The following is a 230,686-nucleotide window of genomic DNA, read 5'->3' as shown; positions in this document are numbered from 1 at the left end:
AGGAGCTATTTTTTATGGTCAACACATAAAGGATCAAGAAACAAAGATTGATAAAAAAATATTAAACGGATATCGTGATAATTTAGTACTGTTAGGGTATAAGGTAGAATGCCAACTCGGGTTTGGTAACCCTACAAAAGCTATAGCCGATATTATTAATACAAATAAATTTGATATTTTAGTAATGGGAACGCATGGGCATACGGGATACAAAGACATACTCTTTGGTACAACAGTTGATAAATTAAGACATGCAATATCAATTCCGTTATACATTGTTAAGAAAGAAGAAAATAGTATATGAAAAACACCTTAAATCTATTGTTGTTTACTATCATTTTGATTAGTTGTAGTAGTAATCGTTCGATTTCTCAAATAGATCAGAAATTAGATCATACAAATGGGAAAGAAATTGTATTACAAAAAGTTCTAAATGACTCAAGATGCCCAGAAGGAGTACAATGTATTTGGGAAGGAGAAGTAGTAATACAGGTAGCTTGTTATGAAAATGGGAAAATTAGAGAGGAAAAACAATTTACGTTAAGATCAAACAACCAAGAAGAAATTCTAGAATGGTTTCGTTTGCATTTGCCTAAGTCAGAAAAGACTTTGCAAACAGTACGTGTTTTACCTCTTAAAAAGAGAAAAGAAAAACAAATTCTTCCAATTGAATATAGTATCGTATTAGGGTATTAGTGACAATTACAGTCATTACTACAAGAATTCTTTGGTTTTTTTTTACCAAAGAATTTTTTGTACAAATAGGCTATCGCTAAAATCAGAAGCAAAAAGGCAACTATTTCTTGTATCATATTCTAAATTTTAAAAAAATGTTTTAACTAAAAACTTTAAATGTTCGTTGAATAATTTTTATAACCAATCTTTAATTTTTAGCTTAAGACTTGATAAGCAATAAAAGCCACTAAATAGGCAAATCCAGACATAAAGACCAGCTGTATTGCAGGCCATTTCCAACCATTTGTTTCCTTTTTGGTAATAGCTAATGTACTTATACATTGCATAGCAAAGGCGTAAAATAATAATAATGAAACCCCAGTAGCGGTATTGAATAATTTTTCACCTGTATTAGGGTTTATTTCCTCTGCCAAACGATTTTTAACGGTTGCTTCTTGATCTTCGGAGTCTTCTATACTATAAATAGTAGCTAGAGTACCTACAAACACCTCACGTGCGGCAAATGAAGAAATAATGGCAATTCCAATTTTCCAATCATAACCTAGTGGTTTGATTATAGGTTCTATTCCTTTGCCTATTTTGCCGATATATGAATTTTCAAGTTTATAGGAAGCAATTTGATCTTCTAGATCCTCTGTAGATTGAGATTGTTCTGTTATAATTTTTTCGGCATTTTTAAAGTCTTCTCCAGGACCATAAGAGGCTAAAAACCATAGGATAATAGATAATGCTAAAATAATTTTACCAGCACCTAGTACAAAGGATTTTGTTTTTTCAATTACATTAATTGCCACATTTTTAAACATTGGCAATTTATAATTAGGCATTTCAATCACAAAATAGGAATTAGAAGGGATATGTAATGATTTGTGCAAAACCCAAGCAGAAATAAGAGCCATTAAAAATCCTATTAAATACATTGTCATTAGAGCAAATCCTTGCATATTAAAAATATACAAAATACGTTGGTTTGGTACTATAATAGAAATAATGATAGCATATACAGGCAAACGTGCCGAGCAGGTTGTAAATGGGGTTACTAATATAGATATTAAACGTTCTTTCCAGTTTTCAATATTTCTTGTGGCCATAATAGCTGGAATAGCACAAGCAGTACCAGAAATGAGAGGGACTACACTTTTTCCAGAAAGTCCAAATCGACGCATTAGTTTATCCATAATAAAGACCACTCGACTCATATAACCACTTTCCTCTAGAATAGAAATAAACATAAAAAGAAAGGCTATTTGTGGTATGAAAATAATAATACCTCCTATTCCAGGTATAATACCCTGTGTAATTAAATCTGTTAAAACCCCAGCAGGCATTCTAGAGGCTACCCAACTAGCTAAAGAAGTAAAAGTATGATCTATAAAATCCATGGGAATACTTGCCCAATCAAAAATAGATTGAAAAATAAGCATCAGGATAAAGAAGAAAATAAAATATCCCCATACTTTATGTAGTAATATACGATCTAATCGACTGCGTAAATCTCTAGCTTGATTACGATCGATTTTTTGACCTATTTTGAGGGTTTGATTGATGAATTGATAGCGTTTAATGGTTTCCTTATGTTGAAGACGCTTTAATTGATCTTTTGATTTCGTGAATGAAGGATCAGGTAGTTCTTTGCGGTCTAAATGAACAAAGTTTATGTCTTGGGTAATAACTAACCATAATTTGTACAATAGTTGGTTCGGAAATGCTTTTTGTAAATCATTAAAATATTCTAGATCAATTTCGGAAGCGTTCAAACAAGGTTCTGTAGATACGTTTTTATAATTAATAATTAGATCTTTTAGGGTTTCTATACCTTCTCCTTTGCGTGAACTTACTAAAGCAATTTTGGTTTTGAGCGTTTTTTCTAAGTAAGGAATATCTAATGAAATGCCTTTATAAGACATTCGATCCGCCATGTTAACAACTAAGATGGTTGGAATTTCTAAATCTTTAATTTGGGTAAATAGTAATAAATTTCGCTTTAAGTTTTCAACATCTGTAACAACTATAGCCACATCTGGATAATCTTTGTCGTTTTTGTTTAAAAGAAGTTCAATTACCACATTTTCGTCTAATGAACTTGCATTTAGACTATAGGTTCCAGGTAAATCAAGTATGGTGGCTTTTAGATTAGAAGCTAGTTTACAGACTCCAATTTTTTTTTCAACGGTAATTCCAGGATAATTACCGACTTGTTGATTTAATCCTGTTAGTTGATTAAATACAGAAGTTTTTCCTACATTGGGATTGCCAATTAAAGCAATGTTAATATTACCAACTTTCATTACTCAATGTCAAAAAGGGTTACTTGAATAGCATCAGCTGTTTCTTTTCGAATAGCTAAATGTGCGTCATTTACTAATAAATACAAGGGATCTCCTAAGGGGGCTACTTGTAATAATTGGACTTCATTACCAGGAAGACACCCCATTTCTAATAATTTTAATGGAATACTGTCGATATCAAAATCGTCAATTTTTGCTTTTTGACCTTGCCTTAGTTGGGATAGGTTAATCTTCACTTGTTTATTTAGATTGAATTAATATTGCAAAAGTAGGAAAATATATTCATCAATATGCTACAAAAATGATTTGATAATTATAATTCTTCATTTGTAGCTCTTAAATGTAATACTTTTTTTGAGTATTAAACTCAGATTGTGTATCAGAAATTTATCACAGATAAAAATGGCTTTGAATCTAAAAAGAATTCATTTTTTTAGCCTTAATTGGTTAAAACTATAGCTTAGAGAAAAAATTTTCGTGCATTTTTATCTGTTTTTCCTTTTTCCTTTTCATCACAAAGGTTAACGGATAATCTGGGTTAAAAGTAGAGGGATAGAAAGGTAATTGTTTAATGTTTTTTTTAATTAGTTTAAGGAGTAGGATTATTATTCTTTATACTGTTCCCAAAATAGTATTTAAATGGTTTGGGAACAGTATGTTTTTAAGTATTAAAATAAATGGATTAATATTAGTTGTGTTTTAAAAAAACCAAGTTGCTACAGCAATAGCTGCTAATACACAAATGAAGTCAACCAAAAGCATTGTTCCTAGTGTATAGCGCGTATTTTTGATATTAACAGAACCGAAATATACTGCAATTACATAAAAAGTAGTTTCAGCACTGCATTGAAAAATACAAACCAAACGCCCTGTAAAAGAATCTACTCCTGAAGTTCGCATAGCATCTATCATAAATCCACGTGAACCACCTGAGCTAAAGGGGCGTAATAGGGCTACGGGAAGACCATCCGTAATTTCCTTGCTAATTCCTATTTGTCCAAATAAAAAGCGAATGCTATTACTCACAATCTCAAACAATCCACTATTCCTAAAAAAGGAGATGGCAACCAGCATACCCATAACATACGGAAAGATTTTTACACCAGTATTTAATCCGTTACGAGCTCCTTCAACAAAGGTGTCAAAGATGGTAGTATTGGCTAAAGTAAATCTCTTTTCATGAATGAAAGAAAAAACGAGGGTAAATCCAATAATAGATATTAGCATCAATCCAGATAAATTGCCCGTAAAAGCATTTTTGCCAATCAAGTCCAATGTGTTAATATAAAATAATAACCCAAGGATGGCACCTATTATACCCATTAATACACTTAATAACCCAACGCTTTTAAAATTGATACGCTGACGAATACCCACTATTAATAACGCTGCTATTGTACCTATAAAAGAGGTAATGATACAAGGAAGCATTACGTCAGCAGGATTAGAGGCGTTTTCGGCTGCTCTATAACCAATAATTGAAGTAGGTATTAGGGTAAGACCCGCAGCATGTAAACACATAAACATAATTTGTGCATCACTAGCTTTGTCTTTGTCTGGATTAAGTGTTTGTAAACTTTCCATTGCTTTAAGGCCAAATGGGGTAGCAGCTGAATCTAATCCTAAGAAGTTAGCGGCAAAATTTAAGGTCATATACGATATAGACTCATGGTTTTTAGGAACTGATGGAAATACTTGTGCGAAAAAAGGACTTAATTTTTTAGCTAATTTTTCAGAAGCACCCGAAATAATTAATAATTCCATTAACCCACAAAAGAATGCTAAATACGCAATTAAGGGAAGAATTAAATCTACTAAACTGTTTTTACAAGTAGGAAGTAGCCCATCTGCTTTTTGAAATCCGCTATATAATTTAACCGTTTGATTTTTATATACATAAGTAGTGTCAGCATTTAGTGTATCTTTATTGACAACCATTGTCATTTCAGGAGCTTTTTTGATACTATCTGCTACAAATTTTGGTAGTTGGTTTAAATATTTTTCAGATACTAAGATGGGGTCCTCTTTTTTACCATTTAAAATATAATCAGTACTATAACTTCCTTCATTGAAAAGATTTAGAACAATGAAAAAAATAGATGAAATAAAAATTGCCAACCAAAATCTGCTTAAAACCATAAAAATTTATCTTAAATGGGTAAAATAACGTTATAAAGGGTATAAAAGTAATAAATCAAAAAATATTTTCGGGATAAAGTATAACTTTTCCAATATAAATAGGGGCATCAAAAGTAGTTTTTAATGCTGCTTTTGAGTTTAGAATGGCACGATATCCTACGCCAGCTCCTAATCCCAACCATTTTAATACCTTGTAATTGGTTTGTCCTGATAGTTCATTTACATATAAAGAGAGATTAGTATCACGAACAATATCATCATTTATTTCTCTAACAAAACTAGGTTTTCCAAAACCTATTTGTTCTGTTAGAAAACATTCCCATTTAGGATTTTTGTAAAAGATCCAATCGGTAAAAAGACTTCCATACCACAGACTTACCTTGTTGTCATTAATTGTCTGCGTTTTTTTGTTTACATAGGTAATGTTAACGGGAGATAGAATGAAAGAAGTGCCTAATCCGAATCGGAACTTATTTTTATATTGAACCCCTACTTTTGTGCCCAAAATAGAAATTTGGTTTCCTCTTAAGCTGGAAAAACGATTGTCCATTTGAAAAATAAATCGGTATTTTTTATCTGGATTAGAAATTTGTTCTTGAGCATTAAAAGAATGACCTAACAAAAAAAGAAATACGATATAAAAGGTTTTTTTAAGAAGCATATAGAATAATCAGGATGTTATACAATAAAGATTTCGTCGTCTATTAACAAATCTTCTCCTCGTAATCGGAGAATGATTTGAGCAACTGCTATTACATCTTTTTCACAATAGGTTATAATTCTGTCTATGTTTTGTTCTTGATAATATACTTTAGCTACATCACTCCCTTCTATATCTCCTTTGGGAGAAGGAATACCTAAAACGGTTGTTAATAATTTTAGAGAAGTATAATGTTTGTAATCTCCAAATTTCCATAAATCTAATGTGTCTAAATGAGGGACTTCCCATGGTTTTTTTCCAAAAAGGTTTAGTTTTTTGGGAATAGGAATATTATTAATGATCATTCGTCTGGCTATATAAGGAAAATCAAATTCTTTAGCATTATGTCCGCATAGTAGATGCTGTGTATGACTATAGTGACTGTTTAATAAATTTGAAAAACCATTTAGAATGGATACTTCATCACCCCAAAAACTAGTTACTCTAAATTGACGGATATCTTTTTTAAAAGAAAAATAGCCCACAGAAATACATACAATTTTACCAAATTCAGCCCAAATACCTGCTCGATCATAAAACTCTTCCGCGGTAAATTCATCTTTACGTTGGTATTGAGTTTTGAGCTCATATAGTTCTTGACGTATGGGATCTAAAGAAGAAAAGGTTTCATGTTCAGGTACTGTTTCTATATCTAAAAATAAAATATTTTCAAGTAGGAGTTTGTCTAGCATATTACCCATTTTAACCGTTCCTTACGAAAATAAAGATTTATGATTAAAAAATAAAGAATTTTTAAAATTAAAATAGTATTTGTTGTTTCGAAGAGCTTTCATGATTTAATAACCATTTTTTACGCCATAAGCCGCCTGCATATCCAATAAGAGACCCATCGGTTCCAATTACGCGGTGACAAGGTACTACAATCCAAAGGGGATTTTTGCCATTAGCTGAAGCAGCAGCACGAATGACCTTTGTGTCACCTAGCTTTTTTGCTAAATCTAAATAAGAAATTGTTTTTCCGAAAGGAATTTGAAGTAATTCATTCCAAACTTTTTTTTGAAAATCAGTTCCTTCTGGATTTAATGAAAATGAAAATTCTTTTCTATTACCGTTAAAATACTCTTGTAGTTGATTTACGGCATCTAGGAGTTCTTTTGGAATTGGATCAGATAACTTACCTTCTGTTGCTATTGAAATGCCAGCAATTCCCTCTTCATTTCCTTCTATTTTAACGATACCTAATGGGGAATGAATAAATGCTGTTTTCATAAAAATGGGGTACAAAAGACCTAGTGTTTTTTTTAAACTCGCTAGGTCTTTATAATTTAGATTTAAAATAAGTTTGAAATATATTAAAAACTTAATATATAAGCTTCTATGGCTTTTAATTCTTCTTCAGGAAGATTTTTAGTAATAGCAAAGTTAGCTTTCATTGTATTATACTGACTAGGATCTACTATAGGTTGGCTTTTTTCTTGGAGAAAGTCAACAATGTTTCCGTTTTTTTCTTTGTATAGTTTCGCTATTTCTTTTAGAGAAGGTCCCACTGTTTTTATATCAGGTTTATGACATGTATAACAAACGCCTTTTCCTTCAAAAATTTCTTTGCCTAAATCGACAGGTTTTTGTGTAATGGTTTCTGAGGTAGATTTACCAAAATGCTCTTGACTTTCTTTTTTGCAAGAAAAAATAAATCCGATAAGTGATAATAATAAGAGTTTTTTCATACTGTATTTAAATGTGTCCTCTTTGAACGAACAAAGAATTTTATAAAGTATATAGGATTTTTGTTTTAATTGGAAATTACAAGAAGTTTATTTGTTTAACAAAATAGCAGCTTCTTTAGCAAAATAAGTCGAAATTAAAGTAGCACCTGCACGTTTGATACACATTAATTGCTCTATCATGATTTTATCATGATCTAACCAGCCTCTTTCCGAAGCTGCTTTTATCATAGCATATTCTCCTGAAACATGAAATACTGTAACGGGTACATTTACCGCATTTTTTACTTCACGAACAATGTCTAAGTAGGCAATTCCTGGTTTTACCATAACCATATCAGCTCCTTCTTCTACATCCCAAAGAGCCTCTTTTACAGCTTCTATACGGTTTGCATAATCCATTTGATAGGTTTTTTTATCTTTAGGAACTACAACGTCTGCTTCCTTGGGTGCGCTATCTAAGGCATCACGGAAAGGACCATAAAATGCGGATGCGTATTTAGCGGAATAACTCATGATACCTACATTATGATAACCGGCTGCATCTAATCCTTGACGTAAACGGAATACACGTCCGTCCATCATATCGCTTGGTGCAACAAAATCAGCACCTGCTTCTGCATGTGAAACAGCCATTTTTACCAAGGCATCATTTGTAATATCATTTGCTACATCTCCTTTTTCTATGATTCCATCATGACCGTAGATTGAATACGGGTCTAATGCTACGTCTGGCATGACGATCATATCAGGACATACTTTTTTGATGGCACGAATGGCATTTTGCATTAATCCGTTAGGATTCCAGGCTTCTTTTCCTGTATTGTCTTTTAAATCATCATTTATTTTTACATAAATATTTACAGCTCTGATTCCTAAGGCGTATAATTCTTTAACTTCTTCTATTGTTAGATCCAGTGTACGACGGTAGATACCTGGCATAGAAGGAACTTCTATTATAGTCTTTTCTCCTTCCATTATGAACATAGGGAACATGAAATCAGATGGACTTAAGCTGGTTTCTCTCACGATATTTCGTATTGTTTCGTTCACTCTTAATCTTCTACCTCTGTGTATAGGGAACATATCTTCTTGTTTTTTTAGTTATATACCGAATTTATTTTCTATTTTCTCAAATACTTTTTTAACACTTTTAGCTTCATTAAAGCGATAACCAATAAAAAGTACAGCATTAAATTTTGAGTTCATTATATCAGCTGCTACTTTACTATCATATTGGTAATTTTTGTAATTGACTCGAATTCCTGAGAAGAAATTTTCTTGATTATAACCTAATGAAAAGTTTAAATCTAAATTGTAATTCCATTTGATTTTATTGTCAAAAACAACAGATTCCTTGTTATTTGTATAATAATTTTTAGAATCATGAAATCCAATACCTGGATGTAAACCTCCAGTAGCAAACCATGTTTTGTTAATCACGTAATTATACATATAACCCAATTGAAGAATGAAATCTACAGACTTTATCCGTTCTAAGTTTTGTTCAAAAGAATTAGGATTATTAGTATATAAATTGTTAATAAAATAAGTGAGTGAAGGCATGAAACTACCAGCACTTTTTATTTGTCTTTCTGTTTGTGATTCGTAGGCTCTATATGAAAAATTCTTATTAGTTATATAAAAAGTTTTGCCTCCAATGGTATTGATTTCTAAATCGTCAAAGACCTCAATTGGGTTTTGATCATCTGGATTTCTTAAAGTAAATCCTTTTACTTTTTTATAAGTAACTTCTTGTCTTAAACGATCAGAATAGAAAAATTTAAAACTTAAATCTAATGTTTTTGTATTAGCTCTCTGATTATTCAATTCGGGTATGAAATCAGGTGAAAATGAATAACTAATCCCTAAAAATTTATAATCAAATGAAAAACGAAGTTTTAATTTTTCATCAGGAGAAAAAATGCTTTTTTTGTTATCTGTATAATTTAATTTAGGGATATAAAAATTATCTACTTCTGAATTAATATCTACTTTAAAGATCATTTTGTCAAAATAATTCAAACGATAATCTAGATTGTATTTATGCCATAAGGCATGTCTAATTTCTCCCTCTTTTTCTTGAGCAAGAGAAACAGGGTAGTATATTAATATTAAAACTTTTAGCCAATTACGCATACTATTTCAACCATTCTAATGGTTTTGATAAGGTTTTTATCAATTTTTCCTCTTCGCTATTTTCTTCTGGATGATGATCATATACCCATTGTACATGGGGAGGTAAACTCATTAAAATACTTTCAATTCTACCATTTGTTTTTAATCCAAATAAAGTACCTTTATCATGAACTAGGTTGAACTCTACATAACGTCCTCTACGGATTTCTTGCCATGTACGGTTAGCGTCTGTATAAGGTAAATCTTTTCTTTTTTGTACAATTGGCAAATACGCATCTAAAAAACTGTTTCCGACTTCTGTAACAAAGTTGTACCAATTTTCCATAGACATAGTGTCAGTTGTTTTTAAATAATCAAAAAACAAACCACCTATACCACGCGCCTCATTTCGGTGGCTATTCCAAAAGTATTCGTCGCATTTCTTTTTATAATTAGGGTAAAATTCTGGATTGTGTTTATCACAAGCTGTTTTACATATTTTGTGGAAATGAATGGCGTCTTCTTCAAACAAGTAGTAAGGCGTTAAGTCTTGTCCACCACCAAACCATTGATTGATAATAGTTCCGTTATCATCGTACATTTCAAAATAACGCCAATTGGCATGAACTGTTGGAACCATTGGGTTTTTAGGATGGATTACTAAACTTAGTCCACAGGCAAAAAAATCAGCTTCTCCAACACCAAACATTTTTTGCATGGTATCAGGTAATTTTCCATGGACAGCAGAAATATTAACGCCTCCTTTTTCAAAAAAAGCTCCGTTTTCAATTACGCGAGTACGACCCCCACCGCCTTCGGGTCTATCCCATAAGTCTTGACGGAATTTAGCTTTTCCGTCTATATCTTCTAAACCTTTACAAATTTGATCTTGTAGATTTTGTATATATGTATAGAATTTATTTTTCATTGATTGTTTTTTTAGATATCGGATTATCTATATTTATTTGTATTTAAGTTACTAGTTCTTTATTATTTTTTGCCCAGTTTATAACAAATCATAACGCCTCCTCTATAAGGTAACCATTCGCCACTTTTGTTAAAATTATCTGCTGTTTCGTACCGTTCTCCTGTTTCTAAATAATAACCTTTGTAAAATCCTTGTTGAGAACCGCCTCCCATGAAAAGATCTATCGAGAAAGATTCGTTTATAGGAACTTTAAACCCAACAGTCATTCCAAATAATAAGCTATAACCTTCTTGATACCTACCTGAATTGAGGTAATTCCATTTTTGCATTTTATAACTAGAACCGCCAACGTGACCTCCTAAATAAAATCCTTTTTCAAGTGTATTGAAATGATATCTTACTTCTGGAATTAAGATCACAAATTTTTGAGGAGCATTATTAACAGATTCCCATAATGAGGCCATAAGGTCTGCTTGAAATGTTAATTTTTTTCCTATTGTTGTTTCTACTCCTACTTGTGGTATTCCTAGAATGGTGGTTATATTTCCTTTAACAGAAGTTTGGGAATAGGTATTGATGACAAAAAAGTATATAAAATATTTTATATACTTTTTTAATCCTTTATCTATTTTATTAGATAGTCTTTGCATATTTTTTTATTTGGTTTTGCACGATATTATAGTATACATATATACTGCAAAAATTCTAAATGGATTATATGGTTTTCAAAAGTAAACTAAATATTGTTTATTTATCAATAAAAACGGTAAAGCAATATAATTTTATAACTAAAAAATCTAATCATTTTTATAGTATGTCCCATTTTATAAGAAAGGGATAATTATAAAAACCTTGTCATAACAAGGGGTGATTAAGGTATAATACTTTATTAGTTTTTATTTAATTCTATATGATTTACTTTTGATATTCTTTTACAGCCTCTATGAATGCTTTTGCATGATCCACAGGGATATTAGGTAAAATACCGTGACCTAAGTTTACAATATATTTGTCTTTTCCAAACTCGTCAATCATTTCATGTACCATTTTTTTGATAGTAGGTATTGGTGACAATAGGCGAGAAGGGTCAAAATTTCCTTGTAGAGTAATGTTCCCTCCTGTTAAATAACGCGCATTTTTGGGAGAGCACGTCCAGTCTACTCCTAAAGCAGATGCTTTTGATTGGGACATTTCATTTAATGCAAACCAACATCCTTTTCCAAAAACAATTACTTCTGTTATAGGAGCTAATGCTTCTACAATTTGGTTGATATACTTCCACGAGAACTCTTGGTAATCCGTTGGTGATAGCATTCCCCCCCAAGAATCAAAAATTTGAATGGCATTACAGCCGTTAGCTACTTTTTCTTTTAGATACAAAATAGTGGTATCGGTAATTTTTTGTAATAATGCGTGTGCTGCTTCAGGTTGTGAAAAACAAAATCCTTTGGCCGTGTCATAACTTTTAGAACCTTTTCCTTCTACTGTATAACAAAAAATAGTCCAAGGAGATCCTGCAAAGCCTATTAATGGTACTTCATTGTTTAACATTTCTTTTGTTAATTTGATAGCATCCATTACATAACCTAAGGATTCATTAATTTCAGGAACGTATACTTGATTTACTTGTTCTATTGAACGAATTGGATTAGGAATTATGGGTCCAATATTGTCCTTTAATTCTACATGAATTCCCATTGCTCTTGGAACGACTAGAATGTCAGAAAATAAAATGGCTGCATCAGGTTTTACGATTCGAATGGGTTGCACTGTTATTTCTGCAGCTAATTCTGGCGTTTCACAACGTGTGAAAAAATCATATTTATCTCGTAACGCTCTGAATTCTGGTAAATATCTTCCTGCTTGACGCATCATCCATACAGGTGGGCGTTCAACAGTTTCTCCTTTTAATGCTCTTAAGAATAAATCGTTTTTCAACATACTTTTGTATTTATACCCGTTAGGTGTTTAAAACCTGTTAGGTGTTTTATAATAATTTAAACATTTAATAATTACATTTTCAACTGAGGGCTGATCAGCAATTACGATTTTTTTTGTTATATTTTCTAATGCTTTTGCGGTGGTGTTACCAATACAAAAACAAACTTCATTTGTAATTTTATTTTTTTTTAAATAGCTTTCTACTCCTGATGGACTGTAAAATAAGATGCTGTCTACCGTGATGTTGTTTAGTTTGGATGCTATAACGGTTTTATATACTTCTATTTCATTGAAAGCTATCCCGAATTCTTTTAATTTTTTAGGCAATACATCTCGTCTTAAATTTCCACTGAAAAAGGTATAACTTAAATGATGATAATTCAACGAAATAATTTCGGCTAATTCTTCCGCATAATTTGTGTGTTTTTCGACAATAAATCCTTTTTTTTCCAATAATGTTTTTGTTTTTATTCCTACACAAAAAATCTTTTTACTCTTAAAAAAATTAATATCTTCGGAATTTAAAACGGCAAGAACGGCATTTTGACTCGTGAAAATAAGAGCATCTGCTACTTTTTTAATAACTACTTTTTTTGTTTTAATTTTAATAAAATCCCTTTCAATAACTGCTAAGTTGTCATTTAGCAATAATTTTTTTTGATTAAGAAGTAGTTTTTTTGTGGATAACACTCGCACTATTTTCATTTTTATGTGAAAAAGGGATTTATAAAAAATAAAACCATTTATTGAACTGATATATCGTCATGATCTAACACTCCTTCGAGTTATTAAATGCGTATGTAATTATTTTTTTAATTGTTCTTTTATTACAGACATCAATTCAGTGCCTCCATTTTCTAAGAGTTCCTTGGCACAATTTAATCCTAATTTTTTCCATTCTGAAACCTCAAAAGAACGCTCTATCGCTATTTTTTGTTGACCATCTATTGAAAACAAAGCTCCTTTAAAATGGATTTGATCTGTTTTTTCATTATAAGTTGCCAAAGCACCAATAGGAGCGGTACATCCTCCTTCTAAAGTACGTAAGAATTGGCGTTCTATATAGGTACAAATTTCAGTTTCTATATGATTCAATTCAGATAAAGCTTCTAGTGCAAATGTATCTTCTGCCATAGCCACGACCATCATAGCTCCTTGTGCAGGTGCAGGAATCATCCAATCTAAAGAAAGGGTGGTTTCTGGTTTTAAATTTAAACGTTCTAAGCCCGCAGATGCAAAAATAGCTCCCCCCCAATCATTATCTTTTAATTTTTGAAGGCGGGTATTTACATTTCCTCTTAAGTCGACTGTTTTATGTTGTGGGTATTTGTGTAACCATTGGGCTTGACGACGTAAACTTCCTGTGGCAATTGTGGTGGTGGTATTTAAGAAATCAGTAGTTCCTTTATGAACTAAAATATCTACTGAGTTGGCCCTTTCTAAAACGGCAGCTTGTACGATGCCTTGCGGTAAAGCGGTTGGCACATCTTTCATAGAATGTACTGCAATATCGACTTGACCAGAAATCATGGCGGCATCTAGGGTTTTAGTGAATATACCTGTAATGCCCAACTCATACAAAGGCTTGTCAAGGATGATATCCCCTTGTGATTTTACTGCTACAATTTCTGTTTGATATCCTAAATCATTTAATTGTTTTTTTACAGTGTGCGCTTGCCAAAGTGCTAATTCACTATCACGAGTTCCGATTTTTATTTTCTTTTCCTTCATTCTTGTTATCTCATTAAGGAATTAATTTTTAATTCTTTAATTCTATGAAAAATATGTTTGTCAACTTAATTAATTCCTTTGTGATGTTGGTTGTTTAGAAATTAATAAGAAGATCTAGCGATCTTGTTACTATTTTCAAAATATATAGGTAATTTGGGTTCATGATTTTATATGTTATAATGTTTCTAACCACATTTTTAAAAATTTAAATAAAGAACGAATTACCTTTTTGTTTTACGATTCGTTTCTGCCTTTTTCTTTATGATTGTTTTGATAGATATTTCATAAAGGGGAGATTTGTTTTTTATAAGTGGGTATGTCAATTGAATAATTTTGTAACATATACGAACCCTTTTCTTATAAAACAATTCCTCAAATGATTATCCATTTAATTGAAAAACTTTTTGAATCCAATCTACACTTTCATCCACTGAAGTGTTTTCATCTTTCAAATGATTGGCAAAATGATTCGTTATTTTTTGAATAATTCGGTTGCTTATAATTTCGGCTTGTTCTTCATCAAAATTAGACATTTTTTTTCGTTGGTATGCCATTTCTAATTCTTTGATGGACTGTAGTTTTGCTTTTAGTGCGTGTATAGTTGGGGCATATTTCCGACCTTTTGTCCAGGTTATAAATTCGTCTTGAATTTCTTCAATTATAGCTTCTGCTTGCGGGATAAATTTTTTGCGATTTTCTAGTGTTTCATCTGTCATTTGTGACAAGTGATCCATGTGAATCAGTCTTACGCCTTCTATATCTTGAACGTTTTCGTTCACGTTTTTAGGAATCGATAGATCTAAAATTAGTAAAGGTTTTTTAAGATTTAAAATGGTTTTATCAACCGTTGGGTTTTGTGCTCCAGTGGCAACAACCAAAACATCTGCTTTTTGGATTTCTTCTTGTAAATCAGCATAGTCTTTTACAATTAAATCTAATTTTTTAGCCAATTTTTCAGCTTTATCTTTCGTGCGGTTGATTAGGGTAATATGATCGTGTTTGCTATGTTTTACTAAGTTTTCACAAGTGTTACGACCAATTTTTCCTGTACCAAAGAGTAGAATGTTTTTATCCGAAATATCTGGGACTGTTTTAAAAATATACTGAACAGAGGCAAAAGAAACCGAAGTGGCTCCGGATGATATTTCCGTTTCGTTTTTTACACGTTTACTGGCCTGAATAACTGAGTTTACTAGACGCTCCATATAGGCGTTAGCTATTTCATGTTCTTTAGATAAAATAAAAGCGTTTTTTATTTGTGAAATAATCTCAAAATCCCCTAAAATTTGACTATCTAGTCCAGTTCCTACTCGGAATAGATGATTGATTGCTTCTTTGTTTTTGTAGACGTAGGCTACTTTTTGAAAGTCTTCAACGGTACCTTGACTGTTTTCGCAAAGTAATTTAATTAATTGAAAGGGGTGTTGTGCAAACCCATATATTTCAGTTCGGTTACATGTGGAAGTAACGATCAAACTTTCTAAACCATCTTCTTTGGCTTGTTGGATCAATTTGGTTTTAGCTGGTTCATCTAAACTAAATTTTCCTCGCATTTCAGCATCTGCTTTTAAATAGCTTAAACCAATTGCGTAAAAAGTGGCAGATTTTGAGGGAATATTCTGTGTCATTAAAATCCTAATCAAATTTTCTACAAACAAAAGTATTTAGTTTTGTTTTTCCAAAATAACGCTATAAGTACTTTTTGTATCGCTATAAGTTATTTTGATAGTTGATTTGAATTTTTAGGGATATTTATTCTATTTTTGTTCTATAATAGGCTCTTTAGAACTTTATTATATAGAATTATTCTAAATAATAAACCTAATTTAGGGGAACCGCCTACGTAAAAAAATGTCGCTATGGGTGCTACCGAGGAAATAAAAATGGATGACGAATTTGTTTTGTTAAGATTTCAAAATGATACAGAAGAAGTTATAAAATATGAACGACCAGTAAAGACAGGTTTGATTCAGTTTCATTTTGGTTTAAAAGGAAAAGGCAGATTTATTTTTAATAATGGTAGTTATACAATAGGACTAGAAGGAGAAAAATCTCTTTTGTTTTATAATCCTGAAAAAGAACTTCCTTTACACCTAGATATAGAACCTAAAACGTGGATTATTTCTATATTGATTTCTATTAAAAAATTTCATGGATTATTTACTACTGATGCAGATCATATCCCTTTTTTGAGTGAAGAAAATCGCGATAGAAAATATTATGGCGAAGAAAATATTACACCTTCTATAGCCATTGTTCTCAACCAAATGTTTCATTATAATCTAAACCCAACAATTAAAAATTTATATTACAAAGGAAAAGGATATGAATTACTAAGTTTGTTTTTTAATAAAAATGAAGATCCTGATATCGAACAATGCCCTTTTTTGATAGATGAAGAAAATGTAAAAAAACTAAAAAAAGCAAAAGAAATTATTATTGCCAATATGTCAGAACCACCAGGTTTAGAAGAATTAGCGGATCAAGTTGGCCTAAACCTAAAAAAGTTAAAAACAGGGTTTAAACAAATTTATGGGGAAACAGTTTATGGATTTTTGTTTGATTATAAGATGCAATACGCTAGAAACTTGCTAGATAGCGGATCCTATAATGTAAACGAAGTAGGATTAAGAATTGGCTATAGTACCGCCAGTCATTTTATTGCGGCATTTAAAAAGAAATTTGGCACGACGCCTAAAAAATATTTATTAGAAAAAGTAAATTAAAAATAGATCAAAAAATGAAAGATAGAAGATACAACATAATTTTATCTTAAAACTATCTTTAGGTTTTGTAAGTCTCAAAAAAACATAAAAATGAAAGGAGTATTATTAGTTAATTTAGGCTCACCTGACAGTACAGAGGTAAAAGATGTAAAAAAATATTTAGACCAATTTTTAATGGATGAACGTGTAATAGATCTTCCTTATTTATTAAGAGCCTTTTTGGTAAAAGGAATCATACTCAATACGCGACCTAAAAAATCGGCAGCAGCTTATAAAAAAATTTGGTGGGAAGAAGGATCTCCTTTAATTGTTCTAACTCAACGATTACAAAAGAAAGTACAACAATTAGTTGATTTTCCAGTAGAAATTGCTATGCGTTATGGTAATCCTAGTATAGAACTTGGATTACAACAGTTGTATGATAAGGGAGTAACGGAAGTACTACTTTTGCCTTTATATCCACAATTTGCTATGGCAACCACAGAAACTATTTTGGTCTTAGCGGAAGAAATTCGCAAAAAGAAATTTCCTTCTATGACTTTTAAAACGGTTCCCGCTTTTTATAAACGAGAACGTTATATCGCTAATTTAGGAACTTCAATAAAGGAGGCTTTGGCTGGCTTTGAAGCTAATCATATTTTGTTTTCCTACCATGGTGTACCAGAGCGACATATAAAAAAATCAGATATTACTAAATCACATTGTGCAATCGATGGAAAATGTTGTGCAACACCCTCTCCTGCACATGAATTTTGTTACCGCCATCAATGCTATGAAACCACTAGACAAGTAGCTGAATTATTACAATTAGAAGAAGGAAGTTACAGCACTTCGTTCCAATCTCGTTTAGGACGTGATCCTTGGTTACAGCCTTATACTGATGCCACAATTGATGGATTAGCTCAAAGAGGAATTAAAAATTTAGCTGTTGTAACACCTGCTTTTGTTTCAGATTGTTTAGAAACTTTGGAAGAAATAGGTATGGAGGCTGCTCATAGTTTTAAAGAAAATGGAGGAGAAAACTTTTTAACAGTAGCTTGTTTAAATGATCGTGATGATTGGGCACAAACTATAGCAGGTTGGATAAAGAATTGGAATTAATGGAACTTTATAACTACATAAAATCATTACATCTTATTTTTGTAATCACTTGGTTTGCAGGATTGTTTTATATTGTACGGCTTTTTGTATACCACGCTGAGGCTAAGGAAAAACCAGAACCAGAGCAAAGTATTCTAATTAAGCAGTACCAATTGATGCAATACCGTTTATGGTACATCATAACTTGGCCAAGTGCCGTATTAGCTAGTATTTTTGCTTTTTGGATGCTACTCTTTACTGATACAGGTAATCTATGGCTTACACAATCATGGATGCATATTAAGTTAACTTTTGTATTTCTTTTGTATTTGTATCATTTAAAATGCCATCAAATTTTTAATCAATTGCAAAAAAATGAAGTTAAAAAGAGTTCTACTTTTTTTCGATTATGGAATGAAGGAGCCACTATTATTTTATTTGCAGTTGTTTTTTTAGTAATTTTAAAAAATGCCATCAATTGGATATTTGGTGTAATAGGTATAATCCTTTTTTCTATACTTTTAATGCTAGGCTATAAGTTTTATAAAAACATACGAGAAAAAAAATAATGATAAACATTTTTCTTTGGGGTAAAAATCTTTCCTTACGATCAAGAATTTTCCTCGCGCTTATATTCATAACACTAATATCTTCAATATTAATTGCATTAGTGTCAATACTTCATTTTCAATATGAAAGTCAAGAATATCATAAGGAACGTTTACTAAGGAAAGAAGAACAAATCAAACAACATATTGAGTATGTTTTAGAAACGACCCCTCATCCTCTAATAACAGCTAATCTAGCCTCTATTTTTAAAGAAAAAATATTTGAAATAGCCGATATTCATAATTTAGAAATAGATATTTATGACTTACAAGGACGTATGCTTATTAATTCAAGAGCACCTGTAATAAAAGGACAAATTACTATTAATATATCAGATAATTTATTAGAAAAAATTAAGTACGCTGATAAAAATAGATTTATAGGCGAAGGAGAAGCTAGAGGAGATGTGTATAATTTTTCTTATAGCTATTTAATGGATCATATAGAAAAGAAACCCATAGGTATTATACGACTCCCTTACAAACAAGATGATAGCTATTACAAACAAGAAATAGAAAACTTTTTAGCCATATTTGGAAGTGTATATTTAGGAATGTTTTCATTAGCTATTTGGTTGGCTTTTTATCTGTCAAGATATATTACTAAATCCCTTGAAACGATTTCTCGTAGACTGACCGAAACCAGTCTGACCGAAAAAAATAAAAAAATAGATTTAGTAACACACAGTTCCGAAATAGATAAACTTATTCAGTCTTATAATAAGATGATAGATGAGTTGGAAGAAAGCGCTAATAAATTAGCACAAAGTGAACGCGAAGGAGCTTGGAGAGAGATGGCCAAGCAGGTAGCTCATGAAATAAAAAACCCTTTGACTCCTATGCGATTAACGGTTCAGAGTTTTGAAATGCGTTTTAACCCTCAAGACCCCAATATTAGACAAAAAGTAGTTGATTTTTCTAAAACACTTATCCAACAAATAGATACAATGAGTGCTGTTGCCAGTGCTTTTTCTAATTTTGCATCTATGCCCGCTCAACAAAACGAAACATTAAATGTGGTAGATGTGGTAAGTATGGCATTAGATATTTTTAATGAAAATTATATAGAATATTATTCTAGTACGGATGAAATCATTACCAAAATAGATAGAACTCAACTTATTCGTATTATTACTAATTTGGTAAAAAATGCTATACAGGCTATACCCGAAGAACAAATCAATAAGAAAGTTCTAGTATCTGTAAAAAAAGAAGAAAACAATACCATTATTAGTGTATGTGATAATGGAAAGGGAATAGCAATTCAAGATTTTGAGCGTATATTTGAACCCAAATTTACCACAAAAACTAGTGGAATGGGACTAGGACTAGCGATTATCAAAAATATAATTGAAAATTACCAAGGAAAGATTACTTTTGAATCTAAATTAACTAAAGGAACTACTTTTAAAGTAATATTACCTATTATAAATAAATAGCAACATGGAATTAAAAAATATTTTAGTTGAGCACGAAAAATTTACAGCTACTATAAGAATTAATCGACCAGAAAAATTAAACGCATTAAATTCTGAAACAATAAAAGAATTGCATTATTGGTTGAAAGAATTAGAAGCCAATGAAAACATTAGAACTATTATCCTTACAGGGAATGGCGAAAAAGCTTTTGTGGCAGGTGCAGATATATCTGAATTTGCTCATTTTTCTGAGCAAGAAGGAGCTGAATTAGCTAGAAAAGGACAAGAACTACTTTTTAATTTCATAGAAAACATGAAAACCCCAGTAATTGCTGCGGTAAACGGATTTGCATTAGGTGGGGGGTTAGAACTTGCTATGTCTTGTCATTTTCGCGTTGCTTCTGAAAATGCAAAAATGGGATTACCTGAAACCTCATTAGGTGTTATCCCAGGTTATGGAGGTACACAACGTTTGACACAATTAGTAGGTAAAGGACGTGCTATGGAAATGATTATGACAGCAGGTATGATAGATGCTAACACCGCAAAAGAATTTGGATTAGTAAATCATGTTGTGTCTCAAGAAGAGTTGTTTGCTACTTATATGACTATAGCGGATAAAATACAACGTAACTCTCCCGTTGCTATAGGTAAAGCTATTGAAGCTGTAAATGCAAACTACAAAGATGGTATAAACGGTTTTGAGACGGAAATTAAAAAGTTTGGAGAATGTTTTGCTACTGCTGATTTTAAAGAAGGAACAACAGCATTCTTAGAGAAACGCAAAGCTGTTTTTGAAGGAAAATAATACTATTTGAACTAAAAATATACTGGGTTAAAAAGTAAAGTTCTCGATACGTTTTTTCCATTTCATTTCAAAAATAACTCGAACTGACGGTTGAGTATATAATCGAAATCATCGTCAGATCGAGTGCAAAGCGTATCGAGAGCTAATGCTAATTTTTGTTGCTTTTGTAGGTGTACTATTTTTAAAAGGAAAACTAAAAATTTGAATGGTACTATATTAATTTTGGCTTAATTCTAAATATGTGGTGTCTAAAAAAAGTAGTAGCTTAACATTTAGTTTGTTCATTCCGATCTTTTTTTAGACACCTACTTTTAAAAAGCGATTCTAAAAGGTTGTAATCTTACTATTTAGCTTTGCTAGTTTAATTAAAGTTAGAATCGACCAATGGAGGTCTTTCTTAGGGTTAAACAGAAAAATTAAACTTTTAGACCCTATGCTTTTCGCTTTCATTATTTTATTCCTTCGCACTCATCATAAAACTGTTCTAAAAATTGTTCCATAAACAAGTGGCGTTGTAAGGCAATTCGTTTTCCCGCTGTTGTGTTCATCTTGTCTTTTAAGCGTAATAATTTCTCGTAAAAATGATTAATGGTAGGCGATGTGGTATTTTTGTATTCTTCCTTACTCATTGTTAAATTAGGGATAATCGCGGGGTCATAGAGTTTTCTGTTTTTAAATCCACCATAATTAAAGGCTCGGGCAATTCCTATGGCACCAATGGCATCTAAACGATCGGCATCCTGAACAATAGCAAGTTCTTTAGAATGAAAGGCAGCTGCAAAATTACCCCCTTTAAAAGAGATGTTTTCTATAATTTTTACTACATGATCAATAATGGTTTGATCAATATTTTGTGATGTAAGAAAATCAGACGCTGTTTTGGGACCAATAGTTTCATCACCATTATAAAATTTACTATCGGCTATATCATGCAATAAAGCTGCTAGGTAAACTACAGTTTCGTTACATTCTTCTTCTTTAGCTATTTGTCGGGCGTTTTTATATACTCGTTCTATATGAAACCAATCATGTCCTCCTTCAGCTTCTTCTAATTGCTTTTTTACAAACTCAATTGTTTTTTGTATAATTTCCATAGGTTATATCTTTAAAAAAGGGCTGTCTTAAAATAAGTTTAATTGTCATGTTTTTTAGAAATATAGGAAGTAGATTAGAGATATTAATTACCTATCCTTCCTTATATTTTAGTATGAAATACGTTTTTGTTTTTACTTTTGAGACAGCCTCTTTGAATTTATCTTGGTTTCTATTTTTAAACTATTAAAGCAGGTTGTACCCATTTAAATAATTTTTCTTCCGCAGGAGTAACTATTCTTTCTGCTAATCGAGTCATTCTTGCAGGAAGTTTCATTAGATAATCACGTGCTTTTTCTGCCTCATCTGTAAGATGGGTGATTTTGTCTATTTCCCACTTTTGAATTAATTTTTCCATGATATCAATATAATCTGTAGCAGTATAAACACCTATTCGTTGAGCTGATTCAGAAAATTTTTCAAATGCAGTTCCTATAGCTTCTCCCGATTCGCGAATAAGGTTGGCGGGCATAGTAATTTTTTGTTTCATCATATATTGAAAAGCCAACATCATTTGGCTAGGATCTACTTGAAAAATTCGGTTAACAAATTCACTATATGCCAAATGGTGGCGCATTTCATCGCCTGCAATTAAATTACATAGCTTAGCTAATTTTTTATCACCAAATTGTTTGGCTAATTTAGATACTCTCATGTGTGAGATATAAGTAGCTAATTCCTGAAAACTTGTAAATACAAAATTTTTATAAGGATCACGATCAGTACCCGGATCAAATCCGTCGTTTATTAGATGTTGAGTGGTTATTTCTACTTCTCGCATATTTACACGTCCTGATAGATATAAATATTTATTAAGTAGATCACCATGACGATTTTCTTCGCCAGTCCATTGACGAATCCATTTAGCCCAGCCGTTATCGCCCGTAGATCCTTTTTGTTGAATACCTTCAATATCTAACAACCATGATTCATAGGTTGGTAGGGCTTCTTCTGTAATTGTGTCGCCTACTAGAACTACCCAAAAATCATAAGGTAAATCTTTTGCTATTTCTCTAAGCTCTGTGACTTCTTCTATGAAGTTTTCTGCTTCAGAGTTAGGTAATAAATCACTTGGTTGCCAGATTTTTTCTACAGGAAGTAGGTAATTTTCTACAAAAGAATCCAAACTCTTTTCTAGATACTGCATGACTTCCAAGCGAATATTATTTAATTTTTCCATAAGACTAGTATAATTATTTTATATGTTCTTTGATTATAGTTTCAGTTTTTTTGAATATATCATCAAAACTATAATCAGATATTTTTAGAGGAGGGTGAATTATATGTTCAATATTACTGCCTAATCCTAAAGGGAATTGACCATAACGTGTCATTTTCCATGAGTTATTTATTGTTACGGGCAAAAAATAAGCATCGGGTGCAAATTTATAAAGCATTTTTAAACCATTTATAGAAAAAGGTTTGGGTACTCCCGTTTTGCTCCTTGTGCCTTCTGGAAATATGACTACAGAGTAATTATTTTGATTAATATATTCAGCTACTCTTTTTATTTCTGGTAAGGCCTGTTTTGGGTCTTTTCGGTCGATTAAAGCGGAACCACCATGACGTAAATTAAAGGAAACACTTGGTATTTTTTTTCCTAGTTCTTTTTTGCTAATGAATTTAGGATGGTATTTGCGTAAAAACCAGATAAAAGGGGGGATATCATATAGACTTTGATGGTTAGCTACAATAATCAGGGGTTTGTTTTTGGGGATATTTTCAATTCCCTTTATTTTGTAAGTTGTTCCTAAAACATGGGTGGTTCTAACTAAAAAAGCATTTAAAATTGCTACACTGATTCGATGGGTATTATATCCAAAAAATTTTAAGCAAAACCATTGTATAGGGTGGAAAAGAAGTAGCCAAAGAAAAAACAATATTCCAAATAAAATAGACAATGGGTACGAAATAAGTTTTAGCATATCTTAGTTTAATTTGATCAAAAAATAATAAATGTCATCTAGAAAAAAGATATCTAGGTGACATTTATAAAAATAAGCTTGTATAATTCTTAGCAAAATTCGCTATAAGCATCTTTTAAATTTTCAGCAATAATTTCTGCTGGGCGTCCTTCTATATGATGACGTTCTAACATGTGTACTAACTCACCGTCTTTAAATAATGCCATGGCTGGTGAAGAAGGAGGGAAAGGAAACATTTGTTCACGAGCAGCATCTACAGCTTCTTTATCAACACCTGCAAAAACAGTAATTAATTGGTTCGGTTTTTTTTCACCGGATAAACTCATTATAGCGCCTGGACGAGCATTACGAGCCGCACAACCACAAACTGAATTTACCACAACAAGGGTAGTACCAGTAGCTGTAATTGCATTTTTTACATCGTCTGCTGTATATAAATTTTGAAAACCTTTGCTAGTTAATTCTTCGCGCATTGGCTTTACCATTTCTTCTGGATACATATTCTTTATATGTTAAAGTTATTCTTTTGCAAAGTTACAAACTTTTCTATTGTAACCTTTTTATTTAATATGATTTTAATAGTTCTTATAATCCTTTAATCCAAGATTGAGGATTTAATTTTGTTGTATTTTGATAAATATAAAATTTTAAGACTGCTTTATTTGTAAAACTATTGAAATGAATGCTTCCTAAAGTTTGTTTGGTGCTTACTTTTTGCCCTTTACTGACATTTACTCCACTAAGATTAGAATAAGAAGTGATATAGTCACCGTGTCTGATAACTACAGTTGCAGTACCGTTAGCAGCCATTTGTACGTCACTTACTTCGCCTCCAAAAACGGCACGAGCTTGAGCACCTCTTTCGGAAGAAATTTCAATTCCGCTACTTTCAATCATGATAGAAGGTTCTAAGGGGTGGGGCTGACGACCAAAGCGTTTGGTTAAAGCTCCTTTTTCTACAGGCCATGGTAATCGACCACGATTTGATCGAAAATCATTAGCTAATTCTTTAGCTTCAGGTGTTAATACAAAAGTGGTTGTATTAGTTGTATTACCCGCTTTTTTGTTGGCTGCAGCAATTGCTTCACGAATTAAGCGATCTATCTGACGTTCAATGGCGCGAGATTCTTTTTGTTTTTTATGAATTTCAGCAATAATTTTCTTTTTATCTTTCTTAATGCTATTTAATAATCGTTCTTGTTCTAAACGTTCTAGTTCAAGATCTTTTTTTTCTTTTTCGCTTAGGGCTATTAATTTTTCTTTTTGTTTTTTTTGCGTACCTAATTTAGCGTTATAGCTTTCCAGATCTTTTGTTTTGCTTTTTATTTCTTCGCCCTGCATTTTTCGGAAGCTAGAATATTGCTTCATATATTCCCCTCTTTTATAGGCTTGTAAAAAATTATCGGCAGATAAAATGAACATAGCCCTGCTTTGTTCTGAACGACTTTTATATGATTTTTCAATCATTTCAGCATAATCTTCTTTTAGGATTTGTAAATCCTTTTTTAATTGATTTACTTTTAATTGATTGATATACATACTGTTTCCTAATACTTTTTTTTGTTTTTCTGTAGTACGAATCAGTTTAAGTTGTAAGTCTATTTTTTCCTTTTGTTGGGCTACAATTTTAGTTACATCTTTTTCTTTTCTTTTTTGCTCACCCAATAGGCGTTCTTTTTGACGGATTTCTTCTTGAATTCTAGCTTTTTGTTCTTCTAATTTGCGTTGTCTATCTTCTTCTTGAGACCAGACCATGATGGTGTTAAGAATAAAAACAAAAGATAAGATATGTTTTAACATAATTGATTAATTCTTTTTAATTAATTTTTATGGCTTTATAACCTTCGGGTACACTGTACGGAAATGTTAGTTCTTCATTGTACGTAACAGATTCATTTTGTATTGTAATTTCTGTGGTTCTATTATCCTGAGTTGCAAAAATAACAAGTTCCATTGGTAAAATAGCTTCTGAAGCTAAATTATAATTGGTGTAATTAATCGTCATTTTTTGATCTGGGTCAATTTGTTTTATTTCTTGACTGTTTAACCAAAAAGAGTTGGGATCAAAGGAGTAAGATTTTATGAAATTACTGGGTGTTGTTTCCACTAATTTTATACTGTTTTCTTCCTTTGTCATGGTATATTTGTCTAAAGAAAGATCGTCAATGGTTTTTCCTAAGAGTAGGTTTTGAACTTTTTGAAAATTTAATTCAGTACCTAGCCAGTTACTTAATATTTTATAATCCCCATCAAAAAATTTCCCTCCAATTTTTTGATAATATTTTACAGAAGAAGGTGTTAATAGTACTTTGGCTATGGGATAGCCTAATATTTTAGCGGTTATAAGGATCATTTGATCTTTTTTGATACGAATGTCTGCTAGTATGCTAGAGGACTGTTTTTCATCTTTATACTGTATATCCGATTTTATATAGGCTGTTTTAAAATCTCTTTTTACGGCTTCGTGATTTGTTATAACATTTTTTACTGTTTCTGTAATAATTGGCATCTTGTTTTCTGGATGTACAACAAGATTTTGTTTGGTTTTACATGAAACGAATAGGAGTGCTACGCTTATTATACTTATAATCTTTTGGATCATTTTTTTGTGTTTTTAATAATCAATGCTTTTTTTTGGTATTCTTCTGCTTTTTTGGTATTGCCTAAAGCAATTGAAACGTCGCTTATTAAATTCAGAAAATTAATTTCTAATACAGGGTTTTCGATGATGTAATCGAAACCAATTTCTAAAAATTCGTTCGCTTTTTTATAATTTTTTAGCTCAAAATTTGCTTTTCCTGCAAAGTAATAAAATTCAGGTTGATTAGGGTATAGATCTAAATAATCTGTAGTAAGTTTTAACATTACTTGATAATCTTTTTTTTCTTCATAGCAAATAAGAGTACATAAAGCTGTTTCTAGATCGTTTTTTTGAAGGATAATAGATTTTTCAAAATTTTTAATAGCTAAATCCCATTGTTTTTTTTTAAAGTAAAATTTTCCGACTTCTTTATGTACATTAAATTCTGGATCTCCTTCAAAATAGGACATAGCTTTTGATAGTTGATTCTCAAAAATAGGATTTTTAGATACAAAAATTAAAAATTCATTAAACATTTTAATTTTAATTTTTTTATCTATTTTTCTGCTTTTCAAAACCGTTTCAAGTGTGTTAAAAGCTTCCGTTCCCTTTGTATCAGTAATATGATATTTAAACAGGAATACAGCAGCCCATTCTGAAGTAGGTAGGTTTTGTTTTAGTTTTTCAATTACTTGTCTTGCTTTTTCTTCTTGATTGGTTTCAGAATATTTAGTAATTAGAGAAAGATAATTTTCTTCGTTTAAAGGATTGGTTTCAATCGCTTTTTCTAAATCGGATTTGCTTCCAGCACTGATATTGGTTTGTCTGTTGATTTCTGCTCTGTATTGATTTCTTCTTTCTGTTTTGCCTTCGGATTCGTCTAATTCGTTGATTAGTATTAGAGCTTTATCAAACTGACGAGTGTACATGTACAAAGCCAGTAAATCTTCTTTGTATTTTTTGTCTAAAACAATGATTTTTTGAAGAACTGAAATTCCTTGATTATAATTCTTGGTGTTATAGTACACATCATATAAGTCAATCCAGTTCCATTTGTTTTTTGAGTCTAATTCTGTCGCTTTTATATAGGCTTCTTCAGCCGAAATATAATCTTTTTTAAAATAATAATTCTTACCTAATTCATGATAAATAACTGCATTATTAGGTTGGAGTTGTAAACATTTTTCCAACTCAATAAGTGCTTTGTCATAATTTTCAATTCCTTTTTGTTTTAGAGACTCATAGTAGGCCTCTTGAAAACTATCATCATCTGATACGATGTTTTCAGGATCTGTTTGAGCTAAAAAAGGATGTGTACTGGTTATGAATATAAAACAGGCCAGTTTGTATATTGTTTTATTCATATTTTTAAATTTTACGTACATTGATTAACATATAGTGTTGTTTTTTAATCATTCTAGATTATTTATTACAAAAAAGGGGGTGTTAATGTTGTTATAACAGTAAAATATCCAGTTTAAAAAGGTCTGTCCGAAAATTTAAAAAAACATCCGGACAGTTTCATTCTTTATTTATTCTAATGTAGAATAATCTCCTATGCTTATACTTTTGAAGTTTCCGTCAAAAGTAGCGTGATTACCAATCATAGCATTGTCTAGATCAGCATTACATAAATGTGTATGCGTTTGAACCAAACTGTTTTTAATGGTAACATTTGTTAAATGTGTAGATTTTCCTAGAGATACATTAGGCCCTACAGTTGAGTTTATTAAAACTACGTCTTCCCCTATAAAACAAGGAGGTATGATTGTAGAATTTTCAATACGAGCAGAATTAGCTACCATGTTTTCACCTTCTGCATGTAAAAAATTCAGCATTCTACTATTTGTTTCAACGGTTACATTTTTATTTCCACAATCCATCCATTCCTCTACTTTTCCAGGAACAAATTTCATTCCTTTGTCCATCATTTGTTTGATACCATCATTTATTTGGTATTCCCCACCGTGAATGATATTATTGTCTAAAACAGCTTGTAATTCATTTTTTAAGACAGCTATATCTTTAAAATAATAAATACCAATAACGGCTAGATCAGAAACAAAAGTAGAAGGCTTTTCTACTAATTCAATAATCTCATTTGATTCGTTCAGATTAATTACACCAAAGGCTTCTGGATTTTCTACTTGCTTTACCCAAATTACACTGTCAGCAGCCGTATCTAATGTGAAATCAGCTTTAAAAAGGGTATCAGCATACGCAATAACGGTAGGTCCTGAAAGGGATTCTTTGGCACACATGATAGCATGTCCTGTGCCTAATGCTTCATTTTGATAATAGATAGTTCCTTTAGCTCCCAAGTTTTGTGCTATAGCCACTAATTCCTCTTCTATTTTTTGACCAAAACTTTCATGAATAATAAAGGCAATTTCTTCGATATCTTGGTTGATTACTTTGGCAATGTCTTCTACTAAACGATGCACAATAGGCTTGCCAGCAATAGGAATTAATGGTTTAGGAACTGTTAGCGTATGCGGACGAAGGCGTGAGCCACGACCAGCCATAGGTACAATGATTTTCATAAGATTAGTCCCTTGTCCTTGTGGAAGGACTTGCTACAGGGAAAGTAGTTTTTAAAATTTATTTACTTTTTTATACTCATTTTTTTTGAATTAACCAGATTATTTTAGTCCAGTACTGCCAAAACCTCCTTCTCCTCTATTTGTGTCAGAGAGGGATTCTACAGGATGCCAAAAAATACGTTCATGTTTGGCAATTACTAATTGAGCAATACGCTCACCGTCTTCAATCTCGAAAAAATCATTTGATAAATTAACTAAAATGATACCTATCTCACCGCGATAATCAGCATCTATAGTACCAGGAGAATTTAAAACAGTAATTCCTTTTTTAAGAGCTAAACCACTTCTGGGTCTTATTTGTGCCTCGTAACCTTGTGGTAGTTCTATGAATAATCCCGTTTTAATCAAGACTCTTCCGAGCGGAGGTATTGTAATAGATTCTTCTAAATTAGCCCTTAAATCCATTCCTGCTGATAAATCAGTTTCATAATGCGGCAGGGCGTGTTTTGATTTATTTACAATTTTTATTTCCATATTGTGAATACACTATTTTAATAATAAGAGACTTATAAAAAACACGAAGTCTCATTTTAACTTATCTTCTTTTTATTATTCTTAAAAAAAACTCTTTTTCATTTTTGTAAATATAATATCCGAAAGCGATCAAGGCAAATATTCCAAAAATATAACTCTGACGTAGAAAAGGAATGTAAAAGGACATGGCAGATAATGTAATAGATACTCCTACATAGCTTGCAATTTTGTTTATTTCGTATGGAATAGGATATTGTTTTTGTCCTAAATAATAAGATATAAACATCATGCTTCCGTAAGCTATAATAGTTGCAACAGCCGAACCATAATAACTCATAATAGGTATTAACCAATAGTTGAATGTTAGTGTTAAAATAGCTCCTATAAGAGATATTATAGTTCCTATATATGTTTTATCAGTTAGTTTGTACCATACCGATAGATTTGTGTAAATTCCTAAAAAGAAATTGGCTAATACAATTAGGGGTACTACTTTTATAGCCACCCAATAAGTTGCATTAGGGACTAGTGGTTGTTTAAGAAGATCAATAAAAACAATCACAAAAAGCAAAATGAAAGAACCCGAAATAACAAAGTATTTCGTGATAGTAGCGTAGGTTTTTGGTGCATTTTCATTTTTAGCATGACTAAAAAAGAAGGGTTCTATGCCTAAGGAGTAAGCCGTACGAAATAAAACCATAAACATTCCTAATTTGTAACAAGCAGAATATGCTCCTATATCCGCTTTGGAAACATGTAGTTTTTCTAATAGAATTTTATCAAAATGTTCATTAATAGCAAATCCAATTCCCGCAAAAAGAATTGGTAAACCATATTGGATCATTTTAATCCATAGTTTTTTATCAAAAACACCTTCCCGTTTAATATAATGGTTAGATAGCATTACTAAAGTCAGTAAACTGGCAAGAACATTTGAAATAAAAATATATCCGACTTGAAAATGCTCAAAATAGAGTGTACTGATAGGGTTTTCTTTTGAAATTAAGGGGAGTATTAATAAGAAAAAAATATTTAAACCAAAGTTAATGATAACATTCGAAATTTTAATCACAGCATATTGCATTGATTTTTTTTCGGCACGTAATTTTGAAAAGGGAATAACGACCAAGGCATCTAAGACCAATATCCAAATGGTATAAGTAATATACTCCTTTTTGATATTGATAAAATGAGCTATACTTTCTCTAAAAATTAGTGAAAATGACAAAAATAAAATAGAAGACCAAAAAAGTGATGCTAATGATGTTTTGAAAACATTTTTTTTGTTTTCTTCTTGATTATAAAATCTAAAGAAAGCAGTTTCCATTCCATAGGATAGAACTACATTAAAAAAGATTAAATAAGCAAAAATAATAGATACATCAGCAAATTCCGCTTTTGGTAATTTTTTTACGTATAGAGGATTCAATAAAAAGCTAATCATACGAGGTAAGACTGTGGCTAAACCATAGATTAGTGTCTGCTTAAATAAACTTTTATAAATGCCCAAAACAGTTGTGTTATTTTAAACCCGCAAAAGTATTAATTTTTATCATTTTCATCTGTTCTTACAGAAGGATAAGCTAATATTTCTTTTTCTTTTATTTTTCTAATTTTAAAAAAGGATCGGTTTCCTTTATAAAAATATTCTAGAACAGCTTGTTTAGAAGAAATGACTTTAGTTATTTTTTCCTCTTGAGAAATCTCTTCATTTGGGTGGCAATTAATATTTTCTTTGAAGCTAAAGAAATACTCCTTTGGTGTTACTTTATTCGGGAGAGCCATTTTGTTTTGAAAATAAAGTTTACTTAATACAACCTCTTTTGGTAATTCTTTTTGAAAAATAATATAAAAGTCTGTGCCTGAACCGCCTCCTTTTATACCCGCTATCCAAGATTGACAATAGGATTCTTCTATATTAAAAGGGAGTTTTTTTGTTTTTTGAGAATACCCTAGAAAAGGAATGATAGACAGTATAAAAATATATATTATTTTCATTTTACAAAGCAGTTAAAAGGTTCAAATATTTTATTACTAAATGTATTTGTCAATTTTAGTGTAGGCTTTAAGTACGTACGGTTAAATGATTGAAAGCGTTTTCTTAACAAATATCTAAAACTTATCACAAATATCAAAAAATAGACCGAATAAGTTAATTAATTAGGGAAGGTGTGTTCTTTTTGTAAGAAAAAGAAGAAAATAATTTTACAAACTAATAATTAAAGTATCATTTAATAGGGATGTTGGTCTAGAATCATGAAATAGTTAATAAGTTCTTGATTTAAGAATGAAATTTGTCAGTTTTTAGTGGTTTTTAGTTTAAGTTAACCATATCTAACAAAGTTATTAAAAAGGATTAAAAGAATAATCGTAAAAGATTATTAGATTCTAGTAATTAATTTGTAAAAAAATAAACGTTTTAGATAAGGATAGGTGTAATAGAATTTTTAAATTTGCGATTGTTAAAAATTATAGTATGTTACAGATAGCAGTTATTAGAGAAAACCAAGAAGCGGTAATCAAATCTTTGGCAAAGAAAAACATAGATGCCAGATCCCTGATAGAAAAGGTGGTAGCTCTTGACGAAAAACGTCGTGCTACTCAAGTGGAGTTAGATAATGTATTGGCGGAATCTAATAAACTATCCAAAGAAATTGGGGCTATGATGAAAGCAGGTGAAAAAGCCAAAGCAGAAATCATTAAAGAAAAAACAACCCAATTACGTGATCAGAGTAAAGAATTAACCGAAACGCTAAACAGTATTGCTGAGGAGTTAACACAGCAATTATATCAACTACCCAATACACCTACAGAAATTGTTCCAGAAGGTAAAACAGCTGATGATAATCTAAATGTTTTTCAAGAAGGAGAAATTCCTACTTTGCATGAAGGAGCGCTTCCTCATTGGGAATTAGCTAAGAAATATGATATTATTGATTTTGAATTAGGGACTAAGATTACAGGTGCTGGTTTTCCCGTTTACAAAGGAAAAGGAGCCAAATTACAACGTGCTTTAATCAACTACTTTATCGATAAAAATACAGAAGCGGGATATAATGAAGTACAAGTGCCTCATTTAATTAATGAAGCATCGGGTTATGGAACAGGGCAGTTACCTGATAAAGAAGGACAAATGTACCATGTAGGAATTGACGATTTATATTTAATTCCAACGGCAGAAGTTCCAGTAACCAATTTATACCGTGATGTTATCTTACAAGAAACAGAAATGCCCGTAATGGTAACAGGTTATACTCCTTGTTTCCGCCGAGAAGCAGGTTCGTATGGAGCACATGTACGAGGGTTAAACCGTTTACACCAATTTGATAAAGTAGAGATTGTTCGTATTGAACACCCAGATAATTCTTATCAAGCTTTAGACGGAATGGTAGAACACGTAAAGGGAATTTTAAATGAGTTGAAATTACCGTACCGTATTTTGCGCTTATGTGGAGGTGATATGAGTTTTGCTTCAGCATTAACCTATGATTTTGAAGTATTTTCAACAGCACAAGAACGTTGGTTAGAAATATCTTCTGTATCTAATTTTGAAACCTTCCAATCAAACCGTTTGAAATTACGTTTTAAAGGAAAAGATGGAAAAACCCAATTAGCCCATACTCTAAATGGTAGCTCATTAGCCTTGCCTCGTGTATTAGCAGGAATTTTAGAAAATTATCAAACACCAGAAGGAATTATAATTCCAGAAGTATTAAGAAAATATACAGGTTTTGATATTATAGACTAAACTATATAGCAAATATTTATAATGTACTAAAGTGGCAAAATTATTGTAACTTTAGTACATTGTTTTTTAGATGAAATGAAGAAGATAATTCAAATACTATTGTTTTGGCCTTTTTTAGTCGTGGGTCAAGTATATACGGTTACGCCTCCTTCTGGAGGAAATCCGCAAGTAACGATGCCTCAAAATAATAATCCCAATGAATATTTGGCTCAAAATTATTTTGATCGAGGGGAATTTGACAAAGCTATAGTCATTTACGAAGAACTACTGAAAAGACAACCACATAATTATCCCTTTTTCCAAAAAGTAGTAATATGTTATCAACAATTAAAACAATTTGAAAAAGCAGATGTTTTAATACAAGAAAAACTTAAAAAAACAAAATATCCTAATTTATACGTAGAGTTAGGGTATAATTATCAGCTCCAAAAACAACAGGATTTAGCAGATAAGAATTATAAGATAGCAATTAATAAAATAAATGAAAACCCTAATAACGTGTATAGTATCGCACGCGAATTAGAGCAAAAAGTATTACTCGCACAAGCCGTAGAAGCTTATACATTGGCACAAAAATTAAATCCAGACGCTAATTTTGATTATCAAATAGCTTTGTTACAAGGGCAATTGGGTAATATTGACTTTATGATTGAATCATTGGTAGATTATGCTCATAAATTCCCTAATAATCTAGTATTAGTTCAAAATCAGCTTAATCGTTTTCTAACAGAAGATCATAGCAAAACCTTTGCAAATACATTACGAAAATCATTGTTGTTAAGAACACAGAAAAACCAAGATTTATTTTGGAATGAATTTATGAGTTGGTTTTTTATTAATCAAAAAGAATATAATAAAGCTTTTATACAAGAAAAAGCCATTTATCGCCGCAATCCCGAAAATTTCAACAACCTGTTTAACTTAGCACGATTAGCTTCACAAGAAAAAGAAACCGATACGGAACGTGAAATTTTAAATTTTGTGTTAGAATACGCTACTCACCCAGATGTGCAATTACAAGTTAATTATAGTTTATTAAAAATAGATATTCCTCGTGCTAAAAAAGAAGAATATCCATTCATATTAGAAAGACTTAATAAACTTTTGTCTGACTATGGAACGGGATCCAATACGATTAAAATTCAAATTTTAAAAGCACATTTTGAAGCTTTTTATTTAAAAGAATTTGAAGATGCTAAAACTTTATTATTTAAAGCACTACAATTGCCCTTGAGTCAATATGCCTTAGCAGATGTTAAATTAGAGTTAGCTGATATATTACTTTTAGATGAAAAATTTAATCAAGCTATTGTTTATTACGCACAGGTAGAAGCGGAATTAGAAAACGATGAAATAGCGCATGATGCGAATCTAAAGATGGCAAAAGCGAGTTATTATAAAGGTGATTTTCAATGGGCTAAAAAACAATTTGAAGTGCTAAAATCATCTACTTCTCAACTTATTGCAAATGATGCCATGAAGTTGTTTTTGCTTATATCCGATAATACAGTAGAAGACTCAACACAAGTAGCCTTAAAGAAATTTTCAAGAGCCGATTATTTAGCATATCAGAACAAACAAATAGAAGCGTTAGAAGATCTTAAGAAGATTTTAGTAGAACACAAAGGACAGAGTATTGAAGATGATGTTTTGCTAAAAATGGGAGAATTATATGAAAGCAAACAAGAATATTCAGAAGCACTAAATAGTTATCAACAGATTATTGATAACCATTCAGAGGAAATTTATATAGATGAAGCCTTGTTTTTTAGCGCCGAAATTTTTAGAAAACACCTTCAAAAACCAGATAAAGCAAAGGAACTCTATGAAAAAATTATTCTAAATCATCCCGATAGTATTTATTTTGTAGAATCACAACAGAATTACCGAAAGTTAAGGGGAGACGGTAATTTATAGAAGACTGGCTTTAACGACTTTTAGCTATCTTTGCATAAATAAACTTTTAGATTTTTAAACATATAATCCTAAAAAAAAAATAAAAATGATCATATATAATGTTACTGTAAATATTCACGAAAGTATTCATGACCAATGGTTCGATTGGATGCAAAATAAACATATTGCAGAGGTAATAGGAACAGGTAAATTTACATCAGCAAAAATGGTAAAAGTTTTAGTAGAAGAAGAACTGGGAGGAATAACGTATGCAGTACAATATTTTACCGATAGTAAAGAAACCTTACAACGTTATTACGAGGAAGACGCGCCAGCATTAAGAGAAGAAGGATTGCGTCTTTTTGGCGACAAGATGTTAGCTTTTAGAACTGAGTTAGAAATTATTTCAGAACATTAAGAATGATGCAAGTTGAGTTTCGAATAAGGAAAGGAATAGACAACAACGAGAAGCATTCTTAAAATTTTCAGGAGCTGGATACCTATTCATATTTATCGAATTATTGAAACAAATTAATGTTTTTCCTACGAAACATAAACCAGAAAAGTAGAATAATTTTATTATTGATTTTATAAAAAATGATAGAAATTGAGATAACGAAATTCAATAATTTATTGAGCTCCGTAATGATTGTAAAGTAAAAAGTTAATGGTAAGCAATCGAGCAGTAAAATATCCATCAAAACCAAAGACATTTTCCGTTAATGTTGATTTTTGGATAGAAACAACAGAAGAAAATTTCAAAAAAAGGTTACTGTCTTTAATGAAATTGAAAAATTTTGAAATGATGTTAAAATCAAAATATTTCAATTAAATTTTCTCCAATTAGCTTGAATATAGAACTCATAACAAGAATTTCTGTTAATAGGTATTTTGAAGGTGCTTATAATGAAAAGCGTTCAAGCCATAGTGGAAGAAAACACACTCTTAAAATAGAATGTTTTTATCTTTAGAAGATTTAATCATTAGCAAGGTTAAATTAGGAAGACCTATTAGACATTCAGTAATTAAAGGAAATAAATGGTAAGTACGAACCCAAACTGAAACTTTTCACATAACACAAATTAACGTGAAACCTGAAACAAAAAAATGGATAAAGTAAGAGCAAAAAAACACCTAGGTCAACATTTCTTAAATGATGAAAATATTGCAGGTAAAATAGCCGATGCGCTAACCTTACAAGGGTATGATAAAGTATTAGAAATTGGTCCAGGAATGGGCGTTTTAACCAAGTACCTCCTAGAAAAACCAATAGATACTTATGTAATCGAAATAGATACGGAATCCGTAGAATACCTTAAAACACATTATTTAAAATTATCTAATAAGATTCTTTCTGAGGATTTTTTAAGATTTGATTTGAGTAAAGTTTTTGGCAATGAGCCTTTTGCTATCATTGGGAATTTTCCGTACAATATTTCTTCTCAAATTGTTTTTAAAGTATTAGAAATGCGTGATCAAATTCCTGAGTTTGCAGGAATGTTTCAAAAAGAAGTAGCAGAGCGTATTTGTGAAAAAAAAGGAAGTAAAACCTACGGGATTTTATCCGTACTAACACAAGCTTTTTATGAAACAGAGTATCTGTTTACTGTTTCAGAATTTGTATTTACACCTCCTCCTAAAGTAAAGTCAGGTGTTATGCGTATGCGTCGTAAAGAAAATGCTCAGTTACCTTGTAATGAAAAATTATTCTTTAATGTGGTAAAGACAGCTTTTAATCAAAGAAGAAAAACACTAAGAAATAGTTTAAAAAGCTTTAATCTTTCGGATAATTTAAGAGAAGATAGTATCTTTGACCTTCGCCCAGAACAAATATCAGTAGAGCAATTCATAGAGCTCACCCAAAAAATAGCAGCAGATGGAGTTTAAAATTACCCCAGAATTCATCGCTCAGATCGAGCATTTAGTGAATGAAAACCGTGCACAAGAATTAGAAAACTTGTTGCAGGATATTCACTTTGCAGATATTGCCGAAATTTTAGATGAACTAGATGAATATGGGGCTAATTATGTTTTTAAAATATTAGATTCAGAAAAAACCGCTGATGCTCTTTTAGAGTTAGACGATGAAGTACGTATAAAAATCCTTAAAAACCTTTCTGCCAAAGAAATTGCAGAAGAGATTGACGAATTAGATACAGATGATGCAGCCGATATTATAGCGGAATTACCACAGTCTAAAAAAGAAGAAGTAATCTTAGAGCTAGAAGACGTTGAACACGCAAAAGATATCGTAGAATTACTTCGTTATGATGAAGATACCGCAGGTGGTTTGATGGGGAAAGAGTTAGTAAAAGTAAATGAAAATTGGAATGTGCTGACCTGTGTTAAAGAAATGCGTATGCAAGCAGAGCACGTTACACGTGTGCATTCTATCTATGTAGTAGACGATGAAGACCGCCTGAAAGGACGACTTTCCCTAAAAGATTTACTAACAACATCCACCAAAACCCCCATTAGCGATGTATATATCAAAAAAGTAGATTACGTAAAAGTAGATACAATGGATACCGAAGTGGCACGTATCATGCAAAAATATGATTTAGAAGCCATTCCTGTAGTCGATGAAATGGGGCGTTTAGTGGGACGTATTACGATTGATGATATTGTAGATGTAATCAAGGAAGAAGCAGATAAAGATTATCAGATGGCAGCAGGTATTTCCCAAGATGTAGAGGCTGATGATAGTATTTTAGAACTTACGAGAGCTCGTTTGCCTTGGTTAGTTTTAGCTTTATTAGGAGGATTTGTTAGTGTTCGTGTTTTAGGTTTATTTGAACCAGCCATGAAAGAACATCCTCAGTTATTCTTTTTTACCCCTTTAATTGCTGCTATGGGAGGAAATGTAGGAGTGCAATCATCGGCCATTATTGTACAAGGTTTGGCTAATAATTCAATTAGCGGAACTATTTTGCAACGTTTATTAAAAGAACTATCATTGAGCTTGTTAAACGGTTTGATTCTTTCTACGATCTTATTATTAGGAAGCTATTATTTACTAGGTTTTGAAATTCATATTGGGTTAACAGTTACTACCGCTTTATTATCAGTTATCGTAATTGCGTCCCTAATAGGTACTTTTATACCTATTGTTTTAAATAAGAATGGAGTAGATCCTGCCTTAGCCACCGGACCTTTTATTACTACAAGTAATGATATTTTGGGAATTTTAATTTATTTTACCATTGCGAGGATTATTTTAGGTTTTTAATCACTCATTACTTTTAAAGATATCTCTAAACTGATAGAGTATTCTTTCTATGAGTCTAAGATCTTCGGTGATGATTTCGGCTGAGCCTCTCATTTCTTGTTGGAAGGGGATTTGTTTTTGGTAGCTGGTTTGCATTCCTTGGGGTAGTATAACATCAATGATGATGTTTCCTTCTTTGTCTGGAACCAATGATATGTTACTGATTTTTCCTTGGAGTATTCCAAATTCTCTATCGGGGTAATTCGTTAGTCGGATGTTGACTTTTTGCGCTACTTTAATCTTTCCTGAATTTAACGCAGGACTTTTGTAAACTTCCCTCAATTAGCTACATTCAAAACTAAAGAATTCCAATCAATAATTTTAAATTTCTCTTGTTGAAATGTGGGAAACTCTTCGGCGGTTTCAAAGTTGAGTTTCCCATATTTCAACAAGAACCCTATAGGCGTTATATAATTCAGCCCAGAATGAGGTCTTTCATTATTATAAATCCATATCCATGCGTTTACATAATTCTGCATTTGGCGGGTTGATTCAAACATATAACAATCCAATACTTCCTGTCGAAATGTTCTATTAAAACGCTCAATCAAACTGTTTTGGGTAGGTTTTCCAGGTTGAATATAGGTTAATTCTATTTGATTATTTTGGCACCAATCCTTCATCTTTTGTGCGATAAATTCGGGACCATTATCTACGCGAATTCGCTCTGGTTTACCCCTCCATTGGATTAAATTGTCTAATTCATTAATCACCCTTTGAGCAGGCAAGCTGTTGTTGATAGTAACCATTAATGCTTCCCTATTAAAATCATCTATGACATTAAGAGAACGAATTTTCCTCCCATCTTGTAGCGTATCCTGCATAAAATCAATACTCCATGTGATATTAGGTTGAATTGGTCTGAGTAAAGGCTCCTTTATTCTTGCGGGAATTCTTTTCTTACGCTTACATCTTAAATTTAGCCGCATTTCTGTATAAATCCAGTATACTCGTTTATGATTCCATAGATAATCTAAATTTCTCAATCGGTTATACATCATCCAAAAACCCCAAGTACGATGAGATTCAGCCAATTTTAATAACTCTTCGGAAATTTGAAGGTCGCAATTTTTTCGTTTGGACTTATAATAAAACACAGAAGTACTTATACGAAACAGCTTACACGCCTGACGAAAGCTCATTTTAAATCGCTTCCCAACATAGATAACAAGCTCGCGCTTTTCGGCAGGCATTAAAGCTTTTTTTCGATTACATCTTTTAAAACGGTGTTTTGCAAAGTGAGTTCGGCAACAATTTTTTTATACTGGCTCAATTCTTTTTCAAGCTCTTTTAATTGTTTGAGCTGATTGGGTTCAATGCCAGAATATTTACTTTTCCATTGATAAAAAGTGGGCTGACTTATACCAAATTCACGACAAATTTCATTGACCGTTTTGCCCTTGTCTTGTTCTGAGATAATTTTGATGATCTGTGTCTCAGTAAATTTACTTTTTTTCATATTGCTAAAATTAAAAAATTATACTTTTAATCGTAGCTGTTTTTGGGGAAGCTTACAACTCAATACTAGAATATTTTTTAGGGACGCAAAGAAAATATATTGAGAGGTTAGAAGCTGAAAATATGGAATTAAAACAGAAACTTTTGTCTCTTTAGTTTTTCATCTCTATTATAGGCAATAATAAGCACTTTTGTTATACAATCTAAATTTCAGAAAACTTCTTATATTTGAATAAAACTTACAAAATTGAAACCTCAAGATATAAAAATACTACATTTAGACAGCAATCACCCTTTGCTAAGAAATCAATTGGAAACAGCTGGTTTTCAAAACTATGATGATTTCACTTCAACCAAAGAAGAAATTGAATCCAAAATTTCAGGATATCACGGTATTGTTATACGAAGCCGTTTTAAAATTGATAAAACCTTTTTAGATAAAGCCACTAACTTACAATTTATAGCCCGTGTAGGGGCTGGTCTAGAAAGTATTGATTGCCATTATGCGGCAACTAAAGGCATTCATTTAATTGCTGCGCCAGAAGGCAATCGTAATGCTGTGGGCGAGCATGCTTTGGGGATGCTTTTATCCTTATTCAATAATCTTAATAAGTCTAATAATGAAGTCAAGTCGGGACAATGGAATAGAGAAGCCAATCGAGGGTATGAATTAGATGGCAAAACTGTAGGCATCATTGGTTATGGTAATATGGGGAAATCTTTTGCCAAAAAAATAAGAGGTTTTGAAGTAGACGTTCTTTGTTATGATATTGCTCCTAATGTAGGTGATGCCAATGCACGTCAAGTTACATTACAAGAATTTCAAGAAAAAGTAAATGTAGTCAGCCTACACACACCTTGGACACCTCAAACCGATAAAATGATAAATGATGCTTTTATTAATTCATTTGCAAAATCATTTTGGTTTATCAATACCGCTAGAGGGAATAGTGTTGTAACCGAAGATTTAGTGAGTGGGTTGAAAAACGGTAAGATACTTGGCGCTGGATTAGATGTTTTGGAGTATGAAAAACTTTCTTTTGAAACACTCTTTGAAGGTAAAAAACCAGAAGCATTTGATTATCTTTTGAATGCTGACAATGTTTTGTTGACTCCTCACATTGCAGGTTGGACATTTGAAAGTAAAGAAAAGTTAGCACAAACCATCGTTGATAAAATAAAAGAATTCTATCTTATTAAGTATTCCGAGTAAGGTATACTAAAAGAAAGATTTTTTGTTTTAAGAATATCCTAATATTAGGAAATTTCTCTTCATAAGTTAACCTAAAATTTTGATTTACTTCTTGTGGTAAAAAGGAATATGATATTGAAGATAAAAAATAGAGTATTTTTATTAGTAATAATTTAATACATAATATAAGTTAAACGCATTATTTATGAACAACCCCTCTTTTTTAGATTTTTCATCTAAAAAGAGGGATGTTTTTGAGTGAATTCTTACGAGTGATATTCAAGTACTTTTATACATTTTCTCCCCATTTCTCTAAATTACCCTAAAGAACAGATATGAGAAACAAACAAATAGTGTCAAAAAACAATTCTCATAATACCTAAAATTTGAGTGTTACACCAGTTAAAAAATTTGTTCCAGCCTGTGGATAGTAGAAATTTTCAGTGATAACAGGATTATTAGAACCTAAAGGACGATCATAATAACTATAAGTATAACCATTTGATTCATACAGCTTATTATAAATATTATTAATTAGTAAATTCAAACTGATTTCGGCAAAACTTTTAGGTTTAAAAATATATTGAATACTCAAATTACCATTGTGATAACTATTTAATTTTTTGTCCTCTGAAGAGGTATTATCCAAATACTGTTTTCCTACATATTTTTGTATATAAACAACGCTTACATTCTTAATAGGATAAAAAGTGACAGTTGCACCTCCTGTTATATTAGGTGAAAAAGAAATATCTGTATTTTCATATTTCGTGATTTTTGTTGAATAACTTTTATTGCCATTTATATCGTATTCAGTTGCAGGGACAGAATAATCAAACGATTTGATTTTGTTTATACTTTTTGTGATATTAAAATCTAATTTAAAAAATTTGACAGGTTGAATACTTGCTTCCAATTCAATACCAATTCGACGGCTTTTTTCTACATTCTCACGAATGGGATCTCCAACTTCGTCTAATGCGCCTGTAAGGACTAATTGGTTGTTGTAGTGCATATAATACCCATTTAAATTAATATGTGTTATCTTGTTTTTAAATCGGTAACCCGCCTCATAGTCCAATAATTGTTCTGCTTGAGGTTCAATAGGATTCTTCGTTAAATCATTGCGATTGGGTTCTTTATTGGCTACAGCAAAGGATCCATAGATACTATGATTCTTATGTATAGCAAAGTTTAAGCCTATTTTAGGATTTAAAAACGGATATGTTTTCTTTACATTTAATAATTTTAAATCACTACTCAATCCGTGTGTTGTATAATCTATACGACGTGCTTGAATATCTAAGAAGAGCTGTAATTTGTAAAAAAACATATAATCCGCTTTAATATATACTGAGTAATCTTCTTTTTTGCTTAGTGATTTGTAATAATTTACATTAGCAACAGGAAGATCGGTATACTTATGTTTAATCAGCTCTCCAAAATGAGTTCCGTCGTATTGATTATATCCACCACCTAGGTTCGCATTCAAGTTTTTAGTATTGTAATTTAAGGTGTAAACAAGACTATAAGCGTCATTATCTAACCATTTTCTACGTATTACATCTGATCTAGAATTACCATTTATGTGGTCAGGAAAATATTTTTTAAGTTTTTGATCTCCCTTAAATTCTTCATAATAGCCTTTTCCTTTGGTGTAATTTCCTGATAAGGAAGCTGATAAATGATCTGTGAATTGATGTGTTATATGTAATTGATAATGAACTTGTTCGTAATTGTCAGTTTGATTATCGTAAGTGTAATAATTATACGTTCTTCCTGAATTTAATAAATTTTCAGTTTCTTCTGTGCTGGAATAATTACGATTAATGTAGGCTAGTATGCCAACTCTATCGCCATTAACTACCGCCTCTGGAGTTCCAAACCAAGATTGATAAGTAATTTCTTTACCTCCAAACACTAAGGCCTTTATGGCTGTTTGTTTATGAATAAATCCAGCTTCTGTATAAAAAGATTTTAAATCAGATGAAGCACGGTCTATATACCCATTACTTGCTATTTTGGAAAGCCGCCCTTCCGCATAAAAACCATTTTTAATTCCAGAACCAAAAGTAATATTGTGTTTCCGAGTATTAAAAGATCCGATACTGTGTGAAGTGGTAGCATATCCTTCTAGAGAAGGGGTAAGCGTACGTAAGTTAAGGCTAGCCCCAAATGCTCCAGCTCCATTAGTAGAAGTTCCAGCACCTCTTTGTAATTGGATATTTTCTACAGAAGTTGTAAAATCAGGCATATTTACCCAAAAAGTACCTTGACTTTCAGCATCATTATAAGGTATGCCATTAATCGTTACATTTATACGAGTAGCATCACTCCCTCTTACCCTTAATCCAGTATACCCTACACCAGCGCCAGCATCAGAAGTAGTAACGACAGAAGGCATTTGGTCTAACAAAATAGGAAGATCTTGTCCTAAATTATTTCGTTCTAATGCTTCTTTTTTAATATCTGTAAAAGCAAATGGAGATTTTTTGTTTAGACGAGTAGAAGCTACTTTTACTTCTTCTAATGCGTTGATCTTTGTGGAATCGTTTATTTTTTTTTCTTGACCAAATGCAGTACTGATATTCATCAGAAATAGTGTACTCAGAATAATTTTTAAAAATAATTGATGTGTTTGATTGTGAATTAAATTTTTCATTCGTTACAAAATGGTTACGAATAAAAGGGGTTATTATTCATTAATATTAATAAATAAAAAACGTATATTTTTCTTATAAGCTAGGCTTTTGCCCTTCCCTTAACAGCATTACCTGTTCAGGTTCATTGGGTATAATCTCAGCCTTGTTTGACTTTTTAAAAAGAAACAAAGCACCCCTTTTGAGACGCTGTAAAGATACTTTAATATTTAAGATCTCCAAGAATACTCAGATGAGGTATCGTTGAAATTAACATATAATTTTTGTATGTTTTTATTTGTTAATTATTTATTAAATAATATATTGTAAGTTAATTTAACCTATTTATTTATGAGAAAAATTTTACTTAGTATGGCTTTTTTAGCTATTTTACAATCTTGTAGTTCAGATTCTTTAGTCCCAAGATCTGATGAAAATATAGGGAACATATCTTCAAAAGAAAGGCTGATAGCAAGTGTTTCTAAAGATAATTGGATGTCCTTGATAAAAGCCAGTACGCCATTGTCTAAATTATCTATTCCTGGCACACATGATTCAATGTCTATCAAAAATTGGGCTTTTAGTAGTAATCAATATGGTAGTATAAACGAACAATTAGGTGCCGGAGCAAGAATTTTTGATTTACGTTTTAATTATGAAAACGGTCAATTTATGGGATACCACGGAATTGTAAAACTTAATATAACTTTAGATCAAATAATGTCAACTTTTAAAGAGTTTTTAAAAGTACATCCCAATGAAGCAATTATTGTTATTATGAAAAAAGAGAATGGAGAGGACAAATCTACTTGGGTTAATTATTTTGATGCTAAAATGAATGAGTATGAATCTAAAGGATTGGTAAAGAAAAATTGGAATACAAATAGCCTATTAGGTGATTGTAGAGGAAGAGTTTTACCTCTATCCAGAGAAACCTATACAAATTCTACCTTTGTGCAGGGCTGGTCTGGAAATCCTAATTTTTCAAATGGTACTCTAATGGGAAATAGATATTACAATTCTTTTAAGATTTCTGATTTTTATACAGTTAATACGATATTACCAAGTTCTATAAATTATAAATACGATCGTATTATTGAAAATATTATTCGTTCAAATGCTGATTCAAATGTTATGAATGCTTATTTAACGTATTGTTCAGGAGCTAGCGCTTTTGCTTATCCAGTAGCTGTAGCGGATCGAATTAATCCCAAAGTAGCAGATTATATCCAAAGTAATAACCCAAAACTAAAATCATGTGGGTGGATCTTGATGGATTTTATCAATTCAGAAAAAGGAAATAGATTGTCCGAAAAGTGTATTGAAATATCAGTTAATAATTTTTCTAATTAATGTTGCTAAAACAAGAACACTAAAAAGTAATTTAGTGTTCTTGTTTTTTTAACTCAAAATGTGTTCCATCAAAAACACCATAAGTGAAATAGCCAATCCAGTCGCCTAAGTTATAATATTGGGCATTTTTGTTTAGTTGAATTTCCATAGGCAAATGACGGTGACCAAACACAAAATAATCATAATGCTTGGTTTCTAATTTGCGTTTGGCATACTGAATCAACCATTCGTTATCTTCCCCTAAAAACTTGACATCTTCTGCTCCTGAAATCATTTTGTTTTTTACCGATAAATACTGCGCTAATTTCACGCCCACATCAGGATGCAACCAGCGAAACAACCATTTTGAAAAGGGATTGGTAAACACTTTTTTCATTCGCTTATAGCCTTTGTCCCCAGGTCCTAAACCGTCGCCATGACCGATTAAAAAAAGTTTATCGTTAAATGTAAATTCCTTAGTTGTGTGATACACGGGAATGTTTAACTCTTTTTCAAAATAATCATTCATCCAAAGGTCGTGATTACCCACAAAAAAATAAATAGGAATTCCACTATCACGAATCTCGGCGAGTTTGCCTAACACCCGTACAAAACCTTTAGGAACCACCGTTTTATATTCAAACCAAAAATCAAATAAATCGCCTAATAAAAAAATAGCTTCCGCATCTTGTTTGACTTCATCCAGCCATTGTACAAACTTTTGCTCCCGAGGAAAACTCATTTCAGGCGTGGGTGCGCCAAGGTGTTGGTCGCTAGCGAAATATATTTTTTTATGAGAAGTAGAATTCATGTAGCAGGATTTCGAGCAAAGATATTATTTTGCTAGTACTTAAAAAACTATTGAATTTAAAATAGTTTCATTAATGATGCTTTTTTAACGACACATAAGCCATTAGTGTACTTAATAACATACCAAAGCCTCCCAAAATAAAAGGAGCACCTGCAAAAGAATGCGCGTTACTCTCTTGAGTAAAATAATAAAATACACTCGACATGATGGGCGGTCCTATAATAGCTGAAGCACTAATCAAACTCGTCAAGGTACCTTGTATTTCTCCCTGTTCGTTTGCGGGCACTTGCCCTGCAATTACCGCTTGTAATGCCGGTCCTGCTATGCCACCAAGACAATACGGAATCAGGAAGGCAAACATCATCCAGCTTTGGCTGGCAAAACCAAAAAGAAACATACCTATCGTATACAAAGCCATGCCTACATAGATACTTTTTACATTCCCTAGCTTTGGATTTATCCATCGAATCAAACCACCTTGTACTAGCGCGACTAATAAACCTATTACGCCTAAGGATAACCCTATCATGGTTTCATCCCAATGAAATTGATACATGGTAAAATAACTCCAATTACTTTGCACTGCATGAGAAGCCGTATGCAGCAAGAACACGGCAAGGGTTAATCCAATCAGTTTTGGATATTTTTTTAAACTAATAAAAGCACCTATCGGATTAGCTCTGGTCCAATCGAAGGCTCTACGGTGTTTTTTGGATAAAGATTCTGGAAGTATGAAATAACCATATAAAAAGTTGAGTAAACATAAAACCGCTGCGGCATAGAAAGGAATACGTGCCCCGTATTGCCCTAATAAGCCTCCAATAACGGGACCAATAATAAATCCTAAACCAAAAGCGGCTCCAATCATTCCGAAATTCTTGGCGCGATTTTCATCGGTACTGATGTCTGCTATATAAGCAGAAGCCGTCGTGATACTTGCCCCTGTAATACCGGCCAATATGCGTCCGATGAATAACCAACGGATGGTGGGTGCAAAAGCCAATAACAGATAATCCAAACTGAATCCAAAAAGTGAAAGCAATAATACTGGTCGGCGGCCGTATTTGTCACTCACATTCCCCACCAAGGGCGAAAACAAAAACTGCGTAAAAGCATACGCAAAAGTAAGCCAACCTCCGTATTGTGCAGCATCGCTTACATTACCGTGTATGAGTTCTTGAATTAACTTTGGGGTTACTGGAATAATAATTCCTAAACCTATCACATCTATTAAAAGCGTGATAAAAATAAAACCTATAGCCGCTTGTTTTTGACTTTTCTTCATAGAACAAATAAACAAAAAAATCACAAACTCTTTTTTGAATTTGGGATGGTTTTCATATTTTGATTGTAGTTAAATGTTTCGTTTTTGAGCAATCAGAATATATCTCGATTAGATATCCATCATAATTATTCCTTATCCAAATTAATTCTGTTACTCGAATAAAATAAATATACCAATTTCTCTCACCTATAATTTTTGGATTGAGTTTATTAGTTACAATTGTTTTGTATACTTTTTTATCAAGTGCATTCATTTTTAGTCAATATAATTTAGAAACAGATGAAGAATTTCTTTTTCTTGATGTTTTGAAAAATGACTATTTACTAAATTTAGAGTTATCTTTTCTTCTAGCAACTCACTTGACCTACCATCTTTTAGAAGTAATTTATTAATGCCGTTTACACAGTGTTCTACAGTACCTTCTAAAATATAACCGACAAGAAAACCATCACAACTGAAATACTTACCCCCTTTTAAAAAATTATTAATTCCTGTAGAAATATATCTTCGTTTTAAAGCTGAGTCGTTTGATTTAAGATTTTTAGCTTCAATATAATATTTAAATTCTTCTTGTTGCCAAAAGCTAGTAAAACGTAAATCTATTCTAGAAGATTTAGCAGCAAATCCTTTTTCAAATCGCACTTCTTCATCGAAAAGATAATATTCTAAAGTAGAAGATATTTTCCACTCTTTTCGTTTTAAGTTTTGATCTATGTAATGATTCAATATTTTAGTGATATCATTTTCCTCAAAATCTAATTGAACGCTTCTATTTGAAATGGAAGTATAATATGCCTCTATAAACAACGTCATGCATCGTTCTTTAAAGAGGTTTTGAATTTTTAAGAAATTAGAAGAATTTAAACTACCCGCCATTATTCTTTCATATTAAGAATTTCGATTAATAATGACTTACTATCTTCCATCGCAGCAGTTTGACTCCAAAACCTACATTGATTAGGTTTTATGATATATACATCATCTCCATCATAATAATTTATTTTTTTTCTAAAATAAATACTTTGAGATTCTGTATCCCATAACTTTGAATCCAAATTCTTCAACTCCTCGTAAATATCCTCTTTAGAAAGAATAGGCTCTTTATATTGATCTCCAAAAGTTAGTTTTATCAAGTATAATGGACAGTTTCTATCTAGTGTATAATGTGTTGCCGAAACTTTTAAATCAATATCGTCTAGCCAACTGTTTAAATCTTTAATAATTCTTGTAGAATATAAATCAATATTAATAAGAGGTAACACCGCTTGTGATTTTTCTTGTTTTTCAAACAAATCCAAACTATAATTTAAAGTATCTTGAATAATGATTTGTTCTTCTTCAGTTAATTTAAGAATATCATTATAAATGATTTGGTCTATTTGTTTTTCTAAATCAGTAATGTCTTGATTTACTTCGTTTGATTTTTTTATTGAAATTATTTTATTAAATATTAAAGTGAGTTTGCTAAGATTGTTCTTATCGATTTTGTCAATAATTGCAGGTAGTTGTAGCATTTCATTTGCTTGAACTCTTTCTCTTTCTATTCCCCAAGAAGAAGAACTTAATGAGAGATAATAACTAGAAAAAATCGAATTCATAAAACTAGACAATACTTTCAGGATATTAACATCAGCATTTGCTATACTATAGCACTTATGATAACAATCAAAGTCAACTATACTTGAACAAAATTCCTTTTCTTTTTCTCCTTCTTTGATAATCAAAAATGGGCTTTTGTAAAGTAAGTCATTAGTAGGTCTGTAAATCTTAGAATTAGGTTTTAAAGCACTTTTAGATGTATAATATTTGTCAATTGAGCCAGTTTCAATAGTTTCTATAGGGATAAAAAATTTATTTTTTTGTATTTGCTCCTTAGAAGGAGAATGAAGTCCACTTCCTTTAATCCAATCCTTTTTATTAGTTATAAAATATTCATATAAAGAATTGTATTTTGATTCAATCTTTTTTACCAACTCAAAATCAAAAAAACTTCCCCACATAGCTATTTTCCAAATTTTAGTATCTGGTTTTTGGCATTCAAATCTCGGTAAATGCTTTTCATCGGATGAATCAATCACAATCCCTTCTAAAACATCATTTTTAATATACGTTTTGGGTGCATAATAAATTATAGTATCTTTTATAATTTCAGGATCCTCTTTTTGATAAAAAACAATACTTATTGGTCCAACAGCTGAGCCAAAAAGTTGTCCTCCAGAAAATTTTGGTGCTTTTCTTAGTATAGAAAAGTTATATACTTTTTCAACATAGCTTTCATTGAAAAGCCATTTTCTAAAGTTTTGATAGGTACCTCCAGTGTTCGTTAAAACCTTAGTATTGAAGATTAAAGCTATATTACCTTTCGGAGCTAAAATAGTTGCCTTATGCATAAAAGGCAAAACCATTTCTTGGGCAAAATTTTCTTTTTTACAATAATTTGTAATGCTAGGAAGTAAATTTTTTGTGCCAAATGGAGGGTTTCCAACTACCAAATCAAAATCTTTTAATTCTTCAATTTCTGACAAATCAGAGATGGTGTCTCTAACAAAAAGATTATTACCTTGTTCTTTTAAGCTGTTATCGTTTGGGTCATTTATTAAGTATGGAAATTTTATTGCACCATTCCACCAACCTGTTTTGGGATCAAGATTATCAAGTATAGCTAAATACAAACTAAAAGCAGCTACTTTTATTGATTTAGAGTCAAGTTCAATACCAAAAATGTTTGATTTTAAGATATCAACTAAAATAGAAAAGTCATTTAATTTTGAATTATGCTTGTTCTCGTATCTTTTTATCAATCTTTTGAAGCTTTGAACCAAAAAAATTCCAGAGCCACAACTTGGATCTAGTGTTTTAACTTTATAGTTAGTCTCCTTGCTTTTAATAGGTAACTTTTCGTTTAAAATCAGCTCTACTAATGAAGGTGGTGTATAAAAAGTCCCTGTATTTTTCTTTTCTTTTTTGTCTAATTCTGATAAGAAATTCTCGTAGATTTCACTTAATAATTCAATTCTAATGATACTAAAATCAAATAATCTCCAGTCTGAAAATAATTCAACTTGATTGGTATTTACATAACCATTCGTAAAACATTTCCCTATTAACTCTAAATGTTTATGGGAGACAATTTGCTTTTCGTTTTTTTCAACATTAAATAAACTCCCATTGAAATCATCTGCTAACTTTTCAAACAAATCATATACATAGTTTACTTCACCTTCTTTAAGTAAGTCAAGATATGACTTTGCTATTAACGAGTTTTTTTTGTAGTCTTCTTTTTTTGTAGCTCCTTTATCTTCTAAATACAACAAGAACAAAGAGCGCATCACTAACTTATGTACTAAGTTCTTGTCAGTAAGTCCTTGTTTTTCTAGTTCTCTAGAAACATTGATTAAGCTTTGTATTAAGTATTTATCGACTCTAGTTTCAAGATTTATTTTTTTCTTAATTTCTGTAGCTTCTCTTGAAGACCAAATAAAGCCAGTATCTATGGCTATCCTAGAAAAAAGAGTATTTAATGTCTGTAGTTTAGTAGTATCTGATACTTTACAAGAATATAATTCAAGACCAGCTAATTTTCTTTCAAAATCTGCTTCTTTTACAGTAGTATTATCGTAGGCAAAAGGTTTTTCAGAACAATTGTATATTCTAATTTCAGTTTTAGAATAAACATATAAAAATAAAACTTTTTGAAAATTCCAACACAATTTGTGCAATTCAGCAATTGATTTTTGAATTTCAAAACCAAAAGAATCAACCTCTTTCAAGAATATTGCTGGGTTATCATCGTTACAGTAAATCTGAACTGAGCCAAATTTCTCTATGTCAAATACATCAATATCAAACTCTTTGCAATCTTTTGCAAAGTTAATTATATCCAATGAATAAATAATAGAGTCTGACATTTTGGTAAATTATCAACAAAAATAAAATAATCTGAACTCATTTTCACTTGTTTAGGTGAAAATTATAAACAAAAAAATCCCAAACTCTTTTCGAATTTGGGATTTGTATTTTAAGATTTGTGAAAATTACAATTCCAAAGCTTTTCTTGGATTACCACCCATTAAGATTTCTGCTGGATTTTCTAAAGCTTCTTTCACAGCACATAAGAAACCTACCGACTCACGTCCATCGATGATACGGTGGTCGTAAGACAATGCTACAAACATAACTGGAGCAATCACGATTTGACCGTTTTTTACAATAGCTCTATCCACTACATTGTGCATCCCTAAGATACCTGATTGTGGCGGATTGATGATAGGTGTAGATAACATAGAACCAAAAACCCCACCATTAGAGATAGTGAATGTTCCACCAGTCATTTCATCTACTGTGATTTGACCGTCACGTGCGCGAATGGCTAAACGCTTGATTTCAGCTTCAACACCACGGAACGTTAAGTTTTCTGCATTACGTACCACAGGAACCATTAATCCTTTAGGTCCTGAAACTGCAACAGAAATATCACAAAAATCGAAAGACACTTTTTCTTGCCCGTCAATCATTGAGTTTACATCTGGGAATAATTGTAAAGCACGAGTTACTGCTTTTGTAAAGAATGACATGAAGCCTAATCCCATTTGGTGTTTTGCTTTAAATTCTTCTTTATACTCGTCACGTAACGCATAGATAGCAGTCATGTCAACTTCGTTGAAAGTAGTTAACATAGCGGTTTCGTTTTTAGCAGATACTAAACGCTCCGCTACTTTACGACGTAACATGGATAATTTTGTTCTTTGAGAGCCACGAGAACCTCCTGTAGGAGTACCCATAGAAGCTTTTGCATTTAAAGCGTCCTCGGTAGTAATACGACCTGCTTTACCAGTACCAGTAACTGTTGTAGGGTCAATTTCTTTTTCTGCTAATATTTTTTTAGCTGCTGGCGAAGCCGAACCTGTTGCATACGTTGTTGTTTGAACAGGTGCTGCTTTTGGAGCCTCCGCTTTTGGAGCTTCTTCTTTGTTCTCAGCTACAGGAGCCGCTCCACCTTCTGGTTTTGCTGCGCTTGTATCAATTAAACAAACTACTGCGCCTACAGCTACTGTGTCACCTTCTTCAGCTTTAAGCGTGATGATTCCGCTCATTTCAGCTGGTAATTCTAATGTTGCCTTATCTGAATCAACCTCAGCAATCGCCTGGTCTTTTTCTACATAATCTCCGTCTTGTACTAACCAAGTAGCAATTTCCACTTCCTTGATTGATTCCCCTGGCGAAGGGACTTTCATTTCTAAAATCATTTTTTATAATTTTATAAAGTGTTGTTATCTATTTATCAAAAATATAATTTTTTTATTAAACTAAAGTTTTATCAAAAACCATAGCTATGGCATCTGCATGACGTTTCTTAGAACGTGTATAACTTCCTGATGCTGGCGCACTGTACGCTTTAGGTGATGCTACACGGAATTTAACTTCGTTGAAATTCATCAACATAAATCCGTAAGCACCCATGTTTCTTGGCTCCTCTTGTGCCCAAACATAGTCTGTTGCGTTTGGATACGAAGCGATAATTTCTTTTAATTGTTCTACTGGTAATGGAAACAATTGTTCGATTCTTACCAATGCTACATCGTTTCTTCCTTGTGCCTCTCTTTCCGCTTTTAAGTCGTAATAGAATTTACCTGTACAGAAAACCAATGTTTTTACATCCGCTGGTTTTATATGTGTATCGTTGATAACTTCTTGGAACGAACCTGTAGCAAATTCTTCAATTGAAGAAACGGCTTCTGGATGACGCAATAAACTCTTAGGGGTAAAAATCATCAAAGGTTTACGGAAATCGGCTAACATTTGTCTTCTTAACAAGTGGAAGAAATTCGCGGGAGTGGTGCAGTCAGCCACATACATATTTTGTTCTGAACAAAGTTGTAAGTAACGCTCCATACGTGCCGAAGAGTGTTCCGCTCCTTGGTTTTCATAGCCGTGAGGCATTAAGATAACCAAACCATTTTGGTTGTTCCATTTGTCTTCCGCTGCTGAAATATATTGGTCAATCATGATTTGAGCTCCATTAGAGAAATCTCCAAATTGGGCTTCCCAAATCGTTAAAGTTTTTGGCGATGCCATAGCATAACCATAATCAAAGCCAACTACACCATACTCTGATAACAGAGAGTTGTAAGCATTGAAGTAGCCTTTTTTGTTAGGTACATTGTTCAATAGGATTACCTCTTCTTCAGTGTCTTCTGTTTTTACTACTGCATGACGGTGTGAGAACGTACCACGCTCCACATCTTGTCCTGAAATACGAACGTTGTAACCTTCAGCTAATAACGAACCATAGGCTAACATTTCGCCCATAGCCCAGTCTAACTGGTTTTTCTCAAAATACATCGCTTTTCTATCGTTGATAAGCTTTTGTATTTTACTAATATATTTTTTGTCTTCTGGTAATTCTGTTATAACTTTTGCTATATCATCTAAGGTGTCTTTTGCTACGGCGGTATCAATTTTTTCCAACATTTTAGCTTGATTAGCTTTAGAAAAACCAATCCACTCGTCTTGCATAAACGGCTCGATAACTGTTAAAGTTTCTTCGCGCGATGCTGTTAAGTTTTCATCCAATTTAGCTTTATAAGCCTCCTCGATTTCTTTTACATAAGAAGGCGAAACAATGTTTTGTTCTACCAATTTAATATTGTATAAATCTCTTACATTTTTATGGCGTGCTAAAGATTTATATAAAACAGGTTGGGTAAAACGGGGTTCATCCCCTTCGTTGTGTCCATATTTCCTATATCCTAAGATGTCTATATAAATATCAGAACCAAATTCCATTCGATATTCTAAAGCAAATAATAGAGCCTTAACGACTGCTTCTGCATCATCTGCATTGACGTGAATTACGGGAGCTAAAGTTAATTTAGCAATATCAGTACAATAGGTTGCTGAACGAGAATCGGTATAATTAGTTGTAAATCCTACTTGGTTATTGATGACTACATGAATAGTACCTTGTGTTTTATAACCGTCTAGGTGTACCATTTGTGCAATTTCATATACGATACCTTGACCTGAAATTGCAGCATCGCCGTGTACAATAATTGGCAACACTTTGTTAGGTTGTTCTGGGAAGAAGCGGTCTTGTTTAGAACGTGTTATGCCTTCTACAACGGCCGCTACGGTTTCTAGGTGTGAAGGATTAGGGACTAAGTTAATAGTAATGTCTTTTCCTTTACGAGTTTTTTTGGGTGTTGTAATACCTAGGTGGTATTTTACATCGCCATCAAAATGGTCTGCGTCGGCATAATCTTTGCCGTCAAATTCGCTGAAAATATTTTTAGGTGCTTTATCAAAAACATTGGCTAGTACATTCAAACGACCACGGTGTGCCATTCCTAGTACTAATTGTTCTACGCCTAATTCGGCCGCTTCTTCAATTAAGAGATCAAAAGCAGGAACAACCGCTTCGTTTCCTTCTAATGAGAAACGTTTTTGTCCTACGTATTTGGTGTGTAAGAAGTTTTCAAATGAAACGGCTTCGTTTAGTTTTTCAAGGATAATTTTTTTCTTATCGCTTGTTACATCGTCGACCATGGCGTTGATTTTTTGTTCAATCCACGCTTGTGTTTTTACATCACGAATGTATTTGTATTCAAATGCTATTGATTGGCAATATAATTTCTTTAGTAGAGTAATTAAATTTTCCAAAGTAGTAGGATTTCCTGCTACTACCGTTGTTGCCTGAAATACTGTTTGTAAATCTGTGTTGTTCAAACCATAGTTTACAATGTCTAAATTAGGAGTGTGGGGTCTACGGTTTCTTACAGGATTTGTATCGGCAAATAAGTGACCATTGGTACGGTAGGCTTCGATCAATTGAAGCACTCTAATTTCTTTTTGAATTTTATCTGTTAATTGAGCTTCGTTTATAGCTCCTCCAGAAGAAGTTTTTTCGCCTGTAAATTCATTAGGGAATTCATTAGCAAAGTCAAATCCTTGAAAAAATGCCCTCCAAGAAGGTTCAATATTGTCAGGATTTACTAAATATTGATCATATAAATCGGCAAAAAAAGCCGTATGTGCTGCGTTTAAAAAGGAAAACCTATCCATAATGCTGTCTAATGACAATTTTTGGTTAAAAAATTACTGCAAAAGTAAAAACTTTTAGACTAATATAGCCAATAAAATAGTATATTTATGTGATTAATTTTTAATTCTTTAAAATATATATCTAAAATCAGTGTCTAATGATAAAAAATGTATTTTTTTTTAGTTTTTTTTTGTGTTCATCTATGAATCAAGCTCAAAATTTAGAGACGAGTTCGTCTGTAAATACTTTTTGGGATCATGTTCGTTTTGGAGGTGGTATAGGCTTAAGTATAGGGAATAATTTTACGAATATTTCGGTTTCTCCTACTATGTATTATAATTTTGATGATAAAACAAGTATTGGGGTTGGGTTAAATACTAGTTATATTAAAAATTCGACAGATTTTACTTCTTTTGTTTATGGTATAAGTGGTAGTGTATTATATAGTCCAACGGAATATTTGCAGCTATCAGCAGATATAGAGCAGTTGCGAGTAAATTTGGATTATCGTACTCTTTCAGGTCGTCGTTCTGATGATTTTTGGAATACAGCTTTGTTTTTAGGGGGAGGCTATAGGATGAATAATGTTACGGCTGGTGTTCGGTATAATCTTCTTTTTAAGAATTCTAATAATTTATATACATCAGCATGGATGCCTTTTGTTAGGGTGGTGTTTTAGTAAGATGGAAATTAGGTTATGGAAGAGATAATATTTAGTGGTTTATCATGTTTTTTATAAATTAAAATCATTAATACATACGTTGTTTTAAGCATGTATTAATGATTTTTTATTGAAACTGTTATTGCTTTCACTTTGATTAGTGAAAAGGATTTGTAGTTTTAATTAATCTGAAAACTATTGGTTAGGATTAGTTTGGCAGCATCATAAACTTTTAATTGATAGATGCCTGGTATTGGATCTTTTATAGGGATGGCCTTTTCAATTTTGAGGGCTTTATTTTGATAATGAGCAAAAGATATAGCTGTGTAATCCTCTATTTTTTCGCCTGTTGTAGTGGTTTCGTTGTGGGTTATTAGTTCATTATTTGGGTCAAATAGTTGGTAATAAAAGGTTTTGTTTTGAGGGGGTACAAGTTCGTTTTCGCTAATTAAAAAGCTAATTTTAATTAAATTAGTTTTACTAGCTTTATTTGTTTGAGTAATCTCGCCAGATGATTTTATTCTAAAAGCGTTTATTTCTAGATTTGAAAAACCCAATCGAGAGGCTCTATTTAGTTTTTCATCAACTAGTTGCAATTTCTTATTTAAATTTAGGTTGTTTGTGTTTAAATCTTCGTTTGTTTTTTTGATATTTTTAAGTTCGGTATTAGATGCAACTAGTTCGTTTTCGGTACTATCTATTTTTTTCTTATATCGTTCTATTTCGTTCATTAGATAGCCTATCCTTAATTCTAGATTTTTTGATTCAATTTTATATTTACTGATTTCAGATGGATTGTAATTTCCTTTTTCAATTTTTGCTAAAAGTTGATTTACTTTTTGTTTCTCTTCTAATAATTCTTTATTTAGGTGTCCTTCTTTTGATATAGTATTTTCTAGAGCCAATTTTATTTTTTCGAGGTCATTAGTTAGTTCTGCTTTTTCGCTTCGTAATGATACAATGATGCCTTTAGAGTGAGCAGACATTTTATAAATATAAACGAGACTGCTCAACAACAATACTGATAATAAGACAATAATAATTTTAAAACTTTTGTTGTTTATAGAGGTTGTCATGATGTTATTGTTTGATTAAATGAAGGGGCTTGTTTTAGGTTTTTGTCAAGTTTGAAATAAATATAAATTCCTAAAGTACCAATAAGAACCATGAAAATCCAATTGGCACTAAAACTATAATTTTCAATAATGCTAAAACTTAGTTTAGAGCTTAATATTTGAGCAAAGCTAAAACTCATAGAGTAGAGAGCCATATATCTGCCTTCTTGACCAGGTGTTGCTTTGTTAAAAGCAAAAGTATTGGCAAAAGAAAATATTAGGATTTGTCCTAAGGTGATTAGTAAAATGCTTATCATTAATAAAAAAATCCAGTTTGCAAAAATTAAGAAGAAAAATCCTAGTGTCATAAACAGACTTCCTATTTGAAATATTTTTGTGTTTTTGATTTTGATTTTTTCGAGGTATCCAATGATGGGCATTTCAAAAAGAAATATCAACAATCCATTTAGTGATAACAATAATCCTATTTGCATTTCACTGAAGTTGAACTTTGAAGAGTTGTACACGGGTAATGTGGTGAAAAGTTGAAAAAACAGTAGAGCGGTAATGAAAGAACCTAAAAGAAAGATTACGAAATTAGAATCACTAAATATGGAGTTTTTTGTATTTATGTGTTCTTTTAGTTGTTCTACCCTTTTAGCATAAATATCTATTTTTGTTTCATCTATTAAAAACAAAAAGAGTATTACAGCTATTATACAGCTTATCCCATCTATCCAAAATAGAGGGTCGTAATTATTGTTAGCAATAAGTACACCGCCAATGATAGGACCTGTGAACATACCTAAGTTTGTTGCTAGTCTTATAAGGGTGAGTGAACGGGTTCTATTGGAGAAATTACTAAAGCATCCAATAGCAACATAAACAGCAGGTTTGTACATATCGGCTATAGCTGTTAAGATAAACAGTCCAATACTAATTTCTATAAAGTCGTATAAAAACATTAATGAAATAAAACCAAAGCCTACCAATAATAAGCTTGATAGGATAACGGTATAAAAGCCTATTTTATCCGTTAATTTGCCACCTATCCAGTTTCCTAAAAAAGAACCAATGCCTATAGAACTCATAAGCCATCCTACTTCTTGAAGACTAAAAGAAAATCCTTTGTGTAGGTAGTTACCTAGGAAAGGCATGACCATAGCACCTGCTCTATTAATGTAAGTAATGAGCGTGAGAATCCAAATTTCTTTGGTAAAACCTCTGAAATTATCCAAATAGGTAATTTTTTTTTTCATATATGTAGATTTAGGGGGAAATCTTGGGCTAAGTTAGTTTAAAGCTCTTTTTTATTGTCTTTTTTCTTTTTGTTTTAACAAAATATACGGGAAAACCGTAATGATTTGTTTGGCTTTTCTTTACTCAAAGATTATTTGTTATTTTTGTAGTAAACAATCTTCAATAGGTAAAGACTTTTATAATATTTGTTTTGATAAAATAAGCTATTGATTATAATAGTATAGCCTTGATAAAATCTATTTTAAATGAAAAAAATTATTTCTTTTTTCTTTTTGTTTCAAGCCTTTTCATTGTTTGCTCAAAGAGAATTACTACAGTCAGGTCCTATGGTGGGCTATTGTGAAATGACGGAAGCTGTAATTTGGTTGCAAACTACAACTAATGCTAATGTAAAGTTAGAGTATTTTGATGTTTCGAATCCAACGAAAAAAATGTTTTCGGATGTTTATAATACAAAGAAAGAGTCAGGGTATACTTGTCATGTGATTTTAGATAAATTAGAGCAAGGAAAAAAATATACTTACCAAGTATACATTGATAACAAATTGATAAAACTACCTTATCCAACTACTTTTGAATCAAAGAAGTTATGGCAATGGCGCGAAAAGGCACCTGATTTTACAGTTGCTTTTGGTAGTTGTGTTTATATTAATCAACCTGAAGTTGATAGACCAGGAAAACCGTATGGAAGTAATTATACTGTTTTTACGAGTATAGCGGCTAAAAAACCCAATATTATGTTATGGGGAGGGGATAATATTTATTTGAGAGAAGTTGATGAAAGTTTATCAGGTCTTTACCTTCGTTATACACATACTCGAAGTGTTAAAGAAATTCAGCCATTGTTAGCGAGTGCTCAAAATTTTGCTATCTGGGATGATCATGATTTTGGCCCTAATGATGGAGATAGAAGTTTTAACTATAAAATACATACTCAAAAAGCATTTAAGGATTTTTGGGCCAATAAATCCTATGGTTTAGATGTGTCTCAAACACAAGGAACTTATTCTACCTTTAATTGGGGTGATGCACAGTTTTTCTTGTTAGATAATCGCTTTTTTAAGTCGCCTAATGATCGTAAAACAGGAGATAGAACATTGTTAGGAAAAGAACAACTAGAATGGTTGATTGATGCTTTGTCTTCCTCTAAAGCTACTTTTAAGATTGTAGTTGTTGGAGGACAAGTGCTAAATTCAGCTTCAAAGTTTGAAAACTATGCAACGTATCCTCAGGAACGAGAGTATTTGCTTAATGAAATTGCTAAAAATGAAGTTAAGGGAGTGTTATTCTTGTCAGGAGATCGTCATTTTGCTGAATTATCCATGTTAAAACGAGGAAATAATTATTCTTTATACGATTGGACCGTTTCCCCGTTGACCTCTAATCCTTCTAACTCGGGATTAAAAGAAGAAAATAAGAATCGTGTAGAAGGAAGTATGTTTGTGCAACATAACTTTGGATTATTGTCTTTTACGGGCGATAAGGATGATCGACAGGTTAAATTGTCTTTATTTGATCATGAAGGAAAAGAATTATGGAATAAAGTTATTACGAAAAAGGAATTAGGGTATTAGTATAAGTTTTTGTACCATACTTTTTGCCACTCTCTTTTTAGAATGAGATAGCTCACTTGCTCGGCGAGTTCAACTGAGTTGAAACCGTCGAGTTTTTTTATCTCATCCTCGTTTACATCAATAATATATAGCAGGTTTAAATATACATTGAATTTATTATGAATGAGTTGATGGATTTTTTTGTGTACTTGAATTTTTAATTCAATAGGACTAATAGAATGTGGTATATTTAAATCTTCATTAGCTAGTAAAAAATCTTTCAGAAGTTGTTCAATAAGTTTATGATATAGCTCTTTTTTTTGAGCTTCTGAAAGTATTAAATCAGTATTTTGAGGAGCGATAAACTTTTTCAATTTCAAGAGGATTATTAGATAGACATGAGCTTGATATAAAACAATTAAATAAAAATTTATATCAAACTCATGTTATATTAATGTGTTCATTTTTTTGTTTGAAAAGAAACTCTTTGCAAGAATTATACATTTCTATTCATTAAGTTCTCTCCAAAAGCTTTCAGAATAACTTTTTTATCTTCACTGATTTTTATTTTTTCTAGTGTACTAAAAGCTTTAAGAGTATATTCTTTGATGGCTTCTTGTGTGGCTGTACTGGCTCCAGTTGAATTAAAAATATTTTTTACTGTTTCAATTTTAGGACTATTGTCCTTAGGGTGAGAGGAATACAATTGTTGTAGTTGAGTTGTCTCTTTTTCAGAGGCAAACTCTAATGCTTTTATATAAAGATATGTTTTTTTGTTTTCTATGATATCGCCTCCTATTTGTTTTCCAAAGGTTAACGGGTTCCCAAAAGCATCTAAATAATCGTCTTGAAGCTGAAAAGCAATTCCTAAATTTAAACCAAATTCATAAATTAGGTTTGCATTTTCAGTAGAAGTTTCTGCTATTATAGCTCCCATTTTTAATGCAGCGCCTACTAGTACGGCGGTTTTGTATTCAATCATTTTAAGATATTCCGAAACGCTTACAGACTTTCTGGTTTCAAAATCTACATCATACTGTTGTCCTTCACAGACCTCAAGGGCGGTTTTACTGAATAATTGTGCTAATTCTTTAAAAATAGCAGGTTCATAATTTTCAAAATATTGATAGGCTAAGATAAGCATAGCGTCGCCAGAAAGAATACCTGTGTTAATATTCCATTTTTCATGAACAGTTTCGTTGCCTCTTCTTAAAGGAGCATTATCCATAATATCATCATGTACTAACGAAAAGTTATGAAAAACCTCTATTGCTGTAGCTGCTGAAAGGGCTTTGGTATAAGAAATGTCAAAAATTTCAGCGGCCATTAATGTTAATACAGGACGTATTCTTTTTCCCCCTAAACATAAGATATATTGTATAGGGTCGTATAAGTTTAGGGGTTCTTTTTTTATTGATAAATCTTCGAAATGTTTTGTAATGATATCTTGATAGGTACTAATTGCCTGCATTTTATTTTTTTTGCTAAAATAATTTAAAAGTTGGGAACACCGAGTTTTATTAAATGTTAAAAAAAATAAAAAAAATGGAAACTTTTTAAGTTTTTAAAGTTTCCTGTATATATTTGCTTAACTTTTAAAAACACATTTTAATACTAATGTATAATGGTGATTTTTAGTTTATTTGAAAATAAATGTAGATGAAAAAAACGGTTTTAATTACAGGGGCTTCCAGTGGTATAGGATTAGAATTAGCTAAAATTCATGCAGAACAAGGAGATGATTTGGTGCTTGTGGCTAGAAATGGACAGCGATTAGATGATTTAAAAATAGAATTGAAGACTAAAAATAATATTAGAGTTTATACCATTTCTGAAGATTTATCAAAAAGAGGAGCTGCTTTAAATGTTTATAATGAAGTTAAAAAATATGGTTTAACCATAGATTATCTGATTAATAATGCAGGTTTTGGAGACTTTGGCTTATTTGTGAAATCTAATTGGGATAAGACCGATCAGATGATTCAATTGAACATAACGGCTTTAACTCAGTTTACGCATATATTTTTAAAAGATATGGTACAACGTAAGAATGGAAAGATTATGAATGTAGCTTCTACAGCAGCTTTTCAGCCAGGGCCCTTAATGGCGGTATATTATGCAACCAAATCATACGTTTTGCATTTTACTGAAGCCATAGCAAATGAAGTAGAAGGAACAGGCGTAACAATAACAGCTTTATGTCCTGGTGCAACAGAAAGTGGCTTTCAATCAATGGCCGATATGGAGAGTAGTAAACTAGTGAAAAACAAAAAATTACCTACCTCACGAGAGGTTGCTTACTATGGATATCAAGCCATGCTAAGAGGAGATGTCGTAGCAATCCATGGTATCAAAAATACATTACTGGCTAATACAGTTCGATTTGCTCCTAGAAAATGGGTTACAAAAATTACTCGATTTATTCAAGAAACCGCATAATATGAAAGATAAAATTATTGCTAAGGCTACAGATATGTTTTTAAAACTCGGTTTTAAAAGTGTTACTATGGATGATATTGCTGCTGAAATGTGTATCTCTAAAAAGACAATATATAAAGTATTTAGTAATAAAGAATCTTTAATAAGAGAGTCAACTTTTGTCATTCATGAAAAAATACATCTGGTTATAGATGAAATTGTGGCTAAAAATTATAATGCAATAGAGGAAAATTTTGAAATTCGTCGGCTTTTTAAAGAAATGTTTCAATCTTATGATAATTCACCCGCTTATCAACTAAAAAAACATTATCCTGATATCTATAATCAGTTAATGGCGAGTGAAATAGAAGATTGTAATGAAATGTTTGAAAAAAATATTCAAAAAGGGAAAAAGGAAGGCCTTTACAGAAAAGAAGTACACATACCTACGTATATACAATTTTATTATACACTTATATTTAGTATTAATGAAAACACACAACTAGAAAGCGAAACATTAAAATTAGAATTAGAAGCGCTAGAGTATCATACTAGAGCACTTGCAACACCCAAAGGAATAAAGGAATTAGAGAAACAATTACTGAAATATAACAATTAAATGAAAAATTGGCATAGACTTTTATTAACGGTATTTTTTTTAGGGCAAGGTTATGCTCAGGAAAAAATGAACTATTCATTTAGTTTAAACCAAGCTGTAGATTATGCAACAAAAAATAATTATACAGCTATTAATGCAACTAGAGATATTGAAATGGCTCAAAAAAAGAAATGGGAAACAACCACTATCGGATTGCCTCAGATAAGTGCAAATGTGGGGTATCAAAATAATTTCAAGATAGCTACTAGTGTAATCAGTTTTAATGGAGTACCTACCGCATTACGATTTGGTCAGTACAATGCCATGGATGCAAAGCTTACATTAAGCCAATTGATTTTTGATGGTTCTTATTTAGTAGGTTTAGAATCCGCTAAAACATATCTAAAAATTTCTCAAGATGCAAAAGTAAAAACAGCGCAAGAAATCCGAGAAATAACCACTAAAGCCTATGGAGATGTTTTGTTAGCACAAGAAAGTATCATGATCGTAGAACGAAATAAAGTGATACTAGAAAAAACATTAAATGATACAAAACAAATATATAAAAATGGCTTTGTTGAAGAAGAATCAGTAGAACGTTTACAAATTACATTATCCGAAATTAATAGTTCGTTGGATTATGCAAAACGTATGGAAGTAATAGCAACCAATATGCTCAAACTTTTAATGGGAATAGAAATTGATCAAACCATTCAACTAACAGATAAATTAGACGTACTTGCATCACAAAACATAGATTTAGCTATTCTGTCACAAACTTTTGATACGAAGAACTCTGTAGATTATCAGATTAATACTAATCTAGTAGAAGCTAACCGATTATTACTAAAGTTAGAAAAAAGTAAAGCATTGCCTTCCTTGGGAGCTCAAGTAAATTTTGGAGCCAATACGTTTGATAATAGTTTTACTATGTTTAATGCTAATCAAAAATGGTATGATTATTCTACTCTTTCAATTGGTTTAAATATTCCGCTATTTAGCTCATTGGGAAGACAAGCTAAAACGCATCAAGCTAAAATAGCATTTGAACAAGCTAAGACAAGATTAGCTGAAACAGAGCAAAAACTAAAACTTCAATATCAAAAAGCAAAAAGCGATTTTGAATACAGTGTGGCACAATATGGTAATGCAAAAAACACATTGCTTCTGTCAGAAAGAATTGAAAACAAGCAAAGTGTAAAGTTTAAAGAAGGGCTGTCTACTAGTTTTGAATTTACAGAAGCGCAACGTCAGTTATACACATCGCAACAAGCATACTTGCAATCTATGGTAGAAGTTATTACCAAAAGAGCAGCTTTAGAAAAACTATTATTTAAGAACTAAAATTATATACGATCACAGATGAAAAAAATAGTTATCCTAACCATTCACACATTATTGCTAGTTTCTTGTGGAAGTAAAGAAAATTCGACCACAATAGATGCCTTAATAGAAAGCAAAAACCTAACAGAAATAAAAAATAAAAGAGCAAGCCTTCAAGCTGATTTAGCAAAATTAGATGAAGTTCTTGGGACTTTAGAAAAGAAAACAGATGAAGCATTAGTACAGACTATTACAGTAAAAGATACAGTGTTTAATCATTATGTTGAAATTCAAGGAAATGTAGATACACAACAAAATGTATTGATCCAACCTGAGATGCCAGGAACTTTAGTAAATTTAGATGTAAAGGCAGGCCAGTCTGTTGGTAAAGGACAAATTTTAGGAAGGATAGATGATGCTGGTATGAGCCAACAATTAGCAAGTATTCAAACACAATATGAATTAGCTAAAACTACTTATGAGCGTCAAAAGCGTTTATGGGATCAAAAAATTGGTTCTGAAATTCAATATCTACAAGCGCAAACCCAAATGGTAAGTTTATCTAAATCTATCAATCAAATAAAAGCACAAATTGCAAAAACTGTTATTCGTGCTCCTTTTAGTGGTGTAATAGATGAGGTATTTGTAGAAAGAGGGCAAGTAGTATCGGCGACTCCACAAGGTTTAATGCGTATCGTAAATTTAAGCCAAATGTATGTTAGAACAGAGGTGCCAGAAATGTATTTGCCAAGAGTAAAAAGAGGAACTGCTGTAGTTGTAAACATAGCTTCAATAAATAAAAACAGCATAGGAAAAGTGCGTCAAGTAGCTAAAACTATAAATCCTGCCAATAGAAGTTTTACAGTAAAAATAGATGTATCCAATCCAGATGAACTATTAAGACCTAATCAAGTAGCGAAATTAAAAATCATGGATTACTCAAATCCATCTGTTATATCAATTCCAACAAACATAATTCAAAAAGATGGAAAAGGAAACAACTATGTTTATAAAGTTATTACAGGACAGAAAGGGGATAAAGTGGCTGAAAAGGTAATTGTTAAAATAGGTCAAACAGCCAATAATTATACAGAAATTCTTTCAGGTTTAAATCAGAAAGATATAATCGTTTCAGAAGGAGCAAATATGATCTCAGAAGGAATGAAATTAACTTTTTAATTTTTAAAATGGATTATAATAAAATTTAATATTAACTAATTTTCCTATTGACCCCTAATAGGAATTCCCCTTTCTGGGGGTAGGGGGCTGATATGTCACATAAGCAAAAAGAATTTAGTATATCTAGCTGGGCTGTCGATAACCGAGTAACTGTTTATATATTTACCTTAATAATTGTAATGACAGGTATATATGCCTATATAACGATGCCTCGTGAAGATTTCCCAGAAGTAATAGAAAATAAAATTTATATATCTTCTATATTCCCAGGGAATTCTGCAAAAGATGTTGAAAAATTGGTAATAAAACCCTTAGAAGATGAAATAAAAAATATTAGTGGTGTTAACAAAGTAACTTCTGATTCCTATCAAGATTACGGTATTATTGTAGTTGAATTTGATGATAATATTACAACTGATCAAGGAAAAGCCTTAATCAAAGATAAAGTAGATGTCTCTAAAACCAACGTAAGTTGGCCCGTATTAGATAACGGTGGAAAGGTAGAGCCTAGCGTATTTAGTTTAAATATATCAGAAGAAATTCCCATCTTAAATGTTAATCTTCGAGGAGATTATACAACCCAACAATTAAAAAAATATGGAAAGTATCTAGAAGAAGAAATCAAACGAATTCCAGAAATAAAAAAAGTAGATATACTAGGTGTTGATACTAAAGAAGTAGAAATTGCCATAGATGTTTATAAAATGAATGCAGCTCAAGTAAGCTTTGATGATATTGCAAATGCTGTTCGATACGAAAATATGTCTCTTTCAGGAGGAAATTTAGTTTCACAAGGAATCCGTAACAATATTAGAATTACAGGAGAAATAACAAACCCTTCCGAGTTAGAAAACATTATCGTAAAAACATTAGGAGGATCGGTTTATCTAAAAGATATAGCTACTATTACCTTTAAAGAAAAAGAAAAAACCACTTTTGCCCGAGAAAGAAGAGAAGAAGTTGTAATGCTTAATGTAAAAAAACGTTCTGGACAAAATATGATTTCTGCTATAGAAAAGGTAAAAGAAGTCATTAATAAAGCAAAAGAAACCGTTTTACCTAAAGATCTAGAAATTAGTTTAACAAATGACCAGTCCTCTAAAGTAGAACATAAAGTAGAAGAATTATCCAATCATATTATTTTCGGGATAATACTGGTTATGGTTGTTTTAATGTTTACAATGGGTTTACGTAACTCATTATTTGTAGGAGCCGCCATTCCTTTGTCAATATTTATAGCTTTTACTATTCTTCAAGGAGTAGGAGTTACCATGAATACGATGGTTTTATTCGGTCTAGTAATGGGATTAGGGATGTTAGTTGACGATGGTATTGTTGTTGTTGATAACGTATTTGCTAATATGCAAAAAGGAATGCCAAGAGTACAAGCTTCTAAAATTGGAATAGGAGAAATTGCTTGGCCTGTAATTTCATCAACAGCAACTACATTGATGGCGTTTTTACCTTTTGCATTATGGCCTGGAACTATGGGGAAATTTATGATGTATTTTCCATTAACCTTATCAGTAACACTAGGGGCTTCGTTATTTGTAGCTATGGTTACTAATGCCGCTATGACAGGAGGATCTATGGATATTGTAGATAGGAATATCACCTCAAAATCATTAAAAAATAACACTAAATTATTCCTCATTCTAGGGATTGTTTTTATAGCTATAGGATATGTTTTTGATGTTAAAATAGCCAGAGCAATAGGACATATTGCTTTAATAGCAATTGGCTTAATGTGGTTGTATTACAAAAAACTCTATCAATGGACTCAAGATTTTCAGCATCATTTTTTTCCACGTATGGAAGAGAAATACAAAGAAATGTTGGCAAAAATTTTGACAGGAAAAAAAGCATGGAGAGCATTTGGAATCATTGTAATAATGCTATTCTTCTCCTTTTTATTAGTAGGTATTTTTCCAAGAAAAGTTTTATTCTTTCCTAATAATATCCCCAACCAAGTAATAGCTTATATAGAATATCCACAAGGAACATCTATAGATAAGACCAATAGAGCTACAGACTATGTTGAAAAACAAATACTATCTGTCTTAAATAAATATGTAGATCCTACTACGAAAGAAAATTTTCTAGCTAATTCTGTTATAGCCCAAGTTGGAGTAGGAGCCACAAACCCTCAAATAGACTTAGGAGTACAGTCAGAAACGCCACATAAAGGGAAAGTTACAATTAATTTTTCTGAATTTAAGTTCCGAAGAGGTGTAAATACTTCAGATGTAATGGAAGAAATTAGATTGAAAATTAGAACCATTCCTGGCGCATCTGTAACCGTAGAAAAAGATGCAGCAGGACCACCTGCGGGATATCCTATTAGTATTGAGTTAACAGGAACTGATTATGACCTGATGCTGAAAGAAGCAGATAAGATGATTGATTTTCTAAATGCAAAAAACATACCTGGAGTTGAAAAATTAAAAGTAGATATAAACAAAGAAAGTCCTGAATTATCTGTAAAAATTGACAGAGTAAATGCAGGAAGTTTAGGTGCTTCTACAGGAATGACTGGTTTTACACTTCGTCGTGCAGTCTATGGTCAAGAAATTTCAACATATAAAGAAGGAGACGATAAATATGATATCGTAATGCGTTTACAAAATGAACAACGTAAAAATGAAAGTACTCTATTTAATCAACCCTTAACGTATCGAAATCCTAATACTGGACAGATAATGCAAGTGCCCATTGCTGCTATATCTAATGTTGAAAAAACAAAGACGTACAATCAAATAAAACGTAAAAATTATAGACGAATTATGACGGTGTACTCTAATATTTTAACAGGTTATAACGGAAACGAAATAACAAAAATCATAGCTAATGAGTTAAAAAACTATAAGCTACCAAGTGATATTACGTATGGTTTTTCAGGAGTGCAGGAAGAACAAGGTAAGAACCAAAACTTTTTATTCTTTGCCTTATTTTTAGCCTTAGCAGGTATTACAACTATTATTGTTTTACAGTTTAATTCTATTTCTAAGACTTTGGTCATCATGTTTACTGTATTATTAAGTTTTAGCGGTGTTTTTTATGGCTATGTAATCGCTCAAATGGATTTTGTTGTACTCATGACAATGATGGGAATTATTTCATTAGCAGGAATTGTGGTGAAAAACGGAATCGTATTAATGGACTTTTTTGTTTTATTAATGGATAAAAAAGTAGAAGATAACGGATTGGAAAGCCATGATGATCTGACATTAGAACAAATTAAGGAAGTTATTATAGAATCTGGAAAATCTCGTTTACGTCCGGTATTATTAACTGCGTTAACTGCAGTGTTAGGATTAATTCCGTTAGCAATTGGATTAAATTTTGATTTTTTTGGATTGATTACGGATCTTAATCCACATTTATACATGGGAGGAGATAACGTGGTTTTCTGGGGACCTCTTGCTTGGACCATTATTTTTGGATTAACATATGCCACTGTTTTAACATTAGTTATGGTGCCTGTCATGTTTTATTTAGTAAAACGTATTAAATACAATTTGAGAGAGAGAAAATTAAGAAGGGAATTAGAATAATAATCCAAACATAAAATATACAGAACTGTTTAAAAGTTAAAGTGATATTGTAGATATTTTTTATGGAGATAAATTGCATAACGACTTATAAATGTTTTTATTTCTTTAACGAATACAGATATTACAGGACTTTTAGACAGTTTTTTTATAAAAACGATTTCATCTTTCGTCTAAAAGACATATTAGACTCGAACATAGTAAAAAGATAAAGTTAATTTATCATAGAAAAAATAGAGATACTAAAAGTTGGCTATCCATACCAAGTCGGGGTAAATGAGCATTTGCAAACTAGGGTAAGTCTTATCTGGAAAATAGGCGCAGGTTTTCAAAGGCGATAATTTTTAATACACTTTAAACTCTGATTCACCCTCTGGAATGTAGAAGTAACGATTGCAAAATAATGGACGCATACCCCCATCGTGGTTTACTCTAGCCCATAATGCCGTATTACCTCTATACCTATAATCCTCTGTATTTTGCATCAATGCCACCAGTTTTCCATCTGCAAAAAATTCTAGTTTGTAATCCTTAATAGGTTGCATTTGAAAAGTATCACTTTTATAGGCTGTAAGTAAATAATTCCAATACTCTGCAACTTCTTCCTTTGAAGCATATTTACTTACTAATTCGTCTTTCATACTGTCAAAAGAAATTTTTGCAATATTATCATATTCTTTGTTTTGATAGATATTCCATACTTTTTGGTAGGCACTCAACAATTTAGCTTCAAGCTCTTTTTTATCCATTTTTCGTAAATCCTTAGCTTTTTCAAATGCTGGATGAATCTCGTAGGGTACTTGCACCTCTATATCAAAACTACCTTCATAATACGTTTTACCAGCTCCTACAAATTTTTCCTCGCTGTATTTTTCGCTAATTTGTACTTTATTCATTGGGGTTTTATAAAAAGTATGTTTAATCTCTCCTTTACTCTTATTTTTTATGTCATAAGAAACTAATTCTAAATTTAAGTAAGTTTTGTCCTTTAAAGTACTATAATCTTCCTTATCATTTTCTATTTTTAAAATTGGATATAGCTTATATGAAATTTTATGTTTACCTGTTCTTAAGATGAAAGGATTCATATCAAAGGCAGAACTTCCTCTAACATTTTCAAAATCACCATAAGAATTTATACCATCTGTAAAAATTTCAAAATAGCAATAATAATTGGTGTAATCGAATATCAACTTTGGTTCGCTAGGATAATGCTTTATTCCTTTTAAAATATTATCAACCAAATTTTTACTATTTATTTCTTGATTCTGCATAACAATTTCTATATTTTTTTTACAACTTATACTAATTAAAGCTAATATTAAAATTACTTTCTTCATATTAAAATTATTTATTTTTAAACAATTGTATTTCTAACAAATTTAATTCAAATGGTTCAATCAAAGTAAAAGAAGTCGGTTTGCCATCATTAATTTGTTTTTCTATAGTACCAAATTTTTTGTTTTTAGCATTAAAACTGCCTTTATATAAACCTTTTATTCCTGAAAAATATAAAGTTTTTTCAAAAAACAATCCTTTATTATCAGCATAACCATAATTGATTTTTAAGCCTAAAGCACCCTGCATTTCTAAATCTAATTTTCCTTCAACTTTTGTTAGAAAAATATCAAAAAAGAAATCTCTCCTATAATCGAAATCAATTTTCGCATCAAACTTAATCTGCTCTTTTAATAATACCTCATTTTTATCTACGAATCCATTTTTTAAATGGTCAATGATGCTAAATTGTTTGGTAAGAGTGTTTACTATTACGCTATGTTCAAAACCAATTTCGCCAGTTACAACTATTTCGCCGGTTACCTTTAGTCCTGTATTATTGAGATACTGTTTGATTTTTGAGTTATTAGGTGTGTTTTGTTTTAACTGTTCTTGTACTTGTGGGTCGTTAGGGGTTTTGGCTTTGGCTATATCGATCCCTTTATCAAGTAAATCAAGCAAATCAAATTCTTTTTTTATCTCAACGGCTATTATCGGGTCTGCTTTTACATTGACTTCATAAAATAGTGCCATATTTCGGTTGGCTAATTGTTTGTAGTACATCCCTGCATTTATGGCAATACTAGGCGGGATAATTTCTATATCTACATCGCCTTTACGTTCTGCTATTTTTTCAAGGGCTTTTATTTTTCGTAAAACCTTTTGAATCTTCTTTGCTTTTCCTGTTAGGTTTCTACCTCGGGTTAGGTATATAATTATGATTTCTATAACAATAGTAAGTAATACCATTACATAAATAGCATAAGCCGCGGCATACTTGGTATATTTTGTTTGAGTGATTAAGTTTACTTCGGTACCTTTTAATATTAATGCTTTACCTACTTTTTCAATGTCACGGTCGTGTATAACGTGTGCACCATACTGATAATCTTCGGCTTGTTTTTCTATATAATCAAACAATAAATTTTGAGTAAATCCTGTAGGTAAATAACTCATTATTTTACCTACCAACGAGTTTCTAAATTCGTCTAAAACTGCCTTTATTCCCTGCTCTAACTCTAACTTTTTATCGTGAAAAAAGTAATCGCCTTTTCCCTCAAAATTATATTGCAAGTTGGCTATCCAAACTAGATCAGGATACACGAGCATTCTTAAAGTCGGATAGGTCTTGTTTGGAAAATAGGCGCAGGTTTTCAAAGGCGATAATTTTTAATACACTTTAAACTCGGTTTCGCCTTTTGGCAAATACAAATAATGCTTTATACTTGATATTTGATTTTTATATCTTCCTGCTAAGGCTGGTTCGTTTCTAAGTTTAGGCTCTTTTGATTGTGAAATTAAAGTAACTAATCGCCCATCATAGAAAAATTCCATTTTATAATTCTCTATTGGTAACATTGTAAAATCATCACTTAATAAAATATTTTTATAAAGTTTCCAGTATCCAGCAACTTTTTCTTTATCTGCATAAGTAGTTTGAAATTCTAAAATTGTTTTGGCATAAATTAACTTTGCAATATCATCCACATTCTTTTTTGTATAAACTTCTCTAATTTGATTATACTTTTCTAAAACCTTTTGTTCTAAATGCTTTTTATCAAGTTTTGTTAAGTCTTGAGCATTTTCAAAATCTGGAGTTATAGTGTAAGGTACTTCTATTTTTATTTTAAAAGTATCTTCAAAAATATTTTTATTAGTAGCAATAAATTCATTTTTTAAATATGGAATGCTATATTTGAAATGAGTCTTTTCATTTTCAGCAGAATTCAAACTATATGATTCTAAACTTAAATTAAAAATTGTATTTCCCTTAAAACTATAGTCATCCTTTTCATTAACTGGATATAGTTTATATTTAACATTATACTCTCCAGTTTTAAAAATATAAGGATTAATGTCAAATGCCGAGCTCCCACTTTCTTTGTCAAATTTTTTATAAACACTTAAACCATTTACAAAAACTTCAAAATCACAAAAGTGTTTGTCATAAGAAATAATATTTATTTTGTCATTAGGGTAGTGTTTAACACTTTTAATAATTTCTTCAACTAAGTTATTATCATTAATATTTGGATTTTGCATAATATTTTTATCTTGTTTGCAATTAATATTTAAACTAATTAATATTGTTAAAATTATTTTTCTCATTATTGGTAATCGTTATTTATGGTTAAATAATTGAATTCTCATTAAATCGAGTTCAAAAGGTTCTAAAAGTGTAAAAGGTGTTGGGGTGCCATTATTTGTTTGATATTCGTATTTACCATATTTACTATTTTGAGCTTTAAATTGCCCTTTATATGTTCCTTTCAAACCTGAAAAATATAATTTTTGATTTAAAAAAAGACCTTGTTCATTTTCATATCCATATTTAATTTTTAAGCCTATGGCTCCTTTCATATCAACTTCTAAACTACCCTCTATTTTATTTTGAAGATTAAAAACTTTAAATTCGTTTTTATATTTCCCTATAATCTTCGCATCAAACTTAATCTGCTCTTTTAATAATACCTCATTTTTATCTACGAATCCATTTTTTAAATGGTCAATGATGCTAAATTGTTTGGTAAGAGTGTTTACTATTACGCTATGTTCAAAACCAATTTCGCCAGTTACAACTATTTCGCCAGTTACCTTTAGTCCTGTATTATTGAGATACTGTTTGATTTTTGAGTTATTAGGTGCGTTTTGTTTTAACTGTTCTTGTACTTGTGGGTCGTTAGGGGTTTTGGCTTTGGCTATATCGATCCCTTTATCAAGTAAATCAAGCAAATCAAATTCTTTTTTTATCTCAACGGCTATTATCGGGTCTGCTTTTACATTGACTTCATAAAATAGTGCCATATTTCGGTTGGCTAATTGTTTGTAGTACATCCCTGCATTTATGGCAATACTAGGCGGGATAATTTCTATATCTACATCGCCTTTACGTTCTGCTATTTTTTCAAGGGCTTTTATTTTTCGTAAAACCTTTTGAATCTTCTTTGCTTTTCCTGTTAGGTTTCTACCTCGGGTTAGGTATATAATTATGATTTCTATAACAATAGTAAGTAATACCATTACATAAATAGCATAAGCCGCGGCATACTTGGTATATTTTGTTTGAGTGATTAAGTTTACTTCGGTACCTTTTAATATTAATGCTTTACCTGCTTTTTCAATGTCACGGTCGTGTATAACGTGTGCACCATACTGATAATCTTCGGCTTGTTTTTCTATATAATCAAACAATAAATTTTGAGTAAATCCTGTAGGTAAATAACTCATTATTTTACCTACCAACGAGTTTCTAAATTCGTCTAAAACTGCCTTTATTCCCTGCTCTAACTCTAACTTTTTATCGTGAAAAAAGTAATCGCCTTTTTCCTTAAAATTATATTGCAAGTTCGCTATCCAAACTAGGTCAGGATACACGAGCATTTGCAAACTAGGGTAAGTCTTATCTGCAAAATAGGCGCAGGTTTTCAAAGGCGATAATTTTTAATACACTTTAAACTCTGTTTCGCCCTCTGGAATGTAGAAATAACGATTTATAAAGAAAGGTCTTAAACCTTCTTTATTAACTTTAGCCCATAATGCAGTATTCCCTCTGTTTCTATAATCAGGATTTGTACTCATTAAAGCTACTAATTTACCATTTGCAAAAAACTCTAACTTATAATCTTTGAGGGGTTGCATTTCAAAAGTGTCATTTTTTACTAATGAAATAATGTTTTTCCAACTCTTATCTATTTGGTCTATATTTCTATAACTATTAATTGACAAATCATTTAAAGAATTATACATCAATCTTGCAATTCCATCTAAATCTTTATTGTTATATGTATCCCATACTTTTTGATATGATTTAATTAATTTAGTTTTTAATTCATCTGGGTTTATTTTGCTTAAATCTCTACCGTTACTAAAAACTGGTTTATGCTTATATGGCAGTTTTAAATCTATACTGAACTCTTCTTGAAAGTTCTTTTTTCCACTGCAAACAAAATTATCTTCTGAATATTTATCTGAAACTTTAATTTGGCTGGATGGTGTAATATGACTATAATATTTTTTTTCTTCATTAGTTTTTATTGCATCATACGATTCAAGTGCTAATTCCAGATAACTATTATCTGCCAAATACTCTTCTCCTTTTACAGGATATAATTTATATTTAATAATGATTTTTTTTGATTCAAACAAGAAAGGATTTAACTCAACAGCTGATGATACAGAGCTTTTGTTAAAAACCTTATGACAAATAATATCATCAATAAATAACTCATAATTACAATTATTACTTTCACAAGTCATAACATAGATAGGTTGTTCTTTGTAATTTTCTATATTTTTATTAATCTCTTTGACTATATTTTCGGAGTTAATATTTTCATTTTGCATAACAATTTCTTTTTTTTTACAACTTATGTTTAATATTATAGTTAGAATAGTTAAATATAAAATTTTCATAAAATTTAATTTTATTTGTTATTATGATTAAATAGGACAATCTTCATCATATCTATTTCAAAAGGCTCTAAAATAGTAAATGGTATAGGTTTTTTTCCTGTGTCATTTTCATATGTATCACCCAAAATATCACTTTGATAGCTAATTTCACCTTTATATTCCCCTTGAATACCTGAGAAATAAAATGTTGGGATAAAATATAAACCAGAATTATCATTTTTTACGTTACTACCATCATTATAGCCAAACCTTATTTTAAGCGCAACAGAACTTTTTAATTTTACGTCAAGTTTTGCATCGATTTTTTCTTGAAATTTATAAAATTCAAAGTCCCGTCGATATTTTAAATTGATTTTCGCATCAAACTTAATCTGAGGTTTCAATAATACTTCATTCTTATTTACAAAACCATTTTTTAATTGGTCAATAATAGTAAATTCTTTTGTTAGGGTATTTACAATAACATTATGCTCAAAACCTATTTCGCCTGTAACGACAATTTCACCAGTTACCTTTAGTCCTGCATTATTGAGATACTGTTTGATTTTTGAGTTATTAGGTGCGTTTTGTTTTAACTGTTCTTGTACTTGTGGGTCGTTAGGGGTTTTGGCTTTGGCTATATCGATCCCTTTATCAAGTAAATCAAGCAAATCAAATTCTTTTTTTATCTCAACGGCTATTATCGGGGCTGCTTTTATATTGACTTCATAAAATAGTGCTATATTTTGGTTGGCTAATTGTTTGTAATACATTCCAGCATTTATGGCAATACTAGGCGGGATAATTTCTATATCTACATTGCCTTTGCGTTCTGCTATTTTTTCGAGGGCTTTTATTTTTCGTAAAACCTTTTGAATCTTCTTTGCTTTTCCTGTTAGGTTTCTACCTCGGGTTAGGTATATAATTATGATTTCTATAACAATAGTAAATAATACCATTACATAAATAGCATAAGCCGCGGCATACTTGGTATATTTTGTTTGAGTGATTAAGTTTACTTCGGTACCTTTTAATATTAATGCTTTACCTGCTTTTTCAATGTCACGGTCGTGTATAACGTGTGCACCATACTGATAATCTTCGGCTTGTTTTTCTATATAATCAAACAATAAATTTTGAGTAAATCCTGTAGGTAAATAACTCATTATTTTACCTACCAACGAGTTTCTAAATTCGTCTAAAACTGCCTTTATTCCCTGCTCTAACTCTAACTTTTTATCGTGAAAAAAGTAATCGCCTTTTTCCTTAAAATTATATTGCAAGTTCGCTATCCAAACTAGGTCAGGATACACGAGCATTTGCAAACTAGGGTAAGTCTTATCTGCAAAATAGGCGCAGGTTTTCAAAGGCGATAATTTTTAATACACTTTAAACTCTGATTCACCCTCTGGAATGTAGAAATAACGATTTAAAAATAACGGTCTAGTACCAATATCATCTTTTACTTTTGCCCATAATGCTGTATTACCTCTGTAATTATTATCTTTAGTAGTGAGCATCAAAGCAACTAGTTTACCATCTGCAAAAAAATCTAGTTTGTAATCCTTAATAGGTTGCATTTGAAAAGTATCACTTTTATATGATGTTAATAATGTATTCCAATAAAATTCAACATCTTCTTTAGATGCGTATTTACTTACTAATTCGTCTTTCATACTATCAAACGAAATTCTAGCAATATTATCATATTCTTTGTTTTGATAGATATTCCATACTTTTTGGTAGGCACTCAATAATTTAGCTTCAAGCTCTTTTTTATCCATTTTTCGTAAATCCTTAGCTTTTTCAAATGCTGGATGAATCTCGTAGGGTACTTGCACCTCTATATCAAAACTACCTTCATAATACGTTTTACCAGCTCCTACAAATTTTTCCTCGCTGTATTTTTCGCTAATTTGTACTTTATTCATTGGGGTTTTGTAATGAGAATAAATAACGTCTGATGCACTTTCATTCTTTAAATCATAAGATGCTAATTTAATTTCTAAATAACTATTATCTCTCAATGCATTGTAAATATCATTATACACTTTCCCAACAGGATACATTTTGTATTTTACTTTATATTTTCCGCTCTTATATATCAATGGATTGATTTCAAAAGCAGAACTAGACGAAAAATCATCAAAATCATTATCAAGAGGATAGTCGTTAATAAAAACTTCAAAAAAACTATAACTTGACGTATAATCTAATGTATAGATTTTTTCCTCATCGTAATGTTTTATAGTTTTACATATTTCGTTTACAATATTGTTTGCATTTACTTCTGAATCTTTCATTTTTGTTTCTTTTTTTACACAACTTACATTTGTTAACACTAATATTAATATTAAAATTACTTTTTTCATTATTATTCTTTTTTGTTATGATTAAAGATTTGAATTGTTATTAAATCGAGTTCAAAAGGTTCTAAAAGTGTAAAAGGTGTTGGGGTGCCATTATTTGTTTGATATTCGTATTTACCATATTTACTATTTTGAGCTTTAAATTGCCCTTTATATGTTCCTTTCAAACCTGAAAAATATAATTTTTGATTTAAAAAAAGACCTTGTTCATTTTCATATCCATATTTAATTTTTAAGCCTATGGCTCCTTTCATATCAACTTCTAAACTACCCTCTATTTTATTTTGAAGATTAAAAACTTTAAATTCGTTTTTATATTTCCCTATAATCTTCGCATCAAACTTAATCTGCTCTTTTAATAATACCTCATTTTTATCTACGAATCCATTTTTTAAATGGTCAATGATGCTAAATTGTTTGGTAAGAGTGTTTACTATTACGCTATGTTCAAAACCAATTTCGCCAGTTACAACTATTTCGCCAGTTACCTTTAGTCCTGCATTATTGAGATACTGTTTGATTTTTGAGTTATTAGGTGCGTTTTGTTTTAACTGTTCTTGTACTTGTGGGTCGTTAGGGGTTTTGGCTTTGGCTATATCGATCCCTTTATCAAGTAAATCAAGCAAATCAAATTCTTTTTTTATCTCAACGGCTACTATCGGGTCTGCTTTTACATTGACTTCGTAAAACATTGCCATATTTCGGTTGGCTAATTGTTTGTAGTACATCCCTGCATTTATGGCAATACTAGGCGGGATAATTTCTATATCTACATCGCCTTTACGTTCTGCTATTTTTTCAAGGGCTTTTATTTTTCGTAAAACCTTTTGAATCTTCTTTGCTTTTCCTGTTAGGTTTCTACCTCGGGTTAGGTATATAATTATGATTTCTATAACAATAGTAAGTAATACCATTACATAAATAGCATAAGCCGCGGCATACTTGGTATATTTTGTTTGAGTGATTAAGTTTACTTCGGTACCTTTTAATATTAATGCTTTACCTGCTTTTTCAATGTCACGGTCGTGTATAACGTGTGCACCATACTGATAATCTTCGGCTTGTTTTTCTATATAATCAAACAATAAATTTTGAGTAAATCCTGTAGGTAAATAACTCATTATTTTAGCTACCAACGAGTTTCTAAATTCGTCTAAAACTGCCTTTATTCCCTGCTCTAACTCTAACTTTTTATCGTGAAAAAAGTAATCGCCTTTTTCCTTAAAATTATATTGCAAGTTCGCTATCCAAACTAGGTCAGGATACACGAGCATTTGCAAACTAGGGTAAGTCTTATCTGCAAAATAGGCGCAGGTATGAAAGTTAATATAGTATGAATGATTTAGAGAAACACCAGGGGCTAAATATTCTATTAGATAAAATAAATAGGAAGAGGCAAAATGGGGAGGGACAGAGCTTTTTACTTTTATATCGGCTTGACTGTCTTTTATTAGAATTTTTTCTTTATTATTCTGTATTTGTATTTCTTTTTGATGAGGGTCGTGCTTACGCAGACATTTTACCGTGTCATGGTCTATTAGGGTTAGCGTTATGTTTTTGGGTTTTAATACGCTTCCTGCTAGGGTTTGATAAACTATGGCATTGCTATCGTATTCGTTGTAATTAAATTCTATAACGGTACGGCGGTTTTTAGAGTGTTGGGTTTCGTTAGTGGCTTTTATAGCGTTGCGTGCTTCGCCAAATCCGCGTGTTTTTATCCGTTCATCTTTTAATCCTTTTTGTACCAAATAGTTTTTTACGTTATTGGCTCTTTTTTCGGATAGGGATTGGTTGTAGTCTAGGTTTCCTCTATCGTCTGCGTGCCCCTCTAGCATCATGTTTAAAAAAGGGTTGTAAAGCAAGAAATCTAGGAGTATGTCTAGTGTTTTTCTAGCATCGTCTCGCAAATGATACTGATCATAATCAAAGTATACAATTTGGGATACTCTTTTTAAGGTAGCATGTTCTTTTTTTAATAGGGTTTTGCCTTCTTCAAAAATATAAAAGGGTTCTCCTGTTTCTGTAAGTTGTACTTTGTTTAGTTTGCAAGGGTGGTAGTTTTTTAGACTGGTTTTATTATTTCCTACTTTTAGAGCGGTGCTGTTTTTAGGGGGTTCAGGCATTTGAAAAACCTGTTGGGGTTTTATACGTAGGTATCGGGCATGTATAATATCGCCGTTATAATCTTCTATGTACTTGCCATTTGGCAATTTTACTTTTACATAAAATTCCATGACTTCTTTGGGAAACAAATGTTTGCCATACCATATAAGAGTATTGTTTATTTCAAGGTTTATTTCGCCATCTGTTACATCAACACCTACAATGGTTCTTGTCAAGGGGTCAGGGGCAAGTGTTTTATGAGCATATAGTTCTATCGTAAGATTTTTGTAACCGTTTATACCTTCTGTATCTAAATTTAGGTACACTCGTTCGCCATAAGCAAATTGTTTTTGTTTGCCTGCTGGAGTACCATCGCTACTTACAGCCCATTTACTGGCAGTTATACGAGGGGGGCAGTATCCTCTGATGTAAAGACCTGTGTAATTTTTTTTAGAATAGTTCCTATTACCTGATAAACTGGCTTCAAGAAAATAAGTAAATCCGCACAACTTCTTAGGTATTTTGATACCGTAGAGCATAGCACTATTAAGGACGGTTTTTTTTAGAATGGTTTTTCTATTGTCTTCTTGCCATATCCAAACGACATTTCTTTGTTTTTCTTTTTCTAAGGTTGTTTCTAACCATTCTATAGAAAATAAGATAAAATCATCAGGGGCAATAACTACCATTTCGTTTGGAATTGATTTTTCTTTAAAAATGGGCCCTTTAGCGTAATGTATTTTTTTTATTCCTCCTGCCATGGTTTAGGTATTGTTTTTAGGAGTTTGGTGTGCTGTTTCTATTTCTAGGTGTTGGGCACTTTTTTTATACATTTTTAAGTGATTTACCAAGGGATTAATCTGTCTGAGAATATCTATATTGGCGTTTTTAAAATTTTGTGGGCAGGCATTGGTGCGTTGTCCATGGTCTATAATTTTAATACAAGGGGTTCCCGCTATGGCACATACGGCTTTGCTATTTTCTAAAATAAGGTTTCCTCCATTGCTAAGGGTTACTTTTTTATAAAAATCTTTCCATTCTGTAATAACAGGTTTGCAAGGAGGGGGAGGATTGCCCATTTTAGGGCAGTTTCCAAAAGTATTGTTTTCTAAAGTGGTGCTGCCCACTTCTAGAGTTGTTACAATGAGTTTTTGGGTCCCCTCGGGGTCGTTAGCATATTCTTTTTTATGCGAAAGGACTTTTATTTTATCTGTTTTTTGCCCAAACTGGCATTGGCATACGGCACCTTGCACGACAGCATGTTTTTCTGACATAGTTTTGTTGTTTAGTTTGTTTTATTTAAAAAGATTTCCCCAAAATCCTTTTTTCTTGTTGTTTGTTGTTTTTTCGTCTACTAATAAGTTAGAACTTTTGTGAACATAAGGTATTTCTTTATTTGAAATATCGGATATAAGAACGGATATTTTTTTTGTTTTATCTAATGAAATACTGCATTCTAAATAAATAGAATCAGGTACGGAACTATTAGGATCTAAAAGAGCTTTGAGAAAAAATTCACCTGTAGCTTTTTCATTTTCTTGATTTTCTTCAGAAGGGTAGTGATTTTCGTTTATAAAATCAGCTTTTGTACGTGAATCATGTAGTATTCCTTGAAAGGTAATATTTATAAAGTTATACTCATTTAGATAAGGATCTATTTCAGCTTGTATTTTATAAGAAGGCTCTGTATGATGGTTTGTAATAGGAAATGTAATGTACCTTTCTGTTTTGAAATTTTTTTCATATTCAAAACAATAACCTAAGAAGAGTGTTCGTAGGAAGTAATCCTCTAACATATAGGTATTAATTTTTTCTGGATTTTCGAGAACTTTTTCAATTTCTTGAAAATATTTTTCTACGGTTTCTCCTTCAAAGTTTTGAAGAATCTCGTTTTTTACGATCTCCCAACGTTTAGGATAAGCAGTGTATTTTGCCACTTGTTCCCAATTTCCTTTTTCGTCTATCATGAGGTGCATAGGATAGAGGACTTTGGATGTTTCGTAGGCAAGAGTGTCGGCTATATTGTGTATCTCTTCTTGATTGATAAAAGGTTTTGAGATATGATTTATTTCAAAAATATGACAGTCTTCAAATTTTTGAATCCATTTTACAGAGGCTTCATATTTTATTTCATTTTGTTCTTCCTCATTTATTATTGTAATCATTACACCATATCTACATGAGGTTTTGGTAGGATTATAAAACAATCCGTTGTTAGAGGAAAAAACTATATTTTTTTGTTTTTTTAGGGCATTGGTGTTTGTGCCTGTTTTTGTGTCTTTAGGATCATCGGGTATTATAAGCTCTTTTTGATGTGTAATGTCATTTTTTAATAGGTCTTCATGAGGACAATAGTTATTATGATGCCATTTTAGAGTTTCTATGCTAATACCCAATTCCTTTGCCACTGATTGTAAAGTGTCGTCTTTTTTGACTTTATATGTGCGCCAAGTAAAACTCATGAATTAATTTAGATGGTGTTTAGGGTATAAGGGTATACATTTGAGGATGCTTTTTTAAGATTAATTAAAAAGCTATCGCATAAATAGTGCCATTCAGATTCTTTCATTATTTCGGTTATTTCTGTGTTTTTATATAGATAGATATCTATTGTTCTGGCAAAACCTTCTTTTGTAGAGCTTTCTTTTTTAGTTCCTTTTTTTACTTCAATTTTTGTAATTGTATTTTTAAAGTGGTTTAGTCCATAGGCTTTAATGTCAGCTATTGTTACAATTCTTCCTCGGGTTAGTAAGGAGTTTCTGTATTCGAGTATTTTATCTTTAGTAGACAGTCCTTTTCTTCCACCAACGGTTGGAGTTACTAACATGATGTTTTTTTCTAAGAGCATAGTTCCTGCTTCTTCTAAGGATAAAACGGTACCAATTTTGATATCATTTGCCTCATCTCCTAAAGTTGTCCAAAAGGCTATATTACAAAAGAAACCAGCTTCGTCTTTAGATGTAGCATTAACGGTTAGGTAGGGATTATTGGGTTTTTCAAAATCTTTTTCTTTGGATAGTTGATACAAAGCGGCAACATTTTGGTTAATTTGTTTTAGAGTTTCTCTGGTTGCATCGTTTCCTATGCTCATAAAAGAAGCGGTTTCATCTTTAATAAGTTCTAGGAGTTGTTGTAAGAGATCAGATGCTCTTCTTTGGTCAAAACGAGAAACGCCTCCGTGTCTGAGTGTAACGGTTCCGGATTTATTATCATTGTAATTTCTTAAATCGTAACGATAGCCTTCGTCATTTGAAACATAATCTAGGTCTAAGAAAAATTCATCGGAATCTATAGGAACTATGTTTAGAGCTCCTGTAACTCTATGAGATGCTCTTGAAATCCTTTTGTTTACTACGGGTAAACAGTTCAGATTTACAGATACATTTTCTAGAACATCATTTCCTATTGTTTCGGTTAATTCAACTCGTAGCCATATAATAGACTTATCGTCTTCTAATTTATGATCTAGAAAATAGTGTTGAAACAAGGTGTCTGAATCTGTTTTTTCAGCATGATTAATAGTGCCGCTTAGGGTAAAAAAGTTGGGCAAATAAAAACTATTAACCCTATTGTTTATTTGATCTAGATTGGAGTAATTTTTACTAACAATATTTTCAAAATTAAAGTTTTCTTCCGCAGCATTATACCCTTCATTAAAAGTGAATTCTTGATTTCCAAAGTATATTTTAGCTTGTCGTAAATAGTAGAAGAATAAATCTTTTTGATAACTGTTATTAATGTTGATATAAAACGTTGGATTTATGATGTTTTCGGTATCAGAACACTTTAGTCCTATCCATAATTCTCCTTTAGGAATAAAATTATTGGAGGTACTAATAATATCGTTAAAAAAGAAATTATCAATTTTTTTTAAAGAGTTTCCATACGCTAAATATTCTACTTTAGCTGTAGTTAGTGTGGTTTCTATTGTAGGGCCAAAAAAGACATCTTTATGTAAAACTTCAGTAGGATTATAAATATTGGTAATTTTTTTAGTTCCTTTAAACTGATTGTATTTTGATATTTTTACGTTGTTTTCTGTAGGAAATAACTGAACAACAGCACTGGACGGAGTTACCCCTGATACTTCTTCTGGAAACATGAGGTCTAATACTCTTTCAATTATTCTTGACCTAGAATCTTCTAAATCAGTATTTAATTTTTCTAATTCTGAAGCACAAGCAGTTAGTAATAATCCAATGATAGGGTCAAATGATGATTCTGTTTGTAATTCATTAAAGCCCCATAGTCTAGATGCTTTTCTTAAAATACGATCTTTTATGCGTTCTTGATTCATAGGAATTTATTTTAGATGATGAAAAGAGGGATTAATAGGATAAGGGGCCGACAAAAAATGAGCTTTGGAATAAAAAAGGTCTATTGGTTTCAAAAACTTGTCCTTTAACACTAAAAGAAACACATTTTTTGATTCTTTTTCGACTAATATTTCCAATGTTTTTGTCAGATATGACTACGGTAACATCTTCTAAGGAAAGCCTTTTTTCGTAAGTTGCGATGGCTTTCTTTAAAGTATTTGTAATGGTTTCTTTTAATATATTGTCACTTTTTAAAATATCAAAGTCCATTTCCCATATTTCGGTTCCGTAGTCATCATTAAATTTGCACTCTCCAAAAGAAGTAGTTGCTATTAGAAAAATGTGTTGGGCTATTGACGTATCAATGCTAATATTTATAGCATCTTGTTTTTTTATTATTGCGTCAAAGTCAATAGGTATTTTAAAATAAGAACCTCTAATCATTGTTATAGATAAATTAATTTTTGAATACTTCCATTTTCGTTTACTTCCATTTTTTTTGGCAATTTGTTTCTTTTAATTATTTTTAATTCAACTCTAGGAGTTAATTTGAGGAATTTTTCTCTATAAAGGATATCACCAATGAAACTTTTGCCATCATTATTATCTATAATAATAAAATAGGGGTTGTTTTCTGGAATTGTAATTTCATTAATATTCCCTGAAAAGAGATATACTTTTTCAGGATTGTTGAATTGATAAATTAAACTATCGTGTGAAATGTTTCGATATTTTGAAATATGAAGTGTTTCTATTTCATCTATAGGTTCGTAAGGAATGTTTTCATAGAGAAATGAACTTTTGTCAAAGTTTTTAAAACCAAAAAATGATAAGAACCCTTTTTTTGTGTTTTTTTTCACAAAGCTAAAGATGTCTCTTGTTACTTGATAAACCGTGGTTTCATTTGTTTTATCATCGCTAACAATCATTTTATAAGTAGGTATTTCTACGTTTTGTTTGTTGATTGTTAAGGTGATTTTTCCAATTTCTAAATCGGATATTGTTAAAGAAATTTTATGTGTTCGAAGTCCTGAATCTGTTTTTGAAACTTGTCCCATTTCTCCTTTTCCACCATAAAAAGGGGAACCTGGATTGTCAGTCATTCCTAAAGATAAATTAAGTTCTGGTATTGGACTCATTATTTCTTTATTTTATAGGTTTTTAAACAAATTAAATTTTTTATAATCTCTGCATTTTGAGATTTGTTTATTAAAATTTCATAATTTTTATGAACAGTAAAGATTTTTATGCTACTTAACTCTAGGCTTATTAATTTCTTAAAAGTCCTTCTGTTTAGTTGATGAATAAAAATACCATCACAATTTATGGGGAAATGATTTCCTAAGTGTATCACATCCCCATTTTTGAAATTGAAATCGAAAATCTTTTTTTCTTCAATACATACACTATTGTCATGTATTTTAAAGTACATAAATATTTTGCGTTTGCGTTTTCCTAATTGTAATGTAGTAAATATGCCATTACTGTTATTTACTATAAAGAGTATAGGATTAGGACTAGCAAAAAAACGACCATCTAGTTTTTGTCTGGTTTGAGTAATTTGACAACTATCTATTACTGTGTTTTTTACATTTTTTTGAGCAACACAATAAAAGCTTATCATGTAAAAACATAGAAATAACTTCTTTATACTATTCATGATTATGTTTTTAAGTGTTATTCTGCTTGTTGATAGATTTGTCTACAAACTTCTAAATCGCGTTTCATTTTATCGTATTCATCTTTTAGCGTTTTATTTATAGTGCTCAAACTATCCATCAGTTTGTGGTTGGTTGCTAATTGTTTTACTTGTTTTTTTGCGTCAATTAGATCTTTGAAAGCAATAATTGTATTGTTATACATTATTTTGTTCTTTAATGTATCCTTAGGCAGTTGATTATACATTTCTGCTAACAATGAAAGAGCTAATTTTTCATTGAAGAAATCATTCTGACCTGGTGCATTAATAGAGTCTACAGTAGTTTTGACTTTTTCAAGTTGAAAAGAAAATTTGTTTTGAATTTCAATTTCTTTTTTCAATTTAAAGTTTTCTGTTTTTAATAATTCGTTTTCTCTAAAAGGGAAATAAGTATTAAATAAGAGCGCTGACATAAAGACAGTTACACTTATTACAAAAAACAATACAAAAGATACAAACGCTTTAGAACGTTCTTTTTTATTAAGTATTTCCATGGTTTAATCTGCTAAAAAACTTTTACTTCTTTTTCCATATAAAAGGCTGTCTCTTTCGTCTGTAATTTCAGATACGAAAATACTTCCATCTCGTTTTTTACCTATGTAATCTAATCGACTTAGAGAAGATAAGAGATTTTCGAATACATCCATAAATTTGTGAATTTTTGAGACGCTTATATCAATTTGATTGTGATTGTAATTGTTATTTATCAATTCTAAGAAAATGTTTTCGAAAGTCCCTTGATTAACATTACACCAATCTGCAAAATAATTTAGTAATTCCTCTTTTCCTGCTCCAGACTTTGAATCAAATAAGTTTTTAAGTGTTCTTGCTAACCCAATAACAGAAAGAAGCATTTCAGAAGGTGCTTTGTGTATTCCTAACCATCTGATTTTGTTGATTTCTACACCTAAATAGTCTAATATTTTATCGGTTACTAATAGCATCATTAGAGCTAATTCATTTGCTTGTTTTTTAGAATTAATCTTTTGAGCAATTTGTATAGAAAATATTTCTATTTGTCCATAAAAACGATTGATTTCGTCATACAATTCTTGTAGTCGTTTGTGACTTCCTACATATACTGATGGTGGAATATAAGCATTATCTATTTTTGATTCGTATGAGTTTACGAGTACTTTTCCTATTATTAAAAAGTTTCCTCCTAAACCAGTTTCATTTACCAATTCATTTTCAGGAATAAGACTTAATAAATATTCAGGTTTTGTAAAAGGATATCTTGGAGGGTTTTCTTCGGGATCAGAGTCACCAAAAGGTATTCTTTTAAAGTAATTGACAGAGATACAAACCCATAATTTTAAGCTCTCATCGCCTTTGATTTCGTAGGAGGCTTCTAGGTAGGTGGAATTTGTATTAACTGTTTCGCTTCTATCATCTATTTCAATTCTAGAACCATTAGGTGTTATGGCATGGCATTCTTGAACTTGTACTCTTAATGATTTATGGCTATCAACCATTAGGTTTAGTTTGATAGGATTATTAGAAGGCAATAGTCCATAAGATATTAAAGAGGTATGCAAACCCACAGCATCTTTTATGGAATCATTAATGAAGTTTTGAATTGAATTAAAATGGTTTTTGTTTATTTTCATTCCGTCAATCCAATTGACAGGGAAATAATTTAGTTTTTCTATCATTATTTTTGTGTTTTTGATTTTTTTAAATTAAAAACTTTGTTGAGTTAATTCAAAAAATACAAATAGAAGCTAATAAGAAGACTTTTGGCTATTTATGTTGCTGTATATGAGCTAAATAGATGTTAAGAAGTGTTTTTTATTAACTTATAAAACAACCGTTTCTAAAAGAAACGGTTGTTTGTTAATTCTTATTTTTGTTCGTACTCAGTATCCCATTCATTTCCATCATCTCCTTTGTGTCCATCCATTTTAATGAGGAAGTTTTTAGCAGGGAAATACGGTTTCATGTGAATATCTAAATGAATTCTATCTTTTTGTATAGGATCTTGTTCAAATCTTTTTACTTCAAAATTTTCAATTAGTTTTCCAGGACCACTTATTGAATCTAAGAAGCGAACGATTTGTCCCATGATTTCTTTACGAGTTACAGCTGTAAAGTTTTCAAAAGCTCTTCTGTTTAAGAAATCCATTAATACTTTTGTAACATAATCAAAAACCCTAACAACAGAATAGGTTTGTAAACCTAAATTATCACCGTTGAAAAGAGTCTTAGCAGAAAACGCCATAACTTTTCCGTATTCGTTTACCATAGGAATTAATCCAAGGCTTTCTAAATTAGCAATTTCACTCTTTTTTAGGTCAAATTTTACGCCATCTACTTCGTTAATTCCTCCGTACTTTTTACCAGCTGTTACCTGAGACATTAATGTTTTGTATACTTTTCCAGCTAAGGCAGCTGAAGGAGCAACGTATAGGTCTTCTGTTTCTTGAATTTCTTCAAATCGCCCTCTACCAACAAGCCAGTTACAAGTCATTAATACATTTGAACGATACACTTCGCCTCCTGTTAGATAAGCTTGGTCAAACATTTCCATAACGTCATCTGGTTCGTCTAAATGTTCAAAGTCTGTGACTAACATAACTTTGTTTTCATGCGCAATTTTAGCCCATTTTTCAACGACTTTATTAGAACCTAAATACCCTGGGATTACTAAAATACCATAGTTGTTTTTTAGATCTAAACGATCATAGTTATTCACTAATTCTGCATGAATTGTGTCTATAAATCGAGTATTATCTAAATCTTTTAATTGTTCTAAATCAGAATTAATAATGGTAACATTTTTTACCTTGTCCGTTTCTGTATTCTTATAAAATAGCGCTATTGTACGATAATTAGTTTCTAATTCTTTCGTGACTTCTACGGCTCTTGATAAATTTTTCTTCAATAAATCCTCTGCTTCTTTTCTTTTATCTTCGCAATTAGAAACCATGTCAGTTATACTTGTTGCGTCCGAAAGAACATCAGCCCAAAGCTTAAGTGTTTTCTTTAAAGATTCTCTTTCTTTTTCTTTATCCTTTTCAGAAAGAAAAATTTTTCTTCTTGCTTTTCTATCAGGATTTAAATTTTGTGCTCCTTCAATAGTTGTTTCTAATAGATCAAAACCACCGAATTTTGCTAACTTTTCTAGGCTACCTTCTAAATTAGCCTGTCCCTTCTTTTGTTCTAAAACTGTACTGTCAACGTGTTGACTTTCTTTATTTTGTGCCATTAGTAGTTTGTTTATTTGTTTTCTTCTAGTTCTTTAATAAGAGATTGTAATGAATCTAACAATGCTTTTTTTGCATCAGGATCTTCTAATGCACCTTTTAGAATTTTATTACTCTTAAGTTGTTTAATAATTTTTTGATACTGATCTTTTTCTGTTTCTAGACCTGTCAAAAAGTTACTTTGTTGAGTAATTCCTTTTACACCAAAATCGCCAAGGTTTTTAAAGTTTAAATTTTCCATTTTAGTAGAACCATCTAAATTTTCAAAATCAACCTTTATTTCAGGTTTAAAATGATCGAAAACTTTTTCAATGGTTGTTAATCCTTCTACTAGTTCTGGTTTTACAGGACTTTCTGCAGTTAGTTTTTGAGCAATAATTGTTCTGTTTTGAGGGATTTCGCTTATTGCTTCGTTTGCGTCTAATGGTACTTCATTACCACCAATTCCATGATTTGATAACATAATACTTAATTTATTAGTTTAACTCTATATTTAATTTGATTTTTTCCCAACATAATTCTCCATTTTTTAGAGAAACTTTTACGGTGTCGCCTTCATTGTATTCCATTGCAACTATTTTTTTGGCTAAAGGTCTTCTGAGTTTTCCTCTTATGATTCCTTTTAGCGGACGTGCTCCGTATTTTGCATCGTACCCTTGTTCAGCAAGAAATTCTTTAACTTCTTGACTTACGACTAAATTAATATGGATGCTTTTTGCTAAATCTATTAATTCCTTTTTTAAATGGATTTCAAATATTTTTAATGCGTTCCCTTTACTTATAGGTCTAAAAGGAATCGATTCTGTTAATCGACCTAAGAATTCGGGTCTGAAATACCTGCTCATGATTTCAAGTAGTTTTGCATTGGTAGGTATTTCATCTTTTTCAAAGGATTCTACAATAAAATCTGATCCAATGTTAGACGTAAATAGGATAATAGCGTTGGAAAAATCACCTTCTTTTCCTAATCTATCGTGTAACTTTCCTTCATCCATTAGTTGAAGAAAGACATCAAAAACGGAACTATGGGCTTTTTCTATTTCATCAAATAAGACGATGGAATAAGGTTTTTGCCTGATTTTATTTACCAATAATCCTCCTTCTTCATAACCAACATACCCTGGAGGGGCACCATAAAGTAATGCTGCGGAATGTTCTTCTTTAAATTCTGACATATCAAAACGAATGATGGCATTTTCATCTTGAAAAAGAAACTCGGCTAATGATTTTGCTAATTCTGTTTTTCCTGTTCCTGTTGGTCCCAAGAAAAAGAATGAACCAATAGGTTGTCCCGCTTTGCTTAAGCCCGAACGGGATTCTAATATAGCTTCTGAAACAATACTAATTGCATGATCTTGTCCAACAACTCTTTGGGCAAGAATTTTTTCCATGTCATTTAGTTTTTGTTTTTCTTCATTTTTTAATTTTCCTATTGGAATATTTGTTTTTTGCGAGATGATTAAGGCTAAATCAAGTTCTGTAATATGCGTTCTTTTTTCATTAGCTATTTTTTCAAGTGTTTCGATATATTTTCGACAGAAATTTAAGATTTCTGAAATTCCTTCAAAGTGCAAATTTTTAATGTTAATGTCATGATTTGAAGTGGTATAAAGAAAGCTTGTTTTGTTGAACAAATCATTTAAAAACCATTCTGATTTTAACATTAATTCATCTTCGTCTATTTCTCCAATATTTTCTTCAATATTTTTAATTTCATTAAGTAAATGTTCTCTTTCGTTTATAAAAGTATCTCCCGTCGTTTTTAGTACGGACATGGTATGATCTATTAAGTCTATTGCAGAAGCTGGTAGACTTTTTTCTTTCATATATCGTTTTGAAAATCGGATTGCTTCCTTTATAGTAGCATCATCTATTGTTATTCCATGATGTTTTTGATAATCTTGCAATGTTTGTTTCAACATTCTAAAATGGGTTTCGTCCTCTTTTTCCTCCAATTTAATGAGTTCGAACATTCCCGATAAGGCTTGTTCTTTTTCGATTTTTTTGGTGTACTCTTCTATTGTTGAGGTAGCTAGGATCGTAAGACCTTTGGACAATTCACTTTTTAGTAAATTTACTATGTTTGTATCGGAACCATTGCCTCCAAAAAGCGAGTGGAATTCTTCTATTATCAAAATAGATTTAGGAATATGCTTAAGTTCTTGAGCAATATTTTTTATTCGGTCTTCTATTTCTCCTTTATAGGATGCTCCTGCAACTAAGGCTCCCATATCAAGTTCGAAAATTTCTATTTGAGATAGCAAGTCAGGTATTTGATTGAGTAAAACTTTTTGAACAAAACCTTCTATTAAGGAGGTCTTTCCAATGCCAGAATCCCCTAAGATAATTACATTTTGTTTGCTGTATCTACAAAGTATCTCGGTAATACTGTTTATTTCTAAATCTCTACCTATTAGTAGTTCTTTTTTGTTTTTTGTTTTTATTTGTTGATTTTTATCTATACAGTATTTTTGTAAAAACCCATTTTTATTGATAGATGGAGTGTTTTTTGCTGTACTTTTAAAAGTATCTTTTAGCAAGTCGTTTCTTGTTATAGGGAACGATTTCATTTTTTCGAAACTAAAAGCAACTCCAGGAGTACAGATAGCAGACATTACGTGTAATAATGTTATTTCGTCTTCTTTTAATTCGTCTCTTATAGAATCTGCCTCTGCAAAGATTTCGTCTATGATTTCATCGGGTTCGCAAAAATATTTGTTTGTAGACTTTGGAGATTCTTCAATCTTAACTTCTGCCCATTCCTCAATGTAGTAAACATCAATTCCTTGAGATTCTAATTGTTTTAATAATGATAAATCTCTGTTAAGGATTGCTTTCAGTAAGTGAGCTCCGTTAAAATGTGAATTTAAATTGTCTCTACCTATTTTTTGTGCAATATCTATAGCTTTATTAACCTCTGTATTGTATGTAATTTCTTGATTCATTTTTAGTTTGTCTAGTATTAAAAATAAATTATTCTATTCTTTTACCCAAATCATCCATTTTTTGGTTTTGTATTTGATATTAATGTTCTGAATGCAGTTATTATTTTCATTTCTATTTAATTGTAGGAATGTTATTTTAATCTGTTTTCCAGAAATAGATTTACATAATTCTGAAAAAGACATTACGTTATCATCATTTACAACAACAGGGATTTCAAAATTGCCACACAAATACTCTTTAAAATCGTCTTTGGTTTTTACTTGAGCTGCTACTTGTTTTAGTAATAGTTGAAATTGTTCGTTAGATATTTCGGTTGTTTTTGTTTTTTCGGTTGATTCTTTATGAGTATCATGTTTTGGAGATACAGGAATGTATCCTAACATATCTTCTAGAGGGTCTTTTTTAGCCATTCCTCGAGGAAGAGAAAAGGTAGAATGGGGCTTTTCATATTCATAGGTTTCCATATCTATTTTCTGTTTAGCAACAATAACTTTTGGAGCAACATAGATTATTTTAGTGGCAATGTGCTCTAAGTCTCCATTAACGATTAAGGTTATTTTCTTTTCTCCAGTTGTTTTGAATTTGTAGGACACATTTTGTCCTACGGCATCTAACGATGTAGTTTCCCCAAAACTCCATTCCCAAGATTCTCCTCCGTTTTTTTCAGCACTAAAGCGAACAACTTCTCCCAAGAAAGCTACATTTGGAGCTTTTATTAAGGGGAGATACCCTGTTTGTTGTCCAACGTTTGTTATTCGTATTAATTTTTCATAGTAACAACTTCCGTTCACGATTAGTTTAACGACATAATCTCCTTCTTTTTTGTATTTATGAAATGTTCTTTGTCGGTTATCGACAACTGTACTATCTCCAAAATCCCACTCCCAACTTGAAGCACCTTTGGTGTTGTCAAAAAACTCAACCACCTCATTAGGTTTGAATTCGTCAGCTGTAATTAAAAAGTTACCATTGTTACAATCTATATGACGAGAATATTTAAAAAGGAATATTCCAAAGCCTAAAAGGATTAAAAGTCCAAAACCTAAAAAGATTCTTACATCTATTTTGGTTAAATAATTAAATTTGTTAAAAAATCGTTTCACTCTGATTAGGAATAAATATTTGTTTGAACAACCTGTTACAAATATAGTTTTTTTATTTAAAAATTTTTATTTTTGTGAAAAAGATCTGATGAAAATTATCAAAAATATTAAAACCCTATTGATTGCGTCTCTTTTGTGTTCGTGTTCTTCAAGGCAGTACTTAAAATATGTTCCTTATCAATATTCTTTTCAAGAAGTTATAAAACAAAAAAAAAGTGAATTAAGTAAGCTAAGAAATGAAGTCGTTATCGATGATAATGAGGATAATTTAAAAGACGAAGATTTAAAACTAAAGGAAAAATATTCCATAATTTTAGGAGTAATGCCTAAGGAAATTAAAAATTATGAACTGTATTCTTATGTAGATAAATGGGTAGGAACCCCTTACAAAAAAGGAGTTCTGGATCTAAAAGAAGGGGCAGATTGTTCCTTTTTTGCACAAACTCTTTATAGTGAAGTTTATAATGAAGTGCTGCCTAAAGATCCTGCGGGCATGTTTAGATCTAAGTTAATACAACTTTTTACAGGGAGAACATACCTCCAAGAAGGCGATTTAATATTTTTTAGATATGATAAAGACCATCCTATTTCAGACGTAGGGATTTATTTGAAAAACGATAGAATTATAGCTTGTACGGCTGAAGGGCTTGATATTTATAATTTTAATGACAAATATTTTCAGTTAAGATTTGTGTCTGCTGGAAGATTAGCTAAATCAAAAAAGTAAGCTGTATGACCCATTTAAATGAAATCTTGCGTTTAATTAGAAATATTAAATCAGATATACGAGCCGAAGTAATAGTGAATGATTTATTAAATAATAAAATTATCACAGATAATGAATTCATTGTTCAAAAGGAAAGTCAATTTTCTAGGACCTACAGAAGAGATATACTAGAGGTTGATATAAAAGACTTTAATTTAGATAAAAAAGAATATTTAAATTTTACTTTATCAAGAGATAGTCTTTATGACTTGCTTCCAGAAGGCGTATTTCATCAATCTAAAAATGAATATCCTGATAAAGGGGTCAACAAGATGATTAGTGAATACCAAACTCAAAAAAGAGAAGAAAAGGCTGCACGCGTTTTTTTTCAACCCTTCGAAAATGAGTTTTTTGCACATGGTGTATCTCTGGAAGATTTTGAAACCCATTTTCTTACGGAATTAAACAATCCATCGGTTTCCGAATTATTCTATGAATTTTGGGGGATTAGCAAAGAAATACCGCATCGTTTAGCTTCCAAATTAATACATTTTTTACCCTATACTTATCAAATAGTTGGAAACATAAGTTTAGCTACTGAATTATTATCGTTTTTTCTTGATGAAAAAGTTTCTATAATAAATAAAGGATCACAACAGTATTCAGATGAAAAACTAGCGATATCATTAGGGGAAGCTCAACTAGGAATAGATTTTATATCAGGTATGGAATATGATGATTATTCCTTACACTTAGAAGTACAGATAGGCCCCCTTAAGAACTCCTCCTTTTTAGATTATATTTTGGACGGTAAAATAAAAAACTTCTTAGATCTCTATTATGACTATTTTTTTCCTATGGAAACAGATCTTCAAACGAATATACTTATTCCTAACGACCAACAAAATTTTGAATTTACCAATAAAAACACAATTCTAGGATACAACACAATTATTTAACAAATGAGAAAATACTTTATCAATCTTATCGAACTAAAACTGCTGTCGGCTATTATAATTGCAATAGCCGTTTGTACAATATTAACCATGATTTTTATTCAAAAAACACCAGGTTTTAAAGAAAAATATAAAAATAAATTTATAATTTATGAATTATCAGTTGCTTTACTATACGTTATAATTACTTTCCTAGGATTCAATAATTTATTAAGTAATAATGCTATGAATTGCTTTGTATTTTATCAAGTATCCTCATTGTTATTGGGAATCTTACAAGTCTATTTGTATAAAAACTATTTCAATAAATTTGAAAAAAGCGAAGTTTGGTTTGTCTACTTCTTTATACTCATAACCGTTGTTTATTCCTTTTTTAGCTTTGCCATAACTCATACATTCTTAAACGGGCCCGATTTATTGTACCTAATGTCTACTCATTTTATTCTATTTTTTATCCCTCAACTAATTTACGATACATTTAATATAGGAATGATTATACCCGCTAAAGTATATAAAACATGGCAGTTTCCTGCTAATTACATAGAAATAGCAGGTGTAAGTGATTCTGAAATGAGGGATTTAGTGGTAATTACTTTTTTAATTAAAAAAGATAATGGAGATGAAAAATACAGACAATATAGGGCAAAAGGACCTACAAGATTAGATTTTGGGCGCCTGTTTTACAACTTTGTCTTAGACTATAATGCGAAACATGAAGACGAACCTATTGCAATTCAAGACCAAAACGGATTGTACAGCTGGGTATTCTTTTTTCAAACAAAATGGTATGAATCTGCTAAATATATAGATCCTACTCAAACACTTTATATGAATACAATTACCGAAAATGCCGTTATTGTTTGTATGAGAACGGATGAAATTGTATTAGATGAAAATAGTAAAGACAATGATAATGATGATCTAGAATATCAATACGATAGAGAAAAGGACGATAAAAGAATTGGCAAAAATAATAAAAAAGAAACCGATCAAATGGAAACCATAAGCTAATAAAATGAAAGAAAAATATCAGATTTATAAAATTAAACCCAACAGTATTCGATTAAAAGAATTAGCTAATAGATTCAATTTATTACCCGAAGAACTTAGATGGTTCCATAATATATATTGCCCAGTAGAGGATTTAATAGAATCTGATATACAACCCCATGTAGAAAATATTTGTATTCCTATTCTAGGAACAACTATTGATTTTTATGCTAAAAAACAAAGAAGCAAACCTTTCTATAAAGCAATCAATACGCTGTATGTACCCCCATCATTTAACAAAAAATATGGAATCATACAGCGTATAACAACAAATGATGAAGAAATAAGTTTTCTTCATTATCAAATTAAACTTCAGAAAAACACCCTAAACAACATAGTTATAAAGAGATACCCCCTTTATATTAATTACCAAAGACCAGATCTTATAATAGAACAAATAGCAGATGAAATAGGAAACGTTTTTTATCCATTAGAACTCGAACTATACAACAATGCTAAACTAAAAATCATTGCTAATTTTCCTGAAATACAAAAAAGGTGGAAAACAAAAAAAATACAATTAGAAAACTATTACAAAGGCAGCGTCGCAGAAAATTTATTTAACAAAATAAATCATCAATTACAATACCGAGGACAAACACAACGAGGGATCTTAGATAGTTGGTTTTTTGTTCTGTACTTTGTTTCATTATACGAGACGTTTAATGATCAAAAAACATATACTTTCAATTTGTCCCTACCCATTTTTCCTAAAAAACCAAAAGTCTTGTATGAAATCACCCTTCAAATAGAAGAAACTCTTTCAGAAACAAACAAATTTATAATTCACGCAAAAGGGCATTGTATAGACAATAGGTTTGCAACTGAAATAGAAAACGGAAAAACCATTCATGATCCAGAACTTATAGGGGAAAAAGTAAAAGGAGATTTTGCATTTGTTTACACGCTTAATGCACAAGATAACAGTGTCTTCTCCATTTTTGGAACAGTGGATTTAGAACTCAATAATACCATCCGAAAAATTAGCTTTGAATGTTATGAACAAATTTAAACAACTAAATATACAATCTTATGAGCGAAAAACATCTTGTTTGCCAAGGAGCCGTATGCAAATGTAATTTTGGAACAGCACCCGATAAATTAAAAGTACTGACCCAAGATAAACATTATATCAACGATCATAAAGGAACTCAAAAACGAATGGCAACCCATAAAGATATTGGTAAAACCTTTGAAAAAAATACCTTTGGATCTTGCTCAAAGATGAATAACAACCCTTGTCAGGCCACAATAACAGAATGGAGTGGTTATTACAAAAAAATTACATTAGATATTAACAAAGGACACGCTTTGTTAGAAGACAACAAAGCCACCTGTCCTATAGGAGGAAAAGATTGTATAACCATTACAAATCACGGACAAACAGCTGAAGTATCTCAACAAAATATAAAAAATGCAAAACCCGAAATAATAGCAGAGCTATGTCCTTTTATAGATTTTTTAGAAGAAGAAACAGACGCTATAGAAAATGATGATACGTTTGTAACCCTATAAGAACAAAAAGATGAAAATAATAGGTGATATAAGACCATATACAAACAAAAATTACAGCTATACAGTAGTTGATAATGACGGAGGAACAACATTTGTAATTCTTTGGCAAGTATATAACAATGCTAAATTGCTTACCGAAAATGGAACTGGGATTTTTAAGTTTGGAATTAATACAGTTGGAAATACCTTTACACTAATTGCCAAAGTAAGAAATCCTGAAACCAATAAAATAGAAGATATAGCAACTGAAATACAACCCCTAGCAGGAAAACCCGAAATACTCGACCTTTATTGGAGAGATGTAAATGGAGAAAAAATAGATCATAGAGAAGTGGCTTATCTAGACAAAGTCACCTTAGTAATAAAAACCAAAAATATTCCCCAAGGGGACATCCTTAAAATAACGATTTTTGAAGATGAATACCTAGACGGTCATGGAGATAGCTCTCGGAATATGGGAAAATACTACACTAAAGGCGTTACAAAGAATGGCTACGCTTACCTAGACCTTGCCAATATGAGTCTTTACCAAAAAAAACTCAATAACAGTGATTATGTAAATGATGAAGTACACTTGTTTTACGCACAAATACACTATTACAATAAGTTAAACCAGATAAAAGACCAAATACAAATAAAGGTAAATAATGAACTCACACAAATGATACAACCCTATGCAGGCAATAATCCTGCGAAAATAGGCCAAGTAGAAAACAAAGCAAAACAAAGAAAGAAAGCCGTACATTTTACCTTTGGTGTTTTTTTAGATGGTACCCTAAACAATATGTATGATACGGAACTAAGACAGTATGCAGAAGGAAAAAAAGTAATCAATACCAGTGGTTTAGGTGTAAGCCAATCTCGAGCTGTAGATATTTATCAAGACCACGGCGATCTTGATGAAATGCAAAGTAGTTATGAAAACGACCTCTCCAATCCCGCTATATTGTATAAAAATTATAAATTTGATAAGCAAAGAAATATTTTTCCAATTTATATAAGCGGTATAGGTACCAATACAGCTCCTAAAAACCAAGGGCAAACCTTGCGGGCAGAGGATTATAAAGACAACGACCTCATAGAAGGTCCCGCTTTTGGTATGGGCAGTTCAGGTATTATGGATAATGTAAAAAAAGCCATTTTAGACGTTGTAAAAGAATTAAAAAATATTAAATCAGATCAAAAAATAGGAACTATAACTTTTGACGTATTTGGTTTTAGTCGTGGTGCCGCTGCCGCACGGCATTTTGTACACATAGTTACACATCCTCCCTACAATCCTATTGTGTACAAAAAAAAGGAGCGTGACTCGATTGTATTAGACTTGCAAAAGAATCAATTGCCTGTTTCTTATAAATACAAAACCATGCCTCATTTTGGACTCCTAGGGCAGTTGCTTCAAGAAAACGGGATTTTAGATGCACAAACACAAGTTAACGTTCGTTTTGTAGGTATTTATGACACCGTTTCGCATCATGGGCTATTTCAGGATAATGATATAAAAGACCTAGGATTGGATAGTGTAAACAAAGCAGATTATGTTGTACACATGGTAGCAGCAGATGAGCATCGTGCTAATTTTAGTTTAGCAGATATTTCTTCCGTTGCTAAAACCCATCCTGAAAGTGGCAAAAAAGGAGGAATAGAGCTCATCTACCCTGGAGTACATTGCGATGTAGGAGGCGCTTATGAAGATGGTAAACCAGATAATCCTAAAAGAATTGCGGTAGAATGGGATCTTCCTTCTTTAAAAAAAGTAAGAGAGGAACTCATCAGACAGGGTTGGTTTAAAGAAGATCAACTCTTTATGAAATTTCAAAATGGATGGGACTTAAATGCGAATGCACGTAAATGCTATTTAGAGGGCAACAGAAAGTGGCTTAGTAATCAGTACAGCTATATCCCTCTGCATATTATGGCAAAAATTTGTGGTATAAAAAAGGTACCTATTCAGCTAGATAAGTTATTAATTTTTAAAAGATTTTACGAAAACACCTACAATGATCCCAAAGCACATACTTTAGGAAATCATATAGTTGGAAATATAGCCTTTTTAGAACGGATCAAAAAAAAGCTAGAAGATTATACGTTTAATGGGGGGATGCCTTTTGGTTTTATAGAATACAAAGAACCCGCTACAACATATGAAACAGATGCCTCTAAGGCAAGTGTGAATAAAGAACGCGAAAAACAAAAAGAAGAAGAAATAAACAAAGATATTAGATTCCTACGCAACCACTATTTGCACTGGAACGCTACTTATGGTAGTTCAGGCATAGATCTTTTGGTAGAAAAAGATTACCCGAATATAGTAAATGGTAAAAGAAAAAGAAATGTATACTAAACTAAAAAAGCTCCTTATCCTTTTGTTTATCCTACCATTAGGAGGATGCAAACACACAAATAAAAAACACGATAAAATGATACAAGAGAATTTTTCTTACGGAGTAGGGGTTACTTCACCTAAAGAATATCCTACGGAAGTACATATAGGGTATTTGTTAGATCAAAACAAAAAACTTATTTGCGGAATGCCTCGATCAGGAACCAATGAAGGCGGTTGGGAAGGAGAAGGAAAACAAGGCGGTATGGGGGGTAGTTCTATTCCGTATTATTTAAATCTTACTTATGTAGCTTATGCCGAAAAAAAGTTTTATAAAGTAGAGGCAGCACTACCCGCTGATAAAATTTTAGCAGAATTTAAAAAAGGATATGATCGTATGACACATAAGGGAGATATCGTCCATGAAACGTATGATGTTCTAACCGTAGGAGCAGCTCCAGGCGGATGTATAGTGGTTTGGTTATCAGGAAGTAATAATCGTGTCGAAATTTGTCGTTTGCAAGCCAAAGAAACCTTTGTGGATAAGAATGATTTTTTAGGTTTTGTAGATAAAACAGAAAGTCAACAAAAATTTCTAGATGATTTATATAAAATAACCGTTCCCGATAGTATCAAAGCAGAAATAGCACAAAAAGGCATACCGTATGGTTTATGGGACCAGTACAGAGAAAAATACAAGTACCGTTTTGTACTTAAATCCTATGATGAAAAAGATAAATTTACTCATAATTATTATTTGTATTACAATGCAGAAGCAGATGAGGTATTACAAGAAAAACTAAATAAACAAGAATACATGATAAAAGGAATTCCTTATACATGTAATTTTATATTTAGAACCTATAGTACCGAAATCATTTTCAATGATCGAGAAATGCTACAAGTATTTGATAAATTAAAGAAAAAATATCCTGAAACCCCCATAGATATAATTATAAAACCAACCTTTATGTACGACGATATGAAAATTTCAGTAAAATGTACAACGGAAGAAATCCCCCTTACAAAATACAAAGTAGTAGGTGTTTGGGGAGGATAAGAAATACATGTTTTTAAGTTTTGTGAAGTAAAAAGGTATGATAACAAGTTAAACAGTAAAAGAAATGTATACTAAACTAAAAAAGCTCCTTATCCTTTTGTTTATCCTACCATTAGGAGGATGCAAACACACAAATAAAAAACACGATAAAATGATACAAGAGAATTTTTCTTACGGAGTAGGGGTTACTTCACCTAAAGAATATCCTACGGAAGTACATATAGGGTATTTGTTAGATCAAAACAAAAAACTTATTTGCGGAATGCCTCGATCAGGAACCAATGAAGGCGGTTGGGAAGGAGAAGGAAAACAAGGCGGTATGGGAGGTAGTTCTATTCCGTATTATTTAAATCTTACCTATGTAGCCTATGCCGAAAAAAAGTTTTATAAAGTAGAGGCAGCACTACCTGCTGATAAAATTTTAGCAGAATTTAAAAAGGGTTTTTTAATAGAAGGCAACCAAAAAGAAATTATAGATGGGGAAGAACGTTATAAAATGGAGCCTAGTACGTATGATGTTCTAACTGTAGGAGCAGCTCCAGGCGGATGTATAGTGGTCTGGTTATCGGGTAATCATCATCGTACTGAAATTTGTCGTTTGCAAGCCAAAGAAACCTTTGTAGATCGAAACGATTTTTATGACAATCCCCATCAAAGGACCCAAAAAGATTTTTTTGATACCATGTATGATATAGCCGTTCCCGATAGTATCAAAGCAGAAATAAAACAAAAAGGCATACCGTATGGTTTATGGGATCAGTACAGAGAAAAATACAAGTACCGTTTTGTACTTAAATCCTATGATGAAAAAGATTTTCTTACAGGTTATTACGTAATTAATTATAATGGCGAGTCTAATTTTGTTCCCTATAATCCCCAAGAAGTAGCACAATATAGAAAAACTTCTATTCCGTATAATGCAAATCTTTATTTTAAAAAATATTTTACCGAAATCATTTTCAATGATCGAGAAATGCTACAAGTATTTGATAAATTAAAGAAAAAATATCCTGAAACCCCCATAGATATAATTATAAAACCAACCTTTATGTACGACGATATGAAAATTTCAGTAAAATGTACAACAGAAGAAATCCCCCTTACAAAATACAAAGTAGTAGGTGTTTGGGGAGGATAAGAAATACATGTTTTTAAGTTTTGTGAAGTAAAAAGGTATGATAATAAGTTAAAGAGTAAAAGAAATGGATACTAAACTAAAAAAGCTCCTCATCCTTTTGTTTATCCTACCATTAGGAGGATGCAAACACACAAATAAAAAACACGATAAAATGACACAAGAGAATTTTTCATATGCGGTAACAGTATGCTCGCCTGAAGAATATCCTACGGAAGTACATATAGGGTATTTGTTAGATCAAAACAAAAAACTTATTTGCGGAATGCCTCGATCAGGAACCAATGAAGGCGGTTGGAAAGGAGAAGGAAAACAAGGCGGTATGGGAGGTAGTTCTATTCCGTATTATTTAAATCTTACTTATGTAGCTTATGCCGAAAAAAAGTTTTATAAAGTAGAGGCAGCACTACCCGCTGATAAAATTTTAGCAGAATTTAAAAAAGGATATGATCGTATGACACATAAGGGAGATATCGTCCATGAAACGTATGATGTTCTAACCGTAGGAGCAGCTCCAGGTGGATGTATAGTGGTTTGGTTATCAGGAAGTAATAATCGTGTCGAAATTTGTCGTTTGCAAGCCAAAGAAACCTTTGTAGATCGAAACGATTTTTATGACAATCCCCATCAAAGAACCCAAAAAGATTTTTTTGATACCATGTATGATATAGCCGTTCCCGATAGTATCAAAGCAGAAATAAAACAAAAAGGCATACCGTATGGTTTATGGGATCAGTACAGAGAAAAATACAAGTACCGTTTTGTACTTAAATCCTATGATGAAAAAGATAAATTTACTCATAATTATTATTTGTATTACAATGCAGAAGCAGATGAGGTATTACAAGAAAAACTAAATAAACAAGAATACATGATAAAAGGAATTCCTTATACATGTAATTTTATATTTAGAACCTATAGTACCGAAATCATTTTCAATGATCGAGAAATGCTACAAGTATTTGATAAATTAAAGAGAAAATATCCTGAAACCCCCATAGATATAATTATAAAACCAACCTTTATGTACGACGATATGAAAATTTCAGTAAAATGTACAACAGAAGAAATCCCCCTTACAAAATACAAAGTAGTAGGTGTTTGGGGAGGATAAGAAATACATGTTTTTAAGTTTTGTGAAGTAAAAAGGTACGATAATAAGTTAAAGAGTAAAAGAAATGGATACTAAACTAAAAAAGCTCCTTATCCTTTTGTTTATCCTACCATTAGGAGGATGCAAACACACAAATAAAAAACACGATAAAATGACACAAGAGAATTTTTCATATGCGGTAACAGTATGCTCGCCTGAAGAATATCCTACGGAAGTACATATAGGCTATTTGTTAGATCAAAACAAAAAACTTATTTGCGGAATGCCTCGATCAGGTATGGAACAAGGAGGATGGCATGGAGATGGATCAAAAGGCGGTATGGGAGGTAGTTCTATTCCGTATTATTTAAATCTTACCTATGTAGCTTATGCCGAAAAAAAGTTTTATAAAGTAGAGGCAGCACTACCCGCTGATAAAATTTTAGCAGAATTTAAAAAGGGTTTTTTAATAGAAGGCAACCAAAAAGAAATTATAGATGGGGAAGAACGTTATAAAATGGAGCCTAGTACGTATGATGTTCTAACTGTAGGAGCAGCTCCAGGCGGATGTATAGTGGTCTGGTTATCGGGTAATCATCATCGTACTGAAATTTGTCGTTTACAAGCCAAAGAAACCTTTGTAGATCGAAACGATTTTTATGACAATCCCCATCAAAGAACCCAAAAAGATTTTTTTGATACCATGTATGATATAGCCGTTCCCGATAGTATCAAAGCAGAAATAAAACAAAAAGGCATACCGTATGGTTTATGGGATCAGTACAGAGAAAAATACAAGTACCGTTTTGTACTTAAATCCTATGATGAAAAAGATTTTCTTACAGGTTATTACGTAATTAATTATAATGGCGAGTCTAATTTTGTTCCCTATAATCCCCAAGAAGTAGCACAATATAGAGAAACTTCTATTCCGTATAATGCAAATCTTTATTTTAAAAAATATTTTACCGAAATCATTTTCAATGATCGAGAAATGCTACAAGTATTTGATAAATTAAAGAAAAAATATCCTGAAACCCCCATAGATATAATTATAAAACCAACCTTTATGTACGACGATATGAAAATTTCAGTAAAATGTACAACGGAAGAAATCCCCCTTACAAAATACAAAGTAGTAGGTGTTTGGGGAGGATAAGAAATACATGTTTTTAAGTTTTGTGAAGTAAAAAGGTATGATAACAAGTTAAACAGTAAAAGAAATGGATACTAAACTAAAAAAGCTCCTTATCCTTTTGTTTATCCTACCATTAGGAGGATGCAAACACACAAATAAAAAACACGATAAAATGATACAAGAGAATTTTTCTTACGGAGTAGGCGGTAGTAACGCCGTTCCAACTATTTTTGTCTTGATTATGCCCGAATTACAGGTTCTAATGGTAAACAAATATAGTTCTAACAACACGTCTTTTCATCGTTAGGTGTATTATGTATAGTTGTATCTAGATAGAGAGATTGAAAAGGGCATGAAAAACTAGAATCTGATTAGTTTTTTATTATTTTACTCAAGTCAAACATAGGTGCATACATTGATATCATAATTATCCCTACAATAACACCTATTACAATAATAAGCATAGGTTCTAGAATTACTCCAATCATTTTGGTTTGATGATTAACTTCTTCGTTGTACTGTTCCGTTAGTTTTTCAAACATAGAATCAAGTTGGTTAACTTGTTCAGAAACTTCAATCATAGATACCATCTTTGCTTCAAAAACAGGGTGTTTTTTTAAACTTTCACTTAAAGAGGCACCTTTGGTAATGTCTTTTTTTATGGTTTCAATAGAGTTTTCTATGGGGTAAAAACTTATCATTTTTGACGTGAGTGATAAAGCATTAATCAAAGTGGTACGCGAAGTGATAAGTAAACTCATGGCTTGACAAAAACGAGAGAGATAAATTTTTTGAATTAGGTTGCCAAAATAAGGCAATCGTAGAGTGAGCCCCGTTGTAAATGCACGATATTGATTGTTTTTTTTAAAGGAATAATGAGTTATAAATAAAATTATAACTACAAATAAAAAGCTACTAAATATTTTGCCTGAATGATTCGATAGGCTGATGATAAGTTGGGTACTTTTAGGTAATTCATTTCCAAACTGTTTAAAAACAGAACTAAACATAGGGACCACTTTATTCAACATAAAATACAAAACCAAGAAAGTAACAATCAATACGATTACTGGATAAGTCAATACCGAAACGATTTGACGTTTCATTTGAATTTTACGGTTGAAATATTTTTGTAGCTCATGTAAAATATCTTCCAACTTTCGCGTTTCTTCACCTATTTGAATGCTGTAATATTCGTAAGGTGAAAATTGATTTGTTTCCTTTATAGATTCGTATATGCTTCTTCCTTGGCTTACCTTTGTTTTTACTGACGTAATGATTTCTTTCTCGGTTTTATGAGTAGATTGATTACTCAAAATTTCCAATGCTTTTTTGAAATCAACTCCTGATTTTAGGAGTAACCCTAATTCTCTATAGAAATTTTCTTTTTTTTTATCGGAGAATTTTTTGCGAAAGGGGAAAGAAATTACATTCGAAGATTTTTCGGTATTAATAGTGTGGTTTTTTTTATATGTGTTTAAATCAAAACTCATCTTTAAATTTTTTATACAATAGTTCGTTGGCAAAAATAGGTTTATAAAAAATCAAGTCCATTAAAATACCGTCCGAACTTATTTTCATTTTCATTTTTTGAAAATGTATTTTACCCGAAGTATTGTGGAGTGAATCGACTTGAAAATATTGGACTGCAATTTTAAAAGTATCTATAAAAGCTGTTTGACTTCTGATAATATTTTCTTCTTCTAGATAATAATTAACGGAAGTACTCGTGTAATCTGAAAACTGAATTTTATTGTCCCTTATATCCATTTTATCACTATCAAAAATGTCCTTATTAATACTGTAGGTAAGTCTATTTACATCATGAGTAGCTTGGTTCCGTTTTTTGTAATCCAACATTCTTTCAGTTATGATGGAAAATACCATAAAAGTAAGTCCCATAATAATAGCCGCAATAGCCATAGAAATGAGAGCTTCCAATATAGAAAAAGCGGGAAGGTGATTATTCTTCATGGTTTAGCAAGTAAAACTTTTTCTCAATTTCTATTTCTGTACTGTCTTTATATTTAATAGTCAATTCTTTCAGATTAGCATTAACAGGAGTTGTTTCTATAGTAATAGCTTCCGTTTGATTGATGATTGAATCGAATTCGATTTGAGATAGATAAAAAAGAGCATTGGCTTTATGTTGTGTTTGATAGAATTTAGGGGACGATTTTTGGGTTAAAACGGCAGAAAAAACAAGCATTGCAATATATAAGCATACGGATATGATACAGAGTGCCACAACCGATTCTATAATAGAATTGGCTTTTACTTTATTTAAGTTTTTTAATGATACCATATTTTGTATTTGGATTGATAAATAAAGGGAAATCCATAAAATAATTGGGTTTTTTAGTAGTATCAATCGTCAGATTATGTAATACATTTTCATGTACGGAAGAACTAGTTTGTCTAAAAACTTTATTAGTAAATACAGAGCCATATACCGTTCCTTGTAAATCAAGTTTACCCGTACAATAAATAGAACCAATTACTAAATTCTTATCTTCAATAGCAATGCTGTTTTTAGCAATGTTTTCCATTCCGTTTCCAAATAAAACTACCGTGCCAAAAATTTTAGTTTCTTTTCCAATTTTAATTTGAGTTTCCTCGTTTTCTTCGCTTTTAAGAACAAGTGCGGAAGGATAATTTAAAACTACCTTAGCACCAACATTAATTTTTTGAGTTGCTATAAATTGAGCATTCCCTTTAAAACCTTCTTCAACTGAAATTTTAGGAGAAACAATTATCACATCCTCCAACGTTGCACTTTTAGCAATCCGAATCGAATCGTTGTTGCGCAATATGTAATTGCCTTTTATGATAATATTACTCAAATTACTACCTATGTTTATTTCTTGTGTCGGTTTGGTAAACGAATTGAAAAACAAGGAATCTTTTACTTTTGTATCAATATTTAAAGTGTTTTTGTAGGAATAAAATCCTTCTAAAATTCTATCAAATTTAGGATTTATCTTGGGCAATTGAAGTTTAGAAATTTCTTTTTTACCCGTATGTATAAAAGTATTTACCTCATTAGTTAGATAAGAAGGAGAAACATAATTAGAAGGGAAGTAAGTTGTGCCGTTTAGTTTTACTTTTCCATTATAAGCTATATCCTGTGTGAAATTGGCAATATACAATGCCGTTTTTAAAAAATTGTAACTCCCAATTAAATGGGTAGCAGTTACTGTATCGTTTTTAAAAACAGATTGCGTAGTTACTACGTTGAGTAAACCATACGATTTTACATTATAGCTATTACGAATCGGGCTGTTTTCATCAATGGGAAAATCGGTTTCGTTCAAATTATTTCCCAATGCAAAATTCAAGGTCGATTGATTTTGTAGATATAACTCCTCTTCCAAATTATAATGAAGGTTTAACAAACTGTATAAATTGAAAAAATAGAGTAAAGCTCCACAAATGATGGAAACCAACAGACAGATATAAATTGCATAAAGAAGACTATGCGCCTTGAGCATCATGAGTTTTGTTTTTTTTACGAAATAAACGTTTGAAAAAACTCGTTTTAGTATATGTGTCAGAAGTTTTTTGAATCGTATTTTTGGGTTTTTTAGGCACTACGATTTTACCTTCTTTATAAATTAAAGTATCTTTTCGTTCAAAATGAATCCAAATTTTAGATTTCAAATCATTTTTATAAAATCCACGTTCAATCATTTTTCCCTCTGTATCAAAAGAAAAATACTCACCATGTTTTAGTCCAGAAGACCAATGATATATAAATGCAATTTTACCATTAGGATGCCAAGATTTCCATTCTTTTGTTTTTAGGCCTTTTTTAAAAGTTCCTTGTTCAGCCAATTGGTTACTATGGTAAAATTTCGAAAATTTACCATCTAACAACTCGCCGCCAATACCGTATTGAGAATTATGTATAAGCCCGCCTTTAAACCAAAAATAGTCTTTATTTATTTTAGGCTTTTTCTTTTTATTAGTAGTAAAAAACTCATAACGGAAGTCTTTATCTGAAACTCTTTTAACCAAAAAAGGGTCTTGGAAAGAGTACAATATAAAAGAGATAAAAAGTAGAGAAGTGAATTTAAAAGTACTTTTTTTCAAGGTTCTGTAGCATTAATTAAAAAGGTGCAAGTTAAATCAAATTTTCTTTAAATAAATTTTTGTAAGAAAAAAAATAAAAAAAACAGTTGTTTGAATTTTTCTAAAGTTTTTAAAAATATTACTTTTGTAAAAAATTTAAGAAAATGCGTTTTAGTTGGGGAAAATGCAATGACAAAATACTACCTATTGGGTTAATTCTTCTACTCTTTGTTGTAATATTATTAGTTGTTTTTCAGGTGTTTAAATCACCTGATGTAGTGTGTGTAGATAATGCAAAACTTTTCGAAGGTTTTAATATGACCAAAGAAATGAAAAAGGCAGGCGATCGTGAATTTAGAACACAAAAAGCGGTTTTAGACTCCTTATATGCTAAAATTAATACACCTGGGAACGAAAACAACGAAAATTTAAACAAAGAATTTATCTTAAAGCGAAACGAATTTGAACAAGCAAGTCAAGCATTTGTTATGCAAGAATCAGCTAAAATTTGGAAACGACTTCAAGAGTATGTTCAAGAATATGCTACTCAGCAGAACTATCAAATTGTGATAGGTTCAACACAAGAACAGCAAGTTATTTATGCTAATCCTAAAGTAGATATTACGTTTGATTTAATCCAATTTTCAAATCAAAAATATGAAGGGAATTAAATTGGTTCTACTCTATTTGGTAGTACCCTTTTTGTCTTTAATTTCTTGTAAAAAAGATCCTAAAGATGATTCTGATATTCGTTATCAACTCTTCCAATTAGAGGGGCGTGGATGGAAATCGCGTATGCGTACTCAAAAAGTAGACGATATTGGATTTACGGCTACAGAAGTTCCTATTCAGTACTATTTGTTAAAAAACCAAGGTAGCCAAGATTTATGGGCTATAGACTCTATTTATAAGGCCAATAAAACAGAGCGGGTGATGGAGTTTGTTTTTCAACAAGAAGAAGAAAAAGAACTACTTGATCCTTCTTTTACAGGAATTAGTTACGAGGAAGGCTTAAAGTATCTAGCTTTTGGGATAGATCAAGATTTTTATGTAGTAACATCCAAAAAAGATACGATTCCTTGTGCTGGAGTAAATTACGAAAGAACTTACAAAATAGCACCTTACCAAAAAATACTGCTGTATTTTTCAGGGATACAACCTGATGAGCAAGTACAGTTAATATACAAAGATAAATTATTTAAAAAAGGGACTTTAAAATTCAAATTTAATAGTACCGATACTCAAATAAAACTATGAGAAAAATTAGAGAAAGTCGTTTTTCAAAGATTGTTGCCTATTACTTGTTGATAACTTTAATCGTAGAGTTGATGGCTCCCACAGCAGCTTATGCTCTGACAACAGGTCCTACACAACCCGAATTTAACTCCTTTACACCTATTGCCACATCAGATATGGTGGATTTATCAAGTGGTGATTTTAATTATAATATTCCTATCATGGATGTGGGGGGGTATCCTATTAACTTAGCTTATAATTCAGGAGTTACGATGGATCAAGAAGCTTCTTGGGTGGGATTAGGCTGGGATTTGAGTGTAGGTCAAATCTCACGACAAGTACGTGGATTGCCCGATGACTTTAAAGGGGATGTTATGACTTATGAAAATAACATGAAACCCAATATTACCATTGGTAGTTCTGCCAATATTTTTATTTCACCATTCGGATTAAAAGAAAAAGCAGGGCTTAGAGTTGGCTTTGGTCTTGGAATAAAGTATAATAATTACGACGGTGTTGGTTTTTCAACTAATGGAGGAATAAGTTACGATATTAGTAAGAATTTATCTGTCGGATTAAATCTGAATTCTTCTTCTACAGAGGGAGTTAGTGTTTCACCTAGTGCTTCATTTAGTCTTAAGACTAAGACTGTTGAAGAAAAAAGTAAAAGTGTCGGATTAAGCCTAGGAGTTGGTTTAAACAGTAGAAAAGGAGTAGAAACTTTTACAGCGTCGGCATCTTATACTAAAACAGATAAAGAGGCTCAAAGGTCAGTAAAAAATCAGGACGGAAGTATAACAGAAGGAAATAAAGCTCAAGGGCAAACAGGTTCTGTTGGAGGAGGATCTTTATCGTTTACAAACACATCGTTTACGCCCACTAAAAGAATAGGTATGTCTTCTAAAAACTATACCTTTTCTATGAATATTGAAATTGCTACGTATGGCATAAACCCAGGAACAAAATTTTCTGGATATAAAAATGAACAAGGGATTAAAGAATCTGAAAAAAATAAAACAGAAAAAGGATTTGGTTATGAAAATACTACTCTGGCGGGATATTCAGATATCTTAGATTTTAATCGTGAAAAGGACCGAGAGTTAAACGAAAATACTATATCATTACCCATTACTAATTATTCGTATGATTTGTATAATATACAAGGTCAAGGAATTAGAGGTATGTTTAGACCTTATAGAGGGCAAGTAGGTCTTGTATATGATAATTATACTACTGATGAAAGTTTTGGATTAAATTTGGGAGGTGAAATTGGCGCAGGTTCAGGTGCGCATTTTGGCTTTGATATAGATGCCACAGAAAGCATTAGCTCTTCTGGTCTTTGGCAAACGTCTCCAATAAAAAGATTGTTAGAAAAAAAATCAGGAAACAAGCCAAACTATGAAAAAGTTTTTTTTAAAAATATAGGAGGGTTTCATGTAGACAAAGACATGAAGCAACTTTTTTATAACTCAACACTATCAGATCCTAACAATCAAACCAAACTAGGAGGGTATAGTCCTGTAGCTTTTAAAATAGAAGGAGCTAAATACAATAGGAATGCTAGTTTGTTTTACTATGATAAATTTTTATATAAGACATTACCAATAGGAAAAGAATTACAGATTAAAAGAGGGGATCATCGTGTAAATAGAGGACAAAGCATCGAAAAAATTTCAGTTGAAGAAGCTCGTAAGTATGGTGAATTTTCAATAAATCCATTCGCAAGATCTAAAAAGCATCATACCGCAGCTATTAGAATAACGAAAGAGGGGGGAGAACGATATAATTATGATAAAACAGCTTATAACGTTGTTAAGAAGGAAGTCACTTTTGATATTTCAGGAAGAACACCTGAAACTGAAAATAAAAGAGGGTTTATTAATTATGTTCCAGGAATTGATAATTCAACAGGAAATAACAGAATAGGAGATCAATACTTTAATAGAATAACTACTCCTGGGTATGCACATACTTATCTTTTAACTTCTGTTTTGTCTTCAGATTATAGAGATATTGATGGGAAAAAAGGGCCTACAGATGGTGATTTAGGGAATTACACTAAATTTTCATACGAAAATAAAGGAAAGTTAGATGGAAAACTTTACACATATAAATGGAGAGTTCCTTACGAAAAAGCACTTGCAAATTATGATGAAGGGCTAAAATCTTTAGATAAAGATAATAAAGGAAATTATCTTTATGGAGAAAAAGAAATGGTTTATCTTCAAAAAATCGAAACCAAAACGCATGTAGCTATTTTTTCAATATCTGCAAGAAAAGACGGACATGGTGTAATGGATGAAAATGGAGGGCGCGATGATAATCCAAATCATCCTTGGTCTAAAATGTGGAAGCTAGACAAGATTGCCTTATATTCAAAACCAGAATATAGTGCCAAAGGAGAAAATGCTACTCCTATAAAAGTAGCTAATTTCGTATATGATTATTCATTGTGTCAAGACGTACCAAATAATAATAAAGTCTCAGCCAATGAACCTAATGAAATTGAAAACCAAGGAGGAAAATTAACCTTAAAAAAAATTTATTTTACCTATAGAAATTCAAATATGGGGAAACATACTCCCTATATATTTAATTACGGATATAATCCTAAATATAATCAAAGGGCAAATGATGTGTGGGGCAATTATAAACCAGAGGAGGCTTCTGGATATAGCCCCCATGATCCTTTGTCTAATGCTGAATATCCGTATGTAGAACAAAGGAGTCAACAAAATGCTGATTTATATACATCAGCTTGGTTGCTAAATTCAGTAGAACTCCCTTCGGGAGGCATATTAGACATAAAATATGAATCAGATGATTATAAATATGTGCAAGATAAAGAAGTCATGCAAATGTTTAAAGTGGTAGGTGTAGGAAGTAAATCAAACCCTTCCGCGTCTGAAATAAATAGTAGAGAGCTTTATACGCCTGACTTTGTAAATTTAAAAAATTATTTATACATCAGGTTAGATAAAGTATGTACTCCTGAAGAATTTCAGGAGAAGTATATTAAAAAATTAATAGATAAAGATATTTATTTTAGATTTTTACTCAATATGAATAATGTTCGATTTGGACAAGATAAATATGATTATGTTACAGGATATATCAATATAGAATCATCTGGACATAATACAGTAAGAATTGGAGATGTAAGTTATGGAGTACTTAAAATCAAAACAGTTACTAAAGGAGATGGTTTAACTGCTGCTTTACCTGTAAATCCAATTGCTAAGGCAGGATGGTTTTTTGGTCGTCAACACTTGAATAAATTAATTTATAATAATACAGGAGAAGAAGATAGACAACTAGATGATGTTAAAGGGGTTGTAATGGATCTTATGATGTTAGTTCCTCAAATTGCAGATATCTTTAAAAGCCCCAACGCCCAACTTATAGAAAAAGGCATTGCTATGTATTTTATTCCAAACAAATCTTGGATTCGTTTAATGCAGCCTGATGGACGAAAATTTGGGGGAGGAGCAAGAGTAAAAGAAATAAAGCTAAAAGACAGATGGGATGTAATGACTGAACATAAAAATGAGGAAGCTTATATGCAGGCCTATGGTCAAGAATATATTTACAAAGATCAAAAAGGAAATTCATCAGGAGTAGCTACTTATGAACCTATTGGGTGTAAAGAAAATCCGTTAGTCCTACCTTTCTATGATCACGCTCATAAAGAAACACTTTTAGGGGGCGATGTGAAAAACTATGTTGAAATGCCTTTGGGAGAATGTTTTTATCCATCTCCTAAAATTACCTATGCAAGAGTAGCCGTAAAAAATCTTACGAGAGAAAAAAAGATATCAGATTCAGAAAAAATAGTTGTTAAAAAACATGCTACAGGGCAGGTAGTCTCTGAGTTTTATACTTCAAGAGAGTATCCTACTATTGCTGATTTTACAAAAATTTCTCCTGAATGGGATCATTCAGATATTGGTACATTATTAAATCTAGATGTAAAAACACATTTATCTTTAAGTCAAGGATTTTTTGTTCATACTAATGATATGGATGGAAAACTTAAAAGCCAAAAAGTGTATGCAGAAGGGCAAGACACCCCAATTTCAGGTATGGATTATATTTACGACAACTTGACAGAAAAAGTTTCAGGTCAAGGAAATCTTAATAATGAAATTACTACTATAGATGAAAATGGAAAGGTAGAAAAAAACATTGTAGGAGTAGATTATGATGTAATCAATGATTTTAGAATTAATCAATCAGAAACACAAAATATAGGAATACATTTTAATACCGAAATGTTGCCTGTTATAGTTCCTATTTTTGTCCCCATTCCATTACCTATATATTCTCATCATGAAAATATTTTAAAAACTGCAGTTACAACAAAGGTAGTGCACTCTACAGGGATTTTAAGGGAAACCATTGCTTACGACTTAGGTTCTCAAGTGAGTACACGTAATCTTGCTTGGGATGCTAACACTGGCGAAGTTATATTAACAGAAACCGTTAATGAGTTTAATGATAAGTATTATTCGCTTAATTTTCCTGCTTATTGGGCTTACAAACGTATGAACCAAGCTTCGCTAAATTTAGGCTTAGAATGGGACTTGCAATTTGATCCATTTCGTAAGAAATATGAGTTAACAGGTGGCGAAATTGCCTCTAATTATCTAGTTGAAGGTGATGAAGTTTGGATTACTCCTGCCTCTCCAAAAGAGGTTAAAAACAAAGAATTTAGAGCATGGGTGGTTAATATTAATACTATTAATAATAAAAGTACTTTTGATCTAATTGACGAAAAAGGTGTTAAAGTAAGTGATAAAATCAGCGATGATAATTCTAATTTAAAAGTAGTAGATCAAGGAAAATTTAAGGTTATTCGTTCGGGGTATGCTAATATGGCGAGTGCTTCTATGCAAAGCGTAACGCTAATGAAAAATCCATTAGAAAACTTAGTAAAAGATCCTGTAACCAATCAAACATCGTTAGGAACCAATCCTTTTTTATCTAAAAACTGGAATGATTACAAAATTGTTAATGTTTCGGCTATAGAGTATAATGATATTTGGCCAGCTCAATGCAATGGAAATATGCCTAGAATGATTTTTGATGCAAATAATCAACTTGTATTCCAGTACAATCAAGATAATTCTAATTTAGATTTTGATATTTTAGAAGAAAAATCATACAACCCATATCGTTATAATATACTGGGTATATACAGACCCATAAAGTCCTACGCTTACCTTACAGGTAGAAATAATAAAGATCATCATCCTAGGCATTCTGGATTCCTTAATGATTTTAAATCCTTTTATATATATGACCCAGGAACCAATACTTGGAAAATATCTACAGAAGGATATAAATCTTGGACTTTTGCTTCGGAAATTTCACAGTTTAATCCTTGGGGACAAGAAATTGAAAACAAAGATGCGTTGAATCGATATTCTACGGCTTTATATGGTTATAACAACCGTTTTCCTATAGCTGTAGGATCTAATACCCGATACAAAGAACTTGCTTTTGATGGTTTTGAAGATTATGACTTTAACGAGAGTACCAATCCAATAAAATCTCATTTTAATTGGCAAGAAGCCCTGAAAAAAGAGCGTATTACTATAACTGATAAACAAGCACATACAGGTAAAAAAAGTATTCGTGTGGAGGCTCAAACCAAGGCAACGGTAACTAAAAAATTAATAAACTGTAACGGTCCAGCGGTTCCAAAAAGTACAAAATAATTCAGATACATATAATACAATATAGATATCGTTATTATAAATATAATCTAATAGTGATCTCCCTGTTGTACCACTGAAAAAAAATCGAATTTATGAAACTCATACAGAACATATATCTCTATCTTTTTATTCTACTAAATGGTTTTGGCGTTGTGGCTCAAAATTATAACGACGCTGAAATAGGATTTGATCCCGTTAGAACGACTCAGCTCTTACAAGAACACGGTATTACCGATCCTGTTGAGGTAAACCAAGAAATTACTTTGATGCGAGATATGCAAAAACGTATATATGAAGAGCAGCAAAAGATCCAACAAGAAATCTTACATAATATTAAAGAAAGACACACAAAAGAAAAAAAGAGGAAAAACTCATTAGCTGCTACAGATATACCAGTAGAAGAACGCAATGCGCTTATTGCCTTTTACAAGGCTACTAATGGTGATAATTGGAAAAACACCTTAGCAAATGATAGGCCTTGGAAAATTAACGATCCTACTTCTGATGTTTCAACTTGGTATGGGGTTGGTGTTAGTAACGGACATGTTTGTAGTTTATCTTTTTTTAGTTTTCAAAATGGTCTAAAAGGAACTTTGAGTGATCTTTCATCACTTAAATACTTAGAAATACTAAGTGTTAATTTTTTAGAAAATAATCTTTCAGGAAATAAATCTTTACCTTATTGGATTACAAAAATGAATAGTTTGACTTCATTAAGTTTAAGGGGATGTGATTTTGAGAGTATACCAGATCTTTCAACTTTAGAAAATTTAACTAGTTTAAATTTGAGTTTGAATAAATTAGGGAAGAATCAGATGTCATTACCATCTTGGTTGCAAAAAATGAAAAAACTAGAATATTTAGAAATTTCAGGATGTGAATATGTTAAAGGTTTTACTGATCTTTCTTCCTTGATAAATCTAAGAGAATTAGACCTAAGTAATAACAATCTAGATGCTGAAATACCTATTTGGATAAATAAATTATCTAACTTAAAAAAATTAAATCTTACCGCTTGTAATATTGGTGGAACTATTCCTGATTTGCCTATTAGTTTAGAATATTTATATTTAAATCTCAACAGAATAGACTCATTAGCAAATAACTCCTTGCAGAAACTAGTTAATTTAAATAGATTATTTCTTACATATAATCAGCTTTCAGGCGAAATTCCAAATCTTTCTAATTTAAAAGTACTCAGAGAACTTTTTTTAGGATATAACCCTAGATTTGATAAACAATATTTTCCAAATTGGATTTATGATGCAACTAATTTAATATTTCTGGATTTAGAAAATACAAATTTGTATGGTTCTATAGATGAAAAGATAGGAACTTTAACTGAACTTAAATGGTTTGATATAAGTAAAAATAATTTTAAAGGAAATTTACCTTCAAGCATATCAAATCTAAAAAATTTAACTCATTTGTTTGTTGAATATAATGAGTTTAGTGGTTATTTTCCAGATCTTCCATCTTATAGATCGTTGTTAGAATTGAAATTTAACAGTAACTATTTTCGTTTTATTGATATGAAGAATTTATTTGAGAGATTCGGTGTAAGACGACCTTTTAATTTTTTCTATGGATCACAAAAGCCTACCGATTCTGTGAGAAATATCAATAGGATTATTGGAGAAACAGTAACACTTGTAATGTGTGAAGATGGGAGATATTTACCCGATGAAGATACTTTTCAATGGTATAAAAATGGCTCTCCCATCCTAGGAGCAACTTCTAGGGAGTATACCATTCCTTCTGTTTCTTTAACAGATGCAGGAATTTATACTTGTCAATCTTATAACAAAACGATAAAAGATCTAGTATTAGAACGAAACTTCATCATGCTCAATGTGACCAATTGTAAGCCGTTAGCTGCACGTCTTTATATGGATGATGGAAGTGAGTGCAAATCATCCTGTACGTATACCTGTGGTGATAATCTTATTAGTTCAAGATTGATAGTAACAGACTTATTGCAATCAACTATAGATCAGCTCAATAGCGGAACTTATTTTTGGACCATAAAAGATCCAAATGAAAACATCGTTTATACGACTTCTGATAAGAATTTAAATTACACCTTAACCACAGTAGGAATCAATACAATTGAATTAAAATTTACTACCACCACAGGTTGTGTGTATGATTATAAAAGCACTACAGAGGTAAGAAAATGCCCTTGTGATATACCTGAAGGTAAAATTGTTATTGCTTCGGAAATAACGGATTACAAATGTGGTAATAAAGTTATAGAGAACTTAAGATTTGAACCTGATGATAAGAGTATTGATTTAAGTAAGGCTACTTATCAATGGGTATTCAAAGATGTTAAAGGTCAAATTATTAGTACTGTTAATACACCTAATGCAGGTGTTACTTTTAGTATGCCGGGTTCAAATAGCATTGAGTTAACGGTAACTTTAGATGGTTGCTCAAAAGTAATTAATCCTTTAGAAGTAAAGGTTGTAGAATGTTGTGATCTCCCATTCCCTGGCGTAATATTGAATTTTGAACCTAAAACTAATGATGAATTTTTTTCACAAGGAAGTTTCCAAAGTTTATGGAGTATTACTAATAAAGAGCATAATCCAGCAGTAAACTCATGGGTAGAGTATGTTGACCAATATGATAATTTAAAAAAATTCTATACGGGTGGTTCTGAAAATGGATGTCAATATTTAGAAGGAAAGATGATAGGACGCATTAATGAAGTTGAATGGTGTAGTAGTATTAGCAAAGAACAAAATCCGACCAAAGATCTAGAATTGAATAAAAGTAAAGAAAAAACACAAACTCTTTTAAAAAAGATGAATGTAAACTGTGTTGGAAAGGTTTCTCATTTTACTTTTTCCGCTTCGGCAAAGGGTGTAGAATATAGTTGGAGCATGGTTGATCCTTCGGGGGTAGTTGTTGATAAGGTTATAGAAATGAAAGGGTATTATCAATATACCCCTACTAAAGTGGGAAGTTATAGATTAAATCTTAAAATAACCACTGCCGAAGGTTGTATTTCTGAATTCTTTTATCCTTTTGAAGCACAAGATTGTTTTCAATCATGTATTACTGCCAATGGTAATTCTACTGTAGTAAAAAAACTTGTTCTGAATTTATTGAATCATTTACGTCAAAAAACACTTAATGGAGAAAGTATTCCTTCAGGATATATTTGCGACGAATTAATTGATCTTAAACCTTATATTACTTATTCATTACCTAGGATTTATGGGTTTTCAATGGATGATAAAAGTATGAAGTTCTGGTTTCGTCCTTTGAAATTTATAGATAAAGAACCTGATTTTATAGCTGCTGATTGGAATACAACCAGTAAAGATCTCAGTTTTTCCGATCTTGATTTGTTGGGATATACATCATCTGATTATCTTAATTTAGATGGTAAACTCATTTTGTCAGATGGATCAAAACCTGGCAAAGTAGAAATACGTCATATTAATTTTTGTCCAGAACAATTACTCCTCGAAAAATGTAAAAATCATGTAGCTTTAGTTTTAGATGAGTCGGGTTCATTGGATGAAAGAGAAAGAGCACAGTTAAAAAGACAATTATCAGCCTATTTTACCCAACAAGCAGAAATAAACGAAAAACAGGGAGGAAATATGTATCTGTCCGTAATTGGAATGTCTAATACAGATGAAGGCGAAGTTACAGTAAATACACTTCCAAACACTTGGCGTAATGATTATATTGCACCTATTAAGATTGACACTAATAACTTGAAGTCACACTTTTTACCATGGCTCTCAAATTATTGTAAAAAATACAATAAAAAAGACAATGTTACAGGCTTAAGTGAAGGATCTGATTTTTGGAGAAGTGGTTTAGAAACAGCCTTATTTCTTGCTAAAGAATCATATTTAAAACTAAATATGGTTATAATGATTACAGATGGTTCACAAACCACTGATTTAGATAAATTGCAAGCTACAATGCTTAAATTTAACAACAAAAGTTTACACAAATTGTCGGGTGGTCAAGAAAAAAAACCACATCTATTTGTTATAGGAGTAGAGAATGGTTATTATGTATATAATAAAGAAACAACCCTCCCTTTTTTAAAGAGAAAAGACCCTAATTATACAACATCAAAACCAGTGGTCGTTCAAAATGATATTCAAGAGGAAACCAATAGCGTGAACGAAAATATAAGCGAAGTAAATTTATTAGAAGAAGATAATTCAATAGAATCCCTTAATTTTTCAGAAAATAGATTGAAACAGTCGATTGCTGGTACCACACAAGAAGGAGCTCTTACATCATCTTTAGCTTTATCGTTAAAATATTTATTTGATCTTGAAAATGCACGAATTCCAAAAAACTCGAGTATATTTCCTTCTTACTTTAAACCAAATGAAAACCCTAATTTTCAATTAGACTACTTTCCATTACTTGATTTCAAGTTTTTAGGAGAAGAAGTTAATGATGATTTTTTATCTAAAGGTATTGTTTTAGCAGATCTTGGCTGTCCTTATGAAGGAGGAAAAACAAAATGTAGTGAATGTTATTCGTTTCAGCCCGAACCTAGTAGAATTGTAGAGTCAACAAAAATTCTTGATTCAAAAAATTATATTTTAGGAGCTTGGGTAAGAGAAGATACAAATACTCAAGTTAAAGAATTTACCAATGTAAAAATTCAAGTTTCATTTGAAAATGCAGATAGAAAAAAAATAATGACCTATGCTTTTAAACCAAAAGGAGAAGTCGTAGAAGGATGGCAACGTATAAATGAAAAATTTAATGTTCCTGTTGGATCTGAATTCATGATTATAGAATTAGTTAACGATAGTAAAGGAACCCCTGTTTTCTTTGATGATATCCGTATACATCCTACTAATGGTAGTATGAAATCTTTTGTATATGATCCAGAAAATTTCAAATTGATGTCCGAATTAGACGAAAATAATTATGCTACATTTTATGAGTACGATAACGAAGGAGGTTTGATTAGAGTAAAAAAAGAAACCTTAAAAGGAATTAAGACCATACAAGAAACCCGTTCAGGTAATTATATAAAAGTTAATTAATGAAAATAATACATAATATTCTAATTCACATTTGTTTTCTAATTTCATGGTCTATATGGTGTCAAACAAGTGATCAAGTAATGAAATCTATGATTACTAAATACACAGAACCTAAACCATTAAAGTTTGAAATAAAGTATAACCTTTATAAAAATCACCTTACAAATGTAATTCATGAGAGTTATTTAGGATCATTTATGAAGAACTCAAAAAACGAAGTTTTAATGAAAGTAGGTACTAATGATATTGTTACAACTACAAAGTATGTGATACAAGTTGATCATAAACATAAAACAATGTTGATAAATAATGCGCCAAAATCTTCATCTAATTTAACTAAAGATATAGAAAATCTTGTGCGTCTTTGTGAAGAAAATTCCTTTAAAGATTATAAAGATCATTGGGAAATAACCTATGTTCCGAAACAATTTTCAGGACTATTATATTCAAAAATTCTATTGAAAATTAATAAAGATTATACACTCAAAAAACAAGTTTTTTATTATAATACGAAATATAACTTTTCAAGAGATTATAAAAAAGATTCGTCTGAATTTCCAAGGTTAGAAATGATTTACAACCATTATAACCGTAATGTACAGTTAGATTTGATTAATTCAGATTTGTATGTAAAAATTAATAATAAAACAGCTATAGCCTTACCAAAATACAAGTCATATAAGATTTTTGATTCAAGGAAATAGCAAAACTATAAACTAAAAAACATAGAAACTAATTCGTATGTTAAGTCTATTAAAAGAATACGCGATGAGTACAATTCAAATAAAGAAAACTTCAGTAAAGATAGCCTCACATTCCAAAATGAATGTTTTAAAATTTTTACTACAGTTATTTTTAATTCTAAATATTACAGCGGGATGGTCACAATATATTGAGGAAAAATCCAATCGATTAATAGGAACTGCTTTAAACGGTCAGCCTACCTTAAGTATTACAGATTCAAAATTCTCAGAATTAAATAAATCCAATTCTAATGAATCTAAATTATCCGATTTTACGTCTATTAATTCGGCAATAAATATACACATTGGGTTAGACGAATCCGCTTATGGTATTGGAGAGACCTCTTCTTCCACCAGTGTAAAATCTCAATTTAATGTAAGTTATAAAGCTATTGTAAAATTAGAAATAAAACGATATGCTAATAGCGGAGTACTGTCAAACAACGTTCAAAATACTGAAATAAAAGAATTTGTTATAACCCATAATAAGACCACAGAAAATCTTAAAAACAATGATTTTGTGGTATATAAACTTGCAGGGACTCATAAAGCAGAGATAAAAGTATTATCAGTAATGTATACCAATCTAGATGACAAACCTATTACATTAACTAGTCCAAGCAATGTCTTTGTTGAATTAATTTTTAGTACAGAAAGATATTTTAACATAAAAGACACCGCTGTAAAACCCAATGCTAGTTTAGTTACCTACAAAGGATTTCAAGAAGAAATTACACTTTTAGATAAAGCAAAAGGAGAACATGAAATTCAAATTAGTTGGAACAAAGATCCTAATTTTCCAGCTGTTGAATATGAGCTAGAATGGACTTGGATTGATAATTATGGAGAAGGGAGTGAACCTAAATCGCCTAATAATATTCCTTTTACAGAAGAAGACTTTAAGCGTAATAGCTCCCGAATTCAAACGAAAGAACTGAGCTATAGAATTCCATTAATATTTTCAAAAGGATACCTCTTATATAGAGTTAGACCTGTTGGTCGTTTTTTAGATGACGTATCAAAAATTTATTTCGGAAAATGGTCTACAACAAATGCAGAAAAATTTCAAAACCTAAGTGATTGGCAAGATAAAATTGAAATTGTAGTTCCACACGAAAAAGACAGTAAAAATTGGCAGTACCAATCTTCATTTGCTGAAGATGGTAAGAAAAAAGAAGTCGTAAGTTATTTTGACGGTTCACTTAGAAATAGACAAACCGTAACAAAAGTTAATACCAATAACCAATCTATCGTAGGAGAAGTAATATATGATAATCAAGGACGTCCTGCCATAGAAGTACTACCCGTGCCTTTAGAAAATAGTGCTATAAAATATTTTGACTCACTAAATAAAAATCAAACTACGGTTTTTTCTCACTTAGATTTTGATTGGGATGATCCTAAAAAAACAGATTGTAGCGTATCTACATCTAATAAAATGAATACCAGTTCGGGGGCTAGTAACTATTATTCCGCAGCTGCTAAAGTATCTAATAATTTTCAGGATTACGTACCTGATGCTAAAGGATTTCCCTATTCTCAAATAGTGTACACACCCGATAATACAGGACGAATTTATAAAAAAGGAGGCGTAGGCTCAGATCATCAAATAGGACGAGGTCATGAAATGACCTATTTTTATTCTACACCAAGTCAAGAAGAACTAAATCGTATTTTTGGGTATAAAGTAGGTTTTGCAAATAAATATAAAAAAAACACAGTTATAGATCCTAATGGTCAAGCGAGTGTTAGTTATATAGATCCTAAAGGAAAAACAATAGCAACAGCTTTAGTGGGACAATCACCAGAAAATTTAGATGCTTTACCCGAGTTAGCAACAGAAGGCAATTTAAAAACAGATTTATTAGTTAATAACAAAAAAAAATCAAGTGGCCGTTTTGGTATTTTAAAAGACGGAATAGATTTAACCTCTAAATTAGAAGTTGTTGGAAATTTACCCTCTACCATTAAATTTGATTACGGTCTTGAACATAGCAAAAATACCTTTCAACCAAATTGCTTAACAAACAAATCATATCCTTTTGTTTATGATTTAAAAATAAGTTTAAAAGACGATTGTGCTAATGAAAGACTCAATTTTGAAGGAAATCCAATCAAAACAATAGGTTCTGTCAATACACAAAATCCAAAAGGAAATTTACCCTTAATAGCTTATAATACTCAAAAATTAGAAGCTAAAAATTTGTCACAAGGAAGTTATTTGTTGTCAAAAGAACTAGTTGTTAACAAAGATGCTTTAGACGCTTATGCTGAAGATTATTTATACGAAATTTCAAAACAAGATAATATCTGTAATCCTAAAACAGAATTATTTAATGTTCAAATCGATGTAAACGGTTGTGAAATAACATGTGGTTTATGTGAAAAGACATTAGTAGAAAACTATTTAAAAGAAAATCAAAAAATAGAATTTAGCAATTGTTTTGATAAAAACAATAATAAAACATGTTCGGAACCTATTTTTGATCAATATGCAGCTATTGCTAAATACGGTTATGTCTTAGATAAATTAAATACCAGATATGCTCCTACCATCTTTACCTATGATACCTTAGGAAAATTAAATTATCAAGACCTTTCATTAAATCCTATAATAATAAATAATGATGAGAATTTATTTAAAAAAGAATTTGATTTCTCATTGCAAACTTGTCGTGATCTTTGTCCTAAAATGGTTACAAGTTGTCATATTATGGAAACAACTTTGCTGTCAGATCTAAGCCCAAATGGACAGTACGGTTCAATAAAAGGAATTATTTTTAAACCTGATATGGATGATAGTACTACTGATATTGTAATTAATGCTAGTAATCCCGATTCAAATACATCAACTAATACAAATACTAACACACCAGATCCTTCTAATAATACAATTCAAGTCGTTAATGATGATTTGAGTGTGTTTAATGAATATAATTACCTATTAAGAGGTGGTAGCTATCCTATAGGGAAAGATGCGTATGGAGATAATAAAACAGTAACTAAAGAACAATCACAATTTAGTTGGAAATACCCATCAGATGGAGTGTATAAAAATGCAGATGGATCTATTGCGTGGGTAACAGTTAAAAAAATAGCAGAAAACACTTATTTGCCTCCTATCGAACCTAATACTCCATTACTTCCTGAAAATATCACCGATACAAATATTTTATCAGTAACCTCTAACTATAGATTAGGAGGGATGAAAAAAGGCGATAATGAAGATGAATACCTAGTATCCCCTCAATATCTTGATAACATAGCCGATTTTATTAAAAATTGGAAACAAAATTGGGCAAAATCTTTACTCGCTTATCACCCAGAGTATTATTATTACGAATATAATAAAGCACTTTGCGAGAATACTTTAATCAAATACGGAAATAATACTGATAATTATGATTTAGCTCTAAATGAAATAGAAACCTATAAAATAGCTAGTCAAAACAAACAGTTAATCGAAAATCCAAGTTCCGCTACAGGTATAAAAATTTTAGAAGAAGATCCTTTTTATAATTTAAATTACAATAAAGTAGAGAGTACATCTCAGAGTTCATTAAGAAAAAACCTGATTATTGAGGCTCTAACTGAAAATTATGAAGGAATGACCTATAAATACCAAGGTCAAGATTATAAAATGAATATGTTTCAAGCCGCTGCATACACGGTTTTATTTGGAAACGGTTTAGCACCAATAAGTATTTTTCATAACGTTAAAAATAATAGCGCATTAATTAACTACATTAATAATAATGTTAATGAAAAACAAAAAGATAGAATCTGGCTTACTTACAAAAACTATTATACCAGTTTTAAAAATAAAATAAAAACTGTTTTTTCAAATATTTATAGCATAAAAAATAAAGGATACAATGGCTATATAGGAAATATTAATAACACAGAAAAATTTAGATATACTTTAAGAAAGTATGCGAAAACATATAATACTATTGCAAAAGAAATAGATGAAAGAAATCCTTTTACACCTTTCTCCGATGCAATAGACAATTTAAAAAAGGTTTATAAAACATCTTATGTAAGTGTTTATCCACAAAATATTTTAGCAATAGACAATTCAGACGTAAGAATTTTTTATAAAGACAAACAAAAACGTTTCATAGATTCAGACTATTTTTATGATTCAGGGGCCAGTGATGATCAAAATTTAGACAACAGCATTACAGCAGCTAATAATAGCCTATACCTAGAAACTAAAAAATGCCCATTACTTTTAGACATGCAGTCGTTTTTAAATGGATTAATTCAAAAAGATTATAATCCAATAGGGAAGTTGCCTACCTATAATACAGAAGAAATTCCTGCCAATACAATAGCTCAACTAACTAATAAATTATATGAAAGCCTAGGAGCAGGAACCCTTATAAAGGATTTAACGTCAATTCCTAAAATAAAAGGCTATATCGTGTCAAATACAGTCTTAGATTTAAAAATTGAAGACGAAAACGCTAGTAATAAAAAAATTAAACTAGAAATAATCAACCCAACTTCTTATATTACTTCTTGTCCAACGGTACGAGGTACCAGTGCATCAGCCCCAGACTGGTCTATGTACGGCAACCAGTTTTATATAACTGAATTTAAGGACATATATGCAGTTCCTGGAGGAGAAAAGAAAAATTATAAATTTAAAATTATCGCAAAGGCTGATTTTGATCCTGATCCTTTAAAAACATGTTTTGAAGAAATTCTTATTGAAGGAACCACAGAAGCTCCTCTTGATACCTGTACTGAAGACGGAACCATTAATGTAAATGGTCAAGCAACTATTGATGCAACTGCTGGTTGTACCAATAAAATGTATTTTGAAAGAAACCTTTTACAAATAATTAATAAATTAATTTCTGAAAAAACAGTTAATAGTACAACAGGTATCCGTTTAAACACAGGCTATAATTCAACTCAATCGCCACCCGCTTCAGGCATCTATCCTTATGCAAATAATTTTATTCAACAATTTTTAAATGATACTCAATTTGCAGCACAATACAAAAAAACGATAGATGGTTTTCAATTTATATTACCAACTACAGGACAGGTTTTAATCAACGTTACGGATTTACAAGGTAATTTACCAACAGATAGAATCACAAGTATAAAAATTGATAATAGTTATAATATTCAATTTTTCTCTATCAATAATAATGGTATCATCAGTTCTGTTAAAGGAAAACTTGCAACAAAAGATTTTCAATGTATTTGTACAAAAAAGCTATCTATAAAAGAGATAGCAGAAGCTAATCTTTTAAAATTGATTAACCATTTATGGTCAACTCAAAAAAATAATAAAGGACAATTACCTAATAATAACGCATCATATAATCCAAAAGAATGGCAAGAAGTAGACCCTTATATCATTCCTAATGGTTCAACCATTGATAATTTTAAAACAGAATGGATTACTCCTAAAGACTCTCAATTCAGTAGTAAAGTTCAAGGGATGCAATATAATTTTGCTAATTGTGATTTTTCCTTAATACTAAGTTATTTAAATTCAGGAAATTATGAGACACATAGAAATTATTTTAATGCAATTACTCATTTTTCTAATTTTAAGTTAAATACTGATAATAAAACCTTTACAGTTTGGGCTCATAATAATCCTTATGAATCAGTGCCAACGCATTCTTATCAATACAAAGGGACATTAATGGAAATGGAACCGGCTGGTTATAAAATAATAACAGGATCTATTGATTGTTTAGAGTTTTGCAAAGAAAAAATTGATGTAGAAACTAATTTAACTAAATTGTTAAATATTGTTTTGGGATATCAACTATATAAAAGAGGAAATAAAAGTCCTGAAAATACAAGCCCTAACTCGTTATTGGCTCTACCTTTAACGCTACCTGTTGAAAATAGAGTCATATCAAATTTAATGTTAAATGAAGATGAAATATCGTTTGCGTTTGGTGAAAATTCATCCTGCGGTGTTAATTTAGAATTAAATGGACTATCATACGATTATGATCATGGAAGTTTATATGATCTAACTTTTGATGATGATACCTATACTACTTTTAATGTAAAATTAAAATATTATTTTAGATTTCAAAGAATTAAAAAATTAAATTTAGCACCTTTTGGAAACTTTAAAGGTAAAATTTCTTGTTTAAAATTACCGCCTTCTTGTACAAAAGAAGAAGAAGTTCCTTGTATAAAATGTGTCCCTCAGGAAGTAGAGCCTTTAGCTTGTGGCTCAAAATGGAAAGAGTATGTTGAAGGAATGAAAGCAAAACTACCCAATTATACTTTGCCAGAATATTTAGCAGCCAATGATGAGTATTTTTGTAATGCTAAATTTGCCTATATAACAACTCCGTATTTATATTATTTAAAGAAATTCTTTATTTCGGATGTTACCAATTATAAATACATTAGTATAGCTGAATTTGGGGCTACCAAACTAAACTACGGATATAAAGATCTTATAAGCGCAATAGATAGTTATGCTCTTTACATATCATCAAACGATTATAGTATGTCATGGAATAACTACATTAATAATATATACGTAGTTGAAAACCAAGTGTGTCCACCAGCTCCAATGGTTCCAGATCTAAAATTTACAGTTAATGAAACAAAAACACCTTGCGAAATCTTTCATGAATCTATTACTAAAACCTATACAACAGTCTTAGCAAGTCAGGAAAAAGCCTTAAAAAAAGAAGAATTTGTAACGAACTATATCAAAGAAGCAATTGATCATCTAAAAGAAACTTTTACAAAAGAAGCAAAAGATCAAGAATATCAATACACCTTGTATTATTATGATCAAGCTGGTAATTTAACCCAAACTATACCTCCTAAAGGGGTAAGTAGGCTAGGAATCACTAAAGATAATGATCCATTAAATATCAATATCAACAACTTTAGAGAAAAAAATGATACACCAGAAAACGCATCACAAACAGCTATAGAAGCTAATCATAGTTTTAATACAGAATACAAATACAATTCCTTAAACCAATTAGTATGGCAAAAAACACCTGATGGAGGTGAAACACGTTTTGCTTACGATGCTTTAGGACGAATTATTGCTTCCCAAAATGCTAATCAAAAGAAAAGTATAACATGTTCAAATGGTATTTGTACCGCTTTTAGTTTTACAAAATATGATGGTCTAGGTAGAATTTACCAAGCAGGAGAAATTATTGCTCCTTCTAGTTTTACCATTGATGAAAATGGAAGATTATTAAAATCAGGCATTGCTATTAATAATTTCGAACAAGACAATGAATCATTATATTTAAAACAACAAGTTACCCATACCCTGTATGACGAACAACATCCAGATGCTCTAAAATATATAGGAAAAAGCCATGAAGATAATAACCAAAAAAGAGTTACAGCAGTTCTATATATTGATAAAGCTTCTACCTTAGTAGATATTAACAAATACGACAATGCTATTTTTTATGATTATGATATACACGGCAATGTAAGACAGTTTGTACAAAGAAATACATCAGCAAATCTTATTAATTTACAACAAGACGCTAAAAAAGTAGTTTATGACTATGATCTAATCAGTGGAAAAGTAAATAAAGTTATTTACCAACCAGGACAAAAAGATCAATTCATACACAAATATGCCTATGATGCAGATAATCGTATTGTGGAAGTACAAACCAGTACAGATGATATAATATGGGAAAAAGATGCTAAATATGAATACTACCAGCATGGTCCCCTTGCTCGTACCATAATAGGCGATAAAACAGTGCAAGGTCTAGATTATATCTATACACTTCAAGGTTGGCTCAAAGCTGTAAATTCTGAGCAAATAGGCCATGATATTGGTCATGATGGATCCTTAAATGGTACAAATGCAGTTGGTCAAGATGCCATAGCATTTGCATTAAACTATTATAGCGGTGATTATCTTTCAAGGCAAAACACAAAATCTGTTTTAGACACCAATACTTTTTCTTTATCACAAGGTATGAATCTTCAAACAAATAAGAATTTATACAACGGTAATATTAAAGAAATGGTAACTTCCTTACTTGATGAAAACCAAGTAAAATTAAATTCGCAGTTTAATAAATACACCTATGATCAGCTCAACCGAATTAAAACAATGAACTCCATAGGAATCAATTCCCTAAATCAAACACACGAATCTTTAAGTAGTCAATATCAATACGATTCTAATGGAAACCTATTTACATTAAAACGAACTGCTCCCGTTAAGAAAACAGATAATAATATCACTCAAAAAGATTATAATTTAATGGATGATTTTTCATACCATTATATTCCAGGTACTAATAAATTAGCATACATAGACGATACAGTACCAAACAAAACATTTACAAATGATCCTAATAATCCAAACGATACAACACTAGATCTAGACGATCAAAACCCCGATAATTATAAATACGACGCTATCGGGCAGTTAATCCGTGATGAAAAAGAAGGCATTACCATTGATTGGCGTGTAGATGGAAAAGTAAAAAAAGTATCCAAAGATAACGGTACCATCATTACTTTTGATTACGATGGTTTAGGCAACAGAATAGCAAAAACGATTAGTAGACCAAATGAAAAAAACAATACCACCTACTATCAAAGAGATGCACAAGGAAATGTAATGGCCGTATACGAAGCCAACGAAAAAAATACAATAGTTACAGAACCTGTGGTTCCTAATTTATACCTAAACGATTATATCGTATCCGGTACGGAAATAAAGAAAGCCAGCAAAGGGATTTATGTTTCAAGTAGTAGCAATAGTATATCAACCGTAAAAAGTACCGGAAACCTAACCCTACAAGCCTCAAATGAAATTGTATTGTCTAATGGATTTAATACCGAAACAAATGCTAAATTTTTAGCAGAAATAAAACCCATAAACACACCAGTAGATACAAAGTCAGGAACTTTTCGTTTGGTAGAACACGATATCTACGGAAGTAGTCGCTTGGGAGTTCAAAACGCAGATCTAGATCTAAGCAGCACTAATCAAACAATAAAAAACAAATTAGCTAAAAAAGAATGGAGTAATTTAGAAAAAACAGCACCTTTCGGATTGGTAACCTCCAAAATAAAAGGAATTGAATTAAAAACAATAAAAGACAGTAAAACTTGGCAAAGTCCTTCGGAATATGGATTAAACTTCTTTCCAGATGCAGGGGTAATAAATGACTCAATTGTTTTAAAAACCAATATAAAAATCAGTCAAAATACACCAGAAAAAGGCCTTTTACTATCGTTACATAATCATCTATCAAAAAGAGATTGGATCGATGCAGGACCTTATTATAGAAGCTCCGCATTTATGTTTATAGAAAAAATACGTAAGTCAACCAACCCAGATGTATTTGTCTATAAACCAGTTGTGAAATTAGTATTACACAAAAGAGATTACGGTGTATATTCAACGCGCTCTGGAGGTAAAAGAAACAAGTTTGATGCTTATGTACAAACAATAGATTATACCATACCAACAGAAATACCAGAAAACCAATGGAATTTAAAAGTAAACATTAATAAAAATGGTAATAATCAATTTGATGTTAAAATAAATGTAAACGGAAACATATATAAAGCAAATAAAGTTGATTCAGGATTAAATTGGTCATTTGGATATGGTAACATAGAACCACATGAGCAACACCTAATTAATTTTCCAACACTACCTAATAATGCTTTAGGAGCTAATTACTTAGCCTTTTATGATCCTAATAATAACTACCAAGATTGGTCGTTAGGTTCTGCCCATGCTGAAATTTGCGATTTTACCTATTCAATAGATGAAATCAAACACCAGTTTAGTTTTGACGAAACCCCGACATCTGTTTCTACCGATATGTTAGATAAAGATAATATTGTAAAACCTTTAACAATAACCAATTTAACATCCAAAGATTATTCGGACACTTATTGTGGACCTCAAGCATTAGATACAGACCAAGATGGAGTACTTGATTTCAAAGAAGACGGAAAACAACGTTTAGACAACTGTCGTTTTACTTTTAATCCCGACCAGAAAGATAGCGATGGAGACGGATACGGTGATGTATGTGATAATTGTCAGAAAAATAATCCTACTCCTAATCCAACCAATCCAGATTACCAGTTAGATACCGATGGTGATGGTGTAGGAGACGACTGTGACAACTGTAAAAATAAATACAATCCTAGGATTGATTATGTAACTATAGATCCTAAAGATCAACAAGCACTTGCTATACGTGATGCTAATCCAACTTATCTATCGTTAACAAATCAATACCAATCAGATAGAGATGAAGACGGATTTGGAGATGGATGTGATAATTGTATTGATACTAAAAACGGTAAATCAGAAGGTCAAACAGACGCTAATGGAAATCAGTTAGATGCAGACCAAGACGGGATAGGCGATATTTGCGAAGGTATTGATCAAGGAAAATCTATATCAGAAATAGAAAGACCAGCAAATGAAGCATATCGTTTAGTAGGCGATAAAAATTATGAATTATCAAATCATTTAGGAAATGTACTTTCAGTTATTACAGATCGTAAATTATTTATTGGAAATTCAGGAAATAATTTTACCTTTATGCCAGACGTTCTTAGTTATAATGACTATTACCCTTTTGGCTCGCTCATTCCAAACCGCCACGGATCAAGCACAGCCTATCGTTACGGCTATCAAGGTTCTGAAAAAGATGATGAAATTAAAGGAGAAGGAAATAGTTATACAACTCATTACAGACTATTAGATCCAAGAGTGGGACGATGGTTAACTAGAGATCCTAAATTTACTGCATTTGAAAGCCCGTATGCTAGTATGGGAAATAACCCTATTTTATTTAATGATAAGCCAGGAGATACAATTCGTATGGCAAAAATAGCTGATTTTCAAGGTAAAACGCCCAAATACCACCATTCAAAAGCTGGAAAATCATTTAATTTATTACAGAGTGGTCAAGATGCTAAAGATAAAAATGTTTGGACAATAACGCCATATTATGACAATAAGGATAATGTTGTTGGATATGCGGCCGGTAGATTAGGCAAAGGTTCAGACTATGCTATTGAATACTATTTAGATAAAGGAGATTTTGCTTCATTTTCTAAAAGTTTAGATAATTATCAACTCGCGTCCGATTTATTTCTAATGAATGGTCCTCCATCAGAATCGCAACTTTCATTTATGTCAGGGCTGAACAATGGCTCTGTTTCTGAAACACTTAATGGTCTTGGTAAGATGTGGAAAGAGGCTATTAAAGACCCACAATGGTGGGCTTACACATTATCAGCTTCTATGGGTTCAGTAGTTCAAGCAGGTCAGGCTAGACAAACGTTTTCTAAAAACATGAAATATGCCCCTAGAGTTAGACAAAGAGCAATTGAAGGCGGAGCTGCACATCGTTTTCCTTATAGTTTTGATAAAACTATAATAGAACAAGGAGAAATGATAAAAGTATCTGATACATACATAAAATTTAGAATGGAAGGAACAATGATTAATGAAGTTAATCAAGGTAGCTTATCAATACCTTTAAAAACTAAAAGTGGTTATTATGAAATTGGTTTTGAAAATGGTCAAGTAACACATAGAACATTCACAACTGCAACAGGTAATTAATTATGGAGTATATAATTTTAGACAGCTATTTTGAGGGATCTGGTGTTAGAAATATTGTTTCTGAGGAATATATAAATATTAACGATTTAAATATTGACAAATCCCTTAAGCAAGAAATAAAAGAATGGAAAAAAGAATATGATGAAGCTTTTTTGAAAAACAAATTAGATCAGGACTTGATTGATAAGTTAGATGAAAAAGCTTTAAAAATATGTTTTTTTATAAATAACAACTCTAAAATTTACAAAGTTGATTATTATTATTCTGAATATTTGAGCGAAAGAATTTATTGTAAGAAGCAATAACCCGATCGCTCGGATATGCCCCCGATCGATCGGATATAACACAAAGTGAGTCTCAACGCAAAGGTTACCAGATGTCGCGGATATGACACAAAGTGATATGCACAATCTTGGCTCAACCCCCGATCGCCAGATGTCGCGGATATGACACAAAGTGATATGCGCAATCTTGGCTCAACGCAAACGTTAGCGCAGAATTGCATTCTGTGCCCGCAACAGAGAGTAAAAAACAAAACACGCTTACGGGCGTGTTTTTTTGTGGGTTGTTGTTATTGTTTTTATACCTTAAAGTACATATTTACGAGAGTGAAAATATATGTTTTAAGGCAAAAAATAATTTTTAAGAAAGTTGTTTTTGAATGTCTTTTTGAAACACAAAGGCTTTAAGCATTGTTTTAACGCTGGTAATTTCTTCAGGTTTTAGAAACTGGATTTTATTAAAAAGCTGTAATAGTTCCTCGTCTTTTAGTTTGTCGTTTATAATTTGTTCACTAGAGCCATAAATTAAATAGTCTGTAGTTACGTTTAAGGCATCGGCTATCCTTTTAGCAACTTCAATAGTTGGAGCGGTTAAATTACGCTCATAACGTGAAATATGGGTTGCGTGAACTTCAATAAGTTTTGCTAAATCTCCTTGCGAAATATTCCTTTCTATACGAGCTTTTTTTAAGTTATCTCCAAACGACATAAGTGTACTGTATAATGTTTTATATGCTTAAAATGCTTTACAAAAATACATTTTTATAAGCATAAATTATATGTTGGATAATTTTTTTGACAAAAAACATATTTTGTTATGAACAAAAAACATATATTTGTAGTCAAATATGATTATTAAAAACTTATGAACAATCTCAACACCTCCAACCCCAACCACTACCTCTACGAAACCAAACACCTTAAAATCTCTATTCTAGGAGGTATCAGGTTCAATAATTTAGAAGCGTTACGAGTCACATTAGGAATAAGCAAACAAAAGTCGGAGCAAGTATTAAGACAGAATATTGATTTGTACAACGACACCAGTATAGAAAAACTCACTAGAAAAGTAGCCGAACGACTAGAAATAGGCACCACCATAGTAAGAAGAGATTTAGACCAACTCACAAATGAATTAGAACAATTTAGATTACAAGAAGTAGCAGAACAAGGCAAACTCTACGAAAAACAAGTAAAAGTACTCACAGAAAAAGAAATCAAAGAAGCAAAGGAATTTTTAAGTCAAGAAAAACTAATAGAAAGCACACAAGAGTTAATCGGTAAATCGGGAGTAATCGGTGAAGAAATTAACCGATTATTAATGTATCTAATATTCACGAGTAGAAAAACCAACAATCCGTTACACGTGATAAGTTTAGGAAGTTCGGGAGCAGGAAAAACGCATCTGCAAAGTAAAGTATCAGAGCTTATTCCCGAAGAAGATAAAATCGAAATGACCGTATTATCAGCAAACGCCTTTTATTATTTTAATAGGACAGAATTAAGTAATAAACTGATTTTAATTGAAGATTTAGACGGAGCAGAAAGTGTACTCTATCCATTACGAGAATTACAAAGCAAAAAGAGAATCACCAAAACGGTAGTACATAAAGACAAAAAAGGAACTACAAAAACAATCCATTTAACGGTGGAAGGTCCAGTAAGTGTAAGTGGTTGTACTACACAAGAGAGTATTTACGAGGATAATAGCAATAGAAGTTTTTTATTATACATCGATGAAAGCGAAATCCAAGACGGAAAAATAATGCAGTATCAAAGGCAGTTATCGGCTGGAAAAGTAAACTACGAAGCAGAAGTAAAAGCAAGAGAACTATTAAAAAACGCTCAACGATTATTAAAAACAATATCCGTCAGAAATCCTTTTGCCGAGTTCCTCACATTACCAAACAGCGTTTTTAAACCACGAAGAACCAATGCGCATTATTTACAATTTATCGAAGCCATCACCTTTTACAAACAATACCAAAAGTTCCATCATATCGACAAAGAAACAGGCGAAGAATATATAGAAACTACCGTAGAAGACATACAAGAAGCCAACGAACTTATTAAAGAAGTGCTACTACGAAAAAGCGACACTATTACAGGAGCATCACGAAACTATTTAGAAAACTTAAAAATCTATTTACAAGAACAAAACCAAGTAGTATTTACCAGTTATGAAATTAGAAGAAAATTAAGATTAACCAAAACTACTCAATGGAGATACCACCAACAACTATTAGAAAACAATCACTTAAAAAAAGTAAAGAAAAAGGGAGAACCTACACAGTACTACGAAATCACAAACCCCAATGAATACAAGGAGTTAGAGGAGCAAATAAGTCAGGCATTGCAAGAATGTATCGACCAAATCAACCGTTCCACAGTTCAACAAAGTTCCACCACCAAAACGGAACGCACAAAGAAAACAAAATCAGCTAGTTAAGAGTAAAAAATAAAAATAATCCAAAAAACAACACATACCAAAAAATAAAAAAAATGAAAGATGAAAAATTTAATACTAGAAAACGAAAGCTACCGAGAAGTACACAAAGATTTTAAGAATTGGTTAGATATACTGGGTTATGCCGATACTACGCTGTACAATTTACCCAATCACCTTAAAGAGTTTTTGCATTACCTAGAAAACGAAAACATTAATAAAATCAACCAAATCAATGTACAAATAATTAAAGAATATTACAACTATTTAAAAACAAGGGGCAATAAAACCCGAGACGGCGGACTTTCCAAAGCCTATCTAAACAAGCACATACAAGCACTATTTAAGTTTAACGACTACCTAAAAGAACACAACGTCAAACCATTACCCATCCATCTAAAAAGAGAAGAATACAGCCAAAGAGATAGTTTACAAGTTTTAACCCAAGAAGAAATTAAACAATTATTTAAAGCCACAGAAAACAGCAACAATCAAGAAAAAATAAGAAAACGAGATAAAGTAATTTTAGTATTATTATACAGCACAGGATTACGAAGAAACGAAGCCATCAATCTAGAAATCAAAGACATATTGTTCGATAAAGAGCGGATTTATGTTAGAAAAGGCAAAAATTACAAAGAAAGATATGTTCCCTTAAACGACTATAATTTAAAAATCATAGAAGAATACATTTACGATTACAGACCAGCATTTTACAACTACAAACAAACAGAAAACTTACTAATAAACTATCGAGGAAAACCATTACAAGGACAAAGCTTGTGCAATAGATTAAAAATATTGGCAGAAGAAACACAAAACAAAATCCTTATAAAAAAGCAAATTACACCACATATTTTAAGACACAGTATTGCAACTCACTTACTTGAAAAAGGCGCAAACATCGAAACCATCAGTCAATTTTTAGGACACTCCAGTTTAGAAAGCACACAAATTTATACCCATTTATTAGAAGATAAAGCAAAAACCAATAACGATGAACAACTTCAAACACTACTTCGAGAAACAAGGTTACGCGAGCAAAAGTTTACCCATATTCCAAAGGGCAATTACTCGCCTCGATATATGGATGAATAATTTTGGTACTACCAAAGAAACCATCGATTATAAAACATTTTTAAAATACATCGAAGAATTAAAAAAAACAGGAATTAAAACCAACACTTTACAAAGCTACATTGGGAGTTTAAAAATATACTTCAACTACTTACAAGAAGAAAATTACAGAGCAGACAATCCCATAGAGAATATCAATATAAAAGGTAAAGTAAAAACAGTATTAGGACAATTATTGACAGCTGACGAGTTAGAGGATTTATACTATTCTTATGAAACAAAAGACAATGATCTAGCCAGAAAACGAAACAAAATAATAATAGGATTACTGGTTTATCAAGGTTTACACACCAAAGAATTACAACACCTAAAAGAAGAACACATAGAACTTTACAAAGGCAAAATACACATACCACAAACCAACAAAACCAACGGCAGAACACTAGAACTCAAACCGTGGCAATTAATGGAACTAATGGAATATATAAAAGAAATTAGACCACAAATAGTACCCAAACACGAAGAAAGTTTATTTACAAGTAGTTACGGAAATACCAATATTAGTAACGTTTTAAAGAAATTAAGTGAGGAATTAAAGCTCATCAATTACAATTATCAAAACGCCATCCAAATCAGAAACAGTGTGATAGTAAACTATTTAAAAACAAACAACTTACGAAAAACGCAATACTTTGCAGGACACAGATATATAAGTTCGACAGAAAGGTATCAGCAAGATAATTTAGAAGAGCTTCACGAAATGGTCAACTCTTTTCATCCAATAAAATAAGTTCAAAAAAATACTAGTTAAAATTTAACCTTACAGACACTGTAGAAGCCATCAAGCGGTCTCCCTCCGGTCGTTCTCTTAGTTCCGCTCGGCTGTTCCAGTCGTTCGTGCCTCTCTCCGTTACACAGTCCACAAGCGCACAAGTATATAAAACCACTCCGAAAAAAGAGCCGTTTTATATACTTGTTCGCTTGTCCTCGTCTTCACACGTTCACTTCCATCGGTCGTCGGGGCTACTACATCTGCAAGACCGCTCCCAACGCTCCGTCCAACGCAAAGCCGTCTTTGCATCTGTCGCCCCTTGTTAATATGGCGGTTGCTCCCTGCATCCTCAGTACGCCCTGCAAGGTGTAGCAAAGCTACAGCCGATTAGATTTGCTTCACTTCGTTACGCTTCAGGGCTATGCTTCCAGCACACTGCGCCACATTGCTCCTCGTCGTGCCTCCTCGTCCGCATTGTGTGTCGCAGGCTTCGATGCATTGCCGCAACACCGCCACATCGCTCCTCGGTAAGTAAAAAGGCTTTTTTATATCACTAAACGCATAACGCCTTTTTTACTTCCCTGCGGTGCTTGGGGGTGTTTATTGTAGAACCGGATACTAACGCCCTTCGGTTGTTTGCTCATTTTTTTAGAAGAAAGCCAAAGAGGCTTTTTCTTAAAAATGAAGCTTTATTTTTTGGCTTTCTTCCAAAAAAATCGAGCACCACATCACTAAAGCACCTGTAAAGATTAGGTAAACACTCAAAAGTCATTGAATACCTGCCAAAGAATAGGGATAAATAAACGGATTTTTATATATTTGAAATGCCCAAAAGGCATACGTTCTTAAAAAAGTAGAAGTGTAAGGATAAGGCAAGCGGAAAAAAAAATTTTTAACGGTTTTGCCAGAAAAGAGATACCCAAAGTAGTGGTTACCCTAGCAAAAAACGCATAAAGTATTACCCTTTTGGCTCGCTCATTCCAAACCGCCACGGATCAAGCACAGCCTATCGTTACGGCTATCAAGGTTCTGAAAAAGATGATGAAATTAAAGGCGAAGGTAACTCAATGAATTACACCTTTAGAATGCACGACCCACGTGTAGGAAGATTCTTCGCAACGGATCCATTAGAAAATAAATATCCTTGGTACAGTCCATATCAATTTGGAGGTAATTCTCCTATAATGTCTGTTGAACTGGAAGGTCTAGAAGAATCTAAAACAGCCAATGAAAATCAGAAACCATATTCTGGAGGTGTACAAGTTTATCAAGCGGCTGAAGCTAAAGGTGCCGTCCCAGGTGGTAGTTCACACGCAAATGAAAGTTTTAAAGTAGGTGAATATTCTGTTCTTCCAAATTTTATAAAAAACAGTAAGGGTAAAGAAATTCTTAGTCACTATACTGCTTCTGTTGAAGTTAATGATGGCCAAGGAGGTAAGGCAACTAGAATTGATTATGTTTTTGGTAAAAACGATTTAGCAACGTTTAAAAATAATGTTCAAACATTTGGAGCTGCCGCAAATTTAATGTTTGGAGCTGGTACTGAACTTTCTCCTGGAGTTATTTCTATTTTGAATAAAAGTGGTTATGGAACCTATATAAAAGAGCAAATGACAAATCCTCTTAATTGGTTAGCTGCTATACAAGGATCTGTTATGCAAATGAGACCAAAATTATTAAATACTTTTGATAGTATAGATGATGTTGGAAATGTTTTAAAAAAATTGGATTTGGATAGTGCCAAACCTATGTTATTAAAATCTGGTTGGACAGAAGTTGAAGGAAATTGGGGGACACGTGTTGTTTTTGAAAAGAAAATAGGTAAACAAAGATTTTACGCTCAATGGGAAAACAATGTAGTTCATTCTTCGGACAATAGACCTGTAAGCTATTGGAAAATTACTTCTGGAAAGATAAATGCTACTAGACAAAACACTATTAGAGTTTCAAAGGACAAAAGATTTACTGATAATTAAGGAGATGGAAAGAGAAAAGAAAATTTTAAAATTTCATTTTGAAGAAATTATATTTATATTGTTGATTCTTTCAACTGACCTAAAAGATTATGAAAAATCTGATTTAAAGCTATTTGCAGAAGCAATTCAACGTATAGATTCTTTGTTTACCGAAAATTTTTTAGAACAATTAAAAACGATTGGTCTTGAATTTGATAACAATGACTTGAAAAAATTTATAGAATTAAAAGAAAAGATACAGCAAATTTATTCTTACCACTGGTATGAAAAATTGTTAATAGATTCACAGCAAATGTTAGAAATTAAAGAAATATCAAAATTTCTATTAGAAAAAACAAATGTTAAATATGTTGAACCTATTGTGTATTCTGAAAGTCATATGAATATTGATTGGTAGGTAATGTTTCCCGAGCTGGCGCAACCCGATCGATCGGATATAACACAAAGTGACCCCCGATCGCTCGGATATGCGGTAAACGTTAGCGCAGAAATGTTTTCTGTGCGCACAACAGAGAGTAAAAAACAAAACACGCTTACGGGCGTGTTTTTTTGTGGGTTGTTGTTATTGTTTTTATACCTTAAAGTACATATTTACGAGAGTGAAAATATATGTTTTAAGGCAAAAAATAATTTTTAAGAAAGTTGTTTTTGAATGTCTTTTTGAAACACAAAGGCTTTAAGCATTGTTTTAACGCTGGTAATTTCTTCAGGTTTTAGAAACTGGATTTTATTAAAAAGCTGTAATAGTTCCTCGTCTTTTAGTTTGTCGTTTATAATTTGTTCACTAGAGCCATAAATTAAATAGTCTGTAGTTACGTTTAAGGCATCGGCTATCCTTTTAGCAACTTCAATAGTTGGAGCGGTTAAATTACGCTCATAACGTGAAATATGCGTTGCGTGAACTTCAATAAGTTTTGCTAAATCTCCTTGCGAAATATTCCTTTCTATACGAGCTTTTTTTAAGTTATCTCCAAACGACATAAGTGTACTGTATAATGTTTTATATGCTTAAAATGCTTTACAAAAATACATTTTTATAAGCATAAATTATATGTTGGATAATTTTTTTGACAAAAAACATATTTTGTTATGAACAAAAAACATATATTTGTAGTCAAATATGATTATTAAAAACTTATGAACAATCTCAACACCACCAATCCAAACCACCCGATAGCGCGGATTTGTAATCCCGCGCTGGCGCCAGCGTCTCGCTGGTGCGCACAAACAAAATAACCCCGATCGCTCGGATATGCGCAAACGTTAGCGCAGAAATGTTTTCTGTGCCCACAACAGAGAGTAAAAAACAAAACACGCTTTTGGGCGCTGCTCCACTCTGATGCTTGTTTATAACGGGTGCCTACATACAGAAAAAAGAAAAACAAAGCATTTGTAATGCGGGTGATACTGTAAAAATGAAAGGTTATAAAAAAGGAACACGCTAATTAGCGTGTTTTTTGTGGGTTATTAAGAGGAGTAAGCTTGCTTGGCTTTATAATCACGAATAGTCAAATCAAGAAAGCGAGTAACCAAGACGGGATAGGCGATATTTGCGAAGGTATTGATCAAGGAAAATCTATGTCAGAAATAGAAAGACCAGCAAATGAAGCATATCGTTTAGTAGGTGATAAAAATTATGAATTATCAAATCATTTAGGAAATGTACTTTCAGTTATTACAGATCGTAAATTATTTATTGGGAATTCAGGAAATAATTTTACCTTTATGCCAGACGTTCTTAGTTATAATGACTATTACACTTTCGGTAGCCTCATTCCAAATAGGCACGGCTCAAGCACAGCCTACCGCTACGGCTTCCAAGGACAGGAAAAAGATGACCAAATTAAAGGGGAAGGGAATTCTTTAAATTACACCTTTAGAATGCACGACCCGAGGGTGGGAAGGTTTTTTGCTACTGACCCTTTGACTTCTAAATACCCATTTTATTCTCCGTATCAGTTTAGTGGTAACAGGCTTATCGATATGATTGAGTTAGAAGGATTGGAACCTACAAATCCAAAAGTTGATCCCAATTCACAGCCAAAAGGGGATTATTGGGAAAAAACAGATGCTAACGGAATATATACAGGAGAAGCTTATCCTACAACGCCTTTGGATGAAATTGTTGTTCAAGGCACATATCAAAGGAAAGGGTTTTATGGAGGTCCTTTAGAAAATAAATTTGATGAGAATACGGCTCAATTTTCTGGTGCAAAAATTGGTTTTAGAGCTGGAAATGATGATGATGCTAACTATTTTAACACTGAGTTAAAGTCATTTAATATGGATTTATCAAATAATTCTTCAGAAGTAGCCTACGATGTAAAAGCAGAGATTTCTGGAATTGAAGGTAAGATAAATGGTTCTTTAGGCTATAAGAACTGGTTTGGTGTTCAAGGAGGTTTAGATGGTAGTGCATTTAAGGCTTTTGCTAATGCAAAAAATGGTTTTACTTTTGGTGATGGAGGTATTTATGGATATAAACAAGGAATGGGTATTGGTGCACATGCATTAGAAGGAAATGGTAATGCAGGCTTAAGTTTTCTTGGTTTAAATCTTAATGCAGGTATAGGCGGGAGTGCAGGGAGTGCTCATGCAGGTTATAATGGTCACTTCCTTTTGAATACTAATAAGAAAATTATAGAAATGCATTTGGACGCGAATGCTGGATGGATTTTAGGACTTAAAGGAGGTGTTAATGTGAAATTCGATTATGGTATTTACACTGATTTATTTAAAAATTAATTGAATTAAGATATGAGATTAGCATTATTAGTTTTTTTTATTTTATTAAAAAATATTATTTTACTTCACTTGTATACGAGAAACAAAAGATTTGATACGGTTTATTTTATTGTGTCTTTTTTTATTCTTTTATTTTTCTTTTACTTAAATAGTTTTTGGATAAATAATGAGATAACAGAAGCAATTCCAGTAATTGTTTGTATTGATTTTTTCCTATTAATTTTTATAAAATTTCTAAAATTTTATAATAAAATAATTGACAATTTGTTAAAAAAAACTAATAATGAATTAATCAATCCGTTTATATTTATTTCAAGTTTTAATTTAAATGTGAATAGTTTCTATTTATTTATAACTTTTTTAGAAGTTTTATTTCTTTTTATTTGCCTCTAATCCAGATGTCGCGGATATGGCACAAAGTGATACACGCCCCGACCGCTCGGATATGCGGTAAACGTTAGCGCAGAAATGTTTTCTGTGCGTACAACAGAGAGTAAAAAACAAAACACGCTTACGGGCGTGTTTTTTTGTGGGTTAAAGATTGTCTAAAGCCTTTGTAAGATTGTTTTTAACCCCGATCGATCGGATATAACACAAAGTGAGTCCCCCGATAGCTCGGATTTACGCAATCGTTAGCGCAGAAAATGTTTTCCCAGATGTCGCGGATATGACACAAAGTGATATGCGCAATCTTGGCTCAACGCAAACGTTATCGCAGAATTGCATTCTGTGCCCGCAACAGTGATTAAAAAATAAAACACGCTTTAGGGCGTGTTTTTTTGTGGGTTGTAGTAAAGAAATAAAACGATTATTTTGAGATGGACTGAATTTTAGTTTTGGCAATAAAGGCATCAATGGTAGCGAAGATATGTAATAGTTAATATTTAATCTGACAGTTACCAATTAAAGTATTAATTTTAAACAAAGATTAAATATGACAACAAATCAAAAAATAATAGGTAATAAAATTGGACTATTAAACTTAGCAAACAAATTAAAAAATGTATCAGAAGCTTGTAGGATTATGGGCTACAGTCGTGATAGTTTTTATCGTTTTCAAGAATTATATGAAACAGGAGGCGAATTAGCACTTCAAGAAATAAGTCGAAGCAAACCCATTATTAAAAATCGTGTTGAACCCTACATTGAGCAAAAAGTAGTAAGCATTGCTACAGATAATCCATCTCTAGGTCAGCAAAGAGTGAGTAATGAATTGCGTAAAGAAGGCATTGTACTTTCTCCTGGAGGAGTTCGTTCGATTTGGCTTCGTAATGATTTAGAGACCTTTAAAAAGCGATTAAAAGCCTTAGAGACAAAAGTAGCAAAAGAAGGTTTGATTCTTACTGAATCACAAGTCGTAGCCATTGAAAAAGCTAAAGAAGAAAAAGAAGCTCACGGAGAAATAGAAACCGCTCATCCAGGTTATTTGGGAGCACAAGACACCTATTATGTTGGCACAATTAAAGGAGTAGGAAGAATTTACCAACAAACTTTCATAGACACTTATTCTAAAGTTGCTTTTGCAAAACTATGCGACCAAAAAAATTCACTCGTAGCAGCAGATATGCTCAATGATAAAGTGCTCCCATTTTATCAAGAACAAGATGTTTCTTTACTTAGAATACTTACCGATAGAGGAACAGAGTATTGTGGTTCACAAGATCACGATTTTCAACTTTATCTAGCTATTGAAGACATAGATCATACTAAAACCAAAGCTAGAAGTCCTCAGACTAATGGTATTTGCGAACGTTTTCATAGAACTATACAAAATGAATTTTATGCCATAGCTTTTAGAAAAAAAGTTTATAACTCAATTGAACAACTTCAAATAGACCTTGACCTTTGGCTGATAGAATACAATCAAAACAGCCCCCATTCTGGTAAGTTTTGTTATGGACAAACTCCTTTAAAAACTTTTTTAGACACCAAATATTTGGCAGATGAAAAAAACTTGAATAAATTGCATCAGAATCATTTTTTTCTTTCATCTGAAAAAGCCCCGCAGGAATTGAAAAAACAAACAATCTGACAAACTTAATTTAACTTACAACTGTCAGGTAAAGTAGTGGCTATTACACTTCAAGCTACTTTTCTTTCATATAGCTTATTATCTCTTATACAAGCACAAACTCTGTGAATTAGTTTGTTTCTAATATTGTTGATGACTAATATTTTGTTTTTTTCTTCAGCTTTTCAAAACAAAAAAGTTTAGAGTGTTCTTAATAATAGTATTGGTTTTTTTATCGGGTGTTTTATTTTCGTTTATTCCATTTTAATCCTATTATGTTTATATTGTTCTTTTTTAGAAATTGTAATACTTTTGTGGAAAAATAAATAAATGATGAGAAACGATAGATATACTTGTACGTTTGTAGCTGTGATGTTTTTTTGCTATACACAAGGACAAACAGGTAATGGTATTAGTAAAACTTTACAACAAAAAACAAATGCAGTAGAAGTATCATCTAACAAAGAAAGGATTAAGACAGAAGTCTTAGTTCAAAAATCGGTTCCTGATGTGAAAAATAATTTAACTTCGGGGGTAACAAATCCAACAACCAAACTAGAAGTAGATAGTGAAATAGAAGGAGTTTCAGGACTTAAATTTACACAGTTAAAAAGCACAAGTTCTACAGTACAACCTAATGGAAAAGCTTTAACGGTAGATAGTCAAGGAAATGTAATACTAACCCCGATAACTGGTTCGGGAGGTACATATTCGGATATTTACGGTAGTGATGGTACGCTTCAGGGAGATAGAACCGTAAATATGGATGGTAAAAAGTTGAATTTTATAAGCTCTGCAAATGGTACTTCGGTTCTAAATATTGATGCTAAATCTGGAAGTATAGGAATAGGTACAAATACTTTATATTCAAAATTAGAAGTTGCGGGTAGTTTACCCGATGGACAAACATTTGCTGATGTGAATGATAGAAACAATAAATGTAGGATAATAAATGCAGGTTATCCAGTAACTACTTCTGGGGGAGATAGAACACTTCAGCTATTTGATTTTCCAAAATCTAATATAAATCCCAATGAGTCGTCTTTTTGGTTTAGTTTGACTGATAGGTCTGATGCTAGCCGTTTTATAGTTGAGGCAAGACAAGGAGGATATGGGTATTTTAAATTTACAGATGCAAAACAAAAAGATTGTTTTACAGTTTCGAACAACGGTGCTGATTTTGTGTTTTTAGAAATGCCTAAAAAAGATACTCACGTAGTATTAGGAGGTACACAAGCTTGGCCTATTGCTCATACTTTTTGGGTTAAAACAGGTTCATCCAAATTTGATAGTGATGTTTTTGTAGATACACATATTGGAATTGGTACAGATAAATTTGTAGATCCTGTTGATAGCAATAAAGAATACAAACTTTCTGTTAAAGGCCGTGTAAGAGCAGAAGAAGTGAAAGTATACAATACTTGGGCAGATTATGTTTTTACTAAAGATTATAAATTACGTAGTTTAGAGGAAGTAGAAACTTTTATAAACGAAAATAAACATTTACCTAATGTGCCATCGGCTAAAGAAATAACAGAAAAAGGGTTGGAATTAGGTGAGATAGCTAGAGTACAGCAAGAAAAAATTGAAGAACTTACATTATACTTGATCCAACAAAACAAAGAAATTCAAGAACTAAAAAAGAAATTGAATGCAATGTTAGAAAAAAAATAATTGTTTTGAATATTGATTATAATTTAAAACTGGTTTGTATTACAAACCAGTTTTTTAGAGAAAAACAAATTTAATTCATATTTTCTCAAATACAATCCCTACTTTTGCGCCGAAATTTCACTTAAATTCATGAAAAAAAAGTTTTTAACTTTCAATAAGTACTTGATGGTCAAGGCTTACTCTTTGACAGAAATACTCATTGTGCTTTGTATTATTGGTATCTTGCTATTAATGGTATTGCCTAATCAAACATCGGTAATTAGTCAAGCTAAATCTATTGAAGCCCAAGCTATGCTAAATCAAGTTTATGGATTAGAAAAAAGTTATTTTTATAGATATTCTAAATTTTCAGGGAGTTTAGAAGAATTAGGTTTTGAACAAGAAAAAACTGTAGATGAGGGAGGACAGGCCATTTATCGAGTTGAAATTATAGAATCATCTAATGAGAGTTTTTTGGCAAGAGCAACAGCAGTATCAGATATGGATGGTGATGGGAGTTTTAATACTTGGGAAATCAATAATTTAAAAGTATTAACAGAAGTTACTAAAGAATAAATTGGATATACTTTTGCAACTGATATTCATTGCAGTACTTATTTTTATTTTCTATCAGGATTTAAGATATAGGGCTATTCATATTATATTACCAGTGTTAGTAATCATTATAGCCTTTTTTTTACTTTCGTTACCTTTTTCTTTAGTTATAAAAAACACACTAATTAATGGTGTTTTTTTTCTTTTAATTTTTGGATTAATGGTGATTTATATGAGAGTAAAAAATAAGAATTATTCTAATCCTTTGCAAACTTATTTTGGTCTAGGAGATGTTATATTCTTTTTATCGGTAGCACCGTTATTTGAACTAAAAAAATATTTAGTTTTTATTATAACTAGTATGTTTTTTTCTATAATACTTTATTTTGTTTTTCTAAAAAGAAAAGGTACAGAATCTATTCCATTAGCAGGCTTTTCAGCTTTCGTTTTATTATTTCTATTATTAGTGAGAAGTTTTCTTAAACCTTTTACGTTATTGTTATTCTAATTATGGACAATATATTAGATGTTAATCCAGAAAATATTTTGGCTATTTCTAGTGAGTTAGCCAATCATTATCGTATTATCCCAAAACAAGTAGATAATGATTTTTTACAATTATATATTGATACTTTATACAAAAACTCAAATACTCAAGAGGAACTTGAACTTTTAACAGGTAAAAACATTAAACTATTTGAAGCAAACACTAATATAATTGAAAAGGCATTGTCTATTCATTATCGTAAAGAACGTATTGATACTAAAAAAAAGAATTTTGATGTTGAAAAACAGGATTTTCTAGAATCGTTACTAGAAGAAGCAAAAGTATTAAAAAGCAGTGATATTCATTTTGAAGTTTATGAAGATAATGCTCGAATTCGTTTACGTATTGATGGTCAGCTTATTGAACGGTATAAAATTCAAAAGGATAATTATCTTGAGTTGGTGAATAAAGTAAAAATAAAGGCTAAACTTAATATCACTGAAAAAAGATTGCCGCAAGACGGGCGTATTACCAATGAAGCTTTTGATATAAGGGTGTCCATTTTGCCAACACTTTTTGGCGAAAAGATAGTGATGCGTTTATTAGGGCAAGATGCTTCAAATATTGATTTAAATGCTTTAGGTTTTAAAAACGATGAATTAGAAAAGTACCTTCAAGCCGTAAAGAAGCCCAATGGTATTATTTTAATAAGTGGTCCCACTGGTTCAGGAAAAACGACTACTCTGTATGCTACTTTAAAATTATTAAATGACAGTAAGCGTAATATTGTTACCGTAGAAGACCCGATAGAATACACTCTCAAAGGAATCAATCAAGTACAACTCAAAGAAGATATTGGGCTTACTTTTGCTTCTGCTTTGAAATCCTTTTTACGACAAGATCCAGATGTGATTATGTTGGGAGAAATTAGGGATTCAGAAACGGCACTTATGGCTATTAGGGCTTCACTGACAGGACACCTAGTTTTATCAACTATCCATACAAATTCTGCTATTGGTACCATGTCGCGTTTAATTGATATGGGCGTTCCTGCCTACTTAATCTCTGAAACCTTAAATTTATCAGTAGCACAACGATTGGTCAGAAAACTTTGTGAAAATTGTAAGCAAGAAGTAAGTGTTGATAAAGAGGATTTTCCCATGAGTTTTCATTTTCCATATCCGCTTGAAAAACACTTTAAAACGTGTGGATGTAATCAATGTTTTCACACTGGATACAAAGGTAGAACAGCTATCTATGAAGTAATTCATGTAGATAACAAATTAGCAGCAGCTATAAAGCACAATAATATAGTTGAAATTTTTGAAAACGACAAGGTTCACCAAACCTTAGCTCATAAAGCTTTCGATCTCTTAGCAAAAGGAGAAACCTCATTAGATGAAATTTATCCAATTTTAATTGCACAATAAAAATGTTTAAAAAAATTATTTACCTCCTTTTAGGTATTGTTTTATCTCATACAACTTATGCACAACAGGATCTCAACCAATTGGGATATAAGTTTGATGAATTATCTAAACAAAAAAAAGGTATAAATGAAGTTTTAAAAATTAATGTTTCAGGACTTTCATTACACGATTTCATAGCTTCAATTGCCGAAGAACATCAACTCAATATTGATGTAGATACTGATTTAAATCAAACGGTAGTTAATAATTTTTACGATGTAACAGTTAAGGATGTATTTTTACATTTAGTGCAAAAATATGATTTAGAAATAAGTTTTTTAAATAACATAATTGTCTTCAAAAAGAGAAAAGAAATTAAGATTGTTGAGAAAAAACAACCCAAAATCATTGATGTAAATTATAATAAAGAAAATGACTTCCTCTCCTTGAAATTAGAAAACGATTCCCTTCCTGCTGTAGCAAAAGCAATTATAGATAAATCGGGAAAAAATGTGGTTTTAGCTCCAGAAATCAAAGGACTAAAAGTATCTTCCTATATTTTGAACAGACCTTTTGATCAGGTTCTACAAATGATGTCTAAATCCAATGACCTTATTGTTTCAAAAGACGAAAATGGTTTTTTCTTTCTAGAAAAAAACAAAGAGCTTAATAGTAATAGCGGAAATGCCTATGGAACTAATACTTTTAGTAAAAATAAGCAAGCAAAAGCAAGTAGGGGTGCGCTAGGATATTATGATATTTCATTAGATAAATCAGGTTTTTTAAATGTAAATGCAGATGGGGCTGATGTAAATGATATTTTAACGGAGGCAGCAGAAAAGTTGCGTATCAATTATTTTTTATATAATAAACCTGAAAATGAGAAAGCCAGTTTATCTGCTGAGCATATCACTTTTGATGATTTATTAGATCATGTTTTTAAAGGCAGAAAATACACCTTCAAAAAGCAAGATAATTTATACTTAATAGGAGAATACGCTACAGAAGGACTTAGATCAACCGAGATGATTCAACTAGAAAACAGATCAATAGAGAGTGTGCAACAATCTTTGCCAAGAGTATTTGCTGAAAAACTTGAAATTAAAGAATTTGTAGAGTTAAATAGTCTTATTGTTTCGGGATCTAAAAAAGCAATAGACGAGCTTCGTCTTTACTTAAAACAAATAGATAAGGTAGTACCCATGGTACAAATTGAAGTAATTATTGCCCAATACAACAAAGGATATGATATACAAACAGGTTTTAAAGCAGGGCTTTTAGGTAAAGGACAAACGCCTATAGGTACTTCAGGTACTTTATATCCTACAGCGGATATGTCTTTAAATAGCACTTCAATAAACAGTTTAATCAATGCCTTCAATGGTTTTGGTTTGTTTAAAATAGGAAAAGTAACAGAAAGTTTTTATGCTAATTTAAAATTATTAGAAAATAACTCGATACTTAAAGTAGAATCAACACCTAAAATAGCTACTATAAGTGGTCATGAAGCCAAACTTGCCATTGGTGAAACCAGCTATTATTTTGAACAAAATAATCAAATTTTGAGTAATAATATTGGGAACAACATACTCCAATCAGGCACATGGAAACCAACGGATGCAAATTTGAGTGTTTCTATAAAGCCTTTTGTGTCTACAGATGAAAATGTTACTTTAAATATTGCCGTCGAAAAGAGTTCTTTCTTAGGTAGAGCAGGAGAAAATGCTCCTCCTGGTAAAGCTACTCAAAAATTCGAGTCATTAGTAAGAGTTAAAAATGGAGAAATGATCTTGTTAGGAGGGCTAGATGAATTGAAAAAAGAAAATTCAGGAACAGGAGTGCCTTTAATTTCTCGAATTCCAATCTTAAAATGGTTTACCAGTAGTCGTAAAAAATCAAAAAGCGACGCAAAACTCCATATATTCATCAAACCAACTGTTGTATACTAATGGTACAATATCTAAACAAAATAATTAAATTCAGTAGAATAAATGTTATAGGCATCATTAAAAAAGAAGGAGCTGATATTTACCATGTATTAACCCTTTTAAAAAGAGGTACTACACTTAATATATTAGATTCCAGAAGCTTTGATGATTTTGAAAAACTTTTAAAAACCACTGATATCAAGATTCCTGTAATTCTTGTAATGGATGGTAAAGGAATACTACACAAAAAAATTGATAATGAAAAAGAAGAAGATCTTAATTGGTTAAAAACAATCGATTTTGCCAATATATACTACACGACTTTTCAATATGAAACTATAGGTTTTATGAGTTTTTGCAGAAATGAACAGGTTGACGAAAAGATACTTTTTTTTCAAACCAATCATTTTCAGGTGTTAGATGTATATATTGGAGCATTTCCAGTTGCTTTTTTAAAAAATCATATCAACACAAATATTGTTAAGGCAGGTCCGTTAGAGTTAATTTTTGAGGGCAATGAATTGGAAAGTTTTGTTAAAAATGATAAAACTACTTCCATTCAAATAGGTCAAGATAATCTCTTGAGTACTCATTTACCTTTATATGCTAGTGCCATACATTTTTTTTTGCAACCAGAGGAAATCACTAAAACTGAAAACAAAATCAATTTAGAGGAATTAATTTTTCAAAAAGCTTTTACGAAATTGGGGCTTACTATGTTGGTGTCATTTTTTGTTTTACTTCTCATAAGTTATACCTCCATTCAATATTTTAATAGAATGATAACAGAGCTTAATCTAGAAGTTATCTATTCTAACCAATCCTATAAGCAAATTAAAGCATTAGAAAAACGAAGAGAGCAACAATTGGTGATTCTGAATGAATCTGGATTAACTTCCAATATATTTATATCCCATTATATTTCTGATCTATTACTAACTATACCCAAAAGTATAAAGCTGAGTGAATTAAATTATGCTCCTATTGATAAAGAAACCAAAATTAATAAAAAAATATTGATGACCCCTAATGTTATTCTAGTTAAAGGACAGACCAACGAAGAAGGTGTTTTTAATAATTGGCTAATTAATTTAAAAAGGTTGAGAGGAATAAGAAAATTTGAAGTTGTAAATCTTAAAAAAGATAAGAAAAATATTTCACAATTTGAGGTTAAAATATTATTGAATCATGTTTAATCAGTACACTTTTAAACAAAAGTTTAAAGCACTTATATTTGTGTTTTTCTTGTTACTAATTACTGCTTATAAGCGTTCGTTTAGTCCGCTTATGGATTCTTATGGTGAGTATAAAACACTAAAAGCAAAGACACAAGAAATAAATTCTAAATCTTCTGGGGTAAAGAAACTAAATGAAGAAGTTACTAAGTTAGATTTATTAATTGGTAAAAGTGAAAAAGAAAAGGAAGTTATACAACAAGAAATTATTGATTTTGTGATTAAGAATCATCCCGAAGTTACCATACATACTATTCAACCGATACATTTTTTTAAAGAGGAACACTTTTCTGTTATAACTAATACTATCGTTTTGTCAGGTACTACTAATCAGCTACTCAAAACTGCTTACAATTTTGAAAATCAGTTCGAAAGCTCAAAACTTATAAGCTTACATTTTTTTACAGAAAAGAAGAATGATAAAGAAGAAAAGCTATATTTAAAACTTATATTTCAAAACTATGAAGGTATTTAATAATATATTATTTTTATTTTTTGCGATAACTATTGCAGCATGCGACGATATTTTGGAAAAAGACATTACCACAGATGTCATAAATGTTGTAACACCAAAAGAAGGACATATTGTAGAAAGCAATATAGTAAGTTTTCAATGGGAAACTCTGAAGGGAGCGAATAAATATCGTTTGCAAATAGAAGATAAAAATGCACTTCTAATAAGAGATACTCTAACGAGTAAAACCTTTTTAAAACTACCACTACTGCCTGGAAATTATAAATTTAAAATTAGAGGAGAAAATTTAGGATATGAATCTAAATATACAACTCTAACTTCTTTTGAGATAAAATCACCAACTAGTTTAGAAAACCAATTAGTGATTTTAAAAAGTCCTTATAGTGGGTTTTCTACAAATAAAAATAATTTGACTTTAGTTTGGGACCCCATAAAAATAGCAGCAAGTTATACTTTGGAATTATATGATGTAACTAATAGTAATGTATTGTTATTCTCTAAAGAAGGAATTACGGCTTCTACTTACTCATTGGATTCTAATAACTTAAAAACGGATGCCCTTTATGAATGGAGAGTAAAAGCTGTAAACGCAACTTCTGTTACAGATTTTAATAAGGCTACGTTTTTATTAGATACAACACCACCAAACGCACCTCAAAATATATTTCCTAATAATGCAGATACACGTAAGGTAAATACAGCAATAGATTTTAGTTGGAAATTAGATTCTGATTCTGGAATTATAAAATCTCCCATTGATTATTATATAATAGAATTTGCCACGGATAGCGATTTTTCTAGAGGTCTTGAAAGTCAAATCATAAATACAACAAGCTGCCAAAAGACATTTGCTACTACAGGGACATTTTTTTGGAGAGTAAAGGCTAAAGATAAGGCTGGAAATATAGGGCTGGGATATAGTAAGCCTTTTAGCTTGTTAATAAATTAATTATGAAGAAGAAACTAAATGGTATCCTTTTAATAGGTGTTTTAGGATTATGGGGTACGGTAATCTACAGGTATGTTAGTCATTTTTTTCAGGATAAACCAGTACAAATAGATTTTCAAACTAATAGTTATGCTAAACTCCCTAATAAGATTGAAAAAGATACTTTTTCCTTAAAAAATTTTGCTATAGATCCTTTTTTGAAATCAGTTAACATTCCCAAAATTGAAAATCCTAAGCTAGAACTAAACGTAATAAAATTACCTAAACCTAAAAAAACTGAGATGCAAACAGTCAAGACTCCCAAAGTAATTGAAGAAACCCCTTTTCCTGATGTTAAATTTTATGGTTATATAAAATCACAAGACAAAACAGATGAATTAATTTTAATAAAAATAAACAATAGGTTATTTAAAACTCGATTGAATGCTGATTGTAATGGAGTATTGATCAAAAGAATATATCGTGATTCTTTAGAAGTAAAACATGAAAAAAGGAAATTAATAGTTGTTAAACAACGATAGTTTTTTTATAAGAAGGCTATGCAAAAGAGGCTGTCTATATTTTTTAGACAGCCTCTTTTGTAATTTATGTGGTATTGATAAAATCTTTACTGAATTATGATTTTCTCAGTTTCTTCAAAATGATCACCAGCCATTTTTAAGACATAATTTCCAGGTGCTAAATTTGATAAATCTAGTTCGCTTGTATTGCCATCAATTATAACTGAGTTTTCTAAAACGAGTTTGCCCGTAATATCAAATATTTCAACCTTTGTATTTCCATAGTTTTTAGAAGAAGTTAATTTTATATTTCCTTCTGAAACTGTTGGATATACCTTAATGGTATTCACTTTTTCTGTAACTGATTCATCTGTTTTGGCTCCTAGAGCGCCTGTTAGATTGCCTGAAAAAACACCACGACCATACGTAGCAGCATACACTTTATACGCATTAGGTGCTGTTGGAGAATTTGCTTGAATGTCTAGGTCTGTAACTTTTACATTTCTCATTCCATTATAAGCTTGCTTCCAGATTAATGCTTGATCAGAAGCAGCAGCACTGTTAAAATTAGTAGTATACCAAACTCCTAGATCAGTACCAATCATGATTTCTGCAGCATTTAATGGATTTTGTAAAATTGTTTTCACAGGTAAATCAGGTAAATTACCATCTAGTTGATACCAATTAGTTCCTCCGTTTGATGTATACCAAATATTGTTTACACCGTAATTATGCATAGTCAAGAAGATTTGGTTATCATTTGCTCCAAATTCTATATCAGAAACGCTACCAACAAAATTAGGACCGCTTATATTAGACCATACAGGTGCAGAACCATTAGCTCCTGTAACTTTTAGTAGTTTACCATTCATAGTTCCTATGTACAGAGTGGTAGATGTTACTTTGCCTGTAGCTAAAGCTGTTGCATATCCCGTTAATAAAGCATTGGTTAAATTTGTTCTAGATACCTGTGTATTACCCTTAATGTTAGAATATCTTCTTACTTGGTAAGTTCCATTCAGTGTAAAATCAGAATACACAATATCATTTGTAGAATCTAGAGTCATAGCAGGGTAAAATAGACCTGCACCAGAAGTGCCATCACTTAAAGTTTTAGAGGTAGTACTTCCTACGTTTCTAAGGATCATACTGTCATTATATACATAATTTGTGATATAATACTTGTCAGATCCTTGGTCAAATAAAGGTTTTCCACCATCACCTCCTTGAACTCTAAAGGTATTGTTAACTCCAGCAGAAGCTCCTAAGGTAGAATTAGCAGCAGTAGAAGAACCTGAATAATATTGAGAACCATTGTCTTGAGCACCAGCTACAAAGAAGTCACCAGCGACACCCGTAACGCCATTAGGCATTACTGCTACTCCTACAAATTGTGTAACATTAAAACCTGTATTTCTAGGTGTAGCAGGAGTAGTGGTACTAGCGGCATTACTAGTATAATATACTCCACCATCATTACCAAAAAGAGCTACACTGCTATTTCCTGGTTTGAAGACCATAGCATGCTGATCAGAATGTACGTTGGTTGTCCAATTAGAAATAGCATTCCATGTTACAGCAGGACCATTCGCATTAGCTGTTCTATAAAGATCAATACCTCCTACATACAAGATTTTATCATCAACAGGATCCGATTCAATCATCATGTCATAAAAAGCTTGCTGTCCAGTAAAACCATAGGTGGTTTCGCGTGTTTCATTTCCAGCAGGTAATGATAGAATGGTAGGGGCAGTGTTAAACCCGTTAGTTGTTAGTGCTAATTGTATTTCTACTTTTGTTGCAGTATTTGGATCATCTTTTAATTGAGATAACACATAAATTTTATCAGGGGTTGTACTAGAAGCTTCAATTTCTACTCGTTTTCCTCCCCCTTCAGCGGCAACTGTGTAGCGTAAGTTGAATGTGCTTCCATTGTCTGTTGATTGAAATACTCTACCGCCGCCATCACCATACGTCCAGCTGTCAGTAGATGAAACCCAAATGTCACCATCGACTCCCAATTCTATATCATTAGGACAAGTAGGGTGCCCAGCTACTGATGAAGGTAAATTCAGTTTGATCCATGTACTACCGCCATTAATGGATTTATATAGACCAAAGTTGGAAGCGTTAAAAACAGTGCCATTACGAGACTCTGAATATTGTCCATCGCCCATGGCAGCATAAATTTCAGAAACGCCAGCATTGTTTTTAACGACTAAATCATTTACAAACTGAACACCTGAAACCTCTAAGCCAGAAAACTCAAGTGGGTCAGAAGGTTTTATAGTTCCAGTTAAGTTTGCTAAATTTGCAATCAGTAGATCACCATCTTCTTTAGAAATCATAAGAGTAGGTATAGTTCCTGTAATAGCAGCATCTTCTGACATATTAAATACGGAACCACCTACCGCATTGTTCATTATAATTACACCTATTGCACCTGCATTTTGAGCGACCATTGCTTTTGATTCAAAAGAGCAAGTACCTCTTCTTATTAAAACAATTTTACCGGTATAATTTTGTGAAGTTGCGCCACAAGCATCATCTGTTGGTGCCACTCCATCATCCATTAAAACTATTGGTGCTGTAAAAGTATTGTTAATAGCACCGCCAGGCCATGTAGCAGAACCAGTAGAATATGTTTTTATGGTAGCAACAGCAGAAGGGGCAACAATTTCCAAGTTTTGTAAATTTTTCACAGTTGATGATACAATTCCCCCTCCATAAACTCTAGTCCAAGTAGCACCTCTATCAGTGGTTTTCCAAATACCATTGCCATTTACATCTCCAAACACATACGATTCACCTGTGCCTACATACCAAGTATTTTTGTTGTTAGGATCTATTGCTATGTTTTGAACATTTACATGTTCAGGAAAAGTATCGATTTTTGTCCATGAAGAAGTTGCACTTAAAATATTGTTATTTCTCCATAATCCGCCACTAACTCCTCCAGCTACTACCATATTTCCAGTAGCATCTCCTGGGTCGAAAATAATTGCTCTTGTGCGCCCTCCTACATTGTTAGGACCGCGTTCTATCCAATTGTTAGTTGTAGCATCTCCAGGTATACGTTGTGCCAAAGCCTCTTTGCGTGCTTTTTCTAGATCTTTTCGGATAGTTTCAATATTTTCATTGGTTGGTCTACCTAAATTAGGATTCATTGTTAACAACCATTCTTGTTCATTGTATTTATTGGGAGGAATACCTTCTTCTTTTCTTTGTTGTTTAGATAAATAAAAAGTTTTGTTTATTTTGTTATTAGCTAAAAAATGCCCATGTTTTTTCCTGAGAATCTTAGCTTCTTTTTTAGAAAGTTTTTTGTTTGCTTGTGTGTCTCTTAGCATACCTACATCTCCAGAATGTTGTGAATAGCCTACGGTTACTCCAAACAAAAGAAAGAAGCTAGGGAGTATTCTTTTTTTCATATTTATTTTATTTTTGGGTTAATGTTTGCCAAATATATACATATTTTAATTATAATATGAGTTATGTGTTGAAAAAAAGTATTTTTTGTAATAAAAATATAATTATTTACAATGGCTTTTTTTGTTGGAATGCTTCATATATACAGGGTCGTTCATCAGTTCTTTGATGATTAGTTCTCTGGATTTATCTTTAATGATTTTTTTGTCTTCATGGGTCATTCCCGTTGTTTTTACAAAGGATAAAAATTTAACCCTTAAGCACCCCGGTTTACCACTAAAAAAAGTGTAAGAGAAAAGATTTTTATTATCATAAAAAACCATAGGGACAATGGTTAACTGATGATCAATTGCAATGTTAAAAGCTCCGCTTTTAAATTCATCTAAAATTACACTTTCATCATCAGGAACCTTGCCTTCAGGAAATATACAAATACTTAAACCTTGTTTAATACGTGTTTTTGCTTTCTCGTAAACCTCCGATCGGCTTCGTATGTTTTCACGGTCTACCATAATGGCAGCTCTTTTGTAGAAAAAACCAAAAATGGGAATTTTAACCAATTCTTTTTTACCTACAAAAACAAAAGGATTTTTTACGACGGCTAACATTAGCATGATGTCTGTCATCGAGGTATGATTTGCAATAAACATATAACTATGATTAGGCAAAACAGGTTGCTCGCTCTTGATTTTATAATGAAAACCCATTCCATAAAGAACAATTTTAGCCCATAAGCGCGCCATTCTAAAAAAGTAAGGATACCAAGAATCTTTAGAGAGAGACAAGGTTAAAAAAGGAGACATGATAAGAATCGGTATTAAAACTAATACGTAAAACCATAAACGCCAGATAGACCAAAAAAGAATTTTTAACATTTGCATAGCAGTGATTATTTACTTCAAATATGAATCAAAAAAAATTACCTTTGCGAAAATATCATTTTTAAAAATATAATGGCAAAAATATTAACTGGAGTGCAAAGCACAGGAACTCCACATTTAGGAAACCTTTTAGGCGCAATCATACCTGCCATAAAAATGGCCAACCAGCCTGAAAATCAATCTTTTTTATTTATAGCAGATTTGCATTCTGTAACACAAATAAAAGAAGGGGGCGTTTTAAAAAATAATACATACAGTACAGCTGCTGCTTGGTTGGCTTGTGGTTTAGATATTAATAAAGTAATTTTTTATCGTCAGAGCGATGTTCCTCAAGTTGCAGAATTAACTTGGTATTTAAGCTGTTTTTTCCCTTTTCAAAGATTAACTCTAGCTCATTCATTTAAAGATAAAGCAGATAGACTGGAAGATGTAAATGCGGGGTTGTTTACCTATCCCATGCTAATGGCTGCTGATATTTTAGCGTATGATGCGGAAATTGTTCCTGTAGGAAAGGATCAATTACAACATCTGGAAATTACGCGTGATGTAGCTTCGCGTTTTAATCATCAAATGGGAGAAACTTTTGTTTTACCACAAGCTAAAACGGAGGAGGACTCTATGTTGATTCCTGGTACTGATGGTGAGAAAATGAGTAAATCAAGAAATAATACGATTAATATCTTTTTAGATGACAAGGCTTTGTTGAAACAAATCAAAACGATTCAAACAGATAGTACACCTCTCGAAGAACCCAAAAATCCAGATACTTGTAATGTTTTTGCATTATATAAGTTAATTGCTACAGAAGAACAGACGGTTGCCTTAAGAGATAAGTATTTGGCTGGTAATTTTGGTTTTGGGCATGCTAAACAAGCTTTATATGATTTAATTGTTCAACGTTTTGCTATTGAAAGGGAACGTTATAATTATTATATGAATAACTTAATAGAGCTAGATAGCGTACTACACGAGGGAGCAGAAAAGGCATCAATAATAGCTAATGACGTTATAAAAAGGGTTCGAACGAAATTAGGTTTTGAATAATTAATGAGAAAAATAATTTATTTTGAAAAACACAATTAAGAACACCTTTTCGATGAATAATATTTAAAAATAAACCTTAAAAAAGTCTTAATTTTGATAAAAATTTGTTAAAATTGCTTTTTCTTTGTGTTTTTTGTAAATAATCAACCTATCTTTGTCTTATGAATTTGAGGGGTGGTTCCCTCTGAACTTAATAAATTTTCATAATTTATAGTTTTTTGGTTGGTTAATAACATAAAAACTCAGTCATTTCCTGATTGGGTTTTTTTGTTTTTTTATTACTTTTGGAACGAAAATTGTACAGTTTGAATTTCCAAACGATCCATACATAAAAATGAAAAAAAGTATTCTACTATTTCTAACCGTTTTAGGTTTATCGTCGTCTCAGATTTTAGCACAAAAAAAGGAAGCTTTTGATGTAGGTGAATGGCTAAAGTTTAGGATTCATTATGGTATAGTAAATGCAGGTTATGCAACTTTAGAGTTAAAAGAAGCAATAAGAAATAATAGAAAATGTTTTTATGCAGTAGGACACGGATATACAACTGGAATGTCCCGTTTCTTTTTTAAAGTGGAAGACCATTATCAAAGCATCTTCGATCAGGAAACAAACAAACCATATCAATATGTTAGAAAAATCGATGAAGGAGGGTATACCAAAGATCAAGAAGGTTTTTTTAATCAAACAAAACATACAATCCTAGTAAAAGATTATAAAAATAAAACAGAAAAAAATTTATCTGTTACAGAAAACGTACAAGATATTGTTTCTTCATTTTATTACTTACGAAACCATCCTAAAGCAAGTGAACTAGCTGTAGGAGAATCAATAATTATTGATATGTTTTTTGATGACGAAATTTATAAATTTAAAATGCGTTTCTTAGGTAGAGAAACAATTAATACAAAATTTGGTAATGTCAAAGCATTGATTTTTAAACCATTGGTTCAGCATGGTAGGGTTTTTAAAGAAGAAGAGAGTCTAACCGTATGGGTAAGTGATGATGAGAATAAAATACCATTACGAATTAAAGCAAGTCTAGCAGTGGGTTCTTTAAAAGCCGATTTAGATAGCTTTAAAGGACTTAAAAAACCTTTTTTAGTTTTAAAAAATTAATAGAATGAATGATTATTCTAATCTAGTAGATAAAATAGATCAAAAATACCAGTCTCTAGATCAAAAAACAGAAGCCTACTTAGAAGGGCTTCTTTGGTCTAAACCTATTACATACTGGGATTATATTCAGACAGATGCTTTGTTAAGTCTTCAAAATCAGCGTACTATATTTCCAGATGAAAATGTGTTTATCATGTATCATCAAATAAATGAACTTTTATTTAAAATGATTTTATGGGAAATAAAACAAGTTTCTTACGCTCAAAAACTAACAACAGAATTCTTTACGGATAGACTTATGCGCATCAGTCGGTATTTTGATATGTTAACCACATCATTTACAATAATGGGAGAAGGAATGGAAGTAGAACAATACATGAAATTCCGTCATACACTAACTCCAGCCAGTGGTTTTCAGAGCGCACAGTATCGTATGATAGAATTTTGTTCGACCGATTTAATCAACTTAATTGATTATCGTTATAGAACAACTATTGATAGAAATACTTCTTATCATCATGCTTTTGAACATTTGTATTGGCAAGCTGCGGGAAAGAATTACGAAACAGGTGAAAAATCGTATTTTTTAAAACAATTTGAAGAAAGATATAAAAAAGAATTTCTTCAAATTATGGAAGAATATAATACCATTAATCTATGGCGTAAGTTTAAAGAATTACCTGTTGAAGATCAGCAAAATACAGAATTAATTAATGCTATGCGTCATTACGATTATACCGTAAACATTACTTGGGTTATGGGACATTATCGTGCTGCTCAAAAATATATAGATAATGGGAAAGGGAATGGAGAAGCAACTGGCGGTAGTGATTGGAAAAAATACATGCACCCACGTTATCAGCGCCGTATATTCTTCCCTGAATTATGGTCTGAAGAAGAACTAAAAAATTGGGGAGAGCAAGTATAATAAAATCAGTTGATTTTTTAAACCCCAACTCATAATTGTAAATTCAATTTAAAAATATAACCTAGTAAAAATATGACCTTCCCCTCTGTAAATCCTACAAAAACAAATGCTTGGAATAAGTTAAAAGAACATTTTATTGATGTGAAAGGTATTTCTATGCAAGAAATGTTTAAAAATGATAATCAAAGAGCCGAAAGATTTCATATAGAATGGGATCATTTTCTTTTAGATTATTCTAAAAATAGAATTAATGATACCACATTGTCATTATTATTAGAATTAGCACAAGAATGTTCGTTGAAAGACGCAATTGATTCGCAATTTTTAGGGGAAAAAATAAACAAAACTGAAAACCGAGCGGTCTTACACACTGCTCTTAGATCCCCTAAAACAGATCAACTATATTTAGATAATCAAGATGTTATTCAAGATGTATGGGCGATAAAAGGAAAAATAAAACAATTTTCACAGGAAATAATTTTTGGAGAAAGAAAAGGATACAATGGTAAGCCATTTACGGATATTGTAAATATAGGAATTGGCGGTTCCGATCTGGGACCTGCTATGGTAACAGAAGCTTTGTCTTATTATAAAAATCATCTTAATCTTCATTTTATTTCCAATATAGATGGAGATCATTCAGCTGAAATTTTAAATAATTTAAATCCCGAAACCACCTTATTTATTATTGTTTCTAAAACATTTACAACGCAAGAAACACTTAGCAATGCTCTTGTCGCTAAAAAATGGTTTTTGGAAAATGCAGAAGAAAAATTCATACGGAACCATTTTGTAGCAGTTTCAAGTGAAATAAAAAAAACAGTAGAATTTGGGATAGATCCCGATGCTATTTTTCCCATTTGGGACTGGGTAGGAGGGCGATTTTCCTTATGGGGAGCGGTAGGTCTTTCCATTGCCTTAGCCATAGGGTATGATCAGTACGATCAATTGTTATCAGGCGCTTACAAGATGGATTTGCATTTTAAAAATGCACCTTTTAACGAAAATATACCAGTTATTATGGGACTTTTAAGTATTTGGTATAATAATTTTTTTGATGCGGAAACGGAAGCTATTATTCCTTATGCTCAATATTTACAAAAATTAACGCCTTATCTCCAACAAGGAATTATGGAAAGTAATGGCAAAAATATAAGCCGTCTAGGAGTTCCTGTAAACTATCAAACAGGAACCATAATTTGGGGTGAGCCAGGAACAAATTCGCAACATGCTTTTTTTCAACTCATACACCAAGGAACTAAAATAATTCCAACTGATTTTATAGGTTTTAAAAAGTCATTACATGGTAATGTAGAGCATCATCAAAAACTTATGGCCAATTTCTTTGCTCAGACAGAAGCTTTACTGAATGGGAAAAATGAAGAGCAAATATTAAAAGAATTTGCTAAAAACAACGTAGATCAAAGCAGGCAACAAGAATTATTACCCTATAAGGTGTTTGAAGGAAATAAACCCACGAATACTCTTTTAATAGATCAACTTACGCCTGAAACATTAGGAAGCTTAATTGCATTATACGAACACAAAATATTTGTACAAGGAATTATCTGGAATATTTTTAGTTATGATCAATGGGGTGTAGAATTAGGAAAAGAGTTGGCTAACAAAATTTTAGAAGAATTTGACACAAACGATTTTGGATGCCATGATTCTTCTACTTCGTTTTTGTTGAATAAATTCGTAAAACAATAATTTTTTTAGAATAAAACCTTATAAAATTATATAAAATGTGATTTTATAACTAAAAAAAAGTAATATTCATTTATCTGTGTGTTAAAGTTTTTTTAAAAATTAACATTATCTTAACATTAGCTAGTTAAATATGTTTCAATTTTGTACTATCACTTTTAAATCTAAAAACACAACAAATGAAGAACATGAAAAATTGGGTTTTAGTGACTATGATGTTCGTTTCTGCTTCCTTTTTTGCACAAAACAAGATCATGGGAACTATCCAAGATGAGACTGGAGTACTACCAGGTGCAAACGTTGCCCTTGAAGGTACAAGGCAAAGCGTATCATCAGCTTTTGATGGTGGATTTTTAATAGAAACTAAGAGTACAAAAGGAAATTTATTAATTACTTATTTAGGTTTTGAGACAAAAAAAGTTCCTTTTACAGTTTCTAATGGAAAAGCTGATTTAGGAATCATACTACTAAAAGATAAAGGGAACGTATTAGGAGAAGTTGTAATTAAATCTACAGTAGTAGATGTTGCAAAAGATCGTAAGACACCTGTAGCCGTTTCTACAATAAAAGCGGCTGAAATTAGAGAAAAATTAGGAACAAAAGAGTTTCCTGAGATCTTGGCTACTACGCCATCTGTATATGCAACAAAAACAGGAGGTGGTTATGGTGATTCTCGTGTAAATATTCGTGGGTTTGACCAAAAAAATATTGCTGTTATGATAAACGGTGTGCCAGTAAATGATATGGAAAATGGTTCCGTTTTCTGGAGTAATTGGGCTGGTTTATCAGATGTGACTACTGCCATGCAAGTACAAAGAGGTTTGGGATCTTCAAAATTAGCCATCTCTTCTGTAGGAGGTACTATTAATGTTGTTACCCGAACATCAGATGCTAAAAAAGGAGGAACTTTATCGGCAACCATTGCTAACAATGATCATATAAAAACATTGGCATCTTATTCTACAGGTAAATTAGAAAATGGATTGTCAGCTTCTGTTTTACTAAGTAGTACGCAAGGAAATGGGTATGTTAATGGGACTAAATATTTTGGCCAAAACTATTTTATAGGTTTAGGGTACGATATTAATGAAAAACACAGTCTACAATTTACATTTACGGGAGCTCCACAATGGCATAACCAAAGAAGTTTTGCAAATACTATTGCTGATTATATCAAATATGGTTCAAATGGAGAACCTAATATAAAATACAATTCAGATTGGGGGTACTTAAATGGGCAAGAATATTCTTGGGCTACAAATTATTATCATAAACCAGTAGCTTCGCTTAATTATGATGTTAAATTTAATGACAAAACAAGATTATCGTCTATCTTTTATGGTTCATGGGGGCGTGGAGCAGGTTCAGGATTTACAGGTAAGACACCTGTAACGTTTAAAACAGCAAGTGGTTTAGTGCCGTTTAATGATTTTGTGGCTTTTAATAGAGGGGAATATGTTCCTTCTAGGGGAGAGTCTGTAACGCCAATAACAGGAGCGCAAGTTTTACCTACTTCAAATGGTCTATATTTAACGGATAGAACGACAGGATTTACAAAAAGAGCTAATATAAATTCACATGATTGGTACGGTGCAATTATAAACTTGAATACTAAATTAAGTAAAACTTTAACTTTAGATTTTGGTGTAGATGCAAGAACCTATATTGGTTACCATTTTAGAAATGTAGTCGATTTATTAGGTGCAGACGGTTTTAAAGATAATAGAGATATAAATAATCCTAACAGAGTCTTATTTGAAACATACTCAGCAAAGCCTTCTTTTAATCCTTGGAGTAATGTGCAAAATCAAGAAAGAATTGAGTATAATAATAATGGACATGTTAGATGGTATGGCGCATTCACACAGTTAGAGTATTCAAATGATAGATTAACAGCCTTTTTTCAAGGAGCAGTATCACAACAAGGTTTTAAACGTGTAGATACATTTACATATAAAGAATCGGATCCTTTGTATTCAACAGATTACAAAAATTTGATAGGAGGCAATATTAAAGGAGGTGTGAATTTTAATATTAATGAAAAAATGAACGTTTTTGCTAACGGTGGGTATTATTCAAAACAACCTTTCTTTAATGCAGTTTATCCGAACAATCTATCAGTACTTGCTGGAAACCTTATAAATGAAAAAATATTAGGGATAGAAGGAGGATATGGTTTTAAATCTGCTATTTTTAATGCTAATTTAAATGTTTATTATACAAGTTGGAAGGATCGTTTCCAAAGACAATCTGATTCAGACGCTACAAATGTAGGAGGGTATTATAATTTTAGTGGTATTCAACAAGTACATAAAGGTATTGAGCTAGAAACAAGTATAAGACCAACGGATAAGTTAACGATTAATTTAATGGGGTCTATCGGTGATTGGAAATATAAGGATAATGTTACAAGTGATCGTTTTGATGCTAATAATAATCAAATTTCTGGAGGAAAACCTGAAACATTGTATTTAGATAATTTAAAAGTAGGAGATGTAGCCCAAACTACGGCTAGTGTAGGTGTAAATTATGAAATACTAAAGGGATTAAAACTAGATGCTACCTACTTATATGTAGATAAGTTATATGCTAGTATAGATCCAACGAAATTTAAAGAAGCAACTAACAAAGGAACATTACAACTACCTAGCTATGGATTGTTAGATGCAGGTTTTTCATTCAAAACCTACAGAGTAAAAGAGTCTAATGATTATTTTAATTTTAGAGTTAATATAAACAACGTTTTAAATACAGTTTATATTTCTGAATCTAGAAGTAATATCTTTGCTGATGATCAAGTAGCCAATGCTCCAGCTGGAACTACCTATGCAAGTGCAAATCGCTTGTATAAAGGATTAGCTGATGCAAATCAAGTTTTCTTTGGTTTCGGTAGAACATGGAATTTTACATTCTCTTATAACTTCTAATAGGTTATATTATTTATAAAATATAAGCCGCCTTAAAATACATTATTCCCAAATAACTCTTGGTGAAGTGTATTTTAAGGCGGCTTTTTTTATTTTATATGCTTAACAATAAAGACGGATTTGGTTTTATCTCTTTTGTAGTAGGTACTATGAAGGTGTAAGATACTTAAGAGAATACTACAAATAAAGAGAAGTTTAGTATAAGAAAAGAGGCAAAAGAATAGAAAAGAAAATTTTAAATAAGTCAAAAAACTTTTTTGATTTAAACGTTGAATCAATGGCTGTATTTTGGGTGATATGAGTCCAATCGGTATCTAATAAAACAGAATAATGCGATCAAAACTATTAAAAAGTTGAAATTTCTACTTGTGTTTTTTGACTTAAACTTTTAAATACTAAATCATAAGAATGATTAATGAGATCTAATAACATTTTATCAGAAACATCATTATGGCATTTAATCGTATTCCAATGTTTTTTATTCATGTGATAGCCTGGTAATACGGCATCATACTCAGCACGTAATTGTTCGGCTCTTTCGGGATTACATTTTAAGTTGATAGATGGTGTTTCTTTTTCCCATCCTTGTAAAGAAGTCAAACAAAATATTTTCCCACCTATTTTAAACACCAAGGTGTCTTTGTCAAAAGGGAAATGTTCGGTTACTCCTTTTTTTGATAAGCAAAAATCGTAAAGTTGTTGTATGTCCATTTTTATTTTTTTAAACCCAGATTATACGTTAGACTTTCTGATGAAGATAAAAAGGGCAAATCAAGTAAAAATACATAAAAATTTTTACTACAGCTGTAGTTTTCTCACATTGATGACAAAAAATGGAGTGCTTTTTTAGATTCAAAGTCATTTTTATTTGTAATAAATTTCTAATCCATAATATGAATTAAAAGAAATGAGTTTATAATTTCTGGTTATATCTTATTTACGTTATTATTTTTTCCATCATTCGTTCAGGTGAAGCAAGCTGTTTAAAACCAAATTTTTTATATAAAAAATGAGCATCTCTGGTAGCTAAACGCCAGATTTTTACGGCTCAGATTAATTTTTTGGGGATTAAGCAAAAAGTTTCTCCATTCTAAAGAGGAAGAATTTAGTATCCACCACACCTCTTTGATTAGCTCTAAAGAGTTTTATTTTTGAGTTAAAGGATTCAGCATTTGCGTTTGTATGTCTTTTTACGAAGAAGTTTGCAATTGTTTCCAAATGATAATTTAAACTATTGGCAACGGTATTAAAGACAGTCATTTTTAATTCTTTGGTTTTGGATATCCAATTCAATATTTTTTGTTTAGCCTCTTCTTTTGAGGTGTATTCATAAATATTTCTAAACTCTTGGGTGTGTTTATATGCCTGATGTATTAGAGGATAATGTTGGAACAATATTTGGGCTCGCACTTTTTGGGTTTCTGTCCATTGGTTGGGTTTCTTGGCAATGATATAACGACATCGAGCCAATAGTTGTTTGGGTGTGTCTTGGTTTTCAAAAGTTATTGGAATGTATTTTATTGCTTGCTCCTTTGCTTTTTTGATAGCTTGATTCTCTTTTTCAATCTCCTCCCAGCGATATTTTATCCTTAAATGCTGGAGAGCTTCCATTACCAACTTTACCACATGGAAACGGTCTGTGACAAGGTAACTTTCAGGAAAACACATTCTTGATGCTGATTGCATATTGTTTGCCATATCAAGTGTTATCGATTTTACTTGTTTTCTATGCGAAAGTGGAATTTTAGTAACCACATCAATAATGTCCTGACTTTTGGTGCCTTTTATAACCGCCACTAAGGATTTCTTTTTGCCTCTTCCTTGTTTATTGGTTACAAAAGTATAAAGTTCACCTTTTGACAAACTTACTTCATCAATACTTAAATTCTCCCCAATATTTTCGGGGTAAATCAGATAATTTTCGGCATGTTCTAACTGTTTCCAACTTGTAAAACCACTGATTCTTTTTTTGTAATGTCTTCGCAGTAAATCAGCTTTAATGCCATAATAACTGGCAATGTTACTTATCGTATCTTCTCGGGTCTCTACCTGTACCTTTTAAAAAATCCGAAAGTTCAACAGTTAATTTGGAACCTTCTGCAATAAAAGAATAATCGCTTTTAATTTCTGACTTATCTACTGTATTTCGCCACCTACGTCTTCTGATACCTAAATAAACAGCCTTTCCTCGTATTGGAAAATCTTGTATCAAAGTACGCTCACAAAAGCCTTTTGACTCATATTCCTCTGAAATGAAACCTTCGGGAATAATGTTCTTTTCATCAAGATAGATATAAAAGCAATCCTTTTTTGTTTGAATATCTCCTAATTCTATAAAATCAACAATATCAAAATGACATAATAATTCTTCGGGTAGAAAAGCAGAAAGTATCGAAAAATCCATTTACTTTTTTTGTCGCAATTTACAATTACTCCCCATATTTTTTATGTGAGCCATTTTTACTTCTTGTAAACTGGATTCCTCTAACAAAGCCTTTATTAAAACTGAAGAGTACCCATTGCCACGATAATCTGGGGCTAGAAAAACATCCATTACATAAGCAAAGACTACATAATCTGTAATAACTCTAGCAAAACCAATTTGTTTTTCATCCAGATACAAACCAAAGCATACGGAAGTATCTATGGTTTTTTGCACTTCTTCTATTGTTCGTGGTGCTGACCAATAAATGTCTTTTAAGAAGTGTTGGATAAACAGAATATCTAATCTAAGTTTGTCGGTTGAAACTTCTAGCATTTTAGGTTATTTAAAAGGATCTTTAGCGTATAAAACTGGTTTACTAGGGCTGGCATCGTTTTCAAAAGAAACGGTTTGTAAATTTAATAAATAGGTTCCATCAACAATTGTGTCGTCAACAAAAATCATTTCAGTAATTGTACAGTCTAAGCGAGCATCTGAATTTAATTGATTACTGTCTTTTACATTCCAAAATGCTTTATGTGCTAAGAGCTTACCCTGATCATTTTCTCTATCTATACTAGGGAGGTCAACTAATAAGTGTTTGATACCTAGTTCACGTAGATAAATAGCAGCCTCTTCTGTTAGATAAGGAGGATTGGTATGCGAATAGTTTTTTGATTTTTTATCAATGGTATTAGGTAAAGTGCGTATTACTAATGCTTGAATGGAGTTGTATGATTTTTCCCATTCGGTTGTAGTAGCCCGTTTATTTTCTAATATTTTTTTTGTAATAACCAAATCGCCTTCTATTTGTTCAGGTTGCACCGTAATTACCTCAGTTACAAAAAAGAATTCTTTTAAACACTGATTGATGCTATAGGTTTGTTTGGTAATATGACCTAAACATTCGGTGTGTGTGCCATGTCCGTGTGGGTTAAAAGAAATAGTATTGAAATTAATTGCACTTCCTTCAGAAACTTTTCCTACCCAGTCTCCGAAACGAACAGGTTCTATTACGGGTTTTTCTATATACCAAGCAATCGGGTTTGTTTCGGTATTGCTTAATGGAATGGAAATATCATAGGGTTTTGATATATCAAAAGTAAGGTGGTTTATTTTTAAAATCATTTTGAGACAATTATCATAAAGAATTCCACAAGCCACACAAAATGGGGTAGACTTTATGTTTTTTTAGTGTCCTTTATGAGGACTCAAATTTAAAAAAAATAAGTCTGAAGCAATCCCATCACAAAAAAATTTCCCCTTTCGAGTAGTTCTTAAAATATTGTTGCTTACCTCTAATTGCTTGTTATTTATAAAAGGTTGTGCATTTTTTATCAAATATTCAAGATAGTTGTTTCCAAACTCTTCTTTAATACGTTCTAAAGAAACCCCCCAAATAGTTCGCAATCCAGTCATGATGTATTCATTGTAACGATCAGTTAATGTGAGAGTTTCTACTTCGCTTGGTAAGATATCTTTTTGTATAGATTTTATGTAAAGAGGATTGTTAGCAATATTCCAACTTCGATTGATCCCATCATAACTATGTGCTGATGGTCCTATTCCAATGTATTTTTGGCCTAACCAGTACGCTGAGTTGTTTTTAGAAAAATAGTTTTCTTTTCCAAAATTAGACAGTTCGTAATGCACAAAACCATTTTTGGCTAGTGTATCAACTAATATTAAAAACTGTTCATGAGCTACTGCTTCATCTATAGATGGAACTTTTCCTGTTTGAATAAACTTTTGTAATGCTGTTTTGGGTTCTACAGTTAGAGCATAACTGGAAATGTGTGAGATTCCTAAATTGAGTAACGTTTGAATATTATTTAGCCACATTTCATTTGTAAGTCCAGGAATACCATAAATTAAATCTACTGAAATATTATCAAAATAATGGGTTGCTAGTTCTAAACATTCTTTTGCTTCATTAGCATTATGTGCTCGATTCATCAGTTGTAAATCTGTTTCACGAAAAGATTGTACACCTATACTTAGCCTATTTATTTTAATATTTGCCCATTCAATTATTGTATTTTGCTTTAAATCGTCAGGATTTGCTTCAAGAGTAATTTCTGGATTATCAACTACCTTGTAGTTTTTGTAAATTTCGTTAATCAAAAAATTTATATCTTCAATTTGTAATATAGAAGGAGTTCCTCCTCCAAAATAAATAGTTTCTACTACCTCATTTTGGAATTCTTTTTTTCGCATAACGATTTCTTTTGCCAATGCTTGTACCATTTCATCTTTTTTCTTTAATGAAGTCGAAAAGTGAAAATCGCAATAATGACAAGCTTGTTTGCAAAAAGGGATGTGAATATAGATACCGCTCATTTTAATGTCTTTCAATCAAACGATTCGTTTTTAGATTACCATATATAATGCTCATTATCAATTTTTTTTATGTTTTTCATTTCAAATGAAGAGCATTTAAAAAATCTAATAATTTCAATGTTTTATTAACGCTTTTAAGCTATATAGATTTTGTGTTTAATATACTCATAAAACTTTAAAATAGATTAGGGTGGTTTTTTAAAAGAGGAATATTAAAGGGCTTTTATTTAATTCTTGATTCGTTTTGTTTAATAAAAGCTTCCCATCCACTGTATTGTTGTCCTAATTCGATTCGTCCAGAATTAAAAAAATGGCAAACGGCTGCTGCTAAACCATCCGTAGAATCTAGGTTTTTGGGGAGTTCTTTTAGTTTTAAAAGTTGTTGAAGCATCTTAGCTACTTGTTCTTTACTGGCGTTACCATTTCCTGTAATTGCCATTTTTATTTTTTTAGGTTCATATTCGGTTATAGGGATTTGACGAGATAGACCAGCAGCCATAGCTACTCCTTGTGCACGTCCTAATTTTAGCATTGATTGTACGTTTTTGCCAAAAAAAGGAGCTTCAATAGCAATTTCATCAGGAGTATAAGTATCTATGAGTTCTATAGTGCGTTCAAAAATTTTTTGAAGTTTTATATAATGATTGTCGTATTTACTCAATAATAATTCATTGAGTTGGATAAATTCCATTTTTTTATTGATTACTTTAATCAATCCAAAACCCATAATGGAAGTTCCTGGGTCAATGCCTAAAATTATTCTTTCGTTTACCAAATTTTTTGTTTCAAGTTTCAAATTTCAAGTTCAAAGTTTTGTTACTTTGCTCCAATGCAAGAAATATTCAACAAAGCTAAACAATTCTTGACACTTCTGCTTAAACTAATGATAGTGGGAGGTGCTTTTTATTTTATATATAAAAAATTGTCAAGTGAATCTGTTATGGATTTTGATCGGTTTAAAAATCAAATCCTCTCGAAACAACCTGGGTATGCCATTGTTTTTATTTTGTTCTTGTCTGTTTTGAACCGTTTTTTTGAAATTTTAAAATGGCAAAATTTGACTCAAGAAATAAAAACTCTTTCCATAGCAGAATCTACTAAACAGGTTTTAGGAGCTTTAACTTTGGCTTTATTTACTCCTAATGGTATAGGAGAATATGCGGGAAAAGCATTGTTTTTCAAAAAGAATCAAGCTAAAAAAGTTATTTTCCTAAATCTGATTTGTAATGGAGTTCAACTGCTTTTAACTGTTTTTTTTGGAGTATTAGGATTGTTGTATTTTAATATTCATTTTCAAATTATAAATTTTAAAGAGGGGTTTATTATTATAGGGATCTTAGTTTTCTTGATTGTAGTTATCATAGTACTAAAAAGAGTCAAGATCGGAAAATATTCAGTTGAAAAACTTATCCATACGATTAATGCGATTCCTAAAAAAAGACATCAAAAAAATATTCTTTTAGGCGTTTTACGTTATTTAACATTTTCGCATCAATATTACTTTCTATTTCTGATGTTTGGAGTTGACTTGCCTTATTTACTTTTAATGAGTGTAATTGCATCGGTCTATTTTTTAGCATCGTCATTGCCCTCTTTTCAATTTTTAGATTTTGCAATAAAAGGAAGTGTTGCTGTTTTTTTCTTTGGGTTATTAAAGGTTAACGAATGGGTTGTGCTTTTTATTAGTACTTTAATGTGGGGATTAAATACTGTTTTGCCTGTAATTATAGGAAGTTATTTTGTGCTAAATTTTAAATTAGTAAAACCACAAATAGAAGAATAAAAATGGAAGTTTTTATATTGATTGTTTATTTAGTTTTAATCGGATATAGTGTCAATATTCTTTGGTTATGTATAGGTTTTACCAAGGTTAGAATTTTTTCGTACAAGGAAGTTTATCCTACAACTAAATTTTCAATAATTGTTCCTTTTCGAAATGAAAATAAAAATTTACCTAATTTGTTGGCTTCTTTTGAAAGATTAAATTATCCCAGCCATTTATTTGAAGTAATTTTGGTAGATGATGATTCTGATGATCGATTTGAAATTCCAGATTCCAGATTCCAGATTACTCTAATGAATACTATTAGAAAAACGAATTCTCCCAAGAAAGATGCTATTAATAGTGCTATTCCAATCGTACAAAACAATTGGGTTATAACTACGGATGCTGATTGTACAGTAAATAAAAAATGGTTGAGTATTTATGATGCTTTTATTCAGGAAAAGACACCTAAAATGATAGCTTCTGGAGTGTTATTTAGTCCTGTTAAGAGTTTTTTACAAAATTTTCAGTTTTTAGATTTGTTAAGTTTACAAGGAACCACTATAGGAAGCTTTGGTAATTGTCAAGCCTTTATGTGTAATGGAGCTAATCTTTGTTATCAAAAAACTTTTTTTGAGGAATTAAGAGGATTTGAAGGTAATGACGAGATAGCTAGTGGAGATGATGTTTTTTTGCTTCAAAAAGCCGTTCAAAAAGATCCTAAAAAGGTCTATTTTCTTAAAAATACATTGGCAACAGTTTGTACAAAACCTGAAAATTCATTTAAAAAACTCTTGAATCAACGAGTTAGATGGGCGAGTAAGATAGCTAATTATCAATCTATTTATAGTAAGCAATTGGGGCTTTTTGTTTTTTTAATGAATTTTTCTTTGATATTACTTGCTTGTGGTTTTCTTTTCCTAAATTTTGAAGGACAACTCTTGCTTATGGTCTTTGCTATCAAATTTTTGGTTGATTATATTCTTTTTAGAATGTCTTCTGAGTACTTTGGAAAATCATTAAAATATTTAATTCTTTCAACTATTTTATATGCTTTTTTTAGCTCATTCGTTGTAATTTATTCTTTATTTGGTAAATACGATTGGAAAGGCAGAACTTTTATGAAATGAAAAATTATTTGATTTTAATTGGAATGAAAAATTCTGATTTTACTTTCATTCCTCTTTTAATTGCTGGTTCAATAGTCGGGAAATTAATTAATTTAGAACGTAAAATACTATCTGTATATTCAGGATCAAGCGCGCTAGAAGGGAGAATCGTTGAAAAATCTACTTTTGAATCAGGATGAATTATAATTCTTATTTTTAAAGAGTCTAGTCTAGGTAATAATTTTCTAACGGTGTCTGTTGCTATTTTTTCATAAATATTCTTTGTCAATACTTGAAAAAAACATTCTTTCTTTAATTCTTTATCAGTTATAGATTCACATTCCGTTATAGAAGGATACTCATCTACGGTATTCCAATTTATTTTACTTAATTCTTTTTTTAAAAGATCCTCTTTGTTAGGTTCTTTTTTTTCGAAGTATTGACAGCTTACTACAGAAAAAAAAGCGATCAATAAGAGTAAGTTACTTTTTATTAGTTTCATTGTGTTAATTTTTTTTAATATTTATATTTATAAGACAAAAGTAACAAAATATTCTATGGATTTAGTATTGGTAATTATTGGTTTTTTGTGCATTTTAATAGGAATAATAGGTAGTGTTTTACCAGCTCTACCAGGACCTGGTTTGAGTTGGGTAGGGATGTTACTCTTGTATCTTACCAAGACCATTCCTAATAATTATTGGTTTTTAGGCACCACATTATTCATTACTATAGTGATCATAGTTCTTGATTATTTTATTCCAGCGCAGGGAACTAAGCGTTTAGGGGGCTCTAAATATGGTGTGTGGGGAACTAATATAGGGTTAATTATTGGTCTTTTTATGCCTCCTATTGGTTTTTTGATAGGCCCTTTTTTGGGGGCTTATTTAGGGGAATTGTATTTTGAGAATCAAAATCACTCAAGAGCATTTAAAGCAGCCTTAGGAGCATTTATAGGTTTTCTTACTTCTACTGTAATAAAATTAATTGTTTGTGTGGCTTATTTAGGATGGTTTATTTATCTTTTTTGGATTTATAAAAAACAGTTAGTGTTATAAAAAATAATAACAATTATTTTGTTTTATAAGTGTGAAAAAACTCGTCTTAATCTTTAAAAGTCGTTCTGATGTAGTATACGTTTTGTGTCCTCGTATAATTTAGTACTAAAAAGAATAATCGGATAGTCTCATTGTATTAAATTCTTTTAACGGATTGTATTTTAAAAATTATTTACCATTAAATGTTGTCATGGCGTTTTCTAGTCCTGCCAAAACAAAAGATTCAATAGCAGCAATAGACTGTTCTAAACGTTCTGTTAATTTTGCTTTTTCTATTTCGTCCCATTCACCTAATACATAATCCACTTGTTTTCCTTTTTTGAAATCATCGCTTATTCCAAAACGAAATCTTGGGTAATCTGTTGAGTTAAGCAATAATTGTATGTTTTTTAATCCATTATGCCCACCATCACTACCTTTCGGTTTAATGCGTAGAGTTCCAAAAGGTAAATTTAAGTCATCTGTAATTACAAGTATATTTTCTTTGTTAATTTTTTCTTTATCCATCCAATATTGAACGGCTTTGCCACTTAAGTTCATATAGGTATTTGGTTTTAGTAAAAATAAGGTTTTTCCCTTTAATTTTATTTCTGCCATTGCGCCCAGTTTTACGGTAGTAAACTCAGCGTTGTGTTTTTTAGCTAAAAAATCAACGACTTTAAAACCTATGTTATGACGGGTGTTAATATATTCTGCACCTATGTTGCCTAAGCCTATTATTAAAAATTTTTTCATCGGATAATGCCTAACTATATTTATTTGTAAAAAAGGGGGATGACTAATAAAAAAGTGCCCACAATTGTGAGCACTTTTGCAAAATATTTTAAGAAAATTATTTTTTCTTTCCTTTTGCTCCTTTTTCTGCTTTTGCAGCCTCTTGAGCAGCTTTCATTGCAGCACGTGAAATTCTTACTTGACATACTACAGTATTGTCTGGGTGTAAAAATTTGTAAGTATCTGTATAAAGTTTAGTAATATATAATTTATTACCCATTTCTAATTCAGAAATGTCTGTTTCGATAAAGTCAGGTAAATTAGCTGGTAAAGCTTTAACTTTTAATTTACGTTGGTTAAGACGTAATACACCACCAGCCATAACACCTTTAGAGTTACCAACAATCTTCACAGGAATTTCCATAGTAACTTCTTTGTTTTCAAATAATTGATAGAAGTCAATATGTAAAACTTTATCTGTTACTGGGTGGAACTGGATGTCTTGTAATACAGCATTAAAAGTTTTTCCATTCTCTAACTCAATCACAACTGTGTGAGCATTAGGAGTGTAAACCAAGTTTTTAAACGCTTTTTCTTCAGCTGCGAAGTGTACTGGTTGATCTCCTCCGTATAACACGCAAGGAACCATTCCAGCATTACGTAAGGCTTTAGTAGATACTTTACCCACGCTTTCTCTTTCAGATCCTTTAATTGTAATTGATTTCATTTAAAAAAATATAAAAATTAATAATATAATTTACATAATAAATTTGCTGCTTATTGAATTGTTGTAATGTACCATGCGCATTACATCAGCAAACAATTCAGCACAACTTACGACTCTTATTTTTGTTGATTCTCTTTTAAGCGGTATCGAATCCGTTACGATCAACTCTGTTAGGCTTGAGTTTTCTATTTTATCTATTGCATTGCCAGACAAAATAGCATGAGTACAAATAGCACGTACACTCAAAGCTCCTTTTTCTAGCATTAGATCAGCCGCTTTGGCAAGTGTACCTCCTGTATCGACCATGTCATCAACAAGAATTACATTTCGCCCTTTTACTTCACCTATCAACTCCATTGATTCAATCACATTCGCTGCTTTTCTTTGCTTATAGCAAATTACTACATCTGAACTTAGAAACTTAGAGTAAGCATAAGCTCTTTTTGACCCTCCCATATCGGGAGATGCTATTGTTAAATTTTCTAAACCTAATGATTGAACATACGGTAAGAAAATTGTAGAAGCAAATAAATGATCTACTGGTTTTTCGAAGAAACCTTGAATCTGATCAGCATGTAAATCCATTGTCATGATCCGCGTAGCTCCTGCACTTTCAAGCAATTTTGCTACCAATTTGGCTCCTATGGGAACTCTTGGTTTGTCTTTTCGATCTTGTCGAGCCCAACCAAAATAAGGAATTACTGCTGTTATGTGTCTTGCTGAAGCCCTTTTAGCGGCATCAATCATTAGTAAGAGTTCCATTAAATTGTCTGAACTCGGAAATGTAGAACACACAATGAACACTCGTAATCCTCTTATTGATTCCTCAAAAGAAGGCTGAAATTCACCATCACTATAATGTGAGAACGTTACTTTTCCTAGCTCTACACCGTATTTCTTGGCGATTTTCTCGGCTAAGAATACACTTTTCGAAGAAGCAAATATTTTTGCTTCCGGCTCTAAATGTGGCATTAGGTTATTTTTTTTATATCAATTAAACTATTTTTTTTGAAGCTTTTTAAAGAAACAAAAATAACAATTCATTTGATTGTAGTTAGTTATGTGTTGTGTTGCTTTTAACGCGTTGCAAATTTAGAAATTAAAATCAACTTGAAAACATATTTTTTAATATTTTTTTATGATTATTAATTTTTTTTTCTACATTTGCACTCACAATTCAGCAACGCCCGGATGGCGGAATTGGTAGACGCGCACGACTCAAACTCGTGTTCTACGGAGTGTGGGTTCGATTCCCACTCCGGGTACTGGCTAAAAATGACTCTAAAAGAGGCTGTCCTTGTTTTTTGGATAGCCTCTTTTTATTTGAAAAAAACACTCGATTTCAAGGATCAAGAACAAAAGGGATCAAGTCAAAAGCTTGTGAATTTTGTTAAATTTATATCTATTTATGTGTTGTATATGAGTGATTTATAAATATTTCAATCTATTTGGTCTTTTTTAAGCCGGATTACACATTAGAATTTATTACAGATAAAAAATGATTTTTAATCTGAAAGAGCAATCCATTTTTTTGTCTTAAACGTAGCAAAACTATATCCGTGGGGAAACAAAAATTGTGTGTTTCCCTTTTTACTCTTTTTCTCTTCATCAGAAAGTTTAATACCATTTAAGCTTAAAATATACTGGATTAAAAAGTAAAGTTCTCAATACGCTTTTTTTAAACAACTCGAACAGATGGTTGAGTTATATAATTGAAATCATCGTTAGTTCGAGCGCGAAGCGCATCGAGAACCAGCGCTAATTTTTGTTGCTTTTATAGATGTACTATTTTTAAAAAGAAAATTCAAAGTTTAAATGGTATAACACGTAATTTGGGTTTGAAATTTTAAATAGGATCAAAATTATATCAAATAAGGAATGATCTATATGTTAATTTTATAAAGGAATTATTCTTTTGGTTAAAAAGAATAATTCAATCCGATTCCAATTAATTGTTTAAATTGTATCTTAGGTCCAGAAGTGATTAATTGGCCGTTTGTTTCGTTTTTAGTTTTGACATCATCATCATATAATAAATTTGTGTTAACGTTTGCGGAAACGTATTTGTTTACGATAAAGTCAAATTGTAATAGCCAGTTTATGTCTATATTACCAAAATTGTTTAAATAGTCCGTGTAAAGAGTTACTCTGTTTTCTAGATAAATATTTTGGTATATTTCATCTTTGTGAAAAGTTGTTATGAGTGTCCCGATTTCATTTCGGTATTTTTTTCCTTTCTCTACCCCAAAAGCACCTTCGTTTGCTAATTCAGTATTAAATACGAAAGTAGATTTTTGAGTTAGAGGAGATAGGTATATTTTAAGGTTTTGTTCTTTATTAATATATTCCGTACCAATGCCAATAAATAGATAGGCTGGAGCAAAGAAACTAGAAATAGGTTTCTCAAAATTAGGATGTTTATAGCCGTTTGTAAATTGGGTGTTGAAATTTAATTTAGCTGAATAATGCCAGTCAGATATTGTGTCTTTTTTAAAACCAAAAGTTGAATTGAACAGAAAGACATCTTCTGTTTTTCTTATTTCATAACCGTCTTGTTTGTTTATGCCATAACGAAATAATAGCTCGTTGTGCCATTTTATATTTTTATGTTGAAAAATTCTTTTAAAGTCTCCTTTGAGTAAGCCAGAGACAGAGTTGTTTCCTCCAGCATTCCAGTTAATAAAGCTTATTTGATTGATTTCTAAAGATACTTTGTTTTGTTGTTTCCAGTGTGTGATGGTGTCAGGAAGGGTGGTTGTGATTTTTTGAGGATAAGCTTTTAAAAGGTAAAATAAAAATAAAATAAGTAGGGGATTATTTTTCATTTTATTAAGAGATAAAAAAAACGTCTCATTAGAGACGTTATTGGTTTTTGGTTTTGGTTAATTTAGTGGAGAATATCGGAGTCGAACCGATGACCTCCTGCGTGCAAGGCAGGCGCTCTAGCCAGCTGAGCTAATCCCCCAACATTTTTCAAATGTATTAGTTTTTTTCTTTTTTTTAAAAATATTTTTTAAAAAAGTTAAAGTTCTGGTGGAGAATACCGGAGTCGAACCGGTTGCCTCTACGCTGCCAGCGTAGCGCTCTAGCCAAATGAGCTAATCCCCCAAAATTTTTCCAAATTTAATATATTTCTCGAAATATCTTTATTTTTGTGAAAAAAAATATGTCTTTAGATATTATAATAAAAATAACGGATAGAGAAGGTGTGGTTCATGAAGTGCAAGCGCCAACGGATATGAATATGAATATTATGGAGTTGGTTCGCGTGTATGAATTGGCACCAGAAGGGACTATTGGTATTTGCGGTGGAATGGCTATGTGTGCTTCTTGTCAATGTTATGTGTTAAATGATGTTGAATTGCCTGAAAAGAATCCCGATGAAGATGCAATGCTTTGGGAAGCCTTGAATGTAAAAGAAAACAGTCGTTTAGGTTGTCAGATTTTAATAACTCCTGAAATAGATGGACTGGCAATAGAGTTAGCTCCAACTGAGTAACTATAACTGCCCGAAAAGGAACTGTTGTATCAAAATGATAAAATATAAGTTGTGAATACTTTTCGGGCAGTTATAGGTGTTACGAAATAGAATCAATTGCTTTCTCGATAGCGTTCCATAGGATGATTCTTTTTTCTAAGGCTTCAATTGCTATTTTTTCCATGTCATTCCATTTTTCCTCATTGTCATTTGCTAAATACTCAATCATCTTCATTGCCATAGGACCGTGTTCATCTGCATCAAGTTCTATATGGCGTTCGAAATAGTAAATCAATTTTGAAAAATCTTTTTCGGGGAATGATTCTTTAAAATTTTTTAAGATAGCTGTAAACATACTAGGTATTAGATCTTCTCTTCCAAAAGTAAAAGCACTTGCAATTTCATGAGCTTGTCCTTTTTCAATAACTTTAAAAGTAAAAGATAAAAATTCTTTTATGCCTTTTCCAAGCTCAGATTGATTAATACTTTCAAAAATATTTTGAGTTTCTTCTATGTTTTTTAAAAAATATTTGATTTCGTTTGTAGAGGCACCACAGTCTTGCATGGCTTCTAAATACATTTCGTAGTGACTTAGGCGTTTTCCGTCTAAAGCTAAGTCTGATTCCTCTGCCAGAACAATTTCATTTATTAAATAGCGAGTTTCAGGGTTCGGAGAAGCTTTCCAAGGCGTGCTGGTGCATGTCAACCGGTTTTGTAAAGCTTTTAATAAAGACATGAAATCCCAAACAGCATATATGTGGTGTTCAAGGAAAATGTTAAGTGATTCTAATGTTTTTATTTTTGAGTATAAAGGATGGTTTAATAAGATATCCTTTTTGGTTTGGATATTTTTATGGATAGATTCGATGCTCATTATTTTAATAAATTTCAGCAAAAATAATAAATGCCTCTTTAAACGGAGAGGCATTTGTATCATTTTTATTTATTTGTATATTATTTAAAAGCGGGAAATCCTGTTATATCCATGCCTGTAATTAATAAATGAATATCATGAGTTCCTTCGTAGGTTACTACAGACTCTAAGTTCATCATGTGTCGCATGATTGAATATTCGCCTGTAATTCCCATGCCACCTAGCATTTGACGTGCGTCACGAGCTATAGTAAGAGCCATGTCTACATTGTTTCTTTTAGCCATAGATATTTGTGCTGAAGTAGCTCTTCCCTCATTGCGTAATACGCCTAATCTCCACGTTAAAAGTTGTGCTTTTGTGATTTCAGTAATCATTTCGGCTAATTTTTTTTGCTGTAATTGTGTAGCTCCAATTGGTTTGTCAAATTGAATACGTTCTTTAGAGTAGCGCAAAGCTGTGTCGTAACAATCCATAGCGGCACCAATTGCCCCCCATGCAATCCCATAACGTGCTGAATCAAGACACCCGAGAGGAGCTCCTAATCCAGATTTGCCTGGTAATAAATTTTCTTTAGGAACTTTTACATTGTCAAATATAAGTTCGCCTGTTGCAGAAGCGCGTAGAGACCATTTGTTATGTGTTTCAGGTGTGCTAAAACCTTCCATCCCGCGTTCTACAATCAATCCATGAATACGGCCTTCCTCATTTTTTGCCCAAACCACAGCAATTTGTGCAAATGGAGCGTTAGAAATCCACATTTTAGCACCATTTAAAAGATAGTGATCCCCCATGTCCTTAAAATTAGTTACCATACCGCCTGGATTTGAACCATGATCAGGTTCTGTTAATCCAAAGCATCCCATCCATTCACCAGTGGCTAATTTGGGTAAATATTTTTGGCGTTGCTCTTCTGAACCATATTTCCAAATAGGGTACATTACTAATGAAGATTGTACAGATGAAGTAGAACGTACGCCAGAATCTCCCCTTTCAATTTCCTGCATTATCAAACCGTACGAGATCTGATCCAATCCAGCTCCTCCATATTCAGCAGGGATGTAAGGACCAAACCCACCTATTTCACCTAGTCCTTTAATGATTTGAGTAGGGAATTCAGCACGTTGTGCGTATTCTTCAATTATAGGGGATATTTCTTTTTTTACCCATGTACGAGCCGCATCACGTACTAATTTATGTTCTTCCGTTAGTAGATCATCTAATTGATAGTAATCAGGTGATTGAAATAAATCTGGTTTCATGTGGTTTGTTTTTATTGTGAAAAATAAAGATGATAAAATTAGTTATTAGATCGTGTTTTAAAAAATACACGATCTAACAAAATTAGATAAAGATTTTTATCTAGCAACTGATAAATGTTATGAATAAGATAAAAAATATTTTAGAATAAACTAGAAGTAGGAGTTGGACTTAATAATGTAGTCTTAAAATCTTTGGGTTTTATAGGTTTTTTGTTTGTTGAATTTTAAAATGTTTTTTTTTATTTTAATTGTAAACCAATGGAGGGTTGTTTTCTTAAAAAGATAGAAGAACGGATAGAACGATTAAAAGCTAAAAAATGTTTTTGTGAAATCATAGACTGTGTTTCTGTAGAAGGAAAATAGGGTCTTGATGTTTTAAAAGACTAGTAAAAAACGAATTAAAGATTGTTATTTAATAAGTTTTTAGTTACTCTACTGCCTGCGATAAAAGAGGCCATAAAACCTAAAATCATGATCGTTCCAAAGACGATGATGATATTTGTTGTTTCTATTTTAACAGGGTAGGGTAGAGAATCGGTTATTGTTATTAAGCTAAATTGGTCTTGGATAAAGATTAAAATAAGGCCTAGACTAATACCTAATACCCCTCCTATGAAAGTTATTAAGCATCCTTGTAGTAAAAAGATTAGTTGAATGTTTTTTATAGTAACTCCTAGGTTTAGAAGTGTTTTTAAATTGTTTTTCTTTTCAAGAATCATCATGATGATAGCACCCGCTAAGGTGAAAAGAGTCATGATGATTACTAAGGTAAAAATGAGGTAAATAGCTGTATTTTCAGTATTTAACATTTTGTGTAAACTATCATTAAGTTGTGTTCTGTTTTTTATAACTACTGTGTTGTCAAAAATTTTAGTCAAATTTTTAATAATGATATCTTCACTGGCTAGACTATCTATTTTTATTTCTATAGCGGATACCTGATTTGGTTTGTATTCCAATAGGTCTTGTGTTAATCGAAGATCTGTGTAGACATACTTTGCGTCTAGATCGTCGTTAATAGAATAAATTCCTACTGGTATTAGATTCGATTTGTTAAAGGCAGTTTCTGGATTTGTAATAGCTCCCTTACCAGGTCTAGGAACGTAAATTTCAAGAATATTGTTTAAATCAAAAAGGTTTAATGATAATTTATTGGCAATAACGTTTCCAATAACAACTTGAGGTGTTTCGGGTATTAACCACTGTCCTTGATAGATAGCCTTTTGTATTTTGTTGACTTGGTTGAATTGATTGTCTATACCTTTAATTTCGGCTACATGCTCTTTTCCTTTATACATGAAAAGAACCTTTTCCTCAATTACATTACTATAAAATTTAATTCCTTTTGAATTTTTGAATTTATTAAATTGTTGGGGGGTAATTGTGATAGTTTTTCCTTTTTTAGGAAAGATTTTTAAATCGGGATCAAAATTATTACTAAAAGATAAGCTGAAATCCTTCAATCCGCTAAAAACAGAAAGAACAACAAACAAAGACATAGAGCCGATGATTATTCCTACTGAGGCTATCCGGCTAATAATGTTTATTGCATTATTCTTACTAGCGGTGCGTAAATATCGTTGTGCTATGTAAAAAGGAAAGTGCAATTGCTTAGGATTTCTTTCTTTTATCTAATAAATTAGGGTTTTCTATTGGGTTGTCTTTCCCTGATAATGCGTGATCTATTTTTTCAATATAATCCAAACTGTCATCAATATAAAAAAGTAGACTAGGAACTCTACGTAATTGTAATTTTACACGTTGTGCTAAATCATGTTTAATAAGAGGTGTGTTGGATCTTACGGCTTCTAGTATTTCTTCTGCTTTTTCTTGTGGGAAAATGCTAAGAAAAACCTTTGCAATTGATAAATCACTAGTAACACTTACTTTTGAAACAGATATAACAAGATTTGAAATTCCGTTTTTACGTACTTCTCCTTGTAAGATATCTACTAAATCTTTTTGTAAAACGTTTCCTATTTTTTTCTGTCTATTAGTCTCCATGTTGCAAACATACAATTTTTTGTAATTAGTGTTGCTATTTTGAGTTTGTCAAATGATATATTTGTCTAAATAAAAAAAATAAGAATGAGAAAAATTGAACACATAGGAATTGCTGTGAAAAATTTAGAAGAGTCTAATGAAGTTTTTGAATTGCTTTTTGGGAAACCTGCCTATAAAGAAGAATTTGTAGAAAGCGAAGGAGTTAAAACTTCTTTTTTTATGAATGGGCCTAATAAAATAGAGTTGCTTCAAGCTACAAATCCAGAGAGTCCTATTGCAAAATTCATTGAAAAGAAGGGCGAAGGGATCCATCATATAGCTTTTGATGTAGAAAATATAGAAGAAGAAATAAAAAGATTAAAAAAAAATGGCTTCATCGTATTGAATGAAATTCCTAAGAAAGGTGCTGATAATAAGTTAGTTGCTTTCTTGCATCCTAAGAGTACTAATGGTGTATTAATTGAATTGTGTCAAGAAATGTCTAAATAATTTTGTAGAATTAAAAAAATGTCTTAATATTGCAACCGCAAACAGAGAATAACTCTGAGCGTCTAAAAAGATTTACTTAGTAAATTGGTCCTATAGCTCAGTTGGTTAGAGCACCTGACTCATAATCAGGTGGTCCCTGGTTCGAGCCCAGGTGGGACCACAAGTAAAATCAAAGCCTTACAGTAATGTGAGGCTTTTTTTATTTTCTCAGGTTAAAGATTCCTTTTGTCAAATAACTTGATTTCTTCCTTTCTAAAACGTATTTTTGAAAAATCTCTTTTCAAATTCAAATTATGAAAATTTATTAGAGAATAGAGTTATTAAATTTTGGAATTTTCACATCTATGTATTTAATTTTTGATACCGAAACTACAGGTTTACCGCGTAGTTGGTCTGCACCTATTACTGATACAGACAATTGGCCGCGTTGTATACAAATAGCTTGGCAGCTGCATGATGAAATGGGGCAACTTATAGAACATCAAGATTATCTGGTTAAACCGGAAGGATTTAATATTCCTTACGATGCAGAAAGAGTTCATGGTATTTCTACGGAATTAGCCATAGAACAAGGAATTAGTTTGCAAGAAGTGTTAGAAAAATTTAATATAGCGCTTTCAAAAGCCAAATATATCGTTGGTCAAAATGTAGGATTTGATGTTAACATCATGGGGTGTGAGTTGTATAGAGGAGGAGTAGCCTCTACTTTGTCACAAATGCCTGTTCTAGATACTTGTACAGAAACGACAGCAGAATTGCTTAAATTACCTGGAGGTCGTGGAGGTAGATATAAATTGCCTACACTTACTGAATTACATCAGTTTCTTTTTGGCGAACCTTTTGCAGAAGCACATAATGCTACCGCCGATGTAGAAGCCACTACGCGTTGTTTTTTTGAACTTGTAAAAAGAGAGATCTTTACGCAAGAAGAGTTAGATGTGCCTGAGGATTATTATATGCGTTTTCGCCAAAATAATCCTCAAGAAATTAAATTGATTGGTTTAAAACACATCAATTTAAAATCTGCTTCAGATGAAATTCGAAAAAGATTAAAAAAAATACAGCAAGAAGGAGATGAAACCCTTGTTTCGGAAGAAGCAATTAAAAATCTAGAACAGGCTGTATACGCACATTTGCATAATCATACCCAGTTTTCAGTACTACAATCTACGATTTCTATCCCTGCTATTGTTAATGCAGCAGCCAAAAGTAAAATGCCTGCAGTGGCTATGACAGATGTTGGCAATATGATGGGGGCATTTCAGTTTGTAAGTGCTGTTCTAAACCATAATAAGGTAGCTAAAGCAAAAAATGAAGCGAATATAGAAAAAGGGGAAGCAGCTTCCGAAGTTGAAATAAAACCGATTGTTGGAGGCGAATTCTTCGTGTGTAACAATCATAAAGATAAGTCCGTAAAAGACAATGGATACCAGATGGTTTTTTTAGCAAAAAACAAAAAAGGGTATCATAATTTGGCAAAAATGGCTTCTATTGCTTACACAGAAGGGTTTTATTATGTACCGCGTATCGATCGAAAGATAGTTGAACAATATAAAGAAGATATAATAGTATTATCAGGTAATTTGTATGGAGAAATTCCTAGCAAAATACTGAATCTAGGTGAAAACCAAGCAGAAGAAGCACTTTTATGGTGGAAATCACAGTTTGGAGATGATTTTTATCTCGAAATAATGCGTCATAATCAAGAAGATGAAAATCGTGTCAATCAAACCTTAATACAGTTTGCGCAGAAACATCAAGTTAAATTAATAGCAACTAATAATACCTATTATGTGGCCAAAGAAGATGCTAATGCCCATGATATCTTATTATGTGTAAAAGATGGAGAAAAGCAGGCTACACCTATAGGAAGAGGGCGTGGTTATAGGTATGGACTTCCTAATCAAGAATATTATTTTAAAACACAAGAAGAAATGAAACGTCTTTTTGTGGATTTGCCTGAAGCAATTATCAATATACAAGAAATTATTGACAAGATAGAGATCTATTCTTTATACCGTGATGTATTATTACCTAAGTTTGATATTCCAGAAGAATTTCTAGTAGCAGACGACAACCAAGATAGCGGTAAAAGAGGAGAAAATAAATATTTGCGCTATCTTACCTATGAAGGAGCTCGAAAAAGATACCCCGAAATTGCTGACGAATCAATAGATCCAACCAAAACGTCCGAAATTAAAGATCGTTTGGACTTTGAGTTGTTAACAATTGAAAAAACGGGGTATCCTGGTTATTTCTTGATAGTCCAAGATTTTATTGCAGCCGCTAGAAAAATGGGCGTTTCAGTAGGGCCTGGCCGTGGCTCCGCAGCAGGTTCAGCGGTTGCTTATTGCTTAGGAATTACCAATATAGATCCTATTAAGTATGACTTACTTTTTGAGCGTTTTTTGAATCCTGATCGTGTGTCTATGCCCGATATAGATATTGACTTTGATGATGAAGGACGAGGAGATGTAATGCAATACGTAATTGATAAATATGGAGCTAACCAAGTAGCACAAATCATTACGTATGGTAAAATGGCCACCAAATCAGCTATACGAGATACTGCAAGGGTGTTGGATTTGCCTCTGTTTGAAGCTGATAAAATTGCAAAGCTCATTCCAGCTATGATGCCTTCCAAATGGAATTTGGCGCGATTTTTAAAAGAAGAAGAAGGAGATGTTAAAAAAGCACTCAAGTCTTCTGAAGAATTTGATCGAATCAAAGAGTTGATTAGTATAGCAAATGAAGGCGATTTGGCGGGAGAAACCATTCAGCAAGCTAAGGTACTTGAAGGTTCCATGCGTAATACAGGTATACATGCCTGTGGTGTTATCATTACACCAGATGATATAACGAATTTCGTTCCTGTAACTACTGCTAAAGACTCTGATTTATATGTCACTCAGTTTGATAACTCAGTAGCAGAAAGTGCAGGCTTGCTAAAAATGGACTTTTTGGGTCTCAAGACCCTAACTTTAATAAAAGACACCGTTAAATTAGTTAAATATCGTTTAGGAATAGACTTAGATCCTGATAATTTCCCTATAGATGATGTTAAAACGTATGAACTTTTTCAACGAGGAGAAACTGTGGGGGTCTTTCAGTACGAATCTCCTGGTATGCAAAAATACATGAAGGATCTAAAACCAACTGTTTTTGCAGACTTAATTGCCATGAATGCCTTGTATCGTCCAGGACCATTAGAATATATTCCTTCCTTTGTGCGACGAAAAAATGGAGACGAAGAAATAACCTACGATTTAGATGCTTGTGAAGAATATTTAGCAGAAACCTATGGGATTACTGTATACCAAGAACAGGTAATGCTCCTTTCACAAAAGTTAGCAAATTTCTCTAAAGGTGATGCCGACGTTCTTCGTAAAGCAATGGGTAAAAAGCAAAAAGACGTTCTAGATAAAATGAAATCTAAGTTCATAGATCAAGCCATGGCTAATGGTCATGATGCTCAGAAATTAGATAAAATATGGACTGACTGGGAAGCCTTTGCAAGTTACGCATTTAATAAATCACACTCTACTTGCTATGCTTGGGTTGCTTATCAGACGGCTTATCTAAAAGCGCATTATCCAGCGGAGTATATGGCTGCGGTTCTTTCCAATAATATGAATGATATTAAACAAGTATCTTTCTTTATGGAAGAATGTAAACGGATGGGGTTGGAAGTTTTAGGGCCTGATGTAAATGAATCTTTTTATAAATTTACAGTAAATGAAAATTATGCCATTCGTTTTGGTATGGGGGCAATTAAAGGGGTTGGTGAAGGTGCTGTAAATACCATTATAGAAAATAGAAAAGAAGGTAAATATAAATCCATTTTTGATTTAGCTAAGCGAATAGATTTAAGAGCCGCAAACAAAAAAGCATTTGAAAACTTAGCCCTTTCAGGGGGATTTGATTGCTTTGAAAATACACATAGAGCTCAGTATTTTCATCACGATGGTGATAATATCTGGTTTCTGGAAAAGGCTATGAAATATGGAGCCAAAATGCAAGAAAATGAAAATTCCTCTCAAGTAAGCTTGTTTGGAGATACTACTGAAGTTCAAATACCAGAGCCCACAGTTCCCCCATGTGAAGAATGGCATACCATGGAAAAATTAGCACGAGAAAAGGAAGTGGTAGGAATTTATATTTCAGGCCATCCACTAGATGATTATAAATATGAAATGAAATATTTCTGTAATACTCGTTTAGAACAATTGTCTTACTTAGAACAATTGGTTGGCAAAAATATTTCTTTAGCAGGTATGGTTACGAATGTTCAGCATAGAACCGCTAAAAATGGTAAAGGATGGGCAACATTTAATCTAGAAGGATATGATGAAACGTATGAATTTAGAATTTTTGATGAAGAATACCTAAAATTCCGTCATTATTTAGTTCAAAACCAATTTGTTTATTTTAAGTTAAACGTTAAAGAAGGTTGGACAAACCGTGAAACAGGTAAAAAATCAGATCCTAGAATTCAATTTATGGATGGAAAAATGCTCGCTGATGTTCTTCCCACGTATGCAAAGAAAATGACTATTCTTTTTTCTATATATGAAATAAAGGAAGATCTAATAAATAACCTGTATAACTTATTTGTTGAAAATAAAGGAGAGCATCAGGTAACTTTTGAAGTAATGGAGCTGGAAAAAATTAAAAAACAATTGCAAATTGAAAGTGCCCCTGTTGAAGATAACCAAACGGATGATATAGAAAATGTAGAAATAGAAATACCAGAAGAAAAAGAAGAAATTATTGTCAGAAATATGCTATCCATGCCAAGTCGTAAAATAAAAATAAAAATATCTTCCGAACTGTTGCAAGAAATGGAAGATAGGCAAATAAATTTTAAAATTGTTTAGGTGAAATTCAATAAGTTCGTATTTTTATAAATATTATCCAGCCAATATGAAAGTAAATTATACGATAGTTTCTCTTTTTGTGTTTCTTATATCATTTGTATCTAAAGGACAGGACAAAGAAGAAGAAAAAGCAGTCAGATGTTCGACTATAGAGTATGAAAAATACCTGCAAAAAGAACATCCCAAAAGAGCTAATCTAGATCAATTTGAAAAATGGTTAAACCCATTCATACAAAAACAAGCAAATAGTAGATCTGTATTCAATGGCGTTGTTACAATACCTGTAGTAGTGCATGTTGTGCATTCTGGGCAAGATGTAGGCCAAGCACCTAATATTGACGATAAGCAGGTTATTTCGCAAATAGAAGTGTTGAATAATGATTTTAGAAAAAAGACAAATACACCAGGGCATAATACACACCCTAATGGTGCTGATCTAGAAATCCAATTTGCTTTAGCGCAGGTTGATCCTTTGGGGAATCCAACAAATGGCATTGATCGTGTTTATTACAATCATGTTAAATGGGTTGAAACGAAACCCAATATAAAAGGCGATATAGATTTAGTCTTAAAACCAGAAACCGTATGGGATTCCTCTTTGTATTTGAATATTTGGGTTGTTGATTTTGAAAATTCCAAATTGTTAGGACAAGCACAATTTCCAAGTATGGCAAATGTTCCCGGTTTGAACGAAGATGGTACTGAGGCTACTGATGGAGTTGTTGTAAGTTATTTAAATTTTGGCTCTAGAGAAATCTATCCCAATGGAATATATAAAGGATTTCAGTACGATAAAGGTAGAACTGCTACGCATGAAATTGGGCATTGGTTAGGATTGCGTCATATATGGGGAGATTCATATTGTGGAGATGATTTTTGTGCAGATACCCCACAGGCTCATGACTCAAATTTAGGCTGTCCTACCATCTTAAGCTGTGCAGGAACAGAAGATGAAATGGTGCAAAATTATATGGATTATACAGATGATACCTGTATGAATATTTTTACCCAAAACCAAAAAGATCGAATTCGAGCGGTATTAGCTAGTTCGCCTAGAAGAAGAACTATTGTCAACTCAGAAAAAGAAAAGCCTATATTATTATTAGTCAATGATGCTGAAATAAAGATAGAAAAACAATATACAGGGTTTTCCAATTTATGTGTAAATGAGCCTAGAAAAGTATCCATAATCAATAGAGGAATTAATGATATTAATAATGTTTTAATAAAATATCGATTTAACAATCAAACTACAAAAGATATTAATTGGAAAGGGGGGCTCAAACCCAATCAATATACTCTGATGTCTATTCCTGAAATAGGTGTAGAAAATGATATATTAAGTGTAGAAATTATTGAAGTAAATGGCGTAAACGATACAAGAAGTTCAAATAATTTTGCCAAAGTTCAAATAATTAACACAGCTCAACCAGAATCGTTTTTTTATGATGAAATAAACCTTGAATTACAGTTAGATAATAAAGGAGAAGATATTACTTGGGAGTTATTGGATAGTTCTGGAAAAATACTACATTCAGGAGGTCCTTATAATGATAATGAACCTATTCTTATTCAAGAAACTTGGAATTTAGAAGATAAAGAGTGTTACACTTTTACTATAAAAGATAAAAGAGCAGATGGACTATGTTGTGATAATGGTGAAGGATATTATCAGATTGGGTATAAAGACAATATCATTATTCGAGAAGGAAGATTTTCTGAATCTAGTACCAAAGCATTTCGTATAAAACACTTGAGTGATCAAATTATATTAGAACAAAATCCAGTTGGCGATGAATTATACTATTTGTTTGGTAGTAAAATAGGAAAAAGAGGAATAGGCAAAATTTTTGATCTAACAGGCAAACTAATAAAAGAATTTAAGGTAGAAAAAAATAGTGTAAAACCAGAAATAGTTAGTCATCTATCATCTGGGTTCTATTTATTTCAAGTAATAACAGAAAGTAATTCAGATGCTGTAATTTTTATAAAAAAATAGAGAGAGAATAGCCCCTCTCTCTATCTATTTCATTAAATTTGCCCACCAAAATTACAAAAGGTGAAAGTAATTAGCGATTTATCAAATGTTCAATTCTGTAAAAAGACTATTGTAACTATAGGGACTTTTGATGGAGTACACTTAGGACATCAAAAAATAATCAGAAGACTCCAATCTAATGCTAATGAATTTAATGAAACGGTTGTAATTACCTTTTCTAACCACCCAAGAACTTTTCTAAAAACAGATTCTCCAGTTCAACTGCTCAGTACGAATGATGAAAAAATACAATTATTAGAACAACTACAGGTAGATAATCTGCTTTTTTTAGAATTTAATCAAGCTTTATCCGATTTATCAGGCGAAGAATTCGTTAAAAATATTTTAGTTGATAAATTAAATATTCAAAAAATCATCATAGGATATGATCATAAATTTGGAAAAAATCGTTCTTCAGATATTCACGATTTAATCCGATTTGGTAAAAAATACAATTTTGATGTAGAACAAATATCAGCAGAAGAACTCGATGAAATTACTATTAGCTCTACCAAAATAAGACAATTTATTAAAGAAGGAATCATTTCATTAGCAAATCAATACCTTGGAAATCCATATACTCTAAGTGGAAAAGTAGTTAAAGGAAATCAAATAGGAAGATCCATAGGTTTTCCTACAGCTAATATTCAAATAGATTCACCATTAAAATTAATTCCCAAAGAAGGGGTTTATGCGGTAGACGTATTTCTTAAAAATCAAACGTATAAAGGAATGATGAATATAGGAAATCGTCCGACTATTAACGGACAATATCGTACTATAGAAGTACATTTGTTTGATTGTAATTTTGAGTTTTATGGAGAGGATATAACTGTTATTTTACAATATTATCTTAGAAGCGAACAAAAATTCGACTCACTTGACTCACTAAAAAAACAATTAGAAGAGGATAAAAGGCAAGTTTTTCTTAAAAAAAATTAAACAATTTTAGTATTTTGTTAAAACATTCTCTTTAATTCCTTTAAAAACACAATTCGTCACGAAGTGTGATTTTTTCCTTGATTCATATCTTTTATTATAACTACTTTTGCGGCTGTTTTATTAAAGCTGCAGTTATTAATATTACAAGAAATATTTTTTAAAAACAATTGGAGATCAGATACCAAAAAAAACGAGGCGTAACCGAAAAGCCAGATGAGTAGGGTTTTATATATAGTAGTATTATGAAAAAGAATATAGCAGAGTTTATAGGTACATTTTGGCTTGTATTAGGAGGTTGTGGAACAGCTATGTTAGCTGCAAATTTTGGGACTGTTGGAGTTGGGTTGACAGGGGTTTCTTTTGCCTTTGGATTAACCGTTTTAACTATTGCGTATTCATTTGGACATATTTCTGGAGCTCATTTAAATCCAGCTGTTACAATTGGTCTTTGGGCTGGAGGTAGAATCCATTCAAAAGAAATTTTACCTTACGTTGTCTCTCAAATTGCAGGTGCAATTCTTGCAGCAGGTGTTCTTTATGTAATTGTAACAGGAAATGGAGGGGTAATAGGTGATTTTGCGGCTAATGGTTATGGAGAGCATTCGCCAGGTAAGTATAGTATGGTGTCCGCTATTGTAACAGAGTTCGTTATGACTTTTATGTTCTTGTTGATCATTTTAGGAGCTACAGATTCAAGAGCGAATACAGGATTTGCAGGAATAGCAATTGGTTTAGCGTTAACTCTTATTCATTTAATAAGTATACCTGTTACCAATACATCTGTAAATCCAGCAAGAAGTATCAGCCAAGCTATATTTGTAGGTGGTTGGGCTATTTCTCAACTTTGGCTTTTTGTTGTAGTTCCGGTAGTTGCTTCTTTTTTAGCAGGTTCTGTTTACAAATATTTTAAAGCAGATTAAAATAATTTTACTTGCAAGAATTATAAGGAAATACGAATGTTTAATTGTCTGAACACATTAGATTTTTTTAGTATATTCCTTATGGTTGCTTTTTTAGTTAAAGTAAAAAAGACTAAGTTTTAATGCAATTTTTTGTTAGCGAAATTAGTTTCCTCATCTTTGAAACAGATGTTTTTAGCTGATAAAAAAAATCTAAATAATAATATATTTTGAAGTTATATTATGATAAAAAAAATTACAAGATCAAAACTAATAAAAATATATAGTTTTCTTTTCCTTTTTTCCCCAATATCAAAAGTTTTTTCTCAAAACGATACAGTCAAAAAAATGACAGTTAGTGCTTATGGAGAATTGTATTATAGTTACGATTTTTCAAAGCCTGAAAATCATGAAAAATCAAACTTCGTTTATAGTCATAAAAGACATAACGAACTCAATTTTAATTTACTTTTGTTAAAACTAAATTACAAAGACGAAAATATTAGAGCTAATTTAGGATTAATGGGAGGTAATTACGCAACTTATAATTTAAGTGCTGAACCAACTTGGGCGCAGTTTATTTATGAAGCAAATATAGGAGCAAAATTATCTAAAAAACGTAATTTGTGGCTAGATGTAGGAGTTTTGCCATCTCATATAGGGTTTGGAAGTGCTATTGGTGCTGATTGTTGGACCTTAACAAGAAGTTTGATTACAGAAGGCTCTCCTTATTATGAAGCTGGAGTTAGAGTGTCCTATCAATCGCCAAACGAAAAAATTTATCTAGCTGCTTTATATCTGAATGGTTGGCAAAGAATAAAAAAACCGGATTTTATTCAAAGGCCATCTTTTGGGGGACAAGTCACTTTTAAGCCTAATAAAAAAATGTTACTTAATTATAGCAATTTTATTGGTACTGACAAGCCTGATAGCATAAATGCGGTTCGAACTTTTCATAATTTATATATGCAATATGAGCCATCTGATAAATTGGGGATAATTGCAGGTTTTGATATTGGATCAGATAAGTATGATGCTACAAATTATGGAACGTGGTATGGACCAATTGTAATGCTAAAAAGCCAAGTTAATAAGAAAATGATTGCTGCTTTTAGAGCTGAGTATTATAGCGATAAAAATCAAATCATAGTTCCGACAGGAACACCAAATGGTTTTCAAGTATTAGGATTTTCCTCTAATTTAGATTATGATCTTAACGAAAAATTAAAATTCCGATTTGAAGCTAAAACATTCAATTCAAAAGATCGTATATTTAATAATGATAATAATAATTATTCTATAACTACAAGTTTAATATTCAGAACGTAATTGCCAATTTCTCTAAATTAAATTTATTTTTATAAGATAAAAGTTGTTTTATTACCGCCTTTATGTTAAACGAATTGTGTATTTTTGACCCCTAAATAATCTATTTATGAGTATTACAAGACATAATTGGAGTAAAGAAGAAATTATTGAAATATACAATCAGCCATTGATGGACTTGCTTTATCAAGCAGCCACTATTCATAGAGAAAATCACGACCCCAATACGGTGCAAGTATCAACACTCTTGTCAATAAAAACGGGTGGATGTCCGGAAGATTGCGGTTATTGTCCTCAGGCAGCACGTTATCATACGGATATAGAAGGAAATGATCTAATGACTGTTAACCAAGTAAAAGCACAGGCGTTAAGAGCAAAAGAGTCAGGCTCTTCAAGGGTGTGTATGGGAGCTGCTTGGAGAAATGTAAAAGATGGGCCAGAATTTGATCAAGTATTAGAAATGGTTCGTACAATCAATAAATTAGATATGGAAGTTTGTTGTACGCTAGGTATGCTTACTGAAAATCAAGCACAACGATTAGCAGAAGCAGGGTTATATGCTTACAACCATAACTTAGATACTTCTGAAGACTATTATAAAGAAGTAATTTCAACACGTGGATTTGAAGATCGTATAAAAACAATTGAAAATGTACGTAAAACAAATGTAACTGTTTGCAGTGGCGGTATTATAGGAATGGGAGAAAGTGTAGAAGATAGAGCGGGTATGTTAGTTGCTTTATCTACTTTAAACCCACAGCCAGAGTCAGTTCCTATTAATGCTTTAGTAGCGGTAGAAGGGACTCCTATGGAAAATGAAAGACCTGTTGAAATTTGGGAAATGATCAGAATGGTAGCTACAACCAGAATTGTTATGCCTGAAACACAAGTTCGACTTTCAGCAGGGAGAACTCAAATGTCAAGAGAAGGACAAGCGATGTGTTTTTTTGCAGGTGCAAATTCAATCTTTGCTGGGGATAAGCTACTGACTACCCCTAATCCAGATGTGAATGAAGATATGAAAATGTTTGAGTTACTAGGATTAAATCCTCAAAAGCCTTTTATTAAGCTAATGCAGCCTAAAACAGTAGAGGCATGTGATTCAGAATATCAATCTTTAGGAGAAAAACCAAAATGGTCTAGGCCTGGACACCAAATAGAACGCAATTTAGCCGTTACAAATAAGAAATAAAAGAAAAAGCTCCTAATTAAACTTTAGGAGCTTTTTTTATACTCTTTCTAAAAAAGTAAAATGATAATAATATTGTTAAAATAATAAAAACCAGTAGGTGTTCATCTATCGGAAGACCAGGAGGAACAGCCCTCTTTAAAGGAGGTGGAGGTTCTGGAATTGTAGCTGCAAAAGAGAATGTGTTGACTAATGCCATGATTAACAAGTGTATAGTGTGATTGTTCTTTTTCTTCATATACGGTAAATATATATATAAAAAAAAATAGTTGCAAAAATATTTTTGCAACTAAGATAAACTAATTCTCTAAATTTTTAATTAATTCCTTGATTTTGATTTCTAGCTCTTCTGCTAATTCAGGATTGTCTTTTATTAAAGATTTAACGGAGTCACGGCCTTGACCGAGTTTTGTTTCTCCGTAGCTAAACCATGATCCCGACTTTTTGATAACTTCAAACTCAACTGCTAGGTCTAATATTTCTCCTGTTTTAGAAACACCTTCGCCATACATAATGTCAAATTCTGCTGTTTTAAAAGGAGGTGCTACTTTATTCTTAACAATTTTAACTTTGGTGCGATTGCCTAATACATTTTCACCATCTTTAATTTGTGAAGAACGACGAATATCTAAACGTACCGATGCGTAAAATTTAAGGGCATTACCTCCAGTTGTCGTTTCAGGATTTCCAAACATTACACCTATTTTATCGCGAAGCTGATTAATGAAAAATACAGTACAATTCGTTTTGCTAATAGTTGCTGTTAATTTACGTAGGGCTTGTGACATCAAACGAGCGTGTAATCCCATCTTAGAATCGCCCATATCGCCTTCAATTTCACTCTTTGGAGTAAGTGCGGCAACAGAGTCTATAACCACAATATCTACAGCTCCAGATCGAATTAAACTTTCAGCAATTTCTAAGGCTTGTTCTCCATTGTCAGGTTGTGAAATAATAAGGTTGTCAATGTCTATTCCTAATTTTTCTGCATAAAAACGATCAAATGCGTGTTCAGCATCTATAAAAGCAGCAATTCCTCCTGCTTTTTGAGCCTCAGCAATCGCATGTAATGTAAGTGTTGTCTTACCTGATGATTCAGGTCCAAATATTTCTATAATACGACCTTTAGGATAGCCGCCAACACCTAATGCAAGATCTACTCCAAGAGACCCCGAAGAAATAACTTCTACTTCTTCTATTGCTTTGTCTCCCATTTTCATCACGGTGCCTTTACCGTATGCTTTATCTAACTTATCTAAAGTAAGCTGTAGTGCTTTTAGTTTAGCCTCTTTTTCTGAACTCATCTTTTTTGAATTTGCAAGGTGTTAAAATTATAATTGCTTGGCAATAGCCTGAGCAATTACTTTAAATTCGTCGTCTGACAGTTTTACTTTATTAGTAAAACGAGCATCATCCATCATGTTTAATGGTATTAAATGTACATGCGTATGTGGAACTTCTAAACCAATTACGGTCATGCCTACTCGTTTGCAAGGAATTGCCTTTTCAATTGCAGTAGCTACTTTTTTTGAAAAAGCCATTAAGCCTAAATAAAGTTCGTCATCCATTTCAAAAATCTTATTGATTTCTTTTTTAGGAATACAAAGAGTGTGTCCTTTCGTATTTGGGTTTACATCTAAAAAGGCTAAATAATCATCGTTTTCCGCTATTTTATAGCAAGGAATTTCACCGTTTATAATTTTTGTAAAAATAGAAGCCATTGGGATATGTATATGGTTAGTCTCTAGTAATTTCTAAAACTTCAAATTTTAAAACACCATTAGGTACTTTAATTTCTGCAATTTCACCTACTGATTTTCCTAATAAACCTTTTCCTATAGGAGAGGTAACAGAAATTTTATTTTTCTTTAAATCAGCTTCGCTTTCTGCAACTAATTGATAAGTTAATTCGATCCCGTTTGCTTGATTTTTTATCTTAACGTTAGATAAAACTAATGCCTTTGATAAATCTAATTGGGATTCATCTATTAATCGAGCATTAGCGTATAGCTCTTCCATTTTGGCAATTTTCATTTCCAAAAGGCCTTGTGCTTCCTTAGCTGCATCGTATTCTGCATTTTCTGATAAATCGCCCTTATCGCGAGCCTCTGCAATGGCTTCCGATGCTTTTGGACGTTCTACAGATTTTAAATAGTCTAGTTCTTCTTTTAACTTTTTTAATCCTTCTGCTGTATAATAAGATATTTTACTCATAACATCATTGTATTGTATAAATAGAAAAAATCCCATTGTAGCGGGATTTCTCGCAAAGATACTATTTTTTATTTAGTTAGTAATTTAATTGAGTGATTCAACGTTATACAAATGTAAATAATTTAAATTTGTTGCAAAAAAATTCAAAAAAAAACCATGAAAAAATATTTTTTGATAATTATTTTAATTCTTGTTTTTGGTTGTGATAAGAATAATGTTGTAAATAGCGCAAACCCATATTTAGCAAATAACAGTTTTTCAATCGATCTAAATCCTTCACTTCCCTCCTATAATAAACTTAATTATCCAGGAGAACCTCTACTGATTGCTATCCCTGGAGTAGGTATTCAAGGAATTCTTGTAATGAAAACAGGAGGTGCAGGGGATTTTGTTGCTTGGGAAGCAAGCTGCCCTCTTCAGTATCCTACTGATTGCTCAAAATTAAATCTAAAAGGGATTAGTGCGCAGTGTACTTGCGATAATAGCGAGTTTAATTTATATACAGGCGATGGAGGAAAACAATATCCTCTAAAAAGATACAATGTGCAAAATTTAAACGGAATAATTAGAATTTATAATTAATTTTTTTTTACCACTTTTTTTCCGAAATTTGTATGATATGAAGTCTATATTTGAAGATTTGTTAGCTCATTTAAAGTTTTTTATAAAAAGAAACCCTGAATGAGTTTGGCGGGAGATCTGTTTTTAATTATTAAAGTTAACTATAATTAAAAAAAATATTTTTAAAATGGTCTAATTAACACATTATATGCAATGCCTATATATCACAAATTAGGAAAAATTCCCCACAAGCGTCATATTCAATTCCGTAAAGAAAATGGCGATTTATATTACGAACAACTTTTTGGAACTATTGGTTTTGATGGTATGTCAACTAATATGTACCATGAGTACAGACCTACAATGGTAAAAGAAATAAGAGGACAGTATTCTGTGGCTCCTAAAATTGCAAAAGCCAATAATATACAGTCTTACCGCTTACGCGGTTTTCAAATACCTCCTCAAGATGATTTTTTAGAAAGTAGAAAAATTGTTTTAACAAATTCTGATTGTCATATTGTTTTAGCAGCTCCTAGAAAATCTACTACCGACTATTTTTATAAGAATACGGATTCTGATGAGGTTGTCTTTATTCATAAAGGAACAGGTAAGTTAAGAACAATGTTAGGTAATCTGGATTTTAAATACGGAGATTATTTAGTCATTCCTAGAGGTGTAATTTATAAAATGGATTTTGATACTGAGGACAACCGATTATTTATTGTAGAATCTAGAAGACCTGTGTACACCCCAAAACAATATAGAAATTGGTTTGGACAACTGTTAGAACATTCTCCCTTTTGTGAACGTGATATTCGTAGACCAGAAGAGTTAGAAAGTTATAATGAAAAAGGAAATTTTTTGATTAAAATAAAAAAGAAAGATGAAATTTTTGATGTAACTTATGCTTCGCACCCTTTTGATGTAGTAGGGTATGATGGATATAATTATCCCTATGCTTTTTCTATTCACGATTTTGAACCTATAACGGGGCGCATACACCTGCCGCCGCCTATACATCAAACATTTGAAACAGATGCTTTTGTGATTTGCTCATTCGTGCCGAGATTATACGATTATCATCCGCAATCAATTCCAGCACCTTATAATCATAGTAACATAGATGCTGATGAAGTGTTGTATTATGTTGATGGTGATTTTATGAGCCGTAATGATATAGAAGCAGGTCATATATCACTACATCCAGCAGGTATACCTCATGGGCCTCATCCAGGAGCTACTGAAAGAAGTATTGGTAAAAAAGAGACATTAGAATTGGCGGTAATGGTTGATACGTTCAAACCTTTGATGGTTACCGAAGAGGCTATGCAAATTGCCGATGATAAGTATTATCAGTCTTGGTTGGAGTAAAAAATAAAAAAAGTAAAAAAGAATAATAGAAAGAAGTGTTATTATTGTTTTCGCAACTCTCGTGTAAAATGAAAAAATATTTTGATGCTTCAATTTTAATGAAAAAAATATGTCACAAGAATTAAAATCAGTAGAATACGGTCTGGAAAAAATATTTGAAGGAGCGCAAGACTTTCTTCCTCTTTTAGGTACAGATTATGTAGAATTATATGTGGGAAACGCTAAGCAGGCAGCTCATTTTTATAAAACAGCTTTTGGATTTCAGTCATTAGCGTATGCGGGTCTAGAAACAGGAGTAAAAGACCGTGCGTCTTACGTCTTAAAACAAGATAAAATTCGTTTGGTGCTTACAACAGCTTTAAATAGTAATTCGCCTATTGGAGAACACGTAAAAAAACATGGAGATGGTGTTAAAGTAATAGCACTTTGGGTAGAAGATGCTCGTTCTGCTTTCGAAGAAACTACAAAAAGAGGAGCAAAGGTTTATTTTGAACCAATTGTTGAAAAAGATGAAAATGGCGAGGTAGTGCGTGCAGGAATCTATGGCGCTTATGGTGAAACGGTTTTTGTTTTTGTAGAAAGAAAAAATTACAATGGAGTATTTATGCCTGGATATAGTGAGTGGAAATCAGATTATAATCCAGAATCTGTAGGATTGAAATACATCGATCACATGGTTGGAAATACAGGTTGGAATCGTATGGATGAGGCTGTGAAATGGTTTGAGGACGTAATGGGATTTGTGAATTTCCTTTCTTTTGATGATAAGCAAATTACTACTGAATATTCCGCATTAATGTCTAAAGTTATGTCAAATGGAAATGGTAGAATTAAGTTTCCTATTAATGAACCAGCTCATGGCAAAAAACGTTCTCAAATTGAGGAATATTTAGATTTTTATGAAGATGAAGGAGTGCAGCATATTGCGGTAGCTACGGATGATATAATTAAAACAGTGGCGGATATGCGAGCAAGAGGGGTAGAGTTCTTAACCACGCCGCCACAAGCTTATTATGATGCGATTCCTGAGCGTTTAAAAGAGCACATGTCTAAGTTTAAAGAAGATATTAATGAACTTCAAAAATTAGGAATTATGATTGATGCTGATGAAGAAGGTTATTTGTTGCAAATATTTACTAGACCCGTTGAAGATCGACCAACATTGTTTTTTGAAATTATTCAAAGAATGGGAGCAAAAGGATTTGGTGCGGGTAACTTTAAAGCGCTATTTGAGTCTATTGAAAGAGAACAAATGCTGAGAGGAACTTTGTAAAAAATATTTCAAAATAAAATAGAGATTATCCTTAATTGCTAGGTAATCTCTGTTTTTTTAGATCCTATTCAATATCCAAATTACATCTTTAAGTAAAACTCTTGTGTTAATTGAATGTATTCTTCGGTATAGTTATGTCTTGAATTTTCTATTATTAATTCGTCTATCAAAGGTTCTTGCTTAATACGTGTAAAAGCTATTAAACTTCTTTTTGTTTCAGATTTTGGGGTTCCCTTTACTCTTGTAATTCGTAAAGGATATAATGAACGCTCTTGACAAAGGCTTTGGATTTTGTTTTCTTCTGAAAAAGGAATTATAAGGGCAAATATACCTTGATCTGAAAGAAAAAAATCAGCAGCTTCAATTAATTCTTCAAATGGAAGTGACTCTTCAAAGCGAGCTCTATCACGCGATTCGGTGTTGCTTTTATAATCAGTAGTGTAAAAAGGAGGGTTTGATACAATTAAATCATATTCTTCATCTATTTCGTCTACAAATTCGTCTAGTCCAGCATGATAACAGTAAAGACGATCATTCCAAGGGGATTGTTCAAAATTATCGACGCACTGTTCGTAGGCCTCATCGTCAATTTCTATAGCATCTATTTGTTCAGCTTGTGTTCTTTGTGCTAACATAAGAGCTATTAGCCCAGTGCCAGTACCTATGTCTAAAATAGAATGGGGGTTGTTGAAAATAGGTGTCCAAGCACCTAATAAAACACCATCTGTGCCTACTTTCATGGCACATCGGTCCTGTTGAATACTGAATTTTTTGAATTGAAACATGACTGAATATAGTATGAAAAAACTCTTGTTTAACAAGATTCTAATTTTGCTATTTCGGACCTAAGAAAATTACATAATACCAATAACGTGACTTTTCTTTTCGTTAAGGAGGAGCTGTCTGTTCCTTTTGAATAGCTTTTTTGTAAACTATAGTTTTTGGAATAAGTTATTTTAAATAAAGATCAACAAGTCCCTCAGGAGTGTTTAATAGAATTGTTTTGTTATTTCGATTGAGTTCTATTATAAATTCGTCTATCATAGGAACCAAAACTTCAATTCCTTCTTTTTCTATTTCAAAAAGAGGTTGAGCAGCACTGTCATTAATAGCTACTATGTTGCCAATATAGCCTAGGCGTTGATCTAAAACTTTGTATCCTATTACTTCGTGATAGTAAAACTTATTACCTTCTAATGGCGGAAGCATAGAAAGGGGTAGATAGACTTCCTTGCCTATTATTTCGTCGGCTTCTTCCTCTGAATTTATGTCTTCAAATTTTACTTTTAAAAAAGTGCCTTTGTGGAGTTGTGTTTTTTCTATAAAAAAGGGAACCAAGTCTTTGTTGTACGCAACAAAGACTGATTCCAGTTCTTCATACATTTCGGGTTCATCCGTATCTAAATAGATTAAGACCTCGCCCTTGAAACTGAATTTTTTAGCGATTTTACCCAAATAAAAACAATCATCTTTACGCATAAGACCGCCAATTATAATTAAGCTTCTGTTTCTTCGTTGTTAGTTTCTTCTACAACTGGAGTTTCTTCTGTAACTTCAGCTGCCTTAGCTGCTTCGGCTTGAGCTGCCATACGCTTTTCGTTAGCTTCTTTTTCAGCTTTTAAAGCATCTGCTTTAGCGTCTGCCTTAGATTTAGCTAAACCATCTTTTTTAGCGTCTACTTTAGTCGCTTTTTCGTCTAACCATGCTGTAAATTTAGCTTCTGCTTGTTCAGGAGTTAAAGCACCTTTGCGAACACCACCTTCTAAATGATGTTTTAACAGTGCACCTTTGTAAGAAAGAATAGCTCTAGCAGTGTCAGTAGGCTGAGCACCATTGAATAACCATGTTACTGCTTTGTCAACATTTAAGTCAATAGTTGCAGGGTTAGTGTTTGGATTGTAAGTTCCTATTTTGTCTAAGAATTTACCATCTCTTTTTGAGCGTGAATCCGCTGCCACAATCCAGTAAAAAGGTTTTCCTTTTTTACCATGTCTTTGTAATCTAATTCTAACTGGCATAATTAATTGGATTAAATTGAGGTTCCCGACCTCGGTTATTTAAGGGTGCAAATATACGGATTATTTTGATTTTCAAAAGGCTAAATAATATTTTGTTTTCTTTTTGAAATTAGATTGATAAATATTGAGTTAATATCTCTTATTTTTGCTTTTTATAAAATTCAAAATGAGAAATAGTACGTGTCTTTTTTTGCTTTCATTGTTTGGAATTTCTTGTCAAGACGATGTTACCTTTAATAACCAAGCGTTTCAAGTAACTATAGGGAATAGTTTGTGGAAAGCTAATAGTAAAAGTGCTAAAATAAATGTTTCAGGAGTGTTAACATTGGAAGGGAGTTCGTCTACCCATAGCTTGAAAATTCAGGTTAATAATAGCCAAGTAGGGACTTATTCTTTAGGGACTGCTAGTCAAAATGCACTCGTTGTTTATAGCGGGATTAATCAAAATGCGCAGAGTTTTTCAACAGGAATAGGAAAAGGGCCTGTTAGTGAAACAGAAATTATAACTAGAGGTACGGGCTATCTCACTGGGAAAATTGTAAGCGTTTCAGGAGGATCTGGTACAGGATTGAAAGTAAATATAGATGTTGATCCGAAAGGTTTAATTTCTGAAGTTACTTTGGCAAATCCAGGAAAAGACTATAAAGTAGGTGATTTGGTTACTGTGAATGGAGGAAATAATGATGCTGAACTTAAAATTATTAGTACAACCAATAGTGGAGGGCAAATTGTTATTACTGAAAATACAGGTACAACTATTTCGGGAACTTTTACATTTACCGCTTTTAATTCTGGTTCTGGAATTGTTATAGGTGGTAGAGAGGGAGTTTTTTATAAAATACCTATTTCTAGATAAATTTTAACGAACGGAGGTGCGCTTTTTTGTTTTGTAATAGGAATGATTGTTAGTTAATTAAAACAATAAAGCTTTTTTGTTTAGTGTTTTTTTAATGAATTGTTTTAATAAATCGTTTTTTAGAATATATTTGCTGATAAATAATATTATGTTAGTGATTTTTTTGTAATATCACAGCTGATTGTTTTGGGGTTTCCAAAATATGTAATTAACCTAATTATTAAAGAAATGATTAAAAAATTTATGTTACTAGGAGCAGTAGCTCTTTCATTAGCAACTAATGCTCAAGATTCAAAAAGAGGGTTTTATTTAAAAGCAGGTGGGTCTTATTTTGTTCAAACTGTTGGAACTGAATTTCCTGTTGTAAGTGGTTTGGCAGCAACAAATGAAACAACGTTAGTAACCGTTGGTAGTACTGGTGTTTCATCAAGTTTAGTTTCTAAAGAATCTATTACAGGTTCTTTTGGTGAAGGTTCAAGAACTAATCTTGTTGGAGGATTTCGTTTTTCAGAACGTTTAGGAGTTGAAATGGGAGTGCATTACTACATGAGTGCTTCTAAAACTATGGCAGAAAGACATGTATCTATTAAAACGCCTGTTTCATCTATTGGTGATTTTGATGCTGTTGTAAGTGGTAAAATTAGAGCATTAGATTTATCGCCTTCAGTTGTGTTGTATTTAGGAGAGGTGGGTAAGTTTGAACCTTATACTAAAGTGGGGGTTATTTTGCCTGTATTTGGTGATTTAACAATAAAATCTACTACAAAATCTACTATACCAGCACCCTATGCTTTAAATCCTGCTTTCTCTAAATATAAAAATTCAGAAAGAACAGACGTAGTAAAGCCTAATCCTACAATTGGTTTTGTGGCTTCTGTTGGTACTTCGTATAAAATAGCTCCAAAATTATCAGCTTATGCTGAAATTGAATATAGAAATTTTACGGTACATGGAAAAACAAAAGAAACAACAGGGTATATGGTAGAAGGAGTAGATCAATTATCTAATTTGCCTTATTCAGAGTCTCATACAAATTATGTTAATCAGTTAAATGGAACTTCTAATAATTCGGAAACAAATCCAACTGGCTTCGATTCAACAAGACCTAAAGATGAGTTGAGTTCGTATGTAGGTATCAGTGGGATTGGTTTGTCATTAGGTATGCGTTATAATTTCTAATAATTTTACGTGTTAGATGTATAAAAAGAGGGACTAGAGGGATGTAGTTTTGTTATTCCAAAAGGAGGTTAGAACGAAGTGAACAGGCGAAAAAAATACATAGTACTGATAATGTCACTTTGACGACAGGATAAGTGGTAAATCAGACGTTAAGTTGCTGCTTTTTAGAGCTCTCTTTGTTTTCTATTTGTTTTAGCTATAGAGCTATTTTAATTATTAATATTGATGTGTATTTGTAATTGAAATAAAATAGTAAATTTGTCTAACAATTAAAAAGATAGAACATGGCATTAGCAATTACAGATGCTACATTTGATGAGGTAGTATTACAATCAGACAAACCAGTTTTAGTGGATTTTTGGGCAGCTTGGTGCGGGCCTTGTCGTATGGTAGGTCCCGTTATTGACGAAATTGCAACGGAATATGAAGGAAAAGCAGTAATTGGTAAGGTAGATGTCGATGCCAATCAAGAGTTTGCTGCAAAGTATGGCGTACGTAATATTCCTACTGTTTTGATTTTTCAAAATGGTGAAGTGGTAGGTCGTCAAGTAGGTGTAGCTCCTAAAGATACTTATGCTAAAGCAATTGATGCGTTGTTGTAATAAAATATAAGTAAAACTTAAAAGGTCTAACAAATGTTAGGCCTTTTTTTGTGTCATATTCTGTATATTTGAGTTATGAATTTAGAATCTCAAATTAAAACTATCTCTAGCTTTCAACATCTAGAGCTTTTGGCTAATCAGATTGTAGAAGGCTTTATTTCAGGTATGCATAAGTCGCCTTTTCATGGTTTTTCAGCTGAATTTGCGGAACATAAAATATATAATTCAGGAGAAAGTACAAAACATATTGATTGGAAGTTGTATGCAAAAACAGATCGTTTATATACTAAGTGTTATGAAGAAGAAACCAATTTGCGTTGTCATTTAATTCTTGATAATTCTTCCTCTATGCACTATCCGTTGCTCGAAAAAGAGCAATTGTTTTATGAAAATAAAATTGGTTTCTCTGTCTTAGCATCTGCTGTTTTAATGAATTTATTAAAAAGGCAACGAGATGCTGTAGGATTAAGTATTTATTCAGATCATTACGAATATTATGCGCCAGAAAAAGGGAGTGACCGCCATCATAGAATGTTGTTGGATAAATTGGATAGGCTTTTGGCGGATAAGCCTGTTTATAAAAAAACAGACACCATTACATATCTACATCAGATAGCCGAAAAATTACATAAGCGTTCGATGGTAATGCTTTTTACAGATATGTTTCAGTCGGAAGACGAGGAACGCTTGTTTAAGGCGTTACAACATTTGAAATACAACAAACATAAAGTGGTGGTGTTTCATGTAGTAGATTATAAAACAGAATTTAATTTGCATTTTGATAATCAACCCCGCAAATTTGTAGATTTAGAAACTAATGAAGAAATAAACTTATTTGAAGAGGGGTTAAGTAATGAATATCAAAAAATGATGACTTCTTATTTTGAAAGGATAGCCAATACTTGTTCATTGTATAAAATTAAGTATGTGCCTGTTTCAATTGAAGGAAAATTCGAAAAAATAATGACATCTTATCTGGTTGAAAAACAAGCTTTTATTTAATTTTTTTGAAGAAAAACAAAAAAAAGTTTTTTTTTCTCTTGCAAAACAAAAAAACAGTCGTATATTTGCACCGCAATAACGCACAAGGTTTGGTAGTTCAGTTGGTTAGAATACATGCCTGTCACGCATGGGGTCGCGGGTTCGAGTCCCGTCCAGACCGCGAAATTGGGAATATTTTTAGAAGCGCTCTTCGGAGCGCTTTTTTGCCCAAAAAAAGATTTTAAAATTAGTTGTGTTGTTTAGTTCCGAGTAAAATCGGAATGGTTTAGTAGTTAGACCAATGAAAAGCTTTCCGTTTAGGGGAGCTTTTTTTATTTAAATATCTTTTTAAGGATCAAGTTCAAATGTCTTGATCCAAAATAATCTTAATTTGTAAGTAAGGTAAAAAAGAAAATATCTTTTAAAATAGTATTTTTGCATTCAAATTTTATAGAAATGTTTAGAAGTCATACTTGTGGCGAATTAAATGCGTCACATATCAATACAGAAGTTACCCTTGCAGGATGGGTTCAGAAATCTCGAGATAAAGGTTTTATGATATGGGTTGATTTACGTGATCGTTACGGAATTACTCAGCTCATTTTTGACGAAAGTCGTACGGATAAAAAGGTAATGGAATTAGCTAAAACTTTAGGTCGTGAATTTGTGGTTCAAGTGAAAGGAACTGTAATAGAACGCGAGTCTAAAAATTCGAATATACCTACGGGGGATATAGAAATCTTAGTAAAAGAGCTAATTGTTTTAAATCAAGCACAATTACCACCTTTTACAATTGAGGACGAGACAGATGGAGGAGAAGAATTGCGTATGAAATATCGTTATTTGGATATTCGTCGTAATCCAGTAAAAAATAGTTTACTATTCCGTCATCGCGTGGCTATGGAAGTAAGAAATTATCTTTCTAATCAAGGCTTTTGCGAGGTAGAAACACCTTATTTAATAAAGTCAACTCCAGAAGGAGCTAGAGACTTTGTGGTGCCTTCACGTATGAATCCAGGGCAATTTTATGCGTTGCCACAATCGCCACAAACATTCAAACAATTGTTGATGGTAGGAGGTATGGATAAATATTTTCAAATTGTAAAATGTTTCCGTGATGAGGATTTGCGTGCTGATCGTCAACCTGAGTTTACTCAAATTGATTGTGAAATGGCGTTTGTTGAACAAGAGGATATTTTAAATATGTTCGAAGGCTTAACACGTCATTTGTTAAAAGAAGTAAAAGGAATAGAAGTAGATAAATTTCCTAGAATTACTTATGATTATGCGATGAAAACCTATGGTAATGATAAACCAGATATTCGTTTTGGGATGAAGTTTGGAGAGTTAAATACGGTGGCGCAACATAAAGAATTTGGTGTTTTTAATTCAGCTGAGTTAGTAGTAGGTATTGCAGTGCCAGGGGGAGCTTCTTTTACTCGTAAGGAAATTGATGCTTGGATTGAATGGGTAAAACGCCCACAAGTAGGAGCTTCGGGAATGGTATACTGTAAATGCGAAACAGATGGTTCTTTCAAATCATCCGTAGATAAATTTTACGATCAAGAAGACTTAAAGAAATGGGCAGAGATAACTAATGCTAATGCAGGAGATATTATCTTTGTTTTATCTGGGCCAGCTTATAAAACACGTACACAATTAAGTGCTTTACGTATGGAGTTAGCTAACCAAATGGGATTACGTAAACCCAATGAGTTTGCTCCATTATGGGTGGTTGATTTTCCTTTATTAGAATGGGATGAAGAAAGTGGTCGTTACCATGCAATGCACCATCCATTTACATCGCCAAAGCCAGAGGATGTTCATTTAATAGGAACAGAACCTGGGAAAATTAGAGCCAATGCTTATGATATGGTCCTAAACGGAAATGAAATTGGAGGAGGTTCAATACGTATTCATGATAAAGACTTGCAAGCAAAAATGTTTGAGCTTCTTGGATTTTCAAAAGAAGAAGCAGAAAATCAATTTGGATTCTTAATGAATGCCTTTCAATATGGCGCACCACCACACGGAGGGTTGGCTTTTGGATTGGATCGCTTAGTGGCTATTCTAGGAGGTCAAGAAACCATTCGTGACTTTATTGCTTTTCCTAAAAATAATTCAGGTAGAGATGTTATGATTGATGCCCCTTCAGTTTTAGATTTGAAACAATTAAACGAACTGTTTATTGCTTCGATAACTGAATAATCATATAATTTTTATAAATTTGATGCAAGAGGGTGTCTGAAAAGGTTGAAATGATATTATGACCTTTTCGGGCAGCCCTTTTTTAATTTTTAAAAGATGAAAATGAGAATAACCTCCCTAGTGGTAGTTTTATTATGTACTGCAAATTCTTTTGCTCAAGATAAAAAAACAATAACTAAAATCACTGAATTTCTAAAAAAACGAGAAATTGAATTGGTGAAAAAATATGGTTCAAGTCCCGAATATGAAAAAGAGCAAAGAGGAAAAAGAAAATTTATTTTGCGTGAAATTGATTTGAATAATGATAAGAAAAAGGATTATTTTGTATTCTTTAATAACTCCTGTGGAAATGGCGGTTGTGATGCCTTAATCTTAGATTCAAACTTAAAAATAAAAGGAGATTTCTCTTTGGTTGAAACGCCTGTAATAGCAAAAGCCAAAATTGTAAATGGATGGAAGGTACTTAATATAAGTTCAACAGGAATGCGTGAAGTAATTTTTAATAAGCAAAAGCAAGCTTATCCTGAAGAAGGTATAGCCAATCTTAAATTTATTCGATACAAAAAAGAAAAAGGAGACGAGATAATTATTGAGCAACCTAAAAGTATTTGGAAAGAAATGAAATCTTATTTGTATTAAGATATGAAAAACCTCTTGTTTACACTTTTAAATCAGCACCAGTTGTTTGAAAAAACTTTACTGTTGAAAAGAAACGAATATTTGGTTGTAAATGGGAGTATTGATACTAATGTTTATTTTGTGAAAGACGGAAGCCTGAAAATTTCCGTCTTCAATACAGAAGAACAGATTATTCGTTTTGGTTATAAGGGTGATTTTGTTGCTTGTTTAGATAGTTTTTTTTCTGATAAACCAACTGTTTTTTCGATTCAAGCTATAAAAAAAACTATAGTTCTAAAAGTAAATAAAAATAAATTCAAGGCATTAATGTATGCTAATATAGAAACTTTAAAGGTTTGGAATGAGGTGTTAGAAGACTTAATTTTACAACAGTTAGAACGAGAAATGGATTTACTTACGGTTTCTGCTAAAGAACGATTAGAGCGTATTCAACTACGTAATCCACTAGTGTTTCAGGAAATTCCTCATAAACTTATCGCAAATTATCTTCGTATGTCACCCGAAACATTATCAAGATTGAAAAGTCTTGATGTGTATCAAGAAAATTTAAAATAATAAAAAGGAAATTTGTAGTAATTATCATTGCTATGAAAACAACTACACAAATTTTGCTAAGTGAATTAAAGAAACAAGTGCAAACTCATATTGATTATGTAACTACCCTAAAAGAAGAGAACTTAGATTTTTTACAATACCGAAATTCATCTACTTCTTGGAATATTTTAGAATGTATAGAACATTTGAATCTTTATGGTGATTATTATTTGCCAGAAATAGAAAAAGTTATTTCTAAAAGTAAATTTAGACCTAAAATTTATTATACATCAGGTTGGTTAGGAGATTATTTTGCAAAGAGCATGCTGTTGGGTGCTAAAACAAGTAAAATGAAAACATTTAAGGATAAAAATCCTCTAAAAATACCTTTGGATAAAACAACAATTGACAGATTTTTAAATCAACAAAAACAATTGCTAGATCTATTAAAGAAAGCGGAAAGTATAGATCTTGAGAAGGAAAAAATAAAGATAAGTATTGCTCGTTGTTTGAGTATACAATTAGGAGATAGCTTTCGTTTTATAATTAATCATGATGAACGCCATATTGTTCAGTGTCAAAAAATAATCCATAAACTTTTGAATATAAGACTTTGATATCTCGACAAAAAGTCTATCTTTGATAATTATTAATTTTTTATTTTTTTTAGAATGCTAACAGGCAAAGTGAAATTTTTTGTAGAGTCTAAAGGTTTTGGATTCATTACAAACGACGAAACTGGATCAGACATCTTCGTTCACATTACTGCAACAGGTGGTAAAGAGCTTAAAGAAGGACAAAAAGTTTCGTACAACGAAGAAGACGGACGTAAAGGTAAAGTAGCTACTAACGTAGTTGTTATCGAATAATATATATTATTTTAGATTACCGGAATGTTACACCGCTCCTTTTATGGGGCGGTTTTTTATTCCTTTTTAAAATGTGTTTTTCAGATGACTAGGTGTTTCACCTATTTTAGAATTATCTCCTTTTTTTGAAAAAATCTTTCATCAAACGCGTACACTCATCCTGCATAATTCCTGTAACCACTTCTGTTTTAGGATGCAATTTAGCCCCCATAGCTTTATAACCTCTTTGTTCATCAGAAGCCCCATATACAATTTTTGAAATCTGACTCCAGTATAATGCGCCTGCACACATTTGACAAGGTTCTAAAGTAACGTACAGAGTACAGCCTTTTAGGTATTTTCCGCCTAAAAAATTGGCAGAAGCAGTTATGGCTTGCATTTCAGCATGTGCCGTAACATCATTGAGCATTTCTGTTAAATTGTGACTTCGAGCTATTACCCGATTGTCTATTACAATTACAGCTCCTACAGGAATTTCGCCTTCTTCAAAGGCTTTTTCAGCCTCTTGTAAGGCTTTTTTCATAAAATATTCGTCTGTAAAAATGTTTTCCATAAGAACAAAATTACAATTTTGGAATGATCTTTGTTTGTAATTCTGGTTGTTATGTTTAAAATATTTATACTATAACTACCTTATCCCTTTTGTAATGAAAATTAAAATTCAATAACGTCCCTAAAGCAGAAGACCGTTTTATCTTCTCTGTACTAAATTAATAATTGATTTTAGAGATAAAAGACATGGGAAATTTAATATTGTTTACCTTTACTAATAGTCTTAAAAAAATATAGAGAGGGGGACACCTATTAGATAAAATGACTTAAGATGTAGTAGAGGATGTTTTATAAAATCTAGAATAATAAATAGTTTTGATTAATTTTGCTTCTTATGGAAAGTACAATCTTAGACTCAATAAATTCTCCAAGTGATTTAAAAAAAATAGAAATCTTGCAATTACCTTCATTGGCAAAAGAATTGCGTGATTTTATTATAACGATCATTTCTCAAAAAGAAGGGCATTTAGGATCAAGTTTAGGCGTAATTGAATTGACAATTGCTTTGCATTATGTATTTAACACGCCTGAAGATTTATTGGTTTGGGATGTAGGACACCAAGCTTATGGACATAAGATTTTAACAGGTAGGAAAGAGGTGTTTCATACGAATCGAGATTTAAATGGTATCTCAGGATTTCCTAAACGTTCAGAAAGTGAATTTGATGCTTTTGGAGTAGGACATTCTTCTACTTCTATTTCAGCTGTTTTAGGAATGGCGATGGCTTCTCGACTCATAGGTGATTTAGATAAACAGCATATAGCGGTGATTGGAGATGCTTCTATAGCTTCTGGAATGGCTTTTGAAGCCCTGAATCATGCGGGCGATACAGATGCTAATGTTTTGATTATACTAAATGATAATGCCATAGGGATTGATCCAAGTGTAGGGGCTCTAAAAGACTATTTGACATCCTTTAAAGAAGGAACGCTACATACTGAAAATAATATTTTTAAAGCTTTAAATTTTGATTACTCAGGTCCTATTGATGGGCACGATATTCAATCATTGATTTCAGAGCTTAGTCGATTAAAAAAAGTTAAAGGACCCAAATTTCTTCATGTAATTACCACCAAAGGAAAAGGGTTACAATTAGCAGAAGAAAATCAAGTTAAGTATCATGCTCCAGGAAAATTTGATCCTCAAACAGGTAAAATATATCCAAAAGAAGAAGAAGGGTTTCCTCCTAAATTTCAAGACGTTTTTGGGAAAACATTAGTAGAATTGGCACAAGAGAATCAAAAAATTATAGGGGTAACACCTGCAATGCCATCAGGAAGTTCGATGAAATTTATGATGGAAACTTTCCCAGAACGTGCTTTTGATGTAGGAATTGCAGAGCAACATGCTGTAACTTTTTCTGCGGGTATGGCCACTCAAGGAATGATTGTTTTTTGCAATGTTTACTCTACCTTTTTACAAAGAGCTTACGATCAGGTTATTCATGACGTAGCATTGCAAAAATTGCCCGTTATTTTTTGTCTTGATAGAGCAGGTTTTGTGGGAGAAGATGGGGCTACCCATCATGGTTTGTACGATATTGCTTATTTGAGTTGTATACCAGATTTAGTTGTTACAGCACCACTAAATGAAGTAGAACTTCGTAATATGATGTATACTTTTCAATTAGGTATTAATATTCCTGTGAGTATTCGTTATCCAAGAGGTAGAGGGTTTGTTCAAAATTGGAAATTACCGTTTGAAAAAATAGAAATAGGAAAAGCAAAACAACTGCGTAAGGGTAAAAATGTAGCCGTTTTATCTACCGGAACTATTGGGAATAACGTGATCAAGGCTTTAGATGATTTAAAATTATATGAATTTTCTCATTATCATTTTCCTTTTGTTAAACCTTTAGATGAGGGTGTGTTACATGAAATAGGTCAAAATTATCAACAAATTATTACGGTTGAAGAAGGATGTCTTAAAGGGGGGTTTGGAACTCTTATAAGTTCATTTTTTACAGACAATAACTATTTAATTTCTATAAAAAGATTAGGTGTTCCTGATGAATTTATTGAACAAGGAACTATTAATGAATTGCATAAAATATCAGGAATTGATGTAGCAGGATTAAAAGAGTTATTACGTTTGTTTTAGATGGAAAAAATCTGAAAAGTATAAACTTTTAGTTAATTAAAGAGACTGTCTAAAAGGATGGTATTTCTCGTTTAACTCCGTTCAGAAGATAGACTATATATTGAAATGTTGTTTCTAGACAGTCTCTTTATTGTTACTATTCAAATGGTTACTAGAGATGATTTTATAGACTCGATTCTCTAGGGTAAAAGAACTTTAATAGAGTTTTTTTAACTTGGTGCCTACGATGTTGTTTGTACTTTTGGATACACTTTATTGTAAATTAAATTTATTCCAAAAGTATCTTTTGTGTAAACCGTATATTCTGACCTTGTATATTAAGAATATAAAATCCTTTTTGTAAAGAGTCTAAATTTATTGTTTTTAAATCACTAGTATTGTTGAGTTCTTCTGAATAAACAATTCGTCCGTTAATGTCATTAACCCTTAAAATTGAATGATCAATACTTCGATCAAAAGAAATATTTATTAAACCATTTGATGGATTTGGATAAATGTTGATCAGATCGTTTGAAACAAAATCTGTATCACTCAAAAGAATATTAGGAGGTAAGTCTGTGTGTAAAGACGTTGGGTTATCTTTTATACCTGCAACACCCGTATTACTTGCTCCAGATGAAGCGCTATAGCCTACTCCTCTTCTAGCAAAAACCCTCCAAATTAATTCATAATTTTGTCCCCCAGTGGCGGCTTGATCTGCGGCTAAAATAGCATCTCTACCCGTGATAAAACTTGGAGAACAACCATCAATTTTAATAGCGTCTAATACAATTTTCATTATTTTGTTGTTTCCACCTGTACCATTGTAAATATTACTATCATAACCATATTTGTTAATATAAGCCCATGTTAAATCCCATAAAATTGTAGCCCAAACAGTTCCAATAGCATGAACATTAATTTTTTCGGTCTTACTTATAGGGTCTGGATACCACATTTTATTTAAATCAGCGTATGTATAAGGGTTACTAGTCATATCTGTTGTATAAGGATATTTTCTGATACCTTTACCATTAGTGGGAAGGTTGTTAGTAAAAGTTCCTATGCTTTTTTTGTCACTTCCTTTATCGCCAGCTTTTATTTGCATCATTAACCAAAACCAATCAGACCATCCTTCACCCATTTGTTCGGAGCTATTTAAGCAATTACCTGAAAGTCTTGTAGAAATCCCATGTCCATATTCATGTGCTATAATTCCATTATCAAAATCGCCATCAGCATAGATGTTGTTTTTGTTCTCAAAGATTGCGCTTACACTACCTTCTGTTGTTAATACCTTAATTAATTCGTCTCCATCTGTTTTTGATAAACCTATGACAGGAATTTTAACAGCTGCATCGCCTCCACCAAGTTCTAGCTCCGAGAAGGTGTTATTTATAACTATTAGTGCTTTTGCTCCTGCATTTTGAGCTGTTATAGCTTTAGAAGAAAAACTACAATTACCCCTTCTGACTACTGCAATTTTACCTGTTACCATATTTGTTGCTGTTGAGCATCCATCATAAACGTCAGGATTTGTTGTGTTATTAGTAGTGGCATCATTAAGAAGTATAAGTTCTCCAGAAAGATTGTTAGGTGTTATAGGTAATTCAATATGTCCCGAAGTAAATTCATTATCTATAGCGTTGTATGTTTGGCCTGCTAATGAACCATTGGTTATTTGTACTTTTATAGGGACAGGGTGTTGCCATAAGTACATTTGCATTTTAGGATTGTTTCCATCAGATGGGGTTGAAAAATTAGCATTGTTATAACTAGGAGAACCGTTTTGAGAGGCATCTTGTGATTGTGCTAAAACATAGTCATTTTGTATTCCCCCACGACCATAATTTTTGTCTTGAAAGTTTTTGTTGGATTCATTAAAACCATACTGATACCACAAGTCGTGCATAATGTTGTTCATGTAAAATAAATTAGTAGTCGCTGCATGAATTTCATTTATAGGAGAATTAGATAAACCTGAGTAAGGATGATCAAAGGTTAAATCAGGATATACCCCTGAGGATGAATTGGTATAAGTATTAATAGACGCTATTGATGGATCAGAATTGGTTATATCTGAATAAGCAAATACATTGTTTCCTCTTGTGTAATCAAATTTAGTAGAATTTGTTGTAGTACCAATAGTTGAATTATTGTTGTGCCATCCATTAGGTGATGCAGCAAGAGTAAGCGGTGCTAATGGGGTCGTAGATTCAGGATTTGTAACGATGGTTCTCCCTTCTGTGTTTGTAGGAAATGCCTCTTTATAATGATTAGGACTTTCATAGTTCCACGGAATGACTTTGTAGTTTGTTGTGCCGGATGGTAATAGTGCTAGTCTTGAAAGATTTTCTTCTTTGAATAAAAAAGTATGGTTGTTTGTGCTGTAATGATGTTCTTTATGAAAGGAGCATTTTAAAGTGTTATTCAACTTTTGAATAAGATCACCAGTTTCAGCATCTATAAAAATATTCCACAAATCTTTTTCACCATTTTTTGAGTAATATTCAAAAAAATAAGTGAGTTTTAATTCGTTTTTATCCGTTAGAAAATAGGTTAATTGCCCACTTATGTTTTCTTCTTTGTTTTGTGTGTTTTCTAATCTAAATCTGTTGTTTTCTAGTTTGTTTAAGGAATATTTAGGAGCAACATCGTTTGTTGATGTTAAAGCTTTTATTAAAGCCGTATTTAAATCTATTTTTTGAGTTCTTTTTTTGGCATTATCTATAAAGTTTGGAATTGATTTTAATTTACCTGAAACTTTGCCTGTTTTATCAATTATAAAATTAGAATCAACATTATAGATGGGTATGCCGTTTTGTGTTTGTTTTACGTGGCAAACAAAATTATTGCTCGTTGTTGTAAATTCATCGAATATAATTAAATTGTCAATTTCGTTTTGACTCATTTTTGATTGAGATGAACTTGCCTTTAAATGTTTTTTGATGAGGTCAATATTGCTTTGACTAAGAGCAATTCCTGAAAACAAAAACAATAAAAAGGGTAGTTTTTTTATCATAGATTTAGAATTTTGGGTTATTAAAGAATTATTAATTTGTTAGGGATGAAATTAGATTTTCGTAGAAATCATTTTGTTGTATAATAAAGCGTTGCCATCTGTTAGCATAGAAATGAAGTGACAGATATGTAGCAAACGTTCATACAGACTTTCTTTTTCTATATTATGTTTTTCGGGTAGTATTTTTAATAATAATTTATCAAAATTAGTTTCATTGCCTTCAAATTTATTATTGTAGGCGGTGATAAATTTGTCTAATAAATTATTGATAATTTGATAGCCGTTTATTTCTTTTTCAATGACTTCCCTGCTCTGATAAATATTTTTTATACTTAGATTAATGATGTCATTCATTTGAGCCTTGTATTTTGATTTGTCTGTTAGCGCATGAGGGAATTTGCCTTGAAGAATTACTTCTTCATTTTCAATAAAAACATTTACCACATCGTTTATCAAACTTCCTATGGCTAAGGCACGTAAGTAGCTGATTCGGTCTTCTTTTGTAGTTAGTGCATTGTACTTTGAGGTATCTATAGAATCTTTAACTAATTTGATTAGGTATTCTAATGCGTAATCTTCTGAGACTAGACCTAGATTAATTCCATCTTCAAAATCTATAATGGTATAGCAGATATCATCAGCCGCTTCTACAAGATAAGCTAGAGGATGACGTTCGTATCCTATATCATTTATTAATTTATTAGGAATTAAGCCTAATTCTTCGGCAACTTCTTTGAAAAAATTTTTGTCTTGTTGGAAGACCCCGTATTTTTTATCAGCTATGTTTGAAGTTGGTTTTTTAGGTAAACTTTCTTTAGGGTATTTTATGAAGGCACCCAAAGTTGCATAAGTTAATCGTAGGCCTCCTTCAACACCAGGGCGTGAGCTCGTTAATACCGAAAACCCATTGGCATTTCCTTCAAAATCAATTAGATCTTGCCATTCTTTTTCAGATAATTGCTCTTTAAATTTTAAACCGTTACCAATAGCAAAGTATTCTCCAATTGCTTTTTCGCCTGAGTGACCAAATGGGGGGTTTCCTATATCGTGAGCTAAAGCGGCGGCGGCTACTATTGCTCCGAAATCATTAGCTTGGTAACCATGAATTTCTTGTAGATAAGGGTATTTTTCTAATATTTTTTTTCCAACTAAGCGACCTAATGAACGACCAACAACCGAGACTTCCAAGCTATGGGTTAATCGTGTGTGAACGAAATCAGTTTTTGATAATGGAATGACCTGAGTTTTATCTTGTAGGCTTCTAAATGCTGCCGAAAATATTACACGGTCATAATCAACTTCAAAGCCTAGGCGTGTATCATCTTGTTCTTTACGTAATCGTTTACTAGTATCGCCTTGGCGTTTTAAAGATAAAAGTTGTTCCCAGTTCATCATTTTTGGGTAGATTTAAAAAAATTAGAAGTGCGAAAGTACAAATTTTAAGATTCTTTCTTCATGCAAATGCTGTTTTCTACACCTATGTATTGGTCATAATTTGGGATAAGTTTATACCCTTTTTTTTCATACAGCGAAATTGCGTTTGTTAGTTTAGGTGAAGTTTCTAAGATAAAGTTTTGGTAACCTTTTTGTTTTGCCCAATCTTCAATCGTGTTTAGAATTAAGTTGGCAATGCCTTTTTTTCTGTGTTCAGGGTGAACAAACATTCTTTTAATCTCTACTGTGTTTGGGGTGTGTTCTTTATACCCTCCGCAACCGACAACCTGATCGTCTTCGTATACAATCAATACATTTTCTAAATATTTGTTGTTAAAATGGGTAAAAAAATCTTTTTGTTCACCATCAATGTCTACTAAATATTCATCAAATAATTTGGTTAGGTATTTGAAGTCTGGATGATCAGAGTTTGAACGGAGTAGTCTCATTATTTATTTTTTAGCTAAAAAGAAATTGTTTGTTTTTTTAGGGTACTTTTCGTTGCTTTTGCTGCTTGGGTTGTCAATTATGGTTTTGATGTTTATCATATCGCCTACCTTGAAGCTGGCTTCGGTGTATTGATAGTCTAAAAGGTATTCGCCACAGAAATAATTTCCATTGCTATCTTTTTCTATAATTCCTGTATAAATTCCTTTGTTTTTTTCTTTTGACATGTGTAATATTTTATTCAAAGGTACGAATTGCTTTGTAATGTTTTGAAAAAAAGGCTGTCCTAACTTTTCTTTTGGACAGCCTCTTGTTTGTTTTTGTAAATAAATTATTAAGATCCACACATTTCGCAATCTTCTGGTTCTGCATTACGAGAACGTTCAATCATTGCTCTGAATTCCTCTGCTGTCATTTCTCCTTCAGGGGCTACTAATTCTAATTCTTTAGGGGATTCTATTGTAGGTTCTGTTTTCTTTTCGTTATTTAATGTGAATTTAATAGCATCTACAGCGGCTTTAGTACGTAAGTAGTACATACCTGTTTTTAAACCTGATTTCCAAGCATAGAAATGCATTGAAGTTAGTTTAGAAAAGGTAGCTCCTTCCATAAACAAGTTTAGCGATTGAGATTGATCGATGAAATAACCTCGTTGGCGGGACATATCAATAATGTCTTTCATAGACATTTCCCAAACGGTTTTATATAAGTCTTTTAAATCTTGTGGAATACGGTCAATATTTTGTACTGAACCGTTGTGACGCATAATTTCTTGTTTTAAATCTTCATTCCATAGTCCGCATTTTACTAAATCTTCCAGTAAATGTTTATTTACTACAATAAATTCACCAGAAAGTACGCGGCGCGTATAAATGTTTGAAGTGTAAGGTTCAAAAGCTTCGTTATTTCCAAGGATTTGCGAAGTAGAAGCAGTAGGCATTGGAGCTATTAGTAAAGAGTTGCGAACACCATATTCTATTACTTCTTTTCTTAACGAAGCCCAGTCCCAACGACCTGATAATTCTTCATCTGTTACGCCCCAAAGGTTGTATTGAAATTGACCTTCAGATATTGGTGAACCTTTAAAAGTAGAGTAAGGACCTTCCTCTTTTGCCATTTCCATAGAGGTTTCTACGGCAGCAAAATACATGGTTTCAAATATTTCTTGGTTTAATTTTTTAGCGTCGTCGCTGGTAAAAGGCATACGTAGCATGATGAAAGCATCTGCTAATCCTTGTACCCCTAATCCTATTGGGCGATGTCGCATATTAGAGTTTTCGGCTTCTTTAACAGGGTAGTAATTTCGGTCAATTACCTTGTTTAAGTTACGTGTTACTCGTTTGGTTACTTTGTACAATAATTCATGGTTAAATTTGCCTTCATCGACAAACATTGGTAAAGATAAGGAAGCTAAGTTACACACGGCTATTTCGTCAGCAGAAGTGTACTCCATAATTTCTGTGCATAAATTAGAAGAGCGGATAGTTCCTAGATTTTTTTGATTTGATTTGCGATTGGCAGCATCTTTATATAGCATATAAGGCGTTCCTGTCTCGATTTGAGATTCTAGGATTTTTTCCCATAATTCACGAGCTTTAATCGTCTTGCGTCCACGCGCTTCGTTTTCATATTTAGTATATAAAGCTTCAAACTCATCTCCATATACATCATATAATCCAGGACATTCGTTAGGACACATTAACGTCCATTTGTCATCAGATTCTACACGTTTCATGAACAAGTCAGAGGTCCACATAGCGTAAAATAAGTCACGGGCACGCATTTCTTCCTTGCCATGATTTTTTTTAAGATCTAAGAAGTCCATAATGTCAGCATGCCAAGTTTCGATATAGATGGCAAAGCTTCCTTTGCGTTTTCCACCGCCTTGGTCTACATAGCGAGCGGTATCGTTAAAAACACGTAACATAGGTACAATCCCGTTAGAGGTGCCATTAGTTCCTCTAATGTATGAGCCTGTTGCGCGTACATTGTGAATTGATAAGCCAATACCACCAGCAGATTGTGAGATTTTAGCAGTTTGTTTTAGTGTGTCATATATACCATCAATGCTGTCGTCCTGCATTGCTAAAAGAAAGCAAGAAGACATTTGCGGCTTTGGTGTTCCTGCATTGAAAAGTGTTGGAGTGGCATGTGTAAAAAACTTTTTAGACATCAACTCGTATGTTTCTATTGCGGATTCTAAGTCATTTAGGTGAATTCCAATTGCAACGCGCATTAACATGTGTTGTGGGCGTTCTGCTATTTTTCCATTGATTTTAAGTAAATAAGAACGTTCTAGGGTTTTAAAACCAAAATAATCATAGTTGAAATCACGGTTGTAAATTATGTGTGAATCTAGAAAAGCAGAGTTTTCCATGATTATTTTATGTACTTCATCTGAAATAAGAGGAGCGTCTTTGCCTGTGCGAGGGCTTACGTAATGAAACATATCATTCATCGTTTCAGAAAACGATTTTTTTGTGTTTTTATGTAAGTTAGAAATGGCAATTCTAGCGGCTAATTGTGCATAATCAGGATGAGTAACGGTCATGGCAGCTGCGGTTTCAGCAGCTAAATTGTCTAATTCGGAAGTGGTTACACCATCGTATAGGCCTTCAATTACTCGCATGGCAACTTTTACAGCATCTACCATATCATTTAAACCATAGCAGAGTTTTTTAATTCTGTCTGTGATTTTGTCAAACATTACGGGTTCTTTATGCCCATCTCTTTTTACTACGTACATAGTTCTTGTCTTTTTGAAAACAAAAAATCCCTTCTTTGTTTTCTTGTTAATAATAAATTTGTGAAAACACCAGTCTCCCGACTTTTACTAGGGGTGTTTTTTAAATCTGATAGATTGTTAAGTTTGTCAGATGTGTTTTTAGAAATCAGCGTCTAATGAAAATTTATGAGCATCTTCTTCATTGTTCATTACACCCGCCTTTTGGTATTCAGCAACCCGTTTTTCAAAGAAATTGGTTTTTCCTTGTAATGAAATCATGTCCATGAAATCAAATGGATTAGTTGCGTTAAAAATTTTAGCACAACCTAGCTCTATTAATAATCTATCTGCTACAAATTCTAAATATTGAGTCATTAAAACAGCATTCATCCCTATTAGAGAAACCGGAAGAGATTCTGTTATAAATTCGCGTTCTATATTTAAAGCATCTACTATAATTTCTGTAATTCTTTCTTTAGTTACTTTGTTTATTAAATGATGGTTGTGTAGGTGTACAGCAAAATCACAGTGTACTCCCTCGTCTCGAGAAATTAATTCATTTGAAAAGGTTAATCCAGGCATTAATCCTCGTTTTTTTAACCAATAGATAGAACAAAATGCTCCAGAAAAAAAGATCCCCTCTACTGCTGCAAAGGCAATTAGCCTTTCTGCGAATGAGTCGGATGAAATCCAGCGTAATGCCCATTCTGCTTTTTTCTTGATAGCAGGAAAAACTTCAATAGCATGAAATAATTGATCTTTTTCTACATCATCTTTTACATAGGTGTCAATTAATAATGAATAAGTTTCGCTATGAATGTTTTCCATCATAATCTGAAAGCCATAAAAGAATTTAGCTTCGGGATATTGAACTTCATTTACGAAATTTTCTGCAAGGTTTTCATTTACAATACCATCAGATGCTGCAAAAAACGCCAAAATATGTTTGATGAAGTATTTTTCATCTTCACTTAATTTGGTATTCCAATCAGTTAAATCTTGATGTAAGTCTATTTCTTCTGCTGTCCAGAAGCTTGCTTCCATTTTTTTATACCATTCCCAAATGTCATGGTGCTTGATTGGGAAGATCACAAAGCGATCTTTATTTTCTTGTAAAATGGGTTCAATAATAGCCATATCTATACCTGAAATTATAGTTTTAAATTGATTCGAATAATTGTGCGTAATTGGGACTACAAAGATTCAAAATTAGACTCTAAAATGAAAGAATAGTTATTCACATTTCGGGGGAGTTTTTAACAAATGATGTAATTGTAGGTTATTCTTTATTAAAAGTGTAATGTGTTGTTTGTCAGTGTTTTGTGTTTTTAAAAAATTATAAACCCTTATGAAATAAAGGATTTTCGTAGGTTGGGATTGGCCTGTTTTTTGGATGGGTGTTAACTTATATATTTGTAATATATGTATTGTTAATAATTAATTAATTAAAGTGTAATAAAATGAAGTTTTTTGCGTTTCCTTAGCTGGTTTTGAAACTTTTTACTAATGATTTTTAAATCTTTTAAAAATCATTAGTAAACTTTTTTGATATTATTATTTGTAGTATTCTCGTGCTACAATTTCAAGTTCTTCATACCAATCCGTTCCGAATCTTCTTACTAAAGCTTCTTTTACAAATTTATAGATGGGTACTTTGAGTTCTTTGCCTAATGAGCAGGCTTCTGAGCAAATATCCCAACGATCATAATTAACGGCTTGAAAACTACTGAATTCTTTAATTCTAATTGGGTAGAGATGACAAGAAACTGGTTTTTTCCAATTAACGAATCCTTGATTGTAAGCTTCTTCTATGCCGCATAAAGCATTTCCCTCTTTAAAAATAACATACGCACAATCTTTATTGTCTATTAAAGGGGTTCCAAGTTCATTGTCTTTGTCTGTAACCCATGTGCCCTGTTCTTTGATGGCTTCAATGCCTTCTGGTCGTAGTAAATGTTTGATCTTAGGATAAATAGCTTCTAAGATTGGTAATTCTTCTTCTAGTAGAGGAGCTCCAGAATCCCCGTCAATACAGCAAGCTCCTTTACAAGCACTCAGGTTGCATACGAACTCTTTTTCTAAAATGTCTTCTGAGACGATCGTTTTACCAATTTGAAACATGTGATTTTGTTTTTAGTGCTGCAAAATTACAAATAAGAAACAATAATTAGGATTGTAGTTTTGTTAATTGTTTGAAATTAGTATATTCGAAAATATTTGTTAAAAAAAAGAGTTATGAATTTTGATTGGAAAGAAGTGTTGACTGTTGGAATGGTCTTGTTTGCAGTTATTGATATTATGGGTTCTATTCCTATAATTGTGGATTTAAGGAATAAAATAGGGCATATTCATGCAGAACGAGCTAGTTTTGTTTCAGGGTTGATTATGATTATGTTCCTTTTTGTGGGAGAGGGGATGTTGAAATTTATAGGTGTAGATGTTAAATCTTTTGCTGTTGCAGGGTCTATTGTTCTTTTTTTTCTGGCACTAGAGATGATCCTGGGAATTAGTATTTATAAAGATGAAGAGCCTAAAACAGCCAGTATTGTTCCTTTGGCATTTCCATTAATTGCTGGTGCGGGTACTATGACTACCTTGTTGTCTTTGCGTTCAGAATACCAATCAATCAATATAGTAGTAGCTATTTTGTTCAACATCATAATTGTATATGCTGTTTTGAAATTATCAGGTAAAATTGAGCGAATGCTTGGGCCTACAGGTTTAGGGGTTGTGCGAAAAGTTTTTGGAGTTGTATTATTAGCAATAGCTGTTAAATTATTTGCGGCTAATGTTAAAGGCTTGTTTGTTTAGGCTGAAAAGCTGTAATTTTGTTTCCTAAAAATATAGTTAATGAAAATTTTTACTTACATAGTTCTGGTGTTAGGAATTGTATTGATTGGCGTTAATGTTTCAATGCTTAATCTCGAAGATTTATTTAATGGAGATAGTTTAGTGGCTTTGATAGGGATATTGGCTGTCTTGTGTGCTATCGTTATTTTGTTAATCTTTAATCTTTCAAAATCAATTGAAAATCAATTGAAAAATCATTCGTAAATGTTTGATGTGTTAATTATAGGAGGAGGAGTTTCAGGGGTGTCTTGTGCTATGGTTTTAGGTTCTGCTCAAAATAAAGATTTTGTTAAAGATAAAAAAATAGGAATTCTTACTCATCAAAAAGCATCTTCTTTGCAAGATGCTATTTTTTATAATGCTTATGGGATTCCGGCAGGTAAGTTAGGGGCTGATTTGTTGCTAGACTCATTGGATCAGTTAAGGAATACGTATGATCATATTGTTCAAATAGCAGACGAAAAAGTTCTGAAGGTTGTGTCGGTTCAAAATGGTTTGGAAGTTATTACTAACAAAAGTGTTTTTAGAACTCAAATAGTTGTTGTTGGAGTGGGAGCTTCTAATTTGTTTGATATTGAGGGGTTGAATGAATATGTTGAGCCTCATCAAAAATCACTTCCTGAAAAAAAACGCATTCAGCTAAAAAATATTGACTATAAGGTAACGGAAGGGATCTATGTTTGTGGTACCCTTTCAGGGCATAGAAGCCAGTTGGCAATAGCTGCAGGGAGTGGAGCGGCAGTAGCAACTGAAATACTTGTTTTATGGAATAAAGGAAGAGAAACACATAGTCATGATAGTGTTAAGAAAAAATAAAAGTAAAGATTTGGACTTAGTTTAGTTGGAAAAATTTCATTCTATTCTGAATCTAAATCTTTAATTTGTTGTACAACAACCCCAGCTTTTTCTAAAAAAACCAAACCTGAATCATCTTTGTATTTTTCGAGATAAACGACTCTTCTTATTCCTGCTTGGTGGATTAATTTAGAGCACTCTTTGCAAGGAGAAAGGGTAATGTAAAGAGTTGCTTGATTGCATGATTGTGTAGAGCTGGCAACCTTTAGTATTGCATTAGCTTCTGCGTGAAGGACGTACCAATGCGTTAGGTTGTTTTCGTCTTCGCAACAATTGTCAAATCCAGAAGGAGTGCCATTATACCCGTCTGATATAATCATTCGATCTCGAACTATAATTGCTCCTACTTGTTTTCTTTTGCAATAAGAGAGTTTGCCCCATTCTTTTGCTAAACGTAGGTAGGCGGTGTCGTATTTGCTAAGTTTTTCTTCCATTTTATCTGTGCCAGATAGGGCTTTGTATAATTAGTGGTGTTACAACTCCTATTATAAAGGATGACATGACTAACGTCCAATCTCTTTTTGAAAAACGGAAAACAGATTGGATTATAAATGAAATTATTAAGACAATAAGAACAACTATTATTTGTGCACTTTCAATTCCAAGAGCAAACTCTGCAAGGGGTAATATTTTGTCTGATTTATTTCCTGGTAATAATGTCTTGAAATAATTGGAAAAACCTAATCCGTGTATTATTCCAAATAGTAATGTTACAATGGCTATTAAAGTTATACTTTCGCCTTTAGAACTTTTTCCTGCTGTGAAAAGATTAAAAAGGGCTACGATCAATATTGTAATGGGGATTAAAAATTCAACTAGATTTTCTTTTATATAAATGATCCCAAATACAGAAAGTATAAGTGAAATAGAATGACCTAAAGTAAATAAACTCACTAATGTTAACCATTTTTTCCAGTCGTTAAATGAATAAGGAATAGTCATTCCAATTAGGAATAATATATGGTCATAAGCATTGATGTTTAATACGTGTTTTAGGCCGATTTCAAAATATAACCAAAATTCTTGCATACGATAAAATTAAAAGAGTTTCAAACATACAAATTTTTTAGTAATCATTTTATTTTATTGTCTAAGTTTGTGATTGTTTTATTTTTAAGAGAACTAAAAAAATAAATTATTCCACTTTCAGAACTATTTGATGGTGAATTGAACTAGAAACAAAGAATGTTTTTCCGCGATTGTACGTGCGGCTATTGCTGATGGAGGAATGAATAAAGAAGAAAAAGATTTCTTAGATAAGCTAAAGGTGCGTCTTGAAATATCAGATGAAGAATGTAATGAAATATTGAAAAATCCTATTAATCCTTCCTGTTTTGTATGTGTATCGGTAGGAACGTTTGTGTGATTTGGCACGAATGATATATGTAGATTGTGTGTTAGGGTCTAAACAGAAAGGGATTTTAATAAAATTTTGTTTAGTATTAGGGTTTGTTCTAGGTAATGTTGGGGATGAGTCGCTGTCATTGTTGGTTTTTAATATTGATTAGGGTGCCTTCGTGTATAAGATGCGAAATATGAATAAGTAATTTTAAAAATAAAAAAACGGTGAATTAATCACCGTTTTTTTATTATATTTTGAAGGTTATGACTGGTTTTTTCGAGTGATTGACCAAACTTTCACTTATACTTCCGTTAAAAAAATGAGCTAAGCCTTTTCTTCCGTGAGTGCACATGCCTATTAGGTCTGCATTTAGGTCGTTTGTTATGTTTAGTATGCCAGCTTCAACATTAGTATCATTATATATATGAGTTTCGTATTTGTCAATTTTGAATCCGCTAACAAAATCGGCCATTAGTTTTTGTGCATTTTGAGTAGAACGGAAATTGTTAGGCGTATTTATATTTACAAGGTGTAAGGTGGCTCCTAATTCGTTAGCAAAACGCACTATGTTTTCAAAAGGTTTTTTTATTTCATCTAGGAAGTCTGAAGCAAATACGAAGTGATCTATTTTAAAGTTTATATCGTCTTCTTTAATGACTAAAACAGGTACGTTAGAGTTTCTTACTACTTTTTCAGTATTAGATCCTACGAACATTTCTTTGATTCCACTTGCTCCGTGGGATCCCATTATAATAAGGTCAAACGCATTGTTTTGTATCGTTTTCATGATGCCTTCAAAAGGATGTTCTATTTGAATTATTTTAGAAGTTTCTATTCCATTTAAATATTCTTCTTCTAATAAATCATCCATTCTATTGGTTATTGCATTTTTGAAAAATATAATCTCAGGAATGTCGTGACCATGTGTAACGGTGTCATTGCCTTGATTTGGTAGTTCTAATAAATGTACTAAATAGATCTCTGCATTGTGCTTTTTAGCAAATTGAGCAGCAACTTTAAGGGCGTATTCTGCGTGTTGAGAAAAATCGGTTGGGACTAAAATTCGTTTCATAATGGGGTTATTGTTTAAAGATTTGTTTTTCCTAAACTCACTTATAAAGGTAAGAAAGTTTTTAATAAAAATCAATCAGTTAGTAAAATAAAAAAAAAAATGTATATTTGTGCCGTTATTTAGAAGTTAAACATTAAATAATGAGGCACGCATCGCGTGCCTCTTTTTATACCAATGACATTTAAAGAAAAAGTAATACAGGTATTAAATCAAACTTTGGAAGAATTTCCAGAGCTTTTTTTAATTGATTTAACTATAACTGATAGTAATAAAATTATCGTAACTTTAGATGGCGATAATGGAGTGCAGTTGCAGGATTGTGTAAACATAAGTAGAGCTGTTGAAAACAGCCTCGATAGAGAAGAACAAGATTTTGCGTTGGAAGTGGCTTCTGCGGGTGTGTCTGCTCCCTTAAAAATGATTCGTCAGTTTAAGAAAAATGTAGGACGTACGGTAAAGCTAACAACTGCAGAAAAAGAATATGAGGCTCTTTTAGTGGAGGCAGACGATGAAGGTGTTACATTAGAATGGACTGCACGTGAACCCAAAAAAGTAGGAAAAGGAAAAGAAACTGTTGTTCACAATACGAAAATACAATATGGCAATATTGTGGAAGCAGTAGTTACAATTATATTTTAAAAAAAATCAAAGAGTTGTATGGAGAATTTAGCATTAATCGAATCGTTTTCAGAATTTAAGGATAATAAATCTATCGATCGTGTTACATTAATGGCTATTTTGGAAGATGTGTTTAGAAGTGCATTGAAGAAAAAATACGGATCCGATGAAAATTTTGATATTATTATCAATCCTGACAAAGGAGATATGGAAATTTGGAGACGCCGTGTTATTGTAGCAGATGAAGATTTAGATTTCGAAAATGAGGAAATTACGCTGACAGAAGCTCGTAAAATAGAACCCGACTTTGAAATTGGAGAAGAAGTATCTGAAGAAGTAAAATTAATTGACTTAGGAAGGAGAGCAATCTTAGCCTTACGCCAAAATTTAATTTCTAAAATTCATGAACACGATAGTACTAATTTATACAAACAATTCAAAGATTTAATAGGCGATATTTATACTGCGGAGGTACACCATGTACGTCCTAAAGCAGTAATATTGGTTGATGATGAAGGAAATGAAATTGTATTGCCAAAAGAAAAACAAATAGCATCTGACTTCTTTAGAAAGGGAGATAATGTTCGTGGAGTTATAGAAAATGTTGAACTAAAAGGTAATAAACCACAAATTATAATGTCTAGAACTTCTGAAAAGTTCTTGGAAAAGTTATTTGAACAAGAAATTCCAGAAGTATTTGATGGTTTGATAACTATTAAAAAAGTAGTTCGTATACCAGGAGAAAAAGCAAAAGTTGCCGTAGATTCTTATGACGATAGAATTGATCCAGTAGGAGCTTGTGTTGGAATGAAAGGTTCTCGTATTCATGGAATTGTTCGTGAACTAGGAAACGAAAATATTGATGTAATCAATTACACGAATAATACACAATTATTCATCACTAGAGCATTAAGTCCAGCAAAAGTCTCTTCCATTAAAATTAATGAAGAAAAGAAAACGGCCGAAGTTTACTTGAAATTAGAAGAAGTATCAAAAGCAATTGGTCGTGGTGGGCATAACATCAAACTGGCAGGTATGTTAACAGGCTATGAATTAGATGTAATTCGAGAAGGGAATACGCAAGAAGACGAGGATGATGTTGAGTTGGCAGAGTTTTCAGATGAAATTGATGGATGGATCATTGATGAATTTGCAAAAGTAGGTCTAGATACTGCTCGTAGTATTTTAAGTCAAGATGTTGAAGATTTAGTACGTCGTACCGATTTAGAAGAGGAAACTATTCTTGAGGTAATCAAGATTTTAAAAGAAGAATTTGAAGATTAATCCCTTTTAATCTACAAAAAAATAAAAAAAACCATAAATAAAATTTATGTCTGAAGGAACAATAAGAATAAACAAAGTATTAAGAGAATTTAATATATCTCTTGAGCGAGCTGTTGATTTTTTAAAGGATAAAGGTTTCACTATAGAATCGAATCCAAATACCAAAATCACAGAAGAGATATATGGTATCCTATCTAATCAATTTGCTGGAGATAAAGGTAACAAAGATGCTTCTAAAGAAGTAGGCGAAGAAAAACGTAAAGAAAAAGAAGCATTACGTTTAGAGCGCGAGCATGAATTAGAGCAAAAACGCATTGAAGAAGAGCGTGCGCGTCAGGAAGTTATCAAAGCAAAAGCTGCGGCTTTATCAGGACCTAAAAAAGTAGGAAAAATAGACTTAAACCCTAAGCCTGTCGTAAAACCTGAAGTTGAAGCACCAAAAGTAGAGGTAGAACCTGTAGCAAAGGAAGTTTCAAAACCAGTAATACAGGAAAAGCCTGTAGAGAAAATAGAACCAAAACAAGAAAAACCAGTAGAGGTTAAGGTTAAACCTGTAGTGGTGCCTCCTGTTGAAAAGAAAGTAGAAAAAGTGGTAGAAAAACCACAGCTAAAAGAGGTTAAACCTATAGTTGAGCCAAAAGTAGAAACTAAAACTGACAAGCCTGCAACAAGTCCTTCAGTTGAAGCAGGTCAAGTAGTTGAAGAACGCTACGAAACTCAATACCAAAAATTATCAGGTGCTACTTTTACAGGACAAAAAATTGACTTATCTCAATTTGAAAAACCTAAAAAGAAAAAAGAAGATTCAAAACCAAACCAAGGTGGAAATAATAACCATCAAGGAGGAGATGCTAATAAGAAAAAGCGTAACCGAATTCCTTCCAAACAAAATAATCAGTCTAATAAACCAGACGGGAATAATAATAACGGACAAGGAAATAGAGGTAATCAAGGGGCTAACCACGGAAACAAAGGAGGGAATAAATTCAATAAAAAAGCTCCTGTTGTAAAAGTCGAACCTACAGAAGAAGAAGTAAAAAATCAAATAAAAGAAACCCTTGAAAGATTGCAAGGTAAAGGGAATAAATCCAAAGCAGCTAAATATCGTCGTGATAAGCGTGATTCGCATAGAGAACGTAATGAAGCTGAGTTAGCAGCACAAGAAGAAGGAAGCAAAGTACTTAAAGTTACAGAATTCGTAACAGTAGGTGAAATTGCAACGATGATGGATGTGCCAATTACTAAGGTTATAGGAACTTGTATGTCTTTAGGAATCATGGTTACCATGAACCAGCGTTTAGATGCCGAAACCTTAACTATTGTAACAGACGAATTTGGGTATGAAGTACAATTTACTACCGCTGATATAGAAGAAACTATTGAAGTAGTTGAAGACAAACCAGAAGATCTCAAAGAACGTGCTCCAATTGTAACTGTAATGGGTCACGTAGACCATGGTAAGACTTCTTTGTTAGATTATATTCGTAAAACAAATGTAATTGCAGGTGAGTCAGGAGGTATTACTCAACATATCGGTGCTTACGGAGTTGAATTAGAAAATGGTCAAGAGATTACATTCCTTGATACACCTGGTCACGAAGCGTTTACAGCTATGCGTGCTCGTGGTGCTCAAGTAACGGATATTGCTATTATTGTAGTAGCAGCCGATGATGATATCATGCCACAAACTAAAGAAGCAATTAGTCATGCACAAGCAGCAGGTGTACCAATTATTTTTGCAATCAACAAAATAGATAAAGCAACAGCTAATCCTGATAAAATTAAAGAAAAATTAGCCGCAATGAACTTCCTCGTAGAAGAATGGGGAGGTAAATATCAGTCACATGATATTTCTGCTAAAATGGGTATCGGTGTAAAAGAATTACTCGAAAAGGTATTACTCGAAGCTGAAATTTTAGAATTAAAAGCAAATCCCGATAAACCAGCGGTTGGAACGGTTGTAGAAGCTTTCTTAGATAAAGGACGCGGTTACGTGTCTACAATTTTAGTACAAGCAGGAACCTTGAAAATTGGTGATTATGTATTAGCAGGTAAACATCATGGCAAAATTCGTGCAATGCAAGATGAACGTGGACATAGTGTAAAAGAAGCAGGTCCTTCTACGCCCGTATCTATCTTAGGACTAGATGGAGCTCCTACAGCAGGGGATAAGTTTAATGTATTTGAAGACGAAAGAGAAGCAAAACAAATTGCAGCTAAGCGTACTCAGTTATTACGTGAACAATCTGTACGTACACAACGTCATATTACGTTAGATGAAATTGGTCGTCGTATTGCATTAGGTCAATTTAAAGAACTTAACATTATCTTGAAAGGGGATGTGGATGGTTCAGTAGAAGCTTTATCAGATTCATTCTCTAAATTATCAACAGAAGAAATTCAAATTAATATCATCCATAAAGGAGTAGGTGCTATTACCGAATCAGATGTAATGTTAGCCTCTGCTTCTGATGCAATTATTATAGGATTTAATGTGCGCCCTCAAGGAAATGCCAAATCATTAGCAGAAAAAGAAGAGATTGATATTCGTCATTACTCTATTATCTACGCTGCAATTGATGATTTACGTGATGCAATGGAGGGAATGCTATCTCCTGAGTTTAAAGAAGAAATTACAGGAACTGCTGAAATACGTGAATTATTCAAAATTTCAAAAGTAGGTACTATTGCAGGATGTATGGTTACGGATGGTAAGATCTTTAAATCTAATAAGATCCGCCTAATCCGTGAAGGGGTTGTAATTTATACAGGTGAATTATTGGCCTTAAAACGTTTTAAAGACGATGTCAAAGAAGTTTCTAAAGGATACGATTGTGGTATGCAGATCAAAGGTTATAACGATATTCAAGAATACGATGTAATCGAAGGATTTACTACTGTAGAAGTTAAAAAGAAATTGAAATAATTACAATACTATACAACAAAAAAACCTCGATTTATCGAGGTTTTTTTGTTGTATAGCACTACTTCTTTTCTTGAAAAAACAGCATAATAAAAAAATCTTCTAAAGATATATAGTTCGAAAATAGAACCCCTTGTTTATAGTTTAATTTCTTCTAAAGATTTTTTGTTTGTTTTATAGCTAATCATATAATCTCTTATTTCTCTTTTCCTTTCGTTATATAATAAATAGGAATTCCTATTAACATAATTAGTACACCCCATCCACAAGTACTTGTTCTATCTATTAAAAGCATGGTG

Annotated in this window: 194 protein-coding genes and 5 tRNA genes (2 of these 199 only partly in view); 93 read left to right on the top strand and 106 right to left on the bottom strand. The window is 31.8% G+C overall.

The window, feature by feature from the left end; all coding sequences use genetic code 11:
- Positions 1–304, top strand: the end of a protein-coding gene (locus tag HUE53_RS06810) for an Nramp family divalent metal transporter (protein ID WP_065212890.1). The gene continues 1,583 nt to the left of window position 1, outside the view; 304 of the gene's 1,887 nt are visible here — the last part of the coding sequence; its start codon lies off the left edge, out of view; the stop codon is at positions 302–304.
- Positions 301–696 (top strand): hypothetical protein, encoded by a 396-nt coding sequence (locus HUE53_RS06805; RefSeq protein WP_014165953.1) that lies wholly within the window; start codon positions 301–303, stop codon positions 694–696. Before HUE53_RS06810 ends, HUE53_RS06805 begins: the two co-directional genes overlap by 4 nt.
- A gap of 194 nt (positions 697–890) precedes the next feature.
- Here HUE53_RS06805 and feoB read toward each other — a convergent pair whose 3' ends face one another.
- The 15 genes from feoB to hemA form a co-directional block, all read right to left on the bottom strand.
- Entirely contained in the window at positions 891–2,984 is a 2,094-nt protein-coding gene (gene feoB / locus HUE53_RS06800; RefSeq protein WP_065212892.1) for a ferrous iron transport protein B, read from the bottom strand.
- On the bottom strand, positions 2,984–3,220 hold the full coding sequence (locus HUE53_RS06795) for a FeoA family protein (protein WP_014165955.1): 237 nt from the start codon (positions 3,218–3,220) through the stop codon (positions 2,984–2,986). Before HUE53_RS06795 ends, feoB begins: the two co-directional genes overlap by 1 nt.
- Before the next feature lie 463 nt (positions 3,221–3,683).
- On the bottom strand, positions 3,684–5,123 hold the full coding sequence (locus HUE53_RS06790) for a nucleoside recognition domain-containing protein (RefSeq protein ID WP_014165956.1): 1,440 nt from the start codon (positions 5,121–5,123) through the stop codon (positions 3,684–3,686).
- 55 nt (positions 5,124–5,178) lie between these two features.
- The gene (locus HUE53_RS06785) at positions 5,179–5,784 is read right to left on the bottom strand and encodes a hypothetical protein (RefSeq protein ID WP_014165957.1); all 606 of its coding nucleotides are present in this window, start codon (positions 5,782–5,784) and stop codon (positions 5,179–5,181) included.
- A 17-nt stretch (positions 5,785–5,801) separates the two neighbouring features.
- On the bottom strand, positions 5,802–6,515 hold the full coding sequence (locus tag HUE53_RS06780) for a 3'-5' exonuclease (protein ID WP_014165958.1): 714 nt from the start codon (positions 6,513–6,515) through the stop codon (positions 5,802–5,804).
- A gap of 67 nt (positions 6,516–6,582) precedes the next feature.
- The gene (locus HUE53_RS06775; protein ID WP_014165959.1) at positions 6,583–7,053 is read right to left on the bottom strand and encodes a methylated-DNA--[protein]-cysteine S-methyltransferase; all 471 of its coding nucleotides are present in this window, start codon (positions 7,051–7,053) and stop codon (positions 6,583–6,585) included.
- Between the two features lie 83 nt (positions 7,054–7,136).
- Positions 7,137–7,511, bottom strand: coding sequence for a c-type cytochrome (locus HUE53_RS06770; RefSeq protein WP_065212893.1), 375 nt, complete (start codon positions 7,509–7,511; stop codon positions 7,137–7,139).
- Positions 7,512–7,598: 87 nt separating this feature from the next.
- Positions 7,599–8,594 (bottom strand): porphobilinogen synthase, encoded by a 996-nt coding sequence (gene hemB, locus HUE53_RS06765; protein WP_014165961.1) that lies wholly within the window; start codon positions 8,592–8,594, stop codon positions 7,599–7,601.
- 18 nt (positions 8,595–8,612) lie between these two features.
- The gene (locus tag HUE53_RS06760) at positions 8,613–9,647 is read right to left on the bottom strand and encodes a DUF4421 family protein (RefSeq protein WP_014165962.1); all 1,035 of its coding nucleotides are present in this window, start codon (positions 9,645–9,647) and stop codon (positions 8,613–8,615) included.
- A gap of 1 nt (position 9,648) precedes the next feature.
- The gene (gene hemF, locus HUE53_RS06755; protein WP_192188814.1) at positions 9,649–10,554 is read right to left on the bottom strand and encodes an oxygen-dependent coproporphyrinogen oxidase; all 906 of its coding nucleotides are present in this window, start codon (positions 10,552–10,554) and stop codon (positions 9,649–9,651) included.
- Between the two features lie 62 nt (positions 10,555–10,616).
- Positions 10,617–11,204, bottom strand: a complete 588-nt coding sequence (locus tag HUE53_RS06750) for a DUF3575 domain-containing protein (RefSeq protein WP_014165964.1) — start codon at positions 11,202–11,204, stop codon at positions 10,617–10,619.
- A gap of 265 nt (positions 11,205–11,469) precedes the next feature.
- Positions 11,470–12,495 carry a uroporphyrinogen decarboxylase gene (hemE, locus tag HUE53_RS06745; protein WP_014165965.1) on the bottom strand — a complete coding sequence of 342 codons (1,026 nt, stop codon included), beginning with the start codon at positions 12,493–12,495 and terminating at the stop codon, positions 11,470–11,472.
- Positions 12,496–12,522: 27 nt separating this feature from the next.
- A complete protein-coding gene (locus HUE53_RS06740; protein WP_014165966.1) occupies positions 12,523–13,200 on the bottom strand; it encodes a uroporphyrinogen-III synthase in 678 nt (225 codons plus the stop codon).
- 99 nt (positions 13,201–13,299) lie between these two features.
- On the bottom strand, positions 13,300–14,226 hold the full coding sequence (hemC, locus tag HUE53_RS06735) for a hydroxymethylbilane synthase (RefSeq protein ID WP_065212894.1): 927 nt from the start codon (positions 14,224–14,226) through the stop codon (positions 13,300–13,302).
- Between the two features lie 380 nt (positions 14,227–14,606).
- The gene (gene hemA, locus HUE53_RS06730) at positions 14,607–15,854 is read right to left on the bottom strand and encodes a glutamyl-tRNA reductase (RefSeq protein WP_014165968.1); all 1,248 of its coding nucleotides are present in this window, start codon (positions 15,852–15,854) and stop codon (positions 14,607–14,609) included.
- 231 nt (positions 15,855–16,085) lie between these two features.
- On the opposite strand from hemA, the gene HUE53_RS06725 reads away from it, so the two are divergent.
- The 5 genes from HUE53_RS06725 to HUE53_RS06705 all read left to right on the top strand — a co-directional run bounded on the left by HUE53_RS06725 (position 16,086) and on the right by HUE53_RS06705 (position 20,866).
- Entirely contained in the window at positions 16,086–16,952 is an 867-nt protein-coding gene (locus HUE53_RS06725) for a helix-turn-helix transcriptional regulator (RefSeq protein ID WP_014165969.1), read from the top strand.
- Positions 16,953–17,042: 90 nt separating this feature from the next.
- The gene (hemH, locus tag HUE53_RS06720) at positions 17,043–18,053 is read left to right on the top strand and encodes a ferrochelatase (protein WP_107317491.1); all 1,011 of its coding nucleotides are present in this window, start codon (positions 17,043–17,045) and stop codon (positions 18,051–18,053) included.
- Positions 18,053–18,601 (top strand): CopD family protein, encoded by a 549-nt coding sequence (locus HUE53_RS06715; protein WP_065213915.1) that lies wholly within the window; start codon positions 18,053–18,055, stop codon positions 18,599–18,601. The genes hemH and HUE53_RS06715 overlap by 1 nt, the downstream gene beginning before the upstream one ends.
- Complete coding sequence (locus HUE53_RS06710; protein ID WP_041253244.1) at positions 18,601–20,079, top strand: sensor histidine kinase; 1,479 nt, start codon at positions 18,601–18,603, stop codon at positions 20,077–20,079. The genes HUE53_RS06715 and HUE53_RS06710 overlap by 1 nt, the downstream gene beginning before the upstream one ends.
- A gap of 4 nt (positions 20,080–20,083) precedes the next feature.
- Positions 20,084–20,866 carry an enoyl-CoA hydratase/isomerase family protein gene (locus HUE53_RS06705; RefSeq protein WP_014165973.1) on the top strand — a complete coding sequence of 261 codons (783 nt, stop codon included), beginning with the start codon at positions 20,084–20,086 and terminating at the stop codon, positions 20,864–20,866.
- Positions 20,867–21,315: 449 nt separating this feature from the next.
- Here the strand turns inward: HUE53_RS06705 and HUE53_RS06700 are convergent, their stop codons facing one another.
- From HUE53_RS06700 to HUE53_RS06650, 11 genes are all read right to left on the bottom strand, one after another.
- Positions 21,316–21,960, bottom strand: coding sequence for an HD domain-containing protein (locus HUE53_RS06700; RefSeq protein WP_014165974.1), 645 nt, complete (start codon positions 21,958–21,960; stop codon positions 21,316–21,318).
- 176 nt (positions 21,961–22,136) lie between these two features.
- On the bottom strand, positions 22,137–23,138 hold the full coding sequence (locus HUE53_RS06695) for an acyl-ACP desaturase (RefSeq protein WP_014165975.1): 1,002 nt from the start codon (positions 23,136–23,138) through the stop codon (positions 22,137–22,139).
- 13 nt (positions 23,139–23,151) lie between these two features.
- Positions 23,152–23,883 (bottom strand): lysophospholipid acyltransferase family protein, encoded by a 732-nt coding sequence (locus HUE53_RS06690; protein ID WP_014165976.1) that lies wholly within the window; start codon positions 23,881–23,883, stop codon positions 23,152–23,154.
- 89 nt (positions 23,884–23,972) lie between these two features.
- Positions 23,973–24,383 carry a BrxA/BrxB family bacilliredoxin gene (locus HUE53_RS06685; protein ID WP_014165977.1) on the bottom strand — a complete coding sequence of 137 codons (411 nt, stop codon included), beginning with the start codon at positions 24,381–24,383 and terminating at the stop codon, positions 23,973–23,975.
- Positions 24,384–24,468: 85 nt separating this feature from the next.
- Positions 24,469–25,683: a murein hydrolase activator EnvC family protein gene (locus tag HUE53_RS06680; protein WP_065212896.1), complete on the bottom strand. Its 1,215-nt coding sequence runs from the start codon at positions 25,681–25,683 to the stop codon at positions 24,469–24,471.
- Between the two features lie 16 nt (positions 25,684–25,699).
- Complete coding sequence (locus HUE53_RS06675; protein WP_097609630.1) at positions 25,700–26,485, bottom strand: DUF4292 domain-containing protein; 786 nt, start codon at positions 26,483–26,485, stop codon at positions 25,700–25,702.
- Complete coding sequence (locus tag HUE53_RS06670; protein WP_077225841.1) at positions 26,482–27,828, bottom strand: tetratricopeptide repeat protein; 1,347 nt, start codon at positions 27,826–27,828, stop codon at positions 26,482–26,484. The genes HUE53_RS06675 and HUE53_RS06670 overlap by 4 nt, the downstream gene beginning before the upstream one ends.
- Before the next feature lie 168 nt (positions 27,829–27,996).
- Complete coding sequence (locus HUE53_RS06665; protein WP_097609629.1) at positions 27,997–29,007, bottom strand: sugar nucleotidyltransferase; 1,011 nt, start codon at positions 29,005–29,007, stop codon at positions 27,997–27,999.
- Between the two features lie 99 nt (positions 29,008–29,106).
- Positions 29,107–29,541, bottom strand: a complete 435-nt coding sequence (dut, locus tag HUE53_RS06660; protein ID WP_014165982.1) for a dUTP diphosphatase — start codon at positions 29,539–29,541, stop codon at positions 29,107–29,109.
- A 61-nt stretch (positions 29,542–29,602) separates the two neighbouring features.
- Positions 29,603–31,051, bottom strand: coding sequence for a lipopolysaccharide biosynthesis protein (locus HUE53_RS06655; RefSeq protein WP_014165983.1), 1,449 nt, complete (start codon positions 31,049–31,051; stop codon positions 29,603–29,605).
- 32 nt (positions 31,052–31,083) lie between these two features.
- Positions 31,084–31,539: a hypothetical protein gene (locus HUE53_RS06650; RefSeq protein ID WP_014165984.1), complete on the bottom strand. Its 456-nt coding sequence runs from the start codon at positions 31,537–31,539 to the stop codon at positions 31,084–31,086.
- Between the two features lie 478 nt (positions 31,540–32,017).
- On the opposite strand from HUE53_RS06650, the gene serS reads away from it, so the two are divergent.
- The 5 genes from serS to mgtE all read left to right on the top strand — a co-directional run bounded on the left by serS (position 32,018) and on the right by mgtE (position 38,414).
- Positions 32,018–33,289 carry a serine--tRNA ligase gene (gene serS, locus HUE53_RS06645; RefSeq protein ID WP_014165985.1) on the top strand — a complete coding sequence of 424 codons (1,272 nt, stop codon included), beginning with the start codon at positions 32,018–32,020 and terminating at the stop codon, positions 33,287–33,289.
- A 75-nt stretch (positions 33,290–33,364) separates the two neighbouring features.
- Complete coding sequence (locus tag HUE53_RS06640; RefSeq protein ID WP_077225803.1) at positions 33,365–35,206, top strand: tetratricopeptide repeat protein; 1,842 nt, start codon at positions 33,365–33,367, stop codon at positions 35,204–35,206.
- An 85-nt stretch (positions 35,207–35,291) separates the two neighbouring features.
- On the top strand, positions 35,292–35,603 hold the full coding sequence (locus HUE53_RS06635; protein ID WP_014165987.1) for a DUF4286 family protein: 312 nt from the start codon (positions 35,292–35,294) through the stop codon (positions 35,601–35,603).
- 689 nt (positions 35,604–36,292) lie between these two features.
- Positions 36,293–37,072 carry a 16S rRNA (adenine(1518)-N(6)/adenine(1519)-N(6))-dimethyltransferase RsmA gene (gene rsmA / locus HUE53_RS06630; RefSeq protein ID WP_014165988.1) on the top strand — a complete coding sequence of 260 codons (780 nt, stop codon included), beginning with the start codon at positions 36,293–36,295 and terminating at the stop codon, positions 37,070–37,072.
- Entirely contained in the window at positions 37,062–38,414 is a 1,353-nt protein-coding gene (gene mgtE / locus HUE53_RS06625) for a magnesium transporter (protein ID WP_014165989.1), read from the top strand. Before rsmA ends, mgtE begins: the two co-directional genes overlap by 11 nt.
- Here the strand turns inward: mgtE and HUE53_RS06620 are convergent, their stop codons facing one another.
- The 3 genes from HUE53_RS06620 to HUE53_RS06610 are packed head-to-tail and all read right to left on the bottom strand — an operon-like array spanning position 38,415 to position 39,912.
- The gene (locus tag HUE53_RS06620; protein ID WP_192188813.1) at positions 38,415–38,735 is read right to left on the bottom strand and encodes an HlyD family efflux transporter periplasmic adaptor subunit; all 321 of its coding nucleotides are present in this window, start codon (positions 38,733–38,735) and stop codon (positions 38,415–38,417) included.
- A complete protein-coding gene (locus tag HUE53_RS06615; protein ID WP_192188812.1) occupies positions 38,732–39,646 on the bottom strand; it encodes an IS3 family transposase in 915 nt (304 codons plus the stop codon). The genes HUE53_RS06620 and HUE53_RS06615 overlap by 4 nt, the downstream gene beginning before the upstream one ends.
- Positions 39,646–39,912, bottom strand: coding sequence for a transposase (locus HUE53_RS06610; protein ID WP_014165992.1), 267 nt, complete (start codon positions 39,910–39,912; stop codon positions 39,646–39,648). Before HUE53_RS06610 ends, HUE53_RS06615 begins: the two co-directional genes overlap by 1 nt.
- 246 nt (positions 39,913–40,158) lie before the next feature.
- On the opposite strand from HUE53_RS06610, the gene HUE53_RS06605 reads away from it, so the two are divergent.
- On the top strand, positions 40,159–41,124 hold the full coding sequence (locus HUE53_RS06605) for a 2-hydroxyacid dehydrogenase (RefSeq protein ID WP_014165993.1): 966 nt from the start codon (positions 40,159–40,161) through the stop codon (positions 41,122–41,124).
- Positions 41,125–41,482: 358 nt separating this feature from the next.
- Here HUE53_RS06605 and HUE53_RS06600 read toward each other — a convergent pair whose 3' ends face one another.
- Entirely contained in the window at positions 41,483–43,765 is a 2,283-nt protein-coding gene (locus HUE53_RS06600; protein ID WP_192188811.1) for a TonB-dependent receptor, read from the bottom strand.
- A 328-nt stretch (positions 43,766–44,093) separates the two neighbouring features.
- On the opposite strand from HUE53_RS06600, the gene HUE53_RS06595 reads away from it, so the two are divergent.
- Positions 44,094–45,095 (top strand): phosphatidylinositol-specific phospholipase C domain-containing protein, encoded by a 1,002-nt coding sequence (locus HUE53_RS06595; RefSeq protein WP_192188810.1) that lies wholly within the window; start codon positions 44,094–44,096, stop codon positions 45,093–45,095.
- 31 nt (positions 45,096–45,126) lie between these two features.
- Here the strand turns inward: HUE53_RS06595 and HUE53_RS06590 are convergent, their stop codons facing one another.
- From HUE53_RS06590 to HUE53_RS06560, 7 genes are all read right to left on the bottom strand, one after another.
- The gene (locus HUE53_RS06590; RefSeq protein ID WP_014165996.1) at positions 45,127–45,885 is read right to left on the bottom strand and encodes a UDP-2,3-diacylglucosamine diphosphatase; all 759 of its coding nucleotides are present in this window, start codon (positions 45,883–45,885) and stop codon (positions 45,127–45,129) included.
- 70 nt (positions 45,886–45,955) lie between these two features.
- On the bottom strand, positions 45,956–47,170 hold the full coding sequence (locus HUE53_RS06585; RefSeq protein ID WP_192188809.1) for a TCR/Tet family MFS transporter: 1,215 nt from the start codon (positions 47,168–47,170) through the stop codon (positions 45,956–45,958).
- Between the two features lie 52 nt (positions 47,171–47,222).
- Positions 47,223–47,423, bottom strand: a complete 201-nt coding sequence (locus HUE53_RS06580) for a hypothetical protein (RefSeq protein WP_065212903.1) — start codon at positions 47,421–47,423, stop codon at positions 47,223–47,225.
- A 2-nt stretch (positions 47,424–47,425) separates the two neighbouring features.
- Positions 47,426–48,046, bottom strand: coding sequence for a hypothetical protein (locus HUE53_RS06575; protein ID WP_077225791.1), 621 nt, complete (start codon positions 48,044–48,046; stop codon positions 47,426–47,428).
- Entirely contained in the window at positions 48,046–51,078 is a 3,033-nt protein-coding gene (locus HUE53_RS06570; protein WP_192188808.1) for an HsdM family class I SAM-dependent methyltransferase, read from the bottom strand. Before HUE53_RS06570 ends, HUE53_RS06575 begins: the two co-directional genes overlap by 1 nt.
- A 126-nt stretch (positions 51,079–51,204) precedes the next feature.
- The gene (gene odhB / locus HUE53_RS06565; RefSeq protein WP_077225789.1) at positions 51,205–52,416 is read right to left on the bottom strand and encodes a 2-oxoglutarate dehydrogenase complex dihydrolipoyllysine-residue succinyltransferase; all 1,212 of its coding nucleotides are present in this window, start codon (positions 52,414–52,416) and stop codon (positions 51,205–51,207) included.
- A 55-nt stretch (positions 52,417–52,471) separates the two neighbouring features.
- On the bottom strand, positions 52,472–55,231 hold the full coding sequence (locus HUE53_RS06560; RefSeq protein WP_097609317.1) for a 2-oxoglutarate dehydrogenase E1 component: 2,760 nt from the start codon (positions 55,229–55,231) through the stop codon (positions 52,472–52,474).
- Between the two features lie 137 nt (positions 55,232–55,368).
- Between HUE53_RS06560 and HUE53_RS06555 the strand changes: the two genes are divergently transcribed.
- Entirely contained in the window at positions 55,369–55,890 is a 522-nt protein-coding gene (locus HUE53_RS06555; protein ID WP_041253247.1) for a hypothetical protein, read from the top strand.
- Between the two features lie 161 nt (positions 55,891–56,051).
- On the opposite strand, the gene HUE53_RS06550 is transcribed toward HUE53_RS06555, so the two are convergent.
- Both HUE53_RS06550 and HUE53_RS06545 read right to left on the bottom strand, forming a co-directional pair.
- Positions 56,052–56,948: a hypothetical protein gene (locus tag HUE53_RS06550; RefSeq protein WP_123906729.1), complete on the bottom strand. Its 897-nt coding sequence runs from the start codon at positions 56,946–56,948 to the stop codon at positions 56,052–56,054.
- Positions 56,945–58,186, bottom strand: coding sequence for an MDR family MFS transporter (locus HUE53_RS06545; RefSeq protein WP_192188807.1), 1,242 nt, complete (start codon positions 58,184–58,186; stop codon positions 56,945–56,947). Before HUE53_RS06545 ends, HUE53_RS06550 begins: the two co-directional genes overlap by 4 nt.
- A 246-nt stretch (positions 58,187–58,432) precedes the next feature.
- Here HUE53_RS06545 and HUE53_RS06540 point away from each other — a divergent pair, with 246 nt between their 5' ends.
- Positions 58,433–59,761, top strand: coding sequence for an alkaline phosphatase D family protein (locus HUE53_RS06540; RefSeq protein ID WP_014166004.1), 1,329 nt, complete (start codon positions 58,433–58,435; stop codon positions 59,759–59,761).
- On the opposite strand, the gene HUE53_RS06535 is transcribed toward HUE53_RS06540, so the two are convergent.
- Together HUE53_RS06535 and HUE53_RS06530 are read right to left on the bottom strand one after the other, a co-directional pair.
- The gene (locus HUE53_RS06535; RefSeq protein WP_041253478.1) at positions 59,758–60,114 is read right to left on the bottom strand and encodes a hypothetical protein; all 357 of its coding nucleotides are present in this window, start codon (positions 60,112–60,114) and stop codon (positions 59,758–59,760) included. The genes HUE53_RS06540 and HUE53_RS06535 overlap by 4 nt on opposite strands.
- A 122-nt stretch (positions 60,115–60,236) precedes the next feature.
- Positions 60,237–61,211 (bottom strand): polyprenyl synthetase family protein, encoded by a 975-nt coding sequence (locus HUE53_RS06530; protein WP_014166006.1) that lies wholly within the window; start codon positions 61,209–61,211, stop codon positions 60,237–60,239.
- A 188-nt stretch (positions 61,212–61,399) separates the two neighbouring features.
- Here HUE53_RS06530 and HUE53_RS06525 point away from each other — a divergent pair, with 188 nt between their 5' ends.
- The 5 genes from HUE53_RS06525 (at position 61,400) to HUE53_RS06505 (ending at position 68,812) form a co-directional block, all read left to right on the top strand.
- Positions 61,400–62,179 (top strand): SDR family NAD(P)-dependent oxidoreductase, encoded by a 780-nt coding sequence (locus HUE53_RS06525; RefSeq protein ID WP_014166007.1) that lies wholly within the window; start codon positions 61,400–61,402, stop codon positions 62,177–62,179.
- A 1-nt stretch (position 62,180) separates the two neighbouring features.
- Positions 62,181–62,777 carry a TetR/AcrR family transcriptional regulator gene (locus tag HUE53_RS06520; RefSeq protein WP_014166008.1) on the top strand — a complete coding sequence of 199 codons (597 nt, stop codon included), beginning with the start codon at positions 62,181–62,183 and terminating at the stop codon, positions 62,775–62,777.
- The gene (locus tag HUE53_RS06515; protein WP_065212908.1) at positions 62,778–64,100 is read left to right on the top strand and encodes a TolC family protein; all 1,323 of its coding nucleotides are present in this window, start codon (positions 62,778–62,780) and stop codon (positions 64,098–64,100) included. It abuts the gene before it with no gap.
- 18 nt (positions 64,101–64,118) lie between these two features.
- Positions 64,119–65,258: an efflux RND transporter periplasmic adaptor subunit gene (locus tag HUE53_RS06510; protein WP_014166010.1), complete on the top strand. Its 1,140-nt coding sequence runs from the start codon at positions 64,119–64,121 to the stop codon at positions 65,256–65,258.
- Between the two features lie 92 nt (positions 65,259–65,350).
- Positions 65,351–68,812: an efflux RND transporter permease subunit gene (locus HUE53_RS06505; protein WP_041253248.1), complete on the top strand. Its 3,462-nt coding sequence runs from the start codon at positions 65,351–65,353 to the stop codon at positions 68,810–68,812.
- 341 nt (positions 68,813–69,153) lie between these two features.
- Here the strand turns inward: HUE53_RS06505 and HUE53_RS06500 are convergent, their stop codons facing one another.
- From HUE53_RS06500 to HUE53_RS06405, 20 genes are all read right to left on the bottom strand, one after another.
- Positions 69,154–70,149, bottom strand: a complete 996-nt coding sequence (locus HUE53_RS06500) for a hypothetical protein (RefSeq protein ID WP_192188806.1) — start codon at positions 70,147–70,149, stop codon at positions 69,154–69,156.
- A 7-nt stretch (positions 70,150–70,156) separates the two neighbouring features.
- A complete protein-coding gene (locus tag HUE53_RS06495; protein ID WP_192188805.1) occupies positions 70,157–71,464 on the bottom strand; it encodes a hypothetical protein in 1,308 nt (435 codons plus the stop codon).
- Positions 71,465–71,476: 12 nt separating this feature from the next.
- A complete protein-coding gene (locus tag HUE53_RS06490) occupies positions 71,477–72,415 on the bottom strand; it encodes a hypothetical protein (protein ID WP_014166014.1) in 939 nt (312 codons plus the stop codon).
- 12 nt (positions 72,416–72,427) lie between these two features.
- Entirely contained in the window at positions 72,428–73,735 is a 1,308-nt protein-coding gene (locus HUE53_RS06485) for a hypothetical protein (RefSeq protein WP_192188804.1), read from the bottom strand.
- Positions 73,736–73,747: 12 nt separating this feature from the next.
- A complete protein-coding gene (locus HUE53_RS06480) occupies positions 73,748–74,719 on the bottom strand; it encodes a hypothetical protein (RefSeq protein WP_192188803.1) in 972 nt (323 codons plus the stop codon).
- 11 nt (positions 74,720–74,730) lie between these two features.
- The gene (locus tag HUE53_RS06475; protein WP_014166017.1) at positions 74,731–76,065 is read right to left on the bottom strand and encodes a hypothetical protein; all 1,335 of its coding nucleotides are present in this window, start codon (positions 76,063–76,065) and stop codon (positions 74,731–74,733) included.
- A 12-nt stretch (positions 76,066–76,077) separates the two neighbouring features.
- Positions 76,078–77,070: a hypothetical protein gene (locus HUE53_RS06470; RefSeq protein ID WP_014166018.1), complete on the bottom strand. Its 993-nt coding sequence runs from the start codon at positions 77,068–77,070 to the stop codon at positions 76,078–76,080.
- A gap of 2 nt (positions 77,071–77,072) precedes the next feature.
- A complete protein-coding gene (locus HUE53_RS14425; protein ID WP_065212914.1) occupies positions 77,073–79,931 on the bottom strand; it encodes an OmpA family protein in 2,859 nt (952 codons plus the stop codon).
- A gap of 3 nt (positions 79,932–79,934) precedes the next feature.
- Positions 79,935–80,444: a DUF4280 domain-containing protein gene (locus HUE53_RS06460; protein WP_014166022.1), complete on the bottom strand. Its 510-nt coding sequence runs from the start codon at positions 80,442–80,444 to the stop codon at positions 79,935–79,937.
- A 21-nt stretch (positions 80,445–80,465) separates the two neighbouring features.
- On the bottom strand, positions 80,466–81,632 hold the full coding sequence (locus HUE53_RS06455) for a LysM peptidoglycan-binding domain-containing protein (protein ID WP_014166023.1): 1,167 nt from the start codon (positions 81,630–81,632) through the stop codon (positions 80,466–80,468).
- Positions 81,633–81,640: 8 nt separating this feature from the next.
- Entirely contained in the window at positions 81,641–83,467 is a 1,827-nt protein-coding gene (locus HUE53_RS06450) for a type VI secretion system baseplate subunit TssF (RefSeq protein ID WP_014166024.1), read from the bottom strand.
- A 31-nt stretch (positions 83,468–83,498) separates the two neighbouring features.
- Positions 83,499–83,930, bottom strand: a complete 432-nt coding sequence (locus HUE53_RS06445; protein WP_014166025.1) for a GPW/gp25 family protein — start codon at positions 83,928–83,930, stop codon at positions 83,499–83,501.
- 2 nt (positions 83,931–83,932) lie between these two features.
- On the bottom strand, positions 83,933–84,625 hold the full coding sequence (locus HUE53_RS06440) for a hypothetical protein (RefSeq protein ID WP_014166026.1): 693 nt from the start codon (positions 84,623–84,625) through the stop codon (positions 83,933–83,935).
- Entirely contained in the window at positions 84,625–85,146 is a 522-nt protein-coding gene (locus HUE53_RS06435) for a hypothetical protein (protein ID WP_041253252.1), read from the bottom strand. Before HUE53_RS06435 ends, HUE53_RS06440 begins: the two co-directional genes overlap by 1 nt.
- 17 nt (positions 85,147–85,163) lie before the next feature.
- On the bottom strand, positions 85,164–85,679 hold the full coding sequence (tssO, locus tag HUE53_RS06430; protein WP_014166028.1) for a type VI secretion system TssO: 516 nt from the start codon (positions 85,677–85,679) through the stop codon (positions 85,164–85,166).
- 3 nt (positions 85,680–85,682) lie between these two features.
- A complete protein-coding gene (locus tag HUE53_RS06425) occupies positions 85,683–86,840 on the bottom strand; it encodes a hypothetical protein (RefSeq protein ID WP_014166029.1) in 1,158 nt (385 codons plus the stop codon).
- A gap of 188 nt (positions 86,841–87,028) precedes the next feature.
- Entirely contained in the window at positions 87,029–88,393 is a 1,365-nt protein-coding gene (locus tag HUE53_RS06420) for a DUF5458 family protein (protein WP_014166030.1), read from the bottom strand.
- A gap of 11 nt (positions 88,394–88,404) precedes the next feature.
- Complete coding sequence (locus HUE53_RS06415) at positions 88,405–88,854, bottom strand: hypothetical protein (RefSeq protein WP_014166031.1); 450 nt, start codon at positions 88,852–88,854, stop codon at positions 88,405–88,407.
- 13 nt (positions 88,855–88,867) lie between these two features.
- The gene (locus HUE53_RS06410; protein ID WP_097609482.1) at positions 88,868–91,336 is read right to left on the bottom strand and encodes an AAA family ATPase; all 2,469 of its coding nucleotides are present in this window, start codon (positions 91,334–91,336) and stop codon (positions 88,868–88,870) included.
- Positions 91,337–91,369: 33 nt separating this feature from the next.
- A complete protein-coding gene (locus HUE53_RS06405; RefSeq protein ID WP_014166033.1) occupies positions 91,370–92,440 on the bottom strand; it encodes a PKD domain-containing protein in 1,071 nt (356 codons plus the stop codon).
- A gap of 88 nt (positions 92,441–92,528) precedes the next feature.
- Here HUE53_RS06405 and HUE53_RS06400 point away from each other — a divergent pair, with 88 nt between their 5' ends.
- The 11 genes from HUE53_RS06400 (at position 92,529) to HUE53_RS06350 (ending at position 103,723) form a co-directional block, all read left to right on the top strand.
- Positions 92,529–93,167 (top strand): C40 family peptidase, encoded by a 639-nt coding sequence (locus HUE53_RS06400; RefSeq protein WP_173668577.1) that lies wholly within the window; start codon positions 92,529–92,531, stop codon positions 93,165–93,167.
- A 5-nt stretch (positions 93,168–93,172) separates the two neighbouring features.
- A complete protein-coding gene (locus HUE53_RS06395; protein WP_014166035.1) occupies positions 93,173–94,105 on the top strand; it encodes a hypothetical protein in 933 nt (310 codons plus the stop codon).
- A gap of 3 nt (positions 94,106–94,108) precedes the next feature.
- Complete coding sequence (locus HUE53_RS06390; protein ID WP_065212920.1) at positions 94,109–95,113, top strand: TssN family type VI secretion system protein; 1,005 nt, start codon at positions 94,109–94,111, stop codon at positions 95,111–95,113.
- 4 nt (positions 95,114–95,117) lie between these two features.
- A complete protein-coding gene (locus HUE53_RS06385; RefSeq protein WP_077225782.1) occupies positions 95,118–96,164 on the top strand; it encodes a hypothetical protein in 1,047 nt (348 codons plus the stop codon).
- A 20-nt stretch (positions 96,165–96,184) separates the two neighbouring features.
- Positions 96,185–96,667, top strand: coding sequence for a DUF4280 domain-containing protein (locus tag HUE53_RS06380; RefSeq protein WP_077225781.1), 483 nt, complete (start codon positions 96,185–96,187; stop codon positions 96,665–96,667).
- Between the two features lie 10 nt (positions 96,668–96,677).
- A complete protein-coding gene (locus tag HUE53_RS06375; protein WP_192188802.1) occupies positions 96,678–99,011 on the top strand; it encodes a T6SS phospholipase effector Tle1-like catalytic domain-containing protein in 2,334 nt (777 codons plus the stop codon).
- A complete protein-coding gene (locus HUE53_RS06370; protein ID WP_225556187.1) occupies positions 99,001–100,050 on the top strand; it encodes a DUF2931 family protein in 1,050 nt (349 codons plus the stop codon). Before HUE53_RS06375 ends, HUE53_RS06370 begins: the two co-directional genes overlap by 11 nt.
- A 64-nt stretch (positions 100,051–100,114) precedes the next feature.
- Positions 100,115–101,188 (top strand): DUF2931 family protein, encoded by a 1,074-nt coding sequence (locus HUE53_RS06365; RefSeq protein ID WP_192188800.1) that lies wholly within the window; start codon positions 100,115–100,117, stop codon positions 101,186–101,188.
- Positions 101,189–101,252: 64 nt separating this feature from the next.
- Positions 101,253–102,299, top strand: coding sequence for a DUF2931 family protein (locus tag HUE53_RS06360; RefSeq protein WP_192188799.1), 1,047 nt, complete (start codon positions 101,253–101,255; stop codon positions 102,297–102,299).
- A 64-nt stretch (positions 102,300–102,363) separates the two neighbouring features.
- On the top strand, positions 102,364–103,437 hold the full coding sequence (locus HUE53_RS06355; RefSeq protein WP_107317504.1) for a DUF2931 family protein: 1,074 nt from the start codon (positions 102,364–102,366) through the stop codon (positions 103,435–103,437).
- Positions 103,438–103,501: 64 nt separating this feature from the next.
- The gene (locus HUE53_RS06350) at positions 103,502–103,723 is read left to right on the top strand and encodes a hypothetical protein (protein ID WP_102135394.1); all 222 of its coding nucleotides are present in this window, start codon (positions 103,502–103,504) and stop codon (positions 103,721–103,723) included.
- A 64-nt stretch (positions 103,724–103,787) separates the two neighbouring features.
- Here the strand turns inward: HUE53_RS06350 and HUE53_RS06345 are convergent, their stop codons facing one another.
- From HUE53_RS06345 to HUE53_RS06325, 5 genes are all read right to left on the bottom strand, one after another.
- Complete coding sequence (locus HUE53_RS06345) at positions 103,788–104,909, bottom strand: type II secretion system F family protein (RefSeq protein WP_014166042.1); 1,122 nt, start codon at positions 104,907–104,909, stop codon at positions 103,788–103,790.
- Positions 104,899–105,390 carry a PulJ/GspJ family protein gene (locus tag HUE53_RS06340; protein WP_192188798.1) on the bottom strand — a complete coding sequence of 164 codons (492 nt, stop codon included), beginning with the start codon at positions 105,388–105,390 and terminating at the stop codon, positions 104,899–104,901. Before HUE53_RS06340 ends, HUE53_RS06345 begins: the two co-directional genes overlap by 11 nt.
- Entirely contained in the window at positions 105,380–105,721 is a 342-nt protein-coding gene (locus HUE53_RS06335) for a hypothetical protein (RefSeq protein ID WP_014166044.1), read from the bottom strand. The genes HUE53_RS06340 and HUE53_RS06335 overlap by 11 nt, the downstream gene beginning before the upstream one ends.
- The gene (locus HUE53_RS06330) at positions 105,696–106,754 is read right to left on the bottom strand and encodes a hypothetical protein (protein ID WP_123906727.1); all 1,059 of its coding nucleotides are present in this window, start codon (positions 106,752–106,754) and stop codon (positions 105,696–105,698) included. Before HUE53_RS06330 ends, HUE53_RS06335 begins: the two co-directional genes overlap by 26 nt.
- Before the next feature lie 136 nt (positions 106,755–106,890).
- Complete coding sequence (locus HUE53_RS06325; RefSeq protein WP_158649137.1) at positions 106,891–107,433, bottom strand: toxin-antitoxin system YwqK family antitoxin; 543 nt, start codon at positions 107,431–107,433, stop codon at positions 106,891–106,893.
- 218 nt (positions 107,434–107,651) lie between these two features.
- Here HUE53_RS06325 and HUE53_RS06320 point away from each other — a divergent pair, with 218 nt between their 5' ends.
- From HUE53_RS06320 to HUE53_RS06290, 7 genes are all read left to right on the top strand, one after another.
- Positions 107,652–108,158, top strand: a complete 507-nt coding sequence (locus HUE53_RS06320) for an OmpH family outer membrane protein (protein WP_014166047.1) — start codon at positions 107,652–107,654, stop codon at positions 108,156–108,158.
- A complete protein-coding gene (locus HUE53_RS06315; protein ID WP_014166048.1) occupies positions 108,145–108,744 on the top strand; it encodes a hypothetical protein in 600 nt (199 codons plus the stop codon). Before HUE53_RS06320 ends, HUE53_RS06315 begins: the two co-directional genes overlap by 14 nt.
- Entirely contained in the window at positions 108,741–114,443 is a 5,703-nt protein-coding gene (locus HUE53_RS06310; RefSeq protein ID WP_192188797.1) for a hypothetical protein, read from the top strand. Before HUE53_RS06315 ends, HUE53_RS06310 begins: the two co-directional genes overlap by 4 nt.
- Positions 114,444–114,535: 92 nt before the next feature.
- Positions 114,536–119,485, top strand: a complete 4,950-nt coding sequence (locus HUE53_RS06305) for a leucine-rich repeat domain-containing protein (RefSeq protein ID WP_192188796.1) — start codon at positions 114,536–114,538, stop codon at positions 119,483–119,485.
- Entirely contained in the window at positions 119,485–120,189 is a 705-nt protein-coding gene (locus HUE53_RS06300; RefSeq protein WP_097609575.1) for a hypothetical protein, read from the top strand. The genes HUE53_RS06305 and HUE53_RS06300 overlap by 1 nt, the downstream gene beginning before the upstream one ends.
- A gap of 64 nt (positions 120,190–120,253) precedes the next feature.
- The gene (locus HUE53_RS06295; protein WP_192188795.1) at positions 120,254–131,833 is read left to right on the top strand and encodes a DUF6443 domain-containing protein; all 11,580 of its coding nucleotides are present in this window, start codon (positions 120,254–120,256) and stop codon (positions 131,831–131,833) included.
- Between the two features lie 2 nt (positions 131,834–131,835).
- Positions 131,836–132,138, top strand: coding sequence for a hypothetical protein (locus HUE53_RS06290; RefSeq protein WP_077225770.1), 303 nt, complete (start codon positions 131,836–131,838; stop codon positions 132,136–132,138).
- A 337-nt stretch (positions 132,139–132,475) separates the two neighbouring features.
- Here the strand turns inward: HUE53_RS06290 and HUE53_RS06285 are convergent, their stop codons facing one another.
- The gene (locus HUE53_RS06285) at positions 132,476–132,823 is read right to left on the bottom strand and encodes a helix-turn-helix domain-containing protein (RefSeq protein WP_077225769.1); all 348 of its coding nucleotides are present in this window, start codon (positions 132,821–132,823) and stop codon (positions 132,476–132,478) included.
- A gap of 156 nt (positions 132,824–132,979) precedes the next feature.
- On the opposite strand from HUE53_RS06285, the gene HUE53_RS06280 reads away from it, so the two are divergent.
- The 5 genes from HUE53_RS06280 to HUE53_RS06260 all read left to right on the top strand — a co-directional run bounded on the left by HUE53_RS06280 (position 132,980) and on the right by HUE53_RS06260 (position 138,782).
- Complete coding sequence (locus HUE53_RS06280) at positions 132,980–134,563, top strand: hypothetical protein (protein WP_192188794.1); 1,584 nt, start codon at positions 132,980–132,982, stop codon at positions 134,561–134,563.
- A gap of 60 nt (positions 134,564–134,623) precedes the next feature.
- Positions 134,624–135,658, top strand: coding sequence for a tyrosine-type recombinase/integrase (locus HUE53_RS06275; protein WP_192188793.1), 1,035 nt, complete (start codon positions 134,624–134,626; stop codon positions 135,656–135,658).
- Positions 135,651–136,427: a tyrosine-type recombinase/integrase gene (locus tag HUE53_RS06270; RefSeq protein ID WP_192188792.1), complete on the top strand. Its 777-nt coding sequence runs from the start codon at positions 135,651–135,653 to the stop codon at positions 136,425–136,427. Before HUE53_RS06275 ends, HUE53_RS06270 begins: the two co-directional genes overlap by 8 nt.
- Before the next feature lie 932 nt (positions 136,428–137,359).
- Positions 137,360–138,385, top strand: a complete 1,026-nt coding sequence (locus HUE53_RS06265) for an RHS repeat domain-containing protein (protein WP_192188838.1) — start codon at positions 137,360–137,362, stop codon at positions 138,383–138,385.
- Between the two features lie 4 nt (positions 138,386–138,389).
- Positions 138,390–138,782: a hypothetical protein gene (locus tag HUE53_RS06260; RefSeq protein ID WP_192188791.1), complete on the top strand. Its 393-nt coding sequence runs from the start codon at positions 138,390–138,392 to the stop codon at positions 138,780–138,782.
- Positions 138,783–139,018: 236 nt separating this feature from the next.
- On the opposite strand, the gene HUE53_RS06255 is transcribed toward HUE53_RS06260, so the two are convergent.
- Positions 139,019–139,366 (bottom strand): helix-turn-helix domain-containing protein, encoded by a 348-nt coding sequence (locus tag HUE53_RS06255; RefSeq protein ID WP_077225769.1) that lies wholly within the window; start codon positions 139,364–139,366, stop codon positions 139,019–139,021.
- 501 nt (positions 139,367–139,867) lie between these two features.
- On the opposite strand from HUE53_RS06255, the gene HUE53_RS06250 reads away from it, so the two are divergent.
- The 11 genes from HUE53_RS06250 (at position 139,868) to HUE53_RS06200 (ending at position 152,353) form a co-directional block, all read left to right on the top strand.
- Positions 139,868–141,130, top strand: coding sequence for an RHS repeat-associated core domain-containing protein (locus HUE53_RS06250; RefSeq protein ID WP_192188790.1), 1,263 nt, complete (start codon positions 139,868–139,870; stop codon positions 141,128–141,130).
- Between the two features lie 934 nt (positions 141,131–142,064).
- Positions 142,065–143,162: an IS481 family transposase gene (locus HUE53_RS06245; RefSeq protein ID WP_192188789.1), complete on the top strand. Its 1,098-nt coding sequence runs from the start codon at positions 142,065–142,067 to the stop codon at positions 143,160–143,162.
- 312 nt (positions 143,163–143,474) lie between these two features.
- The gene (locus HUE53_RS06240; protein WP_192188788.1) at positions 143,475–144,815 is read left to right on the top strand and encodes a hypothetical protein; all 1,341 of its coding nucleotides are present in this window, start codon (positions 143,475–143,477) and stop codon (positions 144,813–144,815) included.
- A gap of 165 nt (positions 144,816–144,980) precedes the next feature.
- A complete protein-coding gene (locus HUE53_RS06235; RefSeq protein ID WP_041253487.1) occupies positions 144,981–145,370 on the top strand; it encodes a type IV pilin protein in 390 nt (129 codons plus the stop codon).
- 211 nt (positions 145,371–145,581) lie between these two features.
- Positions 145,582–145,857 carry a hypothetical protein gene (locus HUE53_RS06230; RefSeq protein ID WP_123906741.1) on the top strand — a complete coding sequence of 92 codons (276 nt, stop codon included), beginning with the start codon at positions 145,582–145,584 and terminating at the stop codon, positions 145,855–145,857.
- 2 nt (positions 145,858–145,859) lie between these two features.
- On the top strand, positions 145,860–147,266 hold the full coding sequence (locus HUE53_RS06225) for a GspE/PulE family protein (RefSeq protein ID WP_065212943.1): 1,407 nt from the start codon (positions 145,860–145,862) through the stop codon (positions 147,264–147,266).
- A 2-nt stretch (positions 147,267–147,268) separates the two neighbouring features.
- A complete protein-coding gene (locus tag HUE53_RS06220) occupies positions 147,269–149,194 on the top strand; it encodes a type II secretion system protein GspD (RefSeq protein ID WP_014166069.1) in 1,926 nt (641 codons plus the stop codon).
- On the top strand, positions 149,194–150,369 hold the full coding sequence (locus tag HUE53_RS06215; RefSeq protein ID WP_014166070.1) for a hypothetical protein: 1,176 nt from the start codon (positions 149,194–149,196) through the stop codon (positions 150,367–150,369). The genes HUE53_RS06220 and HUE53_RS06215 overlap by 1 nt, the downstream gene beginning before the upstream one ends.
- On the top strand, positions 150,362–150,883 hold the full coding sequence (locus tag HUE53_RS06210; protein ID WP_065212944.1) for a hypothetical protein: 522 nt from the start codon (positions 150,362–150,364) through the stop codon (positions 150,881–150,883). Before HUE53_RS06215 ends, HUE53_RS06210 begins: the two co-directional genes overlap by 8 nt.
- Positions 150,870–151,832: a fibronectin type III domain-containing protein gene (locus HUE53_RS06205; RefSeq protein WP_014166072.1), complete on the top strand. Its 963-nt coding sequence runs from the start codon at positions 150,870–150,872 to the stop codon at positions 151,830–151,832. Before HUE53_RS06210 ends, HUE53_RS06205 begins: the two co-directional genes overlap by 14 nt.
- Before the next feature lie 2 nt (positions 151,833–151,834).
- The gene (locus tag HUE53_RS06200) at positions 151,835–152,353 is read left to right on the top strand and encodes a hypothetical protein (protein ID WP_014166073.1); all 519 of its coding nucleotides are present in this window, start codon (positions 151,835–151,837) and stop codon (positions 152,351–152,353) included.
- Between the two features lie 86 nt (positions 152,354–152,439).
- Here the strand turns inward: HUE53_RS06200 and HUE53_RS06195 are convergent, their stop codons facing one another.
- Together HUE53_RS06195 and HUE53_RS06190 are read right to left on the bottom strand one after the other, a co-directional pair.
- Positions 152,440–155,763 carry a PA domain-containing protein gene (locus HUE53_RS06195; RefSeq protein ID WP_192188787.1) on the bottom strand — a complete coding sequence of 1,108 codons (3,324 nt, stop codon included), beginning with the start codon at positions 155,761–155,763 and terminating at the stop codon, positions 152,440–152,442.
- Between the two features lie 102 nt (positions 155,764–155,865).
- A complete protein-coding gene (locus HUE53_RS06190) occupies positions 155,866–156,642 on the bottom strand; it encodes a lysophospholipid acyltransferase family protein (RefSeq protein WP_065212945.1) in 777 nt (258 codons plus the stop codon).
- Between the two features lie 72 nt (positions 156,643–156,714).
- On the opposite strand from HUE53_RS06190, the gene trpS reads away from it, so the two are divergent.
- The 5 genes from trpS (at position 156,715) to HUE53_RS06165 (ending at position 164,368) form a co-directional block, all read left to right on the top strand.
- Positions 156,715–157,686: a tryptophan--tRNA ligase gene (gene trpS, locus HUE53_RS06185; protein ID WP_014166076.1), complete on the top strand. Its 972-nt coding sequence runs from the start codon at positions 156,715–156,717 to the stop codon at positions 157,684–157,686.
- A gap of 334 nt (positions 157,687–158,020) precedes the next feature.
- On the top strand, positions 158,021–158,803 hold the full coding sequence (locus HUE53_RS06180; RefSeq protein ID WP_014166077.1) for a DUF3108 domain-containing protein: 783 nt from the start codon (positions 158,021–158,023) through the stop codon (positions 158,801–158,803).
- A 4-nt stretch (positions 158,804–158,807) separates the two neighbouring features.
- Positions 158,808–159,731, top strand: coding sequence for a tryptophan 2,3-dioxygenase family protein (locus HUE53_RS06175; RefSeq protein WP_014166078.1), 924 nt, complete (start codon positions 158,808–158,810; stop codon positions 159,729–159,731).
- A gap of 72 nt (positions 159,732–159,803) precedes the next feature.
- Positions 159,804–161,444 carry a glucose-6-phosphate isomerase gene (gene pgi, locus HUE53_RS06170; RefSeq protein WP_192188786.1) on the top strand — a complete coding sequence of 547 codons (1,641 nt, stop codon included), beginning with the start codon at positions 159,804–159,806 and terminating at the stop codon, positions 161,442–161,444.
- A 176-nt stretch (positions 161,445–161,620) separates the two neighbouring features.
- Positions 161,621–164,368, top strand: a complete 2,748-nt coding sequence (locus HUE53_RS06165) for a TonB-dependent receptor (protein WP_192188785.1) — start codon at positions 161,621–161,623, stop codon at positions 164,366–164,368.
- A gap of 345 nt (positions 164,369–164,713) precedes the next feature.
- On the opposite strand, the gene HUE53_RS06160 is transcribed toward HUE53_RS06165, so the two are convergent.
- From HUE53_RS06160 to ruvC, 7 genes are all read right to left on the bottom strand, one after another.
- Positions 164,714–165,079: an MmcQ/YjbR family DNA-binding protein gene (locus tag HUE53_RS06160; RefSeq protein ID WP_014166081.1), complete on the bottom strand. Its 366-nt coding sequence runs from the start codon at positions 165,077–165,079 to the stop codon at positions 164,714–164,716.
- 357 nt (positions 165,080–165,436) lie between these two features.
- Positions 165,437–166,354 (bottom strand): ISAon1 family transposase, encoded by a 918-nt coding sequence (locus HUE53_RS06155; protein WP_225556192.1) that lies wholly within the window; start codon positions 166,352–166,354, stop codon positions 165,437–165,439.
- Positions 166,355–166,388: 34 nt separating this feature from the next.
- Positions 166,389–166,772 (bottom strand): ISAon1 family transposase N-terminal region protein, encoded by a 384-nt coding sequence (locus HUE53_RS06150; RefSeq protein WP_014165862.1) that lies wholly within the window; start codon positions 166,770–166,772, stop codon positions 166,389–166,391.
- The gene (locus tag HUE53_RS06145; protein ID WP_192188784.1) at positions 166,773–167,126 is read right to left on the bottom strand and encodes a GNAT family N-acetyltransferase; all 354 of its coding nucleotides are present in this window, start codon (positions 167,124–167,126) and stop codon (positions 166,773–166,775) included.
- 6 nt (positions 167,127–167,132) lie between these two features.
- The gene (locus HUE53_RS06140; protein ID WP_014166083.1) at positions 167,133–167,918 is read right to left on the bottom strand and encodes a cyclase family protein; all 786 of its coding nucleotides are present in this window, start codon (positions 167,916–167,918) and stop codon (positions 167,133–167,135) included.
- A 63-nt stretch (positions 167,919–167,981) separates the two neighbouring features.
- Positions 167,982–169,130: a radical SAM family heme chaperone HemW gene (gene hemW / locus HUE53_RS06135; RefSeq protein WP_014166084.1), complete on the bottom strand. Its 1,149-nt coding sequence runs from the start codon at positions 169,128–169,130 to the stop codon at positions 167,982–167,984.
- Between the two features lie 223 nt (positions 169,131–169,353).
- Positions 169,354–169,905, bottom strand: a complete 552-nt coding sequence (gene ruvC, locus HUE53_RS06130) for a crossover junction endodeoxyribonuclease RuvC (RefSeq protein WP_192188783.1) — start codon at positions 169,903–169,905, stop codon at positions 169,354–169,356.
- A gap of 54 nt (positions 169,906–169,959) precedes the next feature.
- Between ruvC and HUE53_RS06125 the strand changes: the two genes are divergently transcribed.
- Entirely contained in the window at positions 169,960–170,913 is a 954-nt protein-coding gene (locus tag HUE53_RS06125; protein WP_014166086.1) for a lysylphosphatidylglycerol synthase transmembrane domain-containing protein, read from the top strand.
- 2 nt (positions 170,914–170,915) lie between these two features.
- Entirely contained in the window at positions 170,916–172,025 is a 1,110-nt protein-coding gene (locus HUE53_RS06120) for a glycosyltransferase (protein WP_192188782.1), read from the top strand.
- A gap of 4 nt (positions 172,026–172,029) precedes the next feature.
- Here HUE53_RS06120 and HUE53_RS06115 read toward each other — a convergent pair whose 3' ends face one another.
- Complete coding sequence (locus HUE53_RS06115; protein WP_014166088.1) at positions 172,030–172,506, bottom strand: hypothetical protein; 477 nt, start codon at positions 172,504–172,506, stop codon at positions 172,030–172,032.
- A 55-nt stretch (positions 172,507–172,561) separates the two neighbouring features.
- Between HUE53_RS06115 and HUE53_RS06110 the strand changes: the two genes are divergently transcribed.
- Positions 172,562–173,062, top strand: coding sequence for a DUF456 domain-containing protein (locus HUE53_RS06110; protein WP_014166089.1), 501 nt, complete (start codon positions 172,562–172,564; stop codon positions 173,060–173,062).
- Between the two features lie 168 nt (positions 173,063–173,230).
- Here HUE53_RS06110 and pth read toward each other — a convergent pair whose 3' ends face one another.
- The 3 genes from pth to HUE53_RS06095 form a co-directional block, all read right to left on the bottom strand.
- Positions 173,231–173,797, bottom strand: coding sequence for an aminoacyl-tRNA hydrolase (gene pth, locus HUE53_RS06105; RefSeq protein ID WP_014166090.1), 567 nt, complete (start codon positions 173,795–173,797; stop codon positions 173,231–173,233).
- A 97-nt stretch (positions 173,798–173,894) separates the two neighbouring features.
- The gene (locus HUE53_RS06100; protein WP_014166091.1) at positions 173,895–174,503 is read right to left on the bottom strand and encodes a 50S ribosomal protein L25/general stress protein Ctc; all 609 of its coding nucleotides are present in this window, start codon (positions 174,501–174,503) and stop codon (positions 173,895–173,897) included.
- A gap of 30 nt (positions 174,504–174,533) precedes the next feature.
- Positions 174,534–175,475: a ribose-phosphate pyrophosphokinase gene (locus HUE53_RS06095; protein WP_014166092.1), complete on the bottom strand. Its 942-nt coding sequence runs from the start codon at positions 175,473–175,475 to the stop codon at positions 174,534–174,536.
- 213 nt (positions 175,476–175,688) lie between these two features.
- Between HUE53_RS06095 and HUE53_RS06090 the strand changes: the two genes are divergently transcribed.
- Positions 175,689–175,768 (top strand) — tRNA-Leu (locus HUE53_RS06090).
- Between the two features lie 654 nt (positions 175,769–176,422).
- Here HUE53_RS06090 and HUE53_RS06085 read toward each other — a convergent pair.
- From HUE53_RS06085 to HUE53_RS06075, 3 genes are all read right to left on the bottom strand, one after another.
- Positions 176,423–177,328: a DUF3078 domain-containing protein gene (locus tag HUE53_RS06085; RefSeq protein WP_014166093.1), complete on the bottom strand. Its 906-nt coding sequence runs from the start codon at positions 177,326–177,328 to the stop codon at positions 176,423–176,425.
- Positions 177,329–177,394: 66 nt separating this feature from the next.
- Positions 177,395–177,468 (bottom strand) — tRNA-Ala (locus HUE53_RS06080).
- Positions 177,469–177,534: 66 nt separating this feature from the next.
- A tRNA-Ala gene (locus HUE53_RS06075) sits at positions 177,535–177,611 on the bottom strand.
- A 58-nt stretch (positions 177,612–177,669) separates the two neighbouring features.
- On the opposite strand from HUE53_RS06075, the gene HUE53_RS06070 reads away from it, so the two are divergent.
- Positions 177,670–178,002, top strand: a complete 333-nt coding sequence (locus HUE53_RS06070; protein WP_014166094.1) for a 2Fe-2S iron-sulfur cluster-binding family protein — start codon at positions 177,670–177,672, stop codon at positions 178,000–178,002.
- A gap of 79 nt (positions 178,003–178,081) precedes the next feature.
- Here HUE53_RS06070 and HUE53_RS06065 read toward each other — a convergent pair whose 3' ends face one another.
- The 4 genes from HUE53_RS06065 to rbfA all read right to left on the bottom strand — a co-directional run bounded on the left by HUE53_RS06065 (position 178,082) and on the right by rbfA (position 182,118).
- Entirely contained in the window at positions 178,082–178,855 is a 774-nt protein-coding gene (locus tag HUE53_RS06065; protein ID WP_014166095.1) for a DUF3050 domain-containing protein, read from the bottom strand.
- A gap of 80 nt (positions 178,856–178,935) precedes the next feature.
- Positions 178,936–180,114 carry an acyl-CoA dehydrogenase family protein gene (locus tag HUE53_RS06060; protein ID WP_014166096.1) on the bottom strand — a complete coding sequence of 393 codons (1,179 nt, stop codon included), beginning with the start codon at positions 180,112–180,114 and terminating at the stop codon, positions 178,936–178,938.
- A gap of 398 nt (positions 180,115–180,512) precedes the next feature.
- Positions 180,513–181,721 (bottom strand): ABC transporter permease, encoded by a 1,209-nt coding sequence (locus tag HUE53_RS06055; protein ID WP_041253256.1) that lies wholly within the window; start codon positions 181,719–181,721, stop codon positions 180,513–180,515.
- Positions 181,722–181,725: 4 nt separating this feature from the next.
- A complete protein-coding gene (gene rbfA / locus HUE53_RS06050; protein WP_014166098.1) occupies positions 181,726–182,118 on the bottom strand; it encodes a 30S ribosome-binding factor RbfA in 393 nt (130 codons plus the stop codon).
- An 84-nt stretch (positions 182,119–182,202) separates the two neighbouring features.
- Here rbfA and mce point away from each other — a divergent pair, with 84 nt between their 5' ends.
- From mce to bioB, 8 genes are all read left to right on the top strand, one after another.
- Positions 182,203–182,607 (top strand): methylmalonyl-CoA epimerase, encoded by a 405-nt coding sequence (gene mce, locus HUE53_RS06045; protein ID WP_014166099.1) that lies wholly within the window; start codon positions 182,203–182,205, stop codon positions 182,605–182,607.
- An 86-nt stretch (positions 182,608–182,693) separates the two neighbouring features.
- A tRNA-Ile gene (locus tag HUE53_RS06040) sits at positions 182,694–182,767 on the top strand.
- A 184-nt stretch (positions 182,768–182,951) separates the two neighbouring features.
- Positions 182,952–187,484, top strand: a complete 4,533-nt coding sequence (gene dnaE / locus HUE53_RS06035) for a DNA polymerase III subunit alpha (protein WP_065212946.1) — start codon at positions 182,952–182,954, stop codon at positions 187,482–187,484.
- A gap of 46 nt (positions 187,485–187,530) precedes the next feature.
- Positions 187,531–189,483, top strand: a complete 1,953-nt coding sequence (locus HUE53_RS06030; RefSeq protein WP_192188781.1) for a M43 family zinc metalloprotease — start codon at positions 187,531–187,533, stop codon at positions 189,481–189,483.
- 60 nt (positions 189,484–189,543) lie between these two features.
- On the top strand, positions 189,544–190,464 hold the full coding sequence (locus HUE53_RS06025; RefSeq protein ID WP_014166102.1) for a bifunctional riboflavin kinase/FAD synthetase: 921 nt from the start codon (positions 189,544–189,546) through the stop codon (positions 190,462–190,464).
- Positions 190,465–190,706: 242 nt separating this feature from the next.
- Positions 190,707–191,384, top strand: coding sequence for an aquaporin Z (gene aqpZ / locus HUE53_RS06020; RefSeq protein WP_014166103.1), 678 nt, complete (start codon positions 190,707–190,709; stop codon positions 191,382–191,384).
- A 327-nt stretch (positions 191,385–191,711) separates the two neighbouring features.
- Positions 191,712–192,692 carry a porin gene (locus HUE53_RS06015; RefSeq protein ID WP_196771913.1) on the top strand — a complete coding sequence of 327 codons (981 nt, stop codon included), beginning with the start codon at positions 191,712–191,714 and terminating at the stop codon, positions 192,690–192,692.
- Between the two features lie 106 nt (positions 192,693–192,798).
- A complete protein-coding gene (gene bioB, locus HUE53_RS06010) occupies positions 192,799–193,881 on the top strand; it encodes a biotin synthase BioB (protein ID WP_014166105.1) in 1,083 nt (360 codons plus the stop codon).
- A 296-nt stretch (positions 193,882–194,177) separates the two neighbouring features.
- Here the strand turns inward: bioB and recA are convergent, their stop codons facing one another.
- Genes recA through greA form a run of 3 tightly spaced genes read right to left on the bottom strand, consistent with a single transcriptional unit; the run spans position 194,178 to position 196,092 of the window.
- Entirely contained in the window at positions 194,178–195,182 is a 1,005-nt protein-coding gene (gene recA, locus HUE53_RS06005) for a recombinase RecA (RefSeq protein ID WP_014166107.1), read from the bottom strand.
- 27 nt (positions 195,183–195,209) lie between these two features.
- Positions 195,210–195,599 (bottom strand): HIT family protein, encoded by a 390-nt coding sequence (locus tag HUE53_RS06000; RefSeq protein WP_014166108.1) that lies wholly within the window; start codon positions 195,597–195,599, stop codon positions 195,210–195,212.
- Positions 195,600–195,615: 16 nt separating this feature from the next.
- Positions 195,616–196,092 (bottom strand): transcription elongation factor GreA, encoded by a 477-nt coding sequence (greA, locus tag HUE53_RS05995; RefSeq protein ID WP_014166109.1) that lies wholly within the window; start codon positions 196,090–196,092, stop codon positions 195,616–195,618.
- Between the two features lie 156 nt (positions 196,093–196,248).
- Here greA and HUE53_RS05990 point away from each other — a divergent pair, with 156 nt between their 5' ends.
- From HUE53_RS05990 to hppD, 3 genes are all read left to right on the top strand, one after another.
- Positions 196,249–196,674 carry a Rieske (2Fe-2S) protein gene (locus HUE53_RS05990; RefSeq protein WP_014166110.1) on the top strand — a complete coding sequence of 142 codons (426 nt, stop codon included), beginning with the start codon at positions 196,249–196,251 and terminating at the stop codon, positions 196,672–196,674.
- A gap of 192 nt (positions 196,675–196,866) precedes the next feature.
- Positions 196,867–198,024 (top strand): homogentisate 1,2-dioxygenase, encoded by a 1,158-nt coding sequence (locus tag HUE53_RS05985; protein ID WP_014166111.1) that lies wholly within the window; start codon positions 196,867–196,869, stop codon positions 198,022–198,024.
- 109 nt (positions 198,025–198,133) lie between these two features.
- Positions 198,134–199,297, top strand: a complete 1,164-nt coding sequence (gene hppD, locus HUE53_RS05980) for a 4-hydroxyphenylpyruvate dioxygenase (protein WP_014166112.1) — start codon at positions 198,134–198,136, stop codon at positions 199,295–199,297.
- Positions 199,298–199,377: 80 nt separating this feature from the next.
- Here hppD and HUE53_RS05975 read toward each other — a convergent pair whose 3' ends face one another.
- The 3 genes from HUE53_RS05975 to HUE53_RS05965 form a co-directional block, all read right to left on the bottom strand.
- Positions 199,378–200,082, bottom strand: a complete 705-nt coding sequence (locus tag HUE53_RS05975; RefSeq protein ID WP_014166113.1) for a tRNA1(Val) (adenine(37)-N6)-methyltransferase — start codon at positions 200,080–200,082, stop codon at positions 199,378–199,380.
- Between the two features lie 166 nt (positions 200,083–200,248).
- The gene (rimM, locus tag HUE53_RS05970) at positions 200,249–200,776 is read right to left on the bottom strand and encodes a ribosome maturation factor RimM (RefSeq protein ID WP_014166114.1); all 528 of its coding nucleotides are present in this window, start codon (positions 200,774–200,776) and stop codon (positions 200,249–200,251) included.
- A gap of 17 nt (positions 200,777–200,793) precedes the next feature.
- Positions 200,794–201,315 carry a 30S ribosomal protein S16 gene (locus tag HUE53_RS05965; RefSeq protein WP_014166115.1) on the bottom strand — a complete coding sequence of 174 codons (522 nt, stop codon included), beginning with the start codon at positions 201,313–201,315 and terminating at the stop codon, positions 200,794–200,796.
- A 166-nt stretch (positions 201,316–201,481) separates the two neighbouring features.
- Between HUE53_RS05965 and HUE53_RS05960 the strand changes: the two genes are divergently transcribed.
- From HUE53_RS05960 to HUE53_RS05915, 10 genes are all read left to right on the top strand, one after another.
- A complete protein-coding gene (locus HUE53_RS05960; protein WP_041253257.1) occupies positions 201,482–202,171 on the top strand; it encodes a DUF6252 family protein in 690 nt (229 codons plus the stop codon).
- 228 nt (positions 202,172–202,399) lie between these two features.
- Positions 202,400–203,350, top strand: coding sequence for an outer membrane beta-barrel protein (locus tag HUE53_RS05955; RefSeq protein WP_065213920.1), 951 nt, complete (start codon positions 202,400–202,402; stop codon positions 203,348–203,350).
- A 284-nt stretch (positions 203,351–203,634) separates the two neighbouring features.
- Positions 203,635–203,952: a thioredoxin gene (gene trxA, locus HUE53_RS05950; protein ID WP_014166118.1), complete on the top strand. Its 318-nt coding sequence runs from the start codon at positions 203,635–203,637 to the stop codon at positions 203,950–203,952.
- Between the two features lie 75 nt (positions 203,953–204,027).
- Positions 204,028–204,954, top strand: a complete 927-nt coding sequence (locus tag HUE53_RS05945; protein WP_192188780.1) for a DUF58 domain-containing protein — start codon at positions 204,028–204,030, stop codon at positions 204,952–204,954.
- A gap of 86 nt (positions 204,955–205,040) precedes the next feature.
- Positions 205,041–205,114 (top strand) — tRNA-Asp (locus HUE53_RS05940).
- Between the two features lie 275 nt (positions 205,115–205,389).
- Positions 205,390–207,141 (top strand): aspartate--tRNA ligase, encoded by a 1,752-nt coding sequence (aspS, locus tag HUE53_RS05935; protein WP_014166120.1) that lies wholly within the window; start codon positions 205,390–205,392, stop codon positions 207,139–207,141.
- Between the two features lie 96 nt (positions 207,142–207,237).
- The gene (locus HUE53_RS05930) at positions 207,238–207,780 is read left to right on the top strand and encodes a hypothetical protein (RefSeq protein ID WP_097609468.1); all 543 of its coding nucleotides are present in this window, start codon (positions 207,238–207,240) and stop codon (positions 207,778–207,780) included.
- A gap of 63 nt (positions 207,781–207,843) precedes the next feature.
- Positions 207,844–208,335: a Crp/Fnr family transcriptional regulator gene (locus HUE53_RS05925; protein WP_317040005.1), complete on the top strand. Its 492-nt coding sequence runs from the start codon at positions 207,844–207,846 to the stop codon at positions 208,333–208,335.
- Between the two features lie 32 nt (positions 208,336–208,367).
- Positions 208,368–208,931, top strand: coding sequence for a DinB family protein (locus tag HUE53_RS05920; RefSeq protein ID WP_065212954.1), 564 nt, complete (start codon positions 208,368–208,370; stop codon positions 208,929–208,931).
- Between the two features lie 54 nt (positions 208,932–208,985).
- The gene (locus HUE53_RS05915; RefSeq protein ID WP_014166123.1) at positions 208,986–209,183 is read left to right on the top strand and encodes a cold-shock protein; all 198 of its coding nucleotides are present in this window, start codon (positions 208,986–208,988) and stop codon (positions 209,181–209,183) included.
- 112 nt (positions 209,184–209,295) lie between these two features.
- Here HUE53_RS05915 and HUE53_RS05910 read toward each other — a convergent pair whose 3' ends face one another.
- Entirely contained in the window at positions 209,296–209,736 is a 441-nt protein-coding gene (locus tag HUE53_RS05910; RefSeq protein WP_014166124.1) for a nucleoside deaminase, read from the bottom strand.
- A 333-nt stretch (positions 209,737–210,069) separates the two neighbouring features.
- Here HUE53_RS05910 and HUE53_RS05905 point away from each other — a divergent pair, with 333 nt between their 5' ends.
- Complete coding sequence (locus tag HUE53_RS05905) at positions 210,070–211,836, top strand: 1-deoxy-D-xylulose-5-phosphate synthase (RefSeq protein ID WP_014166125.1); 1,767 nt, start codon at positions 210,070–210,072, stop codon at positions 211,834–211,836.
- Between the two features lie 268 nt (positions 211,837–212,104).
- On the opposite strand, the gene HUE53_RS05900 is transcribed toward HUE53_RS05905, so the two are convergent.
- The 7 genes from HUE53_RS05900 to HUE53_RS05870 all read right to left on the bottom strand — a co-directional run bounded on the left by HUE53_RS05900 (position 212,105) and on the right by HUE53_RS05870 (position 221,564).
- The gene (locus HUE53_RS05900; protein WP_192188779.1) at positions 212,105–214,837 is read right to left on the bottom strand and encodes a M36 family metallopeptidase; all 2,733 of its coding nucleotides are present in this window, start codon (positions 214,835–214,837) and stop codon (positions 212,105–212,107) included.
- A 51-nt stretch (positions 214,838–214,888) separates the two neighbouring features.
- Positions 214,889–216,229, bottom strand: coding sequence for a deoxyguanosinetriphosphate triphosphohydrolase (locus HUE53_RS05895; protein ID WP_014166127.1), 1,341 nt, complete (start codon positions 216,227–216,229; stop codon positions 214,889–214,891).
- A gap of 47 nt (positions 216,230–216,276) precedes the next feature.
- Positions 216,277–216,720, bottom strand: a complete 444-nt coding sequence (locus tag HUE53_RS05890; protein ID WP_014166128.1) for a GNAT family N-acetyltransferase — start codon at positions 216,718–216,720, stop codon at positions 216,277–216,279.
- Positions 216,721–216,723: 3 nt separating this feature from the next.
- Entirely contained in the window at positions 216,724–216,945 is a 222-nt protein-coding gene (locus tag HUE53_RS05885) for a hypothetical protein (protein WP_041253496.1), read from the bottom strand.
- A gap of 107 nt (positions 216,946–217,052) precedes the next feature.
- On the bottom strand, positions 217,053–219,464 hold the full coding sequence (locus tag HUE53_RS05880; protein WP_192188778.1) for a ribonucleoside-diphosphate reductase subunit alpha: 2,412 nt from the start codon (positions 219,462–219,464) through the stop codon (positions 217,053–217,055).
- A gap of 138 nt (positions 219,465–219,602) precedes the next feature.
- Positions 219,603–220,580, bottom strand: coding sequence for a ribonucleotide-diphosphate reductase subunit beta (locus HUE53_RS05875; RefSeq protein WP_014166131.1), 978 nt, complete (start codon positions 220,578–220,580; stop codon positions 219,603–219,605).
- Positions 220,581–220,997: 417 nt separating this feature from the next.
- Positions 220,998–221,564 carry a DUF3109 family protein gene (locus tag HUE53_RS05870; RefSeq protein WP_014166132.1) on the bottom strand — a complete coding sequence of 189 codons (567 nt, stop codon included), beginning with the start codon at positions 221,562–221,564 and terminating at the stop codon, positions 220,998–221,000.
- Positions 221,565–221,678: 114 nt separating this feature from the next.
- Here HUE53_RS05870 and HUE53_RS05865 point away from each other — a divergent pair, with 114 nt between their 5' ends.
- Genes HUE53_RS05865 through HUE53_RS05855 form a run of 3 tightly spaced genes read left to right on the top strand, consistent with a single transcriptional unit; the run spans position 221,679 to position 223,109 of the window.
- The gene (locus HUE53_RS05865) at positions 221,679–222,254 is read left to right on the top strand and encodes a MarC family protein (RefSeq protein WP_041253258.1); all 576 of its coding nucleotides are present in this window, start codon (positions 221,679–221,681) and stop codon (positions 222,252–222,254) included.
- Between the two features lie 39 nt (positions 222,255–222,293).
- The gene (locus HUE53_RS05860; protein WP_014166134.1) at positions 222,294–222,497 is read left to right on the top strand and encodes a hypothetical protein; all 204 of its coding nucleotides are present in this window, start codon (positions 222,294–222,296) and stop codon (positions 222,495–222,497) included.
- Positions 222,498–223,109 (top strand): NAD(P)/FAD-dependent oxidoreductase, encoded by a 612-nt coding sequence (locus HUE53_RS05855; protein WP_192188777.1) that lies wholly within the window; start codon positions 222,498–222,500, stop codon positions 223,107–223,109.
- 41 nt (positions 223,110–223,150) lie between these two features.
- On the opposite strand, the gene HUE53_RS05850 is transcribed toward HUE53_RS05855, so the two are convergent.
- From HUE53_RS05850 to HUE53_RS05835, 3 genes are all read right to left on the bottom strand, one after another.
- A complete protein-coding gene (locus tag HUE53_RS05850) occupies positions 223,151–223,582 on the bottom strand; it encodes a deoxycytidylate deaminase (RefSeq protein WP_014166136.1) in 432 nt (143 codons plus the stop codon).
- A gap of 1 nt (position 223,583) precedes the next feature.
- Positions 223,584–224,177 (bottom strand): HupE/UreJ family protein, encoded by a 594-nt coding sequence (locus HUE53_RS05845; protein WP_065212958.1) that lies wholly within the window; start codon positions 224,175–224,177, stop codon positions 223,584–223,586.
- 560 nt (positions 224,178–224,737) lie between these two features.
- Complete coding sequence (locus HUE53_RS05835) at positions 224,738–225,562, bottom strand: universal stress protein (RefSeq protein WP_065213921.1); 825 nt, start codon at positions 225,560–225,562, stop codon at positions 224,738–224,740.
- Positions 225,563–225,736: 174 nt separating this feature from the next.
- On the opposite strand from HUE53_RS05835, the gene rimP reads away from it, so the two are divergent.
- From rimP to infB, 3 genes are read left to right on the top strand one after another with little or no spacing between them, the layout of a single operon-like run.
- Complete coding sequence (gene rimP, locus HUE53_RS05830; RefSeq protein WP_014166139.1) at positions 225,737–226,201, top strand: ribosome assembly cofactor RimP; 465 nt, start codon at positions 225,737–225,739, stop codon at positions 226,199–226,201.
- Between the two features lie 18 nt (positions 226,202–226,219).
- Positions 226,220–227,464 carry a transcription termination factor NusA gene (nusA, locus tag HUE53_RS05825; RefSeq protein ID WP_192188776.1) on the top strand — a complete coding sequence of 415 codons (1,245 nt, stop codon included), beginning with the start codon at positions 226,220–226,222 and terminating at the stop codon, positions 227,462–227,464.
- Between the two features lie 46 nt (positions 227,465–227,510).
- On the top strand, positions 227,511–230,390 hold the full coding sequence (gene infB / locus HUE53_RS05820) for a translation initiation factor IF-2 (RefSeq protein WP_014166141.1): 2,880 nt from the start codon (positions 227,511–227,513) through the stop codon (positions 230,388–230,390).
- A gap of 193 nt (positions 230,391–230,583) precedes the next feature.
- Here the strand turns inward: infB and HUE53_RS05815 are convergent, their stop codons facing one another.
- On the bottom strand, positions 230,584–230,686 hold the end of the coding sequence (locus HUE53_RS05815; protein ID WP_014166142.1) for an APC family permease. Its footprint extends 1,307 nt past the window's final position; 103 of the gene's 1,410 nt are visible here — the last part of the coding sequence; its start codon lies off the right edge, out of view; its stop codon occupies positions 230,584–230,586.

Origin of the sequence: Flavobacterium columnare, assembly GCF_014844295.1 — a bacterium.
GTDB classification, from domain to species: Bacteria; Bacteroidota; Bacteroidia; order Flavobacteriales; family Flavobacteriaceae; genus Flavobacterium; species Flavobacterium columnare.
Note: the sequence above shows the minus strand (reverse complement) of the source record. Positions and strands in the feature narration are given on the sequence as shown.

Coding starts and splice junctions, on each gene's coding strand:
- HUE53_RS06805 (WP_014165953.1), top strand. CDS start 301: ATGAAAAACACCTTAAATCTATTGTTGTTTACTATCATTTTGATTAGT.
- feoB (WP_065212892.1), bottom strand. CDS start 2,984: ATGAAAGTTGGTAATATTAACATTGCTTTAATTGGCAATCCCAATGTA.
- HUE53_RS06790 (WP_014165956.1), bottom strand. CDS start 5,123: ATGGTTTTAAGCAGATTTTGGTTGGCAATTTTTATTTCATCTATTTTT.
- HUE53_RS06785 (WP_014165957.1), bottom strand. CDS start 5,784: ATGCTTCTTAAAAAAACCTTTTATATCGTATTTCTTTTTTTGTTAGGT.
- HUE53_RS06780 (WP_014165958.1), bottom strand. CDS start 6,515: ATGCTAGACAAACTCCTACTTGAAAATATTTTATTTTTAGATATAGAA.
- HUE53_RS06775 (WP_014165959.1), bottom strand. CDS start 7,053: ATGAAAACAGCATTTATTCATTCCCCATTAGGTATCGTTAAAATAGAA.
- HUE53_RS06770 (WP_065212893.1), bottom strand. CDS start 7,511: ATGAAAAAACTCTTATTATTATCACTTATCGGATTTATTTTTTCTTGC.
- hemB (WP_014165961.1), bottom strand. CDS start 8,594: ATGTTCCCTATACACAGAGGTAGAAGATTAAGAGTGAACGAAACAATA.
- HUE53_RS06760 (WP_014165962.1), bottom strand. CDS start 9,647: ATGCGTAATTGGCTAAAAGTTTTAATATTAATATACTACCCTGTTTCT.
- hemF (WP_192188814.1), bottom strand. CDS start 10,554: ATGAAAAATAAATTCTATACATATATACAAAATCTACAAGATCAAATT.
- HUE53_RS06750 (WP_014165964.1), bottom strand. CDS start 11,204: ATGCAAAGACTATCTAATAAAATAGATAAAGGATTAAAAAAGTATATA.
- hemE (WP_014165965.1), bottom strand. CDS start 12,495: ATGTTGAAAAACGATTTATTCTTAAGAGCATTAAAAGGAGAAACTGTT.
- HUE53_RS06740 (WP_014165966.1), bottom strand. CDS start 13,200: ATGAAAATAGTGCGAGTGTTATCCACAAAAAAACTACTTCTTAATCAA.
- hemC (WP_065212894.1), bottom strand. CDS start 14,226: ATGAAGGAAAAGAAAATAAAAATCGGAACTCGTGATAGTGAATTAGCA.
- hemA (WP_014165968.1), bottom strand. CDS start 15,854: ATGACACAGAATATTCCCTCAAAATCTGCCACTTTTTACGCAATTGGT.
- HUE53_RS06725 (WP_014165969.1), top strand. CDS start 16,086: ATGGGTGCTACCGAGGAAATAAAAATGGATGACGAATTTGTTTTGTTA.
- hemH (WP_107317491.1), top strand. CDS start 17,043: ATGAAAGGAGTATTATTAGTTAATTTAGGCTCACCTGACAGTACAGAG.
- HUE53_RS06715 (WP_065213915.1), top strand. CDS start 18,053: ATGGAACTTTATAACTACATAAAATCATTACATCTTATTTTTGTAATC.
- HUE53_RS06710 (WP_041253244.1), top strand. CDS start 18,601: ATGATAAACATTTTTCTTTGGGGTAAAAATCTTTCCTTACGATCAAGA.
- HUE53_RS06705 (WP_014165973.1), top strand. CDS start 20,084: ATGGAATTAAAAAATATTTTAGTTGAGCACGAAAAATTTACAGCTACT.
- HUE53_RS06700 (WP_014165974.1), bottom strand. CDS start 21,960: ATGGAAATTATACAAAAAACAATTGAGTTTGTAAAAAAGCAATTAGAA.
- HUE53_RS06695 (WP_014165975.1), bottom strand. CDS start 23,138: ATGGAAAAATTAAATAATATTCGCTTGGAAGTCATGCAGTATCTAGAA.
- HUE53_RS06690 (WP_014165976.1), bottom strand. CDS start 23,883: ATGCTAAAACTTATTTCGTACCCATTGTCTATTTTATTTGGAATATTG.
- HUE53_RS06685 (WP_014165977.1), bottom strand. CDS start 24,383: ATGTATCCAGAAGAAATGGTAAAGCCAATGCGCGAAGAATTAACTAGC.
- HUE53_RS06680 (WP_065212896.1), bottom strand. CDS start 25,683: ATGTTAAAACATATCTTATCTTTTGTTTTTATTCTTAACACCATCATG.
- HUE53_RS06675 (WP_097609630.1), bottom strand. CDS start 26,485: ATGATCCAAAAGATTATAAGTATAATAAGCGTAGCACTCCTATTCGTT.
- HUE53_RS06670 (WP_077225841.1), bottom strand. CDS start 27,828: ATGAATAAAACAATATACAAACTGGCCTGTTTTATATTCATAACCAGT.
- HUE53_RS06665 (WP_097609629.1), bottom strand. CDS start 29,007: ATGAAAATCATTGTACCTATGGCTGGTCGTGGCTCACGCCTTCGTCCG.
- dut (WP_014165982.1), bottom strand. CDS start 29,541: ATGGAAATAAAAATTGTAAATAAATCAAAACACGCCCTGCCGCATTAT.
- HUE53_RS06650 (WP_014165984.1), bottom strand. CDS start 31,539: ATGAAAATAATATATATTTTTATACTGTCTATCATTCCTTTTCTAGGG.
- serS (WP_014165985.1), top strand. CDS start 32,018: ATGTTACAGATAGCAGTTATTAGAGAAAACCAAGAAGCGGTAATCAAA.
- HUE53_RS06640 (WP_077225803.1), top strand. CDS start 33,365: ATGAAGAAGATAATTCAAATACTATTGTTTTGGCCTTTTTTAGTCGTG.
- HUE53_RS06635 (WP_014165987.1), top strand. CDS start 35,292: ATGATCATATATAATGTTACTGTAAATATTCACGAAAGTATTCATGAC.
- rsmA (WP_014165988.1), top strand. CDS start 36,293: ATGGATAAAGTAAGAGCAAAAAAACACCTAGGTCAACATTTCTTAAAT.
- mgtE (WP_014165989.1), top strand. CDS start 37,062: ATGGAGTTTAAAATTACCCCAGAATTCATCGCTCAGATCGAGCATTTA.
- HUE53_RS06615 (WP_192188812.1), bottom strand. CDS start 39,646: ATGCCTGCCGAAAAGCGCGAGCTTGTTATCTATGTTGGGAAGCGATTT.
- HUE53_RS06610 (WP_014165992.1), bottom strand. CDS start 39,912: ATGAAAAAAAGTAAATTTACTGAGACACAGATCATCAAAATTATCTCA.
- HUE53_RS06600 (WP_192188811.1), bottom strand. CDS start 43,765: ATGAAAAATTTAATTCACAATCAAACACATCAATTATTTTTAAAAATT.
- HUE53_RS06595 (WP_192188810.1), top strand. CDS start 44,094: ATGAGAAAAATTTTACTTAGTATGGCTTTTTTAGCTATTTTACAATCT.
- HUE53_RS06590 (WP_014165996.1), bottom strand. CDS start 45,885: ATGAATTCTACTTCTCATAAAAAAATATATTTCGCTAGCGACCAACAC.
- HUE53_RS06585 (WP_192188809.1), bottom strand. CDS start 47,170: ATGAAGAAAAGTCAAAAACAAGCGGCTATAGGTTTTATTTTTATCACG.
- HUE53_RS06580 (WP_065212903.1), bottom strand. CDS start 47,423: ATGAATGCACTTGATAAAAAAGTATACAAAACAATTGTAACTAATAAA.
- HUE53_RS06575 (WP_077225791.1), bottom strand. CDS start 48,046: ATGGCGGGTAGTTTAAATTCTTCTAATTTCTTAAAAATTCAAAACCTC.
- HUE53_RS06570 (WP_192188808.1), bottom strand. CDS start 51,078: ATGTCAGACTCTATTATTTATTCATTGGATATAATTAACTTTGCAAAA.
- odhB (WP_077225789.1), bottom strand. CDS start 52,416: ATGATTTTAGAAATGAAAGTCCCTTCGCCAGGGGAATCAATCAAGGAA.
- HUE53_RS06560 (WP_097609317.1), bottom strand. CDS start 55,231: ATGGATAGGTTTTCCTTTTTAAACGCAGCACATACGGCTTTTTTTGCC.
- HUE53_RS06555 (WP_041253247.1), top strand. CDS start 55,369: ATGATAAAAAATGTATTTTTTTTTAGTTTTTTTTTGTGTTCATCTATG.
- HUE53_RS06550 (WP_123906729.1), bottom strand. CDS start 56,948: ATGACAACCTCTATAAACAACAAAAGTTTTAAAATTATTATTGTCTTA.
- HUE53_RS06545 (WP_192188807.1), bottom strand. CDS start 58,186: ATGAAAAAAAAAATTACCTATTTGGATAATTTCAGAGGTTTTACCAAA.
- HUE53_RS06540 (WP_014166004.1), top strand. CDS start 58,433: ATGAAAAAAATTATTTCTTTTTTCTTTTTGTTTCAAGCCTTTTCATTG.
- HUE53_RS06530 (WP_014166006.1), bottom strand. CDS start 61,211: ATGCAGGCAATTAGTACCTATCAAGATATCATTACAAAACATTTCGAA.
- HUE53_RS06525 (WP_014166007.1), top strand. CDS start 61,400: ATGAAAAAAACGGTTTTAATTACAGGGGCTTCCAGTGGTATAGGATTA.
- HUE53_RS06520 (WP_014166008.1), top strand. CDS start 62,181: ATGAAAGATAAAATTATTGCTAAGGCTACAGATATGTTTTTAAAACTC.
- HUE53_RS06515 (WP_065212908.1), top strand. CDS start 62,778: ATGAAAAATTGGCATAGACTTTTATTAACGGTATTTTTTTTAGGGCAA.
- HUE53_RS06510 (WP_014166010.1), top strand. CDS start 64,119: ATGAAAAAAATAGTTATCCTAACCATTCACACATTATTGCTAGTTTCT.
- HUE53_RS06505 (WP_041253248.1), top strand. CDS start 65,351: ATGTCACATAAGCAAAAAGAATTTAGTATATCTAGCTGGGCTGTCGAT.
- HUE53_RS06500 (WP_192188806.1), bottom strand. CDS start 70,149: ATGAAGAAAGTAATTTTAATATTAGCTTTAATTAGTATAAGTTGTAAA.
- HUE53_RS06490 (WP_014166014.1), bottom strand. CDS start 72,415: ATGAGAAAAATAATTTTAACAATATTAATTAGTTTAAATATTAATTGC.
- HUE53_RS06480 (WP_192188803.1), bottom strand. CDS start 74,719: ATGAAAATTTTATATTTAACTATTCTAACTATAATATTAAACATAAGT.
- HUE53_RS06470 (WP_014166018.1), bottom strand. CDS start 77,070: ATGAAAAAAGTAATTTTAATATTAATATTAGTGTTAACAAATGTAAGT.
- HUE53_RS14425 (WP_065212914.1), bottom strand. CDS start 79,931: ATGGCAGGAGGAATAAAAAAAATACATTACGCTAAAGGGCCCATTTTT.
- HUE53_RS06460 (WP_014166022.1), bottom strand. CDS start 80,444: ATGTCAGAAAAACATGCTGTCGTGCAAGGTGCCGTATGCCAATGCCAG.
- HUE53_RS06455 (WP_014166023.1), bottom strand. CDS start 81,632: ATGAGTTTTACTTGGCGCACATATAAAGTCAAAAAAGACGACACTTTA.
- HUE53_RS06450 (WP_014166024.1), bottom strand. CDS start 83,467: ATGAATCAAGAACGCATAAAAGATCGTATTTTAAGAAAAGCATCTAGA.
- HUE53_RS06445 (WP_014166025.1), bottom strand. CDS start 83,930: ATGATTAGAGGTTCTTATTTTAAAATACCTATTGACTTTGACGCAATA.
- HUE53_RS06440 (WP_014166026.1), bottom strand. CDS start 84,625: ATGAGTCCAATACCAGAACTTAATTTATCTTTAGGAATGACTGACAAT.
- HUE53_RS06435 (WP_041253252.1), bottom strand. CDS start 85,146: ATGAATAGTATAAAGAAGTTATTTCTATGTTTTTACATGATAAGCTTT.
- tssO (WP_014166028.1), bottom strand. CDS start 85,679: ATGGAAATACTTAATAAAAAAGAACGTTCTAAAGCGTTTGTATCTTTT.
- HUE53_RS06425 (WP_014166029.1), bottom strand. CDS start 86,840: ATGATAGAAAAACTAAATTATTTCCCTGTCAATTGGATTGACGGAATG.
- HUE53_RS06420 (WP_014166030.1), bottom strand. CDS start 88,393: ATGGCACAAAATAAAGAAAGTCAACACGTTGACAGTACAGTTTTAGAA.
- HUE53_RS06415 (WP_014166031.1), bottom strand. CDS start 88,854: ATGTTATCAAATCATGGAATTGGTGGTAATGAAGTACCATTAGACGCA.
- HUE53_RS06410 (WP_097609482.1), bottom strand. CDS start 91,336: ATGAATCAAGAAATTACATACAATACAGAGGTTAATAAAGCTATAGAT.
- HUE53_RS06400 (WP_173668577.1), top strand. CDS start 92,529: ATGAAAATTATCAAAAATATTAAAACCCTATTGATTGCGTCTCTTTTG.
- HUE53_RS06395 (WP_014166035.1), top strand. CDS start 93,173: ATGACCCATTTAAATGAAATCTTGCGTTTAATTAGAAATATTAAATCA.
- HUE53_RS06390 (WP_065212920.1), top strand. CDS start 94,109: ATGAGAAAATACTTTATCAATCTTATCGAACTAAAACTGCTGTCGGCT.
- HUE53_RS06385 (WP_077225782.1), top strand. CDS start 95,118: ATGAAAGAAAAATATCAGATTTATAAAATTAAACCCAACAGTATTCGA.
- HUE53_RS06380 (WP_077225781.1), top strand. CDS start 96,185: ATGAGCGAAAAACATCTTGTTTGCCAAGGAGCCGTATGCAAATGTAAT.
- HUE53_RS06375 (WP_192188802.1), top strand. CDS start 96,678: ATGAAAATAATAGGTGATATAAGACCATATACAAACAAAAATTACAGC.
- HUE53_RS06370 (WP_225556187.1), top strand. CDS start 99,001: ATGTATACTAAACTAAAAAAGCTCCTTATCCTTTTGTTTATCCTACCA.
- HUE53_RS06365 (WP_192188800.1), top strand. CDS start 100,115: ATGTATACTAAACTAAAAAAGCTCCTTATCCTTTTGTTTATCCTACCA.
- HUE53_RS06360 (WP_192188799.1), top strand. CDS start 101,253: ATGGATACTAAACTAAAAAAGCTCCTCATCCTTTTGTTTATCCTACCA.
- HUE53_RS06355 (WP_107317504.1), top strand. CDS start 102,364: ATGGATACTAAACTAAAAAAGCTCCTTATCCTTTTGTTTATCCTACCA.
- HUE53_RS06350 (WP_102135394.1), top strand. CDS start 103,502: ATGGATACTAAACTAAAAAAGCTCCTTATCCTTTTGTTTATCCTACCA.
- HUE53_RS06345 (WP_014166042.1), bottom strand. CDS start 104,909: ATGAGTTTTGATTTAAACACATATAAAAAAAACCACACTATTAATACC.
- HUE53_RS06340 (WP_192188798.1), bottom strand. CDS start 105,390: ATGAAGAATAATCACCTTCCCGCTTTTTCTATATTGGAAGCTCTCATT.
- HUE53_RS06335 (WP_014166044.1), bottom strand. CDS start 105,721: ATGGTATCATTAAAAAACTTAAATAAAGTAAAAGCCAATTCTATTATA.
- HUE53_RS06320 (WP_014166047.1), top strand. CDS start 107,652: ATGCGTTTTAGTTGGGGAAAATGCAATGACAAAATACTACCTATTGGG.
- HUE53_RS06315 (WP_014166048.1), top strand. CDS start 108,145: ATGAAGGGAATTAAATTGGTTCTACTCTATTTGGTAGTACCCTTTTTG.
- HUE53_RS06310 (WP_192188797.1), top strand. CDS start 108,741: ATGAGAAAAATTAGAGAAAGTCGTTTTTCAAAGATTGTTGCCTATTAC.
- HUE53_RS06305 (WP_192188796.1), top strand. CDS start 114,536: ATGAAACTCATACAGAACATATATCTCTATCTTTTTATTCTACTAAAT.
- HUE53_RS06300 (WP_097609575.1), top strand. CDS start 119,485: ATGAAAATAATACATAATATTCTAATTCACATTTGTTTTCTAATTTCA.
- HUE53_RS06295 (WP_192188795.1), top strand. CDS start 120,254: ATGAGTACAATTCAAATAAAGAAAACTTCAGTAAAGATAGCCTCACAT.
- HUE53_RS06290 (WP_077225770.1), top strand. CDS start 131,836: ATGGAGTATATAATTTTAGACAGCTATTTTGAGGGATCTGGTGTTAGA.
- HUE53_RS06285 (WP_077225769.1), bottom strand. CDS start 132,823: ATGTCGTTTGGAGATAACTTAAAAAAAGCTCGTATAGAAAGGAATATT.
- HUE53_RS06280 (WP_192188794.1), top strand. CDS start 132,980: ATGAACAATCTCAACACCTCCAACCCCAACCACTACCTCTACGAAACC.
- HUE53_RS06275 (WP_192188793.1), top strand. CDS start 134,624: ATGAAAAATTTAATACTAGAAAACGAAAGCTACCGAGAAGTACACAAA.
- HUE53_RS06270 (WP_192188792.1), top strand. CDS start 135,651: ATGAATAATTTTGGTACTACCAAAGAAACCATCGATTATAAAACATTT.
- HUE53_RS06260 (WP_192188791.1), top strand. CDS start 138,390: ATGGAAAGAGAAAAGAAAATTTTAAAATTTCATTTTGAAGAAATTATA.
- HUE53_RS06255 (WP_077225769.1), bottom strand. CDS start 139,366: ATGTCGTTTGGAGATAACTTAAAAAAAGCTCGTATAGAAAGGAATATT.
- HUE53_RS06245 (WP_192188789.1), top strand. CDS start 142,065: ATGACAACAAATCAAAAAATAATAGGTAATAAAATTGGACTATTAAAC.
- HUE53_RS06240 (WP_192188788.1), top strand. CDS start 143,475: ATGAGAAACGATAGATATACTTGTACGTTTGTAGCTGTGATGTTTTTT.
- HUE53_RS06235 (WP_041253487.1), top strand. CDS start 144,981: ATGGTCAAGGCTTACTCTTTGACAGAAATACTCATTGTGCTTTGTATT.
- HUE53_RS06230 (WP_123906741.1), top strand. CDS start 145,582: ATGAGAGTAAAAAATAAGAATTATTCTAATCCTTTGCAAACTTATTTT.
- HUE53_RS06225 (WP_065212943.1), top strand. CDS start 145,860: ATGGACAATATATTAGATGTTAATCCAGAAAATATTTTGGCTATTTCT.
- HUE53_RS06220 (WP_014166069.1), top strand. CDS start 147,269: ATGTTTAAAAAAATTATTTACCTCCTTTTAGGTATTGTTTTATCTCAT.
- HUE53_RS06215 (WP_014166070.1), top strand. CDS start 149,194: ATGGTACAATATCTAAACAAAATAATTAAATTCAGTAGAATAAATGTT.
- HUE53_RS06210 (WP_065212944.1), top strand. CDS start 150,362: ATGTTTAATCAGTACACTTTTAAACAAAAGTTTAAAGCACTTATATTT.
- HUE53_RS06205 (WP_014166072.1), top strand. CDS start 150,870: ATGAAGGTATTTAATAATATATTATTTTTATTTTTTGCGATAACTATT.
- HUE53_RS06200 (WP_014166073.1), top strand. CDS start 151,835: ATGAAGAAGAAACTAAATGGTATCCTTTTAATAGGTGTTTTAGGATTA.
- HUE53_RS06195 (WP_192188787.1), bottom strand. CDS start 155,763: ATGAAAAAAAGAATACTCCCTAGCTTCTTTCTTTTGTTTGGAGTAACC.
- HUE53_RS06190 (WP_065212945.1), bottom strand. CDS start 156,642: ATGCAAATGTTAAAAATTCTTTTTTGGTCTATCTGGCGTTTATGGTTT.
- trpS (WP_014166076.1), top strand. CDS start 156,715: ATGGCAAAAATATTAACTGGAGTGCAAAGCACAGGAACTCCACATTTA.
- HUE53_RS06180 (WP_014166077.1), top strand. CDS start 158,021: ATGAAAAAAAGTATTCTACTATTTCTAACCGTTTTAGGTTTATCGTCG.
- HUE53_RS06175 (WP_014166078.1), top strand. CDS start 158,808: ATGAATGATTATTCTAATCTAGTAGATAAAATAGATCAAAAATACCAG.
- pgi (WP_192188786.1), top strand. CDS start 159,804: ATGACCTTCCCCTCTGTAAATCCTACAAAAACAAATGCTTGGAATAAG.
- HUE53_RS06165 (WP_192188785.1), top strand. CDS start 161,621: ATGAAGAACATGAAAAATTGGGTTTTAGTGACTATGATGTTCGTTTCT.
- HUE53_RS06160 (WP_014166081.1), bottom strand. CDS start 165,079: ATGGACATACAACAACTTTACGATTTTTGCTTATCAAAAAAAGGAGTA.
- HUE53_RS06150 (WP_014165862.1), bottom strand. CDS start 166,772: ATGGATTTTTCGATACTTTCTGCTTTTCTACCCGAAGAATTATTATGT.
- HUE53_RS06145 (WP_192188784.1), bottom strand. CDS start 167,126: ATGCTAGAAGTTTCAACCGACAAACTTAGATTAGATATTCTGTTTATC.
- HUE53_RS06140 (WP_014166083.1), bottom strand. CDS start 167,918: ATGATTTTAAAAATAAACCACCTTACTTTTGATATATCAAAACCCTAT.
- hemW (WP_014166084.1), bottom strand. CDS start 169,130: ATGAGCGGTATCTATATTCACATCCCTTTTTGCAAACAAGCTTGTCAT.
- HUE53_RS06125 (WP_014166086.1), top strand. CDS start 169,960: ATGCAAGAAATATTCAACAAAGCTAAACAATTCTTGACACTTCTGCTT.
- HUE53_RS06120 (WP_192188782.1), top strand. CDS start 170,916: ATGGAAGTTTTTATATTGATTGTTTATTTAGTTTTAATCGGATATAGT.
- HUE53_RS06115 (WP_014166088.1), bottom strand. CDS start 172,506: ATGAAACTAATAAAAAGTAACTTACTCTTATTGATCGCTTTTTTTTCT.
- HUE53_RS06110 (WP_014166089.1), top strand. CDS start 172,562: ATGGATTTAGTATTGGTAATTATTGGTTTTTTGTGCATTTTAATAGGA.
- pth (WP_014166090.1), bottom strand. CDS start 173,797: ATGAAAAAATTTTTAATAATAGGCTTAGGCAACATAGGTGCAGAATAT.
- HUE53_RS06100 (WP_014166091.1), bottom strand. CDS start 174,503: ATGAAATCAATTACAATTAAAGGATCTGAAAGAGAAAGCGTGGGTAAA.
- HUE53_RS06095 (WP_014166092.1), bottom strand. CDS start 175,475: ATGCCACATTTAGAGCCGGAAGCAAAAATATTTGCTTCTTCGAAAAGT.
- HUE53_RS06085 (WP_014166093.1), bottom strand. CDS start 177,328: ATGAAAAATAATCCCCTACTTATTTTATTTTTATTTTACCTTTTAAAA.
- HUE53_RS06070 (WP_014166094.1), top strand. CDS start 177,670: ATGTCTTTAGATATTATAATAAAAATAACGGATAGAGAAGGTGTGGTT.
- HUE53_RS06065 (WP_014166095.1), bottom strand. CDS start 178,855: ATGAGCATCGAATCTATCCATAAAAATATCCAAACCAAAAAGGATATC.
- HUE53_RS06060 (WP_014166096.1), bottom strand. CDS start 180,114: ATGAAACCAGATTTATTTCAATCACCTGATTACTATCAATTAGATGAT.
- rbfA (WP_014166098.1), bottom strand. CDS start 182,118: ATGGAGACTAATAGACAGAAAAAAATAGGAAACGTTTTACAAAAAGAT.
- mce (WP_014166099.1), top strand. CDS start 182,203: ATGAGAAAAATTGAACACATAGGAATTGCTGTGAAAAATTTAGAAGAG.
- dnaE (WP_065212946.1), top strand. CDS start 182,952: ATGTATTTAATTTTTGATACCGAAACTACAGGTTTACCGCGTAGTTGG.
- HUE53_RS06030 (WP_192188781.1), top strand. CDS start 187,531: ATGAAAGTAAATTATACGATAGTTTCTCTTTTTGTGTTTCTTATATCA.
- aqpZ (WP_014166103.1), top strand. CDS start 190,707: ATGAAAAAGAATATAGCAGAGTTTATAGGTACATTTTGGCTTGTATTA.
- HUE53_RS06015 (WP_196771913.1), top strand. CDS start 191,712: ATGACAGTTAGTGCTTATGGAGAATTGTATTATAGTTACGATTTTTCA.
- bioB (WP_014166105.1), top strand. CDS start 192,799: ATGAGTATTACAAGACATAATTGGAGTAAAGAAGAAATTATTGAAATA.
- recA (WP_014166107.1), bottom strand. CDS start 195,182: ATGAGTTCAGAAAAAGAGGCTAAACTAAAAGCACTACAGCTTACTTTA.
- HUE53_RS06000 (WP_014166108.1), bottom strand. CDS start 195,599: ATGGCTTCTATTTTTACAAAAATTATAAACGGTGAAATTCCTTGCTAT.
- greA (WP_014166109.1), bottom strand. CDS start 196,092: ATGAGTAAAATATCTTATTATACAGCAGAAGGATTAAAAAAGTTAAAA.
- HUE53_RS05990 (WP_014166110.1), top strand. CDS start 196,249: ATGAAAAAATATTTTTTGATAATTATTTTAATTCTTGTTTTTGGTTGT.
- HUE53_RS05985 (WP_014166111.1), top strand. CDS start 196,867: ATGCCTATATATCACAAATTAGGAAAAATTCCCCACAAGCGTCATATT.
- hppD (WP_014166112.1), top strand. CDS start 198,134: ATGTCACAAGAATTAAAATCAGTAGAATACGGTCTGGAAAAAATATTT.
- HUE53_RS05975 (WP_014166113.1), bottom strand. CDS start 200,082: ATGTTTCAATTCAAAAAATTCAGTATTCAACAGGACCGATGTGCCATG.
- rimM (WP_014166114.1), bottom strand. CDS start 200,776: ATGCGTAAAGATGATTGTTTTTATTTGGGTAAAATCGCTAAAAAATTC.
- HUE53_RS05965 (WP_014166115.1), bottom strand. CDS start 201,315: ATGCCAGTTAGAATTAGATTACAAAGACATGGTAAAAAAGGAAAACCT.
- HUE53_RS05960 (WP_041253257.1), top strand. CDS start 201,482: ATGAGAAATAGTACGTGTCTTTTTTTGCTTTCATTGTTTGGAATTTCT.
- HUE53_RS05955 (WP_065213920.1), top strand. CDS start 202,400: ATGATTAAAAAATTTATGTTACTAGGAGCAGTAGCTCTTTCATTAGCA.
- trxA (WP_014166118.1), top strand. CDS start 203,635: ATGGCATTAGCAATTACAGATGCTACATTTGATGAGGTAGTATTACAA.
- HUE53_RS05945 (WP_192188780.1), top strand. CDS start 204,028: ATGAATTTAGAATCTCAAATTAAAACTATCTCTAGCTTTCAACATCTA.
- aspS (WP_014166120.1), top strand. CDS start 205,390: ATGTTTAGAAGTCATACTTGTGGCGAATTAAATGCGTCACATATCAAT.
- HUE53_RS05930 (WP_097609468.1), top strand. CDS start 207,238: ATGAAAATGAGAATAACCTCCCTAGTGGTAGTTTTATTATGTACTGCA.
- HUE53_RS05920 (WP_065212954.1), top strand. CDS start 208,368: ATGAAAACAACTACACAAATTTTGCTAAGTGAATTAAAGAAACAAGTG.
- HUE53_RS05915 (WP_014166123.1), top strand. CDS start 208,986: ATGCTAACAGGCAAAGTGAAATTTTTTGTAGAGTCTAAAGGTTTTGGA.
- HUE53_RS05910 (WP_014166124.1), bottom strand. CDS start 209,736: ATGGAAAACATTTTTACAGACGAATATTTTATGAAAAAAGCCTTACAA.
- HUE53_RS05905 (WP_014166125.1), top strand. CDS start 210,070: ATGGAAAGTACAATCTTAGACTCAATAAATTCTCCAAGTGATTTAAAA.
- HUE53_RS05900 (WP_192188779.1), bottom strand. CDS start 214,837: ATGATAAAAAAACTACCCTTTTTATTGTTTTTGTTTTCAGGAATTGCT.
- HUE53_RS05895 (WP_014166127.1), bottom strand. CDS start 216,229: ATGAACTGGGAACAACTTTTATCTTTAAAACGCCAAGGCGATACTAGT.
- HUE53_RS05890 (WP_014166128.1), bottom strand. CDS start 216,720: ATGAGACTACTCCGTTCAAACTCTGATCATCCAGACTTCAAATACCTA.
- HUE53_RS05885 (WP_041253496.1), bottom strand. CDS start 216,945: ATGTCAAAAGAAAAAAACAAAGGAATTTATACAGGAATTATAGAAAAA.
- HUE53_RS05880 (WP_192188778.1), bottom strand. CDS start 219,464: ATGTACGTAGTAAAAAGAGATGGGCATAAAGAACCCGTAATGTTTGAC.
- HUE53_RS05875 (WP_014166131.1), bottom strand. CDS start 220,580: ATGGCTATTATTGAACCCATTTTACAAGAAAATAAAGATCGCTTTGTG.
- HUE53_RS05870 (WP_014166132.1), bottom strand. CDS start 221,564: ATGTTTCAAATTGGTAAAACGATCGTCTCAGAAGACATTTTAGAAAAA.
- HUE53_RS05865 (WP_041253258.1), top strand. CDS start 221,679: ATGAATTTTGATTGGAAAGAAGTGTTGACTGTTGGAATGGTCTTGTTT.
- HUE53_RS05860 (WP_014166134.1), top strand. CDS start 222,294: ATGAAAATTTTTACTTACATAGTTCTGGTGTTAGGAATTGTATTGATT.
- HUE53_RS05855 (WP_192188777.1), top strand. CDS start 222,498: ATGTTTGATGTGTTAATTATAGGAGGAGGAGTTTCAGGGGTGTCTTGT.
- HUE53_RS05850 (WP_014166136.1), bottom strand. CDS start 223,582: ATGGAAGAAAAACTTAGCAAATACGACACCGCCTACCTACGTTTAGCA.
- HUE53_RS05845 (WP_065212958.1), bottom strand. CDS start 224,177: ATGCAAGAATTTTGGTTATATTTTGAAATCGGCCTAAAACACGTATTA.
- HUE53_RS05835 (WP_065213921.1), bottom strand. CDS start 225,562: ATGAAACGAATTTTAGTCCCAACCGATTTTTCTCAACACGCAGAATAC.
- rimP (WP_014166139.1), top strand. CDS start 225,737: ATGACATTTAAAGAAAAAGTAATACAGGTATTAAATCAAACTTTGGAA.
- nusA (WP_192188776.1), top strand. CDS start 226,220: ATGGAGAATTTAGCATTAATCGAATCGTTTTCAGAATTTAAGGATAAT.
- infB (WP_014166141.1), top strand. CDS start 227,511: ATGTCTGAAGGAACAATAAGAATAAACAAAGTATTAAGAGAATTTAAT.